Origin of the sequence: Mycobacterium sp. SA01 (genome assembly GCF_041287105.1) — a bacterium.
Lineage (GTDB): Bacteria > Actinomycetota > Actinomycetes > Mycobacteriales > Mycobacteriaceae > Mycobacterium.
The window spans coordinates 114769-345454 of the sequence record NZ_JBGGNO010000020.1; the positions used below are offsets into that span (position 1 = coordinate 114769).

Annotated in this window: 218 protein-coding genes, 1 pseudogene and 2 riboswitches (2 of these 221 running past the window's edge); of the genes and pseudogenes, 113 read left to right on the forward strand and 106 right to left on the reverse strand. The window is 66.4% G+C overall.

Going from position 1 to position 230686, the window contains the following annotated elements; genetic code table 11:
* Positions 1–1356, reverse strand: partial view of an alkaline phosphatase family protein gene (locus tag AB4879_RS19685; protein ID WP_370508928.1) — the 5' portion only. 300 nt of this gene lie to the left of the window's left edge; only the first 1356 of its 1656 coding nucleotides appear in the window; it begins with the start codon at positions 1354–1356; its stop codon lies off the left edge, out of view.
* Between the two features lie 104 nt (positions 1357–1460).
* Here AB4879_RS19685 and AB4879_RS19690 point away from each other — a divergent pair, with 104 nt between their 5' ends.
* From AB4879_RS19690 to AB4879_RS19700, 3 genes are read left to right on the forward strand one after another with little or no spacing between them, the layout of a single operon-like run.
* The gene (locus tag AB4879_RS19690; RefSeq protein ID WP_370508929.1) at positions 1461–2504 is read left to right on the forward strand and encodes a TIGR03617 family F420-dependent LLM class oxidoreductase; all 1044 of its coding nucleotides are present in this window, start codon (positions 1461–1463) and stop codon (positions 2502–2504) included.
* Between the two features lie 29 nt (positions 2505–2533).
* Complete coding sequence (locus tag AB4879_RS19695) at positions 2534–3286, forward strand: GAP family protein (protein ID WP_370508930.1); 753 nt, start codon at positions 2534–2536, stop codon at positions 3284–3286.
* A gap of 4 nt (positions 3287–3290) precedes the next feature.
* On the forward strand, positions 3291–4511 hold the full coding sequence (locus AB4879_RS19700; RefSeq protein WP_370508931.1) for an MFS transporter: 1221 nt from the start codon (positions 3291–3293) through the stop codon (positions 4509–4511).
* Here AB4879_RS19700 and AB4879_RS19705 read toward each other — a convergent pair.
* Entirely contained in the window at positions 4508–6388 is a 1881-nt protein-coding gene (locus AB4879_RS19705) for an alpha/beta hydrolase family protein (protein ID WP_370508932.1), read from the reverse strand. The genes AB4879_RS19700 and AB4879_RS19705 overlap by 4 nt on opposite strands.
* Positions 6389–6858: 470 nt before the next feature.
* On the opposite strand from AB4879_RS19705, the gene AB4879_RS19710 reads away from it, so the two are divergent.
* Complete coding sequence (locus AB4879_RS19710; protein ID WP_370508933.1) at positions 6859–7179, forward strand: hypothetical protein; 321 nt, start codon at positions 6859–6861, stop codon at positions 7177–7179.
* Between the two features lie 34 nt (positions 7180–7213).
* Here AB4879_RS19710 and AB4879_RS19715 read toward each other — a convergent pair whose 3' ends face one another.
* Positions 7214–7498 carry a hypothetical protein gene (locus tag AB4879_RS19715; protein ID WP_233209097.1) on the reverse strand — a complete coding sequence of 95 codons (285 nt, stop codon included), beginning with the start codon at positions 7496–7498 and terminating at the stop codon, positions 7214–7216.
* A gap of 393 nt (positions 7499–7891) precedes the next feature.
* The gene (locus AB4879_RS19720) at positions 7892–9367 is read right to left on the reverse strand and encodes a hypothetical protein (RefSeq protein ID WP_370508934.1); all 1476 of its coding nucleotides are present in this window, start codon (positions 9365–9367) and stop codon (positions 7892–7894) included.
* A gap of 278 nt (positions 9368–9645) precedes the next feature.
* Here AB4879_RS19720 and dnaK point away from each other — a divergent pair, with 278 nt between their 5' ends.
* Genes dnaK through AB4879_RS19740 form a run of 4 tightly spaced genes read left to right on the forward strand, consistent with a single transcriptional unit; the run spans position 9646 to position 13715 of the window.
* Positions 9646–11496, forward strand: a complete 1851-nt coding sequence (gene dnaK, locus AB4879_RS19725) for a molecular chaperone DnaK (protein WP_370508935.1) — start codon at positions 9646–9648, stop codon at positions 11494–11496.
* Positions 11493–12128 carry a nucleotide exchange factor GrpE gene (gene grpE / locus AB4879_RS19730; RefSeq protein ID WP_370508936.1) on the forward strand — a complete coding sequence of 212 codons (636 nt, stop codon included), beginning with the start codon at positions 11493–11495 and terminating at the stop codon, positions 12126–12128. The genes dnaK and grpE overlap by 4 nt, the downstream gene beginning before the upstream one ends.
* 34 nt (positions 12129–12162) lie before the next feature.
* On the forward strand, positions 12163–13344 hold the full coding sequence (gene dnaJ, locus AB4879_RS19735) for a molecular chaperone DnaJ (protein ID WP_370508937.1): 1182 nt from the start codon (positions 12163–12165) through the stop codon (positions 13342–13344).
* Entirely contained in the window at positions 13344–13715 is a 372-nt protein-coding gene (locus AB4879_RS19740) for a heat shock protein transcriptional repressor HspR (protein ID WP_036342955.1), read from the forward strand. Before dnaJ ends, AB4879_RS19740 begins: the two co-directional genes overlap by 1 nt.
* Positions 13716–13744: 29 nt before the next feature.
* On the opposite strand, the gene AB4879_RS19745 is transcribed toward AB4879_RS19740, so the two are convergent.
* Genes AB4879_RS19745 through AB4879_RS19760 form a run of 4 tightly spaced genes read right to left on the reverse strand, consistent with a single transcriptional unit; the run spans position 13745 to position 17681 of the window.
* A complete protein-coding gene (locus AB4879_RS19745; protein ID WP_370508938.1) occupies positions 13745–14713 on the reverse strand; it encodes an ABC transporter substrate-binding protein in 969 nt (322 codons plus the stop codon).
* Positions 14714–14747: 34 nt separating this feature from the next.
* Complete coding sequence (locus AB4879_RS19750; RefSeq protein WP_370508939.1) at positions 14748–15506, reverse strand: ABC transporter ATP-binding protein; 759 nt, start codon at positions 15504–15506, stop codon at positions 14748–14750.
* 1 nt (position 15507) lies between these two features.
* Positions 15508–16371, reverse strand: a complete 864-nt coding sequence (locus tag AB4879_RS19755) for an ABC transporter permease (RefSeq protein ID WP_370508940.1) — start codon at positions 16369–16371, stop codon at positions 15508–15510.
* On the reverse strand, positions 16368–17681 hold the full coding sequence (locus AB4879_RS19760; RefSeq protein ID WP_370508941.1) for an aryl-sulfate sulfotransferase: 1314 nt from the start codon (positions 17679–17681) through the stop codon (positions 16368–16370). Before AB4879_RS19760 ends, AB4879_RS19755 begins: the two co-directional genes overlap by 4 nt.
* A 157-nt stretch (positions 17682–17838) precedes the next feature.
* Here AB4879_RS19760 and AB4879_RS19765 point away from each other — a divergent pair, with 157 nt between their 5' ends.
* Positions 17839–18843, forward strand: coding sequence for a LacI family DNA-binding transcriptional regulator (locus AB4879_RS19765; protein ID WP_370508942.1), 1005 nt, complete (start codon positions 17839–17841; stop codon positions 18841–18843).
* A gap of 49 nt (positions 18844–18892) precedes the next feature.
* Here the strand turns inward: AB4879_RS19765 and AB4879_RS19770 are convergent, their stop codons facing one another.
* From AB4879_RS19770 to AB4879_RS19810, 9 genes are all read right to left on the reverse strand, one after another.
* Positions 18893–19795 carry an aldose 1-epimerase gene (locus tag AB4879_RS19770; protein WP_370508943.1) on the reverse strand — a complete coding sequence of 301 codons (903 nt, stop codon included), beginning with the start codon at positions 19793–19795 and terminating at the stop codon, positions 18893–18895.
* 9 nt (positions 19796–19804) lie between these two features.
* Positions 19805–20047, reverse strand: coding sequence for an acyl carrier protein (locus AB4879_RS19775; RefSeq protein ID WP_036346845.1), 243 nt, complete (start codon positions 20045–20047; stop codon positions 19805–19807).
* A gap of 12 nt (positions 20048–20059) precedes the next feature.
* Positions 20060–21274: a dihydrolipoamide acetyltransferase family protein gene (locus tag AB4879_RS19780; RefSeq protein ID WP_370508944.1), complete on the reverse strand. Its 1215-nt coding sequence runs from the start codon at positions 21272–21274 to the stop codon at positions 20060–20062.
* A complete protein-coding gene (locus tag AB4879_RS19785; protein ID WP_370508945.1) occupies positions 21271–22326 on the reverse strand; it encodes an alpha-ketoacid dehydrogenase subunit beta in 1056 nt (351 codons plus the stop codon). The genes AB4879_RS19780 and AB4879_RS19785 overlap by 4 nt, the downstream gene beginning before the upstream one ends.
* Positions 22323–23297 carry a pyruvate dehydrogenase (acetyl-transferring) E1 component subunit alpha gene (gene pdhA, locus AB4879_RS19790; protein WP_370508946.1) on the reverse strand — a complete coding sequence of 325 codons (975 nt, stop codon included), beginning with the start codon at positions 23295–23297 and terminating at the stop codon, positions 22323–22325. Before pdhA ends, AB4879_RS19785 begins: the two co-directional genes overlap by 4 nt.
* On the reverse strand, positions 23294–25078 hold the full coding sequence (gene acsA, locus AB4879_RS19795; protein WP_370508947.1) for an acetate--CoA ligase: 1785 nt from the start codon (positions 25076–25078) through the stop codon (positions 23294–23296). The genes pdhA and acsA overlap by 4 nt, the downstream gene beginning before the upstream one ends.
* A gap of 8 nt (positions 25079–25086) precedes the next feature.
* On the reverse strand, positions 25087–25332 hold the full coding sequence (locus tag AB4879_RS19800) for a hypothetical protein (RefSeq protein ID WP_370508948.1): 246 nt from the start codon (positions 25330–25332) through the stop codon (positions 25087–25089).
* Between the two features lie 108 nt (positions 25333–25440).
* Positions 25441–26616 carry an FAD-binding oxidoreductase gene (locus AB4879_RS19805; protein ID WP_370508949.1) on the reverse strand — a complete coding sequence of 392 codons (1176 nt, stop codon included), beginning with the start codon at positions 26614–26616 and terminating at the stop codon, positions 25441–25443.
* Positions 26617–26639: 23 nt separating this feature from the next.
* Positions 26640–27308 carry a GAP family protein gene (locus tag AB4879_RS19810; protein ID WP_370508950.1) on the reverse strand — a complete coding sequence of 223 codons (669 nt, stop codon included), beginning with the start codon at positions 27306–27308 and terminating at the stop codon, positions 26640–26642.
* A 68-nt stretch (positions 27309–27376) separates the two neighbouring features.
* Between AB4879_RS19810 and AB4879_RS19815 the strand changes: the two genes are divergently transcribed.
* Positions 27377–27784, forward strand: a complete 408-nt coding sequence (locus AB4879_RS19815) for a hypothetical protein (RefSeq protein WP_102805115.1) — start codon at positions 27377–27379, stop codon at positions 27782–27784.
* Positions 27785–27787: 3 nt separating this feature from the next.
* Positions 27788–28732 (forward strand): antibiotic biosynthesis monooxygenase, encoded by a 945-nt coding sequence (locus AB4879_RS19820; protein ID WP_370508951.1) that lies wholly within the window; start codon positions 27788–27790, stop codon positions 28730–28732.
* Here the strand turns inward: AB4879_RS19820 and AB4879_RS19825 are convergent.
* From AB4879_RS19825 to AB4879_RS19840, 4 genes are read right to left on the reverse strand one after another with little or no spacing between them, the layout of a single operon-like run.
* Positions 28729–29031 carry a hypothetical protein gene (locus AB4879_RS19825; protein ID WP_370508952.1) on the reverse strand — a complete coding sequence of 101 codons (303 nt, stop codon included), beginning with the start codon at positions 29029–29031 and terminating at the stop codon, positions 28729–28731. The genes AB4879_RS19820 and AB4879_RS19825 overlap by 4 nt on opposite strands.
* Before the next feature lie 49 nt (positions 29032–29080).
* On the reverse strand, positions 29081–30082 hold the full coding sequence (locus AB4879_RS19830) for an acetamidase/formamidase family protein (protein ID WP_370508953.1): 1002 nt from the start codon (positions 30080–30082) through the stop codon (positions 29081–29083).
* Positions 30069–30794 carry a CbtA family protein gene (locus AB4879_RS19835; protein WP_370508954.1) on the reverse strand — a complete coding sequence of 242 codons (726 nt, stop codon included), beginning with the start codon at positions 30792–30794 and terminating at the stop codon, positions 30069–30071. The genes AB4879_RS19830 and AB4879_RS19835 overlap by 14 nt, the downstream gene beginning before the upstream one ends.
* An 11-nt stretch (positions 30795–30805) precedes the next feature.
* Positions 30806–31036, reverse strand: a complete 231-nt coding sequence (locus tag AB4879_RS19840; RefSeq protein WP_370509528.1) for a CbtB-domain containing protein — start codon at positions 31034–31036, stop codon at positions 30806–30808.
* A gap of 228 nt (positions 31037–31264) precedes the next feature.
* On the opposite strand from AB4879_RS19840, the gene nthB reads away from it, so the two are divergent.
* The 7 genes from nthB to clpB all read left to right on the forward strand — a co-directional run bounded on the left by nthB (position 31265) and on the right by clpB (position 37822).
* Entirely contained in the window at positions 31265–31975 is a 711-nt protein-coding gene (gene nthB / locus AB4879_RS19845) for a nitrile hydratase subunit beta (RefSeq protein ID WP_370508955.1), read from the forward strand.
* A gap of 20 nt (positions 31976–31995) precedes the next feature.
* The gene (gene nthA / locus AB4879_RS19850; protein WP_102805365.1) at positions 31996–32589 is read left to right on the forward strand and encodes a nitrile hydratase subunit alpha; all 594 of its coding nucleotides are present in this window, start codon (positions 31996–31998) and stop codon (positions 32587–32589) included.
* A gap of 4 nt (positions 32590–32593) precedes the next feature.
* Positions 32594–32959, forward strand: coding sequence for a nitrile hydratase accessory protein (locus tag AB4879_RS19855; protein ID WP_370508956.1), 366 nt, complete (start codon positions 32594–32596; stop codon positions 32957–32959).
* Between the two features lie 19 nt (positions 32960–32978).
* Positions 32979–33494, forward strand: a complete 516-nt coding sequence (locus AB4879_RS19860; RefSeq protein ID WP_102805121.1) for a DUF1097 domain-containing protein — start codon at positions 32979–32981, stop codon at positions 33492–33494.
* A gap of 58 nt (positions 33495–33552) precedes the next feature.
* On the forward strand, positions 33553–33993 hold the full coding sequence (locus AB4879_RS19865) for a MarR family winged helix-turn-helix transcriptional regulator (protein ID WP_370508957.1): 441 nt from the start codon (positions 33553–33555) through the stop codon (positions 33991–33993).
* 80 nt (positions 33994–34073) lie between these two features.
* On the forward strand, positions 34074–35141 hold the full coding sequence (locus AB4879_RS19870; protein ID WP_370508958.1) for a substrate-binding domain-containing protein: 1068 nt from the start codon (positions 34074–34076) through the stop codon (positions 35139–35141).
* Between the two features lie 134 nt (positions 35142–35275).
* A complete protein-coding gene (clpB, locus tag AB4879_RS19875) occupies positions 35276–37822 on the forward strand; it encodes an ATP-dependent chaperone ClpB (RefSeq protein ID WP_102805122.1) in 2547 nt (848 codons plus the stop codon).
* Positions 37823–37868: 46 nt separating this feature from the next.
* On the opposite strand, the gene AB4879_RS19880 is transcribed toward clpB, so the two are convergent.
* The gene (locus AB4879_RS19880) at positions 37869–38423 is read right to left on the reverse strand and encodes a TetR/AcrR family transcriptional regulator (protein WP_102805123.1); all 555 of its coding nucleotides are present in this window, start codon (positions 38421–38423) and stop codon (positions 37869–37871) included.
* 84 nt (positions 38424–38507) lie between these two features.
* Here AB4879_RS19880 and AB4879_RS19885 point away from each other — a divergent pair, with 84 nt between their 5' ends.
* From AB4879_RS19885 to AB4879_RS19910, 6 genes are read left to right on the forward strand one after another with little or no spacing between them, the layout of a single operon-like run.
* Positions 38508–39725: an FAD-dependent monooxygenase gene (locus tag AB4879_RS19885; protein WP_370508959.1), complete on the forward strand. Its 1218-nt coding sequence runs from the start codon at positions 38508–38510 to the stop codon at positions 39723–39725.
* Positions 39725–41077 carry an alpha/beta hydrolase domain-containing protein gene (locus AB4879_RS19890; RefSeq protein ID WP_370508960.1) on the forward strand — a complete coding sequence of 451 codons (1353 nt, stop codon included), beginning with the start codon at positions 39725–39727 and terminating at the stop codon, positions 41075–41077. Before AB4879_RS19885 ends, AB4879_RS19890 begins: the two co-directional genes overlap by 1 nt.
* A 59-nt stretch (positions 41078–41136) precedes the next feature.
* Complete coding sequence (ttfA, locus tag AB4879_RS19895) at positions 41137–41922, forward strand: trehalose monomycolate transport factor TtfA (protein WP_102805125.1); 786 nt, start codon at positions 41137–41139, stop codon at positions 41920–41922.
* 17 nt (positions 41923–41939) lie between these two features.
* On the forward strand, positions 41940–42716 hold the full coding sequence (locus tag AB4879_RS19900) for an SDR family NAD(P)-dependent oxidoreductase (RefSeq protein WP_370508961.1): 777 nt from the start codon (positions 41940–41942) through the stop codon (positions 42714–42716).
* Positions 42703–43263 carry an orotate phosphoribosyltransferase gene (gene pyrE / locus AB4879_RS19905; protein WP_102805127.1) on the forward strand — a complete coding sequence of 187 codons (561 nt, stop codon included), beginning with the start codon at positions 42703–42705 and terminating at the stop codon, positions 43261–43263. Before AB4879_RS19900 ends, pyrE begins: the two co-directional genes overlap by 14 nt.
* Positions 43264–43271: 8 nt before the next feature.
* The gene (locus AB4879_RS19910) at positions 43272–44045 is read left to right on the forward strand and encodes a hypothetical protein (RefSeq protein WP_370508962.1); all 774 of its coding nucleotides are present in this window, start codon (positions 43272–43274) and stop codon (positions 44043–44045) included.
* 1 nt (position 44046) lies between these two features.
* Here AB4879_RS19910 and AB4879_RS19915 read toward each other — a convergent pair whose 3' ends face one another.
* The 3 genes from AB4879_RS19915 to AB4879_RS19925 are packed head-to-tail and all read right to left on the reverse strand — an operon-like array spanning position 44047 to position 48793.
* Entirely contained in the window at positions 44047–45897 is a 1851-nt protein-coding gene (locus AB4879_RS19915) for a putative bifunctional diguanylate cyclase/phosphodiesterase (RefSeq protein WP_370508963.1), read from the reverse strand.
* On the reverse strand, positions 45894–48041 hold the full coding sequence (locus AB4879_RS19920) for an Rv1355c family protein (protein ID WP_370508964.1): 2148 nt from the start codon (positions 48039–48041) through the stop codon (positions 45894–45896). Before AB4879_RS19920 ends, AB4879_RS19915 begins: the two co-directional genes overlap by 4 nt.
* Complete coding sequence (locus AB4879_RS19925; protein ID WP_102805368.1) at positions 48038–48793, reverse strand: hypothetical protein; 756 nt, start codon at positions 48791–48793, stop codon at positions 48038–48040. Before AB4879_RS19925 ends, AB4879_RS19920 begins: the two co-directional genes overlap by 4 nt.
* Before the next feature lie 593 nt (positions 48794–49386).
* On the opposite strand from AB4879_RS19925, the gene AB4879_RS19930 reads away from it, so the two are divergent.
* The 4 genes from AB4879_RS19930 to nhaA are packed head-to-tail and all read left to right on the forward strand — an operon-like array spanning position 49387 to position 53139.
* Positions 49387–49581 carry a hypothetical protein gene (locus AB4879_RS19930; protein ID WP_370508965.1) on the forward strand — a complete coding sequence of 65 codons (195 nt, stop codon included), beginning with the start codon at positions 49387–49389 and terminating at the stop codon, positions 49579–49581.
* A complete protein-coding gene (locus AB4879_RS19935) occupies positions 49574–50218 on the forward strand; it encodes a TrmH family RNA methyltransferase (RefSeq protein WP_370508966.1) in 645 nt (214 codons plus the stop codon). The genes AB4879_RS19930 and AB4879_RS19935 overlap by 8 nt, the downstream gene beginning before the upstream one ends.
* A 15-nt stretch (positions 50219–50233) precedes the next feature.
* Positions 50234–51328 (forward strand): glycoside hydrolase family 76 protein, encoded by a 1095-nt coding sequence (locus AB4879_RS19940; RefSeq protein WP_102805133.1) that lies wholly within the window; start codon positions 50234–50236, stop codon positions 51326–51328.
* The gene (gene nhaA, locus AB4879_RS19945) at positions 51325–53139 is read left to right on the forward strand and encodes a Na+/H+ antiporter NhaA (RefSeq protein ID WP_370508967.1); all 1815 of its coding nucleotides are present in this window, start codon (positions 51325–51327) and stop codon (positions 53137–53139) included. The genes AB4879_RS19940 and nhaA overlap by 4 nt, the downstream gene beginning before the upstream one ends.
* Positions 53140–53151: 12 nt before the next feature.
* Here the strand turns inward: nhaA and AB4879_RS19950 are convergent, their stop codons facing one another.
* Positions 53152–54051, reverse strand: coding sequence for an SDR family NAD(P)-dependent oxidoreductase (locus tag AB4879_RS19950; protein WP_370508968.1), 900 nt, complete (start codon positions 54049–54051; stop codon positions 53152–53154).
* 60 nt (positions 54052–54111) lie between these two features.
* On the opposite strand from AB4879_RS19950, the gene AB4879_RS19955 reads away from it, so the two are divergent.
* The 7 genes from AB4879_RS19955 (at position 54112) to AB4879_RS19985 (ending at position 62828) form a co-directional block, all read left to right on the forward strand.
* Complete coding sequence (locus tag AB4879_RS19955) at positions 54112–54555, forward strand: nuclear transport factor 2 family protein (protein ID WP_370508969.1); 444 nt, start codon at positions 54112–54114, stop codon at positions 54553–54555.
* A 22-nt stretch (positions 54556–54577) separates the two neighbouring features.
* Positions 54578–55729: a sulfotransferase gene (locus tag AB4879_RS19960; protein WP_370509529.1), complete on the forward strand. Its 1152-nt coding sequence runs from the start codon at positions 54578–54580 to the stop codon at positions 55727–55729.
* Complete coding sequence (locus tag AB4879_RS19965) at positions 55726–56988, forward strand: hypothetical protein (protein WP_370508970.1); 1263 nt, start codon at positions 55726–55728, stop codon at positions 56986–56988. The genes AB4879_RS19960 and AB4879_RS19965 overlap by 4 nt, the downstream gene beginning before the upstream one ends.
* Complete coding sequence (locus AB4879_RS19970; RefSeq protein ID WP_370508971.1) at positions 56988–57815, forward strand: oxidoreductase; 828 nt, start codon at positions 56988–56990, stop codon at positions 57813–57815. The genes AB4879_RS19965 and AB4879_RS19970 overlap by 1 nt, the downstream gene beginning before the upstream one ends.
* 86 nt (positions 57816–57901) lie before the next feature.
* Positions 57902–59062 (forward strand): XdhC family protein, encoded by a 1161-nt coding sequence (locus tag AB4879_RS19975; protein ID WP_370508972.1) that lies wholly within the window; start codon positions 57902–57904, stop codon positions 59060–59062.
* A 118-nt stretch (positions 59063–59180) separates the two neighbouring features.
* Positions 59181–59885: an SRPBCC family protein gene (locus AB4879_RS19980; RefSeq protein WP_370508973.1), complete on the forward strand. Its 705-nt coding sequence runs from the start codon at positions 59181–59183 to the stop codon at positions 59883–59885.
* A gap of 861 nt (positions 59886–60746) precedes the next feature.
* Positions 60747–62828: an Ig-like domain-containing protein gene (locus AB4879_RS19985; RefSeq protein WP_370508974.1), complete on the forward strand. Its 2082-nt coding sequence runs from the start codon at positions 60747–60749 to the stop codon at positions 62826–62828.
* A gap of 7 nt (positions 62829–62835) precedes the next feature.
* Here the strand turns inward: AB4879_RS19985 and AB4879_RS19990 are convergent, their stop codons facing one another.
* Together AB4879_RS19990 and AB4879_RS19995 are read right to left on the reverse strand one after the other, a co-directional pair.
* Positions 62836–63084, reverse strand: coding sequence for a hypothetical protein (locus AB4879_RS19990; protein ID WP_370508975.1), 249 nt, complete (start codon positions 63082–63084; stop codon positions 62836–62838).
* A 139-nt stretch (positions 63085–63223) separates the two neighbouring features.
* Complete coding sequence (locus AB4879_RS19995; RefSeq protein WP_102805370.1) at positions 63224–63880, reverse strand: VTT domain-containing protein; 657 nt, start codon at positions 63878–63880, stop codon at positions 63224–63226.
* 135 nt (positions 63881–64015) lie between these two features.
* On the opposite strand from AB4879_RS19995, the gene fbaA reads away from it, so the two are divergent.
* Positions 64016–65053 carry a class II fructose-bisphosphate aldolase gene (gene fbaA, locus AB4879_RS20000; protein ID WP_102805142.1) on the forward strand — a complete coding sequence of 346 codons (1038 nt, stop codon included), beginning with the start codon at positions 64016–64018 and terminating at the stop codon, positions 65051–65053.
* A gap of 87 nt (positions 65054–65140) precedes the next feature.
* On the opposite strand, the gene AB4879_RS20005 is transcribed toward fbaA, so the two are convergent.
* On the reverse strand, positions 65141–65872 hold the full coding sequence (locus tag AB4879_RS20005; RefSeq protein WP_370508976.1) for a DUF4878 domain-containing protein: 732 nt from the start codon (positions 65870–65872) through the stop codon (positions 65141–65143).
* A 92-nt stretch (positions 65873–65964) separates the two neighbouring features.
* On the opposite strand from AB4879_RS20005, the gene AB4879_RS20010 reads away from it, so the two are divergent.
* Positions 65965–66381, forward strand: a complete 417-nt coding sequence (locus AB4879_RS20010; RefSeq protein WP_370508977.1) for a DUF3151 domain-containing protein — start codon at positions 65965–65967, stop codon at positions 66379–66381.
* Here AB4879_RS20010 and AB4879_RS20015 read toward each other — a convergent pair.
* Positions 66378–68147 (reverse strand): FUSC family protein, encoded by a 1770-nt coding sequence (locus AB4879_RS20015; protein ID WP_370508978.1) that lies wholly within the window; start codon positions 68145–68147, stop codon positions 66378–66380. The genes AB4879_RS20010 and AB4879_RS20015 overlap by 4 nt on opposite strands.
* Before the next feature lie 5 nt (positions 68148–68152).
* Positions 68153–69049, reverse strand: coding sequence for a cation diffusion facilitator family transporter (locus AB4879_RS20020; RefSeq protein WP_370508979.1), 897 nt, complete (start codon positions 69047–69049; stop codon positions 68153–68155).
* Positions 69050–69189: 140 nt separating this feature from the next.
* Here AB4879_RS20020 and AB4879_RS20025 point away from each other — a divergent pair, with 140 nt between their 5' ends.
* The 12 genes from AB4879_RS20025 to AB4879_RS20080 all read left to right on the forward strand — a co-directional run bounded on the left by AB4879_RS20025 (position 69190) and on the right by AB4879_RS20080 (position 81199).
* Positions 69190–70173 carry a PE-PPE domain-containing protein gene (locus AB4879_RS20025; protein WP_370508981.1) on the forward strand — a complete coding sequence of 328 codons (984 nt, stop codon included), beginning with the start codon at positions 69190–69192 and terminating at the stop codon, positions 70171–70173.
* A 200-nt stretch (positions 70174–70373) separates the two neighbouring features.
* Positions 70374–71009: a TetR/AcrR family transcriptional regulator gene (locus AB4879_RS20030; RefSeq protein ID WP_370508982.1), complete on the forward strand. Its 636-nt coding sequence runs from the start codon at positions 70374–70376 to the stop codon at positions 71007–71009.
* 117 nt (positions 71010–71126) lie between these two features.
* On the forward strand, positions 71127–71741 hold the full coding sequence (locus tag AB4879_RS20035) for a TetR/AcrR family transcriptional regulator (protein ID WP_370509530.1): 615 nt from the start codon (positions 71127–71129) through the stop codon (positions 71739–71741).
* 96 nt (positions 71742–71837) lie between these two features.
* Positions 71838–73028 (forward strand): lipid-transfer protein, encoded by a 1191-nt coding sequence (locus AB4879_RS20040; RefSeq protein WP_370508983.1) that lies wholly within the window; start codon positions 71838–71840, stop codon positions 73026–73028.
* 27 nt (positions 73029–73055) lie between these two features.
* A complete protein-coding gene (locus tag AB4879_RS20045; protein ID WP_370508984.1) occupies positions 73056–73496 on the forward strand; it encodes an SRPBCC family protein in 441 nt (146 codons plus the stop codon).
* A 1-nt stretch (position 73497) separates the two neighbouring features.
* Positions 73498–74364: a MaoC/PaaZ C-terminal domain-containing protein gene (locus tag AB4879_RS20050; protein ID WP_370508985.1), complete on the forward strand. Its 867-nt coding sequence runs from the start codon at positions 73498–73500 to the stop codon at positions 74362–74364.
* 28 nt (positions 74365–74392) lie between these two features.
* Positions 74393–75265: an SDR family oxidoreductase gene (locus AB4879_RS20055; protein ID WP_370508986.1), complete on the forward strand. Its 873-nt coding sequence runs from the start codon at positions 74393–74395 to the stop codon at positions 75263–75265.
* A 2-nt stretch (positions 75266–75267) separates the two neighbouring features.
* A complete protein-coding gene (locus tag AB4879_RS20060; RefSeq protein ID WP_370508987.1) occupies positions 75268–76524 on the forward strand; it encodes an acyl-CoA dehydrogenase family protein in 1257 nt (418 codons plus the stop codon).
* Positions 76521–77345, forward strand: coding sequence for an alpha/beta fold hydrolase (locus tag AB4879_RS20065; protein WP_370508988.1), 825 nt, complete (start codon positions 76521–76523; stop codon positions 77343–77345). Before AB4879_RS20060 ends, AB4879_RS20065 begins: the two co-directional genes overlap by 4 nt.
* Positions 77346–77356: 11 nt before the next feature.
* Positions 77357–78949, forward strand: a complete 1593-nt coding sequence (locus AB4879_RS20070; RefSeq protein ID WP_370508989.1) for an AMP-binding protein — start codon at positions 77357–77359, stop codon at positions 78947–78949.
* Positions 78946–80355: an aldehyde dehydrogenase family protein gene (locus tag AB4879_RS20075; protein WP_370508990.1), complete on the forward strand. Its 1410-nt coding sequence runs from the start codon at positions 78946–78948 to the stop codon at positions 80353–80355. Before AB4879_RS20070 ends, AB4879_RS20075 begins: the two co-directional genes overlap by 4 nt.
* A 10-nt stretch (positions 80356–80365) precedes the next feature.
* Positions 80366–81199, forward strand: coding sequence for an SDR family oxidoreductase (locus AB4879_RS20080; protein WP_370508991.1), 834 nt, complete (start codon positions 80366–80368; stop codon positions 81197–81199).
* A 137-nt stretch (positions 81200–81336) separates the two neighbouring features.
* On the opposite strand, the gene AB4879_RS20085 is transcribed toward AB4879_RS20080, so the two are convergent.
* Together AB4879_RS20085 and AB4879_RS20090 are read right to left on the reverse strand one after the other, a co-directional pair.
* Positions 81337–82116 carry a site-2 protease family protein gene (locus tag AB4879_RS20085; protein ID WP_102805148.1) on the reverse strand — a complete coding sequence of 260 codons (780 nt, stop codon included), beginning with the start codon at positions 82114–82116 and terminating at the stop codon, positions 81337–81339.
* A gap of 38 nt (positions 82117–82154) precedes the next feature.
* Positions 82155–82763 (reverse strand): peptidase M50, encoded by a 609-nt coding sequence (locus tag AB4879_RS20090; RefSeq protein WP_370508992.1) that lies wholly within the window; start codon positions 82761–82763, stop codon positions 82155–82157.
* A 69-nt stretch (positions 82764–82832) separates the two neighbouring features.
* On the opposite strand from AB4879_RS20090, the gene AB4879_RS20095 reads away from it, so the two are divergent.
* From AB4879_RS20095 to AB4879_RS20105, 3 genes are read left to right on the forward strand one after another with little or no spacing between them, the layout of a single operon-like run.
* Positions 82833–84128 (forward strand): adenylosuccinate synthase, encoded by a 1296-nt coding sequence (locus tag AB4879_RS20095; RefSeq protein WP_370508993.1) that lies wholly within the window; start codon positions 82833–82835, stop codon positions 84126–84128.
* Positions 84125–84763, forward strand: coding sequence for a PaaI family thioesterase (locus tag AB4879_RS20100; protein WP_370508994.1), 639 nt, complete (start codon positions 84125–84127; stop codon positions 84761–84763). The genes AB4879_RS20095 and AB4879_RS20100 overlap by 4 nt, the downstream gene beginning before the upstream one ends.
* A gap of 19 nt (positions 84764–84782) precedes the next feature.
* Complete coding sequence (locus AB4879_RS20105; protein ID WP_370508995.1) at positions 84783–85487, forward strand: hypothetical protein; 705 nt, start codon at positions 84783–84785, stop codon at positions 85485–85487.
* Here AB4879_RS20105 and AB4879_RS20110 read toward each other — a convergent pair.
* Positions 85454–86659, reverse strand: a complete 1206-nt coding sequence (locus AB4879_RS20110; protein WP_370508996.1) for a cytochrome P450 — start codon at positions 86657–86659, stop codon at positions 85454–85456. The genes AB4879_RS20105 and AB4879_RS20110 overlap by 34 nt on opposite strands.
* Positions 86660–86668: 9 nt before the next feature.
* Positions 86669–88768: an MMPL family transporter gene (locus AB4879_RS20115; protein ID WP_370508997.1), complete on the reverse strand. Its 2100-nt coding sequence runs from the start codon at positions 88766–88768 to the stop codon at positions 86669–86671.
* A 59-nt stretch (positions 88769–88827) separates the two neighbouring features.
* On the opposite strand from AB4879_RS20115, the gene AB4879_RS20120 reads away from it, so the two are divergent.
* The 8 genes from AB4879_RS20120 (at position 88828) to AB4879_RS20155 (ending at position 96053) form a co-directional block, all read left to right on the forward strand.
* The gene (locus AB4879_RS20120) at positions 88828–89301 is read left to right on the forward strand and encodes a MarR family winged helix-turn-helix transcriptional regulator (RefSeq protein WP_102805152.1); all 474 of its coding nucleotides are present in this window, start codon (positions 88828–88830) and stop codon (positions 89299–89301) included.
* 109 nt (positions 89302–89410) lie between these two features.
* Positions 89411–91117: an alkaline phosphatase family protein gene (locus AB4879_RS20125; protein ID WP_370508998.1), complete on the forward strand. Its 1707-nt coding sequence runs from the start codon at positions 89411–89413 to the stop codon at positions 91115–91117.
* 72 nt (positions 91118–91189) lie between these two features.
* The gene (locus AB4879_RS20130; protein WP_370508999.1) at positions 91190–92302 is read left to right on the forward strand and encodes an AAA family ATPase; all 1113 of its coding nucleotides are present in this window, start codon (positions 91190–91192) and stop codon (positions 92300–92302) included.
* Positions 92303–92323: 21 nt separating this feature from the next.
* Complete coding sequence (purT, locus tag AB4879_RS20135; RefSeq protein ID WP_102805155.1) at positions 92324–93502, forward strand: formate-dependent phosphoribosylglycinamide formyltransferase; 1179 nt, start codon at positions 92324–92326, stop codon at positions 93500–93502.
* A complete protein-coding gene (locus AB4879_RS20140; RefSeq protein ID WP_370509000.1) occupies positions 93499–93939 on the forward strand; it encodes a lumazine-binding protein in 441 nt (146 codons plus the stop codon). The genes purT and AB4879_RS20140 overlap by 4 nt, the downstream gene beginning before the upstream one ends.
* 34 nt (positions 93940–93973) lie before the next feature.
* A complete protein-coding gene (locus AB4879_RS20145) occupies positions 93974–94387 on the forward strand; it encodes a rhodanese-like domain-containing protein (RefSeq protein WP_102805156.1) in 414 nt (137 codons plus the stop codon).
* Complete coding sequence (locus AB4879_RS20150) at positions 94384–95604, forward strand: O-succinylhomoserine sulfhydrylase (protein WP_370509001.1); 1221 nt, start codon at positions 94384–94386, stop codon at positions 95602–95604. The genes AB4879_RS20145 and AB4879_RS20150 overlap by 4 nt, the downstream gene beginning before the upstream one ends.
* Positions 95605–95606: 2 nt before the next feature.
* Positions 95607–96053 carry a hypothetical protein gene (locus tag AB4879_RS20155; protein WP_370509002.1) on the forward strand — a complete coding sequence of 149 codons (447 nt, stop codon included), beginning with the start codon at positions 95607–95609 and terminating at the stop codon, positions 96051–96053.
* On the opposite strand, the gene AB4879_RS20160 is transcribed toward AB4879_RS20155, so the two are convergent.
* Both AB4879_RS20160 and AB4879_RS20165 read right to left on the reverse strand, forming a co-directional pair.
* Positions 96050–96427 (reverse strand): DUF4267 domain-containing protein, encoded by a 378-nt coding sequence (locus tag AB4879_RS20160; protein WP_370509003.1) that lies wholly within the window; start codon positions 96425–96427, stop codon positions 96050–96052. The two genes, AB4879_RS20155 and AB4879_RS20160, sit on opposite strands and share 4 nt — an antisense overlap.
* A gap of 45 nt (positions 96428–96472) precedes the next feature.
* Positions 96473–96949, reverse strand: coding sequence for a DUF1772 domain-containing protein (locus AB4879_RS20165; RefSeq protein WP_370509005.1), 477 nt, complete (start codon positions 96947–96949; stop codon positions 96473–96475).
* 98 nt (positions 96950–97047) lie between these two features.
* On the opposite strand from AB4879_RS20165, the gene AB4879_RS20170 reads away from it, so the two are divergent.
* Positions 97048–97632 (forward strand): TetR-like C-terminal domain-containing protein, encoded by a 585-nt coding sequence (locus tag AB4879_RS20170; RefSeq protein WP_370509007.1) that lies wholly within the window; start codon positions 97048–97050, stop codon positions 97630–97632.
* On the opposite strand, the gene AB4879_RS20175 is transcribed toward AB4879_RS20170, so the two are convergent.
* The gene (locus tag AB4879_RS20175; RefSeq protein ID WP_102805162.1) at positions 97629–98492 is read right to left on the reverse strand and encodes an SDR family oxidoreductase; all 864 of its coding nucleotides are present in this window, start codon (positions 98490–98492) and stop codon (positions 97629–97631) included. The genes AB4879_RS20170 and AB4879_RS20175 overlap by 4 nt on opposite strands.
* 53 nt (positions 98493–98545) lie before the next feature.
* On the opposite strand from AB4879_RS20175, the gene AB4879_RS20180 reads away from it, so the two are divergent.
* On the forward strand, positions 98546–99022 hold the full coding sequence (locus tag AB4879_RS20180) for a GNAT family N-acetyltransferase (protein WP_370509008.1): 477 nt from the start codon (positions 98546–98548) through the stop codon (positions 99020–99022).
* 19 nt (positions 99023–99041) lie between these two features.
* On the opposite strand, the gene AB4879_RS20185 is transcribed toward AB4879_RS20180, so the two are convergent.
* Positions 99042–99776: an MBL fold metallo-hydrolase gene (locus tag AB4879_RS20185; protein ID WP_370509009.1), complete on the reverse strand. Its 735-nt coding sequence runs from the start codon at positions 99774–99776 to the stop codon at positions 99042–99044.
* A 76-nt stretch (positions 99777–99852) separates the two neighbouring features.
* On the opposite strand from AB4879_RS20185, the gene fgd reads away from it, so the two are divergent.
* The gene (fgd, locus tag AB4879_RS20190; RefSeq protein ID WP_102805165.1) at positions 99853–100863 is read left to right on the forward strand and encodes a glucose-6-phosphate dehydrogenase (coenzyme-F420); all 1011 of its coding nucleotides are present in this window, start codon (positions 99853–99855) and stop codon (positions 100861–100863) included.
* Here fgd and AB4879_RS20195 read toward each other — a convergent pair.
* From AB4879_RS20195 to AB4879_RS20215, 5 genes are all read right to left on the reverse strand, one after another.
* Positions 100860–101945, reverse strand: a complete 1086-nt coding sequence (locus tag AB4879_RS20195) for an NAD-dependent epimerase/dehydratase family protein (protein ID WP_370509010.1) — start codon at positions 101943–101945, stop codon at positions 100860–100862. The two genes, fgd and AB4879_RS20195, sit on opposite strands and share 4 nt — an antisense overlap.
* Positions 101942–103030 carry a Gfo/Idh/MocA family protein gene (locus AB4879_RS20200; protein WP_370509011.1) on the reverse strand — a complete coding sequence of 363 codons (1089 nt, stop codon included), beginning with the start codon at positions 103028–103030 and terminating at the stop codon, positions 101942–101944. The genes AB4879_RS20195 and AB4879_RS20200 overlap by 4 nt, the downstream gene beginning before the upstream one ends.
* A 71-nt stretch (positions 103031–103101) precedes the next feature.
* Positions 103102–104643: a lipopolysaccharide biosynthesis protein gene (locus tag AB4879_RS20205; protein ID WP_370509012.1), complete on the reverse strand. Its 1542-nt coding sequence runs from the start codon at positions 104641–104643 to the stop codon at positions 103102–103104.
* Between the two features lie 106 nt (positions 104644–104749).
* A complete protein-coding gene (locus AB4879_RS20210) occupies positions 104750–105898 on the reverse strand; it encodes a glycoside hydrolase family 6 protein (protein WP_370509013.1) in 1149 nt (382 codons plus the stop codon).
* Complete coding sequence (locus AB4879_RS20215; RefSeq protein WP_370509014.1) at positions 105895–107139, reverse strand: O-antigen ligase family protein; 1245 nt, start codon at positions 107137–107139, stop codon at positions 105895–105897. The genes AB4879_RS20210 and AB4879_RS20215 overlap by 4 nt, the downstream gene beginning before the upstream one ends.
* Positions 107140–107397: 258 nt before the next feature.
* Here AB4879_RS20215 and AB4879_RS20220 point away from each other — a divergent pair, with 258 nt between their 5' ends.
* Together AB4879_RS20220 and AB4879_RS20225 are read left to right on the forward strand one after the other, a co-directional pair.
* Positions 107398–108510 carry a hypothetical protein gene (locus AB4879_RS20220; RefSeq protein ID WP_370509016.1) on the forward strand — a complete coding sequence of 371 codons (1113 nt, stop codon included), beginning with the start codon at positions 107398–107400 and terminating at the stop codon, positions 108508–108510.
* Between the two features lie 37 nt (positions 108511–108547).
* Positions 108548–109528 carry a DUF6492 family protein gene (locus tag AB4879_RS20225; protein ID WP_370509017.1) on the forward strand — a complete coding sequence of 327 codons (981 nt, stop codon included), beginning with the start codon at positions 108548–108550 and terminating at the stop codon, positions 109526–109528.
* 26 nt (positions 109529–109554) lie between these two features.
* Here AB4879_RS20225 and AB4879_RS20230 read toward each other — a convergent pair whose 3' ends face one another.
* The 3 genes from AB4879_RS20230 to AB4879_RS20240 form a co-directional block, all read right to left on the reverse strand.
* Positions 109555–110406, reverse strand: a complete 852-nt coding sequence (locus tag AB4879_RS20230) for a glycosyltransferase family 2 protein (RefSeq protein WP_370509018.1) — start codon at positions 110404–110406, stop codon at positions 109555–109557.
* Positions 110403–111014 carry a WecB/TagA/CpsF family glycosyltransferase gene (locus AB4879_RS20235; RefSeq protein ID WP_370509019.1) on the reverse strand — a complete coding sequence of 204 codons (612 nt, stop codon included), beginning with the start codon at positions 111012–111014 and terminating at the stop codon, positions 110403–110405. The genes AB4879_RS20230 and AB4879_RS20235 overlap by 4 nt, the downstream gene beginning before the upstream one ends.
* 262 nt (positions 111015–111276) lie before the next feature.
* The gene (locus AB4879_RS20240; protein WP_370509020.1) at positions 111277–112647 is read right to left on the reverse strand and encodes a polysaccharide biosynthesis tyrosine autokinase; all 1371 of its coding nucleotides are present in this window, start codon (positions 112645–112647) and stop codon (positions 111277–111279) included.
* A gap of 443 nt (positions 112648–113090) precedes the next feature.
* Between AB4879_RS20240 and AB4879_RS20245 the strand changes: the two genes are divergently transcribed.
* Complete coding sequence (locus AB4879_RS20245) at positions 113091–115067, forward strand: hypothetical protein (protein WP_370509021.1); 1977 nt, start codon at positions 113091–113093, stop codon at positions 115065–115067.
* A gap of 24 nt (positions 115068–115091) precedes the next feature.
* Here AB4879_RS20245 and AB4879_RS20250 read toward each other — a convergent pair whose 3' ends face one another.
* Both AB4879_RS20250 and AB4879_RS20255 read right to left on the reverse strand, forming a co-directional pair.
* The gene (locus AB4879_RS20250; protein ID WP_370509531.1) at positions 115092–116777 is read right to left on the reverse strand and encodes an FAD-dependent oxidoreductase; all 1686 of its coding nucleotides are present in this window, start codon (positions 116775–116777) and stop codon (positions 115092–115094) included.
* Between the two features lie 9 nt (positions 116778–116786).
* Positions 116787–117698: pseudogene (locus AB4879_RS20255) on the reverse strand (aldo/keto reductase); the annotation flags it as partial.
* A gap of 783 nt (positions 117699–118481) precedes the next feature.
* Here AB4879_RS20255 and AB4879_RS20260 point away from each other — a divergent pair.
* Positions 118482–119447 carry an NAD-dependent epimerase/dehydratase family protein gene (locus AB4879_RS20260; protein ID WP_370509022.1) on the forward strand — a complete coding sequence of 322 codons (966 nt, stop codon included), beginning with the start codon at positions 118482–118484 and terminating at the stop codon, positions 119445–119447.
* Positions 119448–119455: 8 nt separating this feature from the next.
* Here the strand turns inward: AB4879_RS20260 and AB4879_RS20265 are convergent, their stop codons facing one another.
* Genes AB4879_RS20265 through AB4879_RS20280 form a run of 4 tightly spaced genes read right to left on the reverse strand, consistent with a single transcriptional unit; the run spans position 119456 to position 126072 of the window.
* Positions 119456–121192 carry a hypothetical protein gene (locus tag AB4879_RS20265; RefSeq protein WP_370509023.1) on the reverse strand — a complete coding sequence of 579 codons (1737 nt, stop codon included), beginning with the start codon at positions 121190–121192 and terminating at the stop codon, positions 119456–119458.
* A complete protein-coding gene (locus AB4879_RS20270) occupies positions 121189–123120 on the reverse strand; it encodes a hypothetical protein (protein WP_370509532.1) in 1932 nt (643 codons plus the stop codon). The genes AB4879_RS20265 and AB4879_RS20270 overlap by 4 nt, the downstream gene beginning before the upstream one ends.
* 32 nt (positions 123121–123152) lie before the next feature.
* Positions 123153–124580: a glycosyltransferase family 2 protein gene (locus AB4879_RS20275; protein ID WP_370509024.1), complete on the reverse strand. Its 1428-nt coding sequence runs from the start codon at positions 124578–124580 to the stop codon at positions 123153–123155.
* Complete coding sequence (locus tag AB4879_RS20280) at positions 124573–126072, reverse strand: hypothetical protein (protein WP_370509025.1); 1500 nt, start codon at positions 126070–126072, stop codon at positions 124573–124575. Before AB4879_RS20280 ends, AB4879_RS20275 begins: the two co-directional genes overlap by 8 nt.
* A 232-nt stretch (positions 126073–126304) precedes the next feature.
* Here AB4879_RS20280 and pta point away from each other — a divergent pair, with 232 nt between their 5' ends.
* Together pta and AB4879_RS20290 are read left to right on the forward strand one after the other, a co-directional pair.
* On the forward strand, positions 126305–128389 hold the full coding sequence (gene pta / locus AB4879_RS20285) for a phosphate acetyltransferase (RefSeq protein ID WP_370509026.1): 2085 nt from the start codon (positions 126305–126307) through the stop codon (positions 128387–128389).
* Positions 128389–129576 carry an acetate kinase gene (locus AB4879_RS20290; RefSeq protein ID WP_370509027.1) on the forward strand — a complete coding sequence of 396 codons (1188 nt, stop codon included), beginning with the start codon at positions 128389–128391 and terminating at the stop codon, positions 129574–129576. The genes pta and AB4879_RS20290 overlap by 1 nt, the downstream gene beginning before the upstream one ends.
* Before the next feature lie 8 nt (positions 129577–129584).
* Here the strand turns inward: AB4879_RS20290 and AB4879_RS20295 are convergent, their stop codons facing one another.
* The 3 genes from AB4879_RS20295 to AB4879_RS20305 form a co-directional block, all read right to left on the reverse strand.
* The gene (locus AB4879_RS20295) at positions 129585–130940 is read right to left on the reverse strand and encodes an alpha/beta hydrolase (RefSeq protein WP_370509028.1); all 1356 of its coding nucleotides are present in this window, start codon (positions 130938–130940) and stop codon (positions 129585–129587) included.
* Positions 130937–132133, reverse strand: a complete 1197-nt coding sequence (locus tag AB4879_RS20300) for a lipase family protein (RefSeq protein WP_370509030.1) — start codon at positions 132131–132133, stop codon at positions 130937–130939. Before AB4879_RS20300 ends, AB4879_RS20295 begins: the two co-directional genes overlap by 4 nt.
* Positions 132134–132235: 102 nt before the next feature.
* Positions 132236–132979, reverse strand: coding sequence for a DUF899 domain-containing protein (locus tag AB4879_RS20305; RefSeq protein ID WP_370509031.1), 744 nt, complete (start codon positions 132977–132979; stop codon positions 132236–132238).
* An 81-nt stretch (positions 132980–133060) separates the two neighbouring features.
* Between AB4879_RS20305 and AB4879_RS20310 the strand changes: the two genes are divergently transcribed.
* Genes AB4879_RS20310 through AB4879_RS20320 form a run of 3 tightly spaced genes read left to right on the forward strand, consistent with a single transcriptional unit; the run spans position 133061 to position 134644 of the window.
* A complete protein-coding gene (locus AB4879_RS20310) occupies positions 133061–133396 on the forward strand; it encodes an ArsR/SmtB family transcription factor (RefSeq protein ID WP_370509033.1) in 336 nt (111 codons plus the stop codon).
* A complete protein-coding gene (locus AB4879_RS20315) occupies positions 133393–133833 on the forward strand; it encodes an SRPBCC domain-containing protein (protein ID WP_370509034.1) in 441 nt (146 codons plus the stop codon). The genes AB4879_RS20310 and AB4879_RS20315 overlap by 4 nt, the downstream gene beginning before the upstream one ends.
* A 43-nt stretch (positions 133834–133876) precedes the next feature.
* Positions 133877–134644 carry a cytochrome c oxidase assembly protein gene (locus tag AB4879_RS20320; protein WP_370509036.1) on the forward strand — a complete coding sequence of 256 codons (768 nt, stop codon included), beginning with the start codon at positions 133877–133879 and terminating at the stop codon, positions 134642–134644.
* On the opposite strand, the gene AB4879_RS20325 is transcribed toward AB4879_RS20320, so the two are convergent.
* From AB4879_RS20325 to glnX, 3 genes are all read right to left on the reverse strand, one after another.
* On the reverse strand, positions 134641–136896 hold the full coding sequence (locus AB4879_RS20325; protein ID WP_370509533.1) for a serine/threonine-protein kinase PknG: 2256 nt from the start codon (positions 136894–136896) through the stop codon (positions 134641–134643). The two genes, AB4879_RS20320 and AB4879_RS20325, sit on opposite strands and share 4 nt — an antisense overlap.
* Entirely contained in the window at positions 136896–137864 is a 969-nt protein-coding gene (locus AB4879_RS20330) for a glutamate ABC transporter substrate-binding protein (protein ID WP_199189741.1), read from the reverse strand. The genes AB4879_RS20325 and AB4879_RS20330 overlap by 1 nt, the downstream gene beginning before the upstream one ends.
* Positions 137865–137929: 65 nt before the next feature.
* Positions 137930–139249 (reverse strand): protein kinase G-activating protein GlnX, encoded by a 1320-nt coding sequence (gene glnX / locus AB4879_RS20335; RefSeq protein ID WP_102805188.1) that lies wholly within the window; start codon positions 139247–139249, stop codon positions 137930–137932.
* Positions 139250–139400: 151 nt separating this feature from the next.
* Between glnX and AB4879_RS20340 the strand changes: the two genes are divergently transcribed.
* Positions 139401–139982 (forward strand): NUDIX hydrolase, encoded by a 582-nt coding sequence (locus AB4879_RS20340; RefSeq protein WP_199189726.1) that lies wholly within the window; start codon positions 139401–139403, stop codon positions 139980–139982.
* Here AB4879_RS20340 and thiE read toward each other — a convergent pair.
* Complete coding sequence (thiE, locus tag AB4879_RS20345) at positions 139975–140634, reverse strand: thiamine phosphate synthase (RefSeq protein WP_370509037.1); 660 nt, start codon at positions 140632–140634, stop codon at positions 139975–139977. The genes AB4879_RS20340 and thiE overlap by 8 nt on opposite strands.
* Before the next feature lie 24 nt (positions 140635–140658).
* Positions 140659–140768: riboswitch (TPP riboswitch) on the forward strand.
* Between thiE and thiO the strand changes: the two genes are divergently transcribed.
* From thiO to AB4879_RS20365, 4 genes are all read left to right on the forward strand, one after another.
* Positions 140763–141809: a glycine oxidase ThiO gene (gene thiO, locus AB4879_RS20350; RefSeq protein ID WP_370509038.1), complete on the forward strand. Its 1047-nt coding sequence runs from the start codon at positions 140763–140765 to the stop codon at positions 141807–141809. (Overlaps the previous riboswitch by 6 nt.)
* Positions 141806–142003: a sulfur carrier protein ThiS gene (thiS, locus tag AB4879_RS20355; protein ID WP_036343078.1), complete on the forward strand. Its 198-nt coding sequence runs from the start codon at positions 141806–141808 to the stop codon at positions 142001–142003. The genes thiO and thiS overlap by 4 nt, the downstream gene beginning before the upstream one ends.
* Positions 141996–142766 carry a thiazole synthase gene (locus AB4879_RS20360; RefSeq protein ID WP_102805192.1) on the forward strand — a complete coding sequence of 257 codons (771 nt, stop codon included), beginning with the start codon at positions 141996–141998 and terminating at the stop codon, positions 142764–142766. Before thiS ends, AB4879_RS20360 begins: the two co-directional genes overlap by 8 nt.
* A complete protein-coding gene (locus AB4879_RS20365; RefSeq protein ID WP_370509039.1) occupies positions 142763–143530 on the forward strand; it encodes an SGNH/GDSL hydrolase family protein in 768 nt (255 codons plus the stop codon). Before AB4879_RS20360 ends, AB4879_RS20365 begins: the two co-directional genes overlap by 4 nt.
* Here the strand turns inward: AB4879_RS20365 and AB4879_RS20370 are convergent.
* Entirely contained in the window at positions 143521–144216 is a 696-nt protein-coding gene (locus AB4879_RS20370) for a TIGR03943 family protein (protein WP_370509040.1), read from the reverse strand. The genes AB4879_RS20365 and AB4879_RS20370 overlap by 10 nt on opposite strands.
* Positions 144213–145190, reverse strand: a complete 978-nt coding sequence (locus AB4879_RS20375) for a permease (RefSeq protein ID WP_370509041.1) — start codon at positions 145188–145190, stop codon at positions 144213–144215. Before AB4879_RS20375 ends, AB4879_RS20370 begins: the two co-directional genes overlap by 4 nt.
* 55 nt (positions 145191–145245) lie before the next feature.
* Between AB4879_RS20375 and AB4879_RS20380 the strand changes: the two genes are divergently transcribed.
* Entirely contained in the window at positions 145246–146736 is a 1491-nt protein-coding gene (locus AB4879_RS20380; RefSeq protein WP_370509042.1) for a M28 family metallopeptidase, read from the forward strand.
* 37 nt (positions 146737–146773) lie between these two features.
* On the opposite strand, the gene AB4879_RS20385 is transcribed toward AB4879_RS20380, so the two are convergent.
* From AB4879_RS20385 to thiC, 7 genes are all read right to left on the reverse strand, one after another.
* Positions 146774–148036 carry a uracil-xanthine permease family protein gene (locus tag AB4879_RS20385; protein WP_370509043.1) on the reverse strand — a complete coding sequence of 421 codons (1263 nt, stop codon included), beginning with the start codon at positions 148034–148036 and terminating at the stop codon, positions 146774–146776.
* The gene (locus AB4879_RS20390; protein ID WP_370509534.1) at positions 147990–149183 is read right to left on the reverse strand and encodes an APC family permease; all 1194 of its coding nucleotides are present in this window, start codon (positions 149181–149183) and stop codon (positions 147990–147992) included. The genes AB4879_RS20385 and AB4879_RS20390 overlap by 47 nt, the downstream gene beginning before the upstream one ends.
* 220 nt (positions 149184–149403) lie before the next feature.
* Positions 149404–149664: a hypothetical protein gene (locus tag AB4879_RS20395; protein ID WP_102805197.1), complete on the reverse strand. Its 261-nt coding sequence runs from the start codon at positions 149662–149664 to the stop codon at positions 149404–149406.
* A gap of 17 nt (positions 149665–149681) precedes the next feature.
* Positions 149682–151163, reverse strand: coding sequence for a flavin-containing monooxygenase (locus tag AB4879_RS20400; protein ID WP_370509044.1), 1482 nt, complete (start codon positions 151161–151163; stop codon positions 149682–149684).
* 106 nt (positions 151164–151269) lie between these two features.
* On the reverse strand, positions 151270–151890 hold the full coding sequence (locus tag AB4879_RS20405; protein ID WP_370509045.1) for an alpha/beta family hydrolase: 621 nt from the start codon (positions 151888–151890) through the stop codon (positions 151270–151272).
* Complete coding sequence (gene thiD, locus AB4879_RS20410) at positions 151887–152723, reverse strand: bifunctional hydroxymethylpyrimidine kinase/phosphomethylpyrimidine kinase (RefSeq protein WP_102805200.1); 837 nt, start codon at positions 152721–152723, stop codon at positions 151887–151889. The genes AB4879_RS20405 and thiD overlap by 4 nt, the downstream gene beginning before the upstream one ends.
* Positions 152720–154288, reverse strand: a complete 1569-nt coding sequence (gene thiC / locus AB4879_RS20415; protein ID WP_370509046.1) for a phosphomethylpyrimidine synthase ThiC — start codon at positions 154286–154288, stop codon at positions 152720–152722. The genes thiD and thiC overlap by 4 nt, the downstream gene beginning before the upstream one ends.
* A riboswitch (TPP riboswitch) is annotated at positions 154278–154388 on the reverse strand. It overlaps the preceding gene by 11 nt.
* A 122-nt stretch (positions 154389–154510) precedes the next feature.
* Between thiC and AB4879_RS20420 the strand changes: the two genes are divergently transcribed.
* Together AB4879_RS20420 and AB4879_RS20425 are read left to right on the forward strand one after the other, a co-directional pair.
* The gene (locus tag AB4879_RS20420) at positions 154511–155365 is read left to right on the forward strand and encodes a hypothetical protein (protein ID WP_370509047.1); all 855 of its coding nucleotides are present in this window, start codon (positions 154511–154513) and stop codon (positions 155363–155365) included.
* A 256-nt stretch (positions 155366–155621) separates the two neighbouring features.
* Entirely contained in the window at positions 155622–157322 is a 1701-nt protein-coding gene (locus AB4879_RS20425) for an MFS transporter (RefSeq protein WP_370509535.1), read from the forward strand.
* On the opposite strand, the gene AB4879_RS20430 is transcribed toward AB4879_RS20425, so the two are convergent.
* The 5 genes from AB4879_RS20430 to AB4879_RS20450 all read right to left on the reverse strand — a co-directional run bounded on the left by AB4879_RS20430 (position 157285) and on the right by AB4879_RS20450 (position 160102).
* A complete protein-coding gene (locus AB4879_RS20430) occupies positions 157285–157659 on the reverse strand; it encodes a hypothetical protein (protein ID WP_370509048.1) in 375 nt (124 codons plus the stop codon). The genes AB4879_RS20425 and AB4879_RS20430 overlap by 38 nt on opposite strands.
* Positions 157660–157717: 58 nt before the next feature.
* Complete coding sequence (locus tag AB4879_RS20435; protein WP_370509049.1) at positions 157718–158002, reverse strand: hypothetical protein; 285 nt, start codon at positions 158000–158002, stop codon at positions 157718–157720.
* A 126-nt stretch (positions 158003–158128) separates the two neighbouring features.
* On the reverse strand, positions 158129–158323 hold the full coding sequence (locus AB4879_RS20440; protein WP_142391306.1) for a hypothetical protein: 195 nt from the start codon (positions 158321–158323) through the stop codon (positions 158129–158131).
* A gap of 85 nt (positions 158324–158408) precedes the next feature.
* Positions 158409–158531: a hypothetical protein gene (locus AB4879_RS20445; RefSeq protein WP_370509050.1), complete on the reverse strand. Its 123-nt coding sequence runs from the start codon at positions 158529–158531 to the stop codon at positions 158409–158411.
* 116 nt (positions 158532–158647) lie between these two features.
* Positions 158648–160102: a hypothetical protein gene (locus tag AB4879_RS20450; protein WP_370509051.1), complete on the reverse strand. Its 1455-nt coding sequence runs from the start codon at positions 160100–160102 to the stop codon at positions 158648–158650.
* Positions 160103–160232: 130 nt separating this feature from the next.
* On the opposite strand from AB4879_RS20450, the gene AB4879_RS20455 reads away from it, so the two are divergent.
* On the forward strand, positions 160233–161252 hold the full coding sequence (locus AB4879_RS20455; protein WP_102805384.1) for an NADP-dependent oxidoreductase: 1020 nt from the start codon (positions 160233–160235) through the stop codon (positions 161250–161252).
* A 6-nt stretch (positions 161253–161258) separates the two neighbouring features.
* Here AB4879_RS20455 and AB4879_RS20460 read toward each other — a convergent pair whose 3' ends face one another.
* Genes AB4879_RS20460 through AB4879_RS20470 form a run of 3 tightly spaced genes read right to left on the reverse strand, consistent with a single transcriptional unit; the run spans position 161259 to position 163592 of the window.
* Entirely contained in the window at positions 161259–162071 is an 813-nt protein-coding gene (locus AB4879_RS20460; protein ID WP_370509536.1) for an exodeoxyribonuclease III, read from the reverse strand.
* Between the two features lie 18 nt (positions 162072–162089).
* Positions 162090–162995 (reverse strand): N-acetyltransferase family protein, encoded by a 906-nt coding sequence (locus AB4879_RS20465; protein WP_370509052.1) that lies wholly within the window; start codon positions 162993–162995, stop codon positions 162090–162092.
* A 3-nt stretch (positions 162996–162998) separates the two neighbouring features.
* Positions 162999–163592, reverse strand: coding sequence for a peptide deformylase (locus AB4879_RS20470; RefSeq protein ID WP_102805209.1), 594 nt, complete (start codon positions 163590–163592; stop codon positions 162999–163001).
* A 126-nt stretch (positions 163593–163718) separates the two neighbouring features.
* On the opposite strand from AB4879_RS20470, the gene AB4879_RS20475 reads away from it, so the two are divergent.
* From AB4879_RS20475 to AB4879_RS20505, 7 genes are all read left to right on the forward strand, one after another.
* Positions 163719–164027 carry a DUF3263 domain-containing protein gene (locus tag AB4879_RS20475; RefSeq protein ID WP_036343097.1) on the forward strand — a complete coding sequence of 103 codons (309 nt, stop codon included), beginning with the start codon at positions 163719–163721 and terminating at the stop codon, positions 164025–164027.
* A 40-nt stretch (positions 164028–164067) separates the two neighbouring features.
* The gene (locus AB4879_RS20480) at positions 164068–164529 is read left to right on the forward strand and encodes a LytR C-terminal domain-containing protein (protein ID WP_102805386.1); all 462 of its coding nucleotides are present in this window, start codon (positions 164068–164070) and stop codon (positions 164527–164529) included.
* Positions 164530–164539: 10 nt separating this feature from the next.
* Complete coding sequence (locus tag AB4879_RS20485) at positions 164540–165286, forward strand: superoxide dismutase family protein (protein WP_102805210.1); 747 nt, start codon at positions 164540–164542, stop codon at positions 165284–165286.
* Positions 165267–166415, forward strand: a complete 1149-nt coding sequence (locus tag AB4879_RS20490) for a glutamate--cysteine ligase (protein ID WP_370509053.1) — start codon at positions 165267–165269, stop codon at positions 166413–166415. Before AB4879_RS20485 ends, AB4879_RS20490 begins: the two co-directional genes overlap by 20 nt.
* 68 nt (positions 166416–166483) lie before the next feature.
* The gene (locus AB4879_RS20495; RefSeq protein WP_370509054.1) at positions 166484–166819 is read left to right on the forward strand and encodes a hypothetical protein; all 336 of its coding nucleotides are present in this window, start codon (positions 166484–166486) and stop codon (positions 166817–166819) included.
* A 2-nt stretch (positions 166820–166821) separates the two neighbouring features.
* Positions 166822–167469, forward strand: a complete 648-nt coding sequence (locus AB4879_RS20500) for an LON peptidase substrate-binding domain-containing protein (RefSeq protein WP_102805213.1) — start codon at positions 166822–166824, stop codon at positions 167467–167469.
* A gap of 67 nt (positions 167470–167536) precedes the next feature.
* Positions 167537–168049, forward strand: a complete 513-nt coding sequence (locus AB4879_RS20505) for a DinB family protein (RefSeq protein WP_199189730.1) — start codon at positions 167537–167539, stop codon at positions 168047–168049.
* A 99-nt stretch (positions 168050–168148) separates the two neighbouring features.
* Here the strand turns inward: AB4879_RS20505 and AB4879_RS20510 are convergent, their stop codons facing one another.
* From AB4879_RS20510 to AB4879_RS20545, 8 genes are all read right to left on the reverse strand, one after another.
* Positions 168149–169087: an SAM-dependent methyltransferase gene (locus tag AB4879_RS20510; protein WP_370509055.1), complete on the reverse strand. Its 939-nt coding sequence runs from the start codon at positions 169085–169087 to the stop codon at positions 168149–168151.
* Positions 169084–169434: a monovalent cation/H(+) antiporter subunit G gene (mnhG, locus tag AB4879_RS20515; protein WP_370509056.1), complete on the reverse strand. Its 351-nt coding sequence runs from the start codon at positions 169432–169434 to the stop codon at positions 169084–169086. The genes AB4879_RS20510 and mnhG overlap by 4 nt, the downstream gene beginning before the upstream one ends.
* Entirely contained in the window at positions 169431–169706 is a 276-nt protein-coding gene (locus tag AB4879_RS20520) for a monovalent cation/H+ antiporter complex subunit F (protein WP_370509057.1), read from the reverse strand. The genes mnhG and AB4879_RS20520 overlap by 4 nt, the downstream gene beginning before the upstream one ends.
* Positions 169703–170248, reverse strand: a complete 546-nt coding sequence (locus AB4879_RS20525; protein WP_370509058.1) for a Na+/H+ antiporter subunit E — start codon at positions 170246–170248, stop codon at positions 169703–169705. Before AB4879_RS20525 ends, AB4879_RS20520 begins: the two co-directional genes overlap by 4 nt.
* Entirely contained in the window at positions 170245–171846 is a 1602-nt protein-coding gene (locus AB4879_RS20530) for a Na+/H+ antiporter subunit D (RefSeq protein WP_370509059.1), read from the reverse strand. Before AB4879_RS20530 ends, AB4879_RS20525 begins: the two co-directional genes overlap by 4 nt.
* Positions 171843–172313: a Na(+)/H(+) antiporter subunit C gene (locus AB4879_RS20535; protein WP_370509060.1), complete on the reverse strand. Its 471-nt coding sequence runs from the start codon at positions 172311–172313 to the stop codon at positions 171843–171845. Before AB4879_RS20535 ends, AB4879_RS20530 begins: the two co-directional genes overlap by 4 nt.
* Positions 172310–175210, reverse strand: a complete 2901-nt coding sequence (locus AB4879_RS20540; RefSeq protein ID WP_370509061.1) for a Na+/H+ antiporter subunit A — start codon at positions 175208–175210, stop codon at positions 172310–172312. The genes AB4879_RS20535 and AB4879_RS20540 overlap by 4 nt, the downstream gene beginning before the upstream one ends.
* A gap of 170 nt (positions 175211–175380) precedes the next feature.
* A complete protein-coding gene (locus AB4879_RS20545) occupies positions 175381–175773 on the reverse strand; it encodes a hypothetical protein (RefSeq protein ID WP_370509062.1) in 393 nt (130 codons plus the stop codon).
* Positions 175774–175794: 21 nt separating this feature from the next.
* On the opposite strand from AB4879_RS20545, the gene AB4879_RS20550 reads away from it, so the two are divergent.
* Entirely contained in the window at positions 175795–176397 is a 603-nt protein-coding gene (locus AB4879_RS20550) for a TetR/AcrR family transcriptional regulator (RefSeq protein WP_370509063.1), read from the forward strand.
* On the opposite strand, the gene AB4879_RS20555 is transcribed toward AB4879_RS20550, so the two are convergent.
* Positions 176394–176765: a hypothetical protein gene (locus AB4879_RS20555; RefSeq protein WP_370509064.1), complete on the reverse strand. Its 372-nt coding sequence runs from the start codon at positions 176763–176765 to the stop codon at positions 176394–176396. The two genes, AB4879_RS20550 and AB4879_RS20555, sit on opposite strands and share 4 nt — an antisense overlap.
* 140 nt (positions 176766–176905) lie before the next feature.
* Positions 176906–177319 (reverse strand): DUF1707 domain-containing protein, encoded by a 414-nt coding sequence (locus AB4879_RS20560; protein WP_370509065.1) that lies wholly within the window; start codon positions 177317–177319, stop codon positions 176906–176908.
* Between the two features lie 25 nt (positions 177320–177344).
* Between AB4879_RS20560 and AB4879_RS20565 the strand changes: the two genes are divergently transcribed.
* On the forward strand, positions 177345–177827 hold the full coding sequence (locus AB4879_RS20565; RefSeq protein ID WP_370509066.1) for an SRPBCC family protein: 483 nt from the start codon (positions 177345–177347) through the stop codon (positions 177825–177827).
* Here the strand turns inward: AB4879_RS20565 and AB4879_RS20570 are convergent.
* The 5 genes from AB4879_RS20570 to AB4879_RS20590 are packed head-to-tail and all read right to left on the reverse strand — an operon-like array spanning position 177824 to position 183719.
* Positions 177824–180004, reverse strand: coding sequence for an AAA family ATPase (locus AB4879_RS20570; RefSeq protein WP_370509067.1), 2181 nt, complete (start codon positions 180002–180004; stop codon positions 177824–177826). The two genes, AB4879_RS20565 and AB4879_RS20570, sit on opposite strands and share 4 nt — an antisense overlap.
* A gap of 1 nt (position 180005) precedes the next feature.
* Positions 180006–180821, reverse strand: coding sequence for a phosphatidylcholine/phosphatidylserine synthase (locus AB4879_RS20575; protein WP_370509537.1), 816 nt, complete (start codon positions 180819–180821; stop codon positions 180006–180008).
* 20 nt (positions 180822–180841) lie between these two features.
* The gene (locus AB4879_RS20580) at positions 180842–181555 is read right to left on the reverse strand and encodes a phosphatidylserine decarboxylase (RefSeq protein WP_102805228.1); all 714 of its coding nucleotides are present in this window, start codon (positions 181553–181555) and stop codon (positions 180842–180844) included.
* 44 nt (positions 181556–181599) lie between these two features.
* The gene (glp, locus tag AB4879_RS20585) at positions 181600–182796 is read right to left on the reverse strand and encodes a gephyrin-like molybdotransferase Glp (protein WP_370509068.1); all 1197 of its coding nucleotides are present in this window, start codon (positions 182794–182796) and stop codon (positions 181600–181602) included.
* The gene (locus AB4879_RS20590; protein ID WP_370509069.1) at positions 182796–183719 is read right to left on the reverse strand and encodes an SDR family NAD(P)-dependent oxidoreductase; all 924 of its coding nucleotides are present in this window, start codon (positions 183717–183719) and stop codon (positions 182796–182798) included. Before AB4879_RS20590 ends, glp begins: the two co-directional genes overlap by 1 nt.
* Positions 183720–183776: 57 nt before the next feature.
* Between AB4879_RS20590 and AB4879_RS20595 the strand changes: the two genes are divergently transcribed.
* The 10 genes from AB4879_RS20595 (at position 183777) to AB4879_RS20640 (ending at position 196737) form a co-directional block, all read left to right on the forward strand.
* Positions 183777–184589 (forward strand): HAD-IIA family hydrolase, encoded by an 813-nt coding sequence (locus tag AB4879_RS20595; RefSeq protein ID WP_370509070.1) that lies wholly within the window; start codon positions 183777–183779, stop codon positions 184587–184589.
* A gap of 122 nt (positions 184590–184711) precedes the next feature.
* On the forward strand, positions 184712–185191 hold the full coding sequence (locus AB4879_RS20600) for a polyketide cyclase (protein WP_370509071.1): 480 nt from the start codon (positions 184712–184714) through the stop codon (positions 185189–185191).
* 297 nt (positions 185192–185488) lie between these two features.
* A complete protein-coding gene (locus tag AB4879_RS20605) occupies positions 185489–188188 on the forward strand; it encodes a phosphoenolpyruvate synthase (RefSeq protein WP_370509072.1) in 2700 nt (899 codons plus the stop codon).
* A complete protein-coding gene (locus AB4879_RS20610; RefSeq protein WP_370509073.1) occupies positions 188185–191508 on the forward strand; it encodes an AMP-binding protein in 3324 nt (1107 codons plus the stop codon). The genes AB4879_RS20605 and AB4879_RS20610 overlap by 4 nt, the downstream gene beginning before the upstream one ends.
* Positions 191505–191750, forward strand: a complete 246-nt coding sequence (locus AB4879_RS20615) for an acyl carrier protein (protein WP_370509074.1) — start codon at positions 191505–191507, stop codon at positions 191748–191750. The genes AB4879_RS20610 and AB4879_RS20615 overlap by 4 nt, the downstream gene beginning before the upstream one ends.
* Positions 191747–192796, forward strand: a complete 1050-nt coding sequence (locus AB4879_RS20620) for an SDR family oxidoreductase (RefSeq protein WP_370509075.1) — start codon at positions 191747–191749, stop codon at positions 192794–192796. The genes AB4879_RS20615 and AB4879_RS20620 overlap by 4 nt, the downstream gene beginning before the upstream one ends.
* Entirely contained in the window at positions 192793–193617 is an 825-nt protein-coding gene (locus tag AB4879_RS20625) for a nucleoside-diphosphate kinase (protein WP_370509076.1), read from the forward strand. The genes AB4879_RS20620 and AB4879_RS20625 overlap by 4 nt, the downstream gene beginning before the upstream one ends.
* Positions 193614–194531: an AfsA-related hotdog domain-containing protein gene (locus AB4879_RS20630; protein WP_370509077.1), complete on the forward strand. Its 918-nt coding sequence runs from the start codon at positions 193614–193616 to the stop codon at positions 194529–194531. Before AB4879_RS20625 ends, AB4879_RS20630 begins: the two co-directional genes overlap by 4 nt.
* Positions 194528–195439 (forward strand): UbiA family prenyltransferase, encoded by a 912-nt coding sequence (locus AB4879_RS20635; protein ID WP_370509078.1) that lies wholly within the window; start codon positions 194528–194530, stop codon positions 195437–195439. Before AB4879_RS20630 ends, AB4879_RS20635 begins: the two co-directional genes overlap by 4 nt.
* Positions 195440–195453: 14 nt before the next feature.
* Complete coding sequence (locus AB4879_RS20640; protein ID WP_370509079.1) at positions 195454–196737, forward strand: glycosyltransferase; 1284 nt, start codon at positions 195454–195456, stop codon at positions 196735–196737.
* Here AB4879_RS20640 and AB4879_RS20645 read toward each other — a convergent pair.
* The 3 genes from AB4879_RS20645 to AB4879_RS20655 all read right to left on the reverse strand — a co-directional run bounded on the left by AB4879_RS20645 (position 196734) and on the right by AB4879_RS20655 (position 202933).
* Positions 196734–198071 (reverse strand): cytochrome P450, encoded by a 1338-nt coding sequence (locus AB4879_RS20645; protein WP_370509080.1) that lies wholly within the window; start codon positions 198069–198071, stop codon positions 196734–196736. The genes AB4879_RS20640 and AB4879_RS20645 overlap by 4 nt on opposite strands.
* Before the next feature lie 18 nt (positions 198072–198089).
* Positions 198090–199784: a DEAD/DEAH box helicase gene (locus AB4879_RS20650; protein WP_102805241.1), complete on the reverse strand. Its 1695-nt coding sequence runs from the start codon at positions 199782–199784 to the stop codon at positions 198090–198092.
* A 380-nt stretch (positions 199785–200164) separates the two neighbouring features.
* Positions 200165–202933, reverse strand: coding sequence for an AAA family ATPase (locus tag AB4879_RS20655; RefSeq protein ID WP_370509081.1), 2769 nt, complete (start codon positions 202931–202933; stop codon positions 200165–200167).
* A gap of 143 nt (positions 202934–203076) precedes the next feature.
* Between AB4879_RS20655 and AB4879_RS20660 the strand changes: the two genes are divergently transcribed.
* Positions 203077–205860 (forward strand): LuxR C-terminal-related transcriptional regulator, encoded by a 2784-nt coding sequence (locus AB4879_RS20660; protein ID WP_370509538.1) that lies wholly within the window; start codon positions 203077–203079, stop codon positions 205858–205860.
* Here the strand turns inward: AB4879_RS20660 and AB4879_RS20665 are convergent, their stop codons facing one another.
* Together AB4879_RS20665 and AB4879_RS20670 are read right to left on the reverse strand one after the other, a co-directional pair.
* Positions 205861–206349 (reverse strand): cupin domain-containing protein, encoded by a 489-nt coding sequence (locus AB4879_RS20665; RefSeq protein WP_370509082.1) that lies wholly within the window; start codon positions 206347–206349, stop codon positions 205861–205863.
* A 16-nt stretch (positions 206350–206365) separates the two neighbouring features.
* Positions 206366–207262, reverse strand: coding sequence for an SDR family NAD(P)-dependent oxidoreductase (locus AB4879_RS20670; protein ID WP_370509083.1), 897 nt, complete (start codon positions 207260–207262; stop codon positions 206366–206368).
* A 103-nt stretch (positions 207263–207365) separates the two neighbouring features.
* On the opposite strand from AB4879_RS20670, the gene AB4879_RS20675 reads away from it, so the two are divergent.
* The 4 genes from AB4879_RS20675 (at position 207366) to AB4879_RS20690 (ending at position 215769) form a co-directional block, all read left to right on the forward strand.
* The gene (locus AB4879_RS20675) at positions 207366–207923 is read left to right on the forward strand and encodes a TetR family transcriptional regulator (protein WP_370509084.1); all 558 of its coding nucleotides are present in this window, start codon (positions 207366–207368) and stop codon (positions 207921–207923) included.
* A gap of 419 nt (positions 207924–208342) precedes the next feature.
* Complete coding sequence (locus tag AB4879_RS20680) at positions 208343–212821, forward strand: tandem-95 repeat protein (protein WP_370509085.1); 4479 nt, start codon at positions 208343–208345, stop codon at positions 212819–212821.
* Positions 212822–213081: 260 nt separating this feature from the next.
* A complete protein-coding gene (gene groL, locus AB4879_RS20685) occupies positions 213082–214707 on the forward strand; it encodes a chaperonin GroEL (protein WP_102805245.1) in 1626 nt (541 codons plus the stop codon).
* A gap of 189 nt (positions 214708–214896) precedes the next feature.
* Positions 214897–215769 carry an endonuclease domain-containing protein gene (locus AB4879_RS20690; protein WP_370509086.1) on the forward strand — a complete coding sequence of 291 codons (873 nt, stop codon included), beginning with the start codon at positions 214897–214899 and terminating at the stop codon, positions 215767–215769.
* Between the two features lie 58 nt (positions 215770–215827).
* Here AB4879_RS20690 and AB4879_RS20695 read toward each other — a convergent pair whose 3' ends face one another.
* Positions 215828–216196 carry a pyridoxamine 5'-phosphate oxidase family protein gene (locus AB4879_RS20695; protein WP_370509087.1) on the reverse strand — a complete coding sequence of 123 codons (369 nt, stop codon included), beginning with the start codon at positions 216194–216196 and terminating at the stop codon, positions 215828–215830.
* 66 nt (positions 216197–216262) lie between these two features.
* On the opposite strand from AB4879_RS20695, the gene AB4879_RS20700 reads away from it, so the two are divergent.
* Positions 216263–217087 carry an SDR family NAD(P)-dependent oxidoreductase gene (locus AB4879_RS20700; RefSeq protein WP_370509088.1) on the forward strand — a complete coding sequence of 275 codons (825 nt, stop codon included), beginning with the start codon at positions 216263–216265 and terminating at the stop codon, positions 217085–217087.
* Here the strand turns inward: AB4879_RS20700 and AB4879_RS20705 are convergent.
* Together AB4879_RS20705 and AB4879_RS20710 are read right to left on the reverse strand one after the other, a co-directional pair.
* Positions 217076–217636 (reverse strand): carboxymuconolactone decarboxylase family protein, encoded by a 561-nt coding sequence (locus AB4879_RS20705; RefSeq protein WP_370509089.1) that lies wholly within the window; start codon positions 217634–217636, stop codon positions 217076–217078. The two genes, AB4879_RS20700 and AB4879_RS20705, sit on opposite strands and share 12 nt — an antisense overlap.
* On the reverse strand, positions 217633–219357 hold the full coding sequence (locus tag AB4879_RS20710; RefSeq protein ID WP_370509090.1) for an amidohydrolase family protein: 1725 nt from the start codon (positions 219355–219357) through the stop codon (positions 217633–217635). Before AB4879_RS20710 ends, AB4879_RS20705 begins: the two co-directional genes overlap by 4 nt.
* 41 nt (positions 219358–219398) lie before the next feature.
* Between AB4879_RS20710 and AB4879_RS20715 the strand changes: the two genes are divergently transcribed.
* The 5 genes from AB4879_RS20715 to AB4879_RS20735 are packed head-to-tail and all read left to right on the forward strand — an operon-like array spanning position 219399 to position 222651.
* Positions 219399–219809 carry a VOC family protein gene (locus tag AB4879_RS20715; RefSeq protein ID WP_102805252.1) on the forward strand — a complete coding sequence of 137 codons (411 nt, stop codon included), beginning with the start codon at positions 219399–219401 and terminating at the stop codon, positions 219807–219809.
* Positions 219810–219819: 10 nt separating this feature from the next.
* A complete protein-coding gene (locus AB4879_RS20720) occupies positions 219820–220344 on the forward strand; it encodes a mycothiol transferase (protein ID WP_370509091.1) in 525 nt (174 codons plus the stop codon).
* Positions 220345–220388: 44 nt separating this feature from the next.
* Positions 220389–220907, forward strand: coding sequence for a phosphatase PAP2 family protein (locus AB4879_RS20725; protein ID WP_370509092.1), 519 nt, complete (start codon positions 220389–220391; stop codon positions 220905–220907).
* Positions 220908–220925: 18 nt separating this feature from the next.
* Positions 220926–221783 (forward strand): polyphosphate kinase 2, encoded by an 858-nt coding sequence (ppk2, locus tag AB4879_RS20730; RefSeq protein ID WP_370509093.1) that lies wholly within the window; start codon positions 220926–220928, stop codon positions 221781–221783.
* 28 nt (positions 221784–221811) lie between these two features.
* Positions 221812–222651, forward strand: coding sequence for a hypothetical protein (locus tag AB4879_RS20735; RefSeq protein WP_370509094.1), 840 nt, complete (start codon positions 221812–221814; stop codon positions 222649–222651).
* Here AB4879_RS20735 and AB4879_RS20740 read toward each other — a convergent pair.
* The 4 genes from AB4879_RS20740 to AB4879_RS20755 are packed head-to-tail and all read right to left on the reverse strand — an operon-like array spanning position 222648 to position 225528.
* The gene (locus AB4879_RS20740) at positions 222648–223355 is read right to left on the reverse strand and encodes a hypothetical protein (RefSeq protein WP_370509095.1); all 708 of its coding nucleotides are present in this window, start codon (positions 223353–223355) and stop codon (positions 222648–222650) included. The two genes, AB4879_RS20735 and AB4879_RS20740, sit on opposite strands and share 4 nt — an antisense overlap.
* A 24-nt stretch (positions 223356–223379) precedes the next feature.
* A complete protein-coding gene (locus AB4879_RS20745) occupies positions 223380–223712 on the reverse strand; it encodes a hypothetical protein (protein WP_370509096.1) in 333 nt (110 codons plus the stop codon).
* On the reverse strand, positions 223709–225232 hold the full coding sequence (locus tag AB4879_RS20750; RefSeq protein ID WP_370509097.1) for a hypothetical protein: 1524 nt from the start codon (positions 225230–225232) through the stop codon (positions 223709–223711). Before AB4879_RS20750 ends, AB4879_RS20745 begins: the two co-directional genes overlap by 4 nt.
* Positions 225229–225528, reverse strand: a complete 300-nt coding sequence (locus AB4879_RS20755) for a DUF2563 family protein (protein ID WP_370509098.1) — start codon at positions 225526–225528, stop codon at positions 225229–225231. Before AB4879_RS20755 ends, AB4879_RS20750 begins: the two co-directional genes overlap by 4 nt.
* An 85-nt stretch (positions 225529–225613) precedes the next feature.
* Here AB4879_RS20755 and AB4879_RS20760 point away from each other — a divergent pair, with 85 nt between their 5' ends.
* Complete coding sequence (locus AB4879_RS20760) at positions 225614–226375, forward strand: hypothetical protein (protein ID WP_370509099.1); 762 nt, start codon at positions 225614–225616, stop codon at positions 226373–226375.
* Between the two features lie 6 nt (positions 226376–226381).
* Here AB4879_RS20760 and AB4879_RS20765 read toward each other — a convergent pair whose 3' ends face one another.
* Entirely contained in the window at positions 226382–228376 is a 1995-nt protein-coding gene (locus AB4879_RS20765; RefSeq protein WP_370509100.1) for a prolyl oligopeptidase family protein, read from the reverse strand.
* Positions 228377–228400: 24 nt separating this feature from the next.
* The gene (locus AB4879_RS20770) at positions 228401–230233 is read right to left on the reverse strand and encodes an NAD(P)-binding domain-containing protein (protein WP_370509101.1); all 1833 of its coding nucleotides are present in this window, start codon (positions 230231–230233) and stop codon (positions 228401–228403) included.
* Between the two features lie 118 nt (positions 230234–230351).
* Here AB4879_RS20770 and AB4879_RS20775 point away from each other — a divergent pair, with 118 nt between their 5' ends.
* Positions 230352–230686: the 5' portion of a 2,3-butanediol dehydrogenase gene (locus AB4879_RS20775; protein ID WP_370509102.1), read on the forward strand. It continues 718 nt past the right edge of the window; only the first 335 of its 1053 coding nucleotides appear in the window; the start codon lies at positions 230352–230354; its stop codon lies beyond the right edge, outside the window.

Below are 230686 nucleotides of genomic sequence, written 5' to 3' on the forward strand. Positions count from 1 at the left end.
GGTTTGGATGTCCGGCCAGCCGTTGCGCGCGATCGCGTCGTTGAGCGCCTGCTGGAGGTCGTTGGGGGTGACCGAGCTGGAACCCAGCGTCGTCAACGACACCCCGTTGGATCCCGGCGGCGCCGGAGCGCCGAACAGGTCCAGGACGGTGGGGGTTACGTCGACGATCGAGTACGCCAGGTTCATCTGACCGGGATCGAAGCCGGCACCGTTGGCGATCACCCACGTCGAGGTCTCGTCGGGGGACTGGAACCCGTGACCGAAGCCCAGTTGCGGCTGATGGCCGTGATCGGTGACGACGATGACGGTCCAGTTCTCGCCGGAGTTGTTGACAGCGTCCATGATCGCGCCGAGATTCTCATCGGTGCGATGGATGGCATCAGCGTATTGCGGTGAGCCGCCGCCAAATTGATGCCCGGCCTCGTCGACCTGCACCAGGTAGGAGAACAGGAAGTTCGGCGGCTCGCCGCTCTGAATCGCCGCGACGGTCTGAGCGGTCACCTCGGCGTCGGTCAGTGACCAGTTGGAGTCACCCGGCACCTGCGGGACCAAGACGGGCGTGTCGACAGGGTAGAGGCCGGCCTTGGCGATGTCGGTGATCACGTCCCAGTCCGCGATCGCCATGGTGTCGATGTTGGAGTTGTAGGCCTCGAGCTGATTGAACACGGTCGGCCACTTCATATACGTGTCGGCGGTGAAGATGTTGTTGATGACGCCGGTCTGGTTGTCCCACGCCCCGGTCAGGATCGCCGTCCACGACGGGTTCGAGATCGTGGTGTGGCCGACGATCGACGCGATGCCGGTGGTGCTGGCGTTCATCAGGCTGACGAAGTTCACGTTCACGTCGGGCTGGGCGAGGATCCGCCGCATGTTCGTGCCGTCCACGCCGATCACCAGGACATGAGTATTGGTCGGGTCGGCCACGTTGTTGGTGACGACGACGGCCGACGCGCTGACGCTGCGGTCCCGGTAGGAGTAGGCGGTGCTCTTGGCGCCGGCGGGCGCGGCAGGCAACGGCGGCAGGGGCAGCGCCGGAAGCTTCGGAAATGACAGCGCCGCAGCAACTTTCGATGGGACGATACTCGCGGTGGTCCGCTTCGAGGCGGGGGCGGCCACCGATGCCGCCGGTGCCTGCGTCCGCCGCGGACCGGTGAGCGCGCTGCCGGGCTTTGCCGCCGGCTTGCGTGACCGGGCGGTCGACGCCGGCGACGTCGACGCAGAGGTCCCGCGCGAAGCACTCTGCGAATCGGGCGACCCGGTGTCCGCGGAGGCCACCGCGGTCGCGACCGCCGAGCCAGCCCCGGCGACCACGCCGGCGACCGCAACTCCCAGACACACCTGCTTGATCGTCGTCATGCTTCCCCGATCTCTCACCCACAGTTATTGCACAGCCGTCGCACAGACTAGATCTGCGACGCAACCGCGCATGGCGTTTCGGCGACGCCGTTACGATCTGTCCGGTGGACGTCGACGTCATGACCACTGCGCTGCCGCTGGGAGAAATCGGCAGCCTCGCCCAACGCACCCAGGCCGCCGGCTTCTCCGGGATGCTCTTCACCGAGACCGGCCGGACCCCGTACCTCAACGCCGCGGTGGCGTCGCAGGCCGCGCCCGGACTGCAGATCTCGACCGGTGTCGCGGTGGCGTTCCCGCGCAGCCCGTTCATCACGGCAGCGACCGCGTGGGAACTGCAGGAGGGCAGCGGTGGACGCTTCCGGCTGGGGCTGGGCACCCAGGTGCGCACCCACGTGGTGCGGCGGTACGGCACCCAGTTCGAACGTCCGGGACCGCGGCTGCGCGACTATGTGCTGGCCGTCAAGGCCTGCTTCACCGCCTTCCGCACCGGCACCCTCGATCACCACGGCGAGTTCTACGACCTGGACTTCATCACGCCGCAGTGGAGTGCCGGACCCATCGACGAGCCGGACCCCAAGGTCGACATCGCGGCGGTGAACCCCTGGATGCTTCGGATGGCCGGGGAGGTTGCTGACGGTGTGCACGTCCATCCGATCGGAGAGCCCGGCTACATCGCCCGCCATGTGGTGCCCAAAGTGGCTGAGGGGGCGGCGAAATCGGGGCGCTCGCCGTCCGACATCGCGCTGATCGTGCCGGTGATGACCATCGTCGGCGACACCGACGAGGAGCGCGCGGCCGAGCGGGAGCGGGTGCGGTTCTCCATGAGCTTCTACGGCAGCACCCCCAACTATGCGTTCATCTGGGATGAGGCCGGCTTTGACGGCACCACCGCCCGCATCCGCGAGAAGCAGAAGGCCGGCGACATCAAGGGGATGGCGGCGCAGATCACCGACGACCACATCGCCACGTTCGCCACCGAGTCGACCTGGGACGGGCTGGCCGGTGCGCTGGCCGAGAGATACGGCGATACCGCGACCCGCATCGTGCTGTACAACGCGCTCGGCGACGACGAGCGCTTCGAGCGCTACGGCGAGGTGGCGCGACAACTCTCGCAGAGCGCCGCGCGCCCCGGGCGCGCGGCGCGGTAACCTGCCGCCATGCCAGCACGGATGAGCCCGTGAGCACACATATCGCCGTGATCGCGACGCTCGCGGTCGCGTTGCTGTTCAGTCCCGAGACGTTGGTCCTCGGGTTGGTGGTTGCCAGCGACAAGGTGGTGCCGCGGCAGGCCACCCTCGCATTCTCCGCAGGTGCGATCACCGGCATCGCGTTCTCGACCGGCATCGGGGTGGGCATCGCCGCCCTGACCGGCGCCCCGAACACGTCGGCCGCCGAGCATGCCTCGTGGCCCGGCTTCATCGTCCGCATCCTGATCGCCGCCGCACTGCTGGCGATCGGCATCCGCCGGGCGGTCGGCGCGGTGCGGCACAAACCGATCACCGATGTGTCCAAGCCGCAGCGCCGGCCGGGAACGTTGCGCACCCGGCTCGCCGGACGCTTTCCCGGACTGAATCCGAAGGCTGATCTGCCTGCCCGCCAACGCATCACCCGTGCCGCGATGGCCGGCTTCGCGGTCTGCGGGCTGCACCCCAAGGTGTTCCCGATCGCGATCGCCGCAGGTCATCAGATCCTGGAGATCGGCAACCGCCCGGAACGCGCGCTCGGTGCCGTCGTCTTCGCGGTGATCGCACTCATCCCCGCGCTGGCGCCGACCGTGATCGAGCTGGTACGGCCGGGGGCTGCCGACCGGATCAAGGAAGGCTACGAGCGGATCATGAAGGTGCACGGTCGCTGGATCGTCGCCCTGTTGCTGCTCGCCGCGGCGGCATTCGTCGGCTACAACGCGTTCGATCACCTGCCGAAGCACTGACCGCGTGAATCCCGGTACGGCGGAGGCCAACCCGGCCCGCTTGGGCGGCCTGCTCAGCGGCGTCCTGCTGACCCAGGTTGCCAACAGTGCCGTCCATCTGGCGCAGCCACTGCTGGTTGCGGATCTATCCGGGTCGTTGGGCACCGCGGCCTTCTTCTCCGCCTTCGGCACCGCCCTGCACATGGTGGGGACCTACCTCGGCGGCTGGCCGACCGAGCGGTTCGGCGCCCGCCGCGTGTTGGCCGTGGCGACGCTACTGCGCGGCGTCGTGCTGGCCGGTGTCCCGGCGGCGATGGCTCTCGGTCTGTTGAGCCTGACGTGGGCCGTCGTCTGCTACAGCGCGGAGGCGCTGATCCGCGGGTATGTCGACACATCGGTGCACACCATCCCTCTCGAGCTCGCCGGGCACCAGCCTCGGCTGCTGGACAAGATCAACTCCCGCTACGAACTGGCCTTCGAGCTGGGGGCCGTCGTCGGCCCGCTCATGCTCAGCGGTCTCATGATCTGGTCGGCGCAAATCGTGTCGCACATCGTGATTCCGGTCGGTTTCGCGCTGTCGGCGGCGTGCTACCTGTTGATCCCCGAACGTCCGGCCATCCCGATCGAGGACCGCACCCACACCCACGGTGGGGCCTGGGCAGGCGTGCGATACATCCTCAAACACCGGTCTCTTCTGATGGTCGTCGTCGGACTGATGTTGTTCCACCTCTACGAATTACGCAAAGACCTCAGTGCCTTCTTCGCCAAAGGACTGTTGCACCATCCCGAGATGGTGGGGCATATCGGATCGGCGTTCGCGCTCGGTGGAGTGGCCGGCGCGCTGCTGTATACCCTCACGCAGCGCCGCGGCTCCGGAATCGGATGGGTGTTCGCCGGAGTGGTCGGAACGGTGCTCCTCGCCGTGGGCTGGATTCCGGTGAACTTGTGGGTCATGGTCGTGGCCGTGTTCCTGTTCGGGGTGGCCAACGTCTGCGCGCGACTGGTGCTGACCCGGTGGCGCCAAGAGCTGACCCCGCTGGAACATGCGGGCGGTGTCACTGCCGCAACGGAATTCGGCCGCACGGCAGCCTCGGTCGGAGTGGACAGTCTGGTCGGTGGGGCGTTCAGTTCGGGCGGGAGCGCCTACGGCTCATTCGGCATCGTGGGCGGGGTGCTCGGGGTGTTCGCCGTCGCGCAGGTCGCGGTGGCCCGGTACTTCGTCCGGCGCGGAAACCCGGCCCGCTAGGCCGCGTTGACCGTGATGGTCGACGGGTCGACAGTCGGCAGCGACAGTTCCAGGTTCGACACGGTCACCGAGCCCAGCGCCCCGACCGCGCGGTAGGACGCCGACGACCCGAACACCTGCAGGGTGACCTTCTGGCCGGGTTTGAGTGTCTGGGCCACCATCTCGAGATCGACGTCGGCCACGCGCTCGGTTCCATCCAGCGTCACCTTGATCGGCGTCACCTGATTACCCAGCACCTGCCCGGTGGAGTTGTCGACGAGCTGGGCGTAGAGGTGATCTCCGCTGCCGGTGCCGGAATAGGTGAAGCTCAAATGCGGTGCGCCGACGACGTAGGTGGTCGTGGTGACGGCCGAGGTTGTGTAGTTCAGCGCGTCGATGGCCCGTGACGATCCGATCGGCACCACCCCGAACAACCCGCCGGCCCCCAGGAATGGCACCAGCGGAAGGGTCCGGGTCTTGGTGCTGGACACCAGCACCGGATTGCTCGGTGTCAGATCGTAGGACGCCGATGAAAGGTGCTGGCCCCGTTGGTCAACCCACTCGAATTGCGGACCGGTTTGCACCGATGCGTCTTGCTTGACGTAGTGATCGAGCCACTCGAGGGTGCGCTGCTGGACCAGCACGCCACCGGTGTTGAACAGGTCGTTGGTGCACAGGCCGTGGCCGCCGCAGAACCAGATCACCTTGGTGTCAACGTTGTTGCCGATCAGTGCGAGTGCGTTGGCGTTGGCCTCCTGCAGCGTGAACAGGGTGTCGACGGTGCCCTCGATCAAGAGTGTGGGGGCGGTGATCTGGTTGAGGAGATCGGTCGGGAGGCCCGGTCCGCGTTGCTCGAGCAGCGCCACATCTGCCGGTGTCAGATGTCCGGTCAGATCGCCGTAGATGGTGGCGGGGAGGATTTTCGGATTGGTGCGGGCCAGCGTGAGGACCAGCACGGCAGACAGGAGCGTTCCCCAGCCGCTCTTGAACGACTGAGCCTTGTAGAGCGAGCTGGTCAGGCTGTTCCACGCGATGGTCGGCACGATCGCGTCCACGCGGTGATCGGTTGCCGCCGTGACCAATTGGATGCCACCGCCATAAGACGCGCCGACCATACCCATCCGGGGGTCGAGGTCGGACGGTTGGCCGTCGAGCTTGACCTCCGGTTGGGTGGCGACCCAGCTGATGATCGCCGACACGTCGCGGGCCTCGTAGTCCGGCGAGTCGATCTGCAGCTGGCCGCCCGAACTGTATTCCCCGCGCGGGTCCCACGTGACGACGTTGTAGCCGGCCTTGCGCAGGGCGAGGATGCTCGGCATGCCAAGAGCATTGGTGAGAACGCCGTCGACAACGCTGCCGTCGATGCTCGTCTGGCCGGGCATCCCCAGTCCCGGTCCGTAGAAGATCGTCGGCGCCTGGGTGCCTTCCTGCAATCCGGACGCCGGCATGAAATGGACGTAGATCTGCGTGCCGTCGAACGAGACCACCTTCACGTCGCGGGGTTGTGCGGCGTTGGGTGATGCTCCCGGGTGCACCGGATAACCGAACAGCGGATGCAGCACGTCGCCGAAGACCGGGATCTGGTGGATGAACGCCACGATCGGGGTGAACACGACCGGACCCAGGACCGGGATGTGTTGCAGGAACGCCAACGGCGCGATCTGCGGGATGGCCACCACCCCGGTGGGGACGGCGGCTACATCGGCGGTGGGCACGGTGTTTGTGGCGGCGGCCACGGTGCGTTGTGGCTGGGTGGTGGCCTGCGCTTCGCGGCGGGATGCGGCGGCCAGCACCAGCGTCACCGGCGAGTCGACCGGTGCCGTCGGATCGTCGGTCACGGTGCGGGTTGCTGTTGCTGTTGCTGTAGCCGGTGCCGTGGTGGCCCGTGGCGTGATCACCGACCGAACGGTCGGCCGCGCGCTGGTCCTGTTTGCGGCCGCCGCGGAATTGGGATGGACGGTCCTCGCGCTCTTCGCGACCCCGCTGTGTTGCGCCGAGGAGTGCGCTCCTGCCGTGCTGGACGACGAATCCGAGGAACCGGCCGGCGCGGCTGAGGCCTGTCCGGCTCCGGCGGCGATCGCGACTCCGATCCCCAGCGCTACTGCAAGCCCACCGACACGCCCGACAAACGCCCCTGCACCCATTCGTCTATAAGTAGCGTGGCGTGCCGGGTGTGTCTGGCGCTTCGCTCAACCTGCGGCAAGTCTGACGACGTCGTCAAAAGTGGTTGGCTACGAAGTCGAGATCGACGCTGGCGCGAGAAAGTGCGAGAGGCGGCCACGCTGACGTCGATCTCGGCGTCGACAGACCGACTATCGCCCGTGCGGCGGGCGCCATAAAATTCGGTGATCCGTACGGAAGGGACGACGTGGCCGACAACTTGAAGGTTGATGTCGACGGCCTGCTCGGTGGCGGATCTGCTATCGGCGAGCAGGTAACAGCCCTGTCGACGTCCCACCTTGAGTCCATGGTTGGACTCAGTGACGCCGAACCCGGGTGGGTAGGCACATCGGCCGATGCGCTGGTGCGCATGGCCAGCGCGTGGCAACGAATTGCCGATCAGCACCACTCCGTACTCACCGCGCAGGCCGCACATGTGGTGGCTGCAGCTCGGTCGTTCCGCGCCATGGACGAGGGCGGCGCTGCTGGACTCGAGCAGGTCGGTGACCTAGCAGACGGTGTCAGCTAGCTCGACGTGCGCTGAGGCTCGAGTGTCGCGCGATTCAACTCAACAAGAGGATTGGTACGAATACGGCTTCGAACGCCAGCACCCCCAGACAGGCATAGAACGCACCGCGGGCGACGTGCCAGTGACTCTTGAAGGGCAGTACCGCTGCCACGCCGGCAAGCACGGCGGGAAACAGCGGAGCGAGCGGCCATAGGAATCCAAACGTCAGAAGCACCGATGCGAAGCCGGTGAAAAGGCCGACGAGCAGCGCGACGGGGTGCTGCTCCTCGAAGGCTGTGAGATCGGTTGTCGTGTGTGGTGGTGTATCGATTGCCGTCAACCTCTCCACGAAATCGCGTGCATCAATAGACCGGGCAGCCAAACCACAAGCACCGGAGTCACACCGGTGAGTGGGGCCAGGATCAACCCAATTCCAAAGGCGCCTTTGTGTGTACCGCCGCTGCGGCGGTACACAAGAGCTCCGGCGATCACCATGACCGCCCCGGCGACGCATATTGAGATGACGGCCGTTGCAGATGCCTTCGAAACCAGAACGGCACCTGCTGCAAGCCCCCAGAACACTCCACCGATGAGCGCGCCAACCAAAGTCGCTCTCCGCCAATCGACGACGCGGACTGCCATGTCAATGCCTCCAGAGTTCAGCGGGCGATGAACGCAATGCCGTCCACCGCCGATCCGCTGTTGGACTTGCCATTGTCATTACTCCTCAGTCTCAGCGCGGTGCAAGGAACTCGTCGCCCTGAAATGGCGTGTACGTCCGTATCACTGGCACCTCACCTGCCGTCGTCGGTCCGAACGGCGTGAAGTTGCCCGGAGGCACAATTGCCAGCGGCGGCGTGATCGGCACGGCTTGTGGTGCGTGCACCGGCCCAAGCTGCGGGGGGTCGATCTGCGGGACGACGCTATTGAAACTGGTGATGATCATGGGGTCTCCGACCTCCTTGTGAGGAAGTAGACCGATCATCGGCCCGGAAGCGTCGTCGGTGAAGCTCGGCCAGGATTGCAGCAGCGGTGTGGTGGTTCCGTCCCGGTCGCTGTAAATCTCAACCGCTGGGAACGAGGTGACTGTGCCACCCACCCGTGGTCCGTCCGCGCCCGGGCTGATGCCTAGTGTGCCATTGACGCTGAATGGGATGGCTTTCGCCGGCGCCTCGCCTCCTGGAGAGAAGGGGTCGGCGGCGTTGTAGCGCAACAAGACTGCACCGTTTGATTGTTGGATTGCCGAAACGTCAGGCGTGCCGGTCCTGACTTGTCCGGTATCGGCGTTGACTGACGGATTCTGGCGGGCGACGATGATCCCGTTTTCGAAGTCGGTGTAGATGGCGACGCGTGACTCTTCTGGACCGATGTAGGGGGAGAAGCCACGGTTGTCGCCGACGTTGTTGTCGTACGGCAACATGTGGCCGTTGTCGAATGGTGGAAGTTCGACTGCCGGCGCCCATACGTCCTTACTCGGAATGAACAGATTCGTGCGTACGACACCTTGGCCCGGTACGGGCTTGATGCGGGCCACGACGATATTCGCTTCTACTCCTTGATTTTTCGGGTTGTAGCTGTGCGGATCCAATGCGGCAGCGGTCGTCCAATCACTTGTGCTGACCGGGTCTCGTCCGAATGTCCTACGGAACGCGTCGATTTGGTTGCGCTGTTGGTTCGAATCGGGAGCTATCGGCGCTTCGGCGCTATCACCGTCGGCGATCTCGGACGCCGCGTTGTCGAGTGCGGCGGCGAGGTGCCGATCGGTCGAATCTGCGTGCCGCAGGAGGTGGACAATCGCATCGTGGACGATCTCGAGGTGCCGCTGGTTTTCGGCCTGTTGCGTCGGGTCGGCCGAGTGAAAGCACTCGAGTGAGCTGTTCGCTATGTCGATCGTTATCCCCCACCGGTCGGCCATTCGCTGGATGCGGGACCACTCCGCCTTGATGGACTCCACGTCGGACGCCACGGACGAGACATCACGCCCTGCTTGGTCGCATTCGTCGGCATGCTCAAGGAGGCTGTTGCTGATCACTTGTGCCCGAGCGGTGGCCGCCTCCTGCGAGGCGCCCTGCCATTCCAATTTCGCGATGATCGCACCCTGGTTGTGGGCGACGTCGCGAAAGTGAGTCGCGCGATTACCCGCTGCGGCAGCGACCCCGCGAATGGACCCCGGGTCCCACCTGTCCAGATCCGCGAGCGAAATCCCCACAGCCAGCAAACCTACTGCTGCCCGGGCGCGGCCGGTATTCACTCGGCAGCCACTTCGAGATCGACGCTGGCGCGAGAAAGTGCGAGAGGCGGCCACGCTGACGTCGATCTGGGCGTCGAGCGCGCGTCCTGGGAACAAATGCTGAACCCCTGCCGTTGACCAATTCGACAACTTGAGTGATATCGACTCAACTCTGGCTTGACAGCCGACCACCGGCGGGGGCAGTCTTGAGCCTGGTTCGCTCAGACCCAAAGACGTAACTATCAGGAGGATTCAACATGGCTCGTGCGGTCGGCATCGACCTCGGGACCACCAACTCCGTCGTGGCGGTACTGGAGGGTGGCGACCCGGTCGTCGTCGCCAACTCCGAAGGGTCCCGTACCACGCCATCAGTGGTGGCTTTTGCACGTAACGGCGAAGTGCTGGTCGGCCAGCCCGCCAAGAACCAGGCAGTGACCAACGTGGACCGGACCATCCGTTCGGTGAAGCGGCACATGGGCACCGACTGGTCCGTCGAGATCGACGGTAAGGACTACACGGCGCAGGAGATCAGCGCCCGCGTGCTGATGAAGCTCAAGCGGGACGCCGAAAGCTACCTCGGTGAGGACATCACCGACGCGGTCATCACCGTGCCCGCCTACTTCAACGACGCCCAGCGTCAGGCCACCAAGGAAGCCGGCCAGATCGCCGGCCTCAACGTGCTGCGCATCGTCAACGAACCGACTGCTGCGGCGCTGGCCTACGGCCTGGACAAGGGCAGCAAGGAACAGACCATCCTGGTCTTCGACCTCGGCGGTGGCACGTTCGACGTCTCGCTGCTGGAGATCGGCGACGGTGTCGTCGAGGTCCGCGCGACCTCCGGTGACAACCACCTCGGTGGCGACGACTGGGACGACCGGATCGTCGACTGGCTGGTCGACAAGTTCAAGGGCACCAGCGGCATCGACCTGACCAAGGACAAGATGGCCATGCAGCGGCTTCGCGAAGCCGCCGAGAAGGCCAAGATCGAGCTGAGCTCCAGTGGCAGCACCTCGATCAACCTGCCCTACATCACCGTCGACGCCGACAAGAACCCGCTGTTCCTCGACGAGCAGCTGACCCGTTCGGAGTTCCAGAAGATCACCCAAGATCTGCTGGACCGCACCCGCCAGCCGTTCCAGCAGGTCATCAAGGACGCCGGCATCTCGGTGTCCGACATCGACCACGTGGTGCTCGTCGGTGGTTCCACCCGCATGCCCGCGGTGACCGACCTGGTCAAGGAACTGACCGGTGGACGGGAGCCCAACAAGGGCGTCAACCCCGACGAAGTTGTGGCCGTTGGTGCCGCGCTGCAGGCGGGTGTCCTCAAGGGTGAGGTGAAAGACGTTCTGCTGCTTGACGTCACACCGCTGAGTCTCGGTATCGAGACCAAGGGCGGCGTGATGACCAAGCTGATCGAGCGCAACACCACGATCCCGACCAAGCGGTCGGAGACCTTCACCACCGCCGACGACAATCAGCCGTCGGTGCAGATCCAGGTCTATCAGGGTGAGCGCGAGATCGCCGCGCACAACAAGCTGCTCGGCTCCTTCGAGCTGACCGGCCTGCCGCCGGCTCCGCGCGGTGTGCCCCAGGTCGAGGTGACCTTCGACATCGATGCCAATGGCATCGTGCACGTCACCGCCAAGGACAAGGGCACCGGCAAGGAGAACACGATCAAGATCCAGGAAGGCTCCGGCTTGTCCAAGGAGGAGATCGACCGGATGATCAAGGACGCGGAGTCGCACGCTGAGGAAGACCGCAAGCGCCGCGAAGAGGCCGACGTCCGCAACCAGGCCGAGTCGCTGGTCTACCAGACGGAGAAGTTCGTCACCGAACAGCGCGACACCGAAGGCGGCTCCAAGGTCCCCGAGGACACGCTGACCAAGGTCGACGCCGCGATCTCCGAGGCGAAGACGGCGCTGGCCGGCAGCGACATCGGTGCGATCAAGTCCGCCATGGAGAAGCTGGGCCAGGAAAGCCAGGCTCTGGGCCAGGCCATCTACGAGGCCACTCAGGCCGACCAGAGCGCCGGACCGTCGGGCGGTTCGTCCGCTGACGATGTCGTGGACGCCGAGGTCGTGGATGACGATGATCAGGAGCGCAAGTGAGCGAAGGTCGCGAGGAAGAACCGGTAACTGTCACCGACAAGCGCCGAATCGACCCCCAGACCGGAGAAGTTCGCGAAGCCTCCGGCCCGGCCCCCAGTGGGCCGGCGCCGGGGGACTTCGCGGGCGAAACGCCGGAGGAGTCGGACAAAGCCGCTGAACTGCTCGGTGACCTGCAGCGAGTGCAGGCCGATTTCGCCAATTACCGCAAGCGCGCGCTGCGCGATCAGCAGGTGGCCGGCGAGCGCGCCAAGGCCGCCGTGGTGAGCCAGTTGCTGCCCATCCTCGACGACCTGGACCGGGCACGCAGCCACGGCGACCTTGAGACCAGTCCGCTGAAGTCGGTCGCCGACAAGCTCACGTCAGCACTGGCCGGACTGGGCCTTACCGCCTTCGGCGCCGAGGGCGACGAGTTCGATCCATCACTGCACGAAGCCGTGCAGCACGAGGGCGAGGGCTCCAAGCCGGTGCTGGGCAACGTGATGAGGCAGGGCTACCGGCTCGGCGATCAGGTGCTCCGGCACGCACTCGTCGGGGTGGTGGACACCGTCGACGATGGATCGGCGGCACCTCAGAAGGCCGACACGCCCGCCAACGGCGACCAGAGCGGCGCGCAGAACGCAGAATCGAATTAACAACATGACCGACGGTGAGAGGAGGTGACGCGGCATGGTCCAACGCGAATGGGTTGAGAAGGATTTCTACAAGGTGCTCGGCGTCTCCTCTGACGCCAGCGAGGACGAGATCAAGCGGGTGGCCCGCAAGCTGCTTGCCGAGAATCACCCCGACCGCAACCCGGACAACAAGGTGGCCGACGAGCGCTACAAAGAGGTTGGCGAGGCCAGGGACGTCCTGACCGATCCGGCCAAGCGCAAGGAGTACGACGAGACCCGGCGGATGTTCGCCGGCGGCGGGTTCCGCCGCGGTAACGGCGGCGGCGGTGGGTTCGGCGGCTTCAGTGGCTACGGCGCCGACGGCGGCGAGTTCAATTTGAACGACCTGTTCGACACGGCCAGCCAGACCGGCGGCACGAACATCGGCGACTTGTTCGGTGGCCTGTTCGGGCGCGGCGCAGCGCCCCGCCCGAGCCGGCCGCGGCGGGGCAAGGACCTCGAGACCGAGACCGATCTCGATTTCCTGGAGGCGACCAAGGGCGTCGCCATGCCGTTGCGGCTGACCAGTCCGGCGCCATGCACGAATTGCCATGGCAGCGGCGCACGTCCGGGCACCAGCCCGAAGGTGTGTCCGTCGTGCAACGGCTCCGGTGTGATCAACCGCAACCAGGGCGCATTCGGGTTCTCCGAGCCGTGCACCGATTGCCGGGGGAGTGGCTCGATCATCGAGCATCCCTGCGACGAGTGCCATGGCACCGGAGTCACCACCCGGACCCGCACCATCAACGTCCGGATCCCACCGGGCGTCGAGGACGGCCAGCGTATCCGGCTGGCCGGTCAGGGTGAGGCCGGGTTGCGCGGTGCGCCGTCGGGCGATCTGTATGTCACCGTCCATGTTCGGCCGGACAAGGTGTTCGGCCGTGACGGCGATGACCTGACCGTGGCGGTCCCGGTGAGCTTCACCGAACTGGCCTTGGGGACAACGCTTTCCGTGCCCACCCTGGAGGGCAAGGTCGGGGTGCGAGTGCCGAAGGGCACCGCCGACGGCCGGATCCTGCGGGTGCGTGGGCGTGGCGTGCCCAAACGCGACGGCGGTCACGGCGACCTGTTGGTCACCGTGAAGGTTGCGGTGCCACCGAATCTCGAGGGCGAGGCGCTCGAGGCGCTCGAGGCCTACGCGGCCGCCGAGCGGTCCAGCGGGTTCGACCCCCGGGCGGGATGGGCGGGTAACCGCTGATGGCCACGTCGGATGAGGCCCGGACGTTTCTGATCTCGGTGGCCGCCGAGCTGGCCGGTATGCATGCGCAGACGTTGCGCACCTACGACCGGCTCGGTCTGGTCAGCCCCCGGCGCAGTTCCGGTGGCGGAAGGCGGTATTCGGAGCGCGACGTCGAGCTGCTGCGCGAGGTGCAGCGGCTGTCGCAGGACGAAGGTGTGAACCTCGCTGGGATCAAGCGGATCATCGAGTTGACCAATCAGGTCGAGGCTCTGCAGTCCCGCGTCGAGGAGATGATGGACGAGCTGGAGTCGTTGCGCGCCAACCAGCGTCGCGATCTGGCGGTGGTACCGAAGAGCACCGCGCTGGTGGTCTGGAAGCCGCGCCGCTAGTCAGGCTCCAAAGCCCGTTCAGCTCCGCTTCAGGATGCCGGCTTTGTCAGGAACTGCCCGTCGAGGAACTGGTTGTAGTCAGGCAGCGTGGTAGCCGCGTCGATCGACTTCTGGGTTTTTCCCCATTCGGCGAGCGCGCTGAGGTCGGCGGCGAGGTCGGGTTTCAGCTGAATCGTGAAGTCGAACTCGGACAACACGGTATTCAACAGCTGCGTGTCCAGCTGGGTAGCCTTGGCGACCGCAGCCGTCGCGGCTGCATCGTGGGCCGACAGCGCGGCGCTTGCGTCGCCGAGTGCGGCGAAGAACGACGTGATCTCTGCCCCTTTCGACGAGATCGCCGACGGGGAGGCGATGAACAAGCTGTGCTGAATGTAGGTGCCCCCGTTGAGCGGCACTGCGTCATCGCCGAGCGCGGCAATCGTCTGCGCCTGGTACGGCTGGAAAATTGAGACCGCGTCGACGTTGTGTTGGGTGGCGGCAGTGACCATGGCCGATGGCGAAACCTGGACGAGATCCGCCTTGATGTTGTTCTGGGCCAGCGCATTTGACACGTAATACGCGGCGCTGGTGCCCAGCGGTGTGCCGATCGATTTTCCTGCAAGGTCGGCCAAGTTGGTGATGCCTGCGCTGCGCCGGGCCACGATACGGGAACCCTCCCAACGGGACCCGTCGGCGACGATGCGCAGCCCCGGCGAGCGGGTGAGCACCGCCGCCGTCGGAACGTCCGCCGCGGTGGTGATGTCGACCTGGCCGGCGCTCACCGCCTGCAGAGCTTCGACGCCGGATTGGAAGTTCACAACCTTGACGTTGACGTGGTGCTTGCTGAACATCCCGCCGTCGGCGGCCACGGGAATCTGGGCCCAGGAGGGATCCACCACGAAGCCAACGGTCAGTTCGTCGGCGTTGCTGCTGGAGTCGTGGGCGCAGGCGGTGATCGAGGTGGCCACTGCCAACGTGGCAATGGCAGCCGCGGTGAGTCGTTTCAGGGTTGTGTTCACTCAGTCGTCCTTTGTGCGAGCAGGGATGGATGTGTCAGTGCACGGCGTGGTCGATGCCGAGTCGGTGGTGCAGGGTCTTGCGAATCGCTCCGTAGCCGGGCTGTTCGGCGAGCGTGTCCGCCGGCCGGGGGCGACCCAGGGGGTTGGTGATCTGGTCGACGATCTGTCCGTCCTGCAGCACATTGACGCTGTCCCCCAGGCGTATCGCCTCGTCGATGTCGTGGGTGACGAAGACGATCGTGCGGTTCAGGCGTGACCAGAGTTCGATGAGCAGGTCCTGCATGCGCAAGCGGGTCAGTGCATCCAGGGCGGCGAAGGGCTCGTCCATGAGCATCACGGAGGGCTCACCGGCAAGCACGCGTGCGATGCTCACGCGCTGGCGCATACCACCGGAAAGCTCCGCGGGGCGCTGCCTACCCACGCCGGCGTGCAGGCCGACGGTGTCGAGTAGTTCGGCGATCCGAGCGTGCCGTTGCCGCCGGTCCAGTTTCCTTGCGGTCAAGGCGAAGTCGATGTTGTCGGCGACGCTCATCCACGGAAACAGGACGTCGCGCTGGAAAGCCACGCCTCGACGAGGGTCGGGAGCGGTGACGGCCTGGCCATTGTCGATCACCGCGCCGGAGGTGGCGGTGATCAGCCCGGCCAGGCAATGTAGCAGTGTCGACTTTCCGCTGCCGGAGGCGCCGACCAGGACGGTGAATGAACCATCGGGGACGCTCAGCGAGATCCCTTTGAGGGTCGGGGTCGCCGCGCCTGGAAACTGCACGACGAGATCGCGGGTGTCCAGTGCCATCTCAGTGCTCCTCTCGTGCCCAGCGAGTCAACGGTGCGCTCGCCGTGTCGATGAGGGAATCGCATGCCGCGCCGATGACACCCAGCACGATCAGGCAGAAGATCAACCGGTCGGCCTGCGAGAAGAGCTGCGCCTGGTAAATGCGGTAGCCGATACCCGCAGTGGTCCCGGTCATCTCGGCGACGACGATGAGTACGAATGCCATCGCCGCTCCCACTCTCAGGCCGGACACGATGTCGGGGGTCGCCTCGGGGAGGACGACTTTGCGTAAGGTCTGCCACCGGCCGGCACCCAGACAGCGTGCGGCTTTCAGATAGTCGGTCGGCGTCCCGGCCAGCCCCCCGTGGCTGTTGATCCAGACCGGGACGAAGACGCCGAGCGCGATCACCAGAGTCTTGCTGTTCTCCCCGAGCCCGAACCAGAGAATGGCAAGCGGGACCAGGCCGATGGTCGGGATGGGCGCGAATATCCGCAACACGGGTTGCAGTGCCCGGCGTCCGACCGTGGTGGTGGCGGTGAGGACCGCCACCACGATTCCCGCCGTCGCACCCAGGAGGAATCCCGTGGCGGCCCTGCTCAAACTGGCGGTGATGTCCGCGGCGAGCAGCCCGTCGGTCCACAGGCCGTGTCCGGCTGCCAAAATCTCTGCCACACTTGGGAAAAGCTGACGAGGAAAGCGGCCGCTGGCCACCACGAGCGACCAGACAGCTGACGCGAGGACCAAGCCGGTCAGCATCCACCCGAGTGCCTTGAAGCGGTTCAGCACCCGTCTGGACAGAGTCGAACGGTGGGCCTGATGGCGGGTTCCCGGCGTCTGCGCAGCCGAGGTGGACGCGATGTGCAGTACGCCGATATCGGTGCTCATCGGCGTAGGTCGACTTTCCGTGGCGCGGTTCGCGGGGTCCCCGCGGGGGTCCAGCCGAAGGGAACAGCCTGCGATCGGTAGATCAGGGCGGTTCGGCTGAGCCGGTCGACGTCAGCCACTCGGGGCTGTTTCACTTCGGGCTCGCCCGCGACACCGTAGCCCTGATAGGGGCTGTGGTATTCCCAGACCACGTCACCGCCCGGGCTGACCTGGAAGAGCCGCCCCTGCATGCCTTCGGTGATCAGTGTGTTGCCGTTGGGAAGTCGTTGCGCGTTGCTGACGAAGGAACTAAAGAACGTCCATGGTGGCAACCCGGAGTCCTCAGCGGTGTATTGCCACACGATTTCTTTTGTCGTAGGGCATATTTCGAGTACCCGCGAGCCGGCGTAAATGCCGATCGGTGCGGGTGGGTAGCCGGCGCCGCCCTGGTTGTCGAACACCAGGATGTTCCCGGCGCCGGGCAGATCCGCCGCGATCATGTGGGGGTTGTGCTGGCCGGAGGTCTGGTCGAGCGGGCGAGGCACCTTGTGCACGCTGATCCGTTGATGCTGTGCGCCGGCCTCGGCAGCGTAATAGGGACCGATTCGCCAGGCGATGTTCGCTGTCGACTTGTCGATGAGTGCGACGATATTTGCTTTGCGGAAACTGACAAGGATGTTGTCGGGGTGGAAGGTCGGGTCGGAGTGCTCGGAATACCAATGGTTTTGGCCCAGTGATTTCGCGCTGTTCATCTCCAGATAGCCCCACGGGTCTTCGGGGTCGCGGGCAACGGTCTCACGCAGTGCGCGCCAGCCGGCCTCGGAGAACCCGAACTCGTCGAGGTGATCGCCGGCCAGCCATTGCCAGACGATGTGGCCATCCGGGGTGACCTCGTAGAGCCCCTGGTCGCCCACGATCAGGTCGCCGAGCGCCGGTACCCGCCGGGGCACCGTCACCAGAATCAGTCGGTTGCCGTTGGGGAGCAGTTCCCAGTCGTGGTTCTGCCGCGCTGCGCCGCCGGGCGCCTCGGCGCCCCATTCCCAGATGCGTTCGCCATCCCAGTCGAGCTGACCGATGGTGCCGTTGGCGTAGATGCCGCCCCGACCGTCTCCGCTGTCGGCGAGCTGGACGATGACGTCACCGACTCGCCCTGCGTTGAGTGCCGGATCGAGAATCCGGGCCGGGACACCGGCATAGGGCCATTCGTGAATGACGTCACCGTTGAGATCGATCAACCGGGTGACCGAGTCGGCGCCGGTGAACAGGATGTAACTGTCGTAGGCGAGTTCAGGGTCGAGGTAGGTGACTCCCGCGAGTCGTACGAATGCCATGTCAACCACTCCACCAAGAGCTTGTTACGACCACGAGTCCTCCCAGTAAATCTTCTAATCGATTAGCGTAGGCTCGGCGCCGGCCGGGCGGAACTGTCACAATCGGTGTGATTTCAATGCTTGGCGGCGGCGTCGCGGACTACCGAAGGGGGCCCACTTGAGCGGTAAGCGGCCGACGTTGGCTGACGTGGCGAGCCGGGCCGGCACGTCGACGGCTGTCGTGAGCTACGTGCTGAACAACGGACCGCGGCCAGTCTCAGAGACCCTGCGCGCCAAGGTGATCAGCGCCATCGATGAGCTGAACTACCGCCCGGACCTGCGTGCGCGTGCACTTCGACGACCGCGGCGCTGGCGCCAGATCGGGCTGCTGGTACCGGATCTCATGCTTCCGCTCTTCGGGGAGTTCGTCGGCCGGATCGAAGTGGAAGCGCGCGCTCGCGACCACCTCACCATGATCGGTAACACCGGCTACGACCCGGAGCGTGAGCTCGAGTTCGCGACGGCCTTCGCGGAGGTGGGGATCGACGGGCTGGTGGTGATTGGTGCCGCCAACCCGCAGCAGACCGCCAAGCTCTGTGTGCAGGAGCGGATCCCGGTCGTGTGGATGCACAGCGTCCGCGGTGAGGTGGCGGCCGAGATCGTGGGCATAGACCATGTTCAGGCCGGCGAACTTGTCGCGCGCCACCTACGCGACGTGCACGGCTGTTCTGAAATGGTATTCGTCGGCGGCTGGACCGCCGCCGATGTCGGACACGGCGACCGCGAGACGGTCCATCAGCGGTACGTCGGCGTCGCAGCCGTCGGTGGCGGCGGCGTCCGGGCGGTCCGCACCGATCTGACCCCCGCCGGTGCCTACGCCGCGGTCAGTCACTGCCTTCATGGCGCGGCGGACCCACCACATGCCTTTGTCGTCGGGACCTTCGGGCAGACGGCGGCGACGATTCGGGCGGTGATCGACGCCGGGTATGCGATTCCTGGTGACATCCGGGTGGTCGGGTTCGACGGCAGCGACAACGACTACGGTGTGTTCCAGCTGACTGCCGCACAACAGCCGGTCGATGCGATCGCCCACCGCGCCCTTGCCGAATTGTTGGGAGATGTCGGGCCGGATCTCGGCGTCCTGGAACCGACGCTGCGGGTCGGCAACACATGCGGATGCTGAGTCGGTCCGCCCCGGAACTGCCGAAGCGTCCGACGGCCACGCTGAGCGATCAGCGCAACCGGATCGTGAAAACCGAAACCGCCGGCCGCCCCGGCGTCGCGGTGTCGTAGCCGCCCGTGCCGAGCGCATTGGTGGGCGCGGCCATCGGCTCAAGTCCCACGACATCGTCGTTGCCCGGCGCGAAAATCTGCGCGGCCGGGAACCCCTGGGCGAAGAGCACTTCGATGCGGCGGTCACCGCCGGCGAGTGCGAACACCCCACCTGCCGGCACCCCGTCGAACCCGTCGTCGAATGTCTTGTCGCCCAGCTTCTCCGAGTAGGCGGGCCAGTCCACTCGTTCGCCGGTAGGGAGACCGCGGTTGTCCACGAGTAGATGCTCGAGCGGCGGCGTCTCCAACGTCCACTCTGATCGGGGAACCCCGGGAACAGTCAGGTAGGGGTGGAAGCCATAACACAGCGGCACGGCCGCCGACGTGGTGGCTGTGACGGTGGTTTGCACCGTCAGCGCTCGATCGGCCAACGTGATGTCGAGGGTGACCACATGTGGGAACGGGAAGCTGGCCAGCAGGGCCGGCCGGCTTCCGTAGTCCAGATCGGCGATCAGCCGGTTCTTGGACTGCTCGGTGACCTGCCACCCGGGATATGCCGCGAGCACGCCATGGATCGGCAGGCCGTTCGGGTCGGCGCGCACGCCGCCGACCCCGGGGGTCAACGTCACTGCGCCGCCGTCCAGCCCATAGCCGTTGGCGCTCAACCGATTAGCCCACGGATACAGGATCGGGATGCCGAGCGTCTTCCCGTCGCTCAGATAGGCCTGCAGGCCGCGGCGCTGACCTAGTAATTCCACGCCATCGTCGGACAGCGACGTGCAGATCATGCCCGCCGACGGGACATACGTCGCCGTCAGCGGCGAGGACGGGTCATGCAGGACGACGGACGGCAGCTCGGCCACCGTCGAAGTCTAGCGGTGGGCGCCGATGTAGCTGGTCAAGTCGTCGATCGTGCGCAGTGAAGCGTACTCCGACTCCGGGATGTCGACCTCGAAGCGCTTGTGCAACCGAACCAGGAAGTTCAGCCAGTCCATCGAATCCAGGTCGACCTGGTCCCGCAGGAGCTCGGCGTCGGACAGGTCGCCCTCGTCGATCTCCGGCGCGATGGCGAGCAGTTCCTGCACAACCTGGTCTCGGATCTCGGTATCGCTCACGTCGAGCACCTCCTACAGCTCCCGGGGCTGCTGCAGCAACCGGTTGATCTCGGCAAGGAACAACGCGCCGCGATGACCGTCGCTGGCGCGATGGTCGGCGGCCAGGCTGGCGTGCACCGTTGTCGCAACCCGGATTCCGCCGTCGACCACGACCACGCGCTGGGTGGGCCTGCCGAACCCGACCAGCGCGACCTGCGGCGGGTAGATCACGCCGAAGACGGAGTCGACGCCCTTGTCGCCCAGGTTTGTGACGGTGATGGTCGGATCGGACATCTCCGAACTGCGCAGCGAGCCGGCCCGAGCGCGGGCCACCAGATCCGTCAGGTCGCTCATCAGCTCGTCGAGCTTCTTCTCGTTGACGTCGTGGATCGCCGGCGCCACCAGCCCGCCGCCGCGCAGCGAAATCGCCACGCCCACATGCACACCCGCGGCCGGCTGGTAGCCGTCGTCATGCCAGAAGCCGTTGAACTCGGTGAACCGCTGCGCGGCCAGCGCCACGGCTTTGAGCTGCAGCACCGCGAGCAGCAGCCGCTCGGTGATCGGCCGGTTCACGTTCTGCTCGGTCAACCACCCCAGTGCGGTGTCGAGAATGACCTCGTCGGCCAGGTAGTAGTGCGGGATCTCCCGCTTGGAGCGACCCATTGCCGCGGCGATCGACGCGCGCATGGCGGCGCCGCGCTGCTTGGCCTTCTCCGCGGCCGACTTCGGTTCGGAACTCGCGACCGGGGCGGCCGGCTTGGGCTCGGCGTGATGCTGTGCGGCAGCGGCATGCTCGACATCGATGAGCGTGATCGCCCCCTGCGGGCCGGTTCCGGTCACAGCGCCCAGGTCGACGCCCAGTGACGCCGCCGTACGCCGTGCGACCGGGGACACCCACAGTCGGTGGCCGACGGGCGCGGCCAGGGTCGGTCGCTGTGCAACCGGGGTCTCGGGGTGGGGTGCCGCAACCGGTGCCGCGGCCGGTGCCGCCATGTGCGGTCGCGGCGTCTCACCTGATTCGGCCAGGGTGGCCAGCGGTGTGCCCACGGCCACCGTCTGCCCGACGGGGACAAGCAACTCGGCGACAACACCCTCATGCCAGCACTCGATTTCCACTGCGGCTTTGGTGGTTTCGACGACCGCGACGATCTGTCCGCGGGTGATCGTGTCGCCGGGCTTGACCAGCCACTCGTCGAGGGTGCCCTCGTCCATGTCCGCACCGAGGGCCGGCATCGTGAACTCGATCATCCGGCGGTACCTTTCCCCGGGTCGCTTCGCTCCTGCCCGCCGGTACCTTTCCCCGGGTCGCTTCGCTCCTGCCCGCCGGTACCTTCTCCGAACAGCCCCCGCACCGCGGCCACGATCTTGTCCGGCTGCGGCAGTGCCGCCTCTTCGAGGTGCTTGGCGTAGGGGATAGGCACCTCGACGCTGCACACCCGGGCGATGGGAGCATCCAGGTCGTAGAACGCCCCCTCGACGATCCGCGCGCTGATCTCCCCGGCCAGACTGCCGGTGCGCCACATCTCGTCGACGATGACCGCGCGGTGCGTCTTGCGCACCGACTCCATAATGGTGTCGTCATCGAGGGGGCGCAGCACGCGCAGATCGATCACCTCGCAGTCGATACCGACCAGAGCCAGTTGGTCGGCGGCGTCGAGTGCCTTGGGCACGCAGCCGCCGTAGGCGATGATCGTGACGTCAGTTCCGCCGCGCCGAACTGCGGCCCGGTTGATGTCGGTCGGCACCAGGGCGTCGACGTCGACGGCAGTGTTGTAGAGCTGCACATGCTCGAACACGATCACCGGGTCCGGATCGTCCAACGCGGTGAGCAGCATCCCGTACGCGTCGACCACCGTCGCCGGGGCCACCACTGTGATCCCCGGGATGTGGGCGTACCACCCCTCCAGGCTGTGCGAGTGCTGGGCGGCGAGCTGCCGGCCGGCGCCGGTCGCCATCCGGACGACCAGCGGGACCGAGAATTGCCCACCGGACATATGTCGAAGTGCTGCAGCGGTATTCACGATCTGGTCGAGCGCCAGCAGACTGAAGTTCACGGTCATCACTTCGACAATCGGACGCAGACCGTTGATCGCGGCGCCGATGCCGATGCCGACGAATCCCAGCTCGGACAGCGGGGTGTCACGGATCCGCTCGGGGCCGAACTCCTCGAGAAGTCCCTTCGACGCCGCATAGGTACCGCCGTAGCGTCCGACGTCCTCGCCCAGCAGAACCACCCGCGGGTCGTTGCGCATTGCTTCGCGAATCGCGTCGTGGACGGCATTGCGGTAGGTGGTCTTCACGACAGTGCCTCCGCCGGGGTCATCAGATCGCGGGTGAGTTCCTCGACGCTCTCCAATGTTCCGGCCTCGGCGTAAGCCACCGCGTCGTCGACCTCGGTGGCGGCGCGCTGCTCCATCCCCGCGACGTCGTCGGCGCTCAGAGTGCCGTCGGCGAGGCACTTCTCGGTGAACAGGCGGATCGGATCGCGTTCACGCCAGTGCTCCACTTCGGTCTTCTCCCGGTACAACTCGGGGTCGAACATCGAATGCGGGCGGAACCGGTAGGTGCGGAATTCGAGAAAGAACGGGCCGCCCTCGGTGCGGATGTGCTCGACGGCAGCGGCCGTGGCGGCATGGCAGGCCAGCACGTCCATGCCGTCCGCCGATGCGGTGGGTACCCGGTAGGCCGCGGCGTTGGCGGTGACGTCGGTCTGGGAGAGCTCGCGGTCGATCGCGGTGCCCATGGCGTAGCGATTGTTCTCGCAGAGGTAGAGCACTGGCAATTGCCACAGCTCGGCCATGTTCAGGGACTCGTGGAAGGCGCCCTCGGCGATGGCGCCCTCGCCGAAATAGCATGCGGTGACGCGATTCTGCTTGAGTTGCGCGTCGGCAAAGGCGAGACCGGTGGCCAGCGGCAGACCACCCGCCACGATCGCGTTGCCGCCGTAGAACCGGCGCGAGGCGTCGAACAGGTGCATCGACCCGCCGCGTCCGCGCGAGCAGCCCTCCTGCTTGCCGAACATCTCGGCCATGATCGCGGTGAGCGGGATCCCGCGGAGCAGGGCGTGGGCATGGTCCCGGTAGGTGGCGACCACAGCATCGTCGGGTCCCAGCGCGCGCAGTGAGCCCGCGGCCACCGCTTCCTCGCCCACGTAGAGGTGCAGGAAGCCGCGAATCTTTGCTGCACTGTACATCTCGGCGCATTTCTCTTCCATGCGCCGCACCCGGATCATGTCCGAGAGCAGCCCGCGCGCCAGGTCTTGATCGGTCATGCGGTCACCTCGCTGCCGTGCTGGACGGCGGCGGTCTCCACCGTCGAGGTGTCACCCTCGGGCAGTCCCAGCTCGCGGGCCTTGAGCAGCCGGCGCATGATCTTGCCGGAGCGGGTGTGGGGCAACGCGTCCACGAAGTCGATCTCCTTGGGTGCCACCGCGGCCCCCAACCGCTTTCGCGCATGGCCCATCAGGTCGCGACGCAACTCGTCGCTCTCGGCATACCCCGTCTTGAGTGTGACGAACGCCTTGACCAGTTCGCCGTAGGTGGGGTCGGGCTTGCCGATCACCGCCGCCTCGGCGACCGCGGGATGATCGGTCAGCACGTTCTCGACCTCGAACGGTCCGATCAGATGCCCCGACGACTTGATGACGTCGTCGGCCCGCCCGACGAACCACAGATAGCCGTCGGCGTCCCGCTTGACCAGATCGCCCGACCGGTACAGGTCACCGGCAAAACTGTTGCGGTAGCGCTCGTCTTGATTGAGGTATGCGCGGAACATCGACGGCCAGCCGACGCGCAACGCCAACTCGCCCTCGACGTCCGGCTCGTCGATGACGGTGACCGCGCCGGAATCTTCGCGGTGCACCACACAGGCGTCGACCCCGGGCAGTGGGCGGCCCATCGACCCGGGCTTGATGTCGAAGGCCGGGGTGTTGGCCACCATGATGCCGCCGGTCTCGGTCTGCCACCAGTTGTCGTGAATCGGCAAGCCCAGCACCCGTTTGCCCCACCACACCGCTTCGGCGTTGAGCGGCTCACCCACACTGGCGATGAACCTCAGGTGCGGAAAGTGGTACTGCGCAGGCAGTTCCGGGCCGGCCTTGATGAGCATCCGGATGGCGGTCGGGGCGGTGTACCACACCGTCACCTGCTCGTCTTGCAGGATGCGATACCACCGTTGTGCATCGAACTCGGCCTCGTCGATGATCGAGGTGACGCCGTGCAGCAGCGGGGCGATGATCCCGTATGAGGTGCCGGTCACCCAGCCGGGATCGGCTGTGCACCAATAGATGTCGCCCGCGTGGAGATCGAGGGCGTAGCGGCCGGTGATGTAGTGCATGGCGACCGCGCCGTGGACGTGCTGGGCGCCCTTGGGTGTGCCGGTGGTGCCGCTGGTGAAGTGCAGCAGCGACGGATCGTCGGCGGTGGTGTGTTCGATGGGTGCGTCGTCGCCGACGGCGTCCATCAGCCGATGGAAGTTCTCGGTGCCCTCGATGTCGTCACCGACCACCAGGACATGTTTGACCGACGTCAGCTCCCCACGGATCTTGGCGATCTTGCGCTTGTAGATCGCCGCCGTGGTGACCAGCACGTCGGCTGATCCGATGTTGACGCGGGTGGCGATCGGTTCGGGGCCGAACGCGGAGAACAGCGGTGAGACCACACTGCCGTTGCGCAGCGCACCGAGCATGGTGGTGTAGAGCTCGGGGACGCGGCCCATGATGACGAAGACGCGGTCACCCTTGCCGATTCCCAAGCCGCGCAGCACGTTGGTGAACCGACGCGACAACCGGCCCAACTCGGCGTAACTGATGTCGTGGGTGGTCAGCTCGGGGGAGTCGGGGGTGTCGGCGATGAACCGCAACGCGGTCCGGTCGGCATCCGGACCTTCGGCGTGCCGGTCGACAGCGGCGTAGGCGATATTGCAGCCGCCCTGGCCCATCGCGGCGCACAGGTCGGGCACATCCGACCATCGGAACGAGGCGCGGGTCTGCGCGTAGTCGACGAGGTTGGGGGTGACCTTGAGGTCGCCGTCGCCTTTGTGGATGACGTCCATGGTGTCCCTCACACGTGCGGCGGGGCCAGGACGCCCTCGCGGCGCGCCTGCCCCAGGTTGGCCATCACCCTGTCGCGCAACGTCGCATAGGCGGCGCCGCTGTTGAGGATGTCGTGGCGGTCCTGATGGCGGAGGTAGGCGTCGAGCCGCCGTTCCAGCGACCAGTCCCAGTAGATGCGTCCGGTGTATGGCGAGCAGAGGAATTCCCAAGCAACGGCGTCGAGTTCAGTCTCGTCGGCCAAACCAGAAGTCATCTCCACCCCTCACTTACCACCCCCACAAACGATGGTGGTCGAGGCTGATGCGAGCTGGAAGGGACGAAAGTCCCCGAACTCGGGGCTAACGGGCTGCGACCGGCTGGGTCAGTGCAGCGGGTCGTGCTGGATGCGCTCCGGCGGTGCGCCCTTGGCGAGCAGAGCGTCGCGGGTGGCGCGCACCATCGCGGGACCTCCGCAGATCAGGATCTGGCGATCGCCCCAGCCGCCGTATTTGGTCACCACTTCGGGAAGTCGCCCGGTCTGGCGCACATGCAGGCCGCGGGGTGGCTGGACATCGGGATAGTCGGCCGCCCACGGCGGATCGTTGGAGTACTCCGATACCGGCGATACCGACAGCCACGGGTTGGAGCCGGCGATCTCCCACAAGGTCCGCAGGTCGTAGAGCTCGCACGGATAGCGGGCGCCGAAGAACAGATGCACCCGCGGGTTCTCGCCGTATCGGCACAGATCCATGATCAGCGCCCGCAGCGGCGCCAGGCCGGTGCTGCCTGCCACCATCAGGACGTCGCCGCCGTCGCGGTCCACCTCCATCGCGCCGTGCGGGCTGGACAGCCGCCAGCGATCGCCGGGGCGGGTCTCGGCCACGATCGAATTGCTGACCATGCCGCCGAGCACCGAGCGCACGTGGAACTCGATGAACCCGTCCGGGTCCGGTGGCATGGCGGGTGACAGGAAGCGCCAGCGGCGCGGGCACTGGGGAACGTGGACGTTGACGTACTGCCCCGGGTGGTAGGGCATCGGCCGGTCCAGGTGCAGGCGGACGACTGCGAGGTCGCGTGATACCCGGTGGTGTTCGAGGACGGTGCCGTCCCACCACGCGGGCCCATTCTCGGCGTCGGCCGCGCCGCCCATGATTCCGGTGATCAGGTTGACGGCCTGGATTGCGGCGTCGTCGACGGCCGGGGTCCAGCGATCACTGAGGTGGCTGCGCATCTCGGAGTACCACGCTTGCCGCATACTGTCGTAATGTCGTTGTGTGACACCGTATTTGCGGTGATCACGGCCGAGCTGGGCGAGGAAAGCCACCGGGGCCTGGGCGCGCTGGGCGACGAATTCGCCGAACACCCAGTGCATCGCCTGACCGAACGCCGCCCGCTGCGGCGCCAGCTCAGGGGGGAACAAATCCCGCACTTCAGAGTCCAGCGCGAACCATCGGGTGTAGAACCGGTTCAGCAGCTGCTGGGATGCCGACTGGGGAGCCGCGGCGTCTTCGAACGCAGCCTGCAGCACCGCGAGCGCATCACGATCCTCCAGACCCACGGCCGCGAGTGTAGGCCCGCGAACTACAGGCCGTGAACGCCCTTGTACAACACCATGGCACCGATGACGACCAGGATCACGGCGACCAGCGTTGCGTGCTGGGCCTCCATCCAATTCTTGAGCTTGGTCAGCGGCTGGTCCAGCCGCTCACCGGCGACCAGATAGGCCAGCACCGGCAACGCCACCGAGGACGCCGCGACGGCGGTGAACACGGCGTCGGCCGTCCACGCCCCGGTGGTCCCCAGCCCCGCCGAGCCGATCGCCAAACCTGCTGCGGCACACATGAACAGGACCTTCGGGTTGACCACCACCAGCACCACCGCGGTCACGAAGGCGCGGGGCGGACCGATGCTGGTCATCGATGTCAGCCACTTGGGGGTGTGCTCCGTGCGCTTGCGGGTGAACCAGCGGTAGAGCCCGAACGCGACGAGCGCCGCCCCGATCACGATGCGGACGTAGGGTGCCCACATCGGCTGCTTGTTGAGTCCGCCCAGAGCGTTGGACACCAGCACGAACGCCGCGGTCAGGCCGCCGATGCCGAGCACCCAGCCCAGCAGGAACGCCATGCTGGTCGGCCGGGGCGAGGGCGTGTGCAGCATCAGGATGCCCGGGATGATCGTCAGCGGGGACAGTGTGATGACGAGCGCCAGGGGGATCAGTTCGGTCAGCTCCGAACCGAGGCCGGTCGTCACAGATGCCTCCTGGGGCGTAGACGGGCAACGCTCGATCACGGCTGACCGTACTATCTCTGCCCGTGGGCATGGATGCCGACGAAGAAAAGGGTGATGGCGGCCACGACGGCCAGCAGAACACTCTGGTCTACGTCTCCGGGGTGGCAGCGTTGGTGCTGCTCGCGATCCTGGTGTACGCGGTACTGGACACCTCGGAGAGCTCGCAGCGGCGCGACGGGCCGGTGACCTATGCGCCGGCGATCAGCACCACCACGTCCTCGAGCAAGAAGACGTCCACCACCTCGCGCACCACGTCGACGCGGATCTCCACCACCGATCTGAACCCGGGCTCCCCATCGTCGACCTCGACGTCGCCGTCGGACACCTCGAGCGAAGTGGTCATCCCGTCGGAGACCGAGTACACCACTCCCACGACGACGGTCACGTTGACCAACCCGTACGCCACGACCTCGGTGCCGAACGCCGGGCGGACCTAGCCCATGAGCACGGCGACTGTCGTCACGATCTTCCACCCCGCGAACGACCCCGCCGACTTCATCGAGTGGGCCGACACGATGCGCACCACCGCATCGGAGTCGACCGATTTCCGGGTCTCCGTGCTGGCTGATCCGCACCTGGACTGGGGACTCGCCGTCACCTTCGCCAATGCGCGGGCGCTGCACCATTGGCTGGACAGTTCGGCCCGCCAACGGTCGCTGAACGATGGCAGGAGGCGCGGAATTCTTCGTGCCACAGCCGACATCGTGATCGTCGAGGACAGCGGGGTGCCGCCGGGCGTCGGCTTCTTTCGGCACATGGTGGCGGCGGACCGCGCCGCCGACTTCGTGGCGGCCGAGGCTCAGCTGGCGGAGGTGAGCGCCCGGTTCAGCGGGTTCGAAGGATGTTGCACCTTCGCCCCGGACACCGGCGGCGATTCGTTCGCGGTGCTGCGGTTCCGTACCGAACACCAACTTGTGACGTGGCTGGAGTCGCCGGAACGCCGCGCCGCGCTGGGGCCGCTGCGGTTGAGCCTGACCCGAGAATTCTCCCTGGTGTCCTCGATCACGACCTTTGGCAGCACGGTGCGGACCGAGAACGGCCACACCGCGGTCACTCCGAGATGGAAGACCGCGATGCTGATCCTGCTGGTGCTCTACCCGACGGTGATGCTGCTGTCGCGGTTCATGGGCCCGGTCCTCGACGGCGCCGGTGCCCCGCCGTGGTTGGCGATGTGGCTCAGTCAGGTGGTCAGCGTGGCTGTCCTGCAGTGGGCGCTGATGCCGTGGGTCGGGCGGTGGTTCGGGCGTTGGCTCGATCCGATCGACGGGGCGGGGGTCCGCGTCAGCGTGCTCGGCGCGAGCGTGATCGTCGTCGGTTACCTGGTGACGCTGGGTGTGTTCGCGGTCGTTCGGTGGCTGCAGTACTGGGACTTCGCGCGAGGCTAGGTCCGCTTGAGTGTCCAGGCCGGAACCCAGTGCGTCACTGCCTTGCGTTTGGGTCCGTAGGAGATGTCGTAGGTGACCAGGCCCCACCAATCGCCCTGCTCGCACAATCCCCAGCAGGACAGCATGCCCCTGACGACCTTGTGCATCTGCAATCCATGCGGGTGGTAGCGGCCGGTCCGGTGCGGTTCGCGGGGAAAGAGCACGGTCAGATCGACGAGCACAGGTTCGGGCGGGGCCACCGGCCGGAAGGGCGGCCGCAGCGGCTGACCGTTGTAACCGATCGAGGTCAGCTCACCCACTGTTCGATCATATGTTCGATCCGATCGGTGTCCACCCCCGCCCGTGTGCTCAGGTCAACTGCTCCGACATCTGTCGCAGTTTGCGGTGCACGCCGCCGTAGGGGTCTGCCGACGGGAGGAGCGCCTTCGCGATCTTGGTGACCGCGCTGTAGTTGACGTCGACCACGTTGGCCAACGGGGACAGGCACAGTTGGCTGCACAGCTGGTAGGCGTCCATGGTGCTCAACCCGTACAGCTCTTCCAGCCAGCGCACCATCTCGACCTGACTGCACCGCCAGGCGTCCTCGAGCGGGCGTGCCGAACCCACCGTCAGCAATGCGTCGTCGTGCTCGAAGCGCGGCCACGCCGGCGCGCCGCCCTTGATGAGGTCGACGACCAGGGTCACGTTCATCGCGCCCTCCAGGGCCGTTCCGCAGGTTTCACCCTCACCTTGGCGATAGTGGCCGTCACCCACTGAGAAGAGCGCGCCCTCGGTGTTCACGCCCAGGTAGACCGTGGTGCCCGCGCGGAGCTCCGGGGTGTCCATGTTCCCGCCGAAGTAGTCCGGGACCAGAGTGGTCCGGACCTCCCGCAGGGCGGGTGCGACGCCGACCGTCCCCATCATCGGTGCCAGCGGGATGTCGAGGGTGAAGTCGCTTTCGTGTGCGGTGAAGGTTGCGGTACCCCGCGCCCGGTCGATCCGGTAGATCCAGGCCAGTTCGGGCAGCGGCGCCTGCAGAGTGGCCGTGCGATCGGTGCCGGTGAGGGCGCCGAAGAGCGGGATCGTCGTCGAGGCGGCCCAGTCCCTGGCCGGCTCGATCGACACGAAGTGAAGCGCCAGGGTGTCACCGACCTCCGCGCCGGTGACATAGAACGGGCCGGTCTGCGGGTTGAGCTCCTTGGTGTTCAGCACGCGGCTGGGCTTGTCGGTGCTGGACGTGACCCGCCCGGCGAAGGCGTCCTCGGTCCATAGCCGCATCGCGGTGCCGGGTGAGACCTCCAGGACGGGCTCGGCGCCCCCGAAGGTCCAGACGTATTGATCGCGGGTGGGGGTGAACTCAACGACGCGCATCGACCATCCTGGTGCTGAGGACGCGGGGCAGCAGCGCCGCGAACACGGTGCCTAGTACCAGCCACATGAGCGCCTGGGTGAGCAGTGAATTGATCCGGAAGTCGGCCAGCAACGCGGCCGGGAAATGATCGGAGACCTCATCGAACCGGGGGACCAGGAGCGCGATGGCGCTGATGCTGACCAGGTAGCCCCAGCCTGCGACTGCGACTGCCGACCACGTGCCCAGACGCGCACTGAGCCGCACGGCGGCTGCGACGGCGATGATCGCCAGCGCCACTGAAGCCAGCAGGATGACCAGATATGCAGTGGTGCGCGCCCCGATGGTGTCTGCATGGCCGACGCCGGGCGGATTCGCCGGGAAGCACAGGGCCGGAACGAGATTGACCGCGACGAAGCCGATCGCCGCCAAGGCGCTGACCGGCCACCGAAGGTCGGTGTGCATACCGCGCCGGGTCATCTGCATCGACAGTGCCGCGACCGCGACAGAGAACAGTGCGCCCAGCACGACGGCGAACATCACCGTGCCGACACCGGCGCCGACATTCTCTTGCAGGGCGCGGCTGAATATCTCGTGTTCCTCGCCGTGGGCGTGTGCCTCTTCGTGGCCGATGGCCGCATCGATGAGTGGGGAGACCAGAATGCGCGCGAAAACGAATGCGGCGATCCCACCTGACAGTCCGGCTGTCAGGCCGAGGCCGATGATTCTCTGCATGGCGTGACCTTTCAGTGGCAGGGGAAGCCGAGCAGGTGCCGGGCGTCGTGGACGAACTCATGGATGTGGGTGTCGGAGCCGAATACCGACACCGCGCCCTGGTCGAATCCGATGAAATAGAACGCGATCAAGGCCAGCACGGTGGTCACCGTCAGCTGCAGGGCCATGCCTGTGGTGTGGGTGTCGGGCAGCTCGAACGTCGCGCTCGACCGCGCGGCGGACCGTCGAGTAGTCGAAGACATCATGTCCCTCTCGGTAGTTACTTCCAGATTGCAAATATTTCGCTTGCTCTGAATACCCGGCAGGGTTCCGAGCGGTCAACCGGAAGAGCCTGGTCTGGCGGGGCTGAAATCCAGGTTTAACACGAGGCCCGTCGTGCGTAAATCCTGTGTTACGCATGGCGGTACGGATTGCGTAAGGTTGCCGACAGTGCGCATAGTTCCAAATGAAAGTATTACGACCGTGAACTAATGATTGGAGAGCCGGATATGCACGGTCCACACGACCTGGGTGGGCGCGACGGCATCGGCCCCGTCGCCACTGAATTCCTCGAACCGGGGATCCCGGACTGGCGCTACCCCTTCGAAGGCCGGATGCACGCGGTGACCGCCATGGCGATCGCCAAAGGTGCCTTCAACCTCGATGAACAACGCCATGGCATCGAGCTGATGAAGTGGAGTGAGTACCTTGACTCCACCTATTACGCCCACTGGTTGTTCTCGGTGGAAAAGCTGCTCAACGACAAGGGTTACGTCTCCCACGAGGAGATCGACACACGGATGCAGGAACTGGGCGCTCCATCGATGACGCCGCATCCGCAGAAGCCGGAGAACCTATCGCCGTTCGCCCAGCAGATGATCGACATCCTGTGGAAAGGGACGCCGCATGATCTGCCCGCCGACACCCCGCCACGTTACGGCGTGGGTGACAAGGTGGCGGTGCGCAATCTCAATGAGGTGACCCACAACCGGTTGCCCGGCTATCTGAATCGCACCGTGGGCGTTATTGCCAAGCAGTACGGGGCATTTCATGATCCCGCCGACAGCGCGCACAAGCAGATCGACACTCCCCATCAGCTCTACATGGTCAAGTTCAACTCCGTTAACTTGTGGGGTGACGAGGCGGTCGAGGACTTCAACCTGTACGCCGATCTGTTCGAGAACTACCTCGAACCGGCCTGAGACTAGGAGAAATGAGCGAAATGGATTGGCTGTCTTTGTCTGACGTCGAGGCGCGAGTGAACGCGCTCGAGTCGCTGATGGTCGAAAAGGGCTTGGCCGAACACGAGGCCGTCGATGCTGTCGTCGCCTCGTTCGAGAACGATATGGGCCCGGTCAACGGGGCCAAGGTGGTGGCGCGGGCGTGGACCGAACCCGAGTACCGCGAGTGGTTGCTCCGCGATGCCACCGCCGCGATCGCCGACATGGGTTTCACCGGCCTGCAGACCGAACACATGGTGGCAGTCGAGAACACCGATGAACGACACAACGTGGTGGTGTGCACGCTGTGCTCCTGCTATCCGTGGACACTGCTGGGCATTCCGCCGGCCTGGTTCAAGTACCCGCAATACCGTGCGCGCGTGGTCAAGGACCCGCGCGGGGTACTCGGCGAGTTCGGACTCGAGCTGCCGCCCGAAGTCAAGATCGACGTGTGGGACAGCAGCGCGGAGATCCGCTACCTCGTCATCCCTCAGCGCCCCAAGGGCACCGAGACCATGACGGTTGACGAGCTGATCCCGCTGATCAACCGCGATTCCATGGTGGGCACCGCGCTCGCCTCCGTGCCGGGGGAGTGAACCGATGACCGCGACCCTTGATCTGACCGGGTTCGACGACCTCGGCGGTGCAATCGCGCTGCCTCGTTCCAACGGTGAGCTGGTGTTCGACGCACCCTGGCAGGGAAGGCTTTTCGGGCTCGTCGTGCACCTGTGCAAGTCCGGGGCCTTCGAGTGGGACGAGTTCAAGGTGCACCTGATCGCGGCGATCGGCGACTCCGGGGTCGACGAGACCTGCGACCCGGAGGTCTACTACCGCCAATTCGCCGAGGCGTTCTGCCGGTTGGCAGCACAGAAGCAGTTCTTCGACACCGACCAGTTGGAAACGCGGACCGTCACCGAGGCGCAGCGCCTCGCCCACGCCGACCACGACCACGACCACGAGCACTGAGGCAGAGGAGATTTCGCGGATGTCGAAGATTTCTGCGCTGGCCCTGAGCGTGGGAGTGCTCGGGGCGCTGTCGACACTCATGACGGCAACGGTCTGGAAGCTTCCGGTCTGGGTGCTGTTTCTGGCGTGGGCGTCATTCTTTTTCGTGGGGACAGGAGTTCCGGGGCTGGTGAAGTCGGTGGTGTGCAACTGGACCGGTATCGCGATCGCCACGCTCACCCTGCTGTCGGTGCACAACACCTCCAGTGCGGTACTGCTGGCCGTCGCGGTGGGAGTGGGTAGCTTCGCCATGGTGCAGGTCTCGCGGCTGGCCTGGGTGTCGGCTACACCGGCGATCGTGTTCGGTTTCGCGATGACCGTCGGAACCATTGCGGCGACGGGGAATTCCATCACGACCGCCGGTGTGTCCAATCCCGCGCTGATCGCGGCGACGACGGCTCTGGTAGGCGCAAGCTTCGGTATCGCCTCGGAGTGGGGTGCCGCGGCGCTGGGGATGATCTCGCAGGTGACAGTCCCGCGGCGCGTGGCACAGTGAGATACGCTGTCGCGCAGACTAGTTGTCACCGCAGAAGCGATCGAGAGCTGGGAGCGTCGTGCTGACATCGACGAGCAATTTGGACAGCATTGCCGAGGTTTTCGTCCGCGCCGAGCGCCGGTGGACCGATGCGCTGTGCAACGGGTTGCTGGACGCCGACGTCAACACGATCGAGGGTTGGCGGGTGCTCGGCGCGCTGCGCACCGGTGACGGCTTCACGATGAGCGACATCTCGGCGGCGATGTCGATAGCCCCGCCGACACTGACCCGCATCGTGGACAAGCTCGTCGACTCTGGATTGGTGCTCCGGCGGGTCGACGCGGCGGATCGCAGGCGGGTATTGGTTCACCTGTCGGCGCGCGGCAAGGCCAAGGTGCGCAAGCTGACCAAGCAGGAAGCTGGGCTCAAGGCCGTGCTGGTCGACGAACTGGGGGAGGACAACGCCGCACAGTTCATCCAGACTCTTGCCCGCGTCGGCGACCTGTTTTCCACCCCGTGAACGGTCGCGCAACGCGCTAGTAACGCGGCAGGCAGACGATGGGTCGAGGGTGCGGTCGAAAGACAGCTGGATGGAGGTCGATGGTGCACCAGACACCGGCGATCAACGTCGCCCTGGTCATCCCGCGCTCGGGATCGGCCGGTATCTACGGTCCGTCGTGTGAAGCCTGTGCCGAGCTCGCCATTGCCGACGTCAACGCGACGGCCGGGGTGTTGGGCCGGCCGGTTCGTCTGGTTCCGGTGGATGGCAGCAGGCCGCCCGCCGTGGTTGCCGCCGACATCGCGCGCCTGGTCGACCGCGGTGCGATCGATGCGGTCACCGGCTGGCACATCTCCCCGGTGCGGCAGGCGATCGCCAAGGTGACCGCCGGACGGGTGCCATACGTGTACGGGCCGCTCTATGAGGGCGGCGAACGCACCGCGGGACTGTTCCTGACCGGGGAGACGCCGTCGCGCCAACTCTTGCCCGCGATGGACTGGATGACGGACCAACACGGCGTCGATCGCTGGATCGTGATCGGAAACGACTACGTCTGGCCGCGGCAGACGGGTGCGGCGGCGGCAGGGCATGCACGCGCCAAAGGCAAGCCGCTGGCCGGCGAGATCTACGTCCCGCTGGGAACCGAGGACTTCTCGGCCACCCTGCGTCACGTCGAGAGCAGTGGCGCGACCGGGGTGGTCCTGTTGCTCGTCGGACGTGACGGGGTCATGTTCAACCGGCAGTTCGCCGAGGTCGGGCTGGACGCCGCGGTGCCCAGGCTGAGCCCGCACGTCGAAGAGAACATGCTGATGGCCAGTGGCAGTGAGAGCAACCGGGGGTTGTTCGCGGCGGCCGGCTACTTCGAAGCGCTCCACACCACCGCCAGCCTGGAGTTCGCCGCGCACTACTACGCCACCTTCGGCCCGGCCGCGCCTGCGCTCAACAGCATCGGGGAGTCCTGCTACGAGGCGATCACCTTGTTGATCGCGCTGGTGTCGCGGGCTGGTTCCCTGGCGGTGCCCGCCCTGACCGCGGCGGCGGTCGGCCTGACCTACATCAGCCCGCGCGGTGAAGTCACGATGCGCGGCAACCAGATGAGCCAGGACGTGTATGTCGCCGAGGCAGTCGACCTCGATTTCGAGATCCGGGCCCGCATCTCCGCGGCCTGAATCAGCCTGGGTCAAGTTGATGTCCAAAGCCTCTTTCAGCCTGCCCGGAAAATTCGTTAAACTTGAGCGGAACAGACTCAACCTTGACGGCGTTGTAAACCTCGACAAGCTTTTCTAGACGAAACGGAGGTGTCGTGGATTCTTTCAACCCGACAACCAAGACTCAGGCGGCGCTGACCGCCGCGTTGCAGGCTGCCTCGGCCGCCGGCAACCCGGAGATCAGGCCCGCTCATCTGCTGTTGGCACTGCTCACGCAGGCCGACGGCATCGCTTCGCCCTTGCTCGAGGCTGTCGGTGTCGATCCAGCCACGATCCGCGCCGAAGCACAGCGACTCGTCGACCGGCTGCCGTCGAGCAGCGGTGCGACCTCGCAACCCCAGCTCTCGCGTGAGTCACTGGCGGCGATCACCACCGCCCAGCAGCTCGCAACGGAGATGGACGACGAATACGTCTCGACCGAGCACCTGATGGTCGGGCTCGCCACCGGCGACTCCGACACAGCCAAGCTGCTCACCGGTCACGGCGCCTCTCCCGAGGCGCTGCGCGACGCGTTCGTGAAGGTCCGTGGCAGCGCGCGCGTCACCAGCGCCGACCCCGAGGCGAGCTATCAGGCGCTGGAGAAGTACTCCACCGACCTGACCGCACGCGCCCGGGAAGGCAAGCTCGACCCGGTCATCGGCCGGGACACCGAGATTCGCCGCGTCATCCAGGTGCTGAGCCGGCGTACCAAGAACAACCCGGTGCTGATCGGTGAGCCGGGCGTCGGTAAGACCGCGATCGTCGAGGGCCTGGCCCAGCGGGTCGTGGCCGGCGATGTCCCGGAAAGCCTGCGCGACAAGACCGTCATCTCCCTGGATCTGGGGTCGATGGTGGCCGGCGCCAAGTACCGCGGTGAATTCGAGGAGCGGCTCAAGGCCGTGCTCGACGACATCAAGAACTCGGCCGGGCAGATCATCACGTTCATCGACGAGCTGCACACCATCGTCGGCGCCGGTGCCACCGGCGAAGGCGCGATGGACGCCGGCAACATGATCAAGCCGATGCTGGCCCGTGGCGAGCTGCGGTTGGTCGGTGCGACGACCCTCGACGAGTACCGCAAGTACATCGAGAAGGACGCCGCCCTGGAGCGCCGCTTCCAGCAGGTGCTGGTCGGCGAACCGTCGGTCGACGACACTGTCGGCATCCTGCGCGGGCTCAAGGACCGCTACGAGGTCCACCACGGCGTGCGTATCACCGACTCGGCGCTGGTGGCCGCGGCCACGCTGTCCGACCGCTACATCACCTCGCGGTTCCTGCCGGACAAGGCCATCGACCTGGTCGACGAGGCCGCGTCACGGTTGCGAATGGAGATCGACTCGCGACCCGTGGAGATCGACGAGGTCGAGCGGATCGTCCGGCGCCTCGAGATCGAGGAGATGGCGCTGGCCAAAGAAACAGACGCGGCGTCCGTCGATCGCTTGGACAAGCTTCGCGCCGAATTGGCCGACAAGAAGGAGCAATTGGCCGAGCTGACCACCCGGTGGCAGAACGAGAAGAACGCGATCGACGTCGTGCGCGACTACACCGAGCAGCTCGACAAGCTGCGTGGTGAGGCCGACCGGGCCGAGCGTGACGGCGATCTGGCCAAGGCCGCCGAGCTGCGCTACGGGCGCATCCCCGAGGTCGAGAAGAAGCTCGACGCGGCGTTGCCCGTGGCCGAAGCACGCGAGAACGTGATGCTCAAGGAGGAAGTCGGACCCGACGACATCGCCGACGTGGTGTCGGCGTGGACCGGTATCCCGGCAGGCCGGATGCTCGAGGGCGAGACCGCCAAGCTGCTGCGGATGGAGTCCGAGCTGGGCAAGCGCGTCGTCGGACAGGTCAAGGCCGTACAGGCCGTTTCGGATGCGGTGCGCCGCACCCGAGCCGGAGTGGCCGACCCGAACCGCCCGACGGGCTCGTTCATGTTCCTCGGGCCGACCGGTGTCGGTAAGACCGAACTCGCAAAAGCGTTGGCGGAGTTCCTCTTCGACGATGAGCGGGCCATGATCCGCATCGACATGAGCGAGTACGGCGAGAAGCACTCCGTCGCGCGACTCGTCGGTGCGCCGCCCGGGTACATCGGCTACGACCAGGGCGGTCAGCTGACCGAAGCGGTGCGCAGGCGGCCGTACTCGGTGGTGCTGTTCGACGAGGTCGAGAAGGCGCATCCGGATGTGTTCGACGTCCTGCTCGCCGTGCTCGACGAGGGCCGGCTGACCGATGGTCAGGGCCGCACGGTCGATTTCCGCAACACCATCCTGGTGCTCACCAGCAACCTCGGCGCCGGCGGCACCGAGGAGCAGGTGATGGCGGCGGTGCGCTCGGCGTTCAAGCCCGAGTTCATCAACCGGCTCGATGACGTGATCGTCTTCGACGCACTGCAGCCCGACGAGTTGGTGTCGATCGTCGACATCCAGCTGGCTCAGCTGCAGAAGCGCCTTGGCCAGCGGCGTCTCACTCTCGAGGTGTCGTTGCCCGCCAAGCAGTGGCTAGCCGAGCGCGGATTCGACCCGCTCTACGGCGCCCGGCCGCTGCGCCGGCTGATCCAGCAGGCGATCGGCGACCAACTCGCCAAGCTGCTGCTGGCCGGTGAGGTGCATGACGGCGACGTCGTGCCGGTCAACGTCAGCCCGGATGGCGAATCGCTGATCCTCGGCTGAGAGTGACGTGACGGGCCCCCGCACTTCGGTGCGGGGGCTTGTTGCGTCAGTCGTCGGGCATACCCAGCGCGGCGAGGGCGCCGGTGACCGTCGCATCCCGGAGCCGCCGCGGTGAGCTGTCCGGAAATTGAAGGCAGCAGTCCTGCAGACCACCGAAGGCGATGACGCCGCGGGCCGACTGTTCCAGTGTGGGCCGAGAACCGAACACCAACCGGCACAGGCGCTCTCGCCATGCCAGGAGCGTGTCGATCAATCCGAGATCGGCCAGCGTGGTCAGCTCGGTCACCACCAGCATCAGGTCGGCCCGGTGGCGGTAGTGGAAGTCGAAGTAACCCTCGAGCAATTCGCGAGGCGTGGCCCGGGCGGCCGGCGGGCGGCTCTCCTGCTCGGTGACGAAGCGTTCGCCCTCGTCGATCAGTGGCTGCAGGATGCTGCGGACCAAGTCTTCGCGGGACTTGAAGTGGTAGTACAGCGCGGGCTTGGTGATGCCGAGGCGGTCGGCGATGTCTTGCAGGCTGGTGCGTTGCACACCCTTCTGGCCGAACAACTCCCGGGCGACATCCTGGATCCGCTCACGGGTTCCTGACGCGGGCCTGCTCACGTGACCACCCTAACTGACCGATTGTTAAGTAAGCTCGTGGCCGATATGCTTACCGACCGTTAAGTAAGTGAAGTGGAGGCAACCATGCGCGTGCTCATCTCAGGTGCCAGCATCGCCGGACCCGTCCTGGCCTACTGGCTCACTCGTCGCGGCTTCGACGTCACCGTCGTCGAACGCGCTGCGGCACTGCGTAAGACCGGCGGTCACGCGGTCGACCTGTTCCGGCCCGCGATGGAGATCTCCGCGCGGATGGGGGTGATCGACCAGGTCCGGGCGCGTGCGACCGGCACCACCCGGATGATCCTGCAACGCACCAACGGGCGTCCGCCGGTCGACGTGGACTACCTGAAACTGGTCGGTGTCATCTCGGACCAGCACGTCGAGATCATGCGCGACGACCTGAGCCAGATCTACTACGACGCCGGTCGCGATGATGCCGAATATCTGTTCGGCGACCAGATCACCGCGATCGCCGACGACGGCACCGTCGACTTCGCCCACGCCGGGCCGCGTCGCTACGACATCGTCGTCGGTGCGGACGGATTGCATTCCGGTGTGCGGCAACTCGTCTTCGGTGCCGACGCCGGGCACAGCCAGTTCCTCGGCGGCTACCTTGCTGTGCTGTCGGTGCCGAAAAGCTTTGCGCGCGACGGTGAAATGACGAACTTCGTTGATACCAGGCGATGGGCGATGATCTACACCGCCGACCACCTCGACGATGCCCGCGCGGTGTTCCTGTTCCGGCCCGAACAACCGCTGGACTATCACCACCGGGACGAGGCACGGCAGCGAGTGCTGCTGCGCGCCGCGTTCGCCGGGCTCAATCCGATCGTCGATCGCTGGCTCGCCGAACTCGATGGCCCGGGCTCGTTCTACTTCGACTCGATCACCCAACTGGAGCTGACCAGCTGGTCGCGGGGCCGGGTCACCCTGGTCGGCGACGCGGGGTACTGCCCGGGACCCGCAGTCGGCGGCAGCACCAGCCTGGCGGTGCTCGGTGCCTATGTGCTCGCCGGTGAACTCGAGCGGGCCGGGGGTGATCACGCCGCCGCGTTCGCCGCGTACGAGGCGGTGATGGCCGACCCGGTGCGGCACAGCCGCGCGTTCGCCCGCACGGTGGCCAAGAGCCTGGTGCCGCGTACGGAATTCGGGGTGTGGGCGCTGGTCGCCGCAGGCCGCACCCTCGACGCGCTGCCGGCGGGTCTGACCAGGGCCGTCGCCAAGCTCAACACCACCGGCGTCCGGCTCTACGACGCCATGGACTACCCCGACTACCCGGTGCCCGCCTCTGCTATTGATTGATGGTGCCGACCACTGATCCCGTCATCACCGCGGTTCCCGGGCAACCGAATCTGCTGCTCGGCGCCTACGACCTGGCGACGCTGGGATACCGCGCCGACGAGTTCTTCGTCTCGGGCACCGCGGCCTCCTACGCGCTCGACCAATCAGCGGACTACGTCACCCGCATCGTCGTGCTTCGACCGGTGGACGACGCCGCCTGGAACGGGACCGCCATCGTCGAATGGCTCAACGTCAGCGGCGGAATCGATGCCCCCGCCGTCTGGTTCATGGCGCACCGGGAGATCGCCCGCAGCGGATACGCCTACGTCGTCGTCTCCGCCCAACGAGTCGGCATCGAGGGCGGCCTCAGCCTGGTCGGCGATGCGTCCCTGAAAACACTGGATCCGCAACGCTATTCAGACCTCTGCCACCCGGGCGACGCGTACGCCTACGACATCTTCACCCAGGTGGGCCGGGCCGTGCGTGCCGGCAGGGTCGGCAGTTTGGCCCCGGACGTCGTGCTGGCGGCCGGGGAATCGCAGTCGGCCACCTTCCTGACCACCTACGTCAACGAGGTCGATCCGAACGTGGCGGTGTTCGACGGCTTCCTGATCCACTCCCGGTTCGGCTCGGCGGCACCGCTGGACGGGACCTCCCTGCTCGACGAATCCGGGTCGTTCCACTCCGTACCGGTGCCGTTTCGCGCCGACCTGCGCGTGCCGGTGCTCGCCGTGATCACCGAGACCGATCTGCTCGGCGCGCGGCTGCTGGGCTATCGGCACGCCCGCGTACCGGACGCCGAGCATCTACGGGTCTGGGAGATCCCCGGCTCGGCGCACGCCGACAACTACACGATCCGGGTCGGCTTCATCGACAACGGCGCCGTCCCGCTCGAGCAGATCGTGGCGGCCTACGCGCCCACCAATGACCTGATGGGCCAGCAGCTGCCGCACTTCATCAACTTCGCCCCGCAACACCACTACGTGCTGCAGGCCGCGGTCGCGCAGTTGCACGACTGGGTGCGCACCGGAAGGCCGGCGCCGAGCGCGCCGCGGATCGACCTGATCGACACTGATCCCGCCGAAATAGTCCTCGATACGCACGGGGTGGCCACCGGCGGCGTGCGAACGCCCTGGGTCGACGTGCCCACGGCTCGGACATCGGGGGGCAGCGGCGACGACAACGTGCTGCTCGCCATCTTCGGCTCGGGACAGCCGTTCGACGCCGCGACGCTGGCCGAGTTGTATCCGGGCGGCGGCGCCGAATACCTGGAGCGGTTCACCGCTGCGCTGGACACGGCCATCGCGGCCGGTGTCCTGCTGGCGGCCGACCGCACGGAAATCCTCGAACTCGCCGAGGCGACCGGGCCGTAATAGGTCTGTGACCTGCTGGAGTTCTCGCTTCCGGGCAGTGAGCAGATACGCTAGGGCTAATGGTTCCGTTCTGGTTCACGCTGTCCGCGCTCTGCTTCGTGGGTGCGGCGGTGCTGTTGTACGTCGACATCGGTCGTCGACGTGGTCTGGGCCGCCGCCGTAAGTCCTGGGCGCGGTCGCACGGGTTCGACTTCGAACCCGAGTCCGCCGAGATCATCGACCGCTGGAAGCGCGGGGTGATGTCCACCGTCGGCGATGTCACCGCCCGCAACGTGGTGCTCGGGCAGATCCGCGGTGAAGCGGTGTACATCTTCGACCTCGAAGACGTCGCCACCGTGATCGCGCTGCACCGCAAGGTCGGCACCAACGTGGTGATGGACCTGCGCCTCAAGGGCATCGCCGAGCCGCGGGAGAGCGACGTCTGGCTGCTGGGCGCCATCGGCCCGCGGATGGTCTACTCGACCAACCTCGACGCCGCCCGCCGGGCGTGTGACCGCCGGATGGTGACGTTCGCCCACACCGCGCCGGACTGCGCCGAGATCATGTGGAACGAGCAGAACTGGACGCTGGTCTCCATGCCGATCACGTCCACCCGGGCCCAGTGGGATGAAGGCCTGCGCACCGTGCGGCAGTTCAACGACCTGCTGCGGGTGCTGCCGCCGACCGTGCAGCCGGCACTGACTCAATCGGCCGGGCGGCGCAACGCCTCCCCGGGCCGCCCGCTGGCCCCTGCCGGCCGCCGGGAACTGCCGCCTGGACACGTCGACGCTCCGCCGCCGCTGCGCCCGCAGCAGCCGCGCAGTGTCGGCCAGACTGGCACTCAGGCTCCCAACTACCAGCGCTGACCCGGTAGGGTCGCCGCGTGCCCCGTCCTGTCGCCCTGATCACCGGTCCCACCGCGGGCCTTGGTGCGGGCTACGCCCGCCGTTACGCGCGCGACGGCTACAACCTCGTACTGGTCGCCCGCTCCGTGGATCGACTCGAGGACCTCGCCGCCGAGCTGAGGGCCCCCCACGGTGTCGACGTCGAGGTGCTGCCCGCCGACCTCACTGAGGCTGCCGACCGCGCCCGAGTCGCCGACCGGCTGGCCGCCGGGGTGCAGGTGCTGGTGAACAACGCCGGCTTCGGCACGTCCGGCGAGTTCTGGACCGCCGACCCCGCCCAGCTGCAGGCCCAGCTCGACGTCAACGTCACCGCCGTCATGCACTTCACCCGCGCGGCCCTGCCGTCGATGATCGAGGCCGGCTCGGGCACCGTGATCAACATCGCCAGTGTGGCCGGGCTGTTGTCGGGTCGCGGATCGACTTATTCGGCATCGAAAGCCTGGGTGGTGTCGTTCACCGAAGGGCTCGCCAACGGTATCGCCGGTACCGGCGTCAGCATTCACGCCGTCTGCCCGGGATTCGTGCACACCGAGTTCCATGAGCGGGCCGGCATCGACATGAAGTCGATCCCGAACATCTTGTGGCTCAATGTCGATGACGTTGTCGCCGAAAGCCTGGCCGATGTGGCCAAGGGCAAGGTCATCAGCATTCCCGGCCTGCAGTACAAGGTACTGACCTCGGTGGGCCGACGCGTTCCGCGTGGGCTGGTCCGCGCGGTCAACAACGGAATAGGAAGAGGCCGTGGGCGCACCTGAACTCAACGCCACCGAACGCGCCGAACTCGCCGAGCTGGTCCGCCAGCTGTCTGTGGTGTTCGGCAGGGTGACCCTGTCGTCGGGCAAGGAGGCCGACTACTACGTCGACTTGCGCCGCGCCACCTTGCATCATCGGGCCGCCCCGCTGATTGGTCGGCTGATGCGCGAGCTGACCGCGGACTGGGACTACGCGGCCGTCGGCGGACTGACCATGGGTGCTGACCCGGTGGCCGGCGCGGTCATGCACGCGCCGGGCCGTCCGATCGACGCCTTCGTGGTGCGCAAAGCGGTGAAAAGCCATGGGATGCAACGTCTGATCGAAGGCGCGGAAGTATCCGGCAAGCGGGTCCTGGTGGTCGAGGACACCAGCACCACCGGCGGCTCCGCACTGACCGCCGTGCAGAGTGTGCGCGAGGCGGGTGGGACCGTCGTGGGGGTCGCGACGGTGGTGGACCGGGCAACCGGGGCGGCCGAGGCGATCGAGGCCGAAGGGGTGCCCTACCGGAGCCTGCTGGGTCTGGCCGACCTGGGCCTGCCCACCACCTGATACCTCCGGTGAAAAACGACGAGGAGCTCATCGAGGCTTCGGAATGGCCGTGGGACGACGTCGTCGACGTGATCTGCGCCGGCGCCGGTCCCGGCGCGCTCGCCCACGCGATCTGCTGCGACGACCACGATCTGGACGTGGAGATCGCGGACGCCGAGATCTCCTGGCAGGCATTGGATCCCGATACCGCTGCCTACCTGGCTTCGATGACCGAAGACCTCGGGCTCGACGGTACGCCGGACCGGGATCTCGAGCTGACAGCCGTTCGGGCCGAACCGGTGCCGGTCAGGACCGACCGCCGCGCCACGATTGAGCCGTTCTTCGGCTCCCGGTTGCGTGACTGGTCGGTGCGCTGCCTCGCCTCGCCGTTCGGCGTGATCTACAGCCAGGTGCCCGACATCATGACGCCGATGCGCGCCGAATCCGCCGAGACCGTCCGGGTTGCGGTGCTGGGCGACTACCGGCCCGATTCGGACCGCCCCGGCTGGGCGCTGGCCCAGTGGCTGCGTCAGCAGGCCGACGCGCGAGACATCTACGGTGCGCGCGGTATGGCGTTGCAGCGGTTGATTTTTGAGCACGGGCGCATCGCCGGCGCGGAGTTGTCCACACCGGAACAGACGCGACTGGTGCGTGCGACCGCAGGTGTGGCGCTGTCGATCGGACCGGCGCCCGCCGAGGCCGACTGGCCTGTCCAAACCGGGCTCCCCGAGGGTGCTCAGGTCGCGCTGATGAGTCGGACAGCCAGCAGATTCGGCCGCGTGGAACTGCTGGACAGCCTCTGAGTCAGTTCCGGATCGGCACGGAAAAGTCCACTGGGATAACCCGTTTGGCGAACAACTCAGCCATGGCATCGCTGGGGATGGGCCGCGACAGCAGGAAGCCCTGAGCGCGGTGGCAGCCGTGCTGGAGAAGGGTCATCGCCGCGGTCGGCGACTCCACACCCTCGGCGACCAGTTCGAGGTTGAACGCTTCGGCCAGCGCGATGATCGCCCGGACGATCGCCAGATCTTCCGGGTTGGTGCCCAGCTCGAGGACGAAGCCCTTGTCGATCTTGAGGGTGTCCACCGGCAGCGATTTCAGATGGGTGAGCACGCTGTAACCGGTGCCGAAGTCATCGATCGCGATGCGCACACCGACATCTTTGAGTCCGGCAAGTGTGATGCGGGTGGTCTCGATGTCCTGCACCACAACACTTTCGGTGATCTCCAGACATACAGACTTGCCGTCGAGGCCGAATTCGGCGATCGTGTCGGCGACCGATTGGACGAACCCGTCGGCGACCAGCTGCACGGGGGAGACGTTGATCCGGATGACCGCATCCTTGGCGATGCCGCTGGCCTGCCAGCGACTGAACTCCTCGCATGCGGTGCGCATCACCCAGCGGCCCAATTCGCCTGCCAAATTGATGGATTCGGCGACGTGGATGAACGAGTCCGGCAGCAGCAGACCGCGGGTCGGGTGTTGCCAGCGCACCAGCGCCTCGGTCGCCAGGATCTCCCCGGTGCGCATGTCGACCTCGGGCAGGTAGTGCAGGATCAGCGACCCGGTGTCGATCACGTTCTGTAAATGCAACTCGATGTCGTTGCGGAATTCGCTTCTCAGCGACATCTCGTCGGTGAACACCGCGATCTTGTTGCCGCCGGCGTTCTTGGCGTTGAGCACTGCCTGGTCGGCGCGGCGTAGCAGGTCCGATGTGGTATCTCGCCCCGGAACACCAACTGCGACACCAGCACTGACCGTGCGGGTGAGAGTCTCACCGCCGATCGTCACCCGGTCGCGCAACGCATCCTGTAGCCGGTGGGCCAGTGCCTCGGCGGCGCCGGCGTCCACAGAACCGGCCGGCACGATCACGAACTCGTCGCCACCGAGGCGTGCGATCACGTCTCCGTCGCCGGTCTCCTCGCGCAACCGTTCGGCGAACGCCTGGATGAACCAGTCACCGGCATGATGCCCCAGATAATCGTTGATCGCCTTGAGTCGGTCGAGGTCGAGGAACAGCACCGAGACGGGCCCCTCCTGACCGACCCGCAACCGATCATCGATGTGGGCCAGCAATGCCCGCCGGTTGTAGAGCCCGGTCAGATCGTCATGCTCGGCGAGGTAACGCAGCTGGTCTTCGGCGACCACCCGCGCCTGCACCTGGGCGAACAACGAGGCGATCGCCTTGAGCGCGTTGGTTTCCTCGGGTGTCCAATCCTTGATCCCGATCTTGATGAATCCCAGACACCCGGTGGTGATTTCACCCGACAGCAACGGCACTGACGCCAGCGAGGGCAGGGTCACACCGCTGGCCTCCTGGACCCGGCGCTGGTAGTCGTCGGCGTCATCGGGGGCCGGCTCGGGAGAGAAGAAAACGGGCTCCTTGGCGTTCTCCGCGGCCGCGAAAATCGGGTCGGCGCCGTCGAAGTACACCACCCCGAGAGGATCGGGATCCGGCACGTCCGGCCGCGGCGGCCACTCTGCGATGAGCACGGTGGCCCGGATCGCGTGGTCGTTGTACCGCAGGAAGCTGAAATCGACACCGAACGACGCCACCAGGTCCGCGAGTACGTCCTGGCTGACCTGAGCCGAGGTCGCGGATGTGGCCGCCATGAGCTTGGCGGCCACATTCGTGACGAGGTTGTCGAGGCTCATTCCCCGAGTGTCCCCCTATCGGCTGCGCGACGGCTACTGCGCAGCGACGGTCGTGGCGCGTGGCTGAACCGCAGCACCAGAGCCTGGGCCTCGTTCGACGCGGTCCCTGTCAATGAACGGAACCGGTGTTGGAGGTCTCGCAGTTGCGCGACGTATTCGGCGGCCAGTTCTTCCAGGTCCCGGTCATCATGGGCGTATAGGAATACCGGCGAGACCGGCTGGACGCCCAAGCCGAGCCGCTGGGCGGCCACCCATACCGCCTCGACTGCGGCGCCGCCGCGGGCATAGTCGGTCAGCGCGCTTCCGGCGAACGTCACGACCCCGAGCGCCGAGCTGGACAGCACGCGGTCGGTCACGTCTTGGCCGAGGGCCGCACCGGCATCCCATTGCGCCAAGCGGGCCATCACGTCGCCACGGCGCAGGACGTCCAGTGTGGCGAGGTCGGAGGGGGCCAGCTCGAGGGTGCGGATGTCGAGTCCGTCAGAGGTGTCGTCGCCGGGCCAGCGAACTTCGGAGATCATCTCGGCGTGCAGACGTGGCTGCAGGTAGCGGATCCGGTCGGTGGCCGCCAAGATGGCGGCCGCATGTTCGATGTCCGGACGTTCGGTCAGCAGCCGAAGCGTGCCGCCCTCGGACTCTGCGGCGGCCTGGAGATCGGCGACGATCGCCGGCGTGAGCTGTGTGGGTGCGCCGCGGTGGCGGTTCGTTTCCCGCTCCAGCATCGGTTCGTAGAGCGCGGCCAGGGTGTCGTCGCTGCCCGCCGCCAGTCGAACGACCGCACGCAGCGGTGTGGTCTGGTCGTTGTCCTCGGAGATGTCGACCGGCCCGAGCATGCTGAGCGCCGCGGCGGCGACCCGGGCGTTGAATGTGGCCGCCCCGACCGCGACGGCGCTGCCCCGGTACGCGACGTCCATCGTCGAGGTGTACTTCGGGTCCAGCTCGACGGTCACCGAGTCATTGTGCGACATGACGTTCCACGGCTGCATGTTTCCCCCGGACGGGGCGCAGCGTGCCGCAGCCGCGACAGTGTCGGCGGGTGTGGTGTCGGCTCGTCCTACCGGGTGGGCAGGGACGGCGGAGGCCGGCTCGGGCCGGCGCACGGGTTCTTCCAAGTTGTCCAGTGAGTGGGACACGTCGATGCGCACCCGGCCCGACTGCAGTCGTTCGCCAAGGCCGATCCGGCGGACAGCCTCGGCTACCGTGGCCGCGCCGACGGCGATGTCACCGGCGACCTGAGGCCACGTGGACAGCGTGCGGCCGACTTCGACCAGTGAGGCCGCACCACGCGCGGAGAGCCGGCCCGCGTCGATGATGCTCAGTACGTGCGGCACTTTGTCGGTACTGCTCAGACCGGCGAGCTCGGCAACACCGATGTCGCCAAGCAGGCCGTGCAGGATCGGCCGGTCAGGTTCGAGGTCGTAGCGTTCGACGTCGATCAGGCCGCGGTCGCTGCTGGCCATGAGTACCGGAACGCGGCGGGCACGAGCCGCCTCTCGTATCGCAGCCTTGATGTCCAGGGAATCGCATTCCTCGACGGCGATGTCCAGCCCGTCGAGGAAACCGCCCATCGTGTCCATGGTCAGGCCGTCGGTCAGCACGTGCACACGGAGGTACGGGTCGAGTTCGGCGATCCGTCGCGCTGCCACGATCGCCTTGTTCACGCCGATGTCGAACACGGTTGCGGGGACCCGGTTGAGGTTGGAGAGTTCCAACGTGTCGAAGTCGGCCAGCCGCAGCTCACCGCACAACCCTTGGGCGGCAAGGGTATGGGCGATCGCGTGGCCGACCGACAAACCCACCACGCCGATGGTCACGGCGGCCAGTCGCTGTTGTTCGGCGAGCGTGATCATGTTGCGGTTGCGGTCGAGCCGCAGCCGGCGAAACGCTTGGGGGCCCGGCACAGCCACCACGGAGTGTCGCCAGGGGTAGTACGCCCAGCGCATCGGTTCGGCGAGAAGTTCAGGTTCCACCGCAGGGCGAAGCGAGCGGAGTGCATCCGTGAATTCCGAAGAGCCATCGATGAATTCGGTGCGCGCATCGGCGCGCAACCGAGCCAATATGGTTTCGTCGTGGGGATCGTCGTCGAGCAGAATCCGCGCGTTGTACGCGTCTGCGCCGGTGCCGGCGGAGACGTCGAAACTCACATGCCGCTCCCGTACTGCATGCCGAAGCCGCTGAACTCGTCCGAAATCGTGGCCAGCATGCGCATCTCCTTGACGATCTTGGCCAACTGCCCCGGCTCGGCGTGGTTGGCGAACGTGCGCCTATCCCACCACATCATCTTGGTGCGGTAGCGATCGCTGGGGTAAGCCGCCGCCGGGATCTTGGTAGCCACCACGCCGCCCGAGGTGCTCCACCGGTCCAAGACGTGCGCGGCCGCGGTCGCCAGGATGAACTGGGCCCCCAGCAGGGTCATCGTGGGGAAGGCGGTGCGCGCGAACGCGCGGGTGAGCTCACCGCTGCGGGCCGGATCGTCACTGACCCACGCCGACTTCATCTCCACCACACCGAACGGCAGGCGGTCGGTGATCATTTTGCGGACGGCGTCCTGGCCGGGCTGGCCGTCCCATTCGACGATCGCGTGCGATTCATCGGCAAGGAGGTACGGACCTTTTGCCCGCAGCCCGCCGAGCATTTTTCCGTTGTCGTCGAGGGCGGTATAGAACAGAGTCGTGTCGCGGCCGTCCCGGAACGAGTCGATGTCCAGCGCCGCCTCAACGCCGTGCTTCGCATAACTATTCAGCGCTCCCTGCAGGTAGTCCTCCCATAGCCCAGGTTCGCTGTCCGGTTGGGCCAGCACGATCGTGCACCCGGTATCGGCGTCGCGCCAGCTAATGGTTTCGGGCAGTGTGTAGAGCTTTTGTTCCGGAAAGGCCAGCACGGAGGCGTTCATCATTTCCCATCTTTGGAGGGGCCTGCGGTAGGGGGTCCCGCAGCGGGTACCGGGGTGGAACATGGGTTATTTATTCGAACTTGCAAATATCAGTATCTCGCCGAAACGTGCCAAGACTCCAGCCGTTAGCAGGAAAAGCGCTGGTTACCGGGGGGTAGCCGACGAAATCCGCAGTGAACTCCGGCCGACAGCGCGGCTTGCGTGAACACCTGTGCGCACAGAATTCCTGGTCAAGGGCGGCGCACCTGCTGAGGGAGCTGGAGACCCTAGACTCCATATCGGCTGAGACCAATCTGTTATTACCGGTGCCGTAGCGGGCGCATGGTATGTGCCGAGCGTGATCTAGGGGGCAGAAAGGGTGCTGGGTGACCTGTATCGCACCTCTGTTGCCGCCCCCTGGCACCGCCGCGCCGCGAGGGAAATTCACCGCCCTCGGCACCTCAATACCGGCTGCTCTCAGTCTGATCTGCGCAACCCCATGCGCAGATTCCCCCAGCAAATCGACCTATAGTGGCGCGCACGCAAAGATCGGTGAGTCGCCGGCACTGCTGGGCCGGAGCGTCAGAGTTGCTGAATTTCGCTGGAACGGTGAATTCGTGCTCTTCGACATCGGCATCCTCATCGACGCCGCCGGGCAGCGACGACTCACGAAGACGGCGAGCCTAGGTGCGGTGCACGAACACGGCGCGGCCTATGGTGCTTCCGTGCTGATCCGGCCGAACGACGCCCTGCTGAATGCGACCGAGTCGGTGATCGGCGCCCACGCCGCGGTCTGGGTCAGTCGTGACTGACGCCGGTCCCACCGAATGGAGCACCGGGGCCCCTGGCGTCGGCCCCTGGGTGGGCGACCTGCCCGACGATCCCCGCTACGACCCGGACTTGTTGCGCCAGGGCGACACTCGCAACGTCGTCGACGCATACCGGTACTGGACGCGGGAAGCGATCATCGCCGATATCGATCGGCGCAGACACGCCTTGCACATCGCGATCGAGAATTTCGGCAACGACGCCAACATCGGCGCGGTGGTCCGCACCGCCAACGCATTCGCTGTCGACACCGTGCACATCGTCGGCAGGCGGCGGTGGAATCGCCGCGGCGCCATGGTCACCGACCGCTACCAACGGCTGGCCCATCACGAGAACACCGAGGACCTGCTGGCTTTCGCCGCCGGTGCCGGACTGACCGTTGTCGCTGTCGACAACGTCCCGGGCGCGGTGCCGCTGGAAACCACCGTGCTGCCGCGGGATTGCGTGCTGGTCTTCGGGCAGGAGGGGCCGGGCATCTCCGAGGCTGCCCAGACCGGCGCGGCGGTCACCGTCTCGATCGCTCAATTCGGGTCGACACGCAGCGTCAACGCCGCCGTCGCCGCCGGCATCGCGATGCACGCCTGGATCAGGCAATGGGCCGACCTTTCGCAGGCCTGGTAGGGCAGGATTGACGGCATGGACCAGCTGTGGGCGAACCGCGCTGCCAGCGCCGAAACAGCCGTCGCGACGCGGCACCTGCGCCGGCTCTGGGGGCTGCCCGGAACGCAACTCGGCGTCGTGGCGTGGCCGTCCGCCCGCCGGGACCGGCTGTTCGGGACATGGCATTACTGGTGGCAGGCGCACCTGCTCGACTGCCTTGTCGATGCGCAGTTGCGTGACCCGCAGCCGCACCGGCTCGGCGAGATCAAGCGGCAGATCCGCGGGCACCGGCTGCGCAACAACGGACGTTGGACCAACAGTTACTACGACGACATGGCCTGGCTGGCATTGGCGCTCGAACGCGCCGACCGGGTGGCCGGCATAGGACGGCCACGGGCGCTGAAAACGTTATGCGACCAGTTCATCAGCTCCTGGGTACCTGAAGACGGCGGCGGAATCCCTTGGCGCAAGCAGGATCAGTTCTTCAACGCTCCCGCCAACGGCCCGGCCGGGATCTTCCTGAGTCGCTATGACGACCGGCTGCGCCGGGCCCAGCAGATGGCCGACTGGATCGACGAGACCTTGATCGACCCCGAGACCCACCTGGTGTTCGACGGCATCAAGGCCGGGTCGCTGGTCCGCGCCCAGTACACCTACTGCCAGGGCGTGGTGCTGGGTTTGGAGGCCGAGCTCGCCGCGCGCACGCACGACGACCGGCACGCGGATCGGGTGCGGCGACTGGTCGCGGCGATCGGTGAACACATGGCGCCCGACGGCATCCTGAATGGGGCCGGCGGCGGCGACGGGGGCCTGTTCGCCGGGATCACCGCCCGCTACCTTGCGCTCACCGCGACGATCCTGCCCGGCGACGCGGCGGCGGACACCCGCGAGAGCGCTCGCGCTGTCGTGCTGGCGTCGGCGCAGGCGGCGTGGGACAACCGCCAAAACGTCGACGGGTTGCCGTTGTTCGGCCCCTCCTGGGGCAGCATCGCCGAGATCCCCACCGCCGGTGGCGGACAGGCACAGTTCGTCGAGGGCGCGGTGAACTCGTCGCAGACACCCGAACGTGATCTGTCGGTGCAGCTGTCGGGTTGGATGTTGATGGAGGCGGCGCATACGGTGACAGCGTGAGAGGGAGCCGGTTGGGTCGCGACCCGACAGCGAAGCGCTTTGGCGAGAACGCCGCCGCGGCCCTACTGCTGACATTCACCCTTGCGGCCATCCTGTGGGCGAATTCGCCCTGGGCGCACACCTATTCCGAGTTCTGGGAAACGCATGTCGGCCTGAGCTTCGGAAACATGCATGGTGAGTTGACGGTCAAGGAACTCGTCAACGACGCATTGATGGCGTTCTTCTTCTTCATCGTCGGACTGGAGGTCAAGGCCCAGTTCACCATCGGCGAACTGACCGAGCGTTCCCGCGCCCTGGTACCCGTGGTCGCCGCGATCGCCGGGCTGACGATGCCCGCGGTGATCTTCCTGCTGTTCAACCCCTCCGGTCAGGACGCCAGCGCCTGGGGTGTGGTCATCTCCACCGACACCGCGTTCCTGGTCGGGGCGCTGGCCATTATCGCGCCCCAGTATCCGGCGCGGCTGCGGACGTTCCTGCTGACGTTGGCCGTCGTCGATGACGTGGGTGCACTGGCCGCCATCGCGCTGTTCTATTCCGAACAGATCCGCGTCGGTCCGCTGGTGGTCGCCGTGGTGCTCGTCGGTGCGCTGATCGGCGTGCGCTACCTGCCGGCCGCTCTGCGCGGGGTGTCGTATTCGATTCTCGCCGTTGCCCTCTGGCTGGCACTCTTCGCCGGCGGAGTGCACCCCACCCTCGCCGGTGTGCTGGTGGCCTTGGTGATCCCGGTGTTCACACCCGAGCGCCAACGAGTGGAGGCGGCCGTCGACGTGATCCGGGCGTTCCGCCAGTCACCGAACTCGGAGTACGCGCGCGCCGCCACCCGGAGCCTGCGCGACTCGATCTCGATCAACGAGCGGCTGGTGACGGGGTTCGGGCCCTACGTCTCGTTCGGGGTGCTGCCGTTGTTCGCGTTGGCCAACGCCGGCGTGCGGCTGGACACCGACACCGTGCTGGCGGCCGTCCGCTCACCACTGACCTGGGGTGTGGTGGCCGGCCTGGTGCTCGGCAAGCTGATCGGCATCACCGGCGCGACCTGGATCGTGCAGCGCACCGGGATGGGCAGGCTGTCGCCGGGCTTGACGTTGCGGCGCGTCGCCGGCGGTGCGGCACTGTCCGGTATCGGCTTCACCATCTCGCTGTTCATCGTCGACCTGGCGATCCCCGATCCGCGTTCGGCAGACCTGGCCCGCGTCGGTGTACTGGCGGCATCGGTGATCGCATTCACGTTGGGGTGGGCCGTCTTCCGGCTCACCGACAAGCTCAGCCCGCCGGTCCCGGTCGGCCACAAGCTGGTCCGCGACGTCGACCCGGAACGCGACCACATCCGCGGGCGGGTCGACGCGCCGCTGACCCTGGTGGAATATGGCGATTTCGAGTGCCCGTTCTGCAGCCGTGCCACCGGATCGATCGACGAAGTCCGCGAGTACTTCGGCGACCGATTGCGTTACGTGTGGCGACACCTGCCACTGGAGCGGGTGCATCCGCGCGCCATCGACGCCGCCCGGGCCAGCGAGGCCGCAGCCCTGCAGGGCAAGTTCTTCGACTTGGCGGCACAGATGTTCGAGTTTCAGGACTACCTGGAATGGCAGCACATCTACCGCTACGCCGACCAAGTCGGTTGTGACATCGAACAATTCGATGATGATCTGCATTCATCACGGGTGCTGCACCGGGTCGACGACGACGCTCAGGACGCCGAGCTGATGGACCTCAACGCGACACCGACGTTCTTCGTCAACGGCGTTCGGCACAAGGGCCCATGGGATGCGGCCAGCCTGATCCGCGCGTTGGAGGCCGGGCGGCCGAGCTGAACGACCTGATCTCTAGACCGGAATCGTTGTGCCGGTTTCCTTTTCGGCGAACTGCACCACTCGGGCCGCCGCGTCGTAGTCACACGCCTTGGGGGAGCGGCCGATCAGCGCCGGCTCGCCGCGCAATCCCAGCCGGGCGCTGGCCCCGACGTAGCTGCCCGGGGGGATCGGCTCGCTGATGCAGTACAGGGTCGGTGCCGCGCCCTGGTCGATGTCGTTGCCGAACCGGTCGGCCACCCCTTTGGCCACCGTGTGCGCCAACGACATCAACGGCGAATCGGACGTCTGCGTCAGGTTGGAGGCCACCCAGCCGGGATGCACCAGTTGGGTGACGACGCCGGAGTTGGCGGCGCGCAGCCGCCGGTCGAGTTCCAGGCCCCACAACATCATGACCAGCTTGGAATGGGTGTAGGCGCTCATCGACGTCCACTTGGTGTGGCGCAGATGCATGTCGTCGAGGCGGAGCGTCGCCTGGCGGTGACCGTCGGAGGAGACGTTGATGATCTGCGACCGCACCCTGGCGAACAGCAGGTTCGTCAGCGCGAATGGGCCGAGCACGTTGGTGCCCAAGGTGGTCTCGAAACCGTCGACGGTTTCGTGGCGCTTGTCGGTCAATGCGCCGGCGTTGTTGATGAGGATGTCGACGTCGCCGTCGAGGCGGTCGCTGAAGCCCCGGACCGATCCGAGATCGGCCAGGTTCAGCTCGATCACCTCCGTGGACCCGGTGATCTCGGCGGCGCGCTGCTCGCCGAGGGCGGTGTTGCGGACAGCCATGATCACGTGGGCACCCGCGCGGGCCAGGGCTCGCGTGGTGCCCAGGCCAACGCCGTTGGTCGCGCCTGTCACGATGATCCGCTTACCGGTGAGATTGCCGAGCCGGGCCGGCGACCACTGAGTCACGCGGGCGAGCATAGCGGCAATTCTGGACAAACAAGCCCATCTAAGCAATTGCTCTGCGATCATCGGCTGGACATGAGTGACAGTGCGCAAGCGATCACCAACCTCATCTACGTCTATGCCGAACTGATCGACGCCGGCAACCTCGACGGCGTCGCCGACCTGTTCGCGCACGGACGCATCTGCGGTGTGGAGAACGGGCCACCCGAGACGGTCTTCGAGGGCCGGGACCGGGTGCGCGGCATGTACGAGATGGCCACCCGCCTCTACGAGGACGGGACCCCGAAGACCAAGCACAACACCAGCAATGTGCAGCTGTACATCGACGACGAGGCCGGCACCGCCCGCAGCAGGTCCTATTACTGCGTCACCCAGGCCACGCCGGAGCTGCAATTGCAGGTCATCGTCACGGGGCACTATCACGACACCTTCCACCGCATCGACGGCCAGTGGTGGTTCGACTCGCGCACCATGTTCGTCGACCAAGTCGGCGACGTGAGCCAGCACCTGAAGTTCTGAGCCGGTGGCCGGCACCTTTGCGATGGCGGCCGTCCTGGCCGACGCGCAGCGCAAGGAAGGGCGCAGCGACTGGGGGCCCGGGGACTTCGAGGAACCTCTGGGCGTCCTGCTCGACGACTACCCCGGCGCGGGGCTCAATGCGATCGGTGAGCACATTCTGCGATCCGGCATCGTGCACAGCCTCCGCATGCGGCTGCGGACCCAGGCGTGGATCGAGCGGCATCCTGAGATCCTCGACGAACAGATCGAGGCGCCGATCGTCGTCGTCGGGATGATGCGCAGCGGGACCACGCTGCTGCAGCGTCTGCTCGCCGCCGACACCCGGCTGCACTGTGCCCGCGGCTGGGAGGTGGTCGAGGCCGCGCCGAAACTCGACCACGATTTCGCCGGTACCGACCCGCGCATCGCGATCAGTGAGGTGCGGGAGACCAAGTCCCGCGAGCTGGCGCCCGAACTGTTCGCCATCCATCCGATGTATGCCAGGGAGGCCGAGGAGGAGATCGTCTTCCTGGCCGATGCGTTCCTGTCGCATGTTCCGGAGTCCGGCGCCAACCTGCCCACCTACCGATCCTGGCTCAACACCCAGGATTTCGCGCCGGCCTACCGCTATCTGCACCGTATGTTGCGATTCCTGCAGTGGCAGCAGCGCCGCCGCGGGATCACCGCCGGTCGCTGGGTGCTGAAATCACCTGCCCATCTGGGCTACCTCGACGCGCTGCGCGACGAATTCCCGGGCGTCCACATCGTCCACATGCATCGCGATCCGCGTACCACTGTCGCCTCCGGCGCCAGTCTCAACGCGACCCTGCACGCCATGCACGCCGACGACGTCGACCCGCGGCGGGTGGGTGCGCAGTGGCTGGAGCGGATGGGCTGGACCAACGACCGCGCAATGGCCGTGCGGAACAGTTGGTCCGACGAGTCGGTGCGGGTCACCGACATCCAGTACGAAGATGCGGTCGCCGACCCGATCGGTGAGGTGCGCCGAGTCTACGACGCCGTCGGGCTGGAGCTGACCGACACCGCGGCCACCGCGATGTCCGACTGGCTGGCCAACCGGCCGCGCGAGGTTCCGCGCCCACCGTACGACCTTGGTGCCTACGGCCTCAGTGGCGGGCAGGTTGATGAACGTTTCTCGTTGTACAACAAGCGTTTTCGAAAGGACGACCAATGAGTGCCGACGACCCGGTCGCGACACCCTCCCAGCACGAGCAGGAGCTGGCCGCGCTCGAGCTGACCGAACACCCGACCGTCAAAGAGGCCTACCGGACGGTCGCGGAGAACTGGCTGAGCCGCGCGAAAGCCTCCGACGCCATGCGGGAGCGGTTCGACGCAGCCTTCGCCGAGGTGATGTTCTCGGCGGCGGTGTGGTCGTCCAACCAGGACAAGCTGCGGCCGAAGGTCAGCTGCATCACCCGGCTGGCGCACCCGGTGGGCGATCGGCAGATCCCCGGATCACGTTGGGGCATCGACAATCCGGACACCGTGTACCGGGTCATCCCGATCTCGGGGGATGAGCGCTACGAGATCCGCGGACGCGTCGGCGAACACCGGATGACCGAGAATTACTTCACGCTGTGGGACGCCAACATGGGCACCGTGGCTGTGCTCAACGGCAAGACCATGGACGTCGACAGCGACGGCAGCTACACGATCACCGTGGACTCCGAGCCGGCCAACGGTCGGCGCAACCACGTACAGACCACGTCCGAAGCGCACGAGTTCTACATCCGCGATGTGCTTTTGGACTGGGCCAGTGACGATCCCAACCACATCACCGTCGAACGTCTCGGTGGCGCGCCCCGCACACCGGCCCGCACCGTCGACGAACAAGCCGAGGCGACCGCGGCGATGATGGCGTATTTCGCGAACTTCACCGGCAAGCTCAGCCACGGCATCTACAAGATGCCGGCCAACCACTTCAACCTGGCCTGGTCGGCGGACAAAGTGGGCGCGATGAAGAACCAGGTGTATGTGATGGGCCGGTTCGACCTCGGTCCCGAGGAGACCTTCGTGGTCAACGTCAACGACGGTGGCGCCGAGTACTTCACGGTTCCGTTGAGCAACATCTGGGGCACCACGCTCAACATCGTCGACGCCACCGGCAGCCTGAACAAGGCGCAGTCGGTGCCCGACGCCGACGGCAGCTACACCTACGTGATCTCCCCGGTCGATCCCGGCGTGGCCAACTGGATCGACTCCGACGGCCTGCGGGAAGGTGTCCTCACGCTGCGGATGGCGGAGTTCGCCGAGGGCGGGCCGACACCCGATCTCGGTGCCACCGGTCGCATCGTCCCGCTCGACCGGCTCGACGACGAGGTCCCCGGCCTTGCCCGCGTCACCGCCGAGCAGCGGGCCGAACAATTGGCGTCGCGGCGGCAGGCCTATCTGCGCCGGCTACCCGAAGGCACGCCCAACGAGAGGACCAACTGATGGCTCGCTGGCTGGTCACCGGCTGCTCCACTGGTTTCGGACGCGAAATCGCCCGTGCCGCACTGCAAGACGGCCACCAGGTGCTCGTCACCGCCCGCCGCGCGGACGCCGTCACCGATCTGGTGGACGAGTTTCCTGACCTCGCGATGGCCGCCGCGCTCGACGTGACCGACGCCGATCAGATCGCGGCCGCGGTATGCGCCGCCGACGATGCCTTCGGTGGCGTCGACGTTCTGGTCAACAACGCCGGACACGGCTACCTGTCGGCGGTCGAGGAAGGCGAAGACGCCGAGGTCCGAAAGTTGTTCGACGTCAACTACTTCGGATCCGTCGACATGATGAAAGCGGTGCTTCCCGCCATGCGGGCCCGCGGTTCGGGGCACATCGTGAACATCTCCTCGATGACCGGTTTGGTGGCCAACCCGCCCAATGCGTACTACTCGTCCACCAAGTTCGCACTCGAGGCCGTCAGCGAGGCGCTGTCCGCCGAGGTGGCGCCCCTGGGCATCAAGGTGACACTGATCGAGCCGGGGGCGTTCCGGACCGATTGGGCATCGCGCTCGATGAAGGAATCCGGCGCGCCGATCACCGAATACGCCGACGTGGCCGCGCGCAAGGATCTGATCAAGCAATTCGCCGACCATCTGCCCGGCGATCCGCGCAAGGTCGCCGAAGCCGTTTTGATGGTGACCAAGCTGGACGAGCCGCCGCTGCGACTGCTGCTCGGACGAGATGTCCTCAAGGCGATGCGGGACAAGATCGCTGCTCTGTCGGCATCGATCGATCAGTGGGAAGCGGTCACCAAGGACGTCAACTTCCCCCGCTAGCGGATAAGTGAGGGGCAAACGCCCGCTACGCCATTGCTTGTCGTGAATGTGTGCCGGTGACCGCGATTCGGCTTACGTTTGATCTCGTGCAGGACGTTCTTGCCGAGCTTGCGGCGATCTGGCGGACCGGCGAGACCGCCGGGCTGGCCACCGTCGTGCGCACGTTCTCTTCGGCGCCTCGAGCGCCCGGTGCGGCGATGGTGGTGGCCCCCGACGGAGCCGTCAGCGGTTCGGTGTCGGGCGGGTGTGTCGAAGGCGCGGTCTACGAATCGGCCACCGACGCCCTCGCCAGCGGAGCGCCCCGATTGGAGCGGTACGGGGTCAGTGACGACGACGCTTTTGCGATCGGCCTGACCTGCGGCGGCACGCTCGACGTCTTCATCGAGCCCGTCTCGCGCAGCACTTTTCCGCATCTGGACCGCGTGCTCGACGCCATCGCCGAGCATCGACCGGTGGCGGTCGCCACCGTGATCGCCCACCCGGACCGTGAGTGGCTGGGGCGGCGGCTTGTCGTCGAACCGGACAGTGCCGCTGGCACTGTGGGTTCGGCGCGCGCCGACGCCGCCGTGACCGACGACGCCCGCGGACTGCTGGCCGCCGGCCGCAGCGAGGTGCTCGGCTACGGTCCGGACGGCCAGCGCCGGGGCGAGGGCATGGAGGTGTTCGTCGCCTGCCACGCCCCGCGCCCCCGGCTGTTGGTGTTCGGCGCCATCGACTTCGCCGCCGCCGTGGCCCAGCAGGGCGCATTCCTCGGCTATCGGGTGACAGTCTGCGATGCCCGCGGGGTATTCGCCACGCCTGCCCGGTTCCATACCGCGCACGAGGTGGTCGTCGATTGGCCGCACCGATATCTGGCCGCCCAGGCGGAGGCCGGGGCGATCGACTCCCGCACGGTGATCTGTGTGCTCACCCATGACGCCAAGTTCGACGTGCCGCTGCTCGAGGTGGCCCTGCGGCTCGACGTCGGCTACGTCGGCGCGATGGGATCGCGGCGCACGCACGAGGACCGGCTGGCCCGGCTGCGCGAGGCGGGCCTGACCGATGCGGAGCTGAGCAGGCTTGCCAGCCCGATCGGACTGGACCTCGGCGCCCGCACTCCGGAGGAGACCGCGGTGTCGATCGCCGCCGAGATCATCGCTCGCCGATGGGGTGGCGGGGGGCGTCCGCTGTCGGAGACCGACGGCCGGATTCATCACGACGACGAGCGCGACAGTGCCTCGGTGGCAGCAGAATTGAGCAATATCTGAGTCGCTGGCGGCGCTGCTCTATCACATCAGGGGTCGGTGCAGCGGCCCACCTTCAGGGGCTGGCAGGCTGGTGCACAACGAGTTCCGTACCGCACTCGCCACCGGATGAGGAGAGCCCATGAAGATCGACAACGAGTTCACCGTCAGCGTCCCGATCGCGCAGGCTTGGGCAGTCCTCAGCGACATGGCGCAGGTGGTCCCGTTGATGCCGGGTGCGCAGCTCACCGGCCAGGAGGGCGACGACTACCTGGGCAAGGTCAAGGTGAAGGTCGGACCGGTCACCAGTGAGTTCAGCGGCAAGGCGCACTTCGTGGAGCGCGACGAGTCCCAGCATCGCGCCGTCGTCGACGGGCGCGGCAAGGAGGCTCGCGGCACCGGCAACGCGGCGGCGGTCGTCGTCCTGCAGCTGCACGAGGCCGGCGATCACACCCGGGTCAGCGTCGAGACCGACCTGAAGATCGTCGGCAAGCTGGCCCAGTTCGGCAGCAGCATGCTGCAGCAGGTGTCCGAGAAGCTGCTCGGACAGTTCGTCGACTCGCTGGAAGCCAAGCTGGCCGAGGGCGCGGATGTACCGGAGATCCCCGAGAGCGCTGTCGAAGCCGCCCTGGACACCCCGGCCACGCCCGGTGCCGCAGGGCTGGGCACCGCGGCGGCAACGGCCGCGCCGCGGGTCGCGCCCGCGGCCACCCCCGCTCGGGAACCGGAACCGATCGATCTGCTGGCGCTGGCCGGCGGCACGTCGATGACGAAGTACGTGGCAGCCGGCGTCGCCGCGCTGGTGCTGCTGATCCTGATCGCGGTCGTCAGCCGACGCCGCGGGTGATCTGACCGGCTTTGCTGCGGCCGGCTAAGGCCGGTGGAGACACCTCCGGCTTGGCCCTGACGTCGGGGTGTTGCCGGCCACGCTGACTTTGCTGCGCGACAGGTCCATGTTCGCCGTTGACTAGATACAATCATGCCGGTATGTTTCTGCGATGTCCGTCACACCCGACTCGTTCCTGTGACGTACGCCATACCACCGGGCGACGACGCCCTCCGAGATTGGACTCCGTCAATGGCCGACTCCCCAGAGCCCACCGCGACAAGTGCTCCCGTCCGTTATAGGCCTGGTGCGAGCCTCGATGCCTCACGTCCCGCCGCGACGGCGGCGAGCGGAACCACCGGACCCCATGGGTTGGATCTGGCATCCCTTGGCGTGCGCGCAGCTCAGGTTGCCGGACTCGCGGTGGCGGCCTATGTCATCACAGCCGTGACGTCCGGCCTTGGAGTCGCATCAGCTGAGGCGGGGGACGAGACGGGCAGTTCCGTCACGTCGACGAGCCAGCACGACACGCATTCGGCGAGTGCGAACCGGGTCGGGCCGCGTGCCGGCTCGCACAACTCCGCGCGGCGACCCGCTGCCGCCGAGTCGTCCGGTGCTCCGTCGTCGAAATCCTCGAAGAGGACTGGGGGCTTCCGGGTCTCGTCGGCCGACAGGCAATTACGTGCGAGCACTTATGCGACCCGCGCTCCCCTTACGACCGCGACTAACGTTGCCGGCCTCGGGCCGGGCCCGTTCGCGGTGTCGGCACCGACGCTGCCGAGTCGGGTTGGACCGCATTGGTCTCCACTGAACTGGATTCAGCGGAACTTGTTGAACCGAGCGCCGGTGGTTCACTACCGGGCCAGCCTCAACTCTCAGGACATGAGCAACGGTGTGATCACCGGCAACATCGGCGCGGTGGATCCGGACCGAGATCGCCTGACCTACACGGTGATTGGGAACCCCAAGTACGGGACTCTGGATGTCGATCCGCTCACCGGCAATTTCACCTTCACCCCGACCGCGCTCTTCGCCGAGTTCGGGGGTGCCGACTCGTTCACGGTGAAGGTCAGTGACGGCCGATTTCATCCGCTCTCTCTGCTGTTCTCGCCTGATCGCGGTACTCCGACGCCGCGACTCGCCGTTGTCGTAAAGTCGCTGCCCGACGCTTCACCGTCGTCGCCACTTGAGCCGTTCAAGGTCGAGAAGGTGATCGAGTTCGACGTCCCGGACGGTGTGGTGGTCAACGGCGCGGACCTGACTCCCGACGGTGAGCATCTGCTGCTGTCGGTGAGCATCGCCGGCAAGACTCAGATCGCGGTCAGCAACTTGGACGGTGGGGACTATCAATGCGTTTCCTGCGGTCTGGTCGCCAATGCCGCCAAAGCCATTGCGCTGGAGGGTAATCAGAAGATCTGGTTCGCCAGCACGTCCGGACAGCAATCCGCCGACGATCCGCTTGGAGGGGCGGGGCTGATCAGCTACGCGATTCTTGAGTGCGAAGGTTCTATCTCCTCGTGCGCGAACCCCACCGTCAAGAATGTGGAGTTCCCGTCAGATCGGGGGCCGCTGGCCGCGTCCACGCAGAATCGGGAGGCCAAGCCGGACCCGTTCGGCGAATACGTGACCTGGACCGAGAACACGCCGATCACCGGCCCGCGGATGAGTATCGCGAGACTGGTTGCCACCGATACCGGATACAAGCTCGTCGATCAACGGATCTTCGCCCCGCAATGGGACGAAAACACCGAATATGCACAAGATTTCGCGAATGCCACGCGTTTTTACGAGGGCGGCAGCTGGCATGCCGGCGGCCGGTATCTGAAGTACCAGACCACCACCACCGGGTTGAACTACGACATCTATCTACTGGACACGCTCACCGGGGAACGGCGCCAACTCACCACCGATCTGGACTACAACGAGTCCGGTGATGTCGCGCCGGACGGCCGCTCGGTCTACTTCAGTTCAGCGCGTGGGGCTGACCGGATGGACGTCTTCACCGCCCTGCAGCGCCCGTCGCTCCTCGACGTCGCGGCATTCCCCCAGATGGCCCGGGTGAGTCTGTGGAACAACCGCCGTGCGATGAACGAGCCCTGGGTGATGAACCTCGAAGACGGTCAGCAATTGGGCGCATACTCCGGTCAGCCGATCATCATCGACCCCGACTGGACCATTCGTGGCTGGAGCTGGTTTCCCGATTCCACCCGGGCGCTGATCAACGAACAACAGCGCCCGGATACGGTGACTCCCGGAGCACCCGACACCCCGTGGCGGTTCAGCATCATCAGCTTCCCGGACAGAGAGCCGACGACCCCGCTGGCACCGGTGCACCAGGATCCGGACGCAATCGCCACGTGGTCGATCCCGGTCGAGGAGTACAACCCGATGATGGGGCGCCAGGTTCCGTCGCGAGTTCTCAAGGGCGCGAACTCCGGTACCGCCACCCTGAACTACAGCGGTACCTTCGCCTCGGGTACGTACTCGGTGACCTACGAGAACTACTCCGACGACGGGAAGACCTTCATCAACGGCACCGAGAAGGTCACCGTCGTCAACCCGATCGGCAATGCCACCTGGACTGCCGATCTGACGAGCACCGGTGAGCGGACCGGCTACCTGAAGGGCAGCATCAAAGCCGGCAAGGCCAATGCGTTCTCGGGCACGGTCTCGTCCGAGATCAACGGTGTCACCTACAGCGGCGTCCCCATCCAGACCGACTTTCCGGTGATCAACCCGCCCCAGCTCGCGATCTCGTCCTTCGACAACAGAGTCAGGGTGACCGCCGGGGTGGCCGAGGACGGCTACTCGCGAGCCGTCCGCGGCGCCACCGTCACGGTCGGTTCCACGACGGTGACCACCGACGAGCGCGGGTTCGCCCAGATTGCGTTCGTCCCAGGGGACACCATCACGGTCAGTGCGGGCGGCTTCCTGTCGGCCAGCCAGCAGGTGCCGTCCGCCTGATCAGGGGTTACGGGACGGCTTTGTCCTGTGGTGCGGCGACCATGAGCGGGCCGCTCATCGACCCGTCGACGGCCGACTTGAAGTCGCCCTGAGTCCCGTCGGAGTCGATCGCGGCGCCGCCGGCACCGCTGTCGCCGTCCTGTACGGCAAACGTTGTGGTGGGGCTGCCGGCCGACGCGACGCCGATCCCGCCGAAGAGTGCGGCAAAGCCGATGCCCGCCGAAGCTAGGAGTCCACTGAGGATGATCTTGACCATTTGCTGTGACCTTTCACGCGATCAGCGCAAACTAGCCGCCGATGCTGTGAGGATCGCTGTGCGCTAGCTGCCAAACGGCTGGGTCACCTGCGGGTGTGCCGGTCAGAACGGTCCCGCATGCAAAGCAGCGGGCAACCTTTTACGCCCCGGAAACGGGATCGGCAGCATCCCTGGAGGCTTTGCGGCGCTTGTACCACTCCCAGATCATCGGGGTGATCGACGCGACCGCGATGAGGATGAAGATCGGTTCCAGCAGCTTCTGGATGATCTCGAACTGCCCAAGCCCGTAGCCCAGCAGCGTGAGGCCGACACCCCAGAGCACCGCGCCGATGACGTTGTAGAGCGTGAAGACCGTGTACTTCATCTTCGCCGCGCCTGCGGTGATCGGGGCCAGGGTGCGCACGATCGGGACGAAGCGAGCCAGCACGATCGCGAACGGTCCGCGCTGCTCGAAGAAGAGGTGCGCTTCGTCGAGGTAGCGCTGCTTGAGGATGCGCGCGTTCGGTTTGAACATGGCGGTGCCCAAGAAGCGGCCGACGACGTAACCGACCTGGCCGCCGAGTACGGCGGCGATTGGGATGAACACCAGCAGCTGCCACAGCTGGAAGTTGGCGTCGACGTCGGCGCCCTGTGCGGCGGTTCCGGCGGCGAGCATGCCCGCCACGAACAGCAGGGTGTCGCCGGGCAGCACGGGGAAGAGCACGCCGGACTCGATGAAGACGACGACCAGGATGCCGACCAGAGCCCAGGTGCCGAACTGCTCGATCAGCTTCAGCGGGTCGAGGAAGTCGGGCATGAGCGCCAGGGTGGTGGTGGTCACGAGGCCTAAGGGTACCGGTGGCCGTCGAGACGTCACTGTCAGCGACCTGTGCCAGTCGATCGGCTTCTTGTCATACTGACCTCGTCAGCCGGACAGTCGGAAGGAAGTGCCATGCCCATCGCCACGCCCGAGGTCTATGCCGAGATGCTGGGCCGCGCCAAGGAGCACTCGTTCGCGTTCCCGGCAATCAACTGCGTGGGTTCGGAGAGCATCAACGCGGCCATCAAGGGCTTCGCCGACGCCGGCAGTGACGGGATCATCCAATTCTCCACCGGCGGAGCTGAATTCGGATCCGGTCTCGGTGTCAAGGACATGGTCACCGGTGCGGTTGCCCTCGCTGAGTTCGCCCACGTCGTCGCCGCGAAGTACCCGATCACGGTCGCGTTGCACACCGACCACTGTCCCAAGGACAAGCTCGACGGCCTGGTCCGTCCGCTGCTCGCGATCTCCGCAGAGCGGGTCAGCAAGGGGCAGAACCCGCTGTTCCAGTCGCACATGTGGGACGGCTCGGCGGTCCCGATCGACGAGAACCTGTCGATCGCGCAGGAACTGCTCAAGCAGGCCGCCGCCGCCAAGATCATCCTCGAGATCGAGATCGGTGTGGTCGGCGGTGAAGAGGACGGCGTCGAGGCGGAGATCAACGAGAAGCTGTACACCTCGCCGGAGGACTTCGAGAAGACCATCGATGCGCTCGGCGCCGGTGAACTGGGCAAGTACCTGCTGGCCGCGACGTTCGGCAATGTCCACGGCGTGTACAAGCCGGGCAATGTGGTGCTCAAGCCCGAGGTGTTGGCCGAGGGCCAGCGGGTGGCATCGGCCAAGCTCGGCCTGCCCGAGGGGTCCAAGCCGTTCGACTTCGTCTTCCACGGCGGTTCGGGTTCGTTGAAGTCCGAGATCGAGGATTCGCTGAAGTACGGCGTGGTGAAGATGAACGTCGACACCGACACCCAGTACGCCTTCACCCGCCCGCTGGCCGCGCACATGTTCACCAACTACGACGGGGTGCTCAAGATCGACGGCGAGGTGGGCAATAAGAAGGTCTACGACCCGCGCAGCTACCTCAAGAAGGCCGAGGCCTCGATGGCCGAGCGCGTTGTCGAAGCGTGCAACGACCTGCACAGCGCAGGCCGCTCCGTCTCGGCCGGCTAGCTGTACCGAGCTGCCCGCGAGATCGACGTCAGGGTTGTGGATCAGTCCGATTCCCGACCCTGGTGTCGATCTCGAGGGCAGTCGGGCTCAGGAGGCCTGGCAGATCTTCCACTGGTTGTCGCGGAACTGCAGGTCGAAACTGCGGGTCGATCGCATCGACGGGTCGAACGCCATGAACGACGTCACGTTGGCCTCGGCGTGGTCGCCGTTGACGACGATCTCGTCGATGCTGGCCACCACCGGGTATTGCCGGGCCGCGGCCACCCGCGCGTGGGTGTCCGACCAGGCTGCGTCGTCGTACTTGACGTAGCTGTCCCTGGTCTGGCCGCAGGTGATACCGCGCAGGGCGACCAGGTCGCCATTCTGCACGGCGGTGTCGAAATTCTGGATGGTCGCGCGGACCATGTCCTCTTGCGACGCCTTCGCCGAGTCGTTGCGGGTGAGCAGGACGGTGACGAGCACGGCGATCGCGGCCAGCGCGGCGATCACCGCGATCACCGCGATCACGAAAGCCCAGCTGCGCCTGCGGGTAGCCGGCGGGCGCGGCGGGATGGCCTGCGGGCCCGTCCGGGGCGGTCCCGACGCCGGGAAGACCTCGGTCGGTGTGGAGAAGATCTCGGTTTCCGGGTCGGGCTCGCGATGGATGATCTGCGTCGACCCCGCATCGAATCCCGGTGCGGTGAAACGGCGTTCGGCCGGTGGCTCGGTGGCGCCGAACACCTCGGTGGCCGGGTCGGTCTCCTGAGCAGCCTGCTCGTCGCCGGCGGGCGCGACGGGTCCGGTGACCTCGTCGTGGTCGGGCCCAGATGGGTTCGACATGGGGTGCTGCCGTCCTCCTGAAGTACTGGTGCTTCTGACCCTAACCGTTGGGTCCGGCCATCGGCGGGCGGCGGCACCGGCACAATAGGGCAATGACATCGTTTGGTGACCTTCTGGGCCCCGAGCCCGTGCTGCTGCCTGGGGATATCGAGGCCGAAGCGGAACTGCTGGCCGGGGAGAAGGCGGCCATTGTCGCCGCGGCGCATCCGACCGCGTCGGTGGCGTGGGCGACCCTGGCCGAGGAAGCGCTGGCCGATGACAAGGCGGTCACCGCCTACGCCTACGCCAGGACGGGCTACCACCGTGGGCTGGACCAGTTGCGCCGCAACGGCTGGAAGGGTTTCGGTCCCGTCCCGTATCGCCACGAGCCGAACCGCGGCTTTCTGCGCTGTGTTGCGGCGCTGGCCCGGGCCGCCGACGCCATCGGGGAGACCGACGAGTTCGCCCGGTGCCTGGACCTGCTCGACGACTGCGATCCCGTGGCCCGCGTCGAACTGGGCCTGGCCTAGTTGTGGGCCAGCGACCTGCGCAGTTCGGTGACCTCGTCGGCCAGGAACGGCAGCGGGTCGCCGCGCTCGGGCGCCGCAGCACCGGTGCGCACCGCGGTTGCGAGCGCCGTCAGCGCCTCGACGTGCGGCTGGGCTGATCGGCCGCCGAACAGCGCGCGGCCGAACTCGACGCCGTCAGCGCGGTGCTCGATGGTCCAGCAGGCCGCGATCGTGCGGTAGGCCAGCTGCTCGGTCGCGGTCACCGCAGGCAACAACTGCTCGGCGGCTTCCCGCTGCCGTACCGATCCGGCCATCGCGGCCTCGTCGGATTCCATCAGCGTGATCGCAGCGATCTGCAGGTCCCGTCGAGCCGCCCGTGCCGCCAGCCCGACGGTGTCCCCGGCGGCGACGTAGGGGAGCACCTGCGCGGCTGCGTCGAGGGTGCGCGCTATCGCGTCGGTCAGCCGGGTGGACTCCTGCCAGCGGACAGCCACCAGGTAGACGGCCAGTCCGATCGCGCAGCCGATCAGCGTGTCGACGCCGCGCGCCAGCAGAAGGTGCCCGACGTCGACCGTATGCGTGCCCGACGAGATGGTCAGCGCTGCAGTGGTGATGAAAACCGTTGCCAGCGCGTAATTTCGGACCACCAGAACCTCGATGACGAAGTTCAGCAGCGCCAGCAGTAGCACCAGCCACAGATCGTGCGGGTGTAGTGACAGGATCAACGCGGCCAGCGCGAGGCCAACCCAGGTGCCCAGCAGCCGCTCGCCACCGCGGCGCAGCGTGCGGCTGCGATCGGTGCCCTGGTGCAGCACCAGCACCGCGGCGGCCATCGCCCAGTAGGCGTGATCGACACCGAGGGCCATCGCCGCCGCACCGGACAGCAGAGCGCCGACTGCGACGCGCTGCATGATGTGGCGGACCGGCGATCCCGGGCTGATCGCGCGACGGAGCACGGTGAGCACGGGCGGACTGCCCAGCGGTATCCGGCCGGCGTCGCGGGTGGCGACGTCCTCCGGCGGCGACTGCAGCGTGCCGAGTCGGCGGGCCAGCGCGGCGGTCTCCGGATCTGGGGCGGCGCCCTGCGCGGCGGCGGTGACGGCCGCCGTGAACAACACATGCACCGAGTGGTTGGCGGCGCGCAGCCGGTGCAGGACGCTGCTCGGGCTGGCTTGCAGCGGTTGGTAATTCACCAGCACGCTCCACGAGCGGTGGAGTGCGGCGGCCGCACGGTGGCGGGCGGCGCGTTCCCTGGGCGAGTTCGCGGCCTCGATGTAGTCGGCGACGGCCTCGGCGGCGGCTGCGACCGCGGCACGCTCCGGCTTGCGGAAATGACCGAGCGCCCCGGCCATCTGAACCAGCCACGCCACCGCGCCCCCGGCGAGCACCAGCAACCCCAGCGTCCAGGGCGCCAAATGGGCTGCGGAGGCGCCGATTCCGGCGGCGCAGGCGACGACGAAGATGTACGCACCGGGAGGTCCGACGGCCAGTGCATTGCACAACCACACCGCCGCAACGGCGACCAGCGACACCATCAGCACCCCGAGCCAGGGCACCTGCGCGGACCACCCGCCCAGGGCAACGGCCACGGCCAGCGACACCGCGACCGACGCCAGCTCGATACCGCGGTTGGCGTAGGGCCGGTCGCCGCCGAATCGGGACGTGAACGCGCCGAGGGTGGCGATCAGTCCGGAGCCCATGACCCCGGCGGCCCATCCCGCGGTGACGGGAATGGCGGTGCTGATCGCCGCGCGCAGCCCGATGGGCCAGCGCGGCGGGGTGTTCAACTAACTCACCAGTCGGTCTGGCCGGGGCAGTCGTCGGCGCATCCGGGTGGCTCCACCTGCACCGTCGCGTGTTCGAGGCCGCGGGCGGAGAGCACCGCCCTGGCGTCGTCGAGCACGCGGTCGGAATCTCCGGTGCTGGTCAGGTGCGCGGTCACCATGTCCTTGCCCGGCACCAGGGTCCACACGTGCAGATCGTGCACCTCGGTGACGCCGTCGACGGCGGCCAGTGCGGCGCGCAGTTCGTCGACGTCGATGTGGGCGGGCGACGATTCGGACAGGATCCGCAATGCGGCCCGGGCCAGTCCGATCGCCCTGGGTAGCACCCAGATCGCGACGAACACTGCGACCACCACGTCGGCGTAGGGCCAGTGCGTCGTCACGTTCACGATGCCGGCGATCAGCACGCCGATGCTGCCGACGGTGTCGGCCACCACCTCCATGTAGGCGCCCTTGACGGCCAGACTCTCCTGGGATTGCGAGCGCAGCAGCAGCACGACGGCCAGGTTGGCGACCAGACCGGCGATGGCCACCACGATCATCGGGACGCCGGGGATCTCGGGTGCGTTGCCCAGCCGGTCGATCGCCTCGTAGAGGATGAATGCCGCGACACCGAGCAGCAGCACGGCGTTGGCGACGGCGGTGAACACCTCGGCCCGGTGCCAGCCGTAGGTGCGGGCCGCCGAGGCCGGTCCGTGCCGCGCCAGCAGCACGGCGGTCAATCCCATGAACATGGCGACCAGGTCGGTCAGCATGTGTCCGGCGTCGGCCAGCAGCGCGATCGAATTGATCATCAACGCGGTGGTCAGCTCGATCGCGAAGAACACGGTCAGGATGCCCGCAGCGATCAGCATCCGGCTCACGCGCGCGTCACCGCCGTGGCTGTGGTCGTGTCCGGCTCCCATGCCAGAAATCTATGCATAGAAGTGCATATGTTGCAAGTGTCCTAGCCGTGTAACGGCGCATATATCGAAGTGGCCGGATGCTATGGTGGGAATCACATACATTCACGATTGTTTGTTAAGTCACGATGCGAGGAGTCTGGATGTCGAGTCCCGTCGGCAACTGTGTTCGCGCTGCGGCGGCTGGTGGTTTCGCGATAGCGACCGTGGTTGGCCCGCTGATGAGCCCCGGTGTCGCACTGGCGGATACGCCGGCCGAGCCGGCCTTCGCCGAAGTCCTGGTGGTCGGCGGCACCGGCAACAGTTTGCCGTCCCCGCGGATGATGCACGCTCTCTACGAGCAAGGGATATTCACCAACCCGGACCCGGTGGGCGTGGCGTACCCCGCCCAGTTGTGGCCGATTCGAGGCAAGCTCACGCTTGACGAGTCGCTGGCGGTCGGCGTCGCGAATCTCGACAGCGCACTGGCGGACGCCGACGGACCGGTCACGGTTGTCGGGCTGAGCCAGGGCGCGGTCGTGGTCAACTATGAAAAGCAGGCGTTGATGGCTCAGTCGGACCGGCCAACGGACATCACATTCGTCACCATCGGAGACCCCACCAACAGCGACGGTGGCCTGCTGGCCAAACTGCCGCACGTCCACATTCCGATCCTTGATGCCACCATTCCCCAAGCGCCCGTTGACACTCCTTACGACACAATCGAAATCGTCCACGAGTACGACGGGTACTCGGACTTCCCGGACAATCCGCTCAATCTGCTCGCTGATCTGAATGCACTCGCCGGAGTGATCTATCTGCATCCGAACAAGACGGGCGTCGACCTCGACGATCCGGACAATGTGGTGACCAGCAGGACGAACCCCCTCGGTGGCACCACTACCCACATCCTGGTGCCCACCGACGAGCTTCCACTGACCCGGCCACTGCGCGCGATCGGCGTTCCGAACCGGGTTGTGGATGCCCTCGACAAGCCGCTGCGCAAGATCATCAACACCGGATATGAGGGTGAACGGCCCGGGCGCACGGCGCCGAGGTCCGGTCTGGGCTCCTCACCTGCTCACCCCGCTGCCTCGACACCCCGCCGTCCGGCGGGTGCGATGGCACATTCGAAGCCGCGCAACTAATCCTCTGCCAGCTCAACGGACGCTGAGCCTTGCCATCGAATCGTCGATGAACGGGAACCACCTCGTGATGGGCACACCGGTGGCGTGACGGCGCGTTCCTGAGGTGACTCGGCACGGCGCGGGCACGCTTTTGTATGCCAATCGCTACGATGTCCGTCAAACATCGATTCTCATGAGGGTCGGGATGTCATAAGGCGGCAATGGTTGTGGTGAGCGTTGGTGAACGCCGAACTCAGGCAGAGCGCACCGCCGCGATGCGAACCCGGTTGCTGAATGCGACCATTGAATGCCTGGTCACCTACGGCTACGCAGGTACGACAACGCCTCGGATCGCCGAGATCGCAGGGGTGACTCGTGGGGCCCAGGTGCATCACTTTCGCTCGAAAGAAGATCTGGTCGTCGCAGCGGTCGAGTATCTGGCCGAGCAAAGGATCCAGAAGGCGATGCGGCGGGACGCCGGCATCTGGCAGGGACCGGATCCAGTAGCAGGCGTGCTGGAGTTCCTCTGGAATTCCCACCAGGGCGACATGTTCGTCGCCACCATCGAACTATGGGTTGCCGCCAGGACCGATGACGTGCTGGCACGCGAGGTGGCGCGGGTCGAGCCGATGGTGAACACGACGCTGATCACGGCGATCGCCCAACTCTTGCCGGATCATGCTGCGCGCAAACAGGTCCGGAACGTGCTGTACACCGCGATGGATGCGCTGCGCGGCGTTCTGGTGGTCGGCTTCGTCGACCGGGACCCGAACCAGGCTCGGCGGCGGTGGGACCGCGCATGCGTCTATCTGGCGGGCATGCTCTCAGAGGCGCTGGCCGCCAGCGATTCTGAATAGAGCGCTCACGCCGGCCGGCCATAAGTGATCGCCTGCTAGTCCTTACATACCTATCTGTACGCATGTAGTATCCCTCCGCATCACCGGTGATCGGAGGATGCGGTGGCCGATGCCGACATGACCCACGGACGCAGGACGCAGTTGCAGCGAACTGCCGCGATGAGATCACGCTTGCTCGAAGCTACGGTGGAATGCCTTGTCTCATACGGATACTCGGGCACATCGACGTATCGCATCGCTGCGATCGCCGGCGTGACCCGCGGGGCCCAGGTGCATCACTTCAGGTCCAAGGAGCTCCTCGTGGTCACCGCAGTCGAGCATCTCGCCGAGCAGAGGATCCAGGCGGTGACCCGCCGACACGGCCGACTCCGGGATGGTTCGGACATTGCGACCAGCGTTTTGGAACTCCTCTGGGATTCGCATCAGGGTGCGATGTTTGTTGCCACGATGGAACTTTGGGCGGCCTCGTGGACAGACGACACCTTGGCCATGCACATCGACCGTGTCGAACGGCGGGTCAATCGGGTTCTCGTCGAAGGGATCGCCGAGCTGATGCCCAGCGGGGTGGCGACCAGGGATCTGCGTAATGCGATCTACACCGCCATGGATGTGCTGCGCGGGATTCTGTTGGCAAGCATGGCCGATCGCGATCAGCTTCGCGCACGGCGGCGCTGGGAACGGGCCGCCGTCTATCTGCGCCCCCAGATCTCGCGAGCATTGCACCGGGGCTGAACCCTCCGCCGAGGGCTTGCAAAGATACGTTCTGGTCGGTATGTTTCTCGAATCGCGTCGCAGCGATGAGAGCGATGCCGGGACAAGGGAGTGGTGATGGCGAACAGAGTGTTCGTGATCGGCGTAGGGATGACCAAGTTCGAGAAGCCTGGCCGCCGGGAGGGGTGGGACTACCCGGAAATGGCGCAGGAGGCCGGCAGCAAGGCGATCGACGATGCCGGAATCAACTACGACCACATCGATCAGGCTTTCGTCGGGTACGTCTACGGCGAGTCGACCTCGGGGCAACGGGCGCTCTACGAGTTGGGGATGACGGGAATTCCCATTGTCAACGTCAACAACAACTGCTCGACCGGATCCACGGCGCTGTACCTTGCCGCCCAGGCGATTCGCGGCGGTCTGGCCGAGTGCACGCTGGCACTGGGTTTCGAGAAGATGCAACCTGGATCGCTGGGCTCGACGTTCAACGACCGGGCCCAGCCGATGGAGAACCACTTTCTGGCGCTGGCCGAGATATCCGAGGTTCTCTTTCCACCCGCACCCTGGATGTTCGGTGCTGCCGGCCGCGAGCACATGAAGGAACATGGCTCCACCGCAGAACATTTCGCCAAAATCGGCTACAAGAATCACAAGCATTCGGTGAACAATCCCTACGCGCAGTTCCAGGAGGAGTATTCCCTCGAGGACATTCTCGCGGCGCCGATGATCTACGACCCGTTGACCAAGCTGCAGTGTTCACCGACATCGGACGGATCCGGCGCGGCGATCTTGGCCTCCGAGGCGTTCGTCGAACGACATGGCCTCGCCGGTCAGGCCGTCGAGATAGTCGGTCAGGCGATGACCACCGACTTCACCAACTCCTTCGACGGAACCTGTAAGGCGCTCATCGGCTACCACATGAATGTTGCTGCCGCACAGCGGGTGTACGACCAAAGCGGTCTGGGTCCAGACGACTTCCAGGTCATCGAACTGCACGACTGCTTCAGCGCGAATGAGCTGTTGCTCTACGAAGCTCTCGGGCTGTGCGGTGAAGGGGAAGCGCACAAGCTCATCGACGCCGGTGACACCACCTATGGCGGCCGATGGGTGGTCAACCCATCCGGTGGCCTGATCTCCAAAGGGCATCCGCTGGGAGCCACCGGACTGGCGCAATGCGCCGAATTGACCTGGCAATTGCGCGGCACTGCCGACAAGCGACAGGTGTCGGGTGTAACTGCCGCACTTCAACACAACATCGGCCTCGGCGGCGCAGCAGTCGTGACCGCCTATCAGCGCGCCGAGCGCTGAACCCCTCGACGAAAGGAAACATCTGTAATGGGACACATCGAAGCGACCCGCGACCTGGCCGCCAGCCCGGAAGCGCTGTGGGACATCATCTCCAACCCGAACACCTGGGATCAGTGGTTCACCGTCCACGACAAGTGGCTCGAGGAGCCGCCGGCCACACTGACCCCGGGCAGTCGTCTGATCGCGAAGATCGTCATGCTCAACATGGCGAACAAGATCGAATGGTCGGTGAAGTCGGTCGACGCACCCGCGAGTTTGGCGCTCGGGGGCACCGGAATGGCCGGCGTGAAGGCGGATTTCAGGTTCACCATCGAGCCCGTCGGCGCCGGGTCGCGCTTCACCGTCGCCGGAGACTTCGAGGGTGCCCTGGTGAAGGGCGCGCTCGCCAAGGCCGTCGAAAAGGACGGTGCCAAGCAACTGGACAAGACGCTGGCCAAGCTCGACGAGTTGGCATCGGCAGCCGTCTGACATGTCCGACACGTTGGAATTCGACGACTCAGGGCTGGATACCTGGACCGAGGACGACCGCTTCGAGGTGACCCGGGAACGGATCGCGGAGTATGCCGCGGCCACCAACGACCCGATCGCCGCACATCGGGCCGGTGACATCGCACCTCCGGTATTCGCGATCGTTCCGGTCTTCGAGGCGATGATGATGCCGACCGTGGACGTGCTCCCGGTCGAACTGGTTCCCCGAGTGGTGCACGGCGAACAGGACTTCTTCTTCCACCGGCCGATCCGTCCCGGCGACAAGCTCGTCTCACGAGGCAAGATGATCGGCTACGAGGGCCTCGACAATGGCACTCGCGCAGCCATTCTGGTCGAATGTCGCACCGAGGACGGCGAACTCGTCAACGAGCAGTACGTGACGTGCTTCGTACGAGGCTTCAACGCCGGCAAGAAGATCGGACAGCTGACCCCGTCCCACAAGTTCGACGAGGCGTTGCGTGCGGTTGCGCCGCTCGCGAAGGTGAACCAGCACGTCGATCTCGACCAGACCTTCCGGTACTCGCCCGCCTCGGGTGACCCGATGCCGATCCACCTCGACGAGGAGGTGGCCCGCGATGCCGGCCTGCCGGGCATCATCGCGCACGGTCTGTGCACCATGGCGTTCACCTCGTGGGCCGTGCTCACCGAGGTGGCCGGTTCGGACGTCACCCGCCTGAAGAGGCTTGCCGTGCGGTTTTCCAAGATGGTTCTCCCCGGCGACGACCTGGAGACGCAGATCTGGAAACAATCCGACGGCGACGGTGTGACGACGTATGCCTTCGAGACCAGCCGGTCCGCAGCCGGTGAAATGGCGATCACCGACGGCCTTGCCGTCATCGCCGACTAGAGCTGAAACAAACCACAGGAGTAGGGAAATGGGAATTCTGGACGGGCGCGTTGCCGTCATCACCGGCGCAGGCCGCGGAATCGGCCGAGAGCACGCGCTGCTGTTCGCGCGCGAGGGTGCCGCCGTGGTGGTCAACGACCTGGGTGGCTCGAACACCGGGGAGGGCGCCGATACCGGGCCGGCGCACGAGGTGGTCGCAGAGATCACCGCCGCGGGCGGGCGGGCGGTTGCCAACGGCGACAACATCTCGAGCTGGGCCGGTGCGAAGAATCTCGTGCAGCAGGCGATCGACGAGTTCGGCCGCCTCGATGTGCTGGTGAACAACGCCGGCATTCTGCGCGATGCGTTCATCGCAGGGATGGACGAGGCGCAGTGGGATGCCGTGGTCACCGTGCACCTCAAGGGCCATTTCGCGATGTTGCATCACGCTTCGGAGTACTGGAAGGCTCAGTCCAAGGCCGGAGATCAGCCGGTCGCGGCCGTGATCAACACTGCGTCGGGATCGGGGCTCACCATCCCCAATGCGGGCCAGGCCAACTACGGTGCGGCCAAGGCGGGCATCGCGGCGCTGACCCTGATCGCGGCCGAGGAGTTGGAGCGCTACGGCGTGCGGGTGAACGCGATCGCCCCCATCGCCCGCACGCGTCTCACGCTCGCAACGCCCGGGATGGGTGCGCTCATGGCCGAGCCGGAGGACGGCGGACTGGACCTGTTCGCGCCGGCCAATATTTCGCCGCTGGTTGCCTATCTCGCCAGCGAGAAGTGCCCGCTCACCGGTCAGGTATACGCGGTGCAAGGCGGGGCCATCTCGCAGTTGAAGGGATGGCACGACGTCGAGACCATCGAGACCGAGAAGGTCTGGGAGATCGACGATATCGCCGCACGTCTGCCGGGAGTCTGATCATGATCGAATGGTCGGACACTGACATCATCATGCGCGACACCGTGCGGGATTTCATCGCCAAGGAAATCCGGCCGCATGTCGAGGAGCTGGAGAGCGGAAGCCGGTCGCCATATCCGATCGCGCGAAAGCTGTTCAGCGAGTTCGGACTCGACGTGCTGGCCGCCGAAGCGGTGAAGACGATGCTCGATCGGGAACGGGCGAAGGCGGAGTCCCGTGATGCAGCACCGACCTCCGCCAAGGGTGGAGGGCTGGGTGAGCTGGGAACCCAGGCGTCGATGGCCGCCGTGCTGGTCACCGAACTGGCATCGGTGAGCATCGGTCTGCTGTCCACCATCGGGGTCAGTCTGGGCCTTGGCGCCTCGACGATCATGTCGCGTGGCACGCTGGCGCAGAAAGAGCGTTGGCTGCCCGAATTGATGACGCTCGAGAAGATCGCTGCATGGGCGATCACCGAACCCGACGCCGGCTCGGATGCCTTCGGCGGTATGAAAACGTATGTGCGCCGGGATGGTTCGGACTACATCCTCAACGGTCAGAAGACGTTCATCACCAACGGGCCGGATGCCGACGTGATCGTGGTGTACGCGAAGTTGGACGAGGGTGCGGACTCCGGAGTCGACAAGCGGGACCGGCCCGTGCTCACCTTCGTACTCGACGCCGGCATGCCGGGCCTCACCCAGGGCAGGCCGTTCAAGAAGATGGGCATGATGTCCTCGCCTACCGGGGAGTTGTTCTTCGACAACGTTCGTATCGGCCGGGACCGGTTGCTCGGCGAGACCGAGCAACACAGTGCAGGCGACGGACGGGACAGTGCCCGGGCCAATTTCGCGGGTGAACGGATCGGAATCGCGTTGATGTCGTTGGGCATCATCAACGAGTGCCACCGATTGTGCGTCGACTATGCGAAGACCCGCACCCTGTGGGGGAAGAACATCGGCCAGTTCCAGCTGATCCAGTTGAAGCTGGCGCAGATGGAGGTCGCCCGAATCAACGTGCAGAACATGGTGTTCCAGACTCTGGAGTCGATCGGTCACGGTCGGCTGCCATCGCTGGCAGAAGCATCGGCGATCAAGCTGTACTCCTCGCAGGCGGCCACCGAGGTGGCGATGGAGGCTGTTCAGCTTTTCGGCGGCAACGGATACATGGCCGAATATCACGTGGAAAGGCTTGCCCGTGATGCGAAGTCGTTGATGATCTACGCGGGGAGCAACGAGGTCCAGGTCACCCACATCGCCAAGGGACTGCTTTCGGCATGATCACCACAGGCACGGGTTGCTACGACGGCGTGCGTACCCGGGTCCTATCGGTAGACGGTGACGGCCCGCCGATTCTGCTGCTACACGGCTACGCCGATTCCGCCGACACCTGGCGTGCGGTACTCGATCAGCTCGAAGGAGTCGGCCGGCGCGCCGCGGCGGTCGATCTGCCCGGGTTCGGGTGGGCGGACCGCCGCCGGCGCGGCCCGCTGCTGCCACAATTCGACGCGTTCGTCGATGCGTTACTCGACGACCGAGGACCGGCAGTCCTTGTTGGCAACTCATTGGGAGCCGCGACCGCGATCCGGGCGGCCGCCCGCAAACCTGAGGCGGTGCGGGCGGTTCTTTCCCTCAACGATCCCCTCAACGCGCGCCATCTACCGGCCCGGCTCGCTCGCCGCAGGCAGCTGCCCGTTCAGGTCTGGCGCACCGCAGCAATGCTGCCGATCCCCGATGGAGTGCTTCGGTGGGCGACGGGCAAGGCAGTTCGGCACGTGCTGTACGGTCCGGGCGCCGCGGCTGACCCGGCCGTCGTCGCGCGGTGGCGGCGCACCGTAGGGGGGCCTGCGGCACTGGCAAGTCTGGGGCGCTACGCGTTCCAGTACGCGCACGAGACCGCCGCCGGGCACGGTGATCTGCGTCTCGCGTGCCCGGCTGTCGTTGCGCACGGGGCCAAAGACCGCATCATTCCGCTGCAGGCCAGTCAGATTCTGCACCAGCAGATCCCCGGAAGCTCATTGGTGGTCCTCCCGCGATCCGGCCACTGCCCACAGCTGGACAACCCGCGCGAAGTCGTCCGACTGATCATGAGGCTGATGTGAACATTCCACTGGTGAATGTGCTTCGCGGGGTCGCAGTGCTGCAGCGCCGGGGAATGATCGATCTGGCCGATCCGGCAGGCATGCTGACTGCCGCACGTGCACTTCGGCGCTACGGGTCTTTTGGAGGTCTGGTCACCTACACGGCGGCTCGTTACGCCGACTCGCCCGCGCTCACCGATGAGCATGGAACGCTGACGTTTCGGGAACTCGACGAGCTGTCGAACGCTGTCGCACGATCGCTGTTGCACCGACTGGCCGGCGGCGATCCAGTGATCGGCCTGCTCAACCGCGGACATCGCGGCCTTCTGGTGGCCCTGGCGGCGGCCGGAAAGGCCGGCGTCCGAACGGTGTTGCTGAATACAGGGTTCGCCGGCCCGCAACTGCGCGACGTGTGCCGTCGCGAGCATGTCCGGGTTGTGCTCGCGGATCAGGAGTTCACCGAGACGCTCGGTGCCCTGCCCGATGACATCGACGTGGTGATCAATTGGGCCGAGGGGCAGCAGGATCGGCCGACACTCGATGATCTGGCCACGGGTGAATCCAGTGACCCGTTGCCGCCTCCTGACCGTCCGGGCGGTCTGGTGTTGCTCACCAGCGGGACGACCGGTGTTCCCAAGGGTGCGCCGCGAGATCGGATCAGTCCGCTGCAGTCCGCGCAGCTGCTCGACCGGGTGCCGTGGCCTGCCAACGGGTGCTATCTGGTGGCGGCGCCACTGTTTCACGCGACCGGACTGGCCACGGCAACAGTCGGATTGGCCTTGGGTAGTCGCATTGTCTTGGCGAGTCGGTTTGACCCGTTGTCTGCACTCACCTTGATCCAACGCCATCGCATCGACGCCCTGGTGCTGGTTCCCACCATGCTCAACCGGATCCTCGACCTGGGGGGTGACGTACTCGGCCGCTACGACACGTCGACGCTACGGGTCATCTTCGCCGCCGGATCCGCCCTGTCGCCGGAGTTGTGCCGCCGGACCACGGACACGTTCGGCGACGTGCTCTACAACCTGTACGGCTCTACCGAGGTGGCCACCGCCGCTGTCGCGACCCCGGCCGAACTGCGGGTCGCACCGGGTACGGTGGGGCGTCCACCGGTCGGCTGCCGGATCGCTGCCTACGATGCCGACGATCGGAGAATCAGTGAGCCGGGTCGGACCGGAACGTTGTATGTGTCGAGCGGGCTGAGCTTTTCGGGCTATACGGACGGCGGCAGCAAGCGGGTACTCGACGGCATGATGTCCTCCGGCGACACCGGGCATTTCGATGATCGCGGCCTGTGGTTCGTCGATGGTCGCGACGACGACATGATCGTGTCCGGGGGAGAGAACGTCTATCCCATCGAGGTGGAGAATCTGCTGGGCGAGCATCCGTCCGTTGCGGAGGCCGCGGTCGTCGGGATGCCGGACGCTGATTTCGGCCAGCGCCTATGTGCTTTTGTCGTCCTGCGTGGTAGTGCGCCCGTTGAGGCCGATGCACTTCGGACCTACGTGCGAAATCGGCTGGCGCGCCACAAGGTACCGCGAGACGTCATCTTCGTCGATGCGTTGCCGCGCAATGAGACGGGCAAAGTGCTCAAGAAAGACTTGATTGGCAGGGCCGTCGAGTGACCGACGCCCTCAACTCGGTGGGTGACGTCGTATCGGAGTTGCGGGCCCGGCAACCTGCCTGGGCAGAGCTACCCGTATCGAGCCGGGTGCAATGGCTGTCTCAGTATCGTGATTGGTTGTGGGACAACCAGGCCCATCTCGAAGATCTGCTCATCCAGGAGACCGGCAAGCCCGCCACCGAGGCCGGCCTCGAGATCCCGTACGTCATCGAGGCGATCAACTACCACAGCAGGCGTGCACCGCGGCTACTGGCCGACCGTCGGCCGCGACCTCATGGGATGCTGGCAATAACCAAGCGGCAGTTGATTGTTCAAAGGCCGTATTCGGTGGTCGGTGTCATCACGCCATGGAACTTTCCGCTCGGCCTATCCCTGCTTGACGCGGTACCGGCACTTCTGGCCGGGTGCGCGGTCGTGGTCAAGCCTTCGGAGCTGACCCCGTCAGCGGTGTCGGCGGCGATAGCCGGCTGGGTGGAGATCGGTGCACCGCAGGTTCTCGATGTGGTGTGCGGCGGCGCCCAGGAGGGTAGCGCGGTCGCGGCGACCGCCGACTTCATCCAATTCACTGGGTCCGCGCCAACCGGTCGCACGATCGCGAAACTGGCAGCGGAGCGTATGGTGCCCTGCGCGCTGGAGCTCGGCGGTAAAGACGCGATGATCGTGCTCGACGACGCGGACGTGACGCGGGCGGCCAACGCCGCGGTGTGGGGAGCGATGGCCAACTACGGCCAGATGTGTGTGTCCGTCGAACGGGTCTACGTCGAATCGGCGGTTTACGACGAGTTCGTCGCACAGGTGGGGGCCAAGGTGGCCGAACTTCGCGCCGGAATCGATATCGGCCGGTTCACCAACCCAGCTCAGGCCCGCGTGGTTCGGCGCCACGTCGGCGACGCACTCGCCGGCGGGGCAACCCTGCTGGTGGGCGGAGATGACTGCGAAGGACCCACTGTGCTCACCGGTACCGACCACGACATGTTGTGCATGACGGAGGAAACCTTCGGCCCGTTGTTACCCGTCGTGCGCGTCACCGACGAGGACGAAGCCGTCCGGCTGGCCAACGATTCTCGGTACGGCCTGTCGGCGGTGGTGTTCAGCGGTGACCGGAGTCGCGCGGAACGCATCGCCCGGCGGATTGACGCAGGCGCCGTCAACATCAACGACGTCTTCGCCAACTTGTTCACGCTGGCGTTGCCGCAAGCCGGATGGAAAGAATCCGGCCTCGGAGCGCGCGGAGGCAGTGACGCCGTGTCGAAATTCTGCAGGCCGCAGGCGATCGTCGCCGCCCGGGTGGGGTTCACCCGCGAACTCACCTGGTACCCGTACACGCCGTTGCGCCGAGCGATCATGCGTCGGGTTTCGCGATTGATCGGAGCACGCGGTGTGCGGCGCCGATTGGGATGGAGATGAGGGACGACACATGGCACCGACAAACCTGAGGGACCGCGTGGTGGTGGTGACCGGCGGCGCCCGCGGAATCGGAGCGGCGACGGCGTCAGCCTTCGTCAAGGCCGGGGCGAAGGTGGCCATCGGCGATGTCGATGTCCAACAGTCGGAGCTGACGGCAGCCGCGATCGGATGCTGGTGGGGCGAGGTCGACGTCACCGACCGGGCCAGCTTCGCCGGATTCCTGGACTCCCTGACCGCCGCTCTCGGCCCCATCGACGTCGTGGTCAACAATGCCGGGATCATGCCGGTGACACCCGTGGTCGACGAGACTGCGGAGTCCATCCAGCGGCAATTGGCCATCAACGTCGCCGGGGTCATCTACGGGACGCAGCTGGCGATGGAGCGGATGGGCCCGCGTCGGTCTGGTCAGATCGTCAATGTCGCGTCCGCGGCGGGCCGCATGGGCTTCGGAGGAGTGTCGACGTACACCGCGACGAAATTCGCGGTCGCCGGCTTCACCGAGGCGGTCGCGCTCGAAGCGGCCGCAACCGGGATCACGTTCACCACGATCTACCCGGGAATGGTCAGGACCGAGCTGTCCGCGGGGCTCTCTGACCACTGGCTGATGCGGACGTGCGGGCCCGACGTCGTCGCCGACGCGATTGTGGACGCGGTGCGCCACCGCAGGCGGTCGGTGTACGTCCCGCGCAGGCTCGGACCCCTGACGGCGATGTACGGTCTGCTGCCGGCCCGGGCCCGTGCCGCGGCGATGAGCATGCTCGGTGCAGACCACCGGATGCTCGACGGGGACGGGGAGGTCCGCCGGTTCTACGACTCGCGGATCAGCCGGATGTCGCGAAACTGACGCTCCGGGAAATTTCTTGCCAAGTCGCTGCCGAGCGGTCGTTTCCCTGGATAAATTGAGGGTGCCAATCCGGGGGATGGACCGAGCCGGGGGGCAACGACGGAGGGGATCGCTGCCCCCCGTCTTGGTGCCTGAGATCAGACCCAGGCAGACCAGAACCGGGTCAGCTGTGACCCGATAGCCGCCAGACCGCCGGGCACTCCGGACAGGTCGAAGAACCAGAACACCACCGAGAAGAACCATCGATTCGCGGCCGGGGCCAGCAGGAGAACCAGCAGGAACAAGAACCCGAACTGCTTGGCCGGGGCCACCGCGCGTTGCGTTTCGGGGCTCAGGTGCGGCTCGAGCGCGCCGTAACCGTCCAGGCCCGGGATCGGCAGCAGGTTCAACAACAATGCGGTGATCTGCAGGAAGCCCAGAAACGCCACCGCCGACCAGAACACGCCGTGGGCCGGGTCGTAGAACATTCGGGTGGCCGCCAGCAGCACGACGGCCAGCAGCAGATTGGCTGCGGGTCCGGCCAGGCTGACCAGGGTGCGCTGCCGTGGCGTCATGAAGAAGGTGCGGACGTAGACCGCGCCGCCCGGCAGTCCGATGCCGCCGAGCGCGATGAACAGCAGCGGAAGAGCCAGCGACAGCAGCGGGCTGGTGTACTTCAACGGGTTGAGGGTGAGGTAGCCGCGGATCGCGACGTCATGGTCGCCGAAGCGCCAGGCCGTGTAGGCGTGGCCGAATTCATGCAGGCACAGCGACACCACCCAGCCGGCGATGACGAAGATGAACACCCCGACGTAGGCCAGCGGCCGCACGGTTTCGGCGGCCAGCCAGGCCAGCACCCCGCCGGCAACCGTGATCGCGACGATCACCAGGAAGACGGGGCTGGGCCGCACCGATTGGCGCAGCGGGCGAACGCTCACCTCACGAAACTACCGGAGACACCGCCGCGACCTGGTCCTCACGAGACGCGCAGCCACCCCGTGGTGTGCCGGTAGAAGGCCGAGCGCTTCACCTCTCTCGGCATCAACGACCCGTCGCGAACCACCCGGGCGCCGGTGGTGCCGAGTTGGACGGCGCGTCCGGTCAGCCAGCGCCGCGGACGCATCCGGCCGGTCAGCACCGCCGCCCGCAGCCCGGGCATCACGGCCATCGGCTCAACCCGCACCGCGGTCACCTCGCCGTCGAAGAGCACCTGGTCATCGACGACGGCTTCGCCCCGGATCACCTGCCCCTCGCCGGGCGGCAGCCAGTACGCGGCGTCCGTCAACGCTGTGCCGGTCTCGTCACGGATCAGCGGAATGCGTTGTGCGACACCGGTCAATGCGCGCCGGGTGCCGCGCCACCGCGACACCGTGGCGACCTCCACGTCGAGGCGGTCGAGGCGCATCAGCCGGGTCAGCACCGCCGCCAGGTCGGCCGTCGAGCCCACCACGATCACCCTCGACGCCCCCGCGACGGCGGCGTCGATTCCGGCCGGATCGTCGCCGTCATGGTGGTTCAGGGACGCCAGCGCGCGGGGCAGCCGGCGGCCCCCGAAACGCAACACGGTGATCGTGGTGTTGGTCAACGACACTCCTCGTGCTGCGCTCCGATAGGGTAGGTCACCGGCTGCACCACAATAAGCAGGAGAAATACCATGCCGGCAATCGTCCTCATCGGCGCCCAGTGGGGTGACGAGGGCAAAGGAAAAGCCACCGATCTGCTCGGTGGACGCGTGCAGTGGGTGGTGCGCTACCAAGGCGGTAACAACGCCGGCCACACCGTCGTACTGCCGACAGGCGAAAACTTCGCCTTGCACCTCATCCCGTCGGGCATCCTCACCCCCGGCGTCACCAACGTCATCGGCAACGGTGTGGTCGTCGACCCGGGCGTGCTGCTGGGCGAGCTCGCCGGGCTCGAGGATCGTGGCGTCGACACCTCAGGCCTGCTGATCTCGGCGGACGCGCATCTGCTGATGCCGTATCACGTGGCGATCGACAAGGTCACCGAGCGCTACATGGGCAGCAAGAAGATCGGCACCACGGGCCGAGGCATCGGGCCCTGCTATCAGGACAAGATCGCCCGGATGGGGATCCGCGTCGCCGACGTCCTGGACCGCGACCTGCTGGCCGCCAAGATCGAGGCCTCCCTCGAGCTCAAGAACCAGGTGCTGGTCAAGATTTACAACCGCAAGGCGCTCGACGCCGAGGAGGTGCTCGAGACGCTGCTGGCCCAGGCCGACGGCTTCAAGCACCGCATCGCCGACACCCGTCTGCAGCTCAACACCGCGCTGGAGTCCGGCGAGACGGTGCTGCTGGAGGGCTCTCAGGGCACGCTGCTCGACGTCGATCACGGCACGTACCCGTACGTCACGTCGTCGAACCCCACCGCCGGCGGCGCCGCGGTCGGCTCCGGCATCGGCCCCACCCGGATCACCACCGTGCTCGGGATCCTGAAGGCCTACACCACCCGGGTCGGATCGGGGCCGTTCCCCACCGAGCTGTTCGACGAGAACGGCGCATACCTGTCCAAGACCGGCGGCGAGGTCGGCGTCACCACGGGCCGGGCGCGCCGCTGCGGCTGGTTCGACGCGGTGATCGCCCGCTACGCGACCCGGGTCAACGGCATCACCGACTACTTCCTGACCAAGCTCGACGTGCTGTCCAGCCTGGAGACGGTGCCGATCTGCGTGGGCTACACGGTCGACGGCAAGCGCACCGACGAGATGCCGATGACCCAGAGTGACATCGCCCGCGCCGAACCGGTCTACGAGGAACTGCCCGGCTGGTGGGAGGACATCTCCGGCGCCCGCGAATTCGAGGATTTGCCCGCCAAGGCGCAGGACTACGTGTTGCGGCTGGAAGAGCTTGCCGGAGCCTATGTTTCGTGCATCGGGGTCGGACCGGGACGGGACCAGACGATCGTGCGCCGCGACGTGCTGGCCCCCCGATGACCGATCGAGACGAATACGAACTCGACCCCGATTACTACAAGCACGGCGGCTTCCCGAAATTCGAAGTCGCCCGGCCCGGTGAAGGTTTCGGCCGGTTCCTGACCGCGATGCGACGGGCGCAGGACCTTGCGGTCTCGGCCGACCCGGATCCGGACACCTGGACCGCGGCTGCCGACCTCGCCGATCAACTGGTCGCGCTACTCGGGCCATTCGAAGCCGCTGAAGGGGTCGGGCCGGCCAACCGGGTGCCCAGCCTGCCCGGTGCGGGCAGCCTGCTGATGCCGCCCTACCGGGTCACCCAATTCGATTCCGAGGCAGTCGAATTGACGGTTCGATTCAGCCGGTTTCACGTCGGTGGCAACTACGCCGTGCACGGCGGCGTGCTGCCATTGACGTTCGACTCGGTGTTCGGGATGGTCATTCACGCGACCGGGCGCCCGATCAGCCGCACCGCGTTCCTGCACGTCGACTACCGCAGCGTCACCCCGATCGACACCGAGCTCACGGTGCGCGGCTGGCTCCGGGAAGCCGAGGGTCGCAAGGCCTTCGTCAACGCCGAGATGCGAGATCCGGACGGCACGCTCTGCGCGGAAGCGCACGGATTGATGGTGCGTCTACTGCCCGGGCAGCCCTGACGTCTGTCACGATGACGGCGTGGATCGCTCCGACATCGGCACCAAGCGCTCGTCAACCCTGAAAAGCCTGACCACGCCGCGGGCTGCCGCGGCAGCCGGGGTCGCGTTCGCGTTGTTGTTCGGCGCCAATCTGATCCTGATCCGCTCGTCGCTGCCCGAGGGGGCGCAGCCCGGTTCGCAGTGGCTGGACGCCGCCGGCGGCAAGATGAAGATCGCGGCGGTGTTGATGCCGTTCGCAGGGATCAGCTTCCTGTGGTTCATCGGCGTCGTGCGCGACGGCCTTGGCCGGCTCGAAGACCGGTTCTTCGCCACGGTGTTCCTCGGCAGTGGGCTGCTGTTCCTGGCCATGATGTTCGTGACGAGCGCGATCGGAGCGGGTCTGGCCGCCGGTAACAGCGCGTTGGGGCACGAGCTGATGGGCACGAGCGAAGTGGCGTTGTTCGGGCAGATGGTGGTGCTGACCTTGTCGAAGACCTATGCGTTGCGAATGGCTGCGGTCTTCATGATTTCGCTGGCCACGATCTGGCTGCGCACCCACCTGATGCCGCGCTGGCTGGTGTATGTCAGCTATCTGCTCGCGGTGGCCCTGTTGATCGCCAGTGACGTCAGTATGTGGCTCACGCTGAGCTTCCCGATCTGGGTGCTGGTGGTGAGTCTTCTGTTGCTCGCTCGCGCGGGCGTGTTCGAGGATCACCAGGCGACTGCCAACGACCGCAATCCGTAGATGAAGTGGAACGGCCTGAACTCGACGTCGTCGAACGGCTCGGCGCATGCCAGTGCCGGGAAGCGGCGCAGCAGCGCCGGGAACGCGATGCGCATCTCCATCCGAGCCAGCGGCGCGCCGAGACAATGGTGCACCCCATGACCGAATGCCAAGTGGCTCACGATGTCTCGTCTGATGTCCAATACGTCTGGATCGTCGACGAAGGCTGCGTCCCGGTTGCCGGACGCCAATGACGCCAGCACCAGGCTGCCGGCCGGGATCGCAACGCCGGCGACCTCGGTGTCAGTGGTGGCCAGGCGGGGGATGCTGCTGTGCACGATCGACAGCCAGCGCAGTAGCTCCTCGACGGCGGGGGCGACCGCATGCGGATTGTCCCGGACGGCGGCGAGCTGATCGGGGTGGCGCAACAGCGCCAGGGTGCCCAATCCCAGCATGTTCGACGTGGTCTCGTGGCCGGCGAGCAGCAGCAGGCCGGCGATGCCGATCAGCTCGTTGTCGCTGAGCTCGGCGCCGTGGTCGCGCACCAGCATGCCGAGCATGTCGTCGCGGGGTGTGCGCCGGGCCGCGGCCACCAGCGTGCCCATGTACTCGCGACCTTGGCGCGCCAGCTCCAGGCGTTCGGGAATCGGAAGGGACAAGTCAAGCTGGCGGGCGCTGCGCCGCTGGAAATCGTCCCGGTCGCCATACGGCACGCCGAGCAGCTCGCAGATGACCAGCGACGGGATCGGCAGCGCGAACTCGGCCACCAGATCGGCTGGCGCACCGGCAGTCTCGAGCGCATCCAGTCGTGATTCGACGATCTCGACGATGCGCGGTTCGAGCGCTTTCATCCGGCGCACGGTGAACTCGCCGGTCAGCATCCGACGCAGCCGGGTGTGCTCGGGTGGGTCGAGGCCGAGCAGGTTGCCGGCGCGGGCGTTGGCCTGCTCATCCTCGGGCAGCTGCGGTGCACCGGGCAACACGAAGCCGGGCGGCCGTCCGTTGGCGAAGCGCTCGTGATCGGACAGCACCGCCCGGACGTCGTCATAGCGGGTGATCAGGTACACCTGCATGCCGAACGCGTTGACGGCGGTGACCACTCCGCTGCCGTCACGGATATCGCGCAATTCCGGGGTGGGATCGAACCCGTTGCGCCGCATATGCAGTGGTGGCAGTGCGGCGGCAGATGTCATGCCACGACGTTACGCGCGTTCGGCGGGTTCGATCTCCGCGCGAGAGAACGCCGGCCACCAGATCGCCGGGCCGATCAGGGTGAACAGCGCCGGGATCACCACCGTACGAACCACGAAGGTGTCCAGCAGGATGCCAAGGCCGACGATGATCCCCAGCTGCGTGAGCACGATCAGCGGCAGCACGCCCAGCACGGTGAACACCGCCGCCAGCACGATGCCGGCGCTGGTGATGACCGCGCCCGTCGCCGAGACCGCCCGCACGATCCCACCGCGGGTGCCGTGCTGCGGGGTTTCCTCGCGGGCACGGGTGACCAGGAAGATCGTGTAGTCCACGCCGAGGGCGACCAAGAACAGGAACGCGAACAGGGGGGTGGTGTTGTCCAGCGCGGGAAAGCCGAGCAGGTGCACGCTGACCCAGCCGCCAAGACCGAGCGCGGCCATGGTGGACAGCACGGTGGCGGCGACCAGAATCAGCGGCGCCAGTGCCGCTCGTAGCAGGATGTACAGCACCGCGAGAACGACGATCAGGATCGCCGGGATCACCACCCACCGGTCGTGGACCGCCGCGTTCTTGGCGTCCAATGCCTGCGCATCCGATCCACCCACCAGCGCCCCGGGGTCAGCTCGGTGGACTGAATTACGAAGGGCAGCAATGGTATCGAATGATGCATCGGAGGCAGGCTCGGCCGCGAGCACGACCTGCCATTGACTGAGGCCGCTGGCTGAGTTGCCTGCCGGATTGACCGAGATGACGCCCGGTGTGCTCCGGATGGCCTCCTCCAGCGCGGCGCCCGCGTCGCTGTGACCGATAATCCGCGTCGGGTCGGTCAAGCCGCTGGGGAAGTGCGCCGACAGTGTCCGGTATCCGGCCACCGAGTCGGCGCTGACCCGGAACTGGTCGATCTGGTTGAGGCCCACCGGGGTGGCCAGCAAGCCGGTCGCCAGCACGATCAGCACAGCCGTGGAGGCGACGGTGACCCGACCGGCATGGTTGGACACCCAGTCCGCGACCCGGTGCCAGGCGCCGGTGGCGGTGATCTGTTCGCCGCCGGTGCGAGGGATGAACGGCCAGAACAGCTTCGGGCCGCACAGCGCCAGCAACGGCGGCAGCATCAGCAGCACGAACACGGCTGCGACCACCAGACCGGAGGCGGCCTGCACTCCGAGGCTGCGGGTGCTCGGTGACGACGCGAACAACAGGGTCAGCAGGGCCAGCACCACCGTGGCATTGCTGGCCGCGATCGCGGGCCCGGCGAACCGGACCGCGGTGCGCAGCGCCGCCCGATGGTCCTCCGTCGAACGCAATTCCTCCCGATAGCGCGAAATCAACAGCAGCGCATAGTTCGTCCCGGCACCGAACACCAACACGCTGGTGATGCCCGAGGTCGACCCGTCGGCGGTCATCCCGGTGCCTTCGGCGATCGCCGACCCCAGCACCGCGGCCACCCGGTCGGCGAACGCGATGACGAGAAGAGGCACCAGCCACAGCACCGGCGATCGGTAGGTGATGATCAGCAGCAGCGCGACCACCGCACCGGTGACGGCCAGCAGGGTGATGTTCGCGCCGGAGAACGCATTCGCGATGTCGGCGCCGAATGCCGGTCCGCCGGTGACGTTGGTCGTCAGGTCGCCGGGCAGCCCCGACTTGGCCGCCTCTCGCAGCGATTTGACTTCGTCGTTGAGCGCGAAGCCGGACAGCGTGGAGTCAATCGGCACCGGCGCGAGGGCGGCCTTGCCGTCCTCGGATGCGGTGACCGGAATCGGGGGACCGCCCGTGCCGGTTGCGGCGACCATCCGTCCGCGGGCCGCGTCAGCGGCGGCCAGGTCGGCAGGGGTGAGCGCCTCGCCGTCGGTGCGCGTGACGACGAGGATCACCGGCGCCGCCCCACCCCCGGGGAACTCCGTGAGCAAGGCAGCGGCCTTGGCGGATTCCGCGCTGGGAGGAAGGGCCACCGGTGACTGATCGGCCGACGAGCCTTGCCCGAGGACGCCCATCAGTCCGCCGCCGATCACCGCGATGATCAGCGCCAACAGCCAGGAAAATCGCTTGCTGACAAGCTCGCCGACGCGGTCCCAGACGGGTCGCCGGCCCTCGAGTCCTCGGTGCATGACACCAACATAGCTTCATTTTCTTAACATTTCATCTACTTAACAGATACTCTGGTGGCATGGATCCCTCCGGCCGGCCCGCCCTGGAGGCCGCCGTGGTCGCCGACGTCCAGGCGCTGTCGGCCGAATCGGATCAGATCGGCCGGGCATTCGCCGGTACCCACCAGTTGTCCGCCAACGATTTCCGCGCATTGGTGCATGTGATGGTGGCCGAGAACGCCGGCACGCCACTGACCGCGGGGGAGTTGCGCGCCCGGATGGGACTCTCGGGTGCGGCGATCACCTACCTGGTCGAGCGGATGATCGAGTCCGGGCACCTTCGGCGCGACTCCGACCCGACGGACCGGCGCAAGGTGCTTCTTCGCTACGCCGACCACGGCATCGAGGTGGGCCGGGCGTTCTTCACGCCGCTGGCCACCCACACCCACCGCGCCCTGGACGAGATACCCGACTCTGATCTCGAAGCGGCCCATCGAGTGTTCACCGCGGTACTGGCGGCGATGTCGGACTTCCGCGCAGATCTGAATTCATAGCCGGTCCACCTGGCGGCCGCGTCATTTTTGCCGACTTTGCTGCGGCCCATGGTGAAGTAGGCAAAGCTATTGGCGTCTAACGGGTCTTGGGGAATCGAGTGATTGCGCGATGAAGCGAACCAAACAACTCTGCGTCGGCGTCGCGGCGGCAGGAATCTTCGGTCTGGGGTCAACGGTCGCGACCGCGGTCGCCTACGCCGATTCGCCGGATTCCTCGGCGGGCCCGTCGGCCGGCTCGTCGAAGGCAAGCACACCCAGCGCGGGGCCGAAGGCCCGCCATCGTTCGGCTACCGCGGGTGCGGTGAGTCAACCCGTGAAGTCGTCGGCGGTTCGTAAGCCCGCAGCGGGGGTTCGCAAGTCGGCGAGCCCAGCGGCAGAGGCTCTTTCGGTGGCCCTGTCCACTCTGGGCATCACGCCGGTGGTCTCCGGCGGCGGCGGGGCCTCGTCGACGGTCTCGCCCGCGGTCGGCCGCAGCCGTCGCGGCCTGGTGATGACGGCAACCGCGTCCGCGACCGCGGCGAGCAACGGCGGATCGGTGAGCACTCTGGCTGCCGGTACACCCACCCACGTGCTGGTGATCGGGATCGACGGAACGAATCTCAGCGCCATCCTGTCCAACCCCGACAACGTCAACCTGCAGGCCCTGATGACCACCGGCACCACCGCAGCGTCGACCATGGTCGGGCACACCACGATCTCCAACCCGTCGTGGACGAGCATCTTGACCGGCGTGTGGAGTGAGAAGGCGGGTCTGTTCAACAATGTCTTCACGCCGTGGACCTACGACAAGTGGCCGACGGTCTTCAATCAGCTCGAGGCCGCCGACCCCACGATCCAGACCACCGCGATCGCGGACTGGGAGAACATCGCCCAGATCGCCGGGGCCGGTTCGATTCCCGCCGACGTGATCAAGTTCTTCCCGAAGTACAACAACAGCTGGCTGGACACCGACGACCTGGTGGGCCAGGCGTCCGTCGACGCGATCAACGGCACCACCGCGGGCGTCTCGAGCTTCAACTTCACGTACTTCGTCGGTGTCGACAACACCGGGCACGAGTACGACGCCGGGTCGCAGCAATACAAGGATGCACTGAAGAACGTCGACGACAACGTCGGCGAGATCATGCAAGCGGTCACCGACTGGAACGCTGAGCATCCTGATGAGAAGTGGACCGTGCTGGTGACCACCGACCACGGCCAGGTGCCGTGGCCGACGATCCGGCTCGGCTCGGACATGCGGGCACACGGCTTCCAAACGCCATGGGAAACAACCACGTTCGTGATCGCAAACGGCGCCGGTTTCACCGCGGGGGCGATCAACAACACCTATTCGAACATCGACATCACCCCCACCGTGGATGCACTGTTCGGACTGACGCCGCCGTCGTATTCGGCCGGTTCCCCTCTGATGGACCTTTCCGGAAGTGATTACAAGCCCCTGGTCCCCGGCTTCGACGGGATCAACCAGGCGCTGACCGACGCGATCGCTATGTACGGCTATCCCGACGTGGCGACCAACATCGCCCTGGACCTGCGGACCGTCGCGGGATTCGTTCCCTATTTCGTGTACTCGCTCTTCAACGGACTCACCGCGGACATGACCGGACCGTTCAAGCTGCCGATCCAATTCGTTGGTGCGGTGCTCTACCAGCTGGTCAACATTCCGGCGCAGATCATCGCCCGGTTGACCGGGGTGACCGGCAACCAGATCATCCCGCCGGACCTGTGGCCGTACACGCCGGTGCCCGGTGTTCAGCCGTTGCCGCCGGCGCCGCCGACGGCCACCGTGCCGACGCCTGTCGCGATCGCGGTCTGACGCAGGCCACTTTCCCGGGTCGCTGCGCTCCTGCCCAAGCCGGTTGTCGTCCCCGCCTGGTTAGGTGGGGGCGTGCTCGACACCGTCGCCGTGGAGAACTACCGGTCGCTGCGCCGGTTGATCGTGCCGCTGCGCGGGCTCAATGTCGTCACCGGTGCGAATGGCGCCGGGAAGTCCAGCCTGTACCGCGCGCTGCGGCTGCTGGCCGACTCTGCGCGCAACGGCGCGGTCAGTGCGCTGGCCCGGGAGGGCGGGCTGAGCTCGACGATGTGGGCCGGTCCCGGCAAGACGGGCCCGGTGAGCCTGAAGCTCGGCTTCGCCGGCGAGGACTTCGGTTACGCCGTGGACTTCGGCCTGCCCCAAGAGACCGAAACAGCGTTCAACCTCGACCCCGAGATCAAGTCGGAAGCCGTCTGGGCCGGTGCGACACTGCGGCCCTCGGCACTGCTGGCGCAGCGATCGGTGCGCACCGTTCTGCTCCGCGATGCCGACGACAGCTGGCACCCCGCTGCCACACTGCGGCCGTTCGACAGCATGCTCAGTGAAGTCGCCGACCCGCAGGCGGCGCCCGAACTGCTGGCATTGCGCGAGCGGGTTCGCTCGTGGCGGTTCTACGACCACGTCCGCACCGATACTGACGCACCCGCGCGCCAGCCCCAGATCGGCACCCGCACAATGGTTTTGAGCCATGACGGGGCAGACCTTGCCGCGGCACTGCAGACCATCGCCGAGATCGGTGACGCAGGCGCGCTGGCCGAGGCTGTGGATAACGCGTTCCCCGGCAGCAGGGTGCAGATCCGCACCGAAGGCCGGTTCGAGGTGACGCTGCGCCAGCCCGGCATGCTGCGTGCCCTCACCGCGGCCGAGCTGTCCGACGGCACGCTGCGCTACCTGCTGTGGGCTGCCGCGCTGCTGACGCCGCGACCGGCCGAGCTGACCGTGCTCAACGAACCGGAGTCCAGCCTGCACCCCGACCTGTTGCCCGCGCTGGCCGCACTCATCGCGCGGTCCTCGGAACGATCGCAGCTCGTGGTCGTCACCCACTCCGCCCCGTTGGTGGAGGCACTGCGCAGGCGTCGGCGCGACGTGAACGCGATCGAGCTCACCAAACAGGAGGGCCAGACCGCGATCGTCGGCCAGGGCCTACTGGACGAGCCGTCCTGGCACTGGCCTGCACGGGGATGAACCCACCTATCCTTGGGCATCATGCGTGTGATGCTGGTCGGATCGGGTGAGCTGAGTCGGGAGTTGGTGCTGGCGTTCCAGCGACTCGGAGCCGAGGTGGTCGCCGTCGACCGCTACGCCGACGCACCGGCGCACGACGTCGCCGACGACGCGCTGGTCGTCAAGATCACCGATCCCGACGAGCTGACCGCCGCCATCGCCCGGGTCGAACCGGAGTACGTCGTCGTCGACACCAATGCCGTGGCCATCGACGCGCTCCGGGCGGCCGCCGACAGTGGTGCCACGCAGGTGGTGCCCGGTGTGTATGCCACCCAGCTGAGCCTGGACCGCGAGGGCATGCGCCGGCTCGCGGCCGACGAGTTGGGCTTGCCGACCGCGCCGTTCTGGTTCGCCGGGTCGGTCGCGGAGCTGACCGCCGTCGCCGACCATGCCGGCTTCCCGCTGGTGGTCAAGCCGGTGATCGGGGTGCCGGGTCAGGGCCAGTCAGTGCTGCTGCGCCCCGACGACGTCGAGCCCGCGTGGCAGCGGGCCGTCGCAGCGGGTGGCCGGGTCCCGCACAACCGGGTGCTGGCCGAGACCGTCGTCGAGATCGACTACGCCGTCACCTTGCTGACCGTGCGGACCGACGGGCCTGCCGGTCCGGCCCTGCATTTCTGCGAACCAATCGGACATCGCCAGGTCGACGGCGGTGTGCTGGAGTCCTGGCAGCCCCAGCAGATGACGCTGGCGGCGCTCGGGGCGGCGAAGTCGGTGGCCGCACGGATCGTGCGGGCGCTCGGCGGCCGCGGCGTGTTCGGGGTGGAGCTGCTGGTGCGCGGGGACGAAGTGTATTTCTCCGACGTCAGCGTGCGTCCCTACGACAGCGGGCTGGTCACACTGCGCACTCAGCGGTTGTCGGAGTTCGAGCTGCATGCCCGAGCGGTTCTGGGGCTGCCGGTGGACACCATCATGATCTCGCCGGGCGCCGCGGAGGTCACCTACGGCGGTGCCGAGGAGACCGCAGGTCGCACCGACATCAACCCGGTGGTGCTGGCCGAGGCCATGGCCGTGCCCGAGAGCGATGTGCGCCTGCTGGGCCGGCACGAGGGTGCCGCGCGATTGCGGTTGGGAGTCGCCTTGGCCACCGCATCCGATGTCACCGCCGCCCGCGATAGGGTTCGCCAGGTGTCGACCGCCTTGCACCGCGTGTGGCAGCCGTGACCGAACCCGAGGACGACGGCGCCAGCCCGATGCCCATCCTGATCGCGCTGGGTGTCGCGGTACTGATCCTCGCCGCGGTGGGGATCGCCTGGCTGGTCGACGACAAGAAGCCGATGAGTGAGGACGTGCTGGTCGGCCGCGCCGCGGTCGGGCAGAACGACGCGCTGCAGCGCGACAACTACCCGGACTTTCGCAAGTACACCTGCGCCGCGCAGCAGGGCGCCGAGGCGGATGTTCTTGGCGGCCAAAAGAAGTCGAAGGCCGCTCGCGGCGCTCGGTACGTCGACGATGTCACCGACGTGAAGATCGACGGTGATAGGGCCACCGCCACCGTCGTCTACCACTTCGAGAAGGCCGCGGACACCAAGCTCAAGACCCCGATGACCTTCGTCCGGGAAAACGGGGAGTGGACCGTCTGCTCGCCCGGTCCGGTCTGAGGGCCGTCTCGAACGGTGTGGAAGGATCGGACGGGTGAGTTACGCAGGAGATATCACCCCTGAGCAGAGCTGGAAGCTGCTCAGCGAGAACCCTGAGGCGGTGCTGGTGGACTGCCGTACCGACGCCGAATGGCGCTGGGTCGGTGTGCCCGATCTGTCCAGCCTGGGCCGCAATGTGGTGTTCGTGGAGTGGAACCGCAGCAACGGTCAGCGCAACGAGGACTTCGTCGCCGAATTGAACGCTGCCGGCGTCACGGCCGGCGAGCGTCCGGTGGTGTTCATCTGTCGCTCCGGGAATCGCTCCATCCCCGCAGCCGAGACGGCGACCGCCGCGGGAATCGCGCCCTCCTACAACATGCTTGACGGGTTCGAGGGCCAGCTGGATGCTGACGGCCACCGCGGCAGCACCGGCTGGCGCGCCCTGGGTCTGCCCTGGAAGCAGTCATGACCGAGTCGACTGATCCGGTGCCCTCGGTCCGGATTCCCGCGCCGCTGCCCGATGGGGTCAGCCAGGCGACCATCGGGGTTCGCGGCGGTCTGCTGCGCTCGGGGTTCGAGGAGACTGCCGAGGGGCTGTACCTCACCTCGGGGTATGTGTACTCCTCAGCCGCCGAGGCTGAGAAGGCGTTCACCGGCGAGATCGACCGGTACGTCTACTCCCGCTACGGCAACCCGACGATCTCGATGTTCGAGGAACGCCTGCGGCTGATCGAAGGTGCGCCTGCGGCATTCGCCACCGCATCGGGGATGGCCGCGGTGTTCACCTCGCTGGGCGCGCTACTGGGTGCCGGCGATCGATTGGTGGCCGCGCGCAGCCTTTTCGGCTCCTGCTTCGTGGTGTGCAACGAGATTCTGCCGCGCTGGGGTGTGGAGACCGTCTTCGTCGACGGCGACGACCTGTCGCAATGGGAAGAGGCCCTGTCGGTGCCGACGCAGGCCGTCTTCTTCGAAACCCCCTCCAATCCGATGCAGTCGCTGGTCGACATCGCGGCGGTCTCCGAGATGGCGCACGCTGCGGGGGCAAAGGTTGTGCTGGACAACGTGTTTGCCACCCCGCTGCTGCAGCAGGGCATCCCGCTGGGCGTGGACGTGGTGGTGTATTCGGGCACCAAGCACATCGACGGTCAGGGCCGGGTGCTCGGCGGTGCGATCCTCGGTGACAAGGACTACATCGACGGTCCGGTGCAGAAGCTGATGCGCCACACCGGCCCGGCGCTGTCCGCGTTCAACGCCTGGGTGCTGCTGAAGGGCCTGGAAACCATGGCGGTGCGGGTGGACTACTCGAATCGCTCCGCGCAACGCGTCGCCGAATTCCTGGAAGCCCAACCCGGCGTCAACTGGGTGAAATACCCCTTCCTGGAATCACATCCGCAATTCGACCTGGCGAAGCGGCAGATGCGCGGCGGCGGCACGGTGGTGACGTTCGAACTGGACGGCGGCAAGGCCCGCGCCTTCGAGGTGCTCGACAAGCTTCAGGTCATCGACATCTCGAACAACCTCGGCGATGCCAAGACGCTGATCACTCATCCGGCGACCACCACGCACCGTGCGATGGGGCCGGAGGGTCGTGCCTCGATCGGGCTCGGTGACGGGGTGGTGCGGATCTCGGTGGGGCTGGAAGGCACCGAGGATCTGATCGCCGACCTGGATCGCGCGCTGGGCTAGCGGTGTCCCGTAAATCCGACGCCAAGAAGGCCCGCCGAAAGAAGCGGCAGGCGAGCCGTGACGAACGCTGGTTGCCCGGTGACGTGAAGGGGGCTTTGGACGACGTCGACGTCGAATTGGCCCAGGCGGTCGAGACATTCGACGAGTGGCTGACATCGCGCGGGTGGGCGTTCGACGCCGACTTCTCCACCGATACTCTGATCAGCTGGTTTTTCGAGCCGTCGGCCGCCGCGGTGGCCGACGACGGGTACGAGCCGGTCACGCGGATCTGGATCACGGCGTCCGGCGAGGACGACGACTTCCCGGAGCGGGTCAAGGCGGTGCTGGTCGGCACCGGCGAAGACGCGGGTGCTCTCTACACCGTCGAGCCGGAAGTGCTTCTCGCCCACATCGATTCGATCGAGGCCTACCGGCCCGGTGATGCCGTGCCCGTACTCGGCGAGGCCTAGGACAACAGCAGCAGCGCAGCGGTGACGAGCATAACCGCGGCGGTGGCGCCATGGATGCCAAGGCTGATGGACGTGGGCCCGCCGTTGCGATGCACGATGACCGCGTCGGCGACAGGAATCACCGTGGCGGCCAACAGCATCCAGCCCAGTAGGTGGGCTGCGCCGGCGACTAGCAGGACGATGACGACGAGCCCCGATGCGATGTCGCGCACGCCCTTGACGCTCAGATAGGCGCCTATGGCTCGTTGGTCTGGGTCGGCGGGCACGCCGTATCCGGCTGCAGCGACGCGCGGGGCGACGATGAACCGCGCGCCGATGACGATGATGCCCGCGGCGATGAGACCCGAGAGTGTATAGCCGACTGTCGTGATCATGATGAAAACCTTTCGGGTGTCGGTGAAATGGGTCGAGCAGCATCGTCAGATGGCCAGTGCCACGCAGAGAGCGGCCACGGCGAGTCCCTGCAGAGCCGCGCGAGCGTTGATGACGCGGTCCCAGTTCGCTTGTAGGGCACGCCCATTCGATAGGTGTTCGCCGGAGATCGCGGCCGCGGTCAGATGGCGGTTGATCGGTGCGCTCACCTGGGTGTAGATCGTGAGCCAGGCCAGCAGCAGAAGCACTGCGATGCCCGCCGAACTCGCCTGCGCTGCGCGCCCGTTGAGTGCTGCCAGTACCGCGCATGCCGCGCCGGCGAGAACACCGAGCATGCCGGGGACCGGCATCCGCCGGTCACCGTATTTGTGGGTCAGGCCGGTGACCGTGACCAGCACATCGTCGTCGACCGCCGCCAGCGCCGGCCTCAGTACGATCGCGCAGAACATGTCGGTGCCGTAGACCACCGCGGTACCCAACACGGCGACTGCCGCCGCGATTCGGGTGAGGACATCCAGATCCATCGAAAGCTCCTGTCGACGCCGGCCGCTAGCAACGCTAACTCTTGGGTCCAGCTCGCGCAATAGCGGTGCTATTGTTTCTAGCCGTGCTACCGTGCGATATGGCCATCGACGACCGTCGCGAGCGTGAACGAGCTGCCCGCCGCCGGCTGATCGTCAGCACCGCGCGCAGCATCGCCGAGGCCGAGGGCTGGGATGCCGTCACCACCCGGCGGTTGTCGACGGAGATCGAGTACAGCCAGCCGGTGTTGTACAAGCACTTCAGCGGAATGGACCAGATCGCGGATGCGGTCGCGGTCGACGGCTTCGGCGAGCTGGCGCGGGCGATCCGGGCCAGCCACTCCGCCTCCGACGATGCGGGCGCTTCACTGGCCCGGGTCGCGCACGCCTATCTTGACTTCGCCCGGGACAACCCAGCGCTCTATGACGCGATGTTCACCCGTGCGACCGGTCTGCGATTCGCGGCCGACGACACCCCGCCCGAACTCGAGGCGGCCTTCGGTGAGGTGCGGCGCGCGGTGGCTGCGGTCGCCGGTGATCGGGACGCCGACACGCTCACCGAAGTGTTCTGGGCAGCAGTGCACGGACTGGTCACGCTGTCCCGCGCCGGCCGACTCCGTGCCGGCTACGACCAGGACCGGGTTCGCCTACTGGTCGACGAGTTCACCGCCGGGCCGAGACACTAGCTCTGCTGCGGGTCCTCCACCACGCCGGTGGCGCTCTGCGCCCGCTTCTCGTAGGCGGCGCGGGCCGTCGTGTCGAAGTCGAGGAACACCCGATCGGTGCCCATCTTCTTGGACAGCCAACGCCGGCCGCGGGGCGGCAGGAACATCACGGCGGTGGCCAGGAAGCGCGAGTAACCCGGAACGGAGATCGACGTCGTCGGATTGTCCAAAGCCTTGACCACAGCCGCAGCGATGTCCTCGGGCTGCACCGGCTTGGTGGCCGCGGTGGTGTGGGTGCCCGAGATCAGTTCGGTATTGGTGAATGTCGGCATGACACAACTGATCTGAACGCCCTGGGGTGCGTACTCGTCCGCCAGCCCGGTGGAGAGCCCGACCACGGCGAATTTGGTTCCGGCATAGAGGGCCTGGCCGGGCACGGCGAGCATGCCGGCCATCGAGGCGATGTTCACGATGTGACCGCTGCGGCGCCGGACCATCTCCGGCAGCACCAGGCGGCAGCCGGTCAGCACGCCATAGAAGTTGACCTCCACGGCGGTGCGTACTGCTTGATCGGAGTGGTCGAGGAACGGCCCGACCGGCATGACCCCGGCGTTGTTGATCAGCACGTCGATGTGTCCGCCGCCGTCGGCGCGGGCCTTGTCCAGGAACGTCGCGAACGATTCGGGATCACTGACGTCGAGCGGATACCCCGAGACCGGCCCGAGCTTGCTGAGCTGCGCGACGGCCGACTCCTCGAGCGTCACGTCCCGGTCGCCGATGACCACGCGCGCGCCGCGCTGCAAGAGGGCCCGTGCGGTCGCGAAACCGATGCCCCGGGCGGCGCCGGTGATCGCGATGGTCTTGCCCCGGATGTTGTCCATGAACCGAAACTTTACAGGTGTCAACTTTTGGGCGAAAGGGGCAGAATGGTCGCGTGAACGGTCTGCGCTTCGTCCCTGTCGACGAGGACGACGCGCTCGCCGCGCCGCTACTGGCCGAGCTCGCCGTCGAGTACGCCACCCGCTACGAGGCTCCCGAAGCGGCGGTGGCGCGGTGGCTGCGCGACCATCCGGCCGACCAGTTCCACCCGCCGGACGGCGGCATGCTCATCGGGCTGCTCGGCGATCAGCCGGTGACCGGCGGGGCGTTCTGTCGCTTCGACGACGACACCGCCGAACTCAAACGGATCTGGACCGACAACCGGCATCGTCGCCAGGGCCATGCCGCCGCCCTGCTCGCCGCCCTGGAAGCCGAGATCGCCCGGCGCGGTTATCGCCGCATCTACCTCACCACCGGCAACCGGCAGCCCGAGGCCGAGGCGTTGTACGACAGCGTCGGCTACACCCGTCTGGAGCAGCCGCTGCCCAGTGACGTCGAGCAATATCCGATCGCCTTCGTGAAATCGCTGTGAAGGCAGGAACGTTCGCGCGTCAGGTTGGTGTGGCCTGACGGGCCGCGTCCCGAACCGGACCGCGCCACAGGGCGCCGTGCCCGGGGATCAGCACATCGATGTCCAGCAACGCCAGCGCGGACAGGCTGCGCACACAACCCGCCTCGTCGTGGTTGAACACCCGGTGCAGCAACTGCGGACCCTTGGTCGGGGACAACGGATGCCCCGTCACCAGAGCATCGCCACTGACCAAAACGTTGTCGACGACGTATGAGCAATGCCCGCCGGTGTGGCCGGGCGTCGGAACGGCCAGCGGCCGACCGGGCAGCGTCTCGGCGACGGCCGGCGTGAGGACACCCGCTGTCGGAATGCCGTCGTGAATCAGCGCGCCCTTGCGCACAATGTCCAGCGACCACTTCACCCAGCGGGGCTGCCAGGCGTGCCGAACCAGATCGACCGGCGAAGCCTGCTGCAGGTACTCGCGCTTGGCGTGGCCGACCTCGTCGGCGTGGCAGTAGACCGGGGTGTCGTGGGTGTTGGCGAACCAGATCGCGGTGCCGAGGTGATCAACGTGCGCGTGGGTCAGCAGGATCGCCGTCACATCCGTCGGGCCGAACCCGAGTTCCCGCAACGACGTCAGGACGTCATCGCGGCTGCCGGGGAATCCGGCATCGATCAACATCACGCCTGCGTCGTCGGTGACGACCGTCCAATTGACCAGCGGCGTCTGCGCCATGTGCACGCGGTCGGTGATAGCGGTCAGGGCCACGGCCATGCCGCGAGTGTAGGCCCGCGCCCTCGACTAGGACTCGGCCGCTCGCTGTGCACCAAAGGGGAGTAGAAACGAGAGCGTGGCTGAACTGAAACTGGGATACAAGGCGTCGGCGGAGCAGTTCGCGCCGCGCGAGTTGGTCGAGCTGGCGGTGCTGGCCGAGGCGCACGGGATGGACAGCGCGACGGTCAGCGACCACTTCCAGCCGTGGCGTCACGAGGGTGGGCACGCCCCCTTCTCACTGGCATGGATGACGGCGGTGGGTGAGCGCACCAAGCGGCTGGTCCTCGGAACGTCGGTGCTGACCCCCACCTTCCGGTACAACCCCGCCGTGATTGCACAGGCGTTCGCCACGATGGGGTGCCTGTACCCGGATCGCATCTTCCTCGGCGTCGGCACCGGTGAGTCGCTCAACGAGATCGCCACCGGCTACGAGGGGGAGTGGCCGGAGTTCAAAGAGCGTTACGCCCGGCTGCGCGAGTCGGTGCGGCTGATGCGTGAGCTGTGGCTGGGCGATCGGGTTGATTTCGAGGGTGAGTACTACAAGACCAAGGGCGCCTCGATCTACGACGTGCCTGATGGTGGCATCCCGATCTACATCGCCGCGGGTGGCCCGCAGGTGGCCAAGTACGCCGGCCGCGCGGGTGACGGGTTCATCTGCACGTCCGGCAAGGGCGAAGAGCTCTACAAGGACAAGCTGATCCCGGCGATGAAAGAGGGTGCCGAAGCAGCGGGCAAGAACCCCGACGACATCGACCGGATGATCGAAATCAAGATCTCTTATGACACCGATCCCGAACTGGCGCTGGAGAATACGCGGTTCTGGGCTCCCCTGTCCCTGACGGCCGAGCAGAAGACGAACATCCACGATCCGCTGGAGATGGAGAAGGCGGCCGACGAACTGCCCATCGAGCAGGTCGCCAAGCGGTGGATCGTGGCTTCCGATCCCGATGAAGCGGTCGAAAAGGTCGGCGACTACGTCAAATACGGTCTCAACCACCTGGTGTTCCACGCCCCGGGCCATGACCAGCGCCGGTTCCTCGACTTGTTCCAGAGGGATCTGGAGCCGCGGTTGCGCAAGCTTGGCTAGGTGCGGTCCGGATTCTCGAAACCGGCAAAACGCAGCCACTTTCCGGCTGCGGTCATCAGTTCATCAAACGGCTTGAGCTGGAGGTCGGGGTACTGCTGGGCGAACTTCGTCGACGGCAGTTTCTTTGCGGTGCCCTGAAGCCACCAAAGTTGTTTGGTGACAGTAGGTTCGGGATAGATGGGTTGAGGTTCGGTAATCGGTGGTGAGATCCGGTCCTGTAACTGCTGTTTCAGCCTGCCTTTGGTGCCTGCGCTGAGTCGACGTTTGAGGGCGCGGGCCGGCGCGATGTTGAGGATCTGCTGGATTTTCTGGAAACTGCTCTCGGAGTACTTGGCATCGCCAAGCAGACGTATTGTCGATGGATCAACGCCCACTTCCCGTGCAACGGCGCGATAGTAATCGGCCCAGGAGAGCGTCTCGTTGTCGGCGATGTTGAAGACATCGGAGCGGGGCGAAGGGGACTTCGCCAGCTGAACAAGGTGCTCGATGAGGTTGTCCACGTGGATCAGATTGCAGATTCCGCGCCCGCTGTTCAGCAGGTAGGCAGTGCCGTCGATCAATGCCTTGGCCGGCTCCACCAGCCATCCCGACCCTGGTCCCCAGATCAGTCCCGGTCGCAGGATGACTGTCTGCACCGGCCCGGCGGACTGGGAGCGCAGCCACGCTTCGGCGGCGGATTTCGCCAGGGCGTACTCCATCCAGTGCTTTCCATCCGGTACCGAATCATCGGTCAGATCGCGACTCTCTGCCCGTCCGAATACCTCGGCGGAACTCATGTGCACGAACAGGGGAACGTCCGCCCTCTGGCATGCGGCGTGAATGGACTGGGCGTCGCCGACCGTGCGCTTGTCGTCTCCCATGGTCAGGTTCACCACTGTTCCGCACCCCTTCAACAGCGGAACCAGAGACGCCGGATCGGAAGCATCACCGTGCACCGTGCGAATGCCGAATCGTGCCAGCCGACCCTGACTGCGCGGGGATCGCACGATGGGCACAAGGGGTATGTCGCCGCGAAGTTCGGCTCGTTCTACGAGACGGGCGCCGACGAAGCCCCCCGCCCCGATGATGGCGATGGGCTTCATTGCGGCTGACCGGCCTTCCAGTGCTTGGCTCGCGCGGCTGCCTGTTCGGCTTCCGGCAGCCAGGGACACTCCAGCGGCTCGGCTATCTCGTAGGCCTGGTCAATGGCGGCTTGCACACTTGCGGCCTGGACTCCGGTCACGGGAAACACTTCGCCATAGCGAATGCATCTGAGCATGGCGATCAACTCGGCCTCGAAACACGGGCCGTAACCCGCGGGCCGGGTCCGCTTGCCGCCTGCCGGCGCAAGGTCCGCGGGCCAGGACGTCTCGGTCGGCACGAGCGACCATCCCCGGGGGGTCTTGCGGCGATAGGTGCGAATGTCGGCATTATCCAGAACTACTTCGCCTGAGGAGCCCCGGATTCGCAGACCATTGTTCAGCGGGTACTCCCAGCTGACCTGCATGGTGCCGTGCCCACGCGGAAATGTCAGCGACAGCAGCGAATTCGTCTCGACTCCACCTTCGAAGCTGTCGTCGAAAGAGCGAGTTACCGTCGGATCGCCGAAAATCCAGGCCAACTGGTCCAGCATGTGCACGCCGATGTCCAGCAGCACGCCGCCGCCCGAACGTTCGCGTCGGAATGCGGCGTCGGTGGCCGCCTTCCAGCCGTAGGTGCCCCCTTCGCGGTAGGTGAACTCGAGGTCATCCCCGAGCTCGCCGTTCGCGACGAGCCGTGCGACGTCGGCGAAATTCGAATAGAACCGCCGGGGGTACGCCACCCCCAGCGTCCGGTCGGCTCTCGCTGCCGCCGCGTTCATGCGATCCGCATCGGCCACTGTTGTCGTCATGGGCTTTTCGCACAGCACATGGCAACCGTGTTCGAATGCCACACACGCATGCTCGGCATGCAAAGCGGGCGGTGAGGCGACGATCGCGAGATCGTATGAGCCGTCCCGAAACGCTGCCTCGCAGTCAGGGTAGGGACGCGCCCGCCTGAATTTCGCCGCGATCTGGCGTCCTCGTGATTCGTTGGGGTCAATGACGCCCAAGACCTCGACGGCCTTCGCCTTTTCCAGTCGCTGCAGAGGGAATTGGTAGAGCTCCTCAACCACGGCTCCTGCGCCGATCACGAGGATACGGATCATCGACAGCCTCTCCCGCCCCTACCGGTCCATTCTCGAGTGAAGCCTAGTACCCCTGGAACGGGCAGATAGGTCTAATCCTGTTCTGCGCGCCCCGCGCTGGGCGGCGCCAGTAGCCGCAGGACCCGGGAAACCAGCGGTTTCAGCCGCGCAGGGGTGTGCGAGATGAGTCGACTCGGCAGCGTCGGGTCGACCATCGGCAATACCGCAAACAAGCGGAGACCGATGAGGTAGGTGATGATCGCAGCGGGTAGGGCGACCACCAACGACCTTGGGCCACCTATGTTTAGGACCACCACATAAGCCACCGCGCCTTGTGCCACAGCGGCAAGCGTTATCGCTCCCAGTGCGCGGTATGGTGGATGAAACCCGGTTTGTATTGCCGTGCAAATGATTTCGATCGCAATCACCAGTATTTGCACGATTCCGCGGGACCAGGCTGCTCCCATCAGCCCGTATCGGGGTATGACCAGGAAGCTCAGCAGCAGTAGACCCGCAAGGCCAACAGCGTTGGACACCACGAGAATCCTGGTCTTACTCAGGCTCAGCATGAGGTTGTTGTTGGTACCGCCAACACTGCAGATCCCCACGACTATCAGCAGTATCGAGGCAACCGAGGCCGCTTCGGTGAATTCATCACCGAAGATCAGCGGGACCAACACCGGCGTGATCGCGGCAAGGCCGAGGCAGAGCGGAAACATCACCAGCGCCATCAGGGCGGTCATCGTGCGGTAGAGGCGCATCATGTGCTCGCGTGCGCCTTGACCGCTCTGCTCGCTGAAACGGGGGAGCAGAGCCGACATGAAGAGCTGCGGCAGTTGCGACGCCATCTCGGCCACTGTCAGTGCGGCCGCGAACAAGCCGACAGCGCCGATAGTGGTGTAACGCTCGAGGAAGATGATCTGCGTTCGGCCGAACAACAGATTGCCGGTCAGGGCGATCATCCAACTCACCAGCGTGAATCTGACGACTTCGTGTCTGAGCTCCGGACCGACACGAGGCTTGTTGCGTAGCAGCGGCAGTACCCGACGTGCTGGGAGAATGGTGGCGGCGACATTGCCGGCGAGAGCACCGGGAACCCCGAACAACCAGGCGCCGAGCACCGTCGTCGTAACCCTCATCAGAGCCGAGACCGACGAGATGCGAGCGAGCTTGTCGAATCGCTGCTCGCCTCTGAGGTTGTACAGATACAGATCAGACAATCTCCAGCAGATGAACCACGTCAGAGCGACTGCGATAACGACGATCTGCGACTGGTGGGAAAGCCCCATCAGCGCACCTCGGCCTGGCCCGTCGAGATAGACGAACAACAGCACGGCGGCCACGAACGCGACAACCACGGCCAGCCGCAGGATTGCGCCGACCAGGCCGGCTACCTCGTCGTTTCTGCCCATGGCACGGAGGCTGGGGATAAATCGCTGTTGCACGACGTCGCTGCCGACGGTCGAGACCGCGGCAGTGATGGTCACGCACCAGATGATGTAGGCGACGACGCCAAGATCGTCAGGCCCGAGTATTCGGGCGGCAATCGCGCTACCGACGAAGCCGGAGAGGGTGACGGCGGCGCCGGAGATGAAGCCGAGAAGTGTGTTGCGGGCAAAATTCGGCGGCGCCAACCCTTATTCCTTACAACCGGATCGGTCGTACCCCAGGTGGTGCACAAGAGTCATGGTGTCATTTCGATGGATCGGAGAAGGAGAGATCGGCATGTAGTCTCCGGGTTTACCTACCGTTTCGGCGCTTTTTGCCGACGGCAAACCCCAGAATCGCTGCTAGCGCTGCAACGCCGGTGACCGACAGGATGATCCAGCCGGTAGCACTCCGGGTTCCCGGCGGGTGGGTTCCGTCCAACCCGAGGAGGCCCAGCGCGGCAGCTGGCCAGAAGCCGACTTCCGGCCCGCCCCGGCATGCCGATCCGTCGGTCTCGCCTGGATTCTTCACCCAGAGAAGGCCATCGAGGGCGCCACCGTAGTACAGCGCAGGTGCATGTCCCAACCGCGCCTCCGGCGGATTGCAGGTGCTGTCTTGGGTGCCCGCGCCGTTTCGGCCGATGTCGATCACGTAGTGCGCGTCGGTGACGCCGAGCTTGCTCAGTTCTATCCGCACGCTCTCGGCATACTGGACCTCGCCTTTTGTCGGGTTGAAGTTCGAGACGTTGAGGCTGAACCCCGCGACCTTGTCGACGCCCAGTTTGTTCAACCGGTCCGCGGCTTCCGCTGCGCTCAACCAGTTCTCATGTCCTGCGTCGATATACACCCGCGCGCCCGTGGCTGACAGTTTGTCGACCGCATGCCGCAGCATGCCCACGCGGTCGCCCTGATCACAATCCCCCAGCTGCGGAAGTGCGTCGGGTTCGAGGATCACGATCGCCTCGTTATGCCCCATCAACGCCGCGGCAGCGCCGTCCACCCAGTCCTTGTACTCCCGCTCGTCGCGCGCGCCCGTGTACACCTGTTGACCGGGTACGGGCCCGCCGCAGTCGAGATGGGGGATCCGGTAGAGAACGATCGTCGGGATTGCGTGCGCCAGCGCCGCGCCCCAGAGATAGTCGCGGATGTCATGACGCACACTCGCTGTCGTGGACCAATCGGAGAACCACTTGGCTTGTGGCGTCTCCGCAATCGGATCGAAACGGGAGTCCTCGCGCGCGGCAGCGATCGCATGCATCTGTGGATCGCGGTACAACGTGGTGTTGACCGGGGTGCTTCCCTCTATCGCGCCCGAATCGGGGCCATCGTGCCGATGCCCCGAACAGCCGACCGCGAGGATCGCCAGCAGAGTCGCGACGACCGCCGCCGCGCCCGACGCGAGAAGGGCCCGCTTTTCGCCTCGCTTGACGCGGCGCCACCATGACGAAATCAGGCGGCTCACGGACCACCGCTCCCGTGCGGTATTTCTTCAGGCCGGGCCAAGAACAAGATGGCAAGTGGAACGATTGTCACGGTCCAGTTCGTCGACCAATCGACATAACCCAGCGGCACCTCGAGCCAACCACTGATGGCAATCGCCGCAACAGTCATAGCGCCGATTACCAGATAGCGGTTCCTCGGCGCCGTGATGACATAGGTCTGTACAAGGAGCGATCCGAGAGCGAGGACGGCGAGTACAGCCCCGCCGGTGGCGACGAACTGTACGAACTGATTGTGGCCTGAGTAGGCCCCCGAGATCAGAGTGGTTGTGTCGCTCTTCGTGATTCGCGAGTACCAATCTCGGCCGCCACCAAACAAAAACGCCCGGTCGACCCAATGCGTCAGCGACCCATTCCAGATGACGCCACGGCCGGTGTAGGCGTCGGGATCCCATCTGCCGGGCGACAGCCATCCCGTCAACGGCACCACGCACATGACCACAAGTAACGCGCCGGTTGCCAGACGGGCCACCGTTGACGCCACACGGCGCCACCCGAACTCGGCAACAACCCAGATACCCGCACCCAACAGGAGGGAGCACGCCGCCGCGAACATGGAGTTGCGAGCCGAGGACCAAGCGATGGCGAATGCCACGATCGCCAGCCCTGGAAACCTCAGCCACCAACGCGGCAGCAGGACCACGGCTGCGATCCCGATGGAGAGATAGACACCCAGGCTGTTCTCTTGGGTGAACATTCCCTGCAGCAATCCCAGGGAGGGGAATACCTCCTTGTCCGGGCGGACGCTCAAAACCCCTTCGGCAAGGTGCGCTCGGCCGGCATCCGGCATCAAGACTCCGAAGGCAATCGCGACGGCCGCCGTAAGCACCACGAGTACCCCGAGCGCGATGAGTACACGAGGGCGGGGACGCAACGCTGCCAGCGCCAACACCAGCACCACGTAGAGGACACCCTCGGGGGTTGGCCAGCTGCCGGAGTACAGGTTACGAATGATGATGTACAACCAGGGCGCCAGTAGGACAGCGAGTCGCCACAGGCCCGGCCGAGTGACGTCGTTGATGCGGAAGATGATGATGCCGACGCACATACCCACCGCAAGTAGGTAGAACAGTTTGGAGACGGCGTTGGCGGCGGGCGGCCAAATCGGATCTGCCCCGATCGGGACGAAGACCTTTTCTGCAGTGATCGACAGGGCGATGAGCGAGCCGATTGCCCGGACCCACAGAATGACGATGAGCAACACCGCTGCGGCATCACACGTGATGTACAGCCGGCCTCTCCGGTGCATCGGTCCCTCCGCTCGCACTGCCCGGACCATGCCATCGCGATGGTGCACGCACGGGAAGTGTGGATGTTACCGGCTGGTGAGCATCACTAACGGCAACGCGCTCCCGGCTTCACCGGGCTTTGCTTGGCCGCCGCGACGCTTCCAAGCTACCGTCACGGGGCGGTCGTTTTCGTTGGTTGCTGTCCGAAGTGCGCAGCGCGGGAGGGGAAGCCGATGAGTGCACCACGGCTGAAGGTCTTGATGTCGACGGGACCGCTCAAGCACCATGACAACCCATACCTGCAGCAGCTGGTCACCGACCTGAGTGATCAGGTCGACGTGCAGCCACTATCGTGGCGCACCGCCCTCTTCTTTCGTCCGGACGTCTTCCACGTGCACTGGCCTGAGCAGCTGTATCGCGCCAACGGGCGAGCGAAGACAATGGTCAAACGAGTCTTGGTGGCGATTCTGCTTCTCCGGTTGCGCGTGCGCCGAGTGCCCGTCATCTTGACGGTGCACGACCTCGCGCCCCACGACAAAGATCGCGGCTTCGAGCGGTTGCTGTCGCGCGCTCTGGAGCGAATGTTCACCCTCCGCATTTACCTCAACGAGTCGGAGCAGAATGACCCCGCACGCGGCGTGGTCATTCTCCACGGTGACTACCGTGGCTGGCTGCAAAAGCAGGGCGTCGACCTCGCGCCACGGGAGCCCCAACGAGACGTCATCTTGTTCGGATTGCTGCGCCGATACAAAGGGATCGAAACCCTCATCACCGCGGCACGCGATGCGGATGCAACGCTGACGATCGCCGGGCGGACGATCGACGAGCCCTACGAACGTGAACTGCGCGCGCTGGTGGCAAACGTTCCTTCCGCGGTGCTCGACATCAGGCACCTCGAGGATGACGAACTCACCGCCGAGATTTTCAATCACCGAATCGTGTGCCTTCCGTACACGCATATGCACAACTCGGGGGCGCTGGTCTACGCGCTCAGCGTTGGGCGTCCGGTTCTTGCCCGACGCAGTCCGTTCAACGAGGTCATCGCTCACGAAGTGGGTGAGGAATGGGTGATGCTGTACGACGGCCCGTTGACAGCGCAGATTTTGGAAGACGCGCTCAATCGGACTCCGCCCACCGGATTGCCGGACCTGTCCCGTTGGGATTGGTCGACGGGGATCGCTCTGCATATGGCTTGTTACCGCGGTCTCGCCGCAATGGCGCATGATCGGCGTCCCCCGGAGATGGTCGTCCAGGCGCTTCTCGAAGCCGAGCCTGGATTTGCCGCGCACTCGGCCTTTAATGCCCCGGTTGAGATTTCGCAGGAACAATTTCGCGAACGTCGCTAAAACAGCGGGCTGTGGCAAATGCGGTGCCCTGTACACTATGGACGTTCCCAACACGCCGGTTGGGATCCCGGATCGGTCAGAAGCGGAGCCAATGAGCGGAAACGCGGTCCAGCTCATTACTTGCTCCTACAGTGGCGACCTTGAGGTCTGCCGAATGCTGTGCGCGAGCGTTGATCGATTCGCACCAGAAGACGTCACCCATCGGCTTTACGTGCCCAGGCGGGATCTTCCACTATTTGCTGATCTCGCGACGTCGAGACGAATTCTCGGTGCGCAAGAGGACTTGCTGCCGAAGTGGTTGTGGAAGGTGCCGCTGCCCGGGCCGAAATGGCGTGCGAGGCTTCGGCTTCCGCGGCGGAACGTGTATTTGACGCCGTTCACATTGCCCGTTCGTGGCTGGATTGCTCAGCAGATGATGAAAATCGCCGCGACCCTGCGCAGCGACGCCGACATCATTGTCCATGTGGACAGCGATAGCGCCTTTATCCGTCCTTTCACCGCCTCGTCGTTCTTGATCGATGGCAAGACCCGTTTTCACAAGAGCGAAGAATCGCTACGACTTGAAGCTCACATACCCTGGTACGCGGCAGCGGCGCGGTTGCTCGGCCTTCCGGAAGCCGATTACTACACCAACGAATACATCGATCAGATCGTGGTCTGGCGCCGCACGGTAGTGGAGGCTATGACGGCGCGAATAGAAGAAACGACGGGAGAGAGTTGGGCGAAGTCCCTCGCCAGGACACCCCATCTCGCCGAATACGTTCTCTACGGCGTTTTTGTCGACCATGTCCTCGGCATAGAGGCCGCGGGATTATCGAATCAATCCGTCTCGCTGTGCCATTCGCGGTGGACTGGCGACTTCACCGGGCCGGACGACGAAGCGGCTTTCGTCGATAGCCTGTTGCCCGACCCCATCGCCTGCGCTATTCAGTCGACGAATTCGATAGACAGCGAGGGGCGCAGACGTATCCTCGAGCGCGTCACCGAGCGCGCCGCGGAGCAGGACTCGCAGCACTAGGAAAGCTCGGCCCGCGATGGCCCGGTTCAGACCTTGTAGGCCTCGCGCCAGAAGCCCAGCGGGTTGCGGATTGCTCGCCCGAGCTTCTCGCGCTGCATCCGGGCGTGCGCCTTCTTCAATTCCGGCGCGAACGGCCCCGGGCCCGCAGTGAGGTAGCCCCACAGCAGCGCGAGCGCGCCGATCACGTAGGGACGTCGCGCAATGTAGCGGGCGCAATGCACGAGGAAATACGTGAAGTCGTAGCCGATCCACCGACTCGTCCGGCCATTGCGGTACCGCCCCTGGATCTCTCCTGCGCTCGCGCCGATAGCGCGCGTCAGCTCGAAATGAGCTCCGGTGTCCACGCGGGTTTCCAAACCCGTGTGGTAGCTGACCGCGATCTCGTCGATCGCATCGAAGCCATGTGCCGTGGCCAGCGACTCGGTCGCCCGATAGGCCTCGATCGTGTACAGCTTGACCGCGCCCGGCACGTGGAACTTCTGCTCGGCCATACCCCTCGTCGCAATGACGCCGCCTGCTATGCCGACACGACCGCTCGCAAGCGGCACGATCCGTTCGAGGTAATCCGGGGCCAGTCGCGCGTCGGCGTCCAGCTTCATCACGTGCGAATAGGGTTTCTGGGGTAGCGCCCTTTCGACGCCGAAGCGCCACGACCTGAACTCCGACCCTGAGATCAGTCCGCCGTCGTTCTTCTTCGACAGGATTGTGGCGAACTTGTCGGTATCGAGTTGCGCAAGACGGTCGGCGGTGCCATCGGTGCTGCCGTCATCGACCACTACCCAATCGAAGTCCCGGAATCGCTGCGCCTTGAGGCACTCGAGGAGGCCCGCCACGTTGTCGACCTCGTTGTACATCGGTGTGACGATCAACAGAGTCATAGATATTCCCCCCGTTTTTCTGTGCTGGCATGAGATTGCCGGACAACCCGCAGAAACGGAACCACGTCACCGACATAACGCTTCAGGAGTCGGCCGGGATCGGTCAGAATCCGGTGGAACCATTCGATCCCGAGGCGCTGCATCCATTTCGGCGCGCGGCGGGCCGTCTCGCCGGCGATGAAGTCGATGGAAGCGCCGACACCCATCAGCACCGCGGTCACCCCGTCCGCGCCCAGCAGACTGACGGCAACCCGCTCCTGTAGCGGAGAGCCGACGCCGATCAGCACGAGATCGGCGTCGAAGGCGGCGACCCGCGCGGCAAGCTCACGCACATTGTCGGCCAAGCCAAGCCAACCCATAGGGGCTTGTTCCGACTCGACGAGCCAACCGTTTTCACGGAAGACCGCCGACGCCGCGTCGAGCGACGCCGGCGTCGAGCCGCCGACGAGGAAAACGCGATGGCCCCCGCCGTAGGTGTGCGCCAAGGTGTTTGTGATGCCACTTCCGGTGGAGCGGCCCGAAATCCCCGCACCGAGGCTTCTCGCGAGCCGCACTACCGGCCAGCCGTCGGCCAGAATGAGCTCGGCGCGTTCGTAGATCGATCCCAACTCGGCTGAGGATTGAAGCCGCGCAACGTGATTCATGTTGGGTGTCACAACCAGGTGGGGCGCTCCCGCAGTTAGAGGGGCACTACGCGTCAAGATCGCCTGGATGACCTCTGGCTCGCTTATTTCTGAAATGGTGAAGCGTGCATAGCGGGTGACTATCGGTCGCGGCATCGCCGCTCATTCCGCCGTCAATGCCTGTGGCCGCGATATCGCGGATGGCCAGTGTCCCGCTCGCCCGCTGCCCGCCGAACTCATCTGCCAGTCATCCTCGATCGGATGTCGCCTCATCGTTTCGGTCCTTCTCTTCAGCGGGCGCCGACTGCTCATCCTTGCGAACTCGCGACAACACAACACCCAGGATTTTCGCACCGGCCTGTCGCAGGGAGTTGGTGGCAAGCAGGAACTCTGCACGCCGCGTATTCACCGCCTCGGCGACGACGACGACGTCCTTGATGTTCGCAGTGAAGAGGGATGCCTCGCTCAAATTCGTGATCGGCGGGGCGTCGACGATGACCACATCGAAATAGCCGGCGAGATCTCTCATCACGTCGCCAAATTTCTCGCTGGCGAGCATCTCGCCGGCATCGATGGCGCTGCCGCCGCAGGGGATGACGGTGAACCCCCGCCACGTCGATTCGAACAACGATTCGTCCAGCTCATTGCGGCCGGAGACCAGGTCGGTGATTCCCGGCGACTGCCTGATGCCGACCTGAGCAGCCAGACGACGGCCCCGCACGTCCGCGTCAATGAAGGCGACATGATTGCCTGCCTCGGCAAGCGCGCCGGCGATGTTGGCTGCCACCATCGTCTTGTCTTCACCCACCCGCGGAGAGGTGAACATCAGACGGGTGGGCGGCCCGTCTACGGCATGTAGAACGTCGATGGCGATCCGACGGAATGTCGCCTGGCGGTCGGGAGTTTCCGCCGAGTACTGCGATGAATCTTTGGCTTTGGCGCGGCGTCCCGCCGGAATCCCGCCAAGGTAGGCGGCGCCCAACGCGGTGACGTCACGGCGCCTTCGCACCCTGGTGTCGAAGTTGTCCACGAGGACCGCAGCGAGTATCGCGGCGAGCAACCCCAACCCAACCGCGACGATGAGGTTCAACGTGATGTTCGGGGTCGTGTGGAACGTAGGTATGTGGGCGGGCTGCAGCATGGAGACTTGGATCGGCGACGCAGCGACCGAAGCCGCGCCTTCGAGGCCGGCTATGGCGAACGGCACTGCATTTGCGATGCGGTTAGCTGTGGCGGCGGCTTCCTCACCCGTCGGCGCCGTCACCGCCACGTCGATCACTTGCGTGCCGGCCGGGATCGTGACCTCTGTCCGTTTGACCAGGTCGGGCACAGTGACACCCAGGTTGAGCGAGTCGATGACCGGCTGAAGAACCTGGTTGGTGGTTACGACCTGTGCGTACGTCTTCATACGGTCGGCCAGATACAACTCGGCAACTTGGCGGGTCTGCATCTCCGTGTCCACGGATAAGTTGGGCGCGAACACTATTCGAGCGTTGGCGGTGTAGGTCTCCGGCACGAGGAATCCCACCCCCGCCACCGCCGCACCGACCAAGAAGAACACGGACACGAGTACCGGCCAGCGTCGCACTAACACACGGCAGTAGCTACGAAGGTCCACATTCCACCAAACTTGTCGGCACTTAAGGGGCGAGCCAGCCCGTTAGACGTGCCTGCTCCTCGCTGAGAATAGCGCGGAGCATCACGATGGGGTGCCTGGACTTACCCATCACGCCAAATATTGTGGCCGCTTCCGGTAGTCCTTGCAGCAGTGGCGGGTCCAATCGGCCCGGCAATAAAGCGTCGGAGGTATCGCGGCGTCTGCGCCGACTGCTGAACAGTTCGATTCAGCGGGTGTTTCGCGCGCACCTTGACATGTGGCAAACGGGATATGATCCTAACCCTGCTGAGGCCTGTCCCTCTCAGCTGTTGGGAATTACCTCAATTTCAGACTCGAAAGTAGAACAGCGTGCATTCGATCGGTTCAGTCTGGTTCCCGGTTCCGCAGCAGCCACGGAGGCAGGGCACTTTCGTGCATGTAGATCCCCCCATCAAGGCTGTCTGATGAACCGCTTCGCCGCGAAGCGCGCGCTGGCCTGGGCGATTGTGCTGGTTCTGTCGGCAACGCTATTCGGGCCATCCGCCGGCTCGGCCTATGCGGCGCCTGGCGACACGGCCGACGCGCCGGCTGCGGTCGAAGCCAATGTGTTGTCTTGGCCGGCCCTCGGATTGCAATCAACGGTAGAGCTGTACGGGCGGGCCAGGACACCCGTGACCGTTCCGCTGCCCGCAGGGATGACTGCCTCGCGGCTGAGGGGAATGATTGGCATGCCGGAGAATGTCACTGCCGGTTACCTCGAGATCGATGACGGCGACGGCAAATTTCTGGCCTCAGTCGATTTGTCGGCTGCGGCTACTGCTCAAGCCGCGACACCTTTCGATGTCGACATTTCGGCGGCCCGTGTGCAAGGTTCGTCGATCGACCTGTCGTTCGTAATTCGCGTACGCGACACCATTGACCGCGCGTGTGCCCCCCTCCAGAGATTGACGATCAGTGATCTGACAACAGAATTCACTGGGACGAACCCTCCAGTCGACACGATCGCGAGCTTTTTCCCCTCAGTGCTCGGACGGGTGACAATCTATGCGGCAACCGATGCCAACTCCGCCGAGCAGCAGGCGGTGTTGACGCTGGTGTCGACCTTGGCGCGAATTTACGCGCCCCGGCCGCTGGCGATTACGGTCGTCAGCCAACCGCGTGGCGCGCAACCGCCGCCGGCCCTCGGCATGGATCGTGCGGTTGTCGTAGAGACTGGCCAACCCGGTTTGAGCGTCGAAAATCCCGGGGCGCCAAGCGCTTATCTTCGGATTTCCGGTGACGGCGACCAACTCTCGGCACAAGTGTCGTTGCTTACCACCGAGCTGCAACCACTGGCGCAGGTGCCGGCGGCCACCGTCACCCAAGCCGGGTCCGACACGGTTAAGCGCGGAGACACGCTCACGTTCAAGGATTTGAACATCAACGGGCAAGCCACTTTTTTTGAGACGAGCACTTTCGAGGTCGGTTCTGACCGCGCATCGTTGGGCCCCAGATTCGACGGGGTTCAGGTCCATTTGCTCGCGGATTACACGCCTGTCCACCAAGGTGACGCATCAACGGTGATGATCCGTTCCAACAACGTCATCGTCTATCGGGGCACGCTCGACGGCACCGGACGCCTGGACACGACGTTCAACCTTGATAGTCGGATTCTCGACCAGCGGTATATCAATCTTCAGTTCACGCTCACTGATACTCCGGCGCAGGACTGTTCACCACTGGTGGCGCCCATGACATTTCAGATCGATCCACGATCCACCCTAACCATGCACAGGGGTGGCGCCCCGCTTGGCGGCTTCACCGCATTTCCGTCGGAGTTCAGCCCCAAATTCATGGTGGCGCTTGATGGAAGTGATCCTGGTCAGCTGAGCTACGCCGCCAGCATCGTGGCTGTGGTTTCGCGCCTTACAAAGGCCGCCCTAACGCCACAGATTGTCAGTCTCCAGGCCGCCGTCGACGGCAGCGCGGGAGCACTGATTGTGGCCAGTTCCAACGCCATCAAACAGTCCGCACTGAACCCGCCGATCAGCGGTGAGGGTCCGAGGGTGACTTTCGGGCTGCCGACCGAGTTGCACGTCAACATGGACGGTGGCCTTGGATCCATTCAGGCTTTCGCCGATCCGCAACGTGACCGTTCCGTCATCCTCGTCACGACGACTGGCAGCTGGAGCCTGTTGGGCCCGCTGTTCAGCTATATAGACGGATCGGACCGCAACTGGGTGGGGCTGACCGGGGATGTGTTTGCCGCCGGGGCGGCGGGCACGCCGACCAATGTTGCGATCCGGGCAACCGGCGACCAGGTCGAGCAGGCACAGTCCAGCGGTAGTTCTGGTTCGTGGCTCAAATACGGCCTTATCGGTGGCGGCGTGCTCGCGGTCATCGCGATCTTGGCCGTGATCCTGGGTCTACGTCGGCCCAAACCTGTTGACGTCGACGAATAGTCGGTCGGGGAAGCTGGTGATCAGCTAGCTTCCGCCGACGGCCCGAGCATCGGCGAGATGGTCAGCCAACCGGACTCCGAGCGCAATCCCGACCAGTGTCGGGTTGGCCTGACTCGAAGTGGGAAGCACGGAAGTGCTGGCGACGTAAAGCCCGCGAACCCCGTGGACTTGAAGGTCGGAGTCCACGACGCCACCCTCAGGAGTCTCCGACATCCGCGTGGTCCCCGCTTGGTGGTAACCGGCGAACCCGTGCATGAACTCTCGAACCGAAGCCTCGGGATTGTCGGTGAGCCACTCCACATTTCCCGCGCCGCTGGCGCGCAAGTGGGCATCGATGAGATCGATTGCTTTATGCGCACTCTCGTAGTCGGCGTCCGAGAAGTGCATATGCGTCCGGACCTTCCGCATCCCGAGCGCGTCGCGCTCATCGGTGAGTTCGACCCGGCTTTCCCAATGTGGGAGATGTTCGCCGTGGTAGTGAAGCAGGTACCGGTTATCGGCGCTCTTGATGAAGAAGCCCGGGGCCTTGCGGCCCTTGCGGATCAGACGGGCGTAGGAGAACGTCACGGCGAACCGAATCGACGGAATCAGGTCCCGAACGATGTTGCGCGCGTGTGCGAGGATCTGCGGTCGGCCCTCTGTCTTGGTGTGCGCCTCCCGAATCGCCTCCGCGAGCAGGAAACGGCCGACCGGGGAGATCAGGGTCAGGTAGACCCCTGAAAGAATCCCACTGCCGTGGCCCGGGTCGCTGATCGGTGGGTTGACCAACCAGGTTGCGGCATTGGGTATTCCAAGCTCGCGCTGCAGCTGGGGGCTGACCGTGAACCGTCGACGGACATAGACACCGTCGCGGTCGCGCTCGTGCTCGTAGATGACGTCGTCGGTGTTGAATTTCACGCGCGCGAATCGGCCCTCGACATGTGCCATGTACCAACGTCCGAGGTGCCCACCTGCGTTGCCCAGGCCTGCCGGATGATGCCGGTCTGATGCCAGCAGCAGCCGGGTCGCCTCCACGCCGCCGGTCGCGATCACGTAGTCGTTCGCGACGACCTTGCCCGCCTTGCCGTCGAGTGTCTTGACGACGAGGTGGTCGACGACGTCGCCGGTCTCTGCGGTCACGATCTCGGTGCATGTCAACCCGGTCCACAGGGTCAGTGAGGGAGCGTCGTGCAGGGCATCCCGGTACTCACGCCCGAAGCGTGTGGGCAACGCCCACCTTTCGAGGTCGGTCGTACGTACGTCACCGTCAGGAAGCCCGGCGACCAAGTCGCGGTGGGCGAGTTCGGGAACGTCGCGCGCGTTGAAGGCGGCCTGGCCGCATTGCGCCCAGTCACAGGCGCGTTGCATATAGGGCTCGACGTCGGCAGAGGTGATCGGCCACGGCGCCATCGCGGTCAGCGGCCTGTCCTCGAAGTCGATCGGGTCGAACGCAACGCACCGGCCGCCCCATAAAGCGGACGCACCGCCCAGCGCACGGCGGACGGTCAAATCGCTACGGGCATGGAAGACGTCGTCTTGACGCGAGTCGAACGACGCCAACTTCTGGGCGGTGTCATCGGTGCGTTCCAGGCCGCTTTCGATGAGTGCCACCTCGACACCCGATTTCGCGAGCTCCAGCGCGGTCGAGATACCGATCGGGCCGGCGCCGACGACAACGACGTCCGTCTTGATCGTCGTGCCCGCAGTGAAATCCTCGGTCCTGCGAACCATCCGGCCGCTTTGCCGGAACTCCTCGGCGAGTTCGAGAAACCGGGCCAACGTCTCGGCGTCGTACGGTGAGGCGACGGCGTTAGCCGCTTCGGTGACGCGCGCAGGATCTGTGGTGCTGTAGAGAATCGCGCGGGAATCCGTTGCGCTGGTGGCCGATCCGAGGATGAGCTTCGCCAGCACCCCGGGAGCGAGCGGATCGACCTGCAGGGCGTCGCGCCAGTGGTCCGCCATCCGGGTATCGGCCCGCAACGAGGCGGAAATCATCGCCAGCGGCCGGTTCAAAACACCGAACGCGATATCCGCCGGGCGCGGCGCGGGATGCAGGACGTCGCTGCGAAGCTGGTTCACCGCTTCGGGCCCGAACGGCCCGGCGAAATCGACGTCGAGGTCCTCGTCCTGAGACACCCCCCAGGCACGGATCTTGCCCTGCTGACGAGCGGCCTCGAAGAACTCGCGGAGCTCATCGGTGGCGACGGCGTCCATCTGCCGCGGGCCGTGCACGAACAGAATGTCCACGTAATCGACGCCCAGCGCTGCGAGGCTTTGGTCGAGGCTGCGGGCGGCCACGGTCGCGTCATACGCGCGAGGGATCGGGGCCGGCGCCTGGCGGCTCTTGACGGCCGCCCGCAGAGCGGGCGCTTTTCGTAGAAGCGCTCGTGCCGGAGCCTGAAACCGGGCGAGCCGGCTGGACATGCCGCCGATCTCAATGCCGAACTTGGTGCCGATGGTGACGCTATCTCGGTCGATGGTGCGCAAGAACGCGCCGAGCTCAGCTTCCGCCATCCCTAGTCCGTACATACGCGCGGTGTCGAAATGGGTCATCCCGCTGTCGACTGCGCTGCCCAGAACGGCCATCCGCTCCTTGTGGGAGGGCGATTGCATCAATCCACCGCATCCGAAGCCGACCACGCTCACGGCCAGCTGCGATCCTGGGAGTTCAATCCGCCCTAACACCCAGCCCCCGTATGTCCGGCGAAACGCCCCGTCGCCACCGCGGATACATCTCCGTAGGCTATGAGCACAGCCGGGTCTGGCGCAATCTTTTGTCCGGTGTGCCGCCGTCAGGGTTGCTACGAACGGTCTGCGGTTCAGCAGTGGTGAGGGTCGCGGCACGGCTTCTGGCTGGCCAGTTCGGTCCAGCGCTCGGCGCGTTTTGGTCCTGGTTTGCGCGGCTAAGGAATTTGCGGGTGGTCGTTCTTCGCCAAGCGTCGGCGGCAGGCTTATCCGGCGGGTTGGCACTGTGAAATATCCTGGTGCCCAAATGCTTCCAGCGCGTAGAGCCGTCACGAAGGTGTGGAGAACCAATCGTCCACCACCGTCTGCACTGAACGAGGTCATCATGCAGCGACGCCGGCGCTGTCTGTGCGCGGTTCGTATCGGGTGCTTTCGGTGCTCGCGGCGATGGGCCGGTGATATGCTCCGCTTCGCACTGGGGCCAGTCTTGGGGGTGAGCGTTGGGCGATCACTTGGAGTCCCTTCGTGGGCGACGACTCGGCCCGCAATGCGGTATGCCTGAATGGCCTTCTTCGCGTGAAAAGTGAAGCCAGCGAGCGCTTTCGATATCTGGCCGGAAGGGCCGGGTTAGCCGTCCTAACGTTGAAGTCGGATCCTGAAAGTTGAGTTGTCAAGCGATGCGAAGGCGAATGATTCCATGCTGGTGACCAAAGGTCGATGCATGACCACACTGTTCGGATCGGTTCTACGATGACGGCTGACAATGCGGTAATAGTCACGGGCAGTGCGGGTTTCATCGGCAGTGCGCTGGTGTCGCGCCTGCGGGAGATGGGCCGCCCCGTCATCGGGATCGACCGTGCCGCCGAGCCGGGCGCCGACTCGTTGCGTCTGGACCTGACCACCATCACCGCAGCTGACCTACCTCGGCCATGCCCACCGACGATCGTGCACCTTGCCGCGCTGTCCAAGGAACCCGGATTTCCGTGGCGGGACTACTTCGCCAACAACGCCGAGGCGACGCGCCGGCTGTGCCGGGCCGCCGATGAAGCGGGCGTGCAGAACATCGTTTTCACCAGTTCGATGATGGCCTTCGCTGCCGGTCCCTGGCGTCGAAGCGAGAGTGATTTCGGCGACGCCAACACCGCTTATGGCGCCAGCAAGCTGCAGGCAGAGGAGATCTTGCGGACGTGGCAGGCCGCGAAACCAGGACGGCGCCTGCGCATCGTGCGTCCAGGTGTGGTGTTCGGCCCTGGCGACACAGGCAATATGCGGCGGCTGATCCGCGGCCTGAGTAAAGGGCGCTTCGCGTACATCGGTCGCGATGACACGGTGAAAAGCTGTATCTACCTGAAGGATATGGTTCGGCTGCTCGTCCTGCTCACCGAAGACGACGGGCCGCACGATACCTACCACGCCGTCTATCCGCAGCCGACCACGATCCACGATCACGTCGACGCCATCAATGCGGCCTGGGGATGGGACCGCCACCCGCGAACTGTTCCGTATCGTTTCGCCCTGGCGGCCGCCTCACCGTTCGCGGTGGTCGATCCGACGGGGGCGCGTTTCGGCCTGCATCCCAGGCGTATTCAGAAATTGCAGTTCGACACCAACATCAGCTCGGAGCGTCTCGCCGATATCGGATTCACCGCTCAGTATTCACTTCACGACGCTTTCGCGGATTGGCGCCGAGACTGCGGCGGTGGTTTGCCGCAGTGAGGTGTGTCTCAGCGCGGTGGTTTGACGGGCTCGACGGCGGAGACCGGTAGGGGTGCTCCGGGCGTGCTGACCGGATCGATGGGCTTGCCGATCACCTCGTAGACGCGGAACATCTCGTCGCTGGTCACGCCGTCCGCCGAATAGATCAGTCTGGCGATACCCGCACCGGTAGACCACAGGTCCGGGTATCGGCGGTTGATCGCGTCGGGGATGTTGAGCCGGGGATTGGTCGCCACGATGTAGCGGATTCCCATGTCCCACGGGCGATTCAAGGCGGCTGAGAAATCGTAGTCACTGGTGATGACGAACTGTTTCGGGTGGTCCGAGGACAGCCAGACCCCCCATGCCAAAAAGGTGTCCATCAACACCGCGCCGTCCGGAAGCTTTTTCGCGTCGAGCCAGGCGGCCAGTTGTCGCTCACTGACCAGGCGCCTGCGTGCGGACTGCTTCTCCGGCGGATGGCCGACCGGATCGACGAGAGAGATGAAGCTGGATTCCAGCTGCCCGTATGCGATGTCCTCGTTGACGACCAGCGGCGTCGTCACCGGGATCGCCACCACCACCGACGCGGTGAGCAAGGCGGCAGCGGCTTGGGTGGAACGCATGTCCGCCGTGCTGCGGGCAGCTCCCGGCCGTGCCGACGCCCAACAGGCAACGGCGATGCAGACCACCATCGGGATAGCCAGCAGATAAAAGCGGAACCAGCCGAAAGTCATCGAAAGGTGTTGTGCCACTGCGGCGAAGGTCAGGGTGGCGCCTAGGACTGCCACCGGGACGACGGCGCTGACCTGTCTGCGGAACACTGCGACCAGCACCGCCATCGCAACGGCGATCCCGGTCAGAGGTTGCATGCCGAAGAGGCGTGAGGCGACGACCAGCCATCCGGAACCGGGGTCACCGCGCCCGACATGCGCCAACCGCTGGGCCACCTGGCTGCTGTTGCCGTACTGCGAGGAGAAGGTGGCGAACAGTTCCCCGTTGATGATCCAGCCGGTGACTGCCCAGATGATGATGGTAACGGCGATCGGGAATCCGATGATGCCCAGGTTGAGGACCGTGGACTGGAGGCGGTCGGAATCGCGTGAGCGGTGCCAGGTGACCACACCCACCAACAGTGCGGCACCGGCGGCTGCCGGGACCACCTCGTAGCGGGTGAGATATCCACAGCCCAAGGCGATGCCGGCCCAGGCCAGGTCGCCGACCCGCTCGCCGTCGCACCACCGCATCAGGTGACGTACAGCCCACACCAGGCAGAACATTTCAGCGGCCTCGCTCAGACCAGAGCCGCCGTACAGGATGATCATCGGGTGCAGGGCCACAGCGCCGACCGCGACCCACCGCCACCCCGTCGGGAGCCCGCGGTCGAGCGCGATACCCCGGACCATCAGGGCGGCACCGGCCATGAATAGCGAACTCTGGATGACTCCGGCGATTCCGTAGTACTTCAGCGCGGGCCACCAGTGGCTCAGTGCAACGAAGGGTATGTCGACCATGCTGGGCAGCGGATTCCAGACGAACCCGATGGCCGACAGGTGTGGATCGCGTGCATAGATTGCAAAGCCGGCGTTGGCCACCCGGTTGGGCGCATCCGGTTCGAAGATGTTGTACCGCAGCACCAGAACGGTGCCGATCACACAGTAGAGCGCCGTGAGAGCGGTGAAGAGCAGCAACCCCGGCCAGCGCGGCCTCCTCGGCGCGGACTGGTCGGGGTCGGCCTGGATCGGCGCGACTACAACTGTGGTCACAGCTCAGGGCTGGTGGGGGTGCGCCTGCGTAGCCGGATCACCAGAACTGTCGCGGCGATGACGATCGCGGCGACGCCGATGCCGAGACTGAGCCACGCCCACCATTTCCAGGCCGGGCTGGGATGGGGCTGGCGAGCCATCGGGCCGCCCTCGTTGATGGACATGTTCACCGTGCGGCCCTGCGGTCCGGTCGCGACCACATCACCGACCACTGAGGCCCAACGACTCGGCAGGCCGCGGATGTAGTCGAACGACGCGTCGACCAGCGACCAGTCGCCGGTAGCCGAGATGGCCAGCACCGTACGGTTGTTGGAGGTGAACGCCTGAATGGCGCCGACCTGGCCGTTGATGTTGAGATCCGTGGTGGGGTCGCCGTTGACGCCGACGTCGCTTGCTCCGTTGGGAACCAGTGGTGCCTTCATCCCTGCTTTGGACATCGCGGCGCCGCTGGTGACAGCCAGCAATCCGGTGCCGGAACTGGCCGCTTGTCCGAAGGTCGTCACCTTCGGACGCAAGGTCACCGACGTCTGCTGCGCCATCAGATTGATGGCCTGCGCGGCGTACCTGATGTATTCGGGGCTGTCGAGTGCCACGTTGAAGTCAGGGGTGAATGCCATGGGCAGCACCGGGAATCCGCCCCGGTTATTGGTACCCGGCGTGACAGCGACGGTCGACTGCCCGTCCAACGCGAACGTCATGCGGTCATTGAGGGGAGCGCACTCCTGCTGCGGAATGTAGCGAAGCTCCAACGCGAGTCCGACGTTCGACGCGATCTCCTCCGGAGGGATCACGCCGGTGATGTCCAATGTGCCCGAATTGTCCAGTCTGTGGGTGGCCAAAACCGTTGATCCCGAACGGATCAACACCGACGCCTGGCCGCTGCCGACCGGGGTGTACTTGGCCATCAGGTGGACGCTGGCGCTGCTGATCGGACCCGCGCCAAAGGCGCTGACGTCGAAACCGGCATAAATGGTCGTGACCCCGAGGACCGACGCCTGGCCGTTGACGCCGAGCTGGTCAAAGGTCTTGGTGTTGCTCGACAGCGTGGTGTCATCCCTCGACGACAACACAACGGCTGCCGGGGCCTGGGCCAAATTCGTTCTCTGGTCGACGAATAGCTGCACCTGTCGAGCCAGGGTCTGCCCGGTGCCGCTGATCACCAGCGTGGCTGCCGGGGTGCCGGCGTTCTCGACGATCACCCCTGGCTGGCTGTTGTCACGGATGTCGATCACCCGCACGGTGGGCTCCGGCGCGGGTGCGATATCCAGGGTGGTGACGTCGATACGGACCGGCATCGGACGGTACTTCTTGGTCAGCCGTGCCACCAAGTCCAGTGCCGCCTGCTGCTGAACGTAGGTCGGGTTCGGGCCCACATTGATCAGGATCTTGTCCAGAAAGCTCGGCAGGTAGTCGGCCACCGATGCCGGGTCGGTCGGCGGGCCGGCGAACGAACTGGCGAGCTGGCTGATCGAAAGTGCCGGTATCTGAGTGCAATTGTTGACGTTTTGGTTGTTGTCACGGATGACGAAGCTCAGCTTGGCCATGCCGTTGGCGACGAGAGCTGGGCTGATGTCGATTTCGAACGGTACGGTCGTCGCGTCGGCCGGCACCGGGATGGTGCCGAGCACCATCCCGCGGTCGTCGAGAACGTCGACCCGTCCGCTGACCACGTTGACGACCGCGCCGATGATGCCACTGAGCGTCGTCGGCACCGTGCCGGCCGGTACCGGGATCGCGGTCTCGCTGGGTTGATTGGCTCCCAGTAGATCGATCCTGTCCGGCAACCCCAGCTGGGGCCACCCGATCAACCGCGGGGGATCGGGTGCGGGTTCGGTGGCGATCACCTCGACCACGTCACCGTCCGGGTCTGCCGATGCCGGCGCGCGCGCGCTGCCCAGCATCGGTGCGGCAAGCAGAACCGACACCATACCCACGGTGCCGAGTCGGGCGAAAAATGCTCTCACGAAAGGTTTCCCGTCGACTCAGGAACAGTGTGCGTGTGGGACAGCCCGTGGACGGTCTTCTCCCAGAAACACGGTTTGGTCACCAGCTGGTAGAGCGCCTTCACCGCCGCGATCGATTGCAGGAACCAGTAGAGCGGGACCAGCGCAGCCGCCCACCACAGGTGCGGTTTGCCCAAGGCCTGCGCGACGATGAGGCCGACGAAGATCGACATCGGCGCGCCGATGAGGAGGAGAATCAGACACACGTAATAGGTCATCGGTGGGAACACGACCTCGACTGCGTGGGGCCGGCCCAACATCCACGTCGCCAGAATGAACCAGAACAGCAGATTGCACGCGGCGGTCAGCGGCACACCGCCGGTCATGTTGATGAGGCGCCAGGTGCCCTTCAACCCGATCTCTCTGCGCAGTGCCGCGGGATTACGCAGATGAACGAGCATGGTCTGCAAGTAGCCCTTGTACCAGCGCGAGCGTTGCCGAATCCAGTTCACCACATCGGAATTCGCTTCTTCCAACGTCACCGAGTCCAGGATCCGGGTTCGGTAGCCGCAGCGGGCCAGCCGAACACCGAGATCGGCGTCTTCGGTCACGTTGTACTCGTCCCACCCACCGATCTCGCGCCATACGTCGGCGCGCATGTGATTGGAGGTGCCGCCGAGTGGCACGACGCAGCGGGCCCGTTCCACCGCGGGCAGCACGACGCCGAACCATTGGTCGTACTCCAACGAGAAGAATCGGGTCAGCAGATTCTGCCGCTCGTTGAAATAGCCGAGTCGGGCCTGCAAGCATCCGACTTCGGCGGGGGTCTGCCGAAACGCGGCGACGGCCCGACGAAGCTGTAGTGGGTCGGGGATGTCCTCGGCGTCGTAGATGGTCATCAGTTCACCGTGAAGCCCAGGCGTCGCCATGCCGTAGTTGCAGGCCTTCGGCTTCGTCTTCGGCATGCTGTGCGGAACGATGATGACCCTGATCGACGTGAGATTCGCGTCGAGCAAGGCCATCTGGGTCGGCAGATCGTCTTCCTCGACCAACAGCAGGATTTCCAGCTTGTCCCTGGGGTAGTCGAGGCGGCCCACCCCGTTCAGAAGATTGGCGACGATGGTGGGCTCGTCATAGACGGGCAGCAGGACGGTGTAGACCGGCAACTCGTCATCGGTGAGGGCCCGCGCCTCTTCGTCAGGGATCCGGATGAGTGCCGATGAGCGAATCCCGCGCAGCAGAAGATAATTCCGGTCGATGCTTGACATCAGATAGAACGCCGCGATCAGCGCGGTCAAGGTTGGTGCGACAGCGTAAGGAAACATGACGCCGCCGGTGATCAGGGCGGCGATCACAACACCGCATGCGGTCAGGGTGCGTGCACCGAGGAGATTGTGGGCCGAGAACCGCGGATGCAGTTTCGCGGGTTGCAGGGTTTCAGTCACGTCTGCGGGGGCCTCCGGGGTAGGCAGTGTCGGAAACTCCGGTGATCGCAGCCACCAGCGTGGCGGCGCGCTGACTCACCAGCGGATCGACGTGATCGAGGCCCTGCGGCCGCTGACGCGTCAGCCACAGCCACGAACCCACGGACGCGTCGAGCGCGTCGGGCGGCTGAGGTGCGGGCGGTGCCTGATCACCCGACAGTGACTGGCTGACGATCACGGTCACCCGCTGGAAGCGTGAGCCGGCGCGTTCGGTCCAGGTCAACGCATACCAGTCCACGCCGCGGGCATCCGCTGCGGCGTCGGCGTCACTATGCAGCGATCGGGTGCCGGCCGGAATTCCCTTGGCGGCGGCCACCGGCCGGTAGCTCACGGGCCGGGTGGTCGGATACCAGATGACATCGGCGAGGTCGTCCAGAACGGCCTCGCTGGGTGCTGACAGCACGTCCACCGCGGCGGTCGGCATGCCTTTTGCTGCCGGCACGGCATACCGGACCAGTGTGGAGTCGGGCCCGGCGAACTTGGTGACGAAGTCATAGGACGACACGGGGGACAGCCCGCTTCGTGCCGCCCAGTCCGTCGGGACCGTCCGCAGGGCTGCCGCCTCGTGCGGGTGCAACCCCGCGACGGCCAGTATCGCCGTGCCGACGGCGAGCAAGCCCACCGTTCGCGCGGAACGGTGGGGCATCCCCGCGCTGATCGGGTGTTCGGTGGGATCTGCGGATCGGCGGCTCGGCGCCAGCCGTGCACCCGTCACCGACAGGGCGGGAATGACTCCGGCGACGACGATGATCGTTGGCAGAAACCAGGAGGCGCAGCCGAATACGAGGGGAGAGCTTGCCGCGAGGCTGATGGCTGTGGCGGCTCCCCGACGATGCGTGGGCAGGGTCCGGGTGGCGAGGTAAACCGCGACGGCACCGATCGCGGCGGCGACAACGGCGCCGGCCGTGGGGGTCCCGCCCAAGGCGGCCGTCGCTGTCAGGTAGGGCACCGGTGTGGCGACGCAAGCCAGGAAGAGCCACAGCGACCACATCGTCAGCGCATGACGCATTCCGAACAAGATGACGACACAGCACACGGCCCACACCAGGACCGTCAGGGACTCCAGGCGCCACCACGCCGACAGTGTCGGCATCCGGCCGATCAACAGATAGATGGCCGCCAGCCCGAGAATGCCGATCAACGTGGCCACGATCCAGTCCGATTCACCGTCGCCGACCCCGGGTGAGGTGCTGCGGTACCCGGCGGCGATCAGAAGAGCCAGGACAGGCAGCACGACCAGATACGCGGCGCGCGAGCCGGCGAGCGCATCGGCGAAGTTGTGTGCGTAGCTGGATGCGTACGCGACCAGGCAGAGCAGTGCCACCGCTGTGCCACGAGTCAACACGCCGAGACCGGTTGGCCGGTCCGGGGCGTCAGTCGAAATATCGTCTGGCAGTTCGGTGTCGGTGACTGGCCGCGGCCCGACGGTGGCCGTCACATCGATGTTTGGCATCTATCCATCCGGTGTCCAAATGATGTTGCAGCAGCTAACTTGCGTTTGCATGATCGCTTACGGCAGATGTGGGCAGTTGATGAATCATGGGCACAACTAGGAAAAAGTTACGTCGTCAACAATTACAGCAAACATTCGATACATCGCTGATAAACCCAGGCCAGTGTGGTGTAACTCACGTTTGGGCTGTGCGCGGAGGGTGCGGCGGGTACGAAGCCGCAGTGGATGCGCAATGCTGAAGACCGTGACCGCCGCGCGCACCACCACGTCGATCTACATAGCCTCCCCCGAAGGCGACACCGGGAAATCCACCGTCGCACTCGGCATCCTGCACCGGTTGACGGCGATGGTGCCGAGGGCCGGAGTGTTCCGTCCGATCACCCGGCGGGAGAACCGCGACTACATCCTGGAGTTGTTGCTGGCGCACAGCAACGCCGGCCTGACATACGACGAATGCGTCGGGGTGACCTACCAGCGGTTGCACGCGGATCCGGACGGCGCGATCGCGGACATCGTCGACCGGTATCACGAGGTGGCGGCCCGCTGCGATGCGGTGGTGATTGTCGGATCTGACTACACCGACGTGGCGACCCCGACCGAGCTGAGTGTCAACGCGCGGATAGCGGCCAACCTCGGAGCCCCGGTGCTGCTGTCGGTGCGCGCCCGGGATCGCTCCCCGGCGGAGGTCGCCGAGGTCATCACGCTGTGCCTGGCCGAGCTGGCTGCGCAGCACGCACACACCGCCGCGGTGGTGGCCAACCGCGCCGACCCGGCCAGACTCCGCGCGGTGGCCGACGCATGCGCGAACCTGGGCCCACGCGTGTACGTCATCCCGGAGGAGCCGCTTCTGGTAGCGCCCACCGTCGCGGATCTGAGCCACGCCGTGGACGGCATTCTGGTGCACGGTGACGGGTCGCTGCTCGGTCGCGAGGTGATGGGTGTGCTGGTGGCGGGCATGACCGCTGAGCACTGCCTGGAGCGCCTCACCGAGGGCGTGGCCGTCATCACGCCGGGCGATCGATCCGACGTGGTCCTGGCCGTCACCAGTGCGCATGCGGCCGAGGGGTTCCCGTCGCTGTCGGCGGTCATTCTCAACGGCGGGCTGGCGCTGCACCGTTCGATCGCCGAACTGGTGACCGGGCTCGGTCTGCGGTTACCGATCATCGCCACCGAGCTCGGCACCTTCGAGACGGCCAGCGCGGTGGCAGGAACGCGCGGGCGGGTCACCGCCACATCGCAGCGCAAGATCGACACCGCGATCACGCTGATGGAGCGCTTCGTCGACATCGACGAGCTACAGAACCGGCTCAGCCTGCCCATCCCGACGGTGACCACCCCGCAGATGTTCACCTATCAGCTGATGGAGCGGGCCAGAGCTGACCGTAAGCGCATCGTGCTGCCCGAGGGGGACGACGACCGCATCCTGCGGGCGGCCGGACGGTTGTTACTGCGCGGTGTCGCCGATCTGACCATCCTCGGCGAAGAGGCTCAAGTGCGTTCCCGCGCAGCAGAATTGGGTGTCGATCTGACGGCAGCGATTGTCATGGATCCGCGCACCAGTGAGCTGTGTGACGAGTTCGCCGAACAGTACGCCGAGCTCCGCAAGAAGAAAGGCGTCACGCTGGAGCAAGCGCGCGAGATCATGCACGACGTGTCGTACTTCGGAACAATGCTGGTGCACAACGGAATCGTCGACGGGATGGTTTCCGGCGCGGCGCACACCACCGCGCACACTGTTCGGCCGGCCTTCGAGATCATCAAAACCCAACCGGATGTCTCGACGGTCTCGAGCATCTTCTTGATGTGCCTGTCCGACCGGGTGCTGGCCTACGGCGACTGCGCGATCGTGCCGGATCCGACCGCGGAGGAACTCGCCGACATCGCGATCAGTTCGGCGCGCACGGCCGCGCAGTTCGGTATCGATCCTCGAGTGGCCATGCTGTCGTACTCCACCGGAGACTCGGGCAGCGGCAGCGGTGTGGAGAAGGTCAGGGCCGCCACCGAGCTGGTCCGATCGCGGGCGCCAGAGCTGTTGGTGGAGGGGCCGATTCAATACGACGCTGCCGTCGACCCGACCGTTGCCGCGGCCAAGATGCCCGGCTCCGAGGTGGCCGGGAGTGCGACCGTACTGATCTTCCCCGACCTCAACACCGGCAACAACACCTATAAAGCGGTCCAGCGCAGCGCCGGTGCCATCGCGATCGGCCCGGTGCTGCAAGGGCTCAACAAACCCGTCAACGACTTGTCCCGCGGCGCGCTCGTCGAGGATATTGTCAACACCGTGGCGATCACCGCGATCCAGGCGCAGGGGCTGTGATGGCCGATACCGTTCTGGTGCTCAACTCCGGGTCGTCATCATTGAAATACCAGTTGGTGCAACCGGATACCGGCACATCGCTGGCATCTGGGCTCGTCGAGCGGATCGGTGAGGAGACGTCGACCGCGACATTGAAGTGGGGCAGTGAAGAGACCCGCCGTGACGGCCGGATCGCCGATCACGAGGCGGCGCTGCGCACCACGTTCGACCTGTTCGCCGAATCCGGCCGGCACTTGGACGATCTGGGGCTCATCGCCGTCGGGCATCGGGTCGTCCACGGCGGCCAGGAGCTGTACCGTCCCACCCTCGTCGACGATGCGGTGATCACCAAGCTGAAGGAGCTCGCAGCGCTGGCTCCTCTGCACAACCCGCCGGCCGTCCTCGGTATCGAGGTCGCCCGCCGAGTGTTGCCCGACCTGCCACACATCGCGGTCTTCGACACCGCGTTCTTCCATGATCTGCCATCCGCTGCGGCCACATACGCGATGGACCGGGAATTGGCGCAACGCTGGGATATTCGCCGCTACGGCTTTCACGGGACGTCGCATCAGTACGTCAGCCAACAGGCCGCACAGTTCCTCGACGCACCGATCGAATCTCTCAACCAGATCGTGCTGCACCTGGGTAACGGCGCGTCGGCGTCGGCCATTGCCGGCGGCCGGCCGGTCGACACCTCGATGGGACTCACGCCGATGGAGGGGCTGGTGATGGGGACCCGCTCGGGCGACATCGACCCCGGCGTTCTCATCTATCTCTGGCGGACGGCGGGTATGAGCGTCGAAGAGATCGAGACCATGCTCAATCGGCACTCTGGAATGTATGGCCTCGGCGGTGAGATCGACTTCCGGGTGGTGCATCAGCGGATCGAATCCGGCGACGAGGCAGCGCAATTGGCCTACGAGGTCTACATCCACCGGTTGCGTAAGTACATCGGCGCCTACCTGGCCGTCCTGGGGCACACCGATGTGGTGACGTTCACCGCTGGTGTGGGTGAAAACGACGCACAGGTGCGGCGCGATGCGTTGACCGGGCTGGCGCCGCTCGGCATCGAACTCGACGAGCACCTCAACGACAGCCCCGCCCGGGGTGCGCGACGGATCTCGGCCGACAAGTCACCGACGACCGTGCTGGTGATTCCGACCAACGAGGAGCTGGCGATCGCCCAAGGCTGCCTTTCGGTGGTCTGAACGTCGAGCTAGCTGGCGCCGGGCATCGGGATCGGCTTGACGCCGGGGGTCCCGATCTTGCCTGCCAGCCAGGGCAGCACGTCGGCGAAGGCGTGACCCGCTCCCTGGAAATCATGGGACGATTTGTGGGCGACCACCGCGCACTCGATGCCGTAGCTGCTCATCAGCGAACACATGGCGTGTGCGATGTCGGCGTGGTTTTCGGAGTTGGTATCCCATTCGGCAGGCGTCGCGGGCGGGGTGTCGGAGTGCTCGCCTGGCCGGTACTCCGGTTTGGTATCGGACGACACCGAGAACCATGCCGACATCCCGGTGTAGGGACCGTGCCGGATGATGGCCGATCTTGGGTCGAATTGCTCCCAAGCCGATTCGTCGCCGCCGAACAGCCGGGCGATGGTCTGCTCACGGGTTCCGGCGTTGGGTCCCAGTTGCCCGTCCACACTCACAACCGCGCTGAACACATCCGGGTGCAGGACCGCGAGCATCACGGCGCAGGTGCCGCCCGACGACCATCCGGCGACTCCCCAGTTTTCCGCCTTGGGGCTCACACCGAAAGTCGAAATCACATACGGAACCACATCTTTGATGAGGTGATCGGCGGCGTTGCCGCGGGGGCCGTTGACGCATTCGGTGTCGGTGCTGAACGTCCCGCCCACGTCGGGAAAGACCATCACCGGCGCGTTGCCGTGGTGCCGTGCCGTGAACTCGTCGAGTGTCTTGAGCGCATCGGCCGACCGCAGCCAGTCGTCGGGCCGGCCGAACTGCCCGCCGAACATCATCACCGCAGGGAGCTGGGGCGGGGGCGAGGTCGCGAACCAGGCCGGCGGAAGGTAGACGTACTCCTGACGGTGTTGGAAGCCCGACGCCGTATCGGGAGTCGTCACTTTGACGACGACACCCTGGGTAGGCCGGGCCCCCTGGCGCTGCATGTCGGCCAGGGTCGCCTGGTCGATGAAGCGCGGCGATTCGGTTCCGGTGAGCCGATCCCAGGCGGATTGCACGGTCGGGAAGTAACCGGTCCAGGTGTTGAGCCCCAGCGCCACGCAGAGCAGACAGAGCGGAACGGCCACGATCGCCGCACTCCTGCGCGGCCACCCCGCGCCGCGCCAGCCGAAGATCAACACGACGATGGCTGTGCCAAGCCCGACGATCCACACCCAGAACGTGGCGGGCGCGGGATCTTCGGACAAACCTTGGTTGTGGATGAACCAGAACGTCAGTCCGGCGCAGATGCCGCCCACGATCAGCGCGACGGGAAGCCAGAGTCGAAGCCACCGTGGCGATCTGCGCCCGATCGCCGCCAACAGCACGGCTGCGGCGACAACTTGAGCGGCGATCACCACCCAACCAGTTAGCAAGCTCACGACGTGCGGCCTTCGCAATCATTGGGTGCCGGAACGGAATTGACTCGCTGGTTCATCCAGTCCAACGCCTCCGCCATGTCGAGCTGGTCGGGGGCGTCGCCGGGTAGGCGACGAATGGTGATGATGTCGCCCATTTTGCAGGCACGATCTAGCGCGCCGTCAGTCCACGCCGCTGGTGTCGCCGGATCCTGGTCGCCGTAGATCACCAGCATCGGCGCCTGGGTCGGACCCTGGGGCAGGCTGCTCTTCTTCAGAAAGCCTTGGAGGGTGGTCGCGGCAGCGGGGGAGTGCGGTTTCAGGTCGTCGGGAGTGATCTGACTCGCAATCGTGGCGCGCTCGGCAAGGCCTGCGGGATCACACGCCAGCAGTGCGTCCCACTTCTGCGCGACAATGCCGCTGCGGTAGTCGTCGAGATTGAAATCGTTGAAATACGAATTCTTCACACCGGCGAGAAATGCTTGGAGGTCGAGTTGTTGCTGGCTGTTGAGTGTGCCCGCTTCGGCCGCGTCGGCCAGGCCGGTGATGTCGGCTGCCGGGGAGATGGCGACCGCGCCGAGCAATGTCATGCTCCAGCCCTGGTTCGCAGCGAGTTCATTGGCGGCCCATGCTGCCTGCCCGCCTTGGCCGATTCCGAGGGTGAGCCAGGACGTCGAAGCAGGACTCTTGGCCTGTTCCATCAGCTTGCGTGCAGCGCGCACCGAATCGATCAGGTTGTAGCCGACGGTCGTCGAATCGAGGAAGGGATGGTAGGAGTCGAAATCCTTCCGATCCCGAATCTTGTCGAGGCTACCGAGTCCCTGGTAGTCCGACACCACCACCGGGTAGCCGGCTTGCAGCAGCTGCGTCACCACGGCCGACGAGTTGCCCAGGGTCGGCGAGGTGGACGGTCCACAGCCAGGCTGCGTCCCGCTCGCGGGATGGCCGAACGCGACGATCCGCCACCCTCCTTCTGGCGGAGCCACCTTGGGGGCTAGCAAGATTGCAGTGACGTGGGATCCGTTGTCGTTGATCCCCGATCGAGACATGTACACGAAACGCTGTGCCCAGCCGACGACCGATTGCAGTGACGGATCGAGATCCGTTGCCCCTTCGCTAGAGATGACATCGCCGTAAGTCTCCGACGGGGGAGGCGTCGTAGACGTGGGCTGCGGGGGCCGGCCACCACATCCCGCGCCGAGAAGAGCGGCGATCATCAGTATCGACAGTGTCTTCGCGGCTGGTATTCGTCGCACAGAGCTGGATGGTAGTGGGTGCCTTGGGTGAGACTTCCGTAACCGACCGAATCGGCAGGCGTTCTAACGGGCGGGCCGGGGGTCTCTCGGGTCGTCCGGGTCGGGGTCGCCAAACCAGCGCGACGGCGTGTGATCGGGGTAGCTGTCGTGCCAGCTCCACCATTCGTAGGGCTTGGTCTGCGGATACCCGGAGGGCGAGTCTTCCCAGGTCTCCTGGCGGCCCAGCGCGGTCATGTCGAGGAAATGCCAGGTGTTGACGAAGATCTCGTCGCCTCGGCTGTCGATGAAGTACGTCCGGTAGATCTGGTCGCCGTCGCGGATGAATGCATTGGTGCCGTGCCATTGATCGACTCCGAAGTCGACGTCGAAGGCGTTGTCCCGGCCGGGCAGCATCGTGTACCACGGGATGTCCCAGCCCATCCGGGCCTTGATCCGCGTGATATCGGCTTGTGTGCCCCGTGATGCGTAGACCAGCGTGGTGTCCCGCGCGTTGAGATGCGCGAGGTTACCGATGTGGTCAGCCATCAACGAGCATCCGACGCACCCGTGGTCGGGCCAACCGTGGACACCCGGATCGAGGAAGGCGCGGTAGACGATCAGCTGCTTTCTGCCGTCGAACAGGTCGAGCAGGCTGATCGTGCCGTCCGGCCCGTCGAACGCATAGTTCTTCTCGACCGGTGTCCACGGCATGCGCCTGCGCAGTGCGGCCAGCGCGTCGCGGGCGCGCGTCAATTCCTTTTCCTTTTCCAGCATTTGGTTGCGGGCGGCGTCCCACTCGGGTGCCGACACGATGTCAGGTATCTGCACAGTTGCTCCTTGCGAATCATTCAACAAAGTAGTTGAGTATCTGCCTTCAGGGAACCACGGGGAGCGGCTATAGTCAACAAGATGGTTGAAGATCAGGTCTTGGACCGGGCCTACGCCGCCCTGGCCGATCCGACGCGCCGCCACCTGATCGAGGTGTTGCGGCAAGGCGATGCGCGGATCACCGACCTTGCCGCCCCACTGCCGATGACGTTCGCCGGAGTGTCGCGCCATGTCGGGGTGCTGGAAGCGGCCGGCCTGATCCAGCGGGAGGTCCGCGGCCGCGAACACTGGGTCTCGTTGCGTCCGGAAGGGCTCACGGCTGCCCAACATTGGATCGATGAACAGACCCGGTTCTGGTCGACCCGTGCTGATGCGCTGGCCGCACGGCTGCGCCGCAAGAAGGCCGATGAGCGATGAGTGAGACCGTGACCGTCGTCGTCTCGCGCGTCATGCCCGCCCTGCCCGCGGAGGTGTTCGACGAGTGGCTCGATCCGGAAGCGCTGCAGGAATGGATGTGCCCGAACCCGGTGCGCGTGGTCGAGGTCACCGTAAACCCTCGCGTCGGCGGAACGGTGCGCTTCGATGTCGACGATTCCGGCACCCGGGTGCTCATCAGCGGACAGTTCCTGACCATCGACCGCCCGCGTCTGCTGAGGTTCACCTGGAGCAACTCGAATTGGGAGGATCCCTCTCAGGTGAGCATCGTCGACGTGACGTTCGAGCCGGTCGGCGCGGACGAGACGTTGATGTCGATCGAGCACTCGCTGCTGCCGGCAAGCGAATTCGACTCGTTCCACAGCGGTTGGATCGACACCTTCGCCCAGCTCGCGGCCAGGCTCGCTTCGCCGCGCTGAGCGCACAGTCGATCCCCAGCTGACCGGTTTAGCGTCAGCAGCTGTGGTTCGCTGGTCATGTTTGGTGCTGGGCATAACCGTGTGGGCGTTGGCCACGTTCAGCCCCATCGGTCAGTACGCGCCGCTGCTGTTCTGGGTACGCGCGTTGCAGGTACTGCTGCTGTTGTTCGTCGCACCGTTCCTGCTGGCATCAGCGCGCCCGATCGCATGGTTGTGCGCGCTCTCGGCGCCTACGGGGCGGGTCGTGGACCGAGTGCTGAGTTCGAGAGTCATGCGGGTGGCGCTGTCGCCGTTGACGACGTCAGCCGCCATGCTGGCCACACCGTGGCTGCTGTACCTGACCCCCTGGTATGTCGCCTCGATGACCGGACCGCTGGCGGCGATAACTCGAGTGCTGCTGGTGCTCGTCGGATTCGGGTACTTCTACACCCGCTTGCAGATCGATCCGGTACCGCGACGGTTCTCCCCGCTGCTGTCCATCGCCATCAGTGTCGTGGAGTCCTTGGCCGATGGTCTGCTCGGCATCGTGCTCTGGCTCGGGCCGCTCATCGCCGTCGACTACTACGCTGCGCTGCAGCGTGATTGGGGACCGAGCCTACGGACCGACCAGTCCATCGGCGCGGGCATCCTATGGATCGTCGGTGATGTGCTGAGCATTCCGTTCGTGGTCGCGCTGATGCGTCAGCTCGGTACCGACGAGCGCCGGAAGGCCAAGCGGGCGGACGCCGAACTCGACGAGGCGGCCGCGGACGGGCCGTCGACGCTGTGGTGGGAGAACGACCCTGCGCTGCGCGATCGCTTCTCGCGCTAGAACGTGCTGGTGGGCCTGACGTTGTTGGCCATGTCGACCAGCGCGTAGCGGTGCGCCTGACTGGTCGCCACCCGCGCCAGGCTGCGCAGTGACGCCTCCACGCCAAGACGCAAACCGTGCTCGGTGAACGGAAAACCGAGAATGTGGTTGGTGCTGGCGGTGTTCCCGCTCATCCAGTCCATCGCCGTGCCCAACACCAGTGCGCGGATCTGCAGCACGCGCGGTTCGGAATCGGGCAGTGCCTCGACCCGGTGCGCGGCATCGCGAATTTGCTCCTCGGACAGCTCATGAGCTGACCGACCCGACAGCAGCGTCACCGCGCTGGTCAACCGGGCTGTGGTGAAATGCCGTGATGCAGCGGGGACTTCGTCGAGTGTTCGGACAGCGGCTTCGCGATCGCCCTCCACCGAGAGGGCTCGCGCCAGGCCGAACGCGGCCGAGATGGAGTTGTTGTCGGTGTGCCAGACAGTTCGGTAGAACGGCAGCTCGTCGGAGGTGGCGGCCAACTCGGCCGTTGCCGCCAAAGCCAGCTTGGGCGCGAGTTCGCCCGGGAAGATGTCCAGTACCTCGGTGAAATGCTTTGTCGCCGAGTCGTAGTCGCCGGTGAGTAGCTCGGAGACGGCCTTGAACCAGATCAGCCGCCAGCGCCAGCCCACCCGCTCGGCCAGGTCGTCGAGCTTGCGGTTGGCCTTCGCGACGTCGCCCAGGTCGAGCAGTGCGCGGACCTCCATCAGCGGCAATTCGATCGACTCCGTGAGGTCGATCCCTTCGGAGTCGAGAACGCCGTGCCGGGCCGCGCGCAGGGAGTCCAGCGTCTGAACCGGCTGCGACAGCACCGTCGCGGACAGCACCGTCGCGGCGATGTCGGTGGGATCCACCAGGGGAACCGGCAGGGCGGTGACGATCTCGGCGGCCGTCAGCTTCTCGGCGTGGGCCAGACCGTCGAGGTACACGTCGGTGTGCGCCACCAGAAGTTCCACCCCGAACGCCGCTCGGGTTCGGGTGAAGACGTTCGACAAGCCCGGCCTTGGCACACCGGTGTCCTCGGCGACCACCTCACGCAGAACACCCAGCAGCTGTGACGACATCTCCTCGGCGCTGGCGAACCGGCGGCGCGGATCCGGGTCGATCGCCCGGCGCAACAGCCGCGCGAACGAGTCGTACTTCTTGAGCACCGGGTCGTCTTCGGGCAGCCCATCGACATAGCGGCCCTTGCGGGTTCGCAGGTTCAGCGTCAATGCCGCCAGGGTGCGGCCCACCGTGTAGATGTCGCTGGCGACGGTCGGCCCGGTCCGGACGATCTCGGGTGCCTGATAGCCGGGCGTGCCGTAGAGGTACCCGAACGAGTTGATCCGCGACACCGCGCCGAGGTCGATCAGCTTGAGCTGCTCCTCGGTCACCATCACGTTCTCCGGCTTGAGGTCGTTGTAGCACAAGCCGATCGAATGCAGATAGCCGAGCGCCGGCAGGATCTCCAGCACGTAGGCGATGGCTTCGGACACCGGAAGCTTCTCGCCCTTGGGCACTTTGAGCGACTTTCCGCCGACGTACTCCATCACGATGTAGCCGACGGGTTCGCCGTGAGAGTCGGGGTGCTCGACGAAGTTGAAGATCTTGACGATCGACGGGTGGACCACCTCGGCCAGGAATTGGCGCTCGGCCATCGCGATCGCCTGCGCCTCGGCGTCTCCGGAATGCACGAGGCCCTTGAGCACCACCGGCCGCTCGTTCACGTTGTGGTCGACGGCCAGATAAACCCAACCCAGGCCGCCGTGCGCCACACATCCCTTGATTTCGTACTGGTCGGCGACCATGTCCCCGGGGACAAGCTGCGGCACAAATGAATACGGGCTGTTGCAGTGCGGACACCAACCCTCCGACGGCGCCTCACTGTCCTCGGTCGAGCGGCCCACCGGACGCCCGCAGTTCCAGCAGAACCGCTTCGCCTCGGCGACAACGGGATTGACCATCAACGCCTTGAGCGGGTCGATCTCGGGATACCGGGGAATCTCCACCAGACCGCCGCCGAGACGCCGGGTCGGCGACAGCTTGCGAGCCACGGTGGGGTGATGCATGGCCTCCGGTTCGGTGCCCACGCTGCCCATCGAGTCGTCGTCGTCCTCGAACTGCGGCCGATAGATCGCCTGGGTGGCCATCGGCCGCACCGTCGAGGCCGAATCCATGGCGAAGTCGTCGAACGACGCGGGCTGTGTTCCGACGTCGACGTCTGGCTGATCGGAGGCGGCGGCCATCAGTCCAGGTACCTCGGCGTCGGGGGAGCGGGCGCGGGTCCCAGTACCGTCAACCACTTGCGGTACAGCGTGTTCCACGTTCCGTCGCGGCGGATCCGCTCCAAGGTCCCGTTGACGAATCGCACCAGCCCGGTGTTGGCCAGGTTGATCCCGATGCCGTACGGCTCCTGGGCCATATTCGGTCCGATGATGTGCAGATACGGATCCTGGGCCACCAGGCCCGCCAGGATGGAGTCATCGGTGCTGATCGCGTCGACCTCGCGCTGCTGCAACGCGACCAGGCAATCCGCCCAGCTCACCACGGTCACGATGATCGGCGGCGGCGCGATCTGACGCACCCGGTCCAGCGACGTGGTGCCGCTGGCGACGCACACCCGCCGTCCGGACAGGTCGGAGGCCTGCGAGATGGCCGACTCGCGTGGAGCCAGAATGCGTTGGTAGGCCATGAAATACGCGGTCGAGAAGTTCACCTGCTTGCGGCGCTCGCAGGTGATCGTCATGGTCTTGACCACGATGTCGACGGTGTTGTTCTGCAGCGCCGTGATCCGGTCGGCCGACGACAGGATGCGGTACTCCACGGCCGACGGTGTGCCGAAGATGTCACGGGCGACCTCGCCGGCGATGTCGACGTCGAACCCGGTGATCTCGCCGGTGATCGGATCGCGGAAGGAGAACAGGTTGCTGCCGACGTCGAGCCCGACGATCAGCCGGCCGCGGGCACGAATGCCGGCGACCGCCGCGTTGGCCTCGGCCTTGGTGGGGAAGGGCCGCAGACTGGCGGTGCGGTCACAGGAGTTCTCCGACGGGTCGGGACGCAGCGGCGGTTCCGGTGCGAGCTCCTGCATCCCCGCCGGCGTCGGCGGGGCCAGCGTCGGCACCGGCGGCGCCCCGATGTACTCCGTTTTGCCGCAGCCGCTGAGCACGGTCGCCGCGGCGATCGCTACGCAGAGCAACCGGCGCATCCGCATCGTCGGCCGTTTGTTCTTCGCGCGGGCGCTCATCAGCGGCCGTCTGTTCTTCGCGCGGGCGCTCATCACCGGTACTCGCTGAGCCGAGGCCACAGGCCGAGCGCCACCGACACCGCCGCGCCGACCGAGAGCACCACTCCGCCGACGGTAGTGCCCGACAGCACCCGGCGAGCCGACAGGATGTCGTTGCGCAGTTGGTTGCGGCTCTGCCGGATACCGCTCGACAGCGCCGCGTCCAGCTTGTCGAATGCCGGTGTCGAGTCGTCCTCACCGGTGCCCAGCGCCACCTGTGTCGCCGCCTGGTAGTTGCCGACCGAGATGTAGGCGTTGATCCGCTCGTCGGCCTGCCGCCACTTGGTCAGCAAGCCGTCGGCATCGGCCAGGTCGTCCTTGGCGATGGCGTCCTTGCGGGCGAGGTATTCGGTGAGCTGTGTGTGCATGGCTTCGACGCGTTGGTAGTAGGAGCGCTTGCGGACGTCTTCGTCTCCCCGCCGGATCAGCGACAGCGTCTCGTCGGCGCGAGCCTGCTGGGCGGTGATCGCCAGGCTAGTCACAGTTTTCAGCGACTCGGCCGCGGTGTTCTTCGCAGCCCGGCTGCCTGCGGTGGAGATGAGCAGCGCCGAGCCCACCCAGATGATCATCACCACGATCGCCAGACCACCTGCGATCAGGCCGACGTTCACCCGACGTTTGGTGCGATCGGCTAGCCACCGGTGACCGAACGCCCCGAACAACAGCGTCACCGCGACCACCATGATCACCGGCGCTGGGACGCGGGTGGAGGCCGTGGTTTCGGCGTCGACCCGCGCCGAGGTCTGCTCGTACAGCCGCTGCGCGTCCGGCAGGATCTGCTGCTGCATCAGGGCCGAGGCCTCCGAGAGATAGGACGAGCCGACCGGATTGCCCATCCGGTTGTTGGTCCGGGCGGTTTCGATCAGGCCGGTGTACACAGCCAGCTGGGCGTTGATCCGGCCGAGCAGCTGCACCAGGGGCTCGTCGGTGAGGCCGCTCGACGCGCGGGTCACCGCCACAGCGGCATCGGTGATGGCCTGCTCGTAGCGCTGCCGCACGGCGCGCGGCTCGGAGCCGGCGATGAACGCGGTCGCCGCGGCGGCGTCGGCCACCGAGAGCGTGGTGTAGAGCTGGCCGGCGGCGAAGGACAGCGGCTCGGTGTGGTTGAGGACGGCGGTCAGCTGCGTTTGCCGGTCGGTGATCGTCGTCGAGGTGGCGAACGCGCTGAGGATCCCGAGCGTGGCGAGGATGACGCCGAGGGTCAGGATGCGCCCGGGCGTGGTGCGGACGAACCACCACCGGGGGTGAGCGGGCGGCACCGTCGACCGCTGACCCAACGGCTCGGTCGACGGGTGCGCCAGCTCAACGGTCACGTTTGCGGACCTCATTCCGTGTTGTCCGGATCCACTGCTGCCCTTTGCCGGGGGGCCCGGCACGCTTTCTGAGACAATCCTAAGAGGTGCTGTGACGGATGGGGCGGGATCGACCGACCTAAGTCCGGCGTGGCGTGCTTATCCTGAACGCGTGCGCGGGGATGGCGACGGTTGGGTGGTGTCGGATACCGGCACGCCCTATTGGGGACGGCACGGCGCCGCGGGGTTGTTGCTGCGGGCGCCTCGCGCCGACGGTACCCCCGCCGTGCTGCTTCAGCATCGGGCCCCGTGGAGTCACCAGGGCGGCACCTGGGCGCTGCCCGGCGGCGCCCGCGACAGCCACGAGACCCCCGAGCAGGCCGCGGTGCGGGAGGCCCACGAGGAAGCCGGCCTGCTCGCCGAGCACGTCCAGGTCCGAGCGACCGTGGTGACGGCGGAGGTCGTCGGTGCCGGGGGCGCGCAGTGGAGTTACACCACCGTCGTCGCCGACGCCCCCGAACTGCTCAGCACAGTCGCGAACCGGGAGAGCTCCGAATTGCGCTGGGTGGCCGAGGACGAGGTGATCGAGCTGCCGCTGCACCCCGGGTTCGCCGCCAGCTGGGAACGGTTACGCATCACGACCATGCTGAGCGCCCACGAGCACGAGGAATGCCTGCAGCCGGTGCCGCACACCGTGGAGATCCGGGCCGGGGTGTTCGGTTGGTGCACCTCGGCGGCCGCCGAGGTCAGCTAAGCGCCGCCCGCAGTCGCTCGGCGGCGGCCTTCGGGTCGTCGGCCCCGGTGATAGCCCGCACCACCACAATTCGGGTCGCGCCGGCCTCGAGCACCTCCGGCAGACGCGCCTCGTCGATCCCGCCGATTGCGAACCACGGCTTGGCCGACCCCATGGCGGCGACGTCGCGTACCAGATCCAGGCCGGGTGCGGGCCGGCCCGGTTTGGTCGGCGTCGGCCAGCACGGCCCGACGCAGAAATAGTCGACGTCCTCGGTGAGCGCGCCGGCGGCCTCGCCGATCTGATGGGTGGAACGGCCGATCAGAGCCTGCGGGGCGACGTCGCGGGCCACGGCCAGCGGCAGGTCGTCCTGACCCAGGTGCAGGATGTCGGCGTGCGCCGCGCGGGCGATGTCGGCGCGGTCATTGACCGCCACCAGCGCGCTGTGCCGGTGCGCGGCCTCGGTCAGGATGTCCAGTGCGGCCAGCTCGTCGCGGGCCTCCAGCGGCCCGAACTGTTGCTCGCCGGGGGAACCCTTGTCGCGAAGCTGGATGATGTCGACGCCGCCGGCCAGCGCCGCCTCGGCGAACTCGGCCAGGTCACCGCGTTCGCGGCGGGCATCGGTGCACAGGTACAGCCGTGCCGTCGCCAGCCTGGAGTGAGGTTCGTGCACACCGCGACGGTAGCGGCTAGCGTGGAGGATCGGCACGGGAGCCCCGGGGCGGGGCTGAGAGTGGAGCGCAACGCTCCAGACCGTCACCACCTGATCCGGGTCATGCCGGCGAAGGAAGCGAAAGGGATATGTCGAAGGATTCTCTGGCCGTCATCGGGGGCGGTGTCATCGGACTCGCGGTGGCACGGCGCGCCCTGCTCGACGGGCTCTCGGTGCGGGTGCATAGGACACCCCCCGGCGGGCAGGAGCGAAGCGACCCGGGGAAATATCCTGCGCTGGGGGCCTCGTGGGTGGCCGGCGGGATGCTGACCCCGCACAGCGAAGGCTGGCCGGGCGAGGAGCAACTGCTGGCGCTGGGTTTGGAGTCGCTGCGGCTGTGGCACGACGGCTTCCTCGACGGCCTACCCGCCGATGTCGTCACCGCGCGCGAGTCGCTGGTTGTCGGTGTGGACCGGGCCGATGCGGCCGATCTGCGGACCGTCGCGGACTGGCTGTCGGCCCAGGGGCATCCGGTCACCGTGACGACCACCGCCCGTGACATCGAACCGCTTCTGGCCCAAGGCATTCGCCACGGTTTCCTCTCATCCGACGAGCTGGCGGTGGACAATCGCAAACTGGTGGCCGCCCTGGAGGCGCACTGTGAGCAGCTCGGGGTGCAGTGGGCGGCACCGGTGGAGCGCCTCGACGACGCCCGCGACGGGGTCGACACGGTGGTCATCGCAAACGGCATCGACGCGCCCGCACTGTGGCCGGGCCTGCCGGTGCGGCCGGTGAAGGGCGAAGTGCTGCGGCTGCGCTGGCGGCGCGGCTGTATGCCGGTGCCGCAGCGCGTGGTTCGGGCCCGGGTGCACGGCCGCTCGGTCTACCTGGTGCCCCGCGCCGACGGGGTGGTGGTCGGTGCGACCCAGTACGAACACGGCCGCGACACCGCGCCGTCGGTGGCGGGGGTGCGCGAGCTGCTCGACGACGCCTGCGAGGTGATGCCGGCGCTGGGTGAATACGAGCTGGCCGAGTGCGCGGCGGGTTTGCGGCCGATGACCCCCGACAACATGCCGATCGTCGGCCGCCTCGATGAGCGCACCCTGGTGGCCACCGGACACGGCCGGTCCGGCTTCCTGTTGGCGCCCTGGACCGCGCAGCGCATCGCCGCAGAGTTGATGGGAGCCCACGCGTGAAGCTGATGGTCAACGACGAAGAACTGGAAGTCGACGACGGCACCACCGTCTCGGGACTGCTGGACACGCTCGGGTTTCCCGACCGCGGCATTGCGGTCGCCGTCAACTGGTCGGTTCTGCCTCGTTCACAATGGGATTCGACGGTGCCCGAGGGGGCCCGGGTCGAGGTGGTGACGGCGGTGCAAGGTGGTTGAACAACTCACGATCGCGGGACGCACGTTCGGCTCGCGGCTGATCCTGGGCACCGGCGGTGCGCCGAACCTGACCGTGCTGGAAGAGGCGTTGGTGGCCTCGGGCACCGAACTTACCACCGTCGCGATGCGCCGGGTGGACGCCGAGGGCGGCACCGGTGTGCTGGATCTGCTTGCCCGCCTGGAGATCACCCCACTGCCCAACACGGCGGGCTGTCGCGGGGCGGCCGAGGCGGTGCTCACCGCACAGCTGGCCCGCGAGGCGCTGGGCACCAACTGGATCAAACTCGAGGTGATCGCCGACGAGCGCACCCTGTTGCCCGATGCTGTCGAATTGGTACGCGCGGCAGAGCAATTGGTGGACGACGGATTCGTGGTGTTGCCGTACACCAACGACGATCCGGTGTTGGCCCGCCGCCTCGAGGACACCGGTTGCGCGGCGGTGATGCCGCTGGGTTCGCCGATCGGCACCGGGCTGGGTATCTCCAATCCGCACAACATCGAGATGATCGTCGAGGCCGCCGGTGTGCCGGTTATCCTCGACGCCGGAATCGGCACCGCCAGTGATGCCGCACTCGCCATGGAATTGGGTTGTGATGCAGTCCTTTTGGCCAGCGCGGTGACGCGGGCCGCTGATCCGCCGGCGATGGCCGCAGCGATGTCGGCGGCCGTGACCGCGGGCCTGCTGGCCCGGCACGCCGGGCGTATCCCCAAGCGGTTCTGGGCACAGGCGTCGAGTCCGAGCGTGTCCTGGCAGGATGCGTGAGCCGCTACGTCGCGCTGGGTAGTTCGATGGCAGCAGGCCCGGGAATCAAGCCCAGGGCGGCTGGTTCTCCGATCCCGGCCGGCCGATCGGCCCGCAACTACCCACACCTGACGGCTGAACGTCTGGGCCTCGACCTGGTTGACGTCACCTACTCCGGCGCCACCACCGCGCACGTGCTGCGCGATCGCCAGCACGGTGCGCCACCGCAGATCGATGCCCTCGACGGCACAGAGGAACTGGTCACCGTCACGATCGGTGGTAACGACGTCGGCTACGTCCCATTGCTGTTCGCCGCGACGCTCCCGCCTGTCCTGCACAAGCTTCCGGTGCTCGGTGCGCGACTGCACGAGCTCCTGGACCCCGCCGCCCGGGGCGCGGCGCTGAACCAGGTGGGTGCGTCACTGCGTGAAGTGGGTCGGGTACTGCGGGAGCGATCGCCGCGGGCGCGGATCATGTTCGTGGACTACCTGACCCTGCTGCCTCCCGCGGGAACGCCGGCGCCGCCACTGCCGGACGAGGTCGCCGATCTGGGTCGTCACGTCGCAACTCGCTTGGCCGATCAGACCTTCGAAGCCGCGACGGCCACGGGCTGCGAGGTGATCCATGCCGCGGAAATGAGCCGCGACCACCACCCCTGGTCGGCCGAACCGTGGACGGTCGGCGCCGGGTCTGTGCTGCCGTGGCGGCCGAAACCGTGGCACCCCAATGCGGCCGGCATGCGCGCGGTCGCCGACCTGATCGTCGCGAGGGTGGGTCAGCCGTAGGTGTTCGCGGGTGGGTCGATCCGCGCCACGCTGGTCACCTCGAGGGTGGGTATCGACCCTGTGCCGGAATAGGTTTGGCCCGGTGGGGCCGTGCCCACCACCCGAAGCCAGGTGTTCTCCGGCATCGTCGCCGCCGCCTGCGCCGCCGGACCGGACAGGTGGAGGCGGGCCAGTTGGGCGTCGGCGGCACAACAGACGATCACGATCTTGGCCAAGTCGACGCGATCGCCGTCGCGCATCGTGAAACCGGTCGTGGTGATCGGGTGGCCATCCAGGCCGCCAACCTTTCCGACCGCCACCCGCATCAACACCTCGGGCAATGACAACGACGGCGCAGGCCCGGGCGGCAGCGGCGGGAACGATCGCGCGATCGACACCGTCGCGGGAGCGGCGGCCCGGGCGCTCAACGCCGGTGGCACCACGAAGATCAGCAGGATCACCGGCAGCACCAACAACCAGACGATGCCGTTGCGGTGATGGTGACCGGCGTGCTCGTGGTGGGGGCCGCCGCGCCGGACGTCGCGCACGATCGCGGTCAACGCCAGCCCGAGCAGCACGACGGCCGAGATCGCCAGCCACGGCAGCATTCCCGGTTTGACGTATCGGGTGTAGGCCCCGGTGACTGTGACCATCACCAGGGCGATCCCGACGATCAGAAGCAGCGTGTTCTCGGTTTCGCGCCTCACAACAGCACCAGCCCGACTGCCGTCGCCACCACCGTCGCCACCACGAGGGTGACCGGGGCGAAGCGCAGCGCGAAACTCCGGCCGAACAAACCGGCTTGCATGGCAACGAGTTTCACGTCGACGGCCGGCCCGACCACCAGGAACACCAGCCGCGGCACCAGCGGCACCATGGTCAGGCTGGCCGCCACGAAGGCGTCGGCCTCCGAGCACAGCGCCAGCACGAACGCCAGCAGCGCCATGGTGATCACGCCGATCACCAGGTGGCCGGCCACATGCTCGAACATCCACGGCGGTACCACGACGCGCAACGTGGCGGCAGCTGCGGCGCCGATCACCAGATAGGAGCCGGCCTGCAGGAAGTCGTGCCGGGCGGCCTCGCTGAACGCGACCCAGCGGGATTGATCCGCGTCGTCGGAGCGGGGCAGCCTGCGGGTGACCCAGCCCGGCCTGCCCCACCTCGACCACAACATTCCCATCACCACCGCGGTCGCCAACGATGCGGCGCAGCGGGCGGCCACCATCTCGGGTTGACCGGGGAAAGCCACCGCGGTGGCTACCAGCACCACCGGATTGATCGCGGGGGCACTGAGCATGAACGTCAGCGCTGCTGCGCCGGTCGCTCCGTCGCCGAACAGGCGCCGGGCCACCGGAACCGAGCCGCACTCGCACCCCGGCAACGCCGCGCCGGCCACACCTGCGGCCAGTACCGCCGCAGGCGCGCGGCGGGGCAGCCACCGAGCCAGCCGCTGTGGGGACACAAAGGCGGCGATCAGCCCGCTGATCATCACGCCGAGCACCAGAAACGGCACAGCCTGCAAAAACACCCCGGCGAACACGGTCCCGGCGGTGGACAGCCGCGGATCGCCCGCGACCCCGTCGCGCATCCAGGTTCCCGCGAGCGCGCACACCACCAATGCGGCCACCAGCACCTCGGTGGAGGTCACCAGGCGCCGGCGCGGGGACGTGACGGTCATCGGGCACATGGTGCCACCCGAACCTGCGCACTCGCCGATACGTACCCTGGGCGCGATGAAGTACAGACACCTGGCCGTCGCGCTGTCCGTCGCGGTCGTGGCGGTGGCGGGATGCAACCGGCCGGCCGACTCCGGCCAACCGGCAGCCCCGGCCAAGGCCGCTGCGCAGTTCGCCGACGAGCTCCGCCAGCGGGTCACCACCGACGCCATGGTGGCGCACCTGCAGAAGCTTCAGGACATTGCCAACGCCAACAACGGCACCAGGGCGGTGGGCACCCCCGGCTTCGATGCCAGCGTCGACTATGTGGCCGGCGTGCTGCGCTCGAAGGGGTTCGACGTCCAGACCCCGGAGTTCCAGGCCAAGGTGTTCAAAGCCGGTAAGCCGGAGTTGCGGGTCGGTGGCGACACCGTCACCGCGCAGGCCGCGGAGTTCAGCCTGTCCACCCCGCCGCAGGGCGTCACCGGGCCGTTGGTCGCCGCCCCTGCGGACGACACGCCGGGCTGCGCGCCGGCCGACTACGACGGCCTCGCCGTCCAGGGCGCGGTGGTACTCGTCGACCGGGGCAGTTGCCCCTTCTCCGATAAGCAGGCCATCGCGGCCAAGCTCGGTGCGATCGCGATGGTGGTCGCCGACAACGTCGACGAGCCGGCGATGGGCGCCACCCTCGGCGAGACGACCGACGTGAAGATCCCGGTGGTCGGTGTGAGCAAGGCCGACGGCGCGCGGCTGCGTGCCAATCCCGGCCCGACGATGCTCAAGCTCGAGGCCAGCACGCAATTGGTCAACGCGCGCAACGTCATCGCGCAGACCAAGACCGGGTCGACCACCGACGTGATCATGACCGGCGCCCACCTGGACAGCGTTCCCGAGGGGCCCGGCATCAACGACGACGGCTCCGGGGTGGCCGCTGTGCTGGAGACCGCGGTGCAGCTCGGCGCCAATCCCGACGTGAAAAACGCTGTGCGATTCGCGTTCTGGGGTGCCGAGGAGCTCGGGACCATCGGATCCAACAAGTACATCGAGTCGCTGAATGTCGACCAGCTCAAGGACATTGCGCTGTATCTGAACTACGACATGATCGGCTCACCCAATCCCGGCTACTTCACCTACGACGGTGACCAGTCCACCGCCCCGGGGCGCGGGGAGCGGGCTCCGCGCGTGCCGGAAGGATCCGCGGGTATCGAGCGGACCTTGGTCGCCTATCTGAAGTCGGCCGGAAAGACGGCCCAGGACACGTCTTTCGACGGCCGGTCGGATTACGACGCGTTCACCAAGGCCGGGATTCCCTCCGGGGGCCTGTTTTCCGGGGCCGAGGAGAACAAGACCGCCGATCAGCAGAAGCTGTGGGGTGGAACCGCCGACGCGCCGTTCGATCCGAACTATCACAAGGCAACCGACACCATCGATCACATCGACAAGGCCGCGCTGGGCATCCTCGGCGGGGGAGTCGCGTTCTCGGTCGGGCTCTACGCCCAGGACATCGAGGGCCGCAACGGCATTCCGATTCGGGATGACCGCACTCGGCACGCGGGTACGGTGTCCTAGCGCAATCTCGATGCCGTGAGCGCAGATTCGATGCGCGTTATGACGGTGCGCCGCGCAGCACCCCCAACGCCCGCATGCCGTGGTAGATGACGAGCGCGGCGATCGAACCGAGCGCAATGCCGGTGAACGTGAGATTGCCGATCTTCCACGTGAAGTCGGCGATGCCGATGATCAGTGCGATCGCGGCGGTCATCTGGTTGATCGGCAGGCTGAAGTCCACCCGATTGGTCAGCCAGATCCGCACACCCAGCACGCCGACCAGGCCGTAGAGCACGATCGTCGCACCGCCGAGCACACCGGGTGGGATCGCCGAGATCGTCGCTCCGACCTTGGGGCACAACGCCAACAGGATCGCGGTCACACCGGCCACCCAATAGGCGGCGGTGGAGTACACCCGGGTGGCAGCCATCACGCCGATGTTCTCGGCATAGGTGGTGGTGGCCGAGCCGCCACCGAAACCGGCCAGCACGGTCGCGACACCGTCCGCCGCCAGCGCACGGCCGGTCAGCGGGTCGGTGTCGACCCCGGTCATCTGACCCACCGATTTCACGTGCCCGATGTTCTCGGCGATCAGCGCGATCACCGCGGGCAGGAACATCGGCAGGACCGAGAGGTTCAGCGTCGGCGTCTGGAACTCCGGGAGTCCGATCCACCCGGCAGCTGCGATCCCCGCGGTGTCCACCTGGCCGAGTGTCAGCGCCAACAGATAACCGGCGACCACGGCCAGGAAGATCGCCAGCCGTCCGATGATGCCGCGGAAGAACGCCAGCGCCGCGACCAGTAGCACCAGCGTGACGATGCCGACCAGCGGGCCCTTCTCGAAGTTCGTCTTGGCGGCCGGTGCCAGGTTGAACCCGATCAGCGCGACGATCGCGCCGGTGACGACCGGCGGCAGCGCGATGTCGATCCAGCGGGTGCCGGCCAGGTGCACGGCCAGGCCGATCACGATGAGCAGCACACCCACCGCGATCAGCCCGCCCAGCGCACTGCCGGCTCCATGCGAGGCCACCGCGGCGGTCACCGGCGCGATCACCGAGAAGCTGGAGCCGAGATAGCTCGGCAGTCGGTTGCCGGTGATCACCAGGAACAGCAGTGTCCCGATACCGGAGAACAGCAGCGTGGTGGCCGGCGGGAACCCGGTGAGCACCGGCACCAGGAATGTGGCGCCGAACATGGCGACCACATGCTGGGCGCCGATACCGAGTGTGCGCGGCCAGCTCAACCGCTCATGCGGGGCGACGACAAAGTTCTGGTCAGCCCGGCTTTCCACCGGTGTCCAGGTCATGGGAATCACGGTCATACCGTAACCGCCGAACCGCATAGATGACGGCGCCAAGGACGAGCACCCCCACCCCGGACAGCACGGCCGGAAGTGGCAGCGCGACCGACAACACCACGCAACCGACCAAACCGACCCCGGGAATGCTGCGGCGCCCCAACGTCCACGCCGAGGCGTTCGCGACCGCGTAGTACACCAGCACCGCGAACGACGAAAACCCGATCACCGCACGGACATCGGCCACCGCGGCGAGCACCGCGACCACCACCCCGACGGCCACCTCGGCGCGGTGCGGAACGCCGAAGCGCGGATGCACGGTCGCCAGCCCGGCGGGCAGGTGGTGATCGCGCGCCATCGCCAGGGTGGTTCTCGACACCCCGAGAATCAGCGACAGCAGGGAGCCCAGCGCCGCCACCGCCGCGCCGACCCGCACCACCGGCTCGAAGCCGGCCGCCCCGGCAGCCCGCACCGCGTCCGCCAATGGTGCTGCGGCGGTTGCCAATCGGTCCGGCCCCAGAGCCGTGAGCACCGTGACCGCGACGGCCGCGTAGATGACCAGCGCAAGCCCGAGTGCCAGGGGGATGGCCCGCGGGATGGTCCGGGCCGGATCGCGCACCTCCTCACCGAGGGTGGCGATCCGCGCATAGCCGGCGAACGCGAAGAACAGCAGACCCGCCGCCTGCAGCACACCGAGCACCGTGCCGTGGCCGAGCCGCAACTGGTCGACGTCCCCGTGTCCCGAGGCGGCCACGATCACCACGACGGCGGCCAGCACCGCCAGCACGACGGCGACGATGATGCGGGTCAGTAGCGCCGATTTCTGGATACCGCGATAGTTCACCGCTGTCAGCGCGATCACCGCGGCGACAGCCACCGCATGGGCGTAGGCGGGCCATACGTAGAAGCCGACGGTCAGCGCCATCGCCGCACACGACGCGGTCTTGCCGACGACGAAGCTCCAGCCGGCCTGGTAGCCCCAGAAGTCGCCGAGCCGTTCCCGCCCGTAGACGTAGGTGCCGCCGGACTGCGGGTAGCGGGCCGCCAGTCGCGCGGAGGAGTTGGCATTGCAGTAGGCGACGACAGCGGCAACCGCCAACCCGACCAGCAACCAGGATCCGGCCGCCGCCGCGGCGGGCGCCAGCGCGACGAAGATGCCGGCCCCGACCATCGAGCCGAGCCCGATGATCACGGCGTCGGTGGTGCCCAGGCGTCGCTGCAGCGTGCTCACCGGCGGGATGTTAAGCGCTGAAGATGAATGCGGACCGACCTGGGAGCAGTTGCCCGCGCCCAAGCCGGTCCGGCACGGTCCCCCGACCTTTCGTGCTCGATCAATGTAAGCGAAAAATCTGACGGTGCCGTAAAACTTGTCGGAACTGTGATCTTGAAAGTCAGCGGTTGCGGACGATGTTGGCGCCCAGATAGGCGCCGTAGGCGAGCAACCCGGCCACCGCGAGCTTGCGCGTCTTGGGTGCGATCAGGGCCAGCCCGATCGCGGTCTCGATGCCGCCGTCGATGTAGGTGTGCTGCAACGTGTTGTCCGGAAACGCCGACTTGGTGGCGGATTCGAACAGCTCCGGGCGCACGAAGTGCGACAACCCGGTGGCGGCCACCACCAGCCCGGTCGCTTTGATCAACGGCTCTGCAGACATCGACGTCCTCTCGCAGGTCAACTGATGTGGTAGTCGGAGAGCGGGTACGTCGACGCTTCGCGTAGTGCCTCATGCGTAGTCATCGGCCGCAACAGCGTCGCCTCACCACTGGGATTGAAATAGTACGACCGCGCCGTCGCGCAATTGCCGAGGGTGAACAAAGACGTGCCGAGCAGCTCGGTCATCTCGTCCAGATAGCGGGTGTTGGCTTCTTCGGTGATCTCGAACGTGGTTGCCCCGCGTTGCTTCAGCTCGCCGAACAGCCGGTCCATGTGCCGCATCTGATATTCCATCGAATTGAAGAAGTTCAAGCCGAGGAACGCGTACGGACTGGCCAGGCTGAGGAAGTTGGGGAAGTACGGAACCGATACGCCTTGATAGGCCTGGAATCGGGTTTCGCGCCACCACTTCCCGAGATTACGGCCGTCGCGACCGATCACCTCGATGGCGGGGAAGTTGGCTTCCCAGAGATCGAAACCTGTTGCCAGCACCAGGGTGTCGATGACGGACTTGGTGCCGTCGTTGGCGACGATGCCGTCGGCCTCGATGTGGTCGATCCCGCTGGACTGCAGGTGCACGTTCGGTCGGGTGAACGCCCGATAGAACTTGTTGGAGAACGTCGGCCGTTTGCAGCCGAAGTCGTAGTCCGGGGTGAGCTTGCGTCGCAGCTCTTTGTCCCGGATGACGGCGAAGCGCCACAGCTGGGAGAGGTAGGCCGCAATGCGATTCCCGAGCGGGAAGCGGTTGTAGTGCAGGACTCCCCAGTCCACCAGCACCTCGTAGGCGAAGTCGGTGATCGCGCGGATGACGCGCTGCGCCAGCGGTACGCGGGCGAACAGTCGCTTGGCCCTGGCGGAGAACGTGATGTCCACCTTGGGCACCACGTAGATCGCGGTGCGTTGATACACGGTGAGATCGGCGGCGTCGCGGGCCAATTCGGGGATGAGCTGGACCGCGGTGGCGCCGGTGCCGATGATGCCGATCTTGCGGTTGGTCGCGTCGTAGGTGTCGTCCCAGGCGGCGGTGTGGACGATGGTGCCCTCGAAGGTGTCGATGCCGGGAATCTCCGGCGTGCGCGGTTGCGACAAGAAGCCCGTCGCGGTGATCAGGTACCGCGCCGCGAGGGTGTCACCGTCGGCGACCGTGACCCGCCACAGCTTGTCTTCTTCGTCCCAGCGCGCGCTTTCGACGGTCGTGTTGAACCGGATGTGGCGGCGCACGTCGTACTTGTCGGCGACGTTGTCGGCGTACTGCTTGATCTCGGCACCGGTGGAGAACAACCGGTCCCAGTTCGGGTTGGGCTCGAAGAAATACGAATACGTGGTGGTGGGGACGTCGACGGTCAGCCCGGGGTAGTGGTTGACGTACCAGGTGCCGCCCAGATCGTCCTCGCGGTCGAGAATGACGAAGTTGTCGAATCCGAGGCGCTTGAGCTGGATCGCCGCACCGATTCCTCCGAAACCGGCGCCCACGATGATCGCGTCGTACTGCGTTGGCATGCGAACAGAATACCGTATCTTACTCGTCAGTAAGATACGCCGTAAGACCCCAATTCCGGGGACTGATGTCGTCTCGGCCGACGGTGTTCACCGCGTCGAGCTGCGCTCAGGGCAACGCCGACAGCGCGGCGGCGACGGCGAGGGCCGGCACGTCGAGCTTCTTGGAGCCGAGGTCGTGGCGGGCGCCGGTGACGTCGACGATCGACACCGGCGCGGGGATGAGCGTGGCCGCCTCGCGGAGTTCGTCGATGGTGCCGAACGGATCGGCGGTGCCGTGCGTGAACACCGTCGGCACGGTGATGCCGCCGAAGTGTTCGGTGCGCAACCGGTCCGGCTTGCCGGGCGGATGCAGGGGGTAGGAGAACAGGGTCAGCACGTCGACGAGGCCGGGATGCTCGGCGACGACCATCGAGGTCTGCCGACCGCCATAGGAATGTCCGCCGGCCAGCAGCGGACCGGCGGCCAGCGAGCGGGCCAGCGTGAGTGCGTCGACGACTCCGGCCCGGTCGCCGGCCGCCGATCCCGACGGCGGGCCCTTCGGGCGCCGCCGGCGGTACGGCAGGTTGTAGCGGATCGCGAGCCAGCCGCGGGCGGCCCACTCGTCGCAGATCCTGATCAGCAGGGGCGACTCCCGGCTGCCGCCGGCGCCGTGGGTCAACACCACCACGCCGGCCGGGGTGCCGTCCGGTTCGTGTGCGACGCCGGCGATCTCGTCGAGGTCGGTCATGACTGCAGCCGCCACAGCGCCGACACCGGGCCGTGGCCGCTGCCAAGCGGATAGGCCGCGCGGAGACACTCCGTGACCCACGCCTTGCCGAACGCCACCGCGTCGGGCATCGAGTACCCGTGAGCCAGGGCGCATGCGGTGGCCGCCCCCAGCGTGTCGCCGGCGCCGTGGTCGTGGCCGGTGTCCACCCGCGGCGCGTCGAACTCGTGGAAGTCGGTGCCGTCGTAGAGCAGGTCCGGACTGTGCGTCGACCCCCGTAGATGGCCGCCCTTGACCAGCGCCCACTGCGGGCCGAGTGCGTGCAGCGCCTTGGCGGCATCGCGCTGGGTCTGCTCGTCGACGACGTCGATACCGACCAGCAATCGGACCTCGTCGAGATTGGGGGTGACCAGACTGGCCAGCGGAAAGAGCTGGCTGCGCAGGGTCTCCAGTGCCGACGGATGCAGCAGCGGGTCGCCGTGCATCGAGGCGCAGACCGGGTCGACGACGAACGGTGTGGTGCCCGCCAGGCCGAGGTCACGCCATGTGCCCGCCACCGTGTCGATGATCTGCGAGGAGGCCAGCATGCCGGTCTTGGCGGCCTGTACGCCGATGTCGGTGACCACCGCCGAGATCTGACCGGCGATCACGTCCGTCGGAATTTCGTGAAAACCCTTGACGCCCAATGAGTTCTGTACGGTCACCGCGGTCACAGCGACCAGTGAGTGCACCCCGAGCAGGGCGAACGTGCGCATATCGGCCTGGATGCCCGCGCCGCCACCGGAATCGGAGCCGGCGATGGTCATGACGCGAAGTGGCGTCTGTCCCGGCGGGGTCAGGGGGAGCAGATTCACGGCACTGAGTTTTCCAGAGGGATGTACACCCGGTTGCCGTGTGCGGCGAACTCCTCGGATTTGGTGTCCATGGCGTCGCGAATGTCCTGCGTGATGCGCATCGAGCAGAACTTCGGCCCGCACATCGAGCAGAAGTGTGCGGTTTTGGCGGGCTCGGCGGGCAGGGTCTCGTCGTGGAACTCCCGGGCGGTGTCGGGGTCCAGGGACAGCGCGAACTGGTCGTGCCAGCGGAAGTCGAACCGGGCCCGCGAGAGCGCGTCGTCGCGTTCCTGCGCACGTGGGTGGCCCTTGGCCAGATCGGCGGAATGGGCGGCGATCTTGTAAGCGATCACGCCGTCCTTGACGTCCTTGCGGTTGGGCAGGCCGAGGTGCTCCTTCGGCGTGACGTAACACAGCATCGCGGTGCCGGCCTGGGCGATGATCGCCGCCCCTATCGCCGAGGTGATGTGGTCATAGCCCGGTGCGATGTCGGTCGCGAGCGGCCCCAGCGTGTAGAACGGCGCCTCCTCGCACAGCTCCTCTTCGAGGCGAACGTTCTCGACGATCTTGTGCATCGGCACATGGCCGGGGCCCTCGATCATCACCTGCACCCCAGCGGCTTTCGCGATCTTCGTCAGCTCGCCCAGGGTGGCCAGTTCGGCGAATTGAGCCGCATCGTTGGCGTCGGCGATCGAACCCGGGCGCAAGCCGTCACCCAGCGAGAACGTGACGTCATAGCGCGCGAGGATCGTGCACAGTTCCTCGAAGTTGGTGTACAGGAACGATTCTTGATGATGAGCCAGGCACCAGGCGGCCATGATCGCTCCGCCGCGACTGACGATCCCGGTGACGCGCTTGACCGTCAGCGGGATGTGGCGCAACAGCACACCGGCGTGCACGGTCATATAGTCGACGCCCTGCTCGCACTGCTCGATCACGGTGTCGCGGTAGATCTCCCACGTCATTTGGGTCGGGTCGCCCTTGACCTTCTCCAGCGCCTGGTACATCGGCACCGTGCCGACCGGAACCGGGGAGTTGCGCAGAATCCACTCCCGGGTGGTGTGGATGTCGGCGCCGGTGGACAGGTCCATGATGGTGTCGGCGCCCCACCGGGTGGCCCACACCATCTTGTCGACCTCCTCGGCTATTGACGAGGTGACCGCCGAATTACCGATATTGGCATTGACTTTCACGGCGAACGCCTTGCCGATGATCATCGGCTCGCTCTCCGGGTGGCGATGGTTGGCCGGGATCACCGCCCGGCCGCGCGCCACCTCGTCACGCACGAGTTCGGCGTCGACGCCCTCCCGCACGGCGATGAAGGCCATCTCGGCGGTGATCTCACCGGCCCGGGCCCGCTGCAGCTGGGTGCCCCGGTCGGTGACGATCCCGGGCCGCGCGGGCAAGCCGGCGTGCAGGTCGATCACCGCGTCGGCGTCGGTGTAGGGGCCCGAGGTGTCGTAGAGGTCCAGATGTTCGTCGTTCGAGAGGTTCACCCGGCGAAACGGAACGCCGTCGCGGTAGATCTTCGTGCTACCGGCGATCGGGCCGGTGGTGACGGTGGGATCGACAAAGAGATCGGTCATGTTCACTCCCTACGCCGGCATTACCCGGACAGGTTCTACGGTCGACGGCCGGTCAGCCGTCCTCTCAGCGCACTCGTTGTGCGCTCCCGTGTGGTTGGTGTTCCGTCGCCCACGCTAGCAGCCGAGCCGCGAATTTCGCGTTTCGCAGCTGCCCACTCGATCTTTCGCTGCGACACGTGCAATTCGGCGGCGGTGTCGGGCGGCGCTGGCATGCTCCCGTTCATGGCCAAGCAGGAGGTGTTCGTCGGCCGTGAAGCGCTGTCCGATGGCCGGCTCACCAGGAGTGAATTGGTCCGCTGGTACCAACCGCTCTTCCGCGGCGTGTACATGCCCAAGGATTCACCAGTCACGTTGTGGGACCGGGCGAAGGCGGCCTGGTTGGCGACCGGCCGCCAGGCCGTGATCACCGGCGTCGCGGCGTCCGGTCTCTACGGTGCGAGTTGGGTCGACGCAGGCACGACCATCGAGTTGATATCGCCGCGCCATGCGCGGCCGCAACCGGGTCTGGTTGTCCGTCAGGAGTCGCTCGCACCCGACGAGGTCACCAAGGTTTCAGGCATCCCCGTCGTGGTGCGTGCTCGCGCAGCCTTCGACCTGGGCCGGCACCTGCCGAGAGGGGATGCCATCGCCAGGATGGATGCGCTCATGCGCAACTCGGTGTTCTCCGCTGAGGACGTGCTCATCCTCGCCAAGCGGTATCCCGGTGCGCGGGGACTCAGGAAGTTGTTCGGTGTGCTGCCCCTGGTCGACGGTGGGGCGGCCTCGCCGCAGGAGACGCGGCTGCGGTTGCTCTACATCGACGCCGGGCTCCCGCGTCCCACGACGCAGGTCCCGGTGTTCGACGGGTGGCGGGCGGTGCGGATTCTCGATCTCGGCTGGGAGGAATTCCGGGTCGGCTCGGAGTACGACGGCGACGTACATCGAACCGATCGCCGCGCGTACGTAAAGGATCTGCGGCTGCGCCCAATTGTGGAAAGCCTTGGGTGGACGGTCGACCATGTGATCAAAGAGGACGGCGCTGACGAGATCATCCGGCGCGCCGCCAAGCTCTTGCGGTCCCGCGGCTGGAGGCCATGACCGAGCCTCGCCGATTTTCACGTTTTGCGGCTGCCCACTCGACCTTTCGCTGCGAAACGTGAAATTCGATGGGTGAGCGGGACCGCGAGAGCCGGGACAACGATTGGCTCCGAATGATTTGTATAGCTAACATATGCGTTATTGCGCCGGACGGCGCCCATTGCTTTTTGCTGGACGATTGCACACGAAACGAGATTCGCCCGTGACGACGGAGCTTGACCCGGCCCTGGCCGAGACCGACCGGCGCCGCCGCCGGATGGACCACGACCACCCGCACTACAAGTGGGTGGTCCTGTCCAATACGACGCTCGGCATCCTGCTGGCCTCGATCAACGCCTCGATCGTCCTGATCTCCCTGCCCGCGATCTTCCGCGGTATCGACCTGAACCCGCTCGCGCCCGGCAACGTCAGCTACCTGCTGTGGATGCTGATGGGCTACCTCGTGGTGACCGCGGTTCTGGTGGTTCCGTTCGGCCGACTCGGCGACATGTTCGGTCGGGTGCGGATCTACAACATCGGCTTCGTTGTGTTCACCCTGGCGGCCATCGCGCTGTCATTCGATCCGTTCCACCTCGATGGCGGCGCGATCTGGCTGATCGCCTGGCGGGTGGTCCAGGGCGTCGGCGGCGCGATGCTGATGTCGTCGTCGTCGGCCATCCTCACCGACGCCTTCCCGGCCAACCAGCGTGGCATGGCGCTGGGCGTCAACATGGTCGCCGCCGTTGCCGGCTCGTTCCTGGGCCTGCTGATCGGCGGCGTGCTCTCCGAGGTGCACTGGCAAGCGATCTTCTGGGTGGGTGTGCCGATCGGCGTGATCGGCACCCTCTGGAGCGTGCGCTCGCTGAAGGAACTGGGCGTGCGAAACCCGGGCCGCGTCGACTGGGCAGGCACCATCACCTTCGGTGTCGGGCTGACCGTGTTGCTCATCGGCATCACCTACGGCATCCAGCCCTACGGCGATTCGACGACCGGCTGGACGAGCCCGATGGTGCTGGGCTCGATCATCGGCGGGCTGGCGCTGCTGGTGGTGTTCTGTTTCATCGAGTTGCGCGTGTCGCAACCGATGGTCGACATCCGGCTGTTCCGGTCGGCGGCCTTCGGCATGGGCAACCTCGCCGGGCTGATGTCCTCCGTCGGCCGCGGCGGCCTGCAGTTCATGTTGATCATCTGGTTGCAGGGCATCTGGCTTCCGTTGCACGGCTACAGCTTCGAATCCACTCCGCTGTGGGCCGGCATCTACTTGTTGCCCGCGACGTTCGGTTTCCTGGCCGCAGCACCGATCGCCGGGTCGCTCGCCGACCGGTTCGGCGCGCGGCCGTTCACCGTCGGCGGCATGCTTTTGATGGCGGTCACTTTCGTTGCCCTGCTGTTGATTCCGGTGAACTTCAACTACTGGGTGTTCGCGGTTCTGGTGTTCCTCAACGGCATCGGCGGTGGCATCTTCACCGCACCCAACACCGCGGCCATCATGTCGAGCGTCCCCGCGTCGCAGCGCGGGGCCGCCTCCGGGGTGCGCTCGACGTTCTTCAACGCGGGCAATTCGCTGTCCATCGGGATCTTCTTCTCACTGATGATCGTCGGGCTGGCCCACACCCTGCCCGCTGCGATGAGCGCAGGCCTTCAGGCTCAAGGTATTTCGGCTTCGGTAGCCCATGACGTCGCCAACCTGCCGCCCGTCGGCAGCCTGTTCGCGGCGTTCCTGGGGTACAACCCGATCGGCGAGCTCCTGGCGCCCTACAATGCGTTGCACCAGCCCGGCGTCAACGCCGACGTGCTGACCGGGCAGACGTTCTTCCCGAATCTGATCACCGAACCGTTCCACTCCGGCTTGGTGGTGGTGTTCGGTGCGGCCGCGCTGATGATGGTGATCGGCGCGATCGCCTCGATGTTCAACCCGGGCCGCTACGGCGTCGCGGAGGTCACCGAAGACCAGGCGCCCGCGACGACGACCGAGTAGCCGGCGGCGGGGCGCTGCCCTCGGCGACCCAGCGATGTAACCGTCCCGCGGTGCGCCACATTGCGGCCTGCAGTTCGGCCGGCCCGACCTCGGCTTGTGCGCATGCGGTCAGGCGCTCGGAGATCCTGGACAGGGTGAGGGCGCCCATCCGGGCGGTGCGGTCCCGCGAGGCGCGCATGCTCTGCGCGATCGCCTCCCGGAACTCGAGCAGATCGCCGACCATCCTGGCACCGCCGGCCGGACGCTGCCGTCGATATTCTTCGATGAGTGCGTCGATACAGGTCAACGCCTGATGCGCAGTGCTTTTCGGGATCGGGATGCTGAGGTCCGAGCTCACCCTCAGAGCCCAGCACGCCCGCTCGAACAGACCGTGACCAGCCGAGAACGGCTACGGATCACGAATCCGAACGGCCGACCAAGATCAGGTCACGAAGCGCGAACGCCGGGACGGCGAGCGCATCGGAGAGCTGGGCGGCGAAGGATCGGGCGATGCGGGTCCCGTCGCGCTGCTCGTCGAAGTCACCGGTCAGATCGACGGCGATCCGGCAGCCGAACGTATCGCCGGCCTCCACCACGTCGATGCCCTGCACGCCCACAGGCAATGGAAGTTGCCTGGCGGCCGCACGAACGTGCTCCACCGTCGCTGCCCAATCGACGTACACCGACACAAACGACCCCATCTCGACCATGGTTCTTGCGGACAGCCGTGCGCGCCACACGAATCGCGGAATGTTCATCTCCCGGAAACCCGGCGATGGCGCGGACCGCAACGACCGATGGACAGCAGGGCGAGCGACCGGCGCGGATCAGCAGTCGTTGCCGGCCTGCAGGAGAACCTTTTTCAGGCGCGGTGCCGGTACGGCGTGAACGTCATAGCCGGGATTGTCATCAGCCCAGGCGATCTCGGAGCAGTCGCGAAACCCTGCTGCGGTTTCGGCGTCGCTGACCGAATGATCTTCCACCCACCCGTCGAGCACGCTCTTGCAGCCGACGAGGTTCACGTTGCCAAGTCTGACCGCTGACGCTGCAGGCCCTGTCGAACCGTCCACGCTGGGCGGATGGCTGGATCTGTGCCACTCGATGAGGTCACGCACCGGCGCCAGGTGGCACGGCTGCCCCGGGCTCGACGGAATCGTCGACGGCAACTCCGCGCCGCTCGACGCGACCACCGAGGTCGGTGACGGTGTCGCGGATGTGGGGGCGCCGCACGATGCGAGCATCACCGGCGCGAGAGCGGCAACGAGAGTCCAGCCGATCTGCGCCATTCGCCAAATACTACGGACAATGCCCGCCCGTGCTCTGGGGCGCGGGATCACGGCGACGGCTCACGCGCCGCCGTCGGCGATCTCCACACTCTCCGGCTGCTCACTGGAACGCCGCCGGCGAACCACCACGACGGTGATCGCGACGCCCGCGAGGACCACTACCGCTGCGACCCCACCGCCGATCAACAGCGTGCGGTTCTGGTGTCGCTGAGCCTGTGCCGGGGGCGCCTGTAGGCCGGCAACGAGTTTGATGTCGTAGCCGGGCAGCGGGTCCTGAGCGGGCGGGTCGACGCCGGGCAGCAGCTGCGTCCGGGAGATCTGAAACAGCGCTTCGCCGTGGTCGTCCTTCGACCACTGCCCCCAGGCGGGGATCTCGCCGTCGAGGAGAACCCGCGTGGCATCGCCGACGGCGGGGTCCTTGCCCAGATCTGTCAGCGTGCGCACCCGGAACGGCGCGGAGGTGCCTTGGTCGAACGTCACTTGGACAAGGGCGTTCTTGATGATGTTGAGCGGTGCCGGCTTCTGCGGGGGCGCCTGCCCGGGCGCCGGTTTGAAGCCGCCGCCGGAGAAGCTGCCGACCGCGATGTTGGTCGGTGGGGCAGAACCGGTTTCAGTCGACGCGGTGAAGCTGTACACGCCGGGTCCTGGGGTGTCGATCACCGCCCGTTGCATCGGCGGGACAGTGAATGTCCTTGGTGTACCACCGGATTCGTATACCACCCGCAGCGGTGCCTGGTATGGGTTGATGAAGACCGGCCGGTAGTACCGGTCGTATGAGGTCCAGCGGGAGTTCCATTTCTTGACCGGACTGGTCAGCCGCCCACCCCTGGATCGGGCCGGCCGGGGGACTGCGGCCTTCACTTTGTTCGCGTAGGAACGGGCACCCTTGGTGGTGGTCTTCGGGCCGACGACCCTGCCGCGCCGAGCGGTCGTGCCGTCGTCGCGCGGGACCTCGGCGGTGTCCGGCTTGGGCTCGGCGTCGGGCTCGTCGTCCGGGTCCGCGGTGGGATTCGGTTCGTCGTCGGGGCTGTGGGTGTCCGGGGCGGACGGCTCCGCGGGGCCGCCGTCCGAGTGCTCGCCGTCCGAGTGCTCGCCGTCGGGGTGCTCATCCTCGGCGCCAGGCTCCTCGCCCGTTGGCTGCTGGGCCTGCTCGGGCTCCTGCTGGTCCTCTCCCGACGACTCCGGCGCGTCCTCGTCGGCGGGGTCGTCCACCTCGGGCGCATCATCCATGCCGCCGTCGTCGACGTCCCCCGGGTCGTCGAAATCCACGCCGCCCTCGTCGTAGGCACCGCCGTCGTCATAGCCGCCGTCGTCGTATCCGCCACCATCGTCGTAGCTGCTGCCGCCGTCGCCGTCGTCCGGGTCGGCGGAGCTCACCGGGATTCCGGCGAACAACGTCGACATCGACACGGCGACGGCTGCCGTGAAAGCTGCAGGCTTGTAACAGAACATTGCGGTTGCGCGGCGCACCGAGACCTCCCCCTTGGAACCACGGACCGGCCGTGGCACTGCCATCAAATCATCCTGGCCGCGATGATGGAACGTCTTCGCCGTTTGCTGGGCAGTGGTGGCGTGTCATGCCGCCGCATCGCGACTGTCCCAACTGGCCTCCGAATCGGCGCTGCCTTCGGTAGCTTCGGACACCGTGCCCGCGCTGACGAACCGCCAGATACTCCTTCGCCGCCGCCCCTCGGGCCTGGTGCAATCCACCGACACCGAGCTGATCACCACCCACGCACCCGACCTCGCCGAGGGGGAGGCGCTGCTGCGCACCACCTACGTGGGCCTGGATGCCGCGGTCCGCACCTGGCTGGACGATCAGCCGAGTTACCTGCCGCCGGTGCAGCTCGGCGAGGTCATCCGCGCCGCCGGTATCGGTGAGGTGGTGGAATCGCGCTGCGACGCGTTCGCGGTCGGGGACATCGTCACCACCCTGACCGGGTTTCAGGACTACGCCGTCATCCGCGACGACATGTTCAGCACCCCGATCCCCGGCGAGACCGATCAGCTGGCCATCATGAGCGTGTACGGACCGACCGGCGCCACCGCCTACTTCGGGATGACCGACATCGGCCGTCCGAAAGAGGGCGAGACGGTGGTGGTGTCGGCGGCGGCCGGTGCCACCGGTTCGGTGGCGGGGCAGATCGCCAAGATCGCCGGTGCCCGGGTGGTCGGCATCGCCGGCGGCCCGGACAAGTGCCGGGCGGTGGTCGAGGACTTCGGATTCGACGCCTGCATCGACTACAAGAACGACGACATCGCCGCCTCGCTGAAACAGCACTGCCCCAAGGGTGTTGACGTCTACTTCGACAACGTCGGCGGTCCGATCCTGAACGCCGTGCTGGGTCGGCTGGCACCCAAGGCGCGGGTCGTGCTGTGCGGGGTCATCTCCAGCTACCTGACCGGCGAGCATCCCGGGCCGGCCAACTACGTCAACCTGCTGGCCAAGACCGCCTCGATGCAGGGGTTCAACGCCCTGGACATGTGGGGCCGCTTCGATGAGGCGTTCGCCGATCTGCGGCGCTGGGAATCCGAGGGCAAGCTGGTGCACCGCGAAACTGTCTTCGACGGTCTGGAAGCCTGCGTCGACGCGCTCAACGGACTGTTCACCGGTGCCAACATCGGCAAGATGCTGGTGAAGGTCAGCGAGCCCGCGAAGGTCTGAGGACGCCTAGCGGCTCACATCGACCAGCACCGGGGCATGGTCGCTGGGGGAGGGATCGCCCTTCTTACCCGGGCGGCGTTCGTCCTTGACGATCTCGGCGTGCGTCACCCGTTCGGCCAATGCCGGTGAGCCCAGGATGAAGTCGATGCGCATGCCGCGACGCTTCTGGAACGCCAGCTGGGTGTAATCCCAGTAGGTGTAGACCCCGGGGCCGGGGGTGAACGGGCGCACCACGTCGGTGAACCTGGTCTCGACGATGTCGTTGAACGCCTTGCGTTCCGGTTCCGACACGTGGGTGGCGCCGTCGAACACGGAGATGTCCCAGACGTCGTCGTCCATCGGCGCGATGTTCCAGTCGCCGACCAGGGCAATCGGCGCCTGCGGATCGTCGCGCAGCCACGACTCCGCCGTATTGCGGAGAGCGGCAAGCCATTCCAGCTTGTACTGATAGTGCGGATCGGCCAGCGTACGGCCGTTGGGCACATACAGGCTCCACACCCGTACGCCGCCGCAGGTGGCCGCCAGGGCGCGGGCCTCGGCCTTGGCGTCGGCGTCCTTGCCCCACGACGGCTGGCCGTCGAAGCCGACCTCGACGTCGTCGAAGCCGACGCGGGAGGCGATCGCCACGCCGTTCCACTGGTTGAACCCGCAGTGCACCACCTCGTAGCCGGCCTCCAGGAACGGCATGGTGGGGAACTGGTCGTCGGCGCATTTGGTTTCCTGCATGGCCAGCACGTCGACATCGGCGCGGCCGAGCCAGTCCACGACCCGGTCCACCCTCGCGCGAATCGAATTCACATTCCAGGTGGCCAGGCGCAAGACGTCGGCAGACATGGCCTACAGCGTACGGGGGCTCAACGACCGGGCATCGACGTAGCGGTGGTGATGATGCAGCCGAAAACCCAGCGAGTGATACAGCATGATCGCGCCCGAGTTGTCGTTCAGCACCTGCACGTACGCCCGGTCGGCGCCGCGGTGCGCGCCCCAGTCGAGCAGGGCCAGGCACAGCCGGCGGGCGTGCCCGCGCCTGCGGTGTTCGGTGTCGACGTGCACGGCCGAGATGCCCAGCCAGCGGGTGCCGTCGGGTGCGGTGGTGATCGCCCCGCGCCCGACCCCGGCGCCGGCCGTCGAGGCGAAGACGACCTCGCCGTCGACCACCGCCGTCAGTACCTCAGGCGGCACGTCGCGCTGGTAGCACGCCAGCCAGGCCGCATCCGGGCTCGGCAGGAAGGTCACCGCCTCGTCCGGCTCGGTGGCGGTGACGTCGGTGACCATCACCCGGGTGTGCTTGATGCCGTCGGCGCGAATCGGCAATAGTCGCTCCGGCAGCGCCAGCCACGGCTGCAGGTCGCGTTGCGCGTACCAGTCGACGATCGCGGGCAGGGCGGTGATGTTCGACGAGAAGTCGAGTGGCACAGCCGAGTTGGCTCGACTGGTGTACCCGCCCGCGGCCCGCAGCAGCCAGCCGTCGTGCCAGCTCTGTTCGGTGCCCGGCCAGGCCAGTGCGGCCGCGTGCTCGAGGTTGCGGATCTCGGAGGTGCGCACCGGAACCACGCTGAGCTCGCGTACCGCAACCACATCAGCTCGGCGGACCTCCACCACGCCGTCGGACTTGGTGCGCACCACGATCATCGGGTCCTGCGCCAGCAGCTCACCGATCACGTCGGACATCGGCGGTGTGGTCCCCGCGGGCAGGCGGTAGCGGATGCTCACCCGGCTGCCGACCGGCGGCAGACTGACCATCGGTCAGTGACCGAACGGGTCGGGCACCTCACCAGGTGTCCACGACAGGCCGGGCACCCCCCAGCCGTTCCTCTTCGCGGTCTTCTTCGCCGCCCGCGCGTGCCGGCCGATCAGCATGTCGACGTAGAGGAACCCGTCGAGGTGGCCGGTCTCGTGCTGCAGCATGCGGGCAAACAGGTCGTGGCCTTCCAGGGTGACCGCGTTGCCGTCGGCGTCCAGGCCGGTGACCCGCGCCCACTTGGCGCGGCCGCACGGAAACGATTCGCCGGGAACCGACAGGCAGCCCTCGTCGTCGTTGTCCGGGTCGGGCATGGTCTCGGGAATCTCCGAGGTCTCCAACACGGGATTGATGACCACACCCCGCCGCCGCGTCGTCTTGCCGCGCTCGTCGGCGCAGTCGTAGACGAACAGCCGCTTGCCGACGCCGATCTGGTTGGCCGCCAGCCCGACTCCGTTGGCCGCGTCCATCGTGTCGTACATGTCCGTGATCAGATCGGCCAGATCCGCGGGCAGCGAACCGTCGTCACCGACCGGCACGGGCTGCGTCGGCGAATGCAGAACAGGATCACCCAGAATCACGATTGGTCTAACCGCCATGATCGGCAAGCTTAAGTCAGCCGACGCGCGGGCTTGGCTGCCGTCCCAACCGAGACAACCGTGATTGAATGAGCGCCGAGCATAGGCAAGTCTTTTGCAGGTCTTCGAAAGGGTCTACAGATCGAAATGGACGGCGCCATGGCACGGGCCGAGCGGTCCAATGACGACGCTGACCTTCCCGATGGGCTGACTCGCCGCGAATACGACGTCCTGGCCTTCGAGCGGCAATGGTGGAAGTACGCCGGCGCCAAGGAAGAGGCCATCAAGGAACTCTTCTCGATGTCGGCCACCCGCTACTACCAGGTGCTGAACGCCCTGGTCGACCGCCCCGAGGCGCTTGCCGCCGATCCGATGCTGGTCAAGCGGCTGCGACGGCTTCGGGCGAGCCGGCAGAAGGCGCGCGCGGCGCGCCGACTCGGCTTCGAGGTCACCTGATTTTTCTCCCGTGGCGGACCCGCTGGTTACAGTGGGCGCGATGAACGACCGCGTACCTGATTCCGCCGGGCTGCCGCTGCGCGCCATGGTGATGGTGCTGCTGTTCCTCGGGGTGATCTTCCTGCTGGTCGGCTTCCAGGCCATGGGCTCGGGCACTGACGACAGCAGCGACGACACGTCGGTGCGGACGGTCACCACGACGACGTCCACGACCTCGGCCGCGCCCGCACCCAAGGCCGACGTGCGGGTTTTCAACGTCGGTGAAGGCGAAGGCGCCGCCAGCCGGATCGGTGACCGGCTGCGCGAAGCCGGCTGGAATGTCACCGAGACCAGCAACCTGCAGGTGCCGCCGCTGCCTGCGACCACGGTGTATTACGGCACCACCGACGGGGAGCAGGACGCCGCGGAAGCGGTGGCCAAGGTGCTCAACGCGCCGGTGGCCCCGAGAATCCCGGAAATCGCCGAGCAGCCACCGGGCGTGATCGTTTTGGTGACCGGATAGGCTTCGGCTCATGGTCACGACCGTCAGCCCGCTGAGAACTGCCGCCGCCATCCTGTTCGTCGCTCCCGTCGCCGTGTTGAGCGCGTGCAGCCCGAACGAGCCGATCGCCTCGCAGCCCGGAACCACGCCGCCCGTGTGGACCGGATCCCCGGCGCCGGCCGCCGCGGGCGAAGGCACCCACGGCACCAGCCATGGTGAGGACACCCACGCCGCTCCGCAGGCGTCCGCGTCCAGCGCCGACACCCTGACCGCCCAGATCAAGACTGCCGATGGCACCCAGGTCGCGGCGGCGACCTTCGAGTTCCAGGACGGCTTCGCGACGGTCACTGTGCAGACCACCGGAACCGGCAAGCTGGCACCGGGCTTCCACGGCCTGCACCTGCACTCGTTCGCCAAGTGCGAGGCCAACTCCGTCGCCCCGACCGGCGGCGCGCCCGGCGACTTCCTCTCCGCGGGTGGCCACTTCCAGGCCGGCGGCCACAGCGGGCATCCCGCCAGCGGTGATCTCGCCTCGCTGCAGGTGCGTGAGGACGGTTCGGCAATGCTGGTGACCACCACCGACGCCTTCACCAAGCAGGATCTGCTGGGCGGCAACGGGACCGCGATCATCATCCACGCCGACGCCGACAACTTCGCCAACATCCCGCCGGAGCGCTACCAGCAGATCCAGGGTGGCGCGCCCGGCCCGGATGAAGCCACGATGGCCACCGGCGACGCCGGCAAGCGGGTGGCGTGCGGTGTCGTCGGCACCGGCTAGAACACCTTCGCAGAAGCCCGGCCGCATCGACTTCGCCGGGTCGCCCCGGCCGACGCTCGGCGTCGAGTGGGAGTTCGCGCTGATCGATGCGGCCACCCGCGACCTCAGTAACGAGGCGGCCGAGGTAATCGCCGATGTCGGTGAGAGCCCGCACGTCCATAAAGAGTTGCTGCGCAACACCATCGAGGTCGTCACGGGCGTCTGTGACACCGTCGACGAGGCGATGGTCGATCTCAAGGGCACCCTGCGCAGCGCGCGCGAGATCGTGCACGGACGCGGCATGGAGCTGTTCTGCGCAGGCACCCATCCGTTCGCGTCGTGGTCGACGCAGAAACTCACCGACGCGCCGCGCTACGCCGAGCTGATCAAGCGGACCCAGTGGTGGGGACGGCAGATGCTCATCTGGGGTGTGCACGTTCACATCGGGGTGTCGTCGGCGCACAAGGTGATGCCGATCATCTCCTCACTGCTCAACCAGTATCCGCATCTGCTGGCGTTGTCGGCCTCCTCACCGTTCTGGGCCGGCGAAGACACCGGTTACGCCAGCAACCGGGCGATGATGTTCCAGCAGTTGCCGACCGCGGGCCTGCCGTTCCAATTCCAGACCTGGCGGCAGTTCGAGCGGTTCGTGCACGACCAGAAGAAGACCGGCATCATCGACCACATCAACGAAGTGCGTTGGGACATCAGGCCGTCGCCGCATCTGGGCACCATCGAGGTGCGGGTCTTCGACGGGGTGTCCAATCTGCGAGAGCTCGCGGCACTGGTGGCGCTGACGCACTGCCTGGTGGTCGACCTGGACCGTCGACTGGAAGCCGGTGAGCAGCTGCCGGTGATGCCGCCGTGGCACGTGCAGGAGAACAAATGGCGCGCCGCCCGGTACGGCCTGGACGCCATCATCATCCTCGACGCGGACAGCAATGAACGACTGGTCACCGAGGACCTCGACGATCTGCTGACCCGGCTGCAGCCGGTGGCCGAATCACTGCACTGCGCAGACGAATTGGCAGCGGTCGCCGACATCCCCCGGCGTGGCGCGTCCTATCAGCGCCAGCACCGGGTGGCCGAGGACAGCGGCGGTGATCTGCTCGCGGTGGTTGACTCGTTGGTCGGGGAGCTGGATATCTAGCCCGCGTCACGACGATGCGGGCCGCAAGCCCGAGGAGGAGTGGTGCAATGGACCCGAGGGAGGCGCCCATGAGGATGAGACGACTGGGACTCGCGGTGGTGGCGACGGCCGTCGTCCTGATCGGTGGCGGTTGCGCCAAACCGATCACCGGCACCCCGGTGGCCACCCCCGGTGAGGCCGGCAAGGGGATGGTGCCCGCCGATCTGCTCACCACGACCTGCCGTGAGTTCCTGACCATGGACACCGTCACCCGGCGCGAAGTGATCGTGGCGATCGGGAAGAGCGGAAATCAACTGGTCTCGATGAACCCGCAACTGTGGGCGGGCGTGGCCAGCGCGCTGTGCGGATTCGTCGATCCCTCCGCGCCGGTCAAGGATGTGGTCATGGGGCAGGGCATCCGGTAGCCATGACCGCCCAGCCGATGTTCCCGCTGCAGTCGGCGCTGCTGCCCGGAGAACCATTGCCGCTGCGGATCTTCGAGCCGCGGTACTCGCAGCTGGTGCGGGACTGCCTGGAGATGACCGATCCCGCGTTCGGGGTCGTGCTGATCACCCGCGGCCTCGAGGTCGGTGGCGGCGATGTCCGCGGCGACGTCGGGGCGCTGGCCCGCATCACCGAATACGCCGACCACGGGATGGGCCAATACCAATTGGGCACCGTCATCGGTGAACGGATCCGGGTACGCGAGTGGCTGGACGACGACCCCTACCCCCGCGCTGACATCGAACCCTGGCCCGACGAGCCGGGCCCACCGGTGACGCACGAACGCATCGGCGAGATCGTCGATGCGATGCTGGCACTGTTCGAACGGATCGTCAGCGCGCGGGGCGCGCGGCTTCGACCCGATGCGCTCGCGGTGGCGCCCGAGGTCGCCGACGACCCGTCCCGGCACATCTACGCACTCGCCTCGCGGGTGCCGATGGGGCAGGCCGACCGGTACGCGGTGCTGGCGGCGCCGACACTCGCCGAACGGGTCGACGTGCTGGCCGACGCGATCGAAACAGTCTCTGCCATGGTCGAATTCCAGATCGCCTCCGACGACACGGGGGAATAGCCGCCCCGGTTTCCTCCCGGACCGAGTCCGCCGCCAGACTGTCGGGGCGGGGTGACACCCTTGGTGCATGACATCGATGGAACGGCCGATGCCGCCGCTGAATGCCGATGAGCGCACCACACTGGAGAGTTGGCTGGACTTCTACCGCGTGACCCTGGCCACCAAATGCGAAGGCCTTGAGGACGACCGGTTGCGCCTCGCGTCGGTGCCGCCGTCGCCGTTGACGTTGCTGGGTTTGCTTCAGCATGCCGCGGAGGTGGAGCGGAATTGGTTCCGGCGCGTCCTCGCCGGCGAGAACGTGCCGCCGATTTTCGGTCCAGCCGATCAACCCGAAGGCCACGACGGCGGGTTCGCGGTGACGGCGGAGTCGTCATATCGCGCCGCCATGGGGATCTGGCAGGACGAGGTCAGGCACGCGCGCGCGAACTGTGCGGCGCGGGCACTCGATGACACCAGCCCCTTCATGGGCGGGGAGGTTAGTCTGCGCTGGATCTACACCCACATGGTCACCGAGTACGCCCGCCATTGCGGGCACGCCGACCTGATCCGTGAATGCATCGACGGGGCGGCCGGGGTCTGAAACCTGTTGGCCAACTTCTCCGCGCCGAGTCTGCGGTGAGCGCGTGATTCACCAACGCGCGGTAGCGCTGAACGCAGAATCGGTGCCCGGAGCGCAGGCTCAGAGCTTGTGGGCGTCCAGTAGGACGGTATCGGGAACCGGGTCCTCGAGACCGTCTGGTGCGGGCCGCTTGTAGTGCGCCATCAGGTCGACAGCCGAGGTCGCGGTGACCTCCCAGCCGCGCTCGGTCAGCCACTTCTCGACATCGGTGCGCGCCTCCATGTACCAGAGCCGGGTGACGTCGGGCTGGGACATGCGCGATCCCGCTTCGCTTCTCGCTGACCCCGCACCACCGACCTGGGCCGCGGCCCGGCGGGCCTGCGCCATCCGCTCCTGCCGGCGAGCCAGCTGTTCGGCGGAGTAGAACGTCTCGCCGAACGCCTCCACCGACAGTCTGCTGCCGGCTGCGCTGAGCTGGTCGATCTGCTTGAAGAGCGCGTCCTGCGCGGTGGAGGGCAGGTAGGGCAGCAGCCCCTCTGCCGACCATGCTGTCGGGCGTGATGGGTCGAAACCGTTCTCGCGCAGTGCCGTTGGCCAGTCATGACGCAGGTCGACGGCCACCGCGGCGTACCCGGCACCGGGCTTTGCCTGATGCTCGGCCAGCACCCGCTCCTTGAATTCGAGCACCTTCGGCTGGTCGATCTCGTAGACCGTCGTGCCGCTGATCCACGGCAGCCGCCAGGCGCGGGTGTCGAGGCCGGCAGCCAGGATCACCGCCTGATCCAATCCGTTGGCGCCGGCCGTGGTGAAGAACTCATCGAAGAACTTCGTGCGCGAGGCGATGTAGGCGGCCATGGCCTGCGCCCGCACCGGGTCTTCGTCGAGAAACGGTGAACGCCAACCTGCCTCGACCGCGGCCTCGACGAAGAAGTGGGCATACGGGTCGAGGTACAGCGGACATTCGGCGTCGGTCTCCGTCGCCCGTGCACGAGCCACGCTCAGCGCGGTGGCGCCGACCCCTTCGGTGATATCCCAGGTGTCATCGTCTGTTCGGCTCACGGCTCCGGCTTCGCTCCTTCGGTGTTGTCCGCACGCATCTCATCGACCGTCAGCCCGTCGCTGACCCGTTGCTCCCGGTAGGCCAGCTGCCCGACCCGTTGCGCGATGACCGGCGCGGTGATCAGGGTGAACATGGCGGTGAGCACCAGCATGCCGACATCGATGTTGCCGCGCAGCCGGATCGTCGCGCCCGCGAGGACCAGCAGCAGTCCCAGCACCTGCGGTTTGGTTGCGGCGTGCATGCGGGTCAGCGTGTCCGGAAAGCGCAGCACACCAATGGCCGCGGTCAGGGCCAGTGCGGATCCGGCCAGGACCAGCACGCCCGCCAGCAGGTTGAGGGAGTTCATGACTCGTCCCGCCGCGCCACGTCAGGCACCCGGAACCGGGCCACGCTGACCGAGCCGACGAAGCTGATCAGCGCGAGAGCAGCCAGGCTGTAGGTGACGGTGGTGTCCAGGCTGAACGCCGCCCACGTGCCGACGCCGCACATCGTCACCGCCACCAGGGTGTCGACCGCGACCAGCCGATCCAGTGTGCTGGGCCCCATCAACAACCGGACCATCGTCACCGCGGCCGCCGCGACCAGCATCACGCCCGAGAGCACCCACACGATCGTCATGACGGGATCTCCTCCTCGGATTCGCTTGCCGCAGGACGCCATTCGGAGTCCCGCTCAAACGCCGCGACCAGCATCCGCTCCAGCTGGGTCAGTTGCCGGTAGAACCGCTCCACCGAGCGCGGCGAGCCCACGTCCAAGACGTGGACGTACACCAGCCGTCGCGCCTGGTCGATCTCGAGCACGATCGTCCCCGGCGTGAGGTTCACGATATTGACCGCCAGGGCCAGCACCAGATCGGACTTGAGCGCCAGGTGGCCGCGCAGCACCGCGGACAGCGGTGGCTTGCCCGGCCGGATCGCCAGCCAGGCCACCTGCACCGAGGACTGCGTCAGCCACCACGCGACATGAAGTGCCAGCCGCAGCAGCGACACGGGATGCAGCCGGCCCTGCACCGGCACCGACGGCAGCGGCAGCAGCAGGATTATCAGCAGCGCCACCGCCAGCCCCGAGAGCACGTTGGCCACCGACACGGTGCCCCACAGCAGCAGCCACACCAGAATGAGCCACACCAGCGTCCAGACCCGAAGCGCCCAGATTCTCATCGGTGGCTCCCCAGCACCGCGGTGATGTACTGGCCGCGGTCGAGTACCTCGTCGGCCGCGCGATCGGTGTAGCCGAGGATGGGCCCCGCCGCCACCGTCAACACCAGTCCGACGGCGATCAAAGCCATTGTGGGGACCAGCATTCCGGCCGGCATCCGGCCGACGTCGCCCCGGTCGTCGAACGCGACGTCTTGCGCGTAGTCGTCGAGCAGAACCGACGGCGCGGAGTCGGCCAGCGCGCCTTCCGGTGCGTCGACCCGCGCCCGCCAGAACGCCTTGGTCCATACCCGGGCCACCACGTACAGCGTCAGCAGGCTGGTCATCACCGACCCGGCGACCAGCAGCCAGGCCAATACCGAACCGCTGGCGGTACCGGCCTCGAGCAGCGCAACCTTGCCGATGAAGCCCGAAAATGGCGGGATACCACCGAGGTTGAGTGCCGGCACCACAAACACGAACGCCAGCAGCGGGCTGGCTGCGGCGAGCCCGCCGAGGCGGCGCAACGTCGACGCCCCGGCCTGCCGCTCGATCAATCCGACGACCAGGAACAGGGTGGTCTGCACGATGATGTGGTGGGCGACGTAGTAGATCGCCCCCGACAGGCCCAGCCTGCTGGACAGCGCGATGCCGAACACCATGTAGCCGATGTGACTGATGAGGGTGAACGACAGCAGTCGTTTGATGTCGCTCTGCGCGATCGCGCCGAGGATGCCGACGAGCATGGTCAGCAGCGCCGCGACCAGCAGCACGTTGTCCAGCCGCCCGGCGGGGAACAGCAGCGAGTGCGCCCGGATGATCGCGTAGACACCGACTTTGGTCAGCAAGCCGGCGAACACCGCGGTGACCGGGGCCGGCGCGGTCGGATAGGAATCCGGCAGCCACGCCGACAGCGGGAAGACCGCCGCCTTGATGCCGAACGCGACCAGCAGTACCGCGAAGATGGCGCTGCGGGTGCCGGTGGTGACGTCTTGCAGCCGCAGCGAAAGCTCCGCCATGTTCAGCGTTCCGGTCGTTGCGTAGATCAGTGCCAATCCGATCAGGAAGATCAGCGACGACACCATCGACACCATCACGTAGGAGATGCCGGCGCGGACCCGTTCCTTGCTCGCTCCGATGGTCAGCAGCACGAAGCTCGCCGACAGCAGCACCTCGAAACCGACGTACAGGTTGAACAGGTCACCGGCCAGGAACGCCGTGCACACGCCGGCCGACAGCACCAGATACGTGGGTAGGAAGATCGACACCGGTTGGCGCTCGTCGCCGTCCCGGATGCCCTGCCCGATGGCGTAGAACACCACGGCCAGCAGCACGATCGCCGACACCACCAGCATCAGCGCCGAAAGACGGTCCGCCACCAGCGTGATGCCCAGCGGCCCGAGTCCCGCATCGGTAGGGCCCCAGCCGCCGACATGCAAAGCCTGGGTGCCGTCGCGGTCGGTCAAGTAGAGCAGCACCGCGCAGACCGCCAGCACGCCGCTCAGCGCGAACAGGGCGATCAGCCGCTGCAGCCGCGGCCTGCGCCCGGCGACGAGCGTCAGTGCGGCCGCGATCAACGGGATCAGCACCGGCAGCGGCATCAATACACCCGTGGCTGTCATCGCGACCCCTCGTGGCCGGGCAGCGCATCGAGTTCGTCGGGCTCGTCGGTGTCGCGCGCCGGCACAGGCTGGGGTGCGTCCTCGTCGATCGAGGCAGCCTCGGAGTCGGACAACTTGGACACCCGGGTGTCCTCGGGATCGTTGCCGACGTCCTCCTCGGTGGTTAACCGGAACGACCGATAGGTCAACGCCAGCACGAACGCCGCGATCCCCATCGCGATGACGATCGCGGTCAGGATCATGCCCTGGGCCAGCGGGTCGGCCGTCGTCGTCTCCGCACCACTGGTGCGGCCGCGGATGGGCGGGTTCCCGGCTTTCCCCCCGACGGTCAGGATCAACAGGTTGACGGCGTTGCCCGCCAGCAGCAGACCCAGCAGCATCCGGGTCAGGTTGCGCGAAAGCAATAGGTACACACCACAACTGGTGAGGCCACCGATGATGATCAACGGGACCAGGTAGACGATCATGACGCTTTCGCTCTCAGCACGGGGCGGGCGGCGGTGGCCAGTTCCTCGTCGATGCGCGCGCCCAGGCTGCGCAACACGTCGAGCACCAGACCCAGCACGATCAGATACACGCCGAGGTCGAAGAACAGGGCCGTCACGAACTTCACCGAGCCCAGCAGCGGCAGATGCAGCGAGATGACCGCCGAGGACAACGCGGGAGCGCCCAGCAGCATCGAGCCGACGGCGGTACCGCCCGACAGCGCCAGCCCCGCCCCGAGGATCTTGCCGGCGTCCAGCGGCAGTGTCTCGCCGAGTTCGTAGCGGCCGCCGGCCAGGTAGCGCAGCACCAGCGCCAGGCCCGCGGTCAGCCCGCCGGCGAACCCGCCGCCGGGAGTGTTGTGCCCGGTGAAGAAGAAGTACACCGACAGCACCATGATCAACGGGAAGATCAGCCGGGTCGCCACCTCGAGCACCAGGGAGCGGTTGCGGGGGTCGCGCAATTCGCTGCCGCGCAGCCAGGTGGTGTCACCGACCGCCGGGCTGTAGGCCGGTGCCGGTAGCGCCCCGATGTCGGGCTGGCCGGCATCGGAGACTCGCGGCGCGGCGCCGAACCGGCGGTTGCGGAAGACCAGTGATGCGACGCCGGTGGCCGCGACCACCAGCACCGAGATCTCGCCGAGGGTGTCCCAGGCGCGGATGTCGACCAGCAGCACGTTGACGGTGTTGGCGCCGTGCCCGCGGTAGTAGGCCGCGTCGGGCAGCAGATCGGCGATCGGCGTGCCGGTGCGGGCGGCCATCGCGAATGCGGCCAGGGTGGTGACGGTGGCGCCGACGGCGAGCGCCAGCGCGATTCGGGGGAGCCGGAAGCGCGGCGACTCCTCGGCCTCGGCGGGCAGCGTGCGCAGCACCAGGACGAAGATGACCAGCGTCAAGGTCTCCACCAGGAACTGTGTCAGCGCCAGGTCGGGGGCGCCGTGGAAGGCGAAGATCGCGCCGCAGCCGTAGCCGGTGATGCCGACCAGCAGCACCGCCGCCAACCGGTTGCGCATCACGGTGGCGGCCACCGCGGCGGCCAGGATGAGCAGGCCCACCACCGGCTGGACCAGGGAATCCCACAGCCGGAACTCGGGACGGTCGAGCGGGCCGAACGCCAGCACCACCACGGGGAACAACACCAGCGTCGACAGGATCACCGACTGCGTCACGGGAATCGATCCGCGTTGGGTGATGGCGGTCAACCGGACCGAGGCGACGTCGGCGCCGCGGATCACCGCGTCGTAGATCCGGTCGGCGTTGCCCAGCGGCAGCCAGGATCCCAGCTGGGCGAGGCGTAGTCGCTCACGACTGACGAACGCCCCGATGCCGATCGCCAGCACCAGAGCGGACAGCAGCAGCGGCAGGCCGACCCCGTGCCACAGTTCCAGCGTGTAGTGGCCGTCGTCGGCGCCGGCGGCCGGCATGGTGGCCGCGTAGCCGTCCAGTGTGGTGTCCAGCCGGCTGGGCACCAGACCGAAGAACAATCCGGCCGCGGCCAGGATCGCGGGCGCCACCAGGAAGCTCGCCTTCGGGCGGTGCAGATTGGCCACCAGCGTCGTGGGTTGGTGAGATCCCTTGCGCGCGAACGCACCCCACAGGAATCGCAGACTGTAGATTGTGGTGAACACCGATCCGGTCACCACGCCGGTGAGCACGATCGGTGCCCAGGCGCCGAGCGATTGGCTGTGCGCGATGGTCTCGAAGTCGGCCTCTTTGGCGACGAATCCGAGGAACGGCGGGATGGCAGCCATACTCGCGGTCGCTGCCGCCGCGATGACGAACAGTCCCGGCATCCGGTGGCCCAGCCATGCCAGCCTGCGGATGTCGCGGGTGCCGGTGGAATGGTCGATGACACCGACGACCATGAACAGCGTCGCCTTGAACAGTGCGTGCGCACACAGCATGGCCAGCCCGGCCAGCATCAGATCCTGACCGCCACCACCGACCATCACCGTGATGAAGCCGAGCTGGCTGACCGTGCCGAACGCGAGGATCAGTTTGAGATCGTTCTCGCGAACCGCGCGCCAGCCGGCCAGCAACATGGTCAGCACGCCCAGGGTGATGACCGTGGGGCGCCAGCCCGGTGAGTCGGCGAACCCCGGGGCGAGCCGGGCGATCAGGTAGACGCCCGCTTTGACCATCGCGGCGGCGTGCAGATACGCGCTCACCGGGGTCGGCGCGGCCATCGCGCCGGGCAGCCAGAAGTGGAACGGCACGATCGCCGACTTCGATAACGCGCCGACGAGGACGAGGACGACGCCCACCGCGACGGCGGTGCCGTGCGGAGCCGTGACCACCAGTTCCGAGAGTAGATAGGTGCCGGCGGAGTGGCCGAGGATCACGATGCCGGCCAGCATGGCCAGCCCGCCAGCGGTGGTCACCAGCAGTGCCTGCATGGCTGCCCGGCGGCTGGTGGCTCGCTCCGCGTAGTGCCCGACGAGCAGGAACGACAACACGGTGGTCAGTTCCCAGAACGTGTAGAGCAGCAGCATGTTGTCGCTGGCCACCAGGCCGAACATGGCTCCGGAGAATGCGACGAGTTCGGCGGCGAAGCTGGGCAACCGGTTCTCGGTGTGGCCGTCGTGGTGGTGGAAGTATTCCGCGCAGTAGAACAGCACCAGTGCCCCGATACCCAGGACGAGGACGCTCATGATCGCGGTCAGGGTGTCGAATCGCAGGGTGATGTTCATCGACAGCTCGGGCGCCCACGGGATATTGACCGATGGGGCCTGGCGCCCGGGCTGCGGCCAGTTCAGCCCCACCCAGACCAGTGAGCCCGCCGGCACCAGGGCCAGCGGGTAGAAGGCCAGCCGCCCCCATCGCCATACGAGAGCCGGCGCCACGGCGGCGGCAATCGCGTGCGCGATCAGGATGACGAGCATGGCACTCCGATCTTGAGGACCCGCCTGCGCGTCGTGGATCTGTTGGGCGCGCCAGCGTGTCGGGATCTACCGGTCGGTCGGGGTGTCAGCCAAAGGTTTTCGGCTATGTCCTTCGTGCAGTCTACGTGGTTGACTGCTGCGCAGAATGGCCGGTCGGACTGCCTTGGTGCTCAGCGTTGTGGCGCTGGTGCTGAAAGTGCTTGTCGAGCAATGCGTTTCAGCATGTTGCGGACGACGACCCGGTGTCCGCCGGATCCGATCACCAGGGCGCGGTAGATCCTGCCCGTGAATCCGGGAAAGGCCGCCCAGCTCTGTGCCACCACCCGGGTGCCGCCGTTCGCGTCGTCGTCGAGCAGGAAGATCAAGCGGTAGACCGAGAACGGGTGGCGTCCCGTGAGGGCGAGGCGTTCGTTTTGCTCGGCGGCCTCGAGGGTGAATCCGAACGGCACCGTCTCGGGGTCGTCGGGGTTGCTGCACATCGTTCGCAGCACTGCGCGCCACGTCGCTGCCCGGTCCGCGGGGACCGTTATGGCATGCTCATCGATATAGGGCAAACGCTCCATATAGAAGGACTGTACTAGATCGTGGCACCCCCGCGGAAGCATGAAACCGACGCCATCCTGGATGCGGCGCGCGGCCTGATCCTCGCCGAGGGGCCTCGCGCGGCCAGCGTCGCGGCCATCGCCAAAGCCAGCGGCGCCCCGGTGGGAACGCTCTACCACCGGTTCGGTAATCGCGACGCGGTGGTGACGGCGGTGTGGCTGCGCGCCCTCACCCGCTTCCAGTCCCGGGCGATGGCTGCGGCCGGCTCGGATCCGCTGGAGGTTGCGGTCGCGATGGCCCTGGCCGCGCTCGAATTCGCGACGGACTGCACCGAGGATGCGCGCGTGTTGTTGGCCATCCGGCCCGGCGATCTACGCGACGCTCAGCCGGACCCGGAATTCACCGCGACGCTGACGGCGATGAACGCGCCGCTGGCCGACCGGGTGGCTGAGCTGGCTCGCCAGCTGTACGGACGCTCCGACGCCCGCAGCGTCGACGCCGTCACCAGGGCGGTCGTCGACCTGCCCTACGCCGTGGTGCGGCGTCATGCCCACGGCGAGGGCATGCCGTCGTGGGCGCGGGCCGATCTGTCTGCATCGGTTCGGGCGCTGTTGACGGCGCCCGTGCCGGACGCACCGGCCTAACGCTGCATGTAGGTGATCGTCTGGACGCTGTTGACGGCCGGGTTCGCGGTATGGAGGACTTCGGTGGTTCCCGTTGAGCTGGCGGTCATCCGGGCGCGACGCGCGTCGGCGCTCGCGGCGATCGCGATGCCACCGGCATTGACCAGGTGATCCGGGTGCCGGTAGGCGAAGTTACAGTTCGCCGGACCGCCCTTGGCACGGCCTTTTCCTTTGAGGAATACCGTTGCGCCCGCGGCGATCCGGGGCGGATAGCTCGCGACGTTGGCGGTGATGTCGGCGACAAAGACCAGATCGTGGTCGGTCGTGTTGGTCAGCTCGAACTCCCACCCGTCGTAGTTCGGTCCCCAGAGATCTGGTTGATCCGGCATAGCGGTCATGGTGGCGTTCATGGGTGTCCTTCTGCGCTCGAGGTAACTGCCAAGTGCCAGTAAGGATCCCGTAGAGGGTGACGACTGCGCATCGGCCGATCGGGGGGCGTGCGGGAGGAAACCGGTGTCCCCCAATCGGACTACCGGCAGTACGTACGGACCGGGAGCACGTGCCCCAGCAGCCCGATCGCCCCGCCGAGGATCGGCCACACCGGCCAGAAATACGCTGTCTCGCCCGTGGTGAGGGCCACCGCCAGCCACACCGCCAGGACGATCGCGACCATCGCCAGATAGCCGGCCGCATGCAGGCGCACCGAGGCGCGGGCGGCTCGCTTGCGGGCGGCCACGCGGCGGGGATCGGTGCGTCGCAGGTGATCGACCGGAAGGTCGACGAGGACTCGGCGCAGCTGCTCGGTGTTCTCCGCGGCGAAGGCGGCCTGGACACGGGTCTCGTACTCGGCGAGGTCGACGTATCCCTGCGCGAGAGCGTGGGAGAGCAGGTCAGCGGTGTTTTCCCGGTCGCGGTCTCCGACCCGGACGACGGTGGTGGTCATACCGTCCAACTCTGACATGTCACTAATGGACTGTCAACGGGTGTTGTTGAATTGGGGCATGGCCGACCAGGACAAGATCGTCAGCGCTACCCGACGGATTTCCGCACCCGCCACGACCATCTTCGAATTGATCGCCGACCCGGCGCGCCAGCCGGAATGGGACGGCAACGACAACCTCGCGCAAGCAGCCCGGGGTCAGCGGGTCCGCGCCGTCGGGGATGTCTTCACCACCACGCTCACCCAGGGTGCGAACCGGGAGAACCACGTCGTCGAGTTCGACGAGGGCCGACTGATCGCGTGGCGGCCCGCGCCCCCGGGCGGCGCCCAACCGGGTCACCTGTGGCGCTGGCGGCTCGACCCCGCCGACGACGGCACCACCGTCGTCACGCACACCTACGACTGGACGGAGCTGACCGACCCGGACCGTCTGCCCCGGGCGCGAGCCACCACCGCGGACAAACTGGCGGCCTCGATCGACCGGCTCGCCGCGCTCGCCGAACAGGGTTAACGGCGCTCGGCAAACTCTCTCAGCGACTCCACCTGCGCCGCGTCCAGCGACGGCCGTACCGTTTCGCGGGCCTTGGCCACATCGGCGGCGGTGACGTCCGCGGCGTCGATCGAGCGGCGCATCGCGGTCAGCGCCGCCTCGCGCAGCAGTGCCACGCAGTCCGCCGCGCTGTATCCGTCCAGTTCGCCGGCCAGCGCATCGAGGTCGACGTCCGCCGACAACGGCACGGATTTGCCTGCGGTGCGCAGTATTTCGCGACGCGCATCGGCATCGGGCGGCTCGACGAACACCAGCTTCTCCAGCCGGCCCGGGCGCAGCAGTGCCGGGTCGATCAGATCCGGCCGGTTGGTGGCGCCGAGCACCACGACGTCGCGCAGCGGCTCGATGCCGTCGAGCTCGGTCAACAGCGCGGCCACCACCCGGTCGGTGACACCGGAATCGAAGCTCTGCCCGCGCCGGGGCGCCAGCGCGTCGATTTCATCGAGAAAAACCAGCGATGGCGCGGAATCCCTTGCCCGGCGGAATAATTCGCGGACGGCCTTCTCCGAGGAGCCGACCCACTTGTCCATCAGCTCGGCGCCCTTCACCGCGTGCACACTGAGCCGGCCGGAACTGGCCAGTGCGCGCACCACGAAGGTCTTGCCGCAGCCGGGCGGGCCGTACAGCAGCACGCCCCTGGGTGGCTCGACGCCGAGACGGGCGAAGGTGTCCGGATGCTGCAGCGGCCACAGCACCGCCTCGGTCAGCGCCTGCTTGACCTCGACCATGTCGCCGACGTCGTCGAGGGTCACCGACCCGACGGACACCTCCTCGGTGGCCGAGCGCGACAGCGGCCGGATCACGCTCAGCGCTCCCGTGAGATCGTCCTGGGTGAGCGCAGGCGGCTCGCCGTCCTCACTGGCGCGGGCAGCGGCCCGCAGGGCGGCCTCCCGAACCAGCGCGACCAAGTCGGCGCGAACGAATCCCGGTGTGCGCTCGGCGATTTCGTCCAACTTCAGATCGCCTGCGGGGACATCGCGCAGCAGCACCTCCAACAGTGCCTTGCGGGTGGCGCCGTCGGGCAGGCTCAGGCCCAGCTCGCGGTCACACAAATCCGGTGCGCGCAGCCGCGGATCGGCCGCGTCCGGCTGTTGAGAGGTGGCCACCAGCGCGACCCCGGGAGCGACGACCGCCTTGCGCAGCTCGGTCAGGATCATCGCGGACACCGGTTCGGCCGGGGTGGGCAACAGCGCGTCGATATCGGTGACCAGCAGCACGCCACCACCATTCGTGACGGTGGCGACCGCGTCGGCAACAGCGCGCTGTCGATCCTGCGCCGCCAGCGCGCCGGTGTCAGGCCCGTCGAGCTCGACCAACCGTCGCCCGGCGCACACCGCGCGCACCAACGTCGCCTTGCCTACGCCCGCCGGACCGGTGACCAGCACGCCCAAATTCGCTGTGGCGCCGAGCTTCTCCAGCAGCTCCGGCTGATCGAGTGCGAGTTTGAGCCATTCGGTGAGCCGGCCGGCCTGCACGTGCTGGCCCTTGAGGTCGTCGATCGAGACCGCCGGGGCCTCCGGCCACGTCATCGGCTGGCTCACCGCCGCGGTGGGCCCGGGCCCGCCGACCGAGGGGGTCACACCGTCCCCCCAGGTGACCGACGAATTCGGTTGCACGCTCACCGGTCCCGCCGGATCGGTGCCGGTCACGGTCAACAATTCCGACGTCCACGTGATACCCACCGATGAGGTCAGCGCCGAGCTGGCCTGGGTGGTGGACGTCCCGGGACCGAGGTCGCGCGGGAGCAGCGACACCGTGTCACCGACGGTCATCACCTTGCCGAGCAGGGCCTGGCGCAATGTCGCCGACGTGACCGACTGAGTGGCCAGGGTGGAGCCGCGCAACGTGACCGACCGTGCGCCGTAGACGGTAACCGGGGCGACCAACACGGTGGTGTCCTCACGCAGGCCGGCGTTCGACAACGTCACGTCGTCCAGGAGCGCGGTGCCGGCCGGAACGTCCGCAGGCGCCATCCCGGCGACGGCGGAGGTGGTCCGGGAGCCGGTGAGCGACACCGCATCCCACTCGCGGATGCCGAGCGCGGCGAGAGCCTCCGGATGCAGCCGCACCACACCGCGCCGGGAGTCCAGCGCCGAGGTGTTCAACCGTGCGGTCAGCGACAGGCTGGACGGCGCCATGTCAGCGACCAGGCTTGCGCAGGCCGAGACGCGTCGAGCGGCGATTCGGCATGCCACGGCGATTCGCACGTCGCGCAGCTCGCCGCTGCTTGGGCGCGTCGTTCCAGGCCTCCGGTCGCGCGGCCACCCAGCGCTGGCTGTAGACCGTGAACGGGATCATGCACAGGTAGCCCGCGATGATCAGCAACACCAGGATGTACGGGAACAGCAGCAGCGCCGCCGCGGCGGCAGCGATGAGGATCAGCAGGATCGGCGCGGCATTGGGCGGCATCTTCACAGCCTTGAGCGCCAGCGTGGGCACCCGGCTGATCAGCAGAGCGGCGTTGGCGGCGAACCATAGGCAGACAAACCACGGCGAGGTCCACCAGCCGTGGCCGAACTGCAGCATCGCCGCGAGCGGTCCGATCACGCCGACCGCACCGCACGGCGCCGGCATCCCGGTGAAGTACTCGCGGGTGTAGGCGGGGCGGGTGTCGTCGTCGAGCAGTGCGTTGAATCGGGCCAGCCGCAGCACGATGCACACTGCGTAGAGCAACGCGAAGATCCAGCCGACCGGCGAGGTGGGCAGCAGCGTCACATAGACCACCAGCGCGGGCGCGACACCGAAGTTCACCGCGTCGGCCAGCGAGTCGATCTCGGCGCCCATCCGGGACTGAGCGTCCAGGGCCCGCGCGATGCCGCCGTCGATCCCGTCGAGCACCGCCGCGGCGCCGATCAGGGCCAACGCGATGTGCGGGCGGCCGTCGAGCGCGAACTTGATCGAGGTCAGTCCCGCACAGATGGCCAGCACCGTCGTCGCGCTGGGCAGGATGCGCATGGCGGACGGGCGGGGTTTGATCACGGCAGCTGCGCCAACACAGTCTCGCCGGCGAGCGCGCGCTGACCGGGTTCGATCAGGATCTGCGAGCCGGCAGGCAGGTAGGTGTCCAACCGCGAGCCGAACCGGATGAGCCCGTAGGTGTCGCCGATCGCGACCTTGTCACCGGGGTGCAGGTCGCAGACGATGCGACGCGCGATCAACCCGGCGATCTGCACGACCACCACCTCGTGCCCGTCCGGTGTGTGGATCAGCACGCTGTTGCGTTCGTTGTCCTCGCTCGCCGCCGCCAGCTCGGCGGAATGAAAGCGGCCGGGCCGGTATTCCACGGCGCGCACCTCGCCACCCACCGGCGACCGCTGCACATGGGCGTCGAGCAGAGACAAGAAGATACTCACCCGCGGACGCGGACCCGGGGGCAGACCGAGCTCGGCTGGTGGTTCGGCCTCTTCGACCAGACAGATCAGTCCGTCGGCCGGGGCGACCACCACGCCGGGACGGCTCGGGGGAGTCCGGGGCGGATGCCGGAAGAAGCCGGCGTTCGCGGCGGCCGCGGTCAGGCCCGCGCGGCGCAGCCAGCGGTTCTTCCGGCCGACGCCCGCCACCGCCAGGCCCGCCGCGATGAACGGCAGGCCGGCGGGGTGAACAGGGGGAACGGAGGAACGCACCAGCGCGACCAGCCGCTGGGGGCCGGACTTCATGTTGTCTTCCGCTGTGCGGGGGCGTCTGGCCATCGGCGACGATTCTACGTGCGCGCTGTGATTGTGCGGGCGCAGACCTAGGACAGATCCCAGAGCTGAACCTGCTCGCCGGCGGCCACCCCGGTGATGTCCTCGGCGATCTCCAGAAGACAGTTCGCCGAGGCCAGCCAGCGAAGATGGTGCGATGCCGGCGGCCCATAGGTCGTGACGGTGCCCGCCTCCGGGTCGTAGACACCACGCCGGAACTGGCGTTTACCCTTCGGCGATGTCAGGTCGTCGACCAGCACGGCGGTGCGACGCGGCCGGTTCGGGGTGGCCAGGCCCATCGCCGCGCGCAGTGCGGGCCGGACGAACACCTCGAAGGAGACCAGCGCGCTGACCGGGTTGCCCGGCAGCGTGATGATCGACGTGCCGTTTGCCTTGCCGGCGCCCTGCGGCATACCGGGCTGCATCGCGACCTTGACGAAGTCCACCGCCCCCGCGCCGAACGCATCCTTGACCACCTCGTAGGCGCCGGCGCTCACGCCGCCGGTGGTGATGATCAGGTCGGCCTGCCCGGCGAAGCCCTCCAGCACGGTGCTGAACTGGTTGACGTCATCGCTCGACGTCGGGGTCGCGACCACGTCGGCGCCGGCCTCGCGGACCGCGGCGGCCAGCATGATCGCGTTGGACTCGTAGATCTGGCCGGGCTGCAGCTCGGTGCCCGCCGACACCAGCTCCGAGCCCGTCGACATCACCAGGACCCGCAGCCGCGGCCGCACCGTCAGCGAGCCCAGGCCCAGCGCGGCGGCCAGCCCCAAAGCCGCCGGCGTCACCAGCTGGCCGGCGCGCAGCACCGTCGTCCCCGCCGTGACATCCTCACCGGCGCGCCGCACGTGCTGGCCGGGTGTGGACGCGGTCCGGATCTCGACGGTGTCGATACCGCCGTCGGTGGCCTCGACCGGCACCACCGCCGTCGCCCCGGCGGGCAGCGGTGCACCCGTCATGATCCGGTGCGCGGTGCCCGGCGCCAATGTCAAGGAGTCAACGCGCCCAGCCGGAATGTCCTCGGCGACAGGCAATGTGACCGGACTGGTCTGGGAGGCATCCACGACGTCCTCGGCGCGAACCGCGTAGCCGTCCATCGCCGAGTTGTCGAACACCGGCAGCGACATCGGGGCCGCCACGTCGGCGGCGAGAATCAGGCCCTCGGCGTCGGCCAGCCCCGCCGTCGCGGCCGGGCGCGCGGTGATCAGATCGGCGACGACCCGCTGGTGCTCCTCGACAGTGCGCATCAGACGGGGAATTTCACGCCGGTCAGCTCCTCGGATACCGCCCAGAGCCGCTGCTGCACGTTCCGATCGTGGGACTGATTGCTGGAGCTCACCAGCTTGGGGTGGCCGCGCAGCTCGCGGAACCCGTCGGGCCCGTAGTACTGCCCTCCGGTGACCGAGGGATCGGTGGCGGCCCGCAGTGTGGCCAGCGCGCCCATTTCCGCGCTGTTCAACAGCAGCCCGCTGATGAGCTTGACCCCGGGCAGCGAGCTGCCCGGGACGTGGCGGATCAGCTCGGTGTCCGAGACGCCTGGGTGTGCCGCTACGGCAATCGTTTTCGCGTCGGCCGCGGCGAGGCGGCGCTGCAGCTCGTAGGCGAACATCAGATTGGCCAGCTTCGACTGTCCGTAGGAGGCGACCCGCTCATAGCGTCGGCGCTCCCACTGCAGATCGTCGAACGCGATCTTGGCGCGGATGTTGTGCGCGACGCTGGCCACCACAACCACCCGTGATCCGTCTACTCCCAGCAGATTGTTCAGCAACAGCCCGGTAAGCGCGAAGTGGCCCAGATGATTTGTGCCGAACTGCAATTCGAAACCGTCGGCAGTGGTCTGCTTCGGTGGATACATCACCCCGGCGTTGTTGATGAGTAGATCGATCCGCGGGTAGGCGCTGCCCAGCTCGGCCGCTGCTTCCCGCACCGATGCCAGCGAGCCCAGATCCAGCTTGTGCACCGTCACCTCGGCACCGGGTGCGGCTCGCCGGATCTCGGCGGCCGCCGCGTCACCCTTGGCGGTGTCGCGGACCGCCATCACCACCTGAGCCCCGTGCTGTGCCAGCACCCGGGCCGTGTCGAATCCGAGCCCCGTATTGGAGCCGGTCACGATCGCAATGCGTCCGCTTTGATCGCGGACGTCCGCTTCGGTCCACTTCTGTGCGCTCATGGCACGACGATAGACGGCCCAAGTTGCGGACAATCGGTGGCCGTTTACTGTCGCGGTATGGCTATCGGTGGGGTGCTGTTCGACATCGATGGTGTCCTGGTGACCTCGTGGACGCCGATCCCCGGTGCCGCCGAGGCGCTGGCGGTGCTGGCCGACCACCAGATCGCGCGGTCCTACCTGACCAACACCACCACCCGCACCCGCAAGCAGATCGCAGCCGCGTTGTGCGACGCCGGAATGGACGTCCGGCCCGACGAGGTGATCACCGCGGCGGCGCTGACCGCCGACTATGTGCGGGCCAACTATCCCGATGCGCGCTGCCTGCTGGTCAACAACGGCCAGATCACCGACGACATGCCGGGCATCGACATCGTCGACTCGGAGGCGTACGACGGCGCCGATCTCGAGGCCCCCGACGTCATCCTGCTCGGCGGCGCCGGTCCGGAGTACGGCCACCGCACCCTGAGCCGGGTGTACGAATGGATGGCCCAGGGCGTACCGGTGGTGGCCATGCATCGCAGTACCGCGTGGACCACCACCGAAGGTCTGCGCATCGACACCGGCATGTACCTGATCGGCATGGAGGAGACCTCTGGGCGCAAGGCCACCGGTGTCGGCAAGCCAGCGCCCGCAGGCTTTCTGGCCTCCGCGGCCCGCCTCGGCGTCGATCCCGATGAGATGTACATGGTCGGCGACGACCTCAACAACGACGTTCTGGCCGCCCAGGTGGTCGGGATGACCGGTGTGCTGGTGCGCACCGGCAAGTTCCGTCAGGACACCCTGGACCGTTGGGCCGCAGACGAATTTGCGATGCAGCCCAACCACGTCATCGACTCGGTCGCCGTGCTGCCGGAGTTGCTCGGGTTGTAGCGGCGGACGCGGCTCCCCACGTGCGCCCAACGTCACTCCAGAGTCACCGTCGACGTCGAGCGTGACGCTGGTGTGACGCCCGGCGGCGATGAGTTTCTCCGCCGGGGCGGGTCTGTCTGACTATGACCGAAATTCTGATTGTCACCACCACCATCGACGCACCCGCCGCCGCCGTATTCGGGGTGCTCGCCGATCCGAGCACTCACCAGGACATCGACGGCACCGGCTGGGTTCGGGAACCCTTGGACGACGGCCGGGAACTGACCGAAGCCGGACAGATCTTCCGGATCGCGATGTACCACGACAACCATCCCGACAAGCACTACGAGATGGCCAACCAGGTCACCGCGCTCGAACCGGGCCGGGTGATCGGGTGGGCGCCGGGCGGCCTGGCTGAGGACGGCAGTATCGAACTCGGCGGCTGGACATGGCGTTACGACCTCGAGCCCCTCGGCGACGAGCAGACTCGGGTCACCCTGACCTACGACTGGTCGGGTGCCACCCCGGAGATCCGGAAGAACATCCTCTTCCCGCCGTTCCCCGTCTCCCACCTCGATAATTCGCTGGCGAATCTGGGCAAGTTGGCCATCGACCGGGGATAAGGCGGCCGTCCGCCTCGACAGGGGCTCGCGGACAGCCCGCACGCGCGCTGACCGGGCGTGGCGCAACGCGCATGTAAATTTGCTGCGTCTGCCTGCCGACGTGCCACTGCGTGTGGTAAGCATTCAGCCATCGGTGGTGCCGAAAGGGGCCGTGGGCTTTACCTGTCGGGGGGACAGTCATGCCACATCTGAATTCAATAGTCTCGAAACTTGGAACCGGTAGCGGAACTGGATCCCTAACGTCGGCACCCGATCTCATCGCTTGAGATATCGCGGAACCGACACGAAGGGCGCGCGGTGCCGATCCTCCTCACGGGGCAAGAATCCGACGAGCAGTTGCGACTACTGGCCGGCGGAAAAGCGCGCACCCTGTGCGACCTGACGGCCGCCGGTTTCCCCGTGCCACGGTGGGCCATCCTCGGCACCGAAGCCTTCGAGAAAGCCTGTGCGGCCGCCGGCGTGAGCATCAGCCCAGCACCGCTCTCGTTGGCCGAACGCCTTACGGAGGCGGCGACCGCCGAAACCGCGCTGTGCGAATTGACCATGCCGGCCGACATTCGGGACGCCATTGCGGCGGCGCTCGACTATGTCGGTGCCGAAACTGTGGCCGTCCGTTCGTCCGGGCGACAAGAAGACGGTGAGCGCGATTCGTTTGCGGGACTGTTCGACACATTCTTGAATGTGGCCGGGCTCGATGCCACCGAAGACGCGGTGCGGCGTTGCTGGGCGTCGGCCTTCTCCCAACGTGCCACCCGGTACCGCCATGTGCGCGGGCTCGACTTCGGCGAGGTCGCCCTCGCGGTCGTGATCCAGCGATCGTTGACACCCCACAGCAGCGGGGTGATGTTCACCGTCGACCCGCTTACGGGTGCGCCAGACCGGCTGGTGATCAACGGCGTACTGGGCCTTGGTGAGGGTCTGGTTTCCGGCTCCGTCGACTCCGACTCGGTGAGCATCGACAAGGACACTGGCCGAATCCTCGACGAGATGGTCTCGGCCAAGAGCGAGATGATGGTCAGCGCCGCAGGCGGCGGAGTTGCCACCGTCGGCGTGCCGGTCGACCGTCAGCAGGAAACCAGCGTCGGCCCTGCACTGCGTGCCGCGTTGGTGGACTTGGGGATTCGGCTCGAACAGCATTTCGGCTGCCCGCAGGATGTCGAGTGGGCCTGTGACGACACCAGCACCTGGATCCTGCAATCCCGACCGGTCACCACCCTTCATCGCGAGTTCGACCTCACAGCTGAGCATTTCGGAGAATTCACCGACGGGATCCGCATTTGGGACAACTCGAACATCATCGAGAGCTTCTCCGGTGTCACGTCGCCACTGACCTTCACCACGGCCCGCAAACTGTACGGCGACGTCTACCGGGCCTACGCCCGGAGCCTGAAAGTCCCACCCGCCCAGCTCGAACAGATGGAATCGTGGCTGCCGGTGATGCTGGGCCAGTTCCACGGCCACGTCTACTACAACCTGCTGCACTGGTACCGGATGGTGGGCATCGCGCCGGGCTATCCGCTGAACCGACGGGTCCTGGAAGTCGCGCTCGGCGTCAGCGAACCACTCGACCGTGCGACGGCAAATGGGTTGCGTCCGTTCACCTTTGCGAATCCGGTCCAAAAAGCGGTTTCGCGCGGCCGCACGGCCATCGCCTACCTGCGCAGCATCAGATCCGTCGATGCCATGATCGACGACTTCGACGAGACGTTCGTCGACTTCATCGACCGCCACGGTCTGATGGACGTATCGGCGATGGACGGACCGTCGGCATACCGGATGTTCCGCCAGATCTACGACGAAGTCGCCGACCTGTGGGGCCCGATGATGGTGCTCGACGCCATGTTGCTGACCATGGTCGGCTCGCTGGCCGTGCTCACGAAAGTGTTCCTGCGCGGTGCGCCGGAATGGGTGCAGTTCGCCGTCGTCAACCCCGAGCCGGACGTGATCTCCGTCGAACCGGCCAGGGAGCTGGCCGACATCGCCGCCTTCGTCCGGGAGCACCCCGAACTCGATGAGTTCATCGCGTCAGCCGAGCCCTCGGTCGCGTACGCGCATCTCGCCGAACGCGCCGACGACGGCGCGTCCATATGGCAAGAGCTGCATTCCAGGATCGAGAAGTACATCGATCGCTTCGGGTATCGGTGTCTGGACGAACTCAAGCTCGAAACACCGGACCTGCGCCAAGATCCCGCCGGGATCTTTCATCTGCTGCGGATGGACACCGCCGGGCGGCGCGAGCACGCCGGGAGCTCGGTCGAGGACTACCTCGATGCACACCTGCCAGGTCGGCGCCGAACGGTGTTCGATGCGTTGCGGCGAAAGGTCCAACGCGCGGCGACGCACCGCGAGCATCTGCGTTTCTGCCGCACTCAGGGCTTCGGCATTCTGAAATCGCTTGTGGGGGTGATGGGTCGGGAATTGGAGCAACGGGGAACGATCGACCACCGCTCCGATGTTTTCCTGTTGCGTATCGACGAGCTGTTCGATCTCTATGAGGGCGCGATGACCACCGCCGCCGCGCAGTCGGTGATCCGTCGCCGAAAACTGCTGCAGGACAGCTACTCACGATTCGCCGCGCCCGCCCGGTTCACCACAACCGGATCCGACTACTCAGAGCACGAGTTGGCCCGGGCCGGCTGGCGGCAGGCCGAAGAGTCGACGCACGCGCCCGCCGGCACCGTGCTGACCGGGACGCCGTCCAGCCCAGGCGTGGTCACCGGCCGCGCGGTCGTGGTGGAGAAGCCGCAGGACTTCTCCAGCGGCATCCTGGTGGCATACCGGACCGACCCGGGCTGGGCGTCGGCCCTGCCGTTCGCATCCGCGCTCCTCATCGAGCGCGCGTCCCCCCTCACCCATGTGGCGATCATCGCCCGCGAACTCGGAGTGCCGACCGTCGTGCAGATCGACGGCCTGACCGACGCGGTTCGCACCGGAATGACGCTGAGGGTCGACGGATCCACTGGCCGGGTGGTCTTGGTGGAAGAACCCGGGTCATGAGCGACGTCGACCGCATCCGCGGCTGGTTGATGCAGCCACGGGACGACACCGGGATTCACCTGGCCAATGACAAGAACGGCTGGGACTACGTCACCTACCGCGTGCTGGCCGACAATGCGCGACGCATCGCGCGCCGGCTGATCGACGACGGTGTGCGGCCGGGTGACGTCGTCAGCGTGCTGATGCCGACCTCCGACCTGTGCTTGTCGACGATGTTCGGGGTGCTGGCCGCAGGCGCCACGCTCACCCCGATCGTGCCGCCGATGTTCCAACCGCCCGATCAGTACACCACCCACCTGCGCGGCATCCTCGGGGCATCGGGCTGCCGCGCGATGGTGGTGTCGTCCGCTTTCGTCGAGCTGGCGCGCCGTGCGATAGCCGGTCTTGCTCGCGAGCCCAAACTCATTGCCATCGATGGTGTTCCGAAGTGCGGCCTACTGGACGAGCTCGCCGAGCCCGCCCCCGCCGTGCTGCTGCAGATGACCTCGGGTTCGACGAGCGCACCTCGCGGTGCCAGCATCGGCTGGCACAGCCTGGCCGCCAACCTCGATGTGATGGAAGAGCTCTGCGGGATGGCCGACGGCCAGGTCGGTGTCTCCTGGCTTCCGCTGTATCACGACATGGGGCTGATCGGCGTGCTCTTCCAGGCCATGACGCGGCAGCGCTTTCTGCAACTGATGCGGCCCGACCAATTCATCCGTGACCCGCTGCGGTGGCTGAAAGCGGCCGCCACCTCGCAGCACACCGCATCCCCGTCGTTCGGGCTGGTGTACACCAGCACCAGGCTCACTCCGGATGATCTCGGTGGCATCGATCTGTCAGGACTTCGGACGCTGGTCGTCGGGGCGGAGCCGATCAACCCGGCCCATCTGCGGGCGTTCACCGAACTCACTGCGGGCCATGGTTTTTCCCCGGAAGCCTTCATGCCCTCGTACGGACTCGCCGAACACACCTTGTTCGCCACCTCGCACCGGCTGGGTGAGCCGCACCGGATGGTCCGGGTGGACCGGACCGCGTTGCGTCATGGCCATCCGGTTCGGGTGCTCGCGCGCGTGACAGGCGATATCACCGCCGACACCGGCAGCGATTGGGTGGTGTCGGTCGGCAAGGCCGCGCCAGGACATGCGGTCTGGATCACCGACGAGTCCGGTGACCGGCTGCCCGACGGGATGTTGGGCGAGATCGTCCTGTCCGGGCCGTCGGTGGGGCAGGGATACCACGGGGATTGCGACAGCACCACGCGGTTCGTCGACGACGAACTGCGCACCGGTGATGCCGGATTCCTGCTCGACGGCCAATTGCACGTACTGGGCCGGATGGGGACGAGCCTGAAGATCAACGGGCGCAGTGTCTTCACCGAAGACTTGGACGTGACCACCGCCGATGCGCTCGGGATCGCCCCGAGTCGCGTGGTCGCCGTCGCGGTGAACGAAGCCGAGCGGCCCGGTGTCGCGGTGTTCATCGAACACATGAAGGTGACCCCCGAGATGATCGCCGCCGCACTCAGATCCCTGCAGGCGAACGTCGGTGAGGAAGCCCCGCTGTGGCTGATCAGCACACCGCGCGGAACGCTGTCCCGGACGTCGAGTGGCAAGCCGCGTCGGGCGCACATGTGGCAACAGTGGCGCTCGGGCCGATTCAGCAGGTCCCGATTGCTCGCCATCGGTGGCCCGAATCGAGACGTGCAGGGGCTCCAGCGGATCCGCGCTCTGTTCGAGCAAGCCCGCGAGCTCGCCGTGATTCCCGACGATGCGACAGTGCATTTCGAGGGATCGCTCGCCGAGGGATTCGGCAACGAAGGCTCGGACATCGACTTCCTGTTGTTGGTGCCCGGCACAGCCACACAGGCGGTGATGCCCACGGTCCTGTTCGTCGACGGCCGCCGAGTGGAGATTCGGGCCCAATCGCATGAGCAGATTCGCGAACGGCTACTGAAGGTCAGGCGGGCGATCGACACTGGGTCGGTGGCCGGGGTGTCCGAGGACCTCCTCAACCGGGTTCAGCGGTTCCTGCGCGGTATCCCGCTGTACGTCGGACCCGACTACGAGCAGCTTCTCGACATCGTCTCCTACGCCGAGCTCACCACCTTGCTCAGCTCGTGGTGGCGCCGGCGGGCCGGCGGATGCCTGCGACATGCCGTCGCGCTGACCCTGCTCGGTGACGGCTACGAGGCCGTGCGGTGGGTACGAGAAGGCATGGCGCAGCAGATGAAAGCGTTCCTCGCCGCCCACGGTGAGGGTTACATCGAGATCAAGTGGCTGCCGGAACAGATCGCTCGGCTCTCGCGCGACGCCGACGTGACTCTCGCGGCACTTCTGGATGACTACGAAACCCTCGACGCGACAGCCACGTCAACGGATTCGAGCCGGGACATCATCGAGCGGGCACTGGAATTGGCCGCGCGATTGGGCGGTCCGAAAATTTCGCTCGATCCCACGAACGTCGTACTACGGCGGGTGCCCGGAGTCACCACCTGGCCGATCGGAACCGCCACCCATGTCGTGCGCGACAAGACCGACGTGTTCGTCCTGTCCGCCGACTGCGCCCAATCATGGCGGAAGGTGATCTTCGGTGAGTCGATCGCCACCACCCAGGCTGCCGTGAATCACATCGCGCTGTTCGTCGACCACGGCCTCGTCGGGCTGGCATGGCGGGGAGGGGCAGTGATCACACCGGTGGCGGCGATGTGCGCACCCGGGCGCCCGCTCACACCGCTGCCGTCCAACCAGCGCCCGGCGATCACGATCGACGGTGCCATCACCGATCGGGATATCGTTCGATCCCCGCTGGGTGCACGGGCTTTCGCCGAGTGCGCGGGGGCGTTGCTGTTGGCCAACATGGTGCTCGAGAACGCGCGCGAAGATTTCAGCGGAGCTGTCAAAGACGGGCAGTGGCGGGTCGCTTCACTGTGCGGGCGACGGATTGTGACCATGGCGGTCCGAATCCTGGCCAGCGCCTGGGGAATCACCCCGCTGCCTGCCGACCCGGTGCTGGTGAGCAGGCTGGACATGCTGGTACCCGAGCATCCACGGTTGGCCCAGAACGCTCGCGGCCTCAGCGAGCTCTCGATCGCCGATGAGGACGACGCAGGATCGGTACACCAGGAACTCGATGCGTTCGTTGCCGAGGTGCGCAAGGTCACCTGCGGTGAGAACTTCCCGTCGTCGTTCGCGTCGAGGGAGGAGTGGCAACGCACCATCCGGTACGGATACCACTGGCTGCGGATGGGCGGATATTTCGGTGCCTACGTCGAACTCGACGAGACCCGCGATCTGCTGACCACCGGCGGAGCCCAACCCTGTGCGAGGCCTACCCCATGAGCGACATCGGTGATGAGGTTTTGGCGCTGGTCGCGGCGATGGCCCCCGAGACGGCGGGGGAGCCGGGGTTGGGCAGCGCTCTGATCGGCGATCTCGGATACACCTCGCTGCGACTGCTCGAGCTGTCGATCGCCGCCGAGCGCGCCTTCGAGCTGCCGCAGCTCGACCAGGAAATGCTCGCCGGCGTCGTGACCGTCGGTGATCTGGTGAATCTCGTTCAGGCGCAAAAGGAATCGACATGAGCAGGACGGTGCTGGTCACGGGTGCCGCCGGGCACGTCGGCTCCGGCGTCGTCGCCCGTTTGTCCCGGCGCGGGTATACCGTGATCGCGCTGATTCACGATCGTCCGGTCGCCGGTGCACGAATGCTGACCGGAGACGTCCGTAGCGAAGACTTCGGCCTCGACGACCAGACCGTGTCGAAACTCGCGAACGACGTTGACGTGGTGGTGCATTCCGCCGCGGTCACCGACTTCGGGCTGCCTGAGCAGCGCTACACCGAGATCAACGTCGACGGCACGGCCAATGCACTGGCCTTGGCGCGCCGCGCGGATGCCGGCCTGGTCTATGTGAGCACCACCTATGTCTGCGGCGACACCGAAGGGGTCTTCTCCGAGGATCAGCTCGATATCGGTCAGCGGTTCAGCAACGCCTACGAACACAGCAAGTATCGGGCCGAAAAACTGGTCGCCGCAGCCGGAGTCCGGTCGGTGGTCGTCCGCCCCGGCATCGTGACCGGCGAATACCGCACCGGGAATACCGAGGTCTACAAGCACATCTACCAGCTGCTCAAGGTGATCGTCGAGGGCAGACTGCGGACGCTGCCCGGGAACTATTCCGCGACATTGGGACTGGTCCCGATCGGCCATGTCGCCGACGTCATCTCGGCCGCCGTGGAGACGTTCGACGACAATATCGGACGGACATTCCATGCGGTGGGCGCCAACGCACTGTCGCTTCGCACCGTCTCCGACGTCCTGGCCGAGTATCCGTCCTTCTGCATACCTGATTTCGTGCCGCCCAGCACGTTCAGCGAGTCTGACCTCGACGACATCGAGCGCCGCTATTTCGACAAGGTCGGGGTCCTCTATACGAGCTACCTGCGACGGCGCCTGGAGTTCGACAGCACCAACAGCCGCGATCGACTTGGTGTGACCCCGCCCGCCATCGGTGCCGGCTACTTCCGGCGCCTTCTCGACTCCTGCTTACGCACTGGCTATTTGGGAAGGCCCGAGCCATCGGTCGCCGAGGTCTTGGACCGGTTGCAGGCCAAGAGGAGTTCCGCATGATCCGCACCGGCAGCAGGTATGACTCGGACACCTACTTCATCGAGACGTGCGATGCGCTCGCCTCGATGAACGTCGACCGTGTCACCTTCGCCCACGAGTATGCACTGATGCTGCTCAAGCCTGATGCGGCCGTCACCGCAGCGATGGGATCGGCCATCACCTGGCTGCTCGACCACGGCTACCTCATCGTGGGGGCGTACCCGGTGCAACTGACGTATCTGCATCTACGGGCGTTGTGGTATTTCAACTGGCACCGCGCCACCGCCGAGCGCCGCCGGGTTGCCGACCGGCTCGCCGCGCTGTCACCGTCGTTGGTTCTCGTCGTCAGCCATCCCGACGCTGAGCAGCCGGTGTCGGTCCGGCTCACGGCGGACAAAGGCCCTGCCGACCCGGTGCAGCGGCAGCCTCATCACCTCCGGCATGCGCTGGCGGCCGGAACTTATCTGCTGAACAAAGTTCATACCCCCGACGACCCCGACGATGTGTTGCGGGAAATGAGCATCTACTTTCCCGATCCGCAACTGAGCGCCGTGATTTCCGCATGCGTCCACGGCGCCGACGCAACAGCAGATGCCGTGCGCATCGTCGACGGCATCGAGTCCGGCCTTGACCTGCGAAGCGGTGACCTCACCGCCGCGCAGGACGCCGTCTGGCAGGGCCTTGGTGGGGTCGATGTGTGGGATCGACCCCGATCCGGTGAGGAATGGCTGGCCGCATTGGTGGATGCAGAGAAACGAGGCATCGACGTCGATCCGTGGTTCCGGATCGTGATCGAGTCCTCCTATCTTCCGATGCACCGACAGGGGAGTGACGGGATATGAACGGGGAGAAATATTCTCAGACGATCCGCCGAGAGTTGGTGCACAAGCGTGCGGTCTCCGAGGTGCTTGTCACCTCGATGGGCGGCCAAGGGGACACCTGGACAGCGCATGCCCAACTGCCACGCCTGCACAGCTTTCACTCCGACGGATTAGGGCGGCAGCGGTCGTACTACGATCCGCTCCTCGTCCTGGAGGCGTTTCGGCAGGCATGCATCGCGGGCAGCCATCTGTTCTATGACGCACCGCCGGACGCCCGGCACACCGTGCGGCTGTACGAACTGGCCGTGGTCGACTTAGACCATCTGGTGTGCGGGTCCGAGATGCTGGATCTGGAACTGAACATGGCGGTGCAGAAGGAATTCCGTCATGACGGCCATGACGCGGTGCATGGTCTGGAAGTCCGTGCCGTCGTGGCCCATGACGGCACGAAGATGATGGAGCTGTCGGCCGCGTTCAACTGGATGCCGTTGGAGAAGTGGGACCGCCTGCGGGCTGGCGCGTCTTGGGACCCGGGGCCGCAGCCGGCTCCGGCCGATCCTCGGTCGGTCGGCCGGACGCGGATGGAGAACGTGGTGATCGGTGCCCCCGCGCAGGCGGCGGAGGGCGGCGCGGCGAGCGCGCCGCTCGTGGTGGACATCAGTCACGCGACGCTCTTCGACCATCCCCTCGACCATCTGCCCGGCGGACTCATCATCGAGGCCGCTCGACAGCTTTCCCTGGTGATAGCCGACTCTCGTGCGCAGGACCTGGTCGGTCCGGCGTGGCTGAAGATCGGGTTCCGGTCGTTCGCCGAACTGGATTCGGTGAGCACGGTGTCGATGACACGCGATGGTGCCGACCCGCTGACCTTCCGAGGCGACATCACGCAGTCGGGTCAGACCAGGGCCACCGTCGAACTGGCCTTCATGGAATGACGGTCCTGCGGAGGACGGGCGGTATCGGCGCGTTCCTCGTCGAACGATGCCTGCCGGTCTATCCCGTCTATCTGGCGCTGTGGGTGATCGCAGTCGAGTGCATGGTCGTGGTGGTCGGGCAGTCGCCCGGGCCGTGGCGGCCGTCCTGGGATACCGCGCTGAAGATCGTGGCGCTCAACGCCGCCGGTGCCTTCCTGCGCATGGTCGACGACCAGAAGGATCTGGAGTACGACCGGGTGTACAACCCGGACCGGCCTCTGGTCCAAGGCCGAATCAGCACCCGGGAGTTGCGGATCGCGATGGTCCCGGCTGCCGCGATGGCCGTACTGGTGGGCGCGACGGTCTCGGTCTGGACGGCGCTGCTCGTGGCGTTCATCCTCGGCTACAGCCTTGTCCTGTGGTGGGTGGAATCGCGGGTTCCGGTGGTGCGGGATAACCCGCTGGTGAACCTGGCGGCGGCATGTCCCGCGCAGTTCCTGGCAACGGGTTTCGCGATGACGGGCCTGCCGGGTGTCGCAGACGCGTCCTGGGGACAGCGGGCCGCCATCCTGCTGGTGTTCACCACCGCCTTCCTGCATGTGGAGTTGGCGCGCAAGACCACTCGGGTGGCAGCAGCCGATGACCTGCGGTCGTATTCGCGGGTCATCGGGCCCACCGCAAGCGGACTCGCGGTGTTGGTTCTCGGGTTGTCGGCCGTGCTGGTGGAGCTGCTGGTCACCTCGCCGTGGAATTGGGCGGGGCACTGGTCGCCGATTGCCTGGGCGCCCGTCGCGACTGTGGCGTTGCCGTGCCTGTCGGCGTGGATCTTCTTCGTGCGGCGGGTCGAGGTCCACCCGCGAGGATTGCCAACGCTTTTCGTGATCGTGTTCTACCTCGCCATCGTCGGCCAGGGTTTGGCCTACCACTAGAAAGGGGCCCAAGAGTGCGGATCCTCATACCGCTGGTCGGCAGTCGCGGGGACGTTCAGCCCGGGGTTGCGCTCGGTTTGGAACTCGAGCGTCGCGGCCATGACGTGATCATCGGCGCACCACCGAATTTCGTCGACTTCGTCGCAAAAGCAGGTCTGACCGCGCGCCAATTCGGTCCCGACGTCCATGCCTTGTACTCCTCTCCGGAGGGTCAGAAGGCCTTGGCGGCGGGCAGCACGTTCAAGCTGATGTCGATGGTGTCGAAGCAGATGTCGGAATACGCCGACCGGATGGACGACGAGCTGATCGACATCTCCAGCGGGGCGGAGATGATCGTCTGCACCACCTTCAGTGAGGACCGGTCGGCGATCGTGGCTGAGTCCCTGGGCATTCCGATGGTGACCCTGCACACCTACCCGTGCCGCAAGAACAGTTTGTACGCGCCGCCGGGCTCGGTGCCGGCGAACTGGACGGTGCCCGGCGTGTTCACCCGTGTCGCGTGGTCCGCGATCGAGCGACTGCGGACCGTGGTGTTCGGCAAGTACCTCAACAACCTTCGCGGCAAGCTCGGTTTGCCGCGATCGTGGGCCAGCACGGAATCGATTCTCGCCCAACGCAATGTCCCAGAGCTGCAAATGTACGACCCCGCGTTCGTGCCGGGGCTGGCGCAGGAGTGGGGCTCGTCGCGTCCCATGGTCGGCTTCCTGTGGTTGCCGCAGTCGGCCCGGGCGGCGATCGGCGAGTCGGCCGAAGACCACGCCGAGGTACTCCAGTGGGTGGACGGCGGCACACCGCCGATCTTCTTCGGGTTCGGCAGCATGCCCATCCTGGATTTCGGTTCGGTGCTCGACATGATCGAGCACATCTGCGAACGAACCGGCGAGCGGGCGCTGGTCAGCGTCGGCGGCGCCACCCTGAGCCCTGAACTGCGGAACACCTCCGACAACGTCAAGGTCGTCGATGCGCTGGCTCACGACCTGGTCTTCCCGCACTGCAAGGCAGCCGTCCACCACGGTGGCATCGGCACCCTCTTCGAGAGCCTGCGGGCGGGACTGCCGACTCTGGTGTGCTCGGTGTCCTTCGATCAGCCGGTGTGGGGCCACCAGGTCGAAAAGCTCGGTGTCGGCGCGCATGTGCCGTTCACCAAGTTGCGGGCCGACACTCTCGGCGCGGGGATCGATGCCATCTTGGATCCGCAGATGCGCCGCCGGGCCGAAGCGTTCGGCGCACGCCTGCAGGCGACCGGAGACGGTGTACCGCGAGTGTGCGACATCGTGGAGAAGACCGCGGCCCGCTAGCTAGGGTGTCGAGGCGAGAACACCACCGGCAGGGCGGCCGGCGACAGGACGAAGTCCTTGGCTTGCGGCTTGACCTCGAAACCGGCGGGCAACCGGATGTCCCATCGGGAGAACAGCGCCGCGGCTTGCAAAGTGATGGACAACAACGCGAATTGGCTTCCGGGGCAATGTCGTTGCCCCAGGCCGAACGCCATCATGACCTCGCGGTCCACCGAGTCGGATTCCCAGCGGTCGGGGTCGAAGGTCGAGGCATGGGGGAAGTACTGGTCCTGCAGATGGATCATCAACGGGCTGAACAAGATGTTGGTGCCGTCCGGGAACTCGACCCCGCCGATGTGTACCGGTCCGTCGGCGGTGAGGATGCTGATCCACGGTGCCCACATTCGTAGCGTCTCGGTGAGAACGTTGCGCAGGTAGCGCAGTGCGGGAACATCGCCCACTTCCACAGGGCGAGAACCGACTACGGAGTCCAGCTCGTATCGAATCCTCGCGGTGATGTCGGGCGCGCGACTCGTCTCGTAGATGAGCCAGGAGAACATCGACGATTGAGATCCGATGCTCGCCGCCAGTGCCAGCAGCAGTTCGTCGACGAGGTCGTCATCGGACAGCGTCGCCCCGGTCTCCTCGTCGACGTGATGCAGAAGTGCCGAGAGCATGTCTCCCTCGTCGGGTGCGTGGCGCCGTCGCTCGATGAGTGACCTCAGCGCGGAGCGCACCCGCCTCGAGTCGGAGATGAATCGGCGGTTGGCCAGCAGCCGCAACTGTCTCGCGGTCTTGGGCAGGGCGCCGCGAATGATGACTTCGCTGAGCAGCCAAGGGGTTCGCTCGCGGATGACGTCGATCTCCTCGGCGTCGGATTGGGCGCGGAACAGCGTTGCCAGCATGGTGCGCATCACCAGCTGGTGCACGCTGGCCCGCAAGTCGGTCTGGGTCCCGCTGACAAGTGAGCCCGACCAGTCGTCGGCGATCGCCGCGACCGTGAGCCCGTACTCGGTGAGACGGCGTTGCCGAAAAACCGGGGCGATCAGTCGGCGCCGCAAGTCGTGTTCGGGCCCGCTGAGGACATTGGTCGCGCCGCTGACCAATTCGTGGATCGCCTCGCGCATCGGCTCGCGGTGGAAAGCACCCGCGCGGCCGACGCTGACGTCGCGGATCAGCTCCGGGGTGGTGAGCAGGTAGGAGGCCCGCGGGCCCAGATACACCCGGACGATCGGGCCGATGCCGGGAGCGCGCAGCAGCAACTCGCGGGGATCGCCCGTGACCATGTGGGCGTGGCCGATCAACGGCAGACGCCCTGGCGCCGTGGGGATTCCAGAGAGGCCGGCTGGCGTCATGGCGGCAGCGTAACTGGTTTACGACGAGGTCAGGCTGCGAACGGCTTCGATGCGGGCCTTCAGCTGATCGGTGGTGGCTGCGGCCACCGGTGGTCCGCCGCAGACCCGCCGCAGTTCGTTGTGGATCTGACCGTGCGTCTTGCCGGTGCGGTGGTGGGCCAGCGACACCAGGGCGTTGAGTTCGCGGCGCAGATCCCGCAGCTGGCCGTGCGTGGTCAGCCGTGGCACCTCACCGCTGGCGGTCCGCTTCTCGATCTGCTCTTCTTGCCTGCGCCGCAACAGATCTCGCATCGACTCGGCGTCGAGCAGGCCGGGGATGCCGAGGTAGTCGGCCTCCTCGTCGCTGCCGGCCGGCGTCGCGGTCCCGAACGACGACCCGTCGAAGATGACCTGATCGAGCTCGGCGTCGGCGCCCAGATACTCGATCTTGTTGTCGCCCTCGTCGGGCTCGTCGCGGTTCTGCTTGGCCAGCTCCGCCTCGAGCGGATCGTCGTCGAGGTTCTCCCGGTGCGGCTTGCCCAGCACGTGATTGCGCTGAGCCTCCATCTCGCTGGCCAGCAGCAGCAGGTTGGGCACCGACGGCAAGAAGATGCAGGCGGTCTCGCCGGGCCGCCGGGACCGCACGAACCGGCCGATCGCCTGGGCGAAGAACAGCGGCGTCGAGGCGCTGGTGGCGTACACGCCGACCGCCAGACGCGGTACGTCGACACCTTCGGACACCATTCGCACCGCGACCAGCCAGCGCGATGTGCTCTCCGAGAACTGCGAGATGCGATCTGAGGCGCCCTTGTCATCGGAGAGGACGACGGTGGGGGCCTCACCGGTGATCTTGAGTAGCAGATCGGCGTAGGCGCGGGCGGCGGTCTGATCGGAGGCGATGATCATGCCGCCTGCGTCGGGGACGTGTTCGCGAAGTCCGCGCAGCCGGGTGTCGGCTGCTGCGATCACCGCGGGCATCCATTCGCCGGCGGGGTTGAGTGCGGTCTTCCATGCCCGCGCGGTCTGCTCGGCGGTCAGCGGCTCACCCAGGCGGGCCGCGTGCTCCTCGCCGGCACTGTCGCGCCAGCGGGCTTCCCCGGAGTACGCCATGAACATGACCGGCCGCACGACGCCGTCGGCCAGTGCGTCGGAGTAGCCGTAGGTGTGGTCGGCGGACGAGCGGGCGAAGCCGTCGGGACCAACCTCGTAGTTGACGAACGGGATCGGGCTGTCGTCGCTGCGGAACGGCGTCCCGGTGAGCGCCAGCCGCCGAGTCGCGTCGTCGAACGCCTCCCGGATGGCGTCGCCCCACGTCTTGGCGTCACCGCCGTGGTGGATCTCATCGAAGACGACGAGCGTTTTGCGGTTCTCGGTGCGCACCCGGTGCCGGGTTGGGTGGCTGGCAACCTGGGCGTAGGTGACCACGACGCCGTGATACTCCGCGGAGGTCTGCGAATTCGAGTTGGAGAACTTGGGGTCGAGGGCGATCCCGTGTCGTGCCGCGGCCTGCGCCCACTGGATCTTGAGGTGCTCGGTGGGGACGACGATGGTGACCGCTTCGACGGTGCCCTCGGCGAGTAGCTCGGCGACGATCCGCAGGGCGAAGGTGGTCTTACCGGCCCCGGGGGTCGCGACAGCGAGAAAATCGCGCGGCTTGGCGGCCAGATACTTGACCAACGCCCGTCGCTGCCAGCCCCGTAACGCCTGGGTGCTGGGCGCATCAACTGCCCGCACCCCTGGGACTCCTCTCGGTCGAGATGGACTCTAGTGCAAGCGGATCCGCCCGCGCACTTCGATCCGGCGTGTCGTCAGACCAAGTGCGGATGTGTTGTCGCTGAGATCATCGGTGGAGGGGAGCGGGCCCGCGGCGGTACTCGCCCACGTGGTTGTAATGACCGCGCGCCCGGTTAACACCTCGCCGGTGTCGGTCCCAGGGATGTTCAATGGCCGAACTCGACGCCCAACCATTTTCGATGCGAATGGCAGGGGGTGATCCCCGAAATTGTGGCTCCATGGCATTCCGCTCGGCCAGAGCGGGCGCATTGGTCGTTTTCGCTGCCGGACTGAATTGCCTATTACCGTGCGGAGGCGTGGCGACGCTGACCAGAGAATGGCTACAAATCCACTTGTCCAGCAATGTTATTCAGTGCTACGGCAAGTCCTGCGCGGGAACGGATGGCGAGTTTTCGGTAGACGCTGGAGAGCGTGCTGTCGATCGTTTTTTCGGCAAGAAACAGCTCGGTGGCGATTTCGCGATTGGACAACCCCTGGGCTGCCAGCCCGGCGATTCGGTGTTCGGCTGCAGTGAGGTGCTGGCCTCGGCTGCGCGTGGCGTCCAGCCGTTTCAATTCGGTACGGGCCCGTTCGGCCCAAATGGGTGCGCCGAGTTCGTCGAACGTGTCGAGCGCGGAGCTGAGGGTAACGGCCGCATCACGGCGTTGACGCCGCCGCCGCTGTAGCTGCCCCAGCAGCAATTGAGTGCGTGCTCGCTCGAATGGCATGGCCAATCGCTGGTGGTGCACCATCGCGTCGTCGAGTGCCCGGTGGGCTGCGACGAGGTCACCGCGCGCGGCCAGCAGCGCGCCGCGACCACGTGCCCCGACGGCCATCATCCAGGGCCGGTCTCGCTCGCAGCCATGCTGCTCAAGGGCATCGATTACCGTTTCCGCACGCTGCAGATGTCGCAGTGCGATGAGTGATTCCACGGCGTCCGGAAGATATTCGCCGCCCTCGATCTCCAGTTCGTGGGGCGGATCGAATTCCTCGAGCAGCGGTGTCAGCACGGCAAGTGCGTCCTCATAGTTCCCGTGGGACACCTCCAGGAACGCCAAAACCCGCGTCGGTTCCTTGACCTGTCGTCGTGCTCCGATGGCGTGGGCGGTGTCGATCGCCGCCATCGCGTCAGCGCGGGCGTCGTGGTCGCGACCGCGATACGCCGCGACGGTGGCACGCTTGGTCCACGCCGTCACCAACGACAGCCGGGCATCGAGTTGCTCGGCGCGCTGCACAGCGGCGCGTGCCCAGTCCTCTGCAAGGTCATAGCGGCCCGACCAGATCGCGACCGCTGCGAGGCGGTTATCGACCCATACCAGGTCGATCTCATTGCCGACGGCGGTCATGCTGCGCTTGACCGCCTGCAACTGCGCCTCGGCCGTACCAAGATCACCAACATAGGCCGATATCACCGCTTCGACGGCGCCTGCACGCAGGAACGTGGTCGCACCGCTATTAGGGTCTTCGAGCTGCACCGCTTCGCGCAGTGCGTGCTCGTGAACGCCCTGCCCCTGGATGAAGGCTGCAGTAACCCACAGCGCCAACGCCTGACTGCGTAACCCGGGTGTCTCCAGGTCCTCGGCGAGTGCGATTGCGCGCAGCGCGCGTTCCACCGCTTCGGCCATTCGGCCGGCGACCGCAAGTGCCAGCGCCAGACGTAATTCACAGACCAGGCGCAACGCCGGGGCGCCGGCGGCCTCCTCGGCGGCCTCGGAAAGTGCATCGATGGCGCCGGTCAAGTCATCGTCGTAGGCCATCACCGCGCCGAGATGGGCCAACGCCAGGCCACGCATAACGCCAGGAGGCAGGTGGTCGAGGGTCGACTGCAGATGCGCCCGCGCCAGCGTGACCGATCCCGAACGGAAGTGCAGCTCGGCCGCGCGGATGCGGCGCGGCGGAGTGTCACCTCCGCGTGTCAGAGCAAGTTCGAGTAGGTCGGCTGCAGCGGCCAACGCGCCGCGCGCCGCGAGCACGTCCGCTCCGGTGTCGATAGCGGCCAATGTTGTCTCGTCGCCCGTTGTTGCGGCGAGTGCGAGATGACGGGCACGTAGTTCCGGCTCATTGACGGTTTCTGCCAGGGCTCGGTGTACTGCGCGGCGGTCAGCAGGCAGCGCGTTGGCAGCAACTCCTGTGGAAAATAGCGGATGACTGAAGCGGATTCGTCCTCCCGCCAGGGCAACGACGCCGAGCGCCTCGGCCGAGCCGACAGCAGCCAGGACAGCATCCGCCGGTAGGTCAACGGCGTGGCTCACCACCTCGACTGTCGGGTCGGCAGCGCACGCCGCGGCCAGTAGTACCTGCTGCTCCTCACTGCCGATTCTTCTCAGGCGGTCGCGAACCAATGCCGCCAACCCGTTCGGCAGGCCCGCGGTCCTGGTAGCGGTGTTCAACTCCGCCCGAGCCAGCTCGAGAGCAAACAGCGGATTTCCGCCCGATGTGCGATGGATCCGGGTCACTACCGGCCGCGGCAGCGTGCGACCCAAGCGCGCGGCAATAACGCCGTGGATGCCGTCCGCATCGAGCGGGCGCATGCGAACACGGGACGCCCCGGGCAGCTCGAAGGGAGTCGCTCGCGTCGGATCGCCTGGATCACCTTCGTTGCTACGCAGCGTCACCAGGAGCGCTGTGCGACCTGCCAGGCGCTGGCCAACCAGCCCGAGAACCCGGCGGCTCGAAGGATCCAACCACTGCGCGTCGTCGAGGGTCAGCAAGACCGGCTCTCGCACGCTGAGATCTTCAAGCGCCCGCCCGAATGCGGTGGCGGTGGTGCGTTCGTCGGTTTCCGGACCCTCGACGTGCTGGCCACATCGAGCTCGCTCCAACGCCAACTGCTGTCGCGGCGGAAGCGCAGCCAAGCTTGAGTCGTCGATGCCGGAGAGCAGGTCCGCCACGGCGGCGTACGCATATCCCAGTTCCGCGGGCGACCCATGCGCTGTCAACACTGCGAAGCCGAGCGATTTCGCACGTTCGGCTGCATCGAAGAGCAGCGTGGTTTTGCCGATACCGGCCTCGCCCTCGACGAGCAAGACCGCCGGACCATCCTGTGCCCGATGCAATAGCTCCGCCACTGCTTGGTCCTCGACGCTGCCGCGGGCCATGCCCTCCCACACGTTGCTGATCTTCGCACCATCGTGGTCCCCGGGCACAGTGATATCGCGGAGGCAAATGCCCAACGGTGAGCAAAGCCGTCCCGCCGGTGGCAAAAGATCGCCACACCGCTCATATTCCTGCGACGATGCTGACCGTGGGGGCGATGGTTGGCCGCGTCAACGAGCTGCAGACAATTCAGAGCATCATTCAGCAAGTCCGACAAGCGCCGGCAGCGTTGGTTATCGACGGCGAGGCCGGTATCGGCAAGACCACGCTGTGGCGCGCGGTCACGCAGTGGGCGAGCACGATCGGTTTTGTGGTGTTGACGGCCACCGGTGCGGCCGCCGACGTGACCCTCCCTTGGGCCGGACTGACCGATCTGCTGGCCGGCATTGATGAGATGGTGCTGGCGCCGTTGCCGCTACTCCAACGGCGGGCACTGGAGTCAGTGATCGTCGGTGGTCATCGGGGCGGCGCCGATCAACGCTTGGTGGCGACCGCGCTGCGGGCCGCGCTCGACGCGTTCTCGCGTCGGCAGCCGGTGCTCATCGCCATCGACGACGCCCAGCGGCTAGACGGCGCCACCAAGCTGGCGTTGGGATTCGCGATGCGCCGCCTCACCGGACCCGTCGGGGTGCTGGCCACTTTCCGCAGCGGGACGCACGACGTTCGAGAGGACTCGTGGGTCGCACCGCGGGACCCGCAAGCGCTCACGCGGCTCACACTGAATCCGATGAGCCTGGGCGACCTGCGGGCCCTCATCGCCGACCGCCACGGCGGCACAACGCCATACCCAACTCTGCGGCGAATCCATACCTTGTCAGCCGGCAACCCGTCCTACGCACTGCAGCTCTGCCTCGCCTCGAATTGGCAGAACGGGGGCGACGCCGAATCGGTGGCGCTGCCGCCGGAACTGGCCGCACAAATGTCTGACCGCGTCGGCCACCTCGATCCGGAGACCACGGAGGCGGTCGTCACAGCTGCCGTCGCCGTAGTACCGACCGTCGAGTTGATCGCCGCAGCGACCGGACATAGCCCGACCGACCTGGTCTACCTGCTCCAACCTCTTGAGGCGCGTGGGGTGCTCGCCTTCGAGGGCAACCACGTCCGACTCACTCACCCGTTGATGGCGGCAGCAATTGTCGACGCCGCCGATCCAGACAGCCGCCGTCGCGCACACAGCCGCCTGGCGCACGTCATCGACGACCCCGCAATTCGTGCCCGGCACCTGGCCCTGAGCGCCGCTCACGGTGACCCGGACACGTGGGCGGCCCTGGACAGCGCCGCCGAGAGTGCCGCTGCCCGCGGTGTCTTCACCGAAGCTGCCGAACTGGTCGACATCGCGATACGGGTGGGCGCAGATACGCCGCTTCGGCGGCTGCGCGGCGCCGAATACCACTTTCGGGCCGGCGCACTCGATGAAGCCGAGGCCGTGGTTGCTCCCGTCGTCGACGCTTTGCCCGCGGGATTTGCGCGGGGATCAGGCTTGCTGCTGCTCGGTGCTGTGCGCGGTCAACGCGAGGGGTGGACTGCTGCGGCCGGGGTGCTGCAGCAAGCGGCGATCGAAGGTTCCCATCACCCGGTGATCGGAATCCTCGTGCAGGTGTGGTTGGCACTTGGCATCGGTCTCGGAGGGGATATGCCGTCCTGTGTTGCGCAAGCCCGCCGTGCTCGCGAGGAGGCGGACCGCAGCGGCATCGCGTCTCTGCGTAGCCAGGCGCTCTCCCTGTGGGCGCAGGTCAGTTTCATGCACGGACTCGGTACCGACACCGAGGCATTACGGACAGCTCTCGAGCTCGAAGACCCCGACAGTCCAGCGCCCGCTGCGCTGCAGCCATCCGCGGTGTATGCCTTGAACTGCGCGTGGACTGGGCGACTCGAGCAGGCGAGGGTCGCAATGAACGACGTGGCCCGCCGCTGCAACGAACGCGCCGCGGACGCCGACGCAATCTGGGCCGCAGAACAACTCACCACAATCGAAATCTGGCTCGGCGGATACCCAGCGGCACAACAGATTGCCGACGGTGCGCTCGAACAAGCCCGACGCCTCGGTGCCGGATTGCCCCTCATCAGGGCCTGGACTTCGGTGTGCGCGGTGGCCGCCCATCAAGGCCGCGTAAACGACACCTACACAGCCGCGCGAAAGGCAATCGAGGCGGCGGCCGCGGCAAAGCTGATCTATCTCGCTCGCGCACCCATCATGGGCCAGGCGTTTGTCGAGGTGTCCGGTGGCGAATACCTGGCAGCGTTGAACACCCTTGGGCCACTGCTCGATACGTTCGATCCGGGCCACGACACCGAGATCGTCACCGGCGCCTATCTACCCGACGCGGTGGAAGCGCTCGCCGCCCTGGGCCGGCTCGAGGAGGCCGAGCCGTTGGTTGCTGCGTTGGAAACCAACGGATCTCGTTTCGAGCGGCCGTGGATGCTCGCTACCGGAGGGCGGTGCCGAGCGCTGCTGGCAGCTGCCGCGGGCGACCTTGACGCTGCCACGCAGTTCGCCGAGCAGGCAATGGAGCACCACGACCGGCTGCCGATGCCGTTCGAACGCGCTCGAACCCAGCTGGTTCTCGGTCAACTACAGCGTCGGCGGCGCCGCCGGAGCGCCGCTCACGACACCCTGCGTGAGGCGGCGGCCACGTTCGAGGGGTTGGGGAGTTCACTGTGGGCTGCTCGTGCGCATCGCGAATTGTCCCTGCTATCAAGCCGTTCGGCAGGGGGCATGCTGACCGACACCGAACGGCAAGCTGCCGAGAAGGCTGCTGTGGGCCTGTCGAACAAACAGATCGCGACCGAGCTCTACCTGTCACCAAAGACCGTGGAGATGCATCTCTCCAGCGCCTACCGCAAACTTGGCATCCGGTCGCGCGCCCAACTCGCTCACCGGTTGCGGCAATTGGGCTTGGCGGGACTCAGCGATCAGCACCCACCTGAAGGCTCGACGTAATCAGACCAAGAAATTGTCGTTGCGAATGAAGAACTCTCGGCGTTCGTCGTCGGTCAGCTCACCGAGCTTGGGCAACCCCTCGAAATAGAACTCACGGGGCGCGCCGGGAGCAAACAACATCAAGATCGAGGCGGGCTCGTCGGACTGATTCCCGAAACCGTGGATTCCGCCCGGTGGGACGTAGAGGTAGTCGCCTTGCTCGCCGACGGTCCACTCGCGGCCGTCGAACAACTGGATCCGGCCGGAGATCACGAAGAAGGACTCCGACATGGCCTTGTGGAAATGCGGCCCGGGTCCACCCGCCCTGGGGCCGAGGTCGACGCTGTACAGGCCGAAGTCACCGCCGGTCGATTTCTCGGTGGCCAGGTACGTGTACTTGACCGGGCCGACTTCGAAGTCGGCCGGGGTATCGGCCTTGCGCAGGGTGGCGCTGACCTCGCCGTCCCCGTCGTACCGCGGCGGGGGATAGGGCGGCACGTGCAGCGACATGGCTACATTCTGCCGGTCATCCGAGCGGGTAGGTCACGCCCGTCAGCTCTTCGGACACCGACCACAACCGCTTCTGCGCCGCAACGTCATGCGACCGCCCATTGGAGGAGACGAGCTTCGGGTAGCCCCGCATCTGCAGCAATCCGCCGGGGCCGTAGTACTGGCCGCCGTGCACCGTCGGGTCGGTCGCGGCGCGCAACGTGGGCAGCGCACCCATCTCGGAGCTCTGCACGGTCAGGCCGAAACCCCGTTCGACGATCTTGGGCAGGTTGCGCCCCAGCTCGGTCGCCGAGCTTCCCGGGTGGGCTGCGGTGGCGATGGTGTCGGTGCCGGCCAGACGCTTCTGGAGTTCGTAGGTGAACAACAGGTTGGCCAATTTGGCCTGACCGTAGGCGCCGGTGCGGCTGTAGCTGCGCTCGGACTGCAGATCGTCGAAGCGAATGCGCCCGAACCGGTGCCCGTTGCTGCTGACGGTGACGACTCGGGAGCCCGGTGTGGCGAGGAGTCGGTCGAGCACCAACCCGGTGAGCGCGAAATGGCCCAAGTGGTTGGTGCCGAACTGGAGCTCGAACCCGTCCTGGGTGGTCTGCTTGGGCGTCATCATCACACCGGCGTTGTTGATCAGCAGGTCGATGCGGTCGTGGCGGGCGCGCAGCTCCTCGGCGGCAGCGCGGATTGACGCCAGCGAGGTGAGGTCGAGTTCTTGCACGCTCACGTCGGCTCCGGGGTAGCGCCGCACGATGAGGTCGGCGGCGGCCTTGCCCTTGTCGAGATTGCGGACCGCGAGAACCACGTGCGCGCCCTTGGCTGCAAGCGCGCGGGCGGTTTCATAGCCCAGTCCGGTATTGGCGCCTGTGATGACGACTGTCCGCCCGGTCTGGTCCGGGATGTCGGCGGAAGTCCAGGGTGCCATGCGGTTCTCCTCGGTTAGACTGGCTAACCGGAGCGTGCGCCCCGGTTTTATCCGACTATACGGAACGCGCGCCCCGCTTTGTCAACGCGTGAAGGGGTGTGAGGTGGTGCTGAGCTGCCGGCCGCTACGGGCCGATGCCGCGCGCAACCGTGCCCGGGTGCTGCAGGTGGCCTACGAGGTCTTCGCCGAGCAGGGGCTCGCCGTGCCGATCGACGAGATCGCCCGGCGGGCAGGCGTCGGCGCCGGCACCGTCTATCGGCATTTCCCGACCAAGGAAGCCTTGTTCGAAGCGGTTATCGGTGAGCGGATGCGGTTCGTCGTGGGGCGAGCACGCGAGTTGTTGGCCGCTGATCCGTCTGGCGCGCTGTATGAATTCCTCCGCGAGATGGTGCGCGAGGGCGCGGCCGACCATGGCATGGTCGAGGCGCTGGCCAGCTACGGAATTGACCTCGACACGGCGGCGCCGGGCGCCGAAGCGGAGTTCCTCGGCATTCTTGGCGAGATGCTGGCGGCGGCCCAGAAGGCCGGGACCGCCCGTGCCGACGTCGGCGTCGCGGAACTCAAAGCCCTGATGGTGGTCTGCAAGAGCGGGCAGTCGTATGGAGAGGACGTCGCCGACCGGATCACCGACGTCATCGTGGCCGGCCTACGCGCGGAGTGAGTCTGCGAGATACCAGGGAAATCCCTGTATCGCTGCTGGGTGCTTAGTCCCTATACCTGAAGTTGCGTGCGCGGGGCGCGCAGTGCTGACAGGGCGGGGGCCAGGGTGTGAGGTCATTCAACGATCCAACGGGGCGGAAGCCGATAGAGGCTCAGCCTCGGTTCGAGAAGTCGATCGGCCGGATCGGTGCACTGGCCGTGGCGTTGGGCGTCGGTTTCGGTCTCGGCGCGCCGCTTGCCTGCGGCGTCGCCAACGCCACGGGGCCTGACGCGGGCTCGAGCGCCGACGGGGGAGCATCGAGTGGCCGCGCTGGAAGCGGCACGGGGAACAGTGGTCGACATGGGGTGCACCCTCACAAGCCGAGTCGCGGTGCCTCGAAGTCTGGCGGCGCAGTGCAGCAGTCGGAGCGTCACACCACCGTGCCCCGTGCCGCATCCAACGTGTCACCGAAGTCCGAGACCGCATCGCCGAAGCAGGTTCAGGACATTCGTCCGGCCGTATCTGACGACACCGATGGGGGCGTCGAGGGGTCGTCGCGGTCGGTGACAGTCAGCGTCTCCGCGGCGGCGCGGCCCAGTGATCCCAGCGCACCTGTGCCGGCTCCGATCACGCTCAAGAGCATCGTCACCGACGCGCTGACCTGGGTCGGACTGGGCCGTCTGGCTCCTTCGCTGCCGGTTCCCAACGTGCCGGTTCCGCCGTTCTTCGAAGGCCTCTGGCTCGCCGTGCGTGGGTTCCAGCGCACGGTTAACAACCAGCGACCCGCTGCTCACCCCACCCTGTCTGAGCCGGATCCCGACGGCACCATCCGCGGCAACGTCAACGCGACCGACTTCGACGGCGATCCGCTGACCTACTCGGTGTCCAAGCCGCCGACCGAGGGTGAAGTCTCGGTCGATTCGGATGGCGGCTTCACGTACAAACCAGGTGACGAGATCGCCGCCACCGGCGGCACGGACAGCTTCACGATCAAGATCGACGACGGCGCCACTCATGGCTTGGCGGGGCTGCTCGGCCTGAGCGGTCCGGCTACGGCGACGGTCAAGGTCACGGTGGCTGCGCCAGCGGGACCGGTCGATCACGCACCAGTCAACGGTGTTACCGACGTGCACGATCCGGATGGTGAGGGCAAGGTGACGGGAACTGTCACGGCCACGGACCCGGACGGCGACACCCTCACATACTCGCGCAGCACACCGCCGAGCAAGGGTGCTGTGGTGGTCAACGACGACGGAAGCTTCACGTACACACCGACAATCGATGCGCGCCACGATGCGTCGGCTAATGGGGCGGGCGTGGTGCATGACGGCTTCACCGTGACCGTCAGCGACGGCAACGGCGGCACGCTGACGGTGCCGGTGTCCGTGATTGTCAGTGCGAAAAATTCCGCGCCAAGCGAGATTTCGGTCGAATCCGGCAGCCCCGATGCCGGCACGGGCGTCGTAACCGGTGCGGTTCACGCCACGGATGCCGATCAGGACACGCTGACGTACACGGTGTCGACGCAACCTGGTCACGCGCAACAGTTCGATTTCGACAGCAGCACAGGCGCTTTCACGTACAAGCCGACTGGCGACGCGCGGAACGCGGCGGCCAGCGGCGGGTCGGCGACCGACTCGTTCACGGTCTCCATCACTGACGGGCACGGTGGTGCGACCACGACCGACGTCAGTGTGACGGTGGCGCCGTCGGCGCCGGTCAACAACGCACCGGTGGCCACTGACGATTCGGCGACCACCAACGAGAACGTACCGGTGTCAATCGCTGTCGTGGCCAATGACTCGGACACCGACGGTGACTCGCTGATCGTCACCGGCGTGGCAACTCCGCTGCATGGCACCGTCACTCATAGCGATACCGACATCACGTATACGCCGAACACCGATTACTACGGCGCGGACGGGTTCACCTATACCGTCAGCGACGGCCATGGCGGTACGGCCACCGGCACCGTCAGTGTCACCGTGGCACCGGTCGACGCACCGCCGCTGACCGGCACCCCGGTCGACGGACTACCGCTCACCGCACCGGTGACCACACTCGACGGCACCGTGTACCAGTTGCTCTCGCAAATCGGCGGCACCCCCGCCTCCAGCAGCGGGACGGACAGCGTCGCGATCATCAATAACCAGGGGTCGACCACCGTGGTGACGCTGCCGGGAGCTCACGCTATCGGCCTCGTGGGCCGGCCCGGCGGAGACGCCGTCGTCACCACAGTGACCCAAGTCGGCGAGGACCCGACCGACGATGGCTCCTACCTCACGCAGGTATCGGTGATCAGGCCCAATGGCACCATTTCCACCACAGATGTCGTCGGTTCGGCTATCGCCAGTCCCGTCGTCGCCGCCAACGGCATTACGTATCAAATGGTGACGACGCCGGTCGATACCGGCATCGTCGCCGATGACGGCACTCATGTGACTGCGTACTCGGTCCTCGTTCTGCGGGTGGACCCGGGTGGGGCGGTCACCACCCACACCCTTGGCGCGGTGCCCGGTGGCACGTTCTACGGGCGTCCTACAGGCAACGTGGTCACCGATGCCCAGGGCAATGGATACGTGGCTATCGCAGGAGCCACAGTGAACGCGACCGCCTATCGCTACACATCGGCAATCATGGTCATCCCAGCTCATGGCACGGCATACCTGTCCGACCTGGTGTCCGACAACCCTCTCGTCGGTGCGGTGGCGGTTACTCCTGATGGCACGGCATATGCCCCGTTCCTCGAGAACGACGGGTCGACGATGGTGATGGAGTTGTCGGGTCAGACCACGACCTTCTACCGCCATATCGTGGGCAAGCCGGTCCCGGTCCAGGAGCTCCCGACCATCGTTGTCGGTGCCGGCGGTGCCGCGTACCTGGTCACTACGTCGTCCTCCGCCGATGGCGAGATCATCGCAAGCCACATCACCCGAATCGGCGGAAACACTATCGACATCCCCGTTCCGCTCGGGACACCGTTGTCGGTCGCACCCGACGGCGGGGCCTTCCAGATGATCTCGGTGGACCAGGTCCTGGCGATCAGTCCTGGCGGAGGCGCCACCACCGTGGCAGTCGATGCCACACAGTTCGTGCTAGGGCCAGACGGAAAGGGCTACGCACCCACCGCCGGCCACGTCACCGTCGTAACCACCGGTGGCACCACCTCCGACATCGAACTCGGTGGAATCGGTGCGTCGCCGCTGGTGTTCGGGCCGGACGGGACACCGTTCGCGGCGGTCGACACCGGCTCGGGCTACGTCATCAAGAACCTGGCAACCGGCGCGAGCAGCGACCCACTGGCCAAGTCCGACAGCACTCCCAGCGGAGGAACGCTGGCCATCGGGCCGGACGGCACCGTCGTTTTCGTTCCGACCAGCACCACAAGTGATTCCCATCCCGTGCAGATCCTTGCGTACGCACCCGACGGGTCCACCATCATCAGTAGTCCCGTCGATGGTCTCAGCCCCGTGGGGTTTGCCTTCGGCCCTGACGGCACCGTTTATGTACCGGTGATCACCCAGGGCGGCGACGGCAGCTTCGGCACGACCGTCGTAACGGTCACCTCAACCGGAGCCACGACAGGGCCGACGGTCAGCGGATTCGCGCTCCAGCTCGCTGCGACAGACCGCGGTGTCTATGCGTTCGCCGTGTCGATTAGCGTTGAGGGCGGCTTCGGTAACACCCAATTGGTATCTCTGCCCGCCGTTCCGAACACTTTGGTGCCGGCGACCACCGTCACCAAGACGGTCAACAACGCCACCGGTGTCGTCACCGGACAGGTGACCGCGGGTTCACAACTTGGTGAAGCGGTCTCCTGGTCCGGTTCGACCACGACCGCGCTGGGAAGCCTCGTGGTGGGATCCGACGGAACCTTCACGTTCACCCCCAGCAACGCTGCGCGTGCGTATGCCGAGGAATCGGGCAAGGTATACAACGTCATTGGGTCGTTCACCGCGACGAACAGTGCGGGTCAGTCCTACACCATCCCGTTCAACGTGCCGCTGCTGCCGACCAATTACCCGGTGAGCCCGTCGACGTCACAGCTGTACCCGCTACACACGTTCAACGGCGCAGGAACGACATTCAGCAATGACCCTGACTCCCTGCTCGGTCAGGACGGCGTGGTCAGTTCCTGGTTCGGCGAGCCCGCGCTGGTATGGACCGATATCCACCAAATACTGACCGACGGCCGGGACCTTGTCGACTGCAATCCATGCAATGCTTTCGGCGACGCGGACTTTGACTACTCCGAAGTGAAGATTTCCTACACCGGCCATCCCGACCTCACCCAGGAGGCTGACGGCACTCCGATCAACGCCGAGGTGTATGTGGTCAGCCTCCTGCATGTGCCCGGTATGAAGTATTACGAGGGCTATGTGATCGGCTATCGCAAGATGGCGAAGGGGAACACCATCTACGTCAAATCCGACATGCTGAATCACGCCAGGGTCGTCGGCGACACCGGTGAGGTGAAAGAGGCATTCGTCGACTACGAAGCCATCGAGGTCGTGCCCGGCACCTTCCCCGAAGACTGGTTCTATCAGCGCGACCCGAATGTGGGCGGATTCATCTTCGACAACGAATTGCCCAGCGACGCACTGGTTCCCGAGGTGGACAGGCAATACACCGAGTTTGTGGACGGATACACGGCCTACTACGACACGCTGCGGAGCACCAATGCGAATCTTGCTCATGTGGTGGGCAAAGTCGGGCCCCTTATCGTCGATCCGGAAACGGGAATCGCGCTCGCAAGGAATCCGCGCTCGGCCACAAGAGTGGCACTCAAAGTTCTCAGGGTTGGCGCTGAAGGTGCACTTGAAGCGATCACCGATCAGGACAGCTTCCTGTCGGCCACGATGTTCCTCGCCGAAGGGCCGGCGGTCGGCGCGACACCCAGCGTCGGCATCCCGGACTGATGTCCCGGCCACGGTCACGTACCGGACCCCTAAGCCCTCACCGTACGGCGATCCGGACCAATCAGCGCAGGAGGCCGACGGTGTGGGCAGATTTCTTGCACTCACCTAGGGCGAGTGCTAAAAAGGTGGTTGGCACTCACGACCAGTGAGTGCTAGGTCGGGACGGTGAGACCGAAGTCGTACACACCTACGGTCGTCCGTCGCGGGCACTGCGTCCGGCCAAGAGACGTGTAACCCCCAACCGGAGGATTCACTTCGCAATGTCCAAGATCATTGCTTACGACGAAGAGGCTCGCCGCGGCCTTGAGCGGGGCTTGAACGCCCTCGCCGACGCGGTAAAGGTGACGCTGGGCCCCAAGGGTCGCAACGTCGTCCTGGAGAAGAAGTGGGGCGCCCCCACGATCACCAACGATGGTGTGTCCATCGCCAAGGAGATCGAGCTCGAGGACCCGTACGAGAAGATCGGCGCCGAGCTGGTCAAGGAAGTCGCCAAGAAGACTGACGACGTCGCGGGCGACGGCACCACCACCGCCACCGTGCTGGCTCAGGCTCTGGTTCGCGAAGGCCTGCGCAACGTCGCTGCCGGCGCCAACCCGCTCGGCCTGAAGCGCGGCATCGAGAAGGCCGTCGAGAAGATCACCGAGACGCTCCTCAAGAGCGCCAAGGAGGTCGAGACCAAGGACCAGATCGCGGCCACCGCCGGGATCTCCGCGGGCGACCAGACCATCGGTGACCTGATCGCCGAGGCCATGGACAAGGTCGGCAACGAGGGTGTCATCACCGTCGAGGAGTCGAACACCTTCGGCCTGCAGCTCGAGCTCACCGAGGGTATGCGCTTCGACAAGGGCTACATCTCGGGTTACTTCGTGACCGACGCCGAGCGTCAGGAAGCGGTCCTCGAGGATCCGTACATCCTGCTGGTGTCGTCGAAGGTCTCGACGGTCAAGGACCTGCTTCCGTTGCTGGAGAAGGTCATTCAGTCGGGCAAGCCGCTGCTGATCATCGCCGAGGACGTCGAGGGCGAAGCCCTGTCCACCCTGGTGGTCAACAAGATCCGTGGCACCTTCAAGTCCGTCGCCGTCAAGGCCCCGGGCTTCGGTGACCGCCGCAAGGCCATGCTGCAGGACATCGCGATCCTGACCGGCGGCCAGGTTGTCAGCGAGGAGGTCGGCCTCTCGCTCGAGACCGCCGATGTCTCGCTGCTGGGTCAGGCCCGCAAGATCGTCGTCACCAAGGACGAGACCACCATCGTCGAGGGCGCCGGTGATTCCGACGCCATCGCCGGCCGGGTGGCTCAGATCCGTGCCGAGATCGAGAACAGCGATTCCGACTACGACCGCGAGAAGCTGCAGGAGCGCCTGGCCAAGCTGGCCGGCGGTGTTGCGGTGATCAAGGCCGGAGCTGCCACCGAGGTGGAGCTCAAGGAGCGCAAGCACCGCATCGAAGATGCTGTGCGCAATGCCAAGGCCGCCGTCGAGGAGGGCATCGTCGCCGGTGGTGGCGTGGCTCTGCTGCAGTCGGCTCCGGCTCTCGACGAGCTCAAGCTCGAGGGTGACGAGGCGACCGGTGCCAACATCGTGCGTGTCGCGCTGTCGGCTCCGCTGAAGCAGATCGCCTTCAACGCGGGCCTCGAGCCCGGCGTTGTCGCCGAGAAGGTCCAGAACTCTGCTCAGGGGACCGGCCTCAACGCCGCGTCCGGTGTGTACGAGGACCTGCTCAAGGCCGGCGTTGCCGACCCGGTGAAGGTCACCCGCTCGGCGCTGCAGAACGCAGCGTCCATCGCGGCGCTGTTCCTCACCACCGAGGCCGTCGTCGCCGACAAGCCGGAGAAGGCCGCCGCACCTGCGGGCGACCCGACCGGTGGCATGGGCGGTATGGACTTCTAAGTCCCTGTACGAAAGAAGCCCCGGTGCGCTCCGCGCACCGGGGCTTTTTCGTTTGTCCGTCCCGCTTCCTTCCGCCGAGTGTGCGGTTTCATCCGCAACACGCCGCGGTTGGCGTATCGATCCGCACACTCGCGGCTGCGCTGTGGACAGCAGGACGCACACGCTGCGACGCATTGGCAGTCTTCGCGTATGCAGACCATTGCCTGGCCGTTCCTCGCGGCCGAGGCATTGGCCGCCAATGAGCTCACCTTTCGCGAGCTCAGACGGTTTCATTCAGCGGTCTATCCAGGTGTGTGGACGCCGCGCGGCGTCGAACTCTCGGCCATCGACCGGGCGCGCGCCGCATGGCTCTGGTCGGGGCGCCGAGGTGTGCTGGCTGGTTTGTCCGCGTCCGCGTTGCTGGGCGCGAAATGGATCGATCCGGACGTGCCCGCGGAGCTGGTGCACACCAATCGGCGCGCACCACAACTGATCTCAGTGCATTCGGACACCTTGTTGCCTGCCGAGATCCGGCAAGCGCGCGGGCTGCCTGTCACCACGCCGGCTCGAACGGCCTTCGATCTGGGACGGCGGCTCGACTTCACGACGGCAATACAACGGATCGACGCCCTCATGAACGCCACGGACGTGAAGGTCGACGACGTCTGGTCCGTCATAGCGCACCACGGGGGCGTACGCGGATTACGGCAGTTGACGTCACTGCTTGAGCTTGTCGACGGCGGGGCTGAATCGCCGTACGAGTCGCTCACCCGAATCCTGCTTGTCCGCAATGGCTTTCCGCGGCCGCAGACGCAGGTTCGAGTATGCGACGACGACGGATATGTGGTGGCCCGACTTGATATGGGATGGCCCGAATACCGAGTCGGCGTCGACTTCGACGGAGCGCACCACTGGACTGACCCACAGCAGCGATCGAAGGACATCGAACGCTACGCGCGACTGCCAGAGCTCGGATGGACCGACGTTCGGGTGACAAGTTCTATGCTGCACAACAATCCGCGGGTCATCCTCGGCCGGGTCGGGCAAGCGCTCACGGCGCGAGGCTGCCCGCGGACGTGGTGAGTGTGCGTCCACATCCGCGATCGACGGCGTGTCGCGGATGAAACCGCACAGTCGGCGGTCAGGCCAGCGGAACGCAGTCGTCGCCGCAGCCCGATGCCGTCGCCACACCCGGGACGGCGGACCGATGTAGCACCGCGCGCTTTGGGATGACCCGCAGCCGGTCGTCGGCGAACTCGCCGCGACCGTCGACGATCAAGCTGTACCCGCCGGGCTCTCGCGGCGGCCACACCATCGTCACGTCGGGGTGCGCGAGCGCGTTGCGCCGCGTGCTGTTGCCCACCGATCCGACCTCGAGCACACCCGCGACGAGCCGAGGGTCGACCGCCACGGTGTGCGCGCGGTGCTCGTCGCTCACGGTGATCAGATAGCCGAACGGATAGTCGGCCAGCGTGCCGGCGAGCTGATCGAGATCCACCTTGACGCTCATGCGCCGACGATACTGCGCCGGTCTAGCGTGGGAATACCGTCGCTGCCCGCACGAGTTGAGGACCACATGCCGCTGCCTACGCCGTCCCCCACGTCCACTGCCGTCGTCACCGGGGCCTCCTCGGGAATCGGTGCAGACATCGCCCGCGAACTCGCCGCCCGCGGGCACGGGGTCACCCTCGTCGCCCGCCGCGAGGACAAGCTCCGAGAGCTCGCGGCCGAACTTGGCGAGAAGGTTCGCGTCGAGGTCATCGCCTGCGATGTCGCCGACGCCGACGCCCGTGCAGCGCTGTTCGACGAGGTCGAGCGACGCGGCCTGACCGTCGACATCCTGATCAACAACGCCGGCATCGGCGTGGTCGGCTCGGTTGCCACCGCACCGGTCGCCGACGAAATCGCTCAAGTACGTGTCAACGTCGAAGCCGTCATCGACCTCACCTCATGCGCTGTGCAGCAGATGGTGCCGCGCGGACGCGGCGCGATCCTCAACGTCGGATCGACCGCCGGCTTCCAACCGTTCCCCGGCCAGGCCGGCTACGCCGCCACCAAAGCCTTCGTCCGCAGCTTCACCGCGGGGCTGCGCGGCGAGCTCGCCGGCACCGGTGTCACCGCGGCGGTCCTGCACCCCGGCCCGGTGCGCACGGAGTTCCTCGCCGCCGCCGGGATGGACGAACGCGAATTCGCCTCCGCCTTCCCGAAATTCATGTGGATGCCGTCACGGACAGTCGCGAAGATCGGTGTCGACGCGTTGGCCGGCGACCGCGGCGACGTGATCGCCGGTATTCAGAACGTGGTCAGCACCCGCATCTTCCAGACCTTGCCGCATCGCGTGCTGCTGCCCTTGCTGGCCAAGAGTCACCCCGCGCTCAAGCGCGATGCATCACGCAACTGACGGCCACGCCCGCATCCAGCCCTCGACCGGCAGGTCCAGTCCGTTGCACAGCGTGCACACGGTCCGGTACCAGCCGACGGCGATCAGCAGTTCCATCCGCTGCTCGTCGTCGAAGCTCTCACCCAGCGCGGCCCAGGTGGACGCCGACCATGAGCCGGTGCGCTCCAACTCGTCGACGGCCTCGATGAGCACCCGCTCCGCAGCACTCCATCGCGCATCGTCAGCAGAACCGACCGCCAAGGCGTCGGCTTCATCACCGGACACCCCGGCGATCGGTCCCCAGAACGCGGCCTGCCCGCCCCACTCGTAGGCGCAACGCACCAGCCCGCAGATCCGCAGGATCGCGATCGTGCGGACGCGCGGCGGCAGCCGGGTGTCGACGTAGAGGGATTCACCCATCTTGCGCAGTTTGCGGGCCATGTCGGGGTGCCGCTGCAGACACCGCACCAGCAGCAACGGCTCGTAGGTGCGATCGGGATGGCCCCAGCTGCCGATGTCGGCGGCGTCGGCGTCACTCCACGGCTTAGCGAGCGGCGCGACGCGGCTCACCGGGCAGGCACGGGTTGCCGTCCGCGGATCAGTTTGCCCGGCAGCGCCGACGTCGGCACCCCGTTCTCCGAGATCACCTCACCGGCGACGATCGTCGCCACGTAGCCGTCGGCGGTCTGGTCGAGCCGCCGGCCGCCCGCGGGCAGGTCGGCCTTGACGGTCGGCTGGTGCAGCCGCAGCGCATCGGCGTCGATCACATTGACGTCGGCTTTGTAGCCGACCGCGAGCCGGCCGCGGTCGGCCAGGCCGGCGATGCGGGCGGGCACCGACGTCAGCTCCTGGATCACCCGTTGCAGCGAGAGCCGGCCAGATGGCCTGTCTCGCACCCAGTGCGTCAGCATGTAGGTGGGAAAGCTTGCGTCGCAGATCATTCCGTAATGCGCGCCGCCGTCGCCCAGACCCAGGACGACATCGTCGCGCTGAATCAGCTCGGCCACCGTGTCCAGCGAGTTGTCCCGGAAGTTGGCCAGCGTCACCAGCAGCATGGCGTGGCCGTCGTCGTCGAGCAGCCGGTCGTACGCCTCCTCCAGGGGGCTGACGCCCCGTGCGGCCGCCCGTGCACCGATCGAATCCTCAGGGGAGGGTTCGTAATTCGGCGGGTCACCGAGCGGGAACATGTAGTTCCACGCCTGCGCGGCGAACATCAGCGGATGTCCGTCGCTGGCCGGCTGGTCGTTCAGGATGCGTTCGCGCACTTCCGGTTTGCGCATCTCGGCGACGCGCTCGGCCAGCGGCAGATCGGCGATCTCGCGGTATGCCGGGTACATGACGAACGGGTTGCCGGACAGGTCCAGACCGAGAACCAGGCCGATCGGCCGCGGGAAGATCTGCCCCGTGACATCGCCGCCGTTGGCGTTGGCCTTCTCGACCATACGCAATGCGTCGAGGTGGATCGGCGGACCCGCGTTACCGATCGCGAGCGTGAAGGTCACCGGCAATCCCACGTCCGAGGCGACGTCGAACACCGCGCTGAGCGCACCCTCGTAGTCTCCGGCCATCAGATCCGGCACGAACTGCAGCAGTCCGCCGCCGGCGTCGTCGACACCTCGAGCGATCGCCTCGATCTCCTCGTACTGCGCCTCGTAACTCGGAATAGGTTGTCCACCAGAGGTTTTATGCAGGGTGAGCCGTGACGAGGCGAAGCCCAGCGCACCCGCGCGAATCGCCTCCTCCGCCAGCTTGCGCATCATCGCCAGGTCCTCGGGAGTCGGGAGCTCCCGGTTGACGCCGCGCTCACCCATCACGTACACCCGCAGCGGGGAGTGCGGCAGGAACGCTGCGACGTCGATGTCTCGCCGTCGCGAATCCAGTGCGTCGAGGAATTCGGGGAAGGTCTCCCAGGTCCACGGCAGACCGTCGACCATCACGACGCCGGGGATGTCCTCGACACCGGCCATGACGTCGACGAGCGTGTCGTGGTCCTCCGGACGGCACGGCGCGAAGCCGACGCCGCAATTGCCCATGACTGCGGTGGTCACCCCGTGAGCCGACGACGGCGTCATCCGATCCGACCAGATCGCCTGCCCGTCGTAATGGGTGTGCAGGTCGACGAAGCCGGGAGTGACGAGCAGGCCGGCGGCGTCGATCTCACGCTCACCTTTCTCGGTGACGGTGCCCACCGCGGCGATGACGCCGTCGGACACCGCGACGTCACCGGGGTAGGGCTCGCCGCCCAGCCCGTCGACGATCGTTCCGTTGCGGATGACCAGGTCATAGCTCATACCGACGACATTACGTCGCAACCTCCTGTCACGATGGAGGTGTGATCGATCACTTCGGAATCAACTGCGACAACTACGCCGAATCCCAGGAGTTCTACGACAAGGTCCTGCATGTCTTGGGCTACCACCGGGTGATGGACTTCGGTGAAGCCATCGGTTACGGCACCGACGGCAAGCCCTCGTTCTGGATCGCCGACGCCTCCGCCGGTGACGCCACCGGACCCAACCGGGAGGTGCACATCGCCTTCGCGGCCAAGGACGCCGAATCGGTCCAGGCGTTCTTCCACACCGCCCTGGCGCTCGGCGTCGAGCCACTGCACGAGCCGCGGCTGTGGCCCGAATACCATCCGGGCTACTACGGCGCTTTCGTGCGCGACCCCGAGGGCAACAACGTCGAAGCGGTCTTCCATGGCGCCCAGCCTGAGGCTCAGACCCCGACGAACTCCGCGTAGCGTTCCGGTTATGGCCGACTCACTGTCCGATGCAGATGCCGCCCGCGAACTCCTGCGCGACTCGTTCACCCGCATCATCGAGCATGTCCAGGACATCACCGACGATCTGACCGAGGAACTCTCGTTCTTCCGGCCGACCTCCACGGCCAACAGCATCGCGTGGCTGGTGTGGCACAGCGCCCGGATTCAGGATGCGCAGCTCGCCGATATAGCCGGAACCGAGCAGGTGTGGTTCAGCGGCGGATGGGTGGACCGCTTCGACCTCGACCTGCCCCGCGACGCGCACGGCTACGGCCACACCCCCGAGGAGGTCGGCAAGGTTCGGGTGCCCGCAGACTTGCTGGCCGGCTACTACCACGCCGTGCACAAGGTCACCCTGGAGTACATCGCCAGCGTCACCACCGAGGAACTCGCCCGCGTCGTCGACGAGAACTGGAATCCGCCGGTGACGGCAAGCGCGCGGTTGGTCAGCATCATCGACGACTGTGTCCAGCATCTGGGGCAGGCGGCGTACGTGCGAGGCATCGCCCGCTGATCACCTCCGCGGTCCGCTGGTGGCCGCCGGTCGGGCTGGCCGCGATGGCGCTGCTCGGGTGGGCTGTGGGCAAGGGCTCGACCGCGGTCGACGACTGGTTCCAGCTCGCCAACGGCAGCGGGCTGGGACGACTGCTGTTCTTCACCGATCAGCGCACGATGGCGGTTCTTGTGGTCGCTGTGCTGGCGATCGCGGTATACCGGCGCCGCTGGCCTTTGGTCGCCGCAGTCGCAGTGAGTCCCGTTGCCGCTATTTGGCTTTCGCGCTTCTTCAAGGAGGTCCTCGGCCGCCATAAGGGTGGCGGGCTCGCCTACCCGAGCGGCCACACCACGCTGATGGTGGTGGTGCTGGGCATGGTCCTTCTGGTGGTGGGGGCGCAGCTGTATGTCGTGGTGGTCGCCGTTGTCTGGGCGCTGCTGGGGATGCTGGGGCAGGCGGTGACCTATCACTACTTCACCGACGCCGTCGGCGGGCTTCTGCTGGGCAGCGCGATCGCCTGCCTGGCCGCCGCGCTTGTCGGCGGGACCGGTCGTTCACCGCGGCGTCACCCCCGGTTTCCTTGACGCTGCTAATTTCCGCGCGTGTCACTAGACAGCCATGGCTACACGGTTTTCGACGACGACGATGACGACCCGGTGCTGCTCGACGCCGCCGGTTTGGCCGTCGACACCTGGCGGGAGAACTACCCGTACGAACATCGGATGTCGCGCAACGAGTACGAGGAGCAGAAGCGGCTGCTGCAGATCGAGCTGCTGAAGCTGCAGAAGTGGAGCCAGACGAACGGGCTGCGGCACGTCCTGGTGTTCGAGGGGCGCGACGCGGCGGGCAAGGGCGGCACCATCAAGCGCTTCATGGAGCACCTCAACCCGCGGGGCGCTCGGGTGGTGGCATTGGAGAAACCCACCGAGAAGGAACGCACTCAGTGGTACTTCCAGCGCTACGTCAACCACCTGCCTGCGGCAGGCGAGATCGTGATGTTCGACCGGTCCTGGTACAACCGCGCCGGGGTGGAACGGGTGATGGGGTACTGCACGCCCAAGCAGCACGCCGAGTTCATCCGGCAGGCGCCGTTGTTCGAGCAGATGCTGGTCAACGACGGCATCAGCCTGACCAAGCTCTGGTTCTCGGTGTCCTCGAGCGAGCAGCGCACCCGGTTCACCATCCGCCAGGTCGACCCCGTCCGGCAGTGGAAACTGTCGCCGACGGACCTGGCGTCGCTGGACAAATGGCACGACTACACCTCGGCCAAGGAAGACATGTTCGCCTGGACCGACACCGAGATCGCGCCGTGGACGGTCATCAAGAGCAACGACAAGAAACGCGCACGGATCAACGCGATGCGCCACGTGCTGAGTAAGTTCAACTACGACAACAAAGACCATGAGGTGGTCGGCCAGCCCGACCCCTTGATCGTGGGCCGCGCCACTCACTCCGACTGAGGCGTCGCGTCCCCGCAGAGGAGGACGCGTGCGGTTCGCGACGACGCTACTGATGTGGCTCGTCACGACGCTCTTGTTGGCGGTCGCCTTGCCGGCGGTCTGGGTGCAGCAGCACCTGATCGACGAGGACGGCTACGCGGCGCTGGCGCAGAAGGCGGCCGCCGATCCCGGGTTGCAGTCGGCGATGGCCTCGGAGCTGACCTCACAGGTGGGCCGATTGGGTACTGGCGTGAACACCGGGACGGTGAGTCTGGTCGCGGCCGCATACACCGCGAGTTCGACGTTCCCAGGACAGTTCGCGCAGGCGAATCGCTTCGCGCACCGATGGCTGTTCACTGATCGGGTCCGGTCGAGTGTCGATTCGCAAGGCCGGTGGGTGATTGACGCCGCGCCGATGCTGTCAGACGCCGCGTTCACAGAGACACTCAGCGACTACAACGTAACGCTGCCGTCGTCTCTGCCAATCCCGTTGACCGAGAACACGCCTGCGGCGTTACGGCCCGGCGCGTTACGTCCGGTTGCGACGTTCGGCCCGTGGGTCAGCGTCGGCGCCGCGGTAGTGGCCGGGCTGTTCGCCCTGCTGACCCTTTTCGTGGCACGCAGCCGGGGCAAGATGCTCATAGGACTGGGCGTGTCGGCTCTGCTGGTAGGCGCGGCTGGTTGGGCGGCAATCGAATTCGGCCGCCGGCGCCTGGATGCGGTGTTGAACAACTCGTCTGGTGATATCCGGCGGATCGCCGAGGTGATGGTCGGCACTGCGCAGGACAGCATGCATCAATGGTTGAACATCACTTTGATTGCCGGGGGCGGGCTGGTGATCATCGGGGTGATCGTGTCGCTGCTGGTGAGTCTGGCCAGGACGAACTAGGCGGACGACTCGTCGTCTTCACGGGCGTAGTGCCGGGCGACCGGGTCCCGTAGGCCGTAGCCCATCGGTCGGATCGTGCCGATTCGGTAGCCGATGAGATAGAGGATCGGCGGCAGGAAAAACATTGAAATCGACAGTGCCGCAGCGATGATCGCCTGTGTTCTTTGCCCACGTGCCACCGGAAGTTTGCGTGTCGCATCGCCGATCCCGCAGGCGAGGGCTGCCAGACAAATTATTGCTGCGGCGGGGAGGGTCTTTGCGTTCCACTCCGTCAGTGCGCCACCGAAGCCGAACAACCCGACGCATGCGACGAACAACCACCACGTCTTGGACGCTGTGACCCCGCCGGGATAGCTGTCGCGCGGCAGCATCGACGGTGGCTCGTCGGCGTCGGCGTCGGTTGGGTCAGGAGCGCTGTCCTGCATCGAGAATGCGTGGTTGCGTCCCCGGATCCTGATGTAGGGGGTCTTGAAGTAGGCCTGGAAGACGGTGACAAACGCGATGCAGAGTGCTCCGGCAATAACAACCTTCCATCCCCGGCCAGCCAAGCTCAGGGAGATGAAGGCGCCGCCGAGAAGCGAGCCGAACCAGTACAGCCAGCGCTCGTACTGACGGTCTTTGACGAAGGCGGTGCCGAGCCAGGCGCCGACGAGCAGTGCTGCGCCTGCGATAAACAGCCAGTCTGACCAGATTTCAAGAGTCATGGCTGCATGTGCTGGCGCCAAGTCTCATTCATCCTCGCTCGCCAAAGCTGGCGGACGGTCGGGCCGGGCAGAGGCCGCGTATATCCGGCCCTTGATCTTGATAAAGGTGGTCCAACGACCGGCGACGGCGACGAGCGCCAGGGCCACCATTATCGATCCAAACAGCGCACGGCCCCACTGGGGCCATTGCGACAAGAACACTGACACCGTTGCGACTGCGCAGCATGTCCACCACACTCGCCGTTCAATCGAATCTGGCGACAGCCTGGCAGATTTCCACAGCGGGAAACTACTGAAGATTGCAGCAGCGCCGAGCGCGGCCAAGGTCAAATAGCCAAAAACCTCTTGCATTTTCACCAGCTCTTTCCGCCGCCACCAGCCGAACTAATGATTGGGTCGAACATCGACCCAATGTCACCGCCCAACTTCTCGCCACCAAGACCGCCAACTACGCTCGCCGCGACGACGATTGCCGCCGTAGTCCACGGACCAGTGAAAGACCCGGCTACCGCTGCTGCACCCCACGCTGCGGCGGATCCGCCAGCTACGCCACCCAGGGCGCTGCCGAATTCTTGCGCGCTCCCGCCATGGGCGAAATCATTGAGCGCGGTCCCCAGTTCGATCAGGTCTCCGACCTTTCCGACCTTCCCGGCGATATGACCCCACTTCTCGGCGTCAGCCGGAGATAGCAAATCCTCCAACTTCGCATGTTGTCCGGTTGGTATCCGCTTGGCGTAGGCCTCGACCCCCTCGGAAAGCGGTCCGGTGTACTCGGTGACGTCACCGGCCTTCTTGAGTAAATCGTTGATAACCAGTTTGGCGCCGTCCTCCGACATGCCCTGACTGGTAAGGGCATTCATCGCCTGCTTGACAGCGACGACGCGCCCGAACTGGTCTCCTTCGTCCAAGGCCTGCGTTGCTTGGTCAGCCGACATCGGCGGCAGGCCGTAGAGCCCCTGCTCCAATTTCCGTTGCATGTCCAGCCGCTTCTGCGCCTGCGTTCGGGCATCGCCACCGAGAACAGGATCCTTCGGCAACGGTCCCACGAAGTGAGCCATCCGGAAATCATCGAGCCGTTCGCCCGCCAACCGGCGAGCGTCCGCGTCCGCACTGGGATTGGTGGCGGTGACGAAGTCACGCAAACGCGCTGCAGCGTCGGCCTTTTCCGGGGTCATCGGGCCGCCGCTGTTGACCAGCGCCTCATCTTTGGCGCGCTGGTTGGCGTCGTAGTAGTCGGTGGATTCGCGGCCGCGTTGTTCGGCGCCGGGCTCACCGTCACCGTCGACGTCCTCGATCGGGGCGGGATCGTAGCCGTGCTCGGCGCGTAGGTCGGTCAACGCCGCATTCAACTTTGTGCCGTAGTCGTCGCGTAGCGCCTCGACTTGGTGCAGCACCCCCGAGGTGGCAGTGATCGCGCTGTCCTCGAGTGCGGAGGTGTCCTGGTCGTGCGCCAGCGCTTGATCGATGAGAGCGTCGATGTAGTGCAACTGGGTGTTGAGGTTATCCACCTGCATGCCCGAAAAGCGTTGTGTCTCAGCGAGAGTTGCCGCAATGTTGGACAGGTCCACTCCGATCGCCGGCAATTGGTCACGCTGGACCATCAGCCGGGTCGTGGCGCGTTGAACTTCAGCGCTGTCATTGATCGGGTGCTCGCCGTTCTCCCGATTCCAAGACGCGCGGAACCGCTGCTGCGCCTGTTCGAACTCCGAGTACGTCTCGGCCGTGCAGGCGCCCGCGCTGTAGAACGCCCGCCCGAGGTCGTTGATCGCCCCGGGATCCCCGCTCTGCAGCGTCTGGTCTACCTTCCACGGATCACCGCCGGCCTCACCGACGAGGGCGCCGATGCTGATGTGCTTGAGGCTCGGGTATTCGGTCACAGCACCGAACGCAGGGCCTCGGCATTGCGCTCTTCCATCTCGACGAACACCGACGCCGTCTTGTGCCCCTTGTCGCCGACGACCCCCAGCCGGTTCTCGTGGTCGCGCAGCCGCTGGATGTGGTTGCTGTGCGCATCGGAGAGTGCGCCGTGAAACGACTCGGCAGCAGCGAAACTACCGAAAATGCCTGCGCCGACTGTTGCCCGACTTAGCTGGTCAGCGCCCTCCATGGCGAAGGATGCGGCGTTGTACGACCGGTTCGCGCCGGAGCGCATTTCTTCGACATCGACCTGCACTTCACGCCCCCTTGCGAGTTAGCTGCTAGCTTGAGGGTACTACGTGGTGCGTGGTGGTCAATTCACTTCGACCTAGGGGGCAGCGGTGGGTGATCTGGGGATCCTCGCGGCCGGAAGTGGATCTCAACCGACCGTCCGCGAGCCGTTCACGCTGATCTTCATGGCTCTGGCGTTTGTCGGCCTCGTTGTGACGGCGGGCGCCCTATGGAGCAAGCGCGGTCTGTCGGCTGAGCGACGGATCTTTTGGTGTGGCGTATTGGTGTCGGGTGTTAGCGCGTTCATTGCGGCTCTGCTGAATTGGAAGGTTGGGATCGGCCTGCTGTTGCTTCTTGTAGTCGGGTGGTGCGTCGCCGCATGTTTCGGTACCTCCGTCATCAAAGTCGGCGGCAATGTTCACGCATTCGATATCGATGAGAGCGCGGCCGAATCTGGACTCCTCAGTGACGATGGAAGGCCAAGCGGCGATCCTGAGAGAGACCCCTATCCTGATGCTTACGGATATGGCGCCACAGCCGTCAAGGTCTGGTGGGCGATGGTCGGCGTTGTTTTAGTCTGCGCCGGCAACGTTGTGATGTCTGTGCTCACGGCCAGGGTCGATTGGATTTCCTACGCGGCTGCAGGTGCGCTCGTTGTTTATGCGCTGGGTCTCGGCTACGGCGACGCGAGCTGGAGCTACCGGGTCGCCCGCGGCCAATATTTCCAGTTCGCGCTCGCCGGAATCTTGTCTGCCGGCACTTTCACTGCCCTCTATCTCGCGGCGTATGCGGCCGGTCGGCGATGGCCACTGCGACGCAAGGAATCACTGGAATACCGGACGCACCCTAGACACCGAAAAGAAGTGCTCTGAACCCAATCAGCCCAGCATCCGATGCAGGAACGAGTAGCTCAGGGCGGACTTGAACGCCGTCTGCGCATTATCGGCCGCCCCCGCATGGCCGCCTTCGATGTTCTCGTAGTACCAGACGGGATGCCCGGCGGCCTCCAGCGCGGCCGTCATCTTGCGGGCATGACCCGGGTGCACCCGATCGTCACGCGTCGACGTGGTGATCAGCACCGGCGGATACCGCTTGTCGGCCGAAATGTTCTGATACGGAGAATATTCCGAGATGAACGCCCAGTCCTCGGGTTCGTCCGGGTCACCATATTCAGCCACCCATGATGCTCCCGCCAGCAGCAGATGGAACCGTTTCATGTCCAGCAGCGGCACCTGGCACACCAGAGCACCGAACAGTTGCGGGTACTTGGTCAGCATGATGCCCATCAGCAGCCCACCGTTGCTGCCGCCCTGGGCGCCCAGCTGCTCGACGGTGGTCACCCCGCGGGCAACGAGATCACTTGCGACCGCTGCGAAGTCCTCGGCTACCTTGTGCCGCCCCTCCCGCATGGCCTGGGTATGCCAGCCCGGGCCGTACTCTCCGCCGCCACGGATGTTGGCCAACACGTACGTCCCGCCCCGCGACAACCACAGTCGTCCCAGCACCCCGTCGTACCCCGGGGTCCGGGACACCTCGAATCCACCGTATCCACCCAGCAGCGTCGGGCCTGGGGCCGCGCTGTGCTTGTGGCCGACGACGAAGTAGGGGATGGCTGTGCCGTCATCCGAGGTGGCGAAATGCTGGGACACCACCAGGTCGGCGGCGTCGAAGAATGAGGGCGCCCGCTTGATCTCGGTCAGTTCGCCACCGGCCGTGCCGTGCAGCAGTCGTGATGGCGTGATGAAATCGCTGGAATCCAAGAAGATCTCGTCACCGTCTGGATCGGTGGCAACGATGACGGTGTTGTCCCCGACGCCCGTGACGGGTTCACGAGTCCAGGATCCCGGTGTCACGATCTCGACCCGGCTGGCGACGTCGACCAGACTCACCAGCAGCAGGCGATCCAGCGTCCAGGAGTATTGGTGCAGACTGGAATGCTCGTCAGGCTCGAAGACGACCACTAACTGCGCTGTCCCCGAAAGGAATTCGTCGTAGTCGGCGGCCAGGAGCGACCCGGCCCGGTATGACGCGGTGCCGGTCTCCCAGTCGCTACGCAGTTCGATCAGCAGCCACTCACGGTGGACCGACACGCTGGCGTCGGTCGGGGCGTCGATGCGGATCAGCTCGTCGGCCCGAAGCTCGTACACCTCATCGTTGAAGAAGTCGATGGCGCGGTGCAGCATCGTGCGCTCATAGCCGGGCGTGCGGTCCACCGATGCCCCGACGATCACGTCGGTGACCGGTCCGGTGAACACGGTCTGCGCCTCGGTCAGCGGCTGGCCGCGGAACCATCGCTTGACCACTCGCGGATAGCCGGACTCCGTCATCGAATCGGGTCCGAAGTCCGTTCCCACCAACACCGTGTCATGGTCTTCCCACGACACCTGCGACTTCGCCTCCGGGAGTTCGAACCCGCCGGCAACGAATTCTCTTGTGACCATGTCGAATTCGCGCACAATAGCCGCGTCCGAGCCGCCCGGTGACAGACTGACCAGAGCCCGGGTGTAATCCGGTTCGATGACGTCGGCGCCCGCCCAGACCCACTTCTCGCCATCGGCGGCGGCGAGTGCGTCGACGTCGATGATCACATCCCAGTCCGGCTCCTCGGTCAGGTAGCTCTCCAGCGTGGTCCGCTGCCACAGCCCCCTCGGGTTCTCGGCATCGCGCCAGAAGTTGTAGAGATACTCACCGCGCCGGCGCACGTACGGAATCCGCGCGTCGGTGTCGAGAACCTCCAGTGCCTCGGCGCGCATCTGCTCGAACCTCTCGTCGCTGAATTCGGCGACAGTCGGATCGTTGTGCTTGCGCACCCATGCGAGCTGGTCTTCACCGGCGATTTCTTCGAGCCACAGGTACGGGTCGTCTTCGGCCATGCCCTCTATTCTGCGGGCGGGGCCTCAGCTGAGGTGATGCGCCTCCTGCAGCCCGTACACCGGAGTGGGAATTCCCTCGTAGCGAGCCTTGAGCTGCAGCGCCAAATACAACGAATAATGCCGAGACTGGTGCAGATTGCCGCCGTGGAACCAGAGGTTCTCTTGCTGGGTGGGCTTCCACATGTTGCGCTGCTCGCCCTCCCACGGTCCGGGGTCCTTCGGGGTGTCCGAACCCAACCCCCACACCTTGCCGACCTTGTCGGCCACCTCCTGGCCCATCAGGTCGGCCGCCCAGCCGTTCATCGACCCGTATCCGGTGGCGTAGACCACCACGTCGGCCGGTAGTTCCGTGCCGTCGGCGAGCACCACCGAGTTCTCGGTGAGCCGATCGACCTGGCCGTGGGCCAGCTTGATCCTGCCGTCGGCCACCAGGTCGCAGGCGCCGACGTCGATGTAGTAGCCGGAGCCGCGGCGCAGGTACTTCATGAACAGTCCGGATCCGTCTGCACCCCAGTCCAGTTCGAAGCCTGCTGCTTCGAGCCTGGCGTAGAACTCCTTGTCGCGTTCCCGCATCTGGTCATAGAGCGGGATCTGGAACTCGTGCATGATCCGATACGGCAGCGACGCGAACGTGAGGTCGGCCTTCTCGGTGGTCATTCCCGCCGCCAGCGCGCGTTCGGAATACAGGTCACCCAGGCCGATCTCCATCAGGCTGTCCGACTTCACGATGTGCGTCGAGGACCGCTGCACCATGGTCACGTCGACACCGTTCTCGTAAAGCGCCTTGCAGATGTCGTGGGCGGAGTTGTTCGAGCCGATCACCACCGCCTTCTTGCCCACGTACGGATCAGGGCCGGGGTGGGCACTGGAGTGGTGCTGATCGCCGCGGAAGATGTCCTGACCCGGCAGCACCGGCACGTGGGGTTTGCCCGACATGCCCGTCGCGAGCACCAGGTGCGTGGGATGCAGGGTCAGCCGCTCACCGTCGCGGTCGACCTCGACGGTCCACTGCCGGGCGGCCTCGTCGAAAGTCGCCGACAGGCAGGTGGTTTTCGGCCAGTACGGCACCTCCATCACCCGGGTGTAGAACTCCAGCCAGTCGCCGATCTTGTCCTTCGGCGCGAACACCGGCCAGTTCTGCGGGAACGGCAGGTACGGAAGGTGGTCGTACCAGACCGGGTCGTGCAGGCACAGCGACTTGTACCGCTTGCGCCACTGATCCCCGGGCCGCTCGTGGCGGTCGACGACGATGGCGGGCACGCCGAGCTGGCGCAGCCGCGCACCCAACGCGATCCCGCCCTGACCGCCCCCGATAACCAGTGTGTAGGGCTGCACCGTGCGACCCAACTGGGCTTCCTCCTCGGCGCGCTTCTCCGCCCACGACCGGGCGTCGGGGTCGTCACCGTGAACCGCGCCCAGCACCCGGGAGGCGCCCTTGCGCTCCTCGTGTCCCTTGAGTTCCTGCAGTGCGGTCAGCAGCGTCCACGCCTCAGTAGTCTCTGAGTCGCTTCGAAGGCGCAGATGTCCGATGCCGCGTCCGGCGCCGGTTTCGAACTCGATGAACGCCGACGTGACATCGCCGTCGACGGTGGGTTCCTCACGAGTGCGGAAACCGGACGGGTCGGTGTCGGCCAGCCGGGCGCCGAGCATCTCGGCGATCCGGTCGCGGCCCTCCATCGTCTTGATGTTCCAGGTGAAAGACACTAGGTCACGCCAAAAACTGTCGACGGCGAACATGCCGGCGACCCGTTCCACGTCGCGGCCGGCCAACGCGGCTTCGAAGTCGGCGAGCCAGGAATCGACGCGCTGCTGCGCAGTCACGTCGCTGGTGGTCTGAGGGTCCAGAGTTGAAGTCATGTGAGCCACACCACACCCGAGGTGCACGGTCTGGCAAGAGTTGCGAGCCGTTGCACTGCGCCGGCTGCAACCCCCTGCAACTCTTTCGGATGTGGTCGCCGTCACATAGAACTGCGGAATGAAGGCAGCTGTGTACTACGGACCGAACAAGATCGAGATCGACGACGTCGCCGAGCCCGACCCAAAGCCGGGCACCGTCAAACTCAAGGTCGGCTTCAACGGGATCTGCGGCACCGACCTGCACGAGTACTACGCCGGGCCGATCTTCATCCCGACCCAGCCACATCCCCTGACCGGCGCGGAGCTGCCACTGACCATCGGGCATGAATTCTCGGGCACCATCACCGCGGTCGGCGGCGGGGTCACGGGCTGGGCGGAAGGCGACCGCGTCGCCGTCGAACCCATCTACAAGTGCGACCACTGTGCACCGTGCCGGGCGGGCAACTACAACGT

Excerpts from the sequence above, each read along its gene's own strand:
- AB4879_RS20030 (WP_370508982.1), top strand. The coding sequence starts at position 70,374 with ATGGTTGTGGTGAGCGTTGGTGAACGCCGAACTCAGGCAGAGCGCACC.
- AB4879_RS19955 (WP_370508969.1), top strand. The coding sequence starts at position 54,112 with ATGAGTGACAGTGCGCAAGCGATCACCAACCTCATCTACGTCTATGCC.
- AB4879_RS19970 (WP_370508971.1), top strand. The coding sequence starts at position 56,988 with ATGGCTCGCTGGCTGGTCACCGGCTGCTCCACTGGTTTCGGACGCGAA.
- AB4879_RS20250 (WP_370509531.1), bottom strand. The coding sequence starts at position 116,777 with ATGGTTCGCAGGACCGAGGATTTCACTGCGGGCACGACGATCAAGACG.
- AB4879_RS20765 (WP_370509100.1), bottom strand. The coding sequence starts at position 228,376 with ATGGCCGAAGACGACCCGTACCTGTGGCTCGAAGAAATCGCCGGTGAA.
- AB4879_RS20620 (WP_370509075.1), top strand. The coding sequence starts at position 191,747 with ATGAGCAGGACGGTGCTGGTCACGGGTGCCGCCGGGCACGTCGGCTCC.
- AB4879_RS20160 (WP_370509003.1), bottom strand. The coding sequence starts at position 96,427 with ATGATCACGACAGTCGGCTATACACTCTCGGGTCTCATCGCCGCGGGC.
- AB4879_RS20170 (WP_370509007.1), top strand. The coding sequence starts at position 97,048 with ATGGCCATCGACGACCGTCGCGAGCGTGAACGAGCTGCCCGCCGCCGG.
- AB4879_RS19755 (WP_370508940.1), bottom strand. The coding sequence starts at position 16,371 with ATGAGCACCGATATCGGCGTACTGCACATCGCGTCCACCTCGGCTGCG.
- AB4879_RS20060 (WP_370508987.1), top strand. The coding sequence starts at position 75,268 with ATGATCGAATGGTCGGACACTGACATCATCATGCGCGACACCGTGCGG.
- AB4879_RS20020 (WP_370508979.1), bottom strand. The coding sequence starts at position 69,049 with ATGGGAGCCGGACACGACCACAGCCACGGCGGTGACGCGCGCGTGAGC.
- AB4879_RS20720 (WP_370509091.1), top strand. The coding sequence starts at position 219,820 with ATGGCCGACTCACTGTCCGATGCAGATGCCGCCCGCGAACTCCTGCGC.
- AB4879_RS20505 (WP_199189730.1), top strand. The coding sequence starts at position 167,537 with ATGACATCGATGGAACGGCCGATGCCGCCGCTGAATGCCGATGAGCGC.
- AB4879_RS20570 (WP_370509067.1), bottom strand. The coding sequence starts at position 180,004 with ATGGCGCCGTCCAGCCTGTCGCTGACCGCACGGTTGAACACCTCGGCG.
- AB4879_RS19760 (WP_370508941.1), bottom strand. The coding sequence starts at position 17,681 with ATGGCATTCGTACGACTCGCGGGAGTCACCTACCTCGACCCTGAACTC.
- AB4879_RS19855 (WP_370508956.1), top strand. The coding sequence starts at position 32,594 with ATGACCGCGACCCTTGATCTGACCGGGTTCGACGACCTCGGCGGTGCA.
- AB4879_RS19740 (WP_036342955.1), top strand. The coding sequence starts at position 13,344 with ATGGCCACGTCGGATGAGGCCCGGACGTTTCTGATCTCGGTGGCCGCC.
- AB4879_RS20660 (WP_370509538.1), top strand. The coding sequence starts at position 203,077 with ATGGTTGGCCGCGTCAACGAGCTGCAGACAATTCAGAGCATCATTCAG.
- glp (WP_370509068.1), bottom strand. The coding sequence starts at position 182,796 with ATGCGCACTGTCGAGGAGCACCAGCGGGTCGTCGCCGATCTGATCACC.
- mnhG (WP_370509056.1), bottom strand. The coding sequence starts at position 169,434 with ATGAACTCCCTCAACCTGCTGGCGGGCGTGCTGGTCCTGGCCGGATCC.
- AB4879_RS20055 (WP_370508986.1), top strand. The coding sequence starts at position 74,393 with ATGGGAATTCTGGACGGGCGCGTTGCCGTCATCACCGGCGCAGGCCGC.
- AB4879_RS20005 (WP_370508976.1), bottom strand. The coding sequence starts at position 65,872 with ATGTCGAACCCATCTGGGCCCGACCACGACGAGGTCACCGGACCCGTC.
- AB4879_RS20485 (WP_102805210.1), top strand. The coding sequence starts at position 164,540 with ATGGTCACGACCGTCAGCCCGCTGAGAACTGCCGCCGCCATCCTGTTC.
- AB4879_RS20520 (WP_370509057.1), bottom strand. The coding sequence starts at position 169,706 with ATGACGATCGTGTGGGTGCTCTCGGGCGTGATGCTGGTCGCGGCGGCC.
- AB4879_RS20065 (WP_370508988.1), top strand. The coding sequence starts at position 76,521 with ATGATCACCACAGGCACGGGTTGCTACGACGGCGTGCGTACCCGGGTC.
- AB4879_RS20175 (WP_102805162.1), bottom strand. The coding sequence starts at position 98,492 with ATGGACAACATCCGGGGCAAGACCATCGCGATCACCGGCGCCGCCCGG.
- AB4879_RS19990 (WP_370508975.1), bottom strand. The coding sequence starts at position 63,084 with ATGGTCAAGATCATCCTCAGTGGACTCCTAGCTTCGGCGGGCATCGGC.
- AB4879_RS19960 (WP_370509529.1), top strand. The coding sequence starts at position 54,578 with ATGGCGGCCGTCCTGGCCGACGCGCAGCGCAAGGAAGGGCGCAGCGAC.
- AB4879_RS20500 (WP_102805213.1), top strand. The coding sequence starts at position 166,822 with ATGACCGCCCAGCCGATGTTCCCGCTGCAGTCGGCGCTGCTGCCCGGA.
- AB4879_RS20375 (WP_370509041.1), bottom strand. The coding sequence starts at position 145,190 with ATGACCGTCACGTCCCCGCGCCGGCGCCTGGTGACCTCCACCGAGGTG.
- AB4879_RS20220 (WP_370509016.1), top strand. The coding sequence starts at position 107,398 with ATGAGTGCACCACGGCTGAAGGTCTTGATGTCGACGGGACCGCTCAAG.
- AB4879_RS19940 (WP_102805133.1), top strand. The coding sequence starts at position 50,234 with ATGGACCAGCTGTGGGCGAACCGCGCTGCCAGCGCCGAAACAGCCGTC.
- ttfA (WP_102805125.1), top strand. The coding sequence starts at position 41,137 with ATGGTTCCGTTCTGGTTCACGCTGTCCGCGCTCTGCTTCGTGGGTGCG.
- AB4879_RS20095 (WP_370508993.1), top strand. The coding sequence starts at position 82,833 with ATGCCGGCAATCGTCCTCATCGGCGCCCAGTGGGGTGACGAGGGCAAA.
- AB4879_RS20435 (WP_370509049.1), bottom strand. The coding sequence starts at position 158,002 with ATGGGGTCGTTTGTGTCGGTGTACGTCGATTGGGCAGCGACGGTGGAG.
- AB4879_RS19965 (WP_370508970.1), top strand. The coding sequence starts at position 55,726 with ATGAGTGCCGACGACCCGGTCGCGACACCCTCCCAGCACGAGCAGGAG.
- AB4879_RS19820 (WP_370508951.1), top strand. The coding sequence starts at position 27,788 with ATGAGCACGGCGACTGTCGTCACGATCTTCCACCCCGCGAACGACCCC.
- AB4879_RS20380 (WP_370509042.1), top strand. The coding sequence starts at position 145,246 with ATGAAGTACAGACACCTGGCCGTCGCGCTGTCCGTCGCGGTCGTGGCG.
- AB4879_RS20230 (WP_370509018.1), bottom strand. The coding sequence starts at position 110,406 with ATGACTCTGTTGATCGTCACACCGATGTACAACGAGGTCGACAACGTG.
- AB4879_RS20115 (WP_370508997.1), bottom strand. The coding sequence starts at position 88,768 with ATGCACCGAGGACTCGAGGGCCGGCGACCCGTCTGGGACCGCGTCGGC.
- AB4879_RS20595 (WP_370509070.1), top strand. The coding sequence starts at position 183,777 with ATGGCTATCGGTGGGGTGCTGTTCGACATCGATGGTGTCCTGGTGACC.
- AB4879_RS20195 (WP_370509010.1), bottom strand. The coding sequence starts at position 101,945 with ATGAAGCCCATCGCCATCATCGGGGCGGGGGGCTTCGTCGGCGCCCGT.
- AB4879_RS19830 (WP_370508953.1), bottom strand. The coding sequence starts at position 30,082 with ATGCGCGTCGTTGAGTTCACCCCCACCCGCGATCAATACGTCTGGACC.
- AB4879_RS20690 (WP_370509086.1), top strand. The coding sequence starts at position 214,897 with ATGCAGACCATTGCCTGGCCGTTCCTCGCGGCCGAGGCATTGGCCGCC.
- AB4879_RS20695 (WP_370509087.1), bottom strand. The coding sequence starts at position 216,196 with ATGAGCGTCAAGGTGGATCTCGATCAGCTCGCCGGCACGCTGGCCGAC.
- AB4879_RS20010 (WP_370508977.1), top strand. The coding sequence starts at position 65,965 with ATGACATCGTTTGGTGACCTTCTGGGCCCCGAGCCCGTGCTGCTGCCT.
- AB4879_RS20600 (WP_370509071.1), top strand. The coding sequence starts at position 184,712 with ATGACCGAAATTCTGATTGTCACCACCACCATCGACGCACCCGCCGCC.
- AB4879_RS20645 (WP_370509080.1), bottom strand. The coding sequence starts at position 198,071 with ATGACGCCAGCCGGCCTCTCTGGAATCCCCACGGCGCCAGGGCGTCTG.
- AB4879_RS20025 (WP_370508981.1), top strand. The coding sequence starts at position 69,190 with ATGTCGAGTCCCGTCGGCAACTGTGTTCGCGCTGCGGCGGCTGGTGGT.
- AB4879_RS20470 (WP_102805209.1), bottom strand. The coding sequence starts at position 163,592 with ATGGCGGTTAGACCAATCGTGATTCTGGGTGATCCTGTTCTGCATTCG.
- AB4879_RS20525 (WP_370509058.1), bottom strand. The coding sequence starts at position 170,248 with ATGAGAATCTGGGCGCTTCGGGTCTGGACGCTGGTGTGGCTCATTCTG.
- AB4879_RS19835 (WP_370508954.1), bottom strand. The coding sequence starts at position 30,794 with ATGCAGAGAATCATCGGCCTCGGCCTGACAGCCGGACTGTCAGGTGGG.
- pta (WP_370509026.1), top strand. The coding sequence starts at position 126,305 with ATGCTGAAGACCGTGACCGCCGCGCGCACCACCACGTCGATCTACATA.
- AB4879_RS19950 (WP_370508968.1), bottom strand. The coding sequence starts at position 54,051 with ATGCTCGCCCGCGTGACTCAGTGGTCGCCGGCCCGGCTCGGCAATCTC.
- AB4879_RS20425 (WP_370509535.1), top strand. The coding sequence starts at position 155,622 with ATGGACCACGACCACCCGCACTACAAGTGGGTGGTCCTGTCCAATACG.
- AB4879_RS20535 (WP_370509060.1), bottom strand. The coding sequence starts at position 172,313 with ATGATCGTCTACCTGGTCCCGTTGATCATCATCGGTGGCCTCACCAGT.
- AB4879_RS20450 (WP_370509051.1), bottom strand. The coding sequence starts at position 160,102 with ATGGCAGTGCCACGGCCGGTCCGTGGTTCCAAGGGGGAGGTCTCGGTG.
- AB4879_RS19750 (WP_370508939.1), bottom strand. The coding sequence starts at position 15,506 with ATGGCACTGGACACCCGCGATCTCGTCGTGCAGTTTCCAGGCGCGGCG.
- nthB (WP_370508955.1), top strand. The coding sequence starts at position 31,265 with ATGATTGGAGAGCCGGATATGCACGGTCCACACGACCTGGGTGGGCGC.
- AB4879_RS20225 (WP_370509017.1), top strand. The coding sequence starts at position 108,548 with ATGGACGTTCCCAACACGCCGGTTGGGATCCCGGATCGGTCAGAAGCG.
- AB4879_RS20330 (WP_199189741.1), bottom strand. The coding sequence starts at position 137,864 with ATGCGGATGCGCCGGTTGCTCTGCGTAGCGATCGCCGCGGCGACCGTG.
- AB4879_RS20310 (WP_370509033.1), top strand. The coding sequence starts at position 133,061 with ATGGTTGAAGATCAGGTCTTGGACCGGGCCTACGCCGCCCTGGCCGAT.
- AB4879_RS20555 (WP_370509064.1), bottom strand. The coding sequence starts at position 176,765 with ATGCCGGATCAACCAGATCTCTGGGGACCGAACTACGACGGGTGGGAG.
- acsA (WP_370508947.1), bottom strand. The coding sequence starts at position 25,078 with ATGGACGTCATCCACAAAGGCGACGGCGACCTCAAGGTCACCCCCAAC.
- AB4879_RS20665 (WP_370509082.1), bottom strand. The coding sequence starts at position 206,349 with ATGTCGCTGCACGTGCCGCCCTATCCCCCGCCGCGGTACGACGGGGAC.
- AB4879_RS20630 (WP_370509077.1), top strand. The coding sequence starts at position 193,614 with ATGAACGGGGAGAAATATTCTCAGACGATCCGCCGAGAGTTGGTGCAC.
- AB4879_RS19800 (WP_370508948.1), bottom strand. The coding sequence starts at position 25,332 with ATGACTTCTGGTTTGGCCGACGAGACTGAACTCGACGCCGTTGCTTGG.
- AB4879_RS20580 (WP_102805228.1), bottom strand. The coding sequence starts at position 181,555 with ATGGCCAGACGCCCCCGCACAGCGGAAGACAACATGAAGTCCGGCCCC.
- AB4879_RS20040 (WP_370508983.1), top strand. The coding sequence starts at position 71,838 with ATGGCGAACAGAGTGTTCGTGATCGGCGTAGGGATGACCAAGTTCGAG.
- AB4879_RS20540 (WP_370509061.1), bottom strand. The coding sequence starts at position 175,210 with ATGCTCGTCATCCTGATCGCGCACGCGATTGCCGCCGCCGTGGCGCCG.
- AB4879_RS20165 (WP_370509005.1), bottom strand. The coding sequence starts at position 96,949 with ATGGATCTGGATGTCCTCACCCGAATCGCGGCGGCAGTCGCCGTGTTG.
- AB4879_RS19995 (WP_102805370.1), bottom strand. The coding sequence starts at position 63,880 with ATGCCCGACTTCCTCGACCCGCTGAAGCTGATCGAGCAGTTCGGCACC.
- AB4879_RS20480 (WP_102805386.1), top strand. The coding sequence starts at position 164,068 with ATGAACGACCGCGTACCTGATTCCGCCGGGCTGCCGCTGCGCGCCATG.
- AB4879_RS19890 (WP_370508960.1), top strand. The coding sequence starts at position 39,725 with ATGGTGCCGACCACTGATCCCGTCATCACCGCGGTTCCCGGGCAACCG.
- AB4879_RS20615 (WP_370509074.1), top strand. The coding sequence starts at position 191,505 with ATGAGCGACATCGGTGATGAGGTTTTGGCGCTGGTCGCGGCGATGGCC.
- AB4879_RS20385 (WP_370509043.1), bottom strand. The coding sequence starts at position 148,036 with ATGACCGTGATTCCCATGACCTGGACACCGGTGGAAAGCCGGGCTGAC.
- AB4879_RS20770 (WP_370509101.1), bottom strand. The coding sequence starts at position 230,233 with ATGACTTCAACTCTGGACCCTCAGACCACCAGCGACGTGACTGCGCAG.
- AB4879_RS19780 (WP_370508944.1), bottom strand. The coding sequence starts at position 21,274 with ATGATCGAGTTCACGATGCCGGCCCTCGGTGCGGACATGGACGAGGGC.
- AB4879_RS19915 (WP_370508963.1), bottom strand. The coding sequence starts at position 45,897 with ATGAGCCTCGACAACCTCGTCACGAATGTGGCCGCCAAGCTCATGGCG.
- AB4879_RS20405 (WP_370509045.1), bottom strand. The coding sequence starts at position 151,890 with ATGACCGACCTCGACGAGATCGCCGGCGTCGCACACGAACCGGACGGC.
- AB4879_RS20710 (WP_370509090.1), bottom strand. The coding sequence starts at position 219,357 with ATGAGCTATGACCTGGTCATCCGCAACGGAACGATCGTCGACGGGCTG.
- AB4879_RS20050 (WP_370508985.1), top strand. The coding sequence starts at position 73,498 with ATGTCCGACACGTTGGAATTCGACGACTCAGGGCTGGATACCTGGACC.
- AB4879_RS20315 (WP_370509034.1), top strand. The coding sequence starts at position 133,393 with ATGAGTGAGACCGTGACCGTCGTCGTCTCGCGCGTCATGCCCGCCCTG.
- AB4879_RS20395 (WP_102805197.1), bottom strand. The coding sequence starts at position 149,664 with ATGTCTGCAGAGCCGTTGATCAAAGCGACCGGGCTGGTGGTGGCCGCC.
- AB4879_RS20035 (WP_370509530.1), top strand. The coding sequence starts at position 71,127 with ATGACCCACGGACGCAGGACGCAGTTGCAGCGAACTGCCGCGATGAGA.
- dnaK (WP_370508935.1), top strand. The coding sequence starts at position 9,646 with ATGGCTCGTGCGGTCGGCATCGACCTCGGGACCACCAACTCCGTCGTG.
- thiC (WP_370509046.1), bottom strand. The coding sequence starts at position 154,288 with ATGACCGATCTCTTTGTCGATCCCACCGTCACCACCGGCCCGATCGCC.
- AB4879_RS20325 (WP_370509533.1), bottom strand. The coding sequence starts at position 136,896 with ATGGCCGCCGCCTCCGATCAGCCAGACGTCGACGTCGGAACACAGCCC.
- AB4879_RS20625 (WP_370509076.1), top strand. The coding sequence starts at position 192,793 with ATGATCCGCACCGGCAGCAGGTATGACTCGGACACCTACTTCATCGAG.
- AB4879_RS20150 (WP_370509001.1), top strand. The coding sequence starts at position 94,384 with ATGACCGAGTCGACTGATCCGGTGCCCTCGGTCCGGATTCCCGCGCCG.
- AB4879_RS20110 (WP_370508996.1), bottom strand. The coding sequence starts at position 86,659 with ATGACATCTGCCGCCGCACTGCCACCACTGCATATGCGGCGCAACGGG.
- AB4879_RS20700 (WP_370509088.1), top strand. The coding sequence starts at position 216,263 with ATGCCGCTGCCTACGCCGTCCCCCACGTCCACTGCCGTCGTCACCGGG.
- AB4879_RS20100 (WP_370508994.1), top strand. The coding sequence starts at position 84,125 with ATGACCGATCGAGACGAATACGAACTCGACCCCGATTACTACAAGCAC.
- AB4879_RS20590 (WP_370509069.1), bottom strand. The coding sequence starts at position 183,719 with ATGAGCGCACAGAAGTGGACCGAAGCGGACGTCCGCGATCAAAGCGGA.
- AB4879_RS20465 (WP_370509052.1), bottom strand. The coding sequence starts at position 162,995 with ATGGTCAGTCTGCCGCCGGTCGGCAGCCGGGTGAGCATCCGCTACCGC.
- AB4879_RS20475 (WP_036343097.1), top strand. The coding sequence starts at position 163,719 with ATGGACGGCGCCATGGCACGGGCCGAGCGGTCCAATGACGACGCTGAC.
- AB4879_RS20270 (WP_370509532.1), bottom strand. The coding sequence starts at position 123,120 with ATGGTGTCGGTTCTGCTTGCCGCACCGATGCTGGGCAGCGCGCGCGCG.
- AB4879_RS20245 (WP_370509021.1), top strand. The coding sequence starts at position 113,091 with ATGAACCGCTTCGCCGCGAAGCGCGCGCTGGCCTGGGCGATTGTGCTG.
- AB4879_RS20545 (WP_370509062.1), bottom strand. The coding sequence starts at position 175,773 with ATGGAGCGTTTGCCCTATATCGATGAGCATGCCATAACGGTCCCCGCG.
- AB4879_RS20045 (WP_370508984.1), top strand. The coding sequence starts at position 73,056 with ATGGGACACATCGAAGCGACCCGCGACCTGGCCGCCAGCCCGGAAGCG.
- AB4879_RS20565 (WP_370509066.1), top strand. The coding sequence starts at position 177,345 with ATGGACTGTCAACGGGTGTTGTTGAATTGGGGCATGGCCGACCAGGAC.
- AB4879_RS19885 (WP_370508959.1), top strand. The coding sequence starts at position 38,508 with ATGCGCGTGCTCATCTCAGGTGCCAGCATCGCCGGACCCGTCCTGGCC.
- AB4879_RS20290 (WP_370509027.1), top strand. The coding sequence starts at position 128,389 with ATGGCCGATACCGTTCTGGTGCTCAACTCCGGGTCGTCATCATTGAAA.
- AB4879_RS19860 (WP_102805121.1), top strand. The coding sequence starts at position 32,979 with ATGTCGAAGATTTCTGCGCTGGCCCTGAGCGTGGGAGTGCTCGGGGCG.
- AB4879_RS20560 (WP_370509065.1), bottom strand. The coding sequence starts at position 177,319 with ATGACCACCACCGTCGTCCGGGTCGGAGACCGCGACCGGGAAAACACC.
- pdhA (WP_370508946.1), bottom strand. The coding sequence starts at position 23,297 with ATGACCGATCAAGACCTGGCGCGCGGGCTGCTCTCGGACATGATCCGG.
- groL (WP_102805245.1), top strand. The coding sequence starts at position 213,082 with ATGTCCAAGATCATTGCTTACGACGAAGAGGCTCGCCGCGGCCTTGAG.
- AB4879_RS20280 (WP_370509025.1), bottom strand. The coding sequence starts at position 126,072 with ATGCCAAACATCGATGTGACGGCCACCGTCGGGCCGCGGCCAGTCACC.
- AB4879_RS20530 (WP_370509059.1), bottom strand. The coding sequence starts at position 171,846 with ATGACAGCCACGGGTGTATTGATGCCGCTGCCGGTGCTGATCCCGTTG.
- AB4879_RS20575 (WP_370509537.1), bottom strand. The coding sequence starts at position 180,821 with ATGCGCATCCTGCCCAGCGCGACGACGGTGCTGGCCATCTGTGCGGGA.
- AB4879_RS20420 (WP_370509047.1), top strand. The coding sequence starts at position 154,511 with ATGGCCAAGCAGGAGGTGTTCGTCGGCCGTGAAGCGCTGTCCGATGGC.
- AB4879_RS19980 (WP_370508973.1), top strand. The coding sequence starts at position 59,181 with ATGAAGATCGACAACGAGTTCACCGTCAGCGTCCCGATCGCGCAGGCT.
- AB4879_RS19840 (WP_370509528.1), bottom strand. The coding sequence starts at position 31,036 with ATGTCTTCGACTACTCGACGGTCCGCCGCGCGGTCGAGCGCGACGTTC.
- AB4879_RS19925 (WP_102805368.1), bottom strand. The coding sequence starts at position 48,793 with ATGATGAACGCCTCCGTGCTGGCCTTTCCGGAACAAAAGCTCTACACA.
- AB4879_RS20635 (WP_370509078.1), top strand. The coding sequence starts at position 194,528 with ATGACGGTCCTGCGGAGGACGGGCGGTATCGGCGCGTTCCTCGTCGAA.
- AB4879_RS20400 (WP_370509044.1), bottom strand. The coding sequence starts at position 151,163 with ATGCCAACGCAGTACGACGCGATCATCGTGGGCGCCGGTTTCGGAGGA.
- AB4879_RS20200 (WP_370509011.1), bottom strand. The coding sequence starts at position 103,030 with ATGATCCGTATCCTCGTGATCGGCGCAGGAGCCGTGGTTGAGGAGCTC.
- dnaJ (WP_370508937.1), top strand. The coding sequence starts at position 12,163 with ATGGTCCAACGCGAATGGGTTGAGAAGGATTTCTACAAGGTGCTCGGC.
- AB4879_RS19985 (WP_370508974.1), top strand. The coding sequence starts at position 60,747 with ATGAGCAACGGTGTGATCACCGGCAACATCGGCGCGGTGGATCCGGAC.
- AB4879_RS20495 (WP_370509054.1), top strand. The coding sequence starts at position 166,484 with ATGAGGATGAGACGACTGGGACTCGCGGTGGTGGCGACGGCCGTCGTC.
- AB4879_RS19870 (WP_370508958.1), top strand. The coding sequence starts at position 34,074 with ATGGTGCACCAGACACCGGCGATCAACGTCGCCCTGGTCATCCCGCGC.
- AB4879_RS20390 (WP_370509534.1), bottom strand. The coding sequence starts at position 149,183 with ATGGTCGGGGCCGGCATCTTCGTCGCGCTGGCGCCCGCCGCGGCGGCG.
- AB4879_RS20125 (WP_370508998.1), top strand. The coding sequence starts at position 89,411 with ATGAAGCGAACCAAACAACTCTGCGTCGGCGTCGCGGCGGCAGGAATC.
- AB4879_RS20725 (WP_370509092.1), top strand. The coding sequence starts at position 220,389 with ATGGCGCTGCTCGGGTGGGCTGTGGGCAAGGGCTCGACCGCGGTCGAC.
- AB4879_RS20260 (WP_370509022.1), top strand. The coding sequence starts at position 118,482 with ATGACGGCTGACAATGCGGTAATAGTCACGGGCAGTGCGGGTTTCATC.
- AB4879_RS20120 (WP_102805152.1), top strand. The coding sequence starts at position 88,828 with ATGGATCCCTCCGGCCGGCCCGCCCTGGAGGCCGCCGTGGTCGCCGAC.
- purT (WP_102805155.1), top strand. The coding sequence starts at position 92,324 with ATGCGTGTGATGCTGGTCGGATCGGGTGAGCTGAGTCGGGAGTTGGTG.
- AB4879_RS20740 (WP_370509095.1), bottom strand. The coding sequence starts at position 223,355 with ATGACTCTTGAAATCTGGTCAGACTGGCTGTTTATCGCAGGCGCAGCA.
- AB4879_RS20080 (WP_370508991.1), top strand. The coding sequence starts at position 80,366 with ATGGCACCGACAAACCTGAGGGACCGCGTGGTGGTGGTGACCGGCGGC.
- nthA (WP_102805365.1), top strand. The coding sequence starts at position 31,996 with ATGGATTGGCTGTCTTTGTCTGACGTCGAGGCGCGAGTGAACGCGCTC.
- AB4879_RS20670 (WP_370509083.1), bottom strand. The coding sequence starts at position 207,262 with ATGGCACCCTGGACTTCCGCCGACATCCCGGACCAGACCGGGCGGACA.
- AB4879_RS20300 (WP_370509030.1), bottom strand. The coding sequence starts at position 132,133 with ATGATCGCCGCTCTTCTCGGCGCGGGATGTGGTGGCCGGCCCCCGCAG.
- fbaA (WP_102805142.1), top strand. The coding sequence starts at position 64,016 with ATGCCCATCGCCACGCCCGAGGTCTATGCCGAGATGCTGGGCCGCGCC.
- AB4879_RS20610 (WP_370509073.1), top strand. The coding sequence starts at position 188,185 with ATGAGCGACGTCGACCGCATCCGCGGCTGGTTGATGCAGCCACGGGAC.
- thiO (WP_370509038.1), top strand. The coding sequence starts at position 140,763 with ATGTCGAAGGATTCTCTGGCCGTCATCGGGGGCGGTGTCATCGGACTC.
- AB4879_RS20185 (WP_370509009.1), bottom strand. The coding sequence starts at position 99,776 with ATGGCCGTGGCCCTGACCGCTATCACCGACCGCGTGCACATGGCGCAG.
- AB4879_RS19815 (WP_102805115.1), top strand. The coding sequence starts at position 27,377 with ATGGATGCCGACGAAGAAAAGGGTGATGGCGGCCACGACGGCCAGCAG.